This window comes from Streptomyces sp. AM25 (genome assembly GCF_058146165.1).
The window spans coordinates 4,443-190,329 of the sequence record NZ_JBKIWN010000012.1; the positions used below are offsets into that span (position 1 = coordinate 4,443).

Below are 185,887 nucleotides of genomic sequence, written 5' to 3' on the forward strand. Positions count from 1 at the left end.
CCCCCCCCCCCCCCCCCCCCCCCCCCCCGGCCGTCGGTGTCACGCCTGACGTCAGCAGAAGCGCGTGTGATGCGTCGTGCAGTAGTCCGTGCAGTCGAAGCTGGTGTGGCCGGTGTCACAGCACATCACGGGCTCCAGTGTCTGTTCGTCCGTCTCCGGGAGCTCCTGGAGTTCGAGGACCTGGGTCTCCATGGATCACTTTCCTTTCGGTCTGTGTGGTCCGTTGTCTTCTCCGCCGGCGGAGGTCAATGGGGTGTCGGCGAACCAGGAGCGGCCGCCGCCGTTCCTGAGCCGCAGAAGGAAGTCCAGTACGCCGGCCGACCCGACGTTGTAACTCGCGCAGACGTCGCGCATCGTGTCGTCCGGCACCAGGAGCCGGCCGTCCCGCAGCGCGGCCCGGACGAAGACGCAGAGTGCGGACTCGGCCGCCCACTGCCGGTAGCGCTGCTCTCCGGTCGCGTCGGCCAGGTCCAGCAGCAACTCGGCGTTGCCCGCGACCCCGTGGCAGGTGCCGGGCGGCAGCCGCCAGCGGTCCCGGTGCACCGCGACGGCCGCCCCCCGGGCGTGGTCGCGGAACACCTCCTCGCCGGTGGCCCGCCACAGGCGTACCAGGAAGGAGCCGACCCCGGAGGTGCCGTTGCACCAGAAGTTCAGCCCCATGCGTTCGCCACGGCCCGGTCCCTTCGGCCAGTCGGCTGCTCCGTCGTCGCGCCACCGGGCCACCGCGCACAGCGCGTGTCCGCCACCGGCCGCCACGTCGACCAGCTCCGGGCGGCCGAGGGCGCGGCCCGCGGCGAGCAGGAAGGCGGCGTTCCCCGCCACTCCGTGCCCGTAGCCGTACAGCACCGATCCTGCGAGGTCGTCGCGATGCCCGGGCCCGGCGAGCCAGTCCACCCCGCCGCCGGTGTTCCGCGTCAGGCGGAGCACCGACTCCGCGCATTCCACGGTCCGTTCGGCGAACCGCGCGTCGCCGGTGGCCCGCCACAGGTGCAGCTGTGCCGTCCCGGCTCCGGCCAGGCCGTGGCAGACATCCGGATTGTGCCACTTGAGGGGGATCCGCAAGGCGTATTCCAGCGCCCGGCCCGCCATCTCCTCGTCATCGAGGGTCCGTGCCGCCTCGTACCACGCCCACGCCGCACCGGAGCGGCCGAAGTACAGGCCGGGCAGCACCCGGCCGGGCAGGGCGAGCCGCCGGTCGAGCCACTGGGCGGCCTTCCGCAGCGCGGGTCCGGCCGCATGCCGTCCGCTGCGCACGGCGCGGTCGAGGACGGCCAGCGCGCCGGCCGCGCCCATCTGGACGTTGCACGGATCCCCGTACGGCAGCGAGAGAGGGCGCGGCCACAGGTATTCGGCGTCCGGATCCATCGTGTCCGAGAGGTGGGCCAGCCCGTCGTCGATCAGCCGGTCGGCATCCTCGTCCCGCAGCACCGGCCCGCCGGTCACCGGCGGTTCGCCGTGCTCCGCCCGGAGGAATGCGGCCGCTCGCGGCAGCGACCAGCGCTGTTCGGCATCCGCGGTCAGGCCGAGCAGCAGTGGGGCGAGCGCCCGGAGCGCCGGGTGCGCGGGAGCCGCGGCATCGACGATGGCGGCGAGGCGTTCCCCGGCGGGCCTGCCCGGTCCGGGGGAGTCCGGGCACAGGACGGGGCTGATGCCGGTGGTGACGTGCAGGAGCGTGGCGCCCAGGCCGAAGCAGTCGGCCTCCGGTCCGGGCACGGGTGACGGCTTCCCGGTGTGTCTTCGCGCCCCTTCCAGGTACTCCGGCGCAGTGAACCCCTGTGTGCCCGCCACATGGGCCGAACTGCCCGCCTCGGCCGTGCACTCCATGTCGACGAGGACGGGCGTGCCGTCGCCCCGCCTCACGATGTTGCCGGGCTTGAGGTCGCGCAGGACGAGGCCCGCGGCGTGCACCTCGCCGACGATCCGGATCAGGTCACGGGCCAGGGAGCGGGCGACGGGCAGCGGGATCCGGCCGCCCCCCTGCTGCAGGGCGTCAGCGGCCCACTGCTGGAGGTTCGGACCGTCGACCAGGTCCTGGACGAGGAACACGTGCCCTCCGGACGCGAACACCTCCCGCGCGGCCGGGGTGACACCCTGCGGCGCGAGCCGGTGCAGGACGGCCGCCTCGTGACGCAGCCAGTCCCGGGCGTCGCGCCCGTCCAGATCGGCTCCGATGTGCGGCCGGGCCTCCTTGAGCAGCACGTCCTCGCCGGTGTGTTGGTCGTGCGCGCGGTAGACGCCACCGCGGTTGGAGTGCCGGATCGCCTCCCTGACCAGATAGCGGCCGGCGAGGAGCACGGGTTCGCCGCGTCGGCGCCCCGCACGCTCCGCGGGTGCGGTGGGCGGGAACGGCAGCGCCGCCCACGGCGGGGGCGAGAACCAGGGGTTCCGCTCGTCCGGCAGCAGAGTGCCGTCGGGCGCCTCCAACCGCCCTTCGTAGAAGCCCTCGTCGTTCAGCTCACGCGGTCTGCTGAAGCAGCCGTAGCGGTAGTGCACCAGACTGTCCGCCCGGTAGCGCCGGTCCGACAGGATCGCCGGGCCCGGAAGCCCAGCCGTCGCCCGGTGCAACTGCTCCGCCAGGAGGCGCAGGTGGCCGTCGTCGGCAGGATAGGCGGTGAGGAACTTGCCCGACTGCGACCGGTCGGCCCGGACCGAGGTGAGCTCGGCGGCGTTCTTCGGGGTGGCGGCGAACTTGAAGGCGCATCCGTGCTCCACCAGCACTCCGGCCGCCTGCTCCAGCACTCGCGGTGCCGAGAGGGGCGTGGCCGACAGATGCAGCTTCCAGCCTTGCCGGCGGCGGGTGTGCCGGGGAGGGGTCACCATGCACCAGAAGTCCCCGTCCAGCATGTGCCAGGTGGACGTGAGGCCCGAAGTGTGAAGGATCTGGGCAACGATGTGCTGATATCCCGGAACCACGCGCACAGAGTGGCACAACAGCCGATCGGAGGGGAGAGCTCCGTCCTCCCGCGAATCGCCCTCCCTCTCGCCCTCCCTCGAATCGGGGATGGTGCGGCATCGGCAGGTGCCGCGATGCTGGGCCGAGGTCCGTATGTGGCATACAGGGGAGGAGGGCCTTCGTGGTCCGGTGGAGCAGGTCCCGGCGGAGCAGGTGGGCCGGAGTCGTGGCGGTTCTCGCGGCCCTGGCCGGAGCAACGGGCGTGCCCGCGGCGGCCGGTGCCGGGGGCGGCGGTGCAGGGGACTGCCGGTCGGTGACGTCGCAGGGCGCGGTGCAGGGCACGGTCCGCGGCGGCACCTGCGCCTATCTCGGAGTGCCGTACGCCGCCGCGCCCACCGGGTCCCGGCGCTTCCGCCCGCCCGAGCCGCCCACCGCTTGGCGGGGGACGCTGCGCGCCGACGCCGCGAAGCCGCCGTGCCCGCAGGACTTGAGCGACGGGGACGGGCGCGGAGACGAGGACTGCCTCCACGTGAACGTCTGGGCCCCGCGGGCGCGCGGGGCGCACCGGCCCGTCATGGTGTTCCTCCACGGCGGCGAGAACGTCATCAACAGCGCGAGCGACGCCATGACGGACGGCGCCGCCCTCGCCGCGCGCGGCGACGCGGTCGTGGTCTCGGCCGACTACCGGCTCGGCATCCTGGGCTGGACCGAACTCGGCTCGCTGGACCGCTCGTACGCGGGCTCCGGCAACAACGGGCTGCGCGACGAGGCCGCCGCGCTCGGCTGGGTGCGCGAGCAGGCCGCCGCCTTCGGCGGGGACCCGCGCAACGTCACGGTCTTCGGGCAGTCGGCGGGCTCGGTGTCCATCAACGCACTGCTGGCGGGGGAGCATCCGGAGCGGCTGTTCCGCCGTGCCGTGACCGAGAGCGGGCCCGGCTACCTGGTGCACACCCGCCGCTCGGCCGAGTCCGCCGCCCAGCGCGTCTTCACCGCGGGCGGCATCCACCGGGTGGGCGACCTCGCCGCGTTGAACACCCGGCAGATCCTGGAGCTCCAGCGCACGGCGCGGGCAGCGGCGCCGGGGCTGGCCGGTGCGGTCTTCTTCGGGCCGTACGTGGACGGTTCGCTGGTGCCCGGCCAGGTGCTCGACCGCGTCGCGGCGGGCAGCGCCCGGAACGTCGACGTGATGTCCGGCAGCAACACCAACGAGACGGACTTCTGGGCCCTGTTCCAGCCGAACATCCTCAAACTGCCGCTCAGTGCCTACGCGGTCTTCCCCGCCCCGCTCGCGGCGCGCAAGCAGCAGATGTACGACGTCTACGCCGCCGACCGGCCGGGCCTGGCCGAGGGCCGGGTGGTGAACGCCATGCTCACGGACCAGATCTGGCGGATCCCCTCGGTCCGGCTGGCCCAGGCCCAGTCCCGCTGGCGGCCCTCGTACGTCTACCAGTTCGACTGGCACGTGCCGTACGCGAAGGGCGTGCCGGACGCGCAGAACCTGGGCGCCATGCACCAGTTGGAGCTGCCGTTCGTCTTCGGCACGCTCGACCTCGGGTGGGTGCCGCGCGGCAAGGAGACCCTGGCGGCGCAGCGGCCGGAGCTCACGCGGCTGTCGCAGGCGATGATGGACGCGTGGGCGTCCTTCGCCCGCACGGGGAGTCCCGGCTGGCGGCCCTATCGCGGTGCGGACCGCGCGACGCGGATCTGGGACGTGCACCCCACGGTGCAGAGCGCTCCGCGGGACAACGAGCGGGCGTTGTGGGACGGTTACGGATTCCCGGGCTGGGACTCCTGAGCGCGCATCCCGGCTGCGGGCCGTCCGTGGTTGCTCGCGCAGTTCCCCGCGCCCCTTTGGGGCGCGGGGAACGCTGGATCAGTGCGGGGCGTTCCCCGCGGTGACGTTCACCGCAGCCCACGCCTTGTCGACCGTCTGGTACTCCGTGCTGCCCTGACCGTAGATGTCCGCGGCCGCCTGAAGGGTGGCCGTGCGGGCGTCGTGGAAGTCGGAGCTGGAGACCAGGTACCGGGTGAGCGCGCGGTAGAAGATCTGCTCGGCCTTGTCGCGGCCGATACCGGTCACGGTCGAGCCGTCGTAGGTCGGGGAGTCGTAGGCCACGCCCCCGACGGTCTTCTGGCCGCTGCCCTCGGAGAGCAGGTAGAAGGCGTGCGAGGAGACGCCCGAACCCGCGTGCACCTCGCGGTCGTAGGAGCCGCTGTCCCAGTAGTCGACGGTGCCCTCGAGCTTGTCGAGCGAGGGGTGGTCGAGGCGGCGCAGGAAGGTCTGCTCCAGGCCGAGCTTCTCGCCGATGAGGTAGTTCGGCGGGTTCTGCGGGTTGTTCGTCTTGAACTCCACGGCGGTGCCGAAGATGTCCGCGAACGACTCGTTGAGCGAGCCCGCCTCGCCGAACTGGTTGCCCTTGTCGTCGGTGCGCGTGGGCTGGAAGTTGGCGGTGGCCTCGACGACGCCGTGGGTGAGCTCGTGACCGGTGACGTCCAGGGCCACCAGCGGCTGCTTGAACGTTTCTCCGTCCCCGTCGCCGTAGAGCATGCAGGAGCAGTCGGGCGACCAGAAGGCGTTGCCGACGTTGCTGCCGAAGTGGACGAGCGCGTGCGGGCCGGCGCCGTCGTTCTTGATGCCGTTGCGGCCGAAGACGCTCTTGTAGAAGTCGAAGGTGCTGGTGATGCCGTACTGGGCGTCCACCGCGGCGGTGTTGACGTCCGACGTGGTGCCGTTGCCCCACTTGTTGTCGGTGGTCGTCAGCTCCTTGCCGCTCGCGAAGGTCCCCAGCTCCTGCGAGCCCGCGTCACGGGTCTCGGTGTTGCCGCGGGAGGGGTCCTTGAGGACGAAGGAGTTCTGGGCGGTCTGCGTGGTGAGCAGGGGCACGGTGCCGACGAAGAACGAGGTGCCGCTGCCGGTGGCCGGCGCGGGGAAGCTGCCGGCCGTGGGCTTGGCGGGCTTCTTCGCAGGGGTCCGCGCGCCGGTGCGCGGGGCCGCCGGCCGGCCCAGGTCGCGGAGCTTGGCCTGCAGCTGCGGGGAGATGAAGCCGTCGGTGAGCGGGGTGCTGCTGAGCACCTTGCCCGAGGCGGCGTCGACGACCACCGAATGGGCGCTGCCGGCCTCGGCGTTGCGGCTGCCGGTGACGGTGACTTGGTAGGCCAGCACGCTCTTGCCCTCGCGGGCGTCGATGACCAGCCGGGCGGAGCCCGCAGTGCCCTTGGCGGAGGCGGCGGCCTTGGCGGCGGCCTCGTGGGCGGCCAGCTTCGGCTCGACCGTGGGGACGGTCACGTCGTGGTGGACCGCGCGGCTCGCGCCGACGTACTTCTGCTTGGCGTCGAGGTGGACGACGATGTCGCCGCCGATCACCGGCACGCCCTTGTGGCTGCGCTCGAAGCGGACGTGCCGCTTGCCCTCGGGGTCGACGAGGGCGTCCTTGACGGTCAGCGTGTCGGCCTTGCTCACGCCGGTGGCTCCGGCGTGGGCGAAGGCCGCGGCGCGGGCCGCCTTCACGAGCTGGGTCTCCGCGCTGCCGGTGGGCCGGGCCGAGGCCGTGGTCACCTTGGCCGCGGAGGCGGGGGAGGGGGCGGCCGTGGCCGTGCCCGCCATGGTCGCCGCCGCGACGACTGCGACGGCGACGGTGACTATTCGTCTGTGTGTGGGGGTTGTACGCACTGGTTCTGCGCCCTTTGTCCTGGGCGGTCCGGGCAGGACCGGACGCGCGCAATGGACGGGGTGCCGTCACATCGGCACCACGGGGACCTGTGGTCCCGCCCAGGACAATGCCGCGTTGGCATGCGCATGAAAAGAGGGGAAGGGTGACCTGTCCGGACAGTTGATCAACTGTTAACAAAGGACCAACAGCCCGTAACGGGCAGGCAACTTCCTGTTCCGTTGCATCCCAAGACGGGTCAACCTCCGGGAAGGTTGCCGTCGTTCGGGAAGTGATCACTATGTGAGACGCGGCCCCGGCCAACTGCCGCCCGGCACGGGTGTTCCCGAGGTGCGCAGTTCCCTGGCCACCCGGTCCGCCGCCAGGTAGACCCAGGCGCGGGCGGTCTCGCCGGAGCCGGTGAGCCGCACCTCGCGCTCGACCCGGTCGTAGAGACTGGCGGGGTCGCCCGGCACGTGGTCCTCCAACGCGTCGAGCGCGTCGAGTGTGTGGCCGTAGCCGGCGGGCGCAAGCGTGACCAGTTCGCCGGACACCTCGCCCGCGGGGTCGGCCACCGCGTACGGATAGCCCGGCCCCTCGTACAGCGCCGCACCGTGCAGCCGCGCGGGCCGCACGGCGGTCGTGCGGCCCCGCAGGAAGAGGTCGTGGTTGCGCCGGCCGGGGCGCAGCGTGCCGTAGACGAAGACGGGCAACTGCCGGTGGTCCTGCGGGGTCACGTGGGTTCCCTTCGCGTACGCGGCACCGGAATCGCTCCGTCCGGTGTCAGGGACCGGCGCCCTCCCCCTCCACCTCCTCCTCGACTTCCCCCCGTCTGTGCACCCGTACCGCGAACAGGCTCCCGAGCACGCCCGCCACGAGTCCCCACAGCACGCCGAGCCCCACCAGGTGCAGCAGGCGTGCGTGCAGCCGCACTTCACCGCTGCCGAAGCCGCCCAGGTCGCCGAGGCCCAGCAGGGACAGCCCGTAGCGGGCCGAGACGTTCGTCAGCAGACCCACCGCCAGCAGGGTCGCGGCCAGGGCCGCCGCCAGGTGCACCGCGTGCTGCCAGGGACGCGTCCGCGCGGGTGCGCGCACCGCCGCCAGGAAGCCGGCCGCGAGCAGGGCGAGCACGGCGAGGGCGACCAGTACCCAGGCCCGGCCGTCGTGCTCCGCCAGCGTGGTGACGTTCACCGTGGCCTCGCCCCGGTGCGGCTCGCGCAGGACCGCCGCGAGGGCGGAGGGCATCGGCAGCCCGATGCCGGCGGGCACATGGCCCGTCCAGGAACCGCCGAGCCCGACGCCGAACGCCATCCAGGCCAGGTTCGGCAGGCCGAGCAGCAGCACCGCGCAGGTCTGCGCGCGGTGGCCGTGCGTGAAGAGGGTGACCACGCCGACGACGACGCCCAGCGCGACGTAGGCCAGCAGCACGGCGAGCATCGCGAAGGCGGCGGGCCGGACGGCGTCCTGGAAGGGCAGCAGCCGCGGGGGCAGCGGGGCCCGCCGGGACACCGCGAGGGCCACGGCGAGCAGGGCCAGCAGCCACAGCAGCCCGAAGCCGAGGGTGGGCCCGGGGTCGGCCCGGAAGCCCACTTCCGGGGTCACGCCCAGGGCCTCGCCGATGTCGTTGACGATGCCTCCGCCGATGCGCAGGGTGAAGGTGTGCCGGGCGGCCCGCGTGAGCAGCAGCAGGACCAGCAGCCACAGCACGGCCGTCCGGGCGACCCGGCCCAGCAGTTCCGCTCCGCCCGTCACCGCCCGGTGGCGCAGCGGGTGCAGGAAGACCGCGCCCGTCGCGAGGGCCCAGGCCAGCGTCACCGACAGCGGTACGGCCGTGAGCTCCGCGGCGGTGTGCCCGAAGAAGCCCGCGCCGCCGGCCAGTTCCACCGTGCCGCCGACGGCCGAGACCATCGTGGCGGCGACCACCGCAGGGAAGGCGCCGCCGGGCAGCCCGTCGGCGCCCGCGGCCCACAGGCCCGCCGCCGCGACGACCGCCATCGCGACCGTCCCGGCGGCCACGGCCGCGAACGCCTCGCCCCAGGCGCGCAATGGCCGGCTCATGGTGTCTCCGTCCTTCTCCCGGTACGGCTGCGGCCAACCTATGCCGGGGCCGGGGGCGGCACCCGCGGGCGAGGGCGACCGGGGGATTCCCGCGCCCGTAAGGGGCGCGGGGCTGTCACATCATGCGGCTCCGCCGCGTGGGCGCGACCAGCCACCCACGACCCGCAGCCGACGCACCACCCCAGGGGTCCGGGGCGCAGCCCCGAGGACATCGGCTGCGGGCGCGTCGTGGCTGATCGCGCCCACGCGGCGGAGCCGCCGGGGGCACCTCCTGGGGGCACCCCCAGCGGTAGCTGGGGGAGGTAGCTGGGGGAGTCGCAGCCCCGCGCCCCTTACGGGGCGCCTCCGCTTGCGGGGTGCACAAAATGCGGCATCAATCGGGAATGCGGTACAAAGCAGAATGAACCGGCTTCAGTACAGGAGATGAGACACGGCCGTGTCGTCCGAACCGCCGTCAGCAACCCGCCTCGCCGGCCGCGCGCCGTGGTGGCGGTCCAGGACCGCCGTCGTCACGGCCGTGCTGCTGGTGGCCGCCGCCCTCGCCGTCTGCTTCCTCCGCCAGGGCAGCGGCTCGGGTGAGGTCTTCCTGCAGGCCGCCTCGGCCGACGGCAAGGACCCCTTCACCCGTTCGACGGCCCGCAGCACCGGCCGGTACGCCTCCGTCATGGACGACGCCGGCGCCGCCGCCGCGGCCGGCGGATCCCGCAGCCTGCCGGGGGCCACGCCCGGCCTCTACGCGGGCACCCGCAGCGCCGCCGGCTGCGATGTCGAGCAGCAGATCGGCTACTTCACCGCGAACCAGGGCAAGGGCCGCGCCTTCGCCGGCGCGGCCGGCATCGACCCGGACGCCGTCCCCGCCTACCTGCACGGCCTCACCCCCGTCCACCTGCGCGCCGACACCCGGGTGACCGACCACGGCTACAAGGACGGTGCCGTCACCAGCTTCCAGTCCGTCCTGCAGACCGGCACCGCCGTCCTCGTCGACGACCGGGGCACCCCCCGGGTGCGCTGCGCCTGCGGCAACCCGCTGGGACCGCCCGTCGCCGTCCAGGGCACGCCCAGGGCCCGGGGCGACACGTGGGACTCCTACGACCCGGCGAAGGTCGTCGTCGTCACGCCCGCCGAATCGGTCCTGGACGCGATCGTCGTCCACGACCCCGCGAACGGCGAGTGGTTCGAGCGCCCGGTGGGCAGCAGTGGCGACAACGACAGCCGGGCGGCACAGCCCAAGGGCGCCCTGCCCCCGGGCCCGCCGCACCCGGCCGCCCCGTCGCCGGACCGCCCGTCCGCAGGCCGGCCCCACTGAGCCGCGGGCCGATGAGCACACCGCCCCCCGCCTCCCGGCAGGCCTCTGCAGCCGCCGTCCGCCCGGCCCGTACGGCCGCCGGACCGGCGGCCGCCGCCCGGCGGCACGGGACCGCCGCACGCGAGGCGTGGGCCGCGCTGCTGCTGACCGTGGCGGCGGTGGTCTACAACGACTGGCTGCTGGAGTTCCTCCTGCCCACCGGGCTGGACCCCCGGCACTCCTACGTCAGCGAGCTCTACGCGGCCGACCAGCGCTTCCGCGCGCTGTTCGGCAGCATCGAACTGGCCGCCGCGGCCCTGGTGGCGGGCGGGGCGCTGCTGGCTCGCGGCCCCGCCCCCGGCCGGTGGGCGGCCGCCGGGTGGTGGTCGCTGGTGGCCTTCGGGGTCTCGTCCGTCGCGGACGTCGTCGTGCCGATGCGCTGCGCGCCGTCGGTGGAGCGCGGCTGCGAGGCCGTCAACCCCTGGCACACCACCACCAGTGCCCTGGTGCACGCCGCGCTCTTCGCCTCGATGACCCTGCTCGTCGTCGCGGCGCACACCGGCCGACCCCCGATGCCGCTGGTCCGCCGCTGCGGGCCGTGGGTGCTCGCCGCCGCGCTGGGCACCGCGCTGGCCACGGTCGGGCCCCTCTTCGGCAGACCGGGCTGGCACGGGGTCCCGCAACGGGCCCATCTGGTGCTCGTGGGCGTGTGGTTCGTGCTCCTCGCGGCCGCCCTGCGGTCCCGGCGGGGCGGACGGGGCAGACTCCTGCCGTGAAGCAGGAGCCGTCCCCGCACTGCAGTTGCCGCACCTTCCTGTACGCCGCCGCCCTCGGGGCCGCGGCGGGCTGTTCGGACACCCGCCCGCACCCTCGCCCGAGCGGCAGCGCGTCCACTTCCGCCGCCCTGCTCCGGACGACGCCCTGGCGGCCGGGCCCCGGCGAGATCGCACCGGACGTCAAACTCCGTGCCGTGCAACTCGTCGAGGCGCTCGGCACCTGGCCCCGCGGCGGCGCGGGCACCGCCCCGGCCCGCGCCCGGACGGCCGCGCTCGGGCTCCCGGAGGACCTGGCCGGGCAGGCCGGCCCGCTCCTGGCCGGCGCGGACGAGGCCGCCCTCCAGGTGACCGACGCCCAGTACGGCGGCATCCTGGCGGACGCGGCCAGCGTGCTGGTCGTCTGCCGCCAGTGGAGGCGCACCGGCGGCGGGCCGGCCGCGGCGGGCGGTACGACCGTGGACGTACGGCTGACCCGGGCGCAGCCGCGCTGGACGGTCACCGCACTGCACCCCGCCGACCCCGGGCCGCCCGCCCCTCAACTGCCGGATGCGGCACGGTCGGTGCTCGCCCACTCCCGCATCCGCCTGCCCGCGGCGGCCGAGGCGGACATCCGCAGCGGCGCCGTCCACGCCAGTGTGCTCACGGCACTGCTGCACCTCGCGGACCGCTACCGCATGGACGTCAGCGTCGTCCGCTCGGGACACCCGCTGGACGTCTTCGGCACCGACCGGCCCAGCGACCACCCCAAGGGCCGCGCCGTCGACGTGTGGCGCATCGACGACCGGGCCGTGGTCGGCCCGGCGACGCCGCGCAGCCTCGTCGAGGGCTTCATGCGCGACGCCGCGGCCGCGGGTTCGTACAACGTCGGCGGGCCCTACCAGCTCTCCGGCGGTGCCACGGCGAACCAGTTCTTCTCCGACGACACGCACCACGACCACGTGCACATCGGCTTCTCCGACTGATGGTTCACCACGTCATCAGCGTCACCGGCCCGTGCATCCCGTACGGCTGGCGCGCCGTGCCGGCCTGCGACGTGCTGGTCACGCGCAGGCGGTTGCGCAGTGTCGTGGCGACCTCCACCGCAAGGGTGTTGCGGCCCGTCCTGAGCCGGCCGCCGAGGGCGACCACGGGGCGGGTCTGGTCGACGGGCGGCAGCTGTTCCCCGTTGAGGGTGACCCGGAACGTGCCGTGGATCCCGCCGAGGTCGAGCAGGGCGGTGCGCGGGCCGTCCGCGACGGTGAACTCCGTGGTGTAGGTGCCGATTCCGGAGACGTCCTGCAGCTCGGCGATCTCCGGCCACGGCTTGAGCGCGTCGAGGTGCAGCTCGTGCCGGACGTGCTCCGTCTGCGTCGCGGTGGCGCCCGGGCGCCAGTCGTCCACCGTCAGCCGCCAGGAGGCCAGTTCCTGCCGGCGGGCCCCGCCGGGTACGGCCGGGGTGCCCGCGGCGTCCAGGGGTGTGCCGGTGACGGGCCCGGGCGGGGTGTCCCGGCACAGGGCGACCAGGGCCGTCTGCCGCGGTGCCAGCCGGACGGTCACCTCGGTGCGGCCGGACCCGCGGGTGTGGCAGGCCAGCGGATGCACCTGTCCGGTCCAGGCATCGAGGACGTACGGGCGCCCGTGCCCCTCCAGGGACATGCGCGTCTCGGCCTGCGCGGAACCGGGGTTGAAGAACCAGTGCAGCCCCCGTCCGTCGTCCCGGCGGTGCACATGGAGCAGGCCGGCCCCGGTGGACGGCTCGGCCGAGGGTCGCACGCCCAACTGCCGCAATGTGCCCGGGACATCCGCCTCCGTGGCGACGTGCCGCACGCGCGGGTGGGCGAGCAGTCGCTGGACGGTCGCACGCAGCGCCGCGTCCCGGCGGTCCGTGTCGTGCGCGTAGGGGGTGTGCTCCGGCAGGTCGCCGACGACGATGACGGCGAGCCCGGCGCGGGCGTGGGCGAGGATGCGCTCGGCGGCCGGGATGTCCAGTGCCTTCTGGGCGTTCAGGACGAGTGCCCGGTAGCCGGGACCCTGCGGTGCGAGGCGGCCGTCCTCGACCGTGGCCGACGGGAGGGCGAGCGGGCCCGGTCCCACGAACTCGTAGCCGAATCCGGCTTGTTGGAGTCCCTGGTCGGTCCAGTGCTTCTGTCCGCCGACGTCCCAGTAGGAGTGCCGGTACACGGCGATGTCGACCTGTGCCCGCCCGGCGCGCAGGGCCGACTGCTGGCGCGTCAGGTACCCGGTGATGTCGGGCATATGGCGCCAGACCGGCTGCCGCGGTCCCCAGGCCTCGGCGAAGCCGGGGGTGTCCGGCTCGGGCGCGGCGAAGGGGGCCCAGCCGGGCCAGGCGGCCCCGGGGGCGTCGGCGTAGGCGAAGCCGTGGACGACGGCCTGGGCGACGCCGCCCGCGTAGTTCTGGTGGACGATCTCCAGCATGCGCTGCCAGGTGACCCCGTAGGCGTCCTGCAGGATCGTCCCGGTGCGGGCCCCGATCTCGCTGGAGAGCGCGGATTTGCCCGCGAGGTGGGCGCCGCCGGCCATGGCGCGGTAGCCGTCGATCTCGTCGGCGAAGAAGAGCTGTTCGGTCTCGGGCTGGTCCACGTGCGCGGCGGCCGAGGACATGTCGAGGACGGCCCCGTAGGCGACCTGGCAGCGGTGGCGCAGGCCCTGTTCGTGCGCCCAGGCGCGGATGCCGTCGAGGTGGTGGCGCTCGTAGAGCTCGGTCAGGGCCTGGTAGTAGTCGTTGCGCACGCGTGCCCCGAGCCCGTCGGGCAGGTCGAAGTCGGCGGGGCTGTCGGGCGTGACGGAGGTGAGGGCGCCCTGGAAGGTGTGCAGTCGGGGGATGAAGAGCACCGGCAGGAACGGGGTGAGGCCGTAGCCGCGCGAGGCGCGGAAGTGCGCGGCCGTGCCCGGGGTCCAGGGCAGGGCGAAGGAGATCTCCAGGGAGTCCTCGAAGAGGTCGCCGCCCGTCTGCGCGAGCAGCCTGCGCACCGGCGGGGTGAGCAGGTGCTGTTCCCAGTAGCCGGTGACGGCCCGGGTGCCCTCGGCGCTGTAGTGGTCCACGACGTGGACGGCGTCGTCGGTCATGCCGACGGTCTGGCCGGTGCCGCGGTGCCAGAGGGAGAACAGCATCCAGGTGCCGTCCCGGGGCGCGGTCCAGGTGATGCGGCCGTCGTGGACGTGCGCGGTGAGGTCGGTCGGCGAACCGGGCTCCAGCAGGACGGTGCGGTCCGTGGCGGCGGAGCCCGGTGCGATCCGGGCGGCGGTGACGGCGGCGAGGGAGGCCTTGCCGGGGGTGCGGGGGCGGTGCAGCGGGCCGTTCAGGTCGACCTCGATGAGCGGCGGCACCGCGCCGTCGAAGACCGTACCGCCCTCGACGACGGCCTTGCCGTAGAGGAGTTCCTGCGAGGCGGCCGTGCTGTCGGTGGTGATCGAGGGCACGCCGGCCGGCCAGACGGGGCCGATGGTGAGGTCGACGGTGATGCCGTGGCGGCGGGCCGCGTCGAGGACCGTCTGCAGCTTGCGGTTCCACTCCGGCGTCCCCCAGCCGTACACGGACCGGTCGACTCCGTGCGGGGCGAGCACGGCGACCTCCGCACCGCCGAGCCCTGCCTGCGCGATCGCCGCGACTTCGCGGTCGATTTCGGCGTCGTCCATGAGTGCACCCGGCATCCACCACCGTATCCGTGGCCGGAATCCGGACGCGGGGCGGGCGAACGAGCCCTTTTCCACCGGGGTCCGGGCGGCTGCCGTGGCGGCGGATGCGGCGAGTGGCGCCGCTCCGGCGACGGCGGCCGCCGCCCCGGTCATCCGGACGAGTGTGCGGCGTGAAATGTCCATCAGGGAGAATCCTTTCGCCGGGCTTTCCAAGAAGCCGCGATCGTAACCCTGTTGACGGTTTTTCAGCCCGGATCGACCGGTTCCGCACCGTTCCTGCTAGGGAAGTGAGCAGTCGTCAGGTACGGACATTTCCAGAGGGCGTGGCGGCCTCTATTCTCTGCAGTCCAGAGGCTTTTCCGGCCCGGGAGGAACCGTGCAGCCCTTCAGCCTGATCCGCGCCGAGGACCGGGCGCGGGTGCCCCGCACGGTCGAGGACGCCTACCCGGTCGGCGCCCTCCAGACGGATCTGTTCCTCCGCGGCACGCACGCGGCCGGCGACCTGTTCATGCTGCGCGTGAACGCCGCCTACGACCACGGGGCCCTGCGGACGGCGGTCGAACGCGCCGTGGCCCGCCACGACCTCCTGCGCACCTCCTTCCACTTCGCCGGCTATTCCCGGCCGCTGCAACTGGTGCACCGCTCGGCCGGGGTCCGGACGACGGTGACGGATCTGCGCCCGTACTCCCGTGCCGAACAGCAGGATTACCTCGCCGCATGGCGGGAGCAGGAGCGCAGTACGGCCTACGACCGGGCGGAACCGCCGCTCATGCGCATCGCCGCGCACGTCCTCGGCGACCGGGAATTCCTGTTCTGCCCGTCCTTCCACGAGGCCCTGCTGGACAGCTGGAGCGAGTCGTCGCTGATCACCGAAATCCTCGCCGACTACTGGGCGGGGCAGGGCGGTTCCCCGCGCAGCCGGGCACCCCGGCCCGCGCATCGTTTCGCCGAGTGCATCGCCCGTGACGAGGCGGCGCTGGGCGACCCTGCGGTCGCGGAATTCTGGTCGGCCGAACTCGCGGACGTGGAACCGATGTTCCTTCCCGCCACGGACCGCGGCCTGTCGGACGGGTGCCAGACCTGTGACACGGAGACCGCGACGGCGGGGTTCCTCGGCGTCGGCCTCGACCCCGAGGTGTGCGCGGAACTGGCCGCCCTCGCACGGCATCACCACGCCGGGCTCCGGCAAGTGCTGCTCGCCGTCCACGCCCGGGTGCTGGCCTCGCTCATCGGGCGCGAGGAGGTCGTGCTGGCCGTCGAGTCCGACGGCCGCTCCGAGGACGGGGACGACGGCACCGACGTCATCGGGGTCCGCCTGGACGCGCTGCCCTACCGGCTGCGCACCGCCGGCACCGACTGGAGCGGCCTCATCCGCGCCGTGCTCGACAAGGAACACGAGCTGCGGGCGGTGCGGCAGTGCCCGTACCCGGAGGTGCAACGCCTGGCGGGAGGCCGGGAACTGACCGACATCGCCTTCGGCTGGTCGCAGTTCCGCAGCTTCGAGGAACTTCTGGCGGTCACCGATGTCGAGTCGCTGGACGCCAAGGCGCACCTGCGCACAGGCGTCACTCTGCGCGTGTCCTTCACCGAGGACTGTTTCACCGGTCTGCTGGCGCTGGACCTCGAAGCCGACGTGAGCAAGGTGGGCGAGGAACAGCTGTGCGCCATCGGTGAGATGTACCGCAACGCCATCGCCGGCCTCGTCGCGGACGCGCGCGGCGTGAGCGCCCGGGACGATGTGCTGGGGGAGCGGTAGGGCGGCGGCAGGGCGTGCCCCGGAGCGTGTCCTAGGGCGGTGTCCGAAACCCGCAGGTCGTAACGTGTCGTTAACGTAGCGTGGTCCGGTCGTACTTGACCGTAGTCGACCGAGGGCGATTGACTCTGTTCGCCCAGGCCCCAGCAGCGCCGTGACCTCGGAGACCCTGTGACCTCTGACGTGACCCCCGAACTGCTCTCCCCGCTCGACCTCGCTTTCTGGAACATCGAGTCCGCCGGCCACCCCCTGCACATGGGCGGCCTCTTCGTCTTCGATGCCGACGGCCCGGACGCGGCCCGGCGCGCCGCCGGGCTGCTCGCCGCCCGCGCCGCCCGCATACCGGGTCTGAACACCCGCATCCGCCCCGTCTGGCTGCCCGTCGGGGCCGCCGCCCGTCATGTCGCCCCCGACTTCGACCCGTTGGACCACGTCCATCTCGCCGAGCCCGTGCGGGACTTCCACACCGCCGCCGGGATCCTGATGCAGCAGCCCCTGGAGCGGGGGCGGCCGCCATGGGCCGCGCACGTGCTGCCCGGCGCGGACGGCACGTCCTTCGCCGTCCTGTTCACCTTCCACCACGCCCACGCGGACGGCATGCGCGCGGCGTCGTACGTCCTGTCGCTCCTGGACCCCGTCGCCGCCGGGGCTTCTGCTCCGGCCGGTGCGCCGCGGCCCCGGAGTTCCGGCCTGGGCCTGCCCGATCTGCGCACGCTGTCCGGCATGGTGCGCGGTGCCGTCACCGACGCGGCACAGGCCCTGTCCATCAGCTCCGCCATGGCCCGCGCCGCGTGGGGCGTGCGCTCCTCGCCCGCCCTCACCTCCCGCGCCACCGGGGCCCGCCGCGCCGAGGGCGCGGTCGTCGACCTGCGCGACGTGAACCGCGTCCGCGAGGCCGCGGGCGGCACCGTCAACGACGTCCTGCTCGCCGTGGTCGCGGGCGGCATGCGCCGCTGGCTCGACAAGCGCGGCGACGGCAGCGACGGGGTACGCCCCCGCGCCCTGGTCCCCGTGTCGCTGCGCGACCCGCGCGACCCGAGCCCCGCGGGCAACCGGCTCTCCGGCTACCTGGCCCGCCTCCCCGTCGACGAGGCCGAGCCCCTCGCCCGCCTGCGTGCGGTGCGCGAGGACATGGCGCGCAACAAGCAGACGGGGCCCGCCGACGGGCCGGGCGCGGCGGCGCTGCTCGCCGACGTCATCCCGCCCCTCGGCCACCGCTTCGGCGGCGGCCTGATCGCCCGCTCGGGCCGCCTGTTCTACGACCTGCTCGTCTCCAGCGTCCCGCTGCGCGGCGCCCAGGGCCTCACGCTCGCGGACAGCCCCGTCCGCGAGGCCTACCCGCTCGCCCCGCTCGCGCCCGGGCAGTCCCTGGCCGTGGGCATCACCACGTACGAGGACCGCGTCTGCTACGGCCTGCTCGCCGACGCCGTCGCCGTGCCCGACCTGGACCTGCTCGCCCGGTCGATCACGGAGGAGGCCGCCGAACTGGTCGCCGTCTGCGGCACCTGAGCCGGTTCAGCCGACGTGCGCCGCCGACGCCCGCGCGCGGCGGACCTCGGTGCCGAGCCCGTCGAGCGTGTCGACCGGGCACGACTGCCGCAGCCTGGGGAAGAGGACGTGCTCCTCGTGGGAGATGTGCTGGGCGATCTCCCGCTCCAGCGCGCGGACGCGGCCGTCGAAGCCCGGCTCGTACACCCGGCTGGACTCCAGGTCCCGGACCATGTCGGTCAGGTGCGTCTGGTCGGTGATCTCCTGCTCGGCCGTCTCCGGCCCCTGCGGCAGGAACTCGCGCACGGCCGGGTACAGGTACTGCTGCTCGGCCGCCGAGTGCCACATCAGCTGTGCGGTCACGTCGTCCAGCAGGCTCTCGCGCGCGGTGTCCTCGAGGCGGGTGCGGTGGAACTGGTCGAAGAGCTCCTCGAGCGCGCGGTGGTCGGTCTCGAGTTCCTTGATGACGTCGCTGTCGCGTGCCATGACACCATCCCTGGGTAGAGCTTTCCCTTCCACGGTGCCACGGCGGGACGGGCTTCGCCTGTGACGACGGAGGGTGCTCAGTCGGTCAGCAGTCCGTACACGTGCAGGGCACCGGAGAAGGTGCCCAGGTACACCTTGCCGTCGGCGACCGTGGGTGCGGCGAACTTCGCGAACGAGCCGACGCCGTCGCGGGCCGGGTGCATCTTGCTGTTCCACAGTTCCTGGGTGAGGTCGGTGGCCCGGTACACCCGCAGGACGCCTTCGACGACGGCGTTGCCGGCGTCCGCCCGCCACGGGTGCGAGGCCCACAGCAGCCCCGTGGCCGGGTCGGTGCCGTGCGCCGACAGCGAGAGGATGCCCCCGGGCGCGCCGGCCGGGCCGGTGGTCGTGCTCGTCGAGACGGCGGCGGTCTCCAGCCGGCCCCCCGCGAACCGGTACGCCCGCAGGAAGGCGTTCTCCGGCCATACGTAGACCCACGGGCCGCCCGGGAAGTTCCAGTGGACGGCGCCGCCGTGGAGGTGGTGGCTCTGCGCGCCGGGCGGCACGACGGAGAAGCTCTGGACGATCTGGCTGTCGGACCCGGCGTGGAAGTGCCCCATCGCCCGGGTGTCCAGCAGATGGAACGTGCCCTCTTCGTCCCCGCCGAGCAGCAGGCGCGTCCCCGGGATCAGCAGCGGGCCCGCCGAACCCGGGTCGGCGCCCGCGGTGTTGAGCGCGGCGTTGTCGAACGGCGAGAACCAGTCGGCCACGGTGAGGCCGGGGGTGAGTTTGACGATGCTGTCGCCCAGGTTCGAACCGTCCGGCCGGAAGCCGCCGTTGCCCGTCATGACGTACAGGAAGCCCTCGTCGTCGACGGCCGGGCCCTGGCCCGCCTGCCCGATCCCGCCGAGACCGGTGTCCGGCGTCGTGATGTACACCCCGGTCTGCCGCAGTGTGCCGGCATCGAAGCCGAACACCCAGCCGTGGTACGGGCTGCGGTCCCCGTAGGACGCGAACGCCGCGTAGAGCCGCCCGTCGGCCAGGGCCAACGCCGCGCGCTGCAGCTGCCGGTGACTGGTGAAGGCGATCCGTCCCCCGCTGCTCCCGTCGCCGTCGCCCGGCACCGTGGCGGCGATCCGCACCGGGCCGCCGAGCACTTCGCGCCCGCTGCCGAGGTCGAGGGCGTGCAGGGAGTGGTGGTATCCCTGCCCGTCCTTGGTGAAGGCGACGGCGTACAGCACGTTGCGGCCGAGGTCGATGACCGACGTGCTGACGATGCCGACCTCGACGGCGATGTCCCGGTAGTCGCCCGGCCCGATCTCCGGGTCGGGCAGCGGGACCGCCGGGCCGAGCGAGGCGTGCCACAGGGGAGTCGCCGCACCCGGGTCGTCCGCGTCGAAGGCGTACACGCTGTTGTGCATCGTGGCCGCTCCCGGGGTGCCGCACGCCGACTGCCGGGCGACCGGCCGCCCGGCGGCGACCGGGGCGAGCAGCGCGATGCGGGCCGTCCCGTCCGGTGCGGGCGCGCTGCCCAGGACGAGCGGTCCCTGCTGCACGGTCACCGTGGCCCCGGGCACCGCTCCGTCGAGGCGCAGACACTGCCCGCACGCGTAGACGTGACTGCCGAAGCGCAGCGGGCCGACGGCGTCGGCCCGCTTCTGGACGACGGCGGGCTGCACGGATGCGGGGCTGGGTCGCGGTGATCCGGTCCCCGGGCCGCAGCGCGACGCCGGTACCGGTCGGAGTGCGCGTGCAGCGCCGCGGTGAACTCCCCGGCACCGAGCGCGGGGGCGCCCGTCACCGGCGGCCGGCGTACGCGGTGACCTCGCGCGCGAGCTCGATGTCGGTGCAGAGCGGGGGCAACCGGGCGGGCAGCGGGGCGGCGTCGGCCGGTGCCGTGTCCGGCGCGGGCTGGTCCTTTGTCACGGCGTATCCCCCTTCGTCACCCGTCCGTGTCCCAGAGTCGGCGCGCCGGGACACCGCCGCAATCACTGGAACGGGTGACGCGGGAGCAGGCACGACGGGAGGCGGTTATGAACGACACCATGAACCACCCCGCGCACCCCCCGGCCCCCCGCCGGGGACTCTGGCTGCACTGGCTCGCCTCCGGGCTGACCCTGTGGATCCTCGCCGTCGTCGTCACGTACTTCACCCAGAACACCAACCTGCTGCCCACGCTCATCCTCCTGGGCAGCTTCCTCGTCCCCGGCTGCTTCGCCCTGTGGGCCTACGAGCGGCACGGCCGGACGCTCGGCATCGACCTGCTGCTCGGCTGCTTCTTCGTCGGCGGCGTCCTCGGCGTGCTGGGCGCCTCGGTCCTGGAGTACTACCTGCTGCACCCCTCGGTCTGGCTGTTCCTCGGGGTGGGCCTGATCGAGGAGGCCGTCAAGGCCTGGGCCCTGATCCTGCTGCTGCGCCGCCACCGCGAGGTGCGCGGGCTGCGCGCCGGCCTGGTCCTCGGCGCGGCGGTCGGCTTCGGCTTCGCCGCCCTGGAGAGCGCGGGCTACGCCCTCAACGCACTGCTCACCGTCCGGGGGCTCTCGCTGCGCGGCCTGATCGAGACGGAGATCCTGCGGGGGCTGCTGGCGCCCTTCGGACACGGCCTGTGGACCGCGATCCTGGGCGGCGTCCTGCTCGCCCACCGCGGCCCGGACGGCCGTTTCCGCTTCCCGGCGCCGGTGGTCCTCACCTACATCGGGGTGTCGGTGCTGCACGCCCTGTGGGACTCGATGAACGGCATCGCCGTCTGGCTGGTGTACGCGCTGACGGCCAGCGGCGGCCAGCGCGAGCTGTTCGCGCTCGGCTACATCCCCCGTCCCACGAGTGAGCAGAAGCACCTCTACACGCTGTTCTCCGACGGCGGGCTCGTGGTCGTGGCCCTCGTCGGGGTGGCCTGGCTGCTGGCGCTGGCCCGGGGCCGCGGGGAGCGCCGCCCGGCGGCCCCGCCGCCGCACTGGGGCGGCGGCTGAGCCGGGGTGCGCGGGGGCCGTGCCCACCGGTGTCGCAATCGGCGGGCGAGGTGCACGCTGGATATGTCACGCAGGAGGTGGACGCCATGCAGACGATCGTTGGATGGCATGTCGATCTCGAGTTCGAAGAGGTCGACAAGAAGACGCGTGCGGCGTGCATGCTCAGGCTCCCCGACGGGACCGAGATGCGGGCGCGCGGCCACGCCACGCGGCATCCGGACGACCCGGAGCAGCTGCGGGTCGGCGAGGAGGTCGCCGCGGCGCGGGCCCTGAACGCGCTCTCCCGCGAGCTCATGCAGAAGGCCGGCCACGACATCGAGGAGGTCACGCACATCCAGGCCCACCCGACGATGTGAGCCGCACCCGCTCGTGTGCCGCGCTCCGGGTGCGGACGGTGAGGGGGGTGGGTAGCGTGCCTCCTGGCCCGACAGATCCACCAGATCCACACGGACGCCAGGAGCACGTTCATGCTCAAGGGACTCAAGAACTTCGTGATGCGCGGTGACATCGTCACCGTCGCCGTGGGACTGATCATCGCGCTGGCCTTCAGCACCCTGATCAAGGCGTTCACCGACTCCGTGATCAATCCGATCATCGCGAGCCTGCAGGGCGGCCGTTCGCTGGGGCTGGGCTGGCAGCTCGGGCGCCGGGGGAACAAGGCGACCTATCTGGACCTGGGGTCGTTCATCTCGGCGGTGATCTACTTCCTCATCTTCATGGCCGTCGTCTACTTCTTCATCGTCGTGCCCTACAAGCACGTGCAGGCCCGGCGCGGCGTGCCCGTCTTCGGGGAGCCGGGGGCGCTCAAGACCTGCCCGGCCTGTCTGTCGGAGGACCTGCCCGCGGCGGCGACCAAGTGCCGCCACTGCTGCGCCGAGCAGCCCCCGGCTGCCGGTGCCGGCGCGCCGCGCCCGTCCTGAGGACGGTCCGCAGCCCTGGCCTGCCCTGATCTTGTGCGACTTCCGTCGATCCACGACGCGACTTTCGGTGAACGCCACGGATGGCGCCGGCTGCCTATGGTGCGGGGGTGAATGCGACATCGTGGGCCCGTGACCTGTGGGGGCGGGTGACCGATCCGGCGGACTGGCCCCGCAGGCGGCTCGTGTGGGAGTGCCTGCTGGCGGCCGTGCTCGCCCTGCTCGCGGGCTGGGGTGAGCTGGCGGGCGGGCACGGCCTGCTGCGGTCCGCTGGGGCCGCCCTGGGCGTGGCGGTGCTCTCCCTCGTGCGGCGCGGGCTGCCCGTGACCACGCTCGTCGCCGTCTCCGCGCTGTCGGCGGTGACGGATGCGGCGGGGCTGATCCTGCCGCTGGCCGCCTGGTCCGCCGGGCGCAGGATCGACGGCGTGCTGAAGGCGCTGGGCGTCTTCGGCACCTCCCTCGTGCTCTACGTGGGGCTCTCGTTGTGGACTCAGCAGCGGTCGGCGCCTTTCCTGCTCGTGCTGGGCACGCTCTTCTTCCTGGTGTTCGCCGTGGTCCCGGGGCTGGCCAGCCGCTACTGGACGCAGCGGCGCACCCTGCTGCAGACCCTGCGGGAGCGCAACGCCCAGCTGCTGCGCGAGCGTCAGATGATCGCCGGGCAGGCGCGGATGCGCGAGCGGCAGCGCATCGCCCAGGACATGCACGACAGCCTCGGCCATCAACTGGCCCTGATCGCCGTGCAGACGGGCGCGCTGGAGGTGGACCGGGAGCTGACAGGGCGTCAGCGCGAGGCGGTGGCCGTGCTGCGCCAGGCCTCGGTGGCCGCCATGCACGAGCTGCGCGAGGTGGTGGGCATCCTCAAGGATGGCACGGTCGGCGAGGAGTCCGGGACGGAGGCGCCGGCCCGGGTGGTGGCGGGCATCGGCGGGCTGGTCGATTCGGCGGTCGCGGCCGGGATGCAGGTGACGCTGGAGCGCTCGGGGGAGGCGCGGCCGCTGGCCCCGGCCGTGGACCACGCCGGCTACCGCATCGTGCAGGAGGGGCTCACCAATGCGTACAAGCACGCGCCGGGAGCCCCCATCACCGTCGCCGTGCGCTTCGAGCCGGATTCGCTGGTCGTCGAGGTGGCCAACGGCCCCGCCGGTCCGGATGCGCCGGTCCGCAGCGAGGAGGCGGTCAGCGGCGGGCAGGGGCTGACGGGGCTGCGGGAGCGGGCCCGGCTGGTCGGCGGCATGGTCTTCGCGGGACCGGTGGGGGGCGGGTTCCGGCTCGCGGGGCTGCTGCCCTACGGCTCGGGGGAGGCGCGGGCGACCTTCGTCGATGCGGAGGACGACCTTCGGCAGCAGCCCGCGTGGGGGACTCCCGGCGAGGGTGGTCCGGTCATCGACCGGCTGGATCCCCGCGAGGAGTTCAAGGACATCATGAGTACGCGGAAGAGCAACGGCTGCCTGATCGGCTGCGGAATCGCCCTGCTGATCCTGGTGGTGCTGGCCGCGCTGACCTTCCTGGCGGTGGGCACGACGATAGACGAGACCAACAAGGGGTTCGTCGACCGCAGTGTCTACGACTCGGTGAAGGTGGGCGAACCCGAGCAGCAGGTGCGGGACCGGCTGCCGTCGGGGAAGTCCTTCTTCACGGAAGAAATCAAGGACAAGGGTCCTGCGCAGCCGGCCGGTGCGAGCTGCCTGTCCCTGGTGTCCTCGGAGGGCTCGAAGGGGACCAAGGACACCGTTTTCCGCTTTTGCTTCAAGGACGGGAAACTGATCGAGAAGCGCGAGTTCGACGTTCAGAATTAGTTGAAGATTCGAAGATTCTCATAGCGGGAGACCAGGTGATCCGCGTCCTCATTGCCGACGACGAGCCTCTCATCCGGGCGGGCATCCGGATGATTCTCACCTCGGCCGACGACATCGAGGTCGTGGCGGAGGCCGCCGACGGGCGGGCGGCGGTCGAGCTGGCGCGCTCGCACCGGGTCGACGTCGCCCTGCTCGACATCCGGATGCCGGTCATGGACGGGCTGGCCGCGCTCGCCGAGCTGAGTCGCGCGGTCCCCGGGGTGCGCGCCCTGGTGCTGACCACGTTCGGCGAGCGGGAGAACGTGCTGCGAGCGCTGCGGCAGGGCGGTGCGGGCTTCCTCCTGAAGGACTCCGCCCCGGGCGAGTTGATCGGTGCGGTGCGGGCCGCCGCCGCGGGGGATGCGTACCTGTCCCCCGCGGCCACCCGGCATGTGGCGGACTCCCTGGCGTCCGGCCCGGCCGAGCTCCGTGGCGAGGAGGCGCGGCGCCGGGTGGCGGTGCTCGGCGAGCGGGAGCGCGAGGTGCTGGCCCTGCTGGGCGAGGGGCTGTCGAACGCCGACGCCGGCCGCCGGCTCCACATGAGCGAGGCCACGGTGAAGACATATGTGAGCCGGATTCTCGCCAAGCTCGAGTGCGAGAACCGCGTCCAGGCCGCGCTGCTGGCTCGCGACGCCGGACTGGGTATCTGACCGACTGGTCAGCATCGCCGGAAGAACTAAGGGTTCCGGCCGCATTTGCCGTACGTTTACCAGCCGCTTTGTACTTTTCGCCTTCGATCCTTCATCATCATGACCGGACGTCAGTTCTGACGCCCGCTCAACGTGAGGGCGCGGGGGCCACCTCACACACTCCGCAGGCGGCGACCACCCATATCGCCACGCCGCGGTCCCTGCCCCTTTTCCACACCCCTAGGCAAAGGCATGCCCGTCCAGCAACTCCCGGACCTCATACGGTTCGCCCGTCACAACTCCCCGTACTACGCCGCTCTCTATGCGTCACTTCCGCCCGGTGCGGAGCGCCTGACCGACCTCCCCGTCATCGACCAGGGAGAGTTCTGGCGGGCCAACACCCTCGAGAACAACCGCGTGCTCACCGAACCGCTGGGAGAGGCGGTCGTCTTCAAGACCGGCGGCACCAGCGGCGCACCCAAGTTCTCCTGCTACACCCGAGAGGAGTGGCAGGAGTTCGTCACGGCCTTCGGCCACGGCATGACCGAGGCCGGTCTGCGCCCCGGCCACCGGGTCGCCGACCTCTTCTACGCCGGCGAGCTCTACGCCAGCTTCCTGTTCATCCTCGACTCGCTCGCGCACGCCCCGGTCGCCAACGTCCGGCTGCCCATCGGCGGAGCCGCCCCGCTGGAGTCGACGGTCACCACCCTGCAGGACTTCGCCGCCCAGGTGGTGGCGGGCACCCCGACCACCCTGTGCCGGCTCGCCGACCATCTCGTCACCGCGGGTCTGCAGCTGCCCGCCGTGGAGCTGGTCCTCTTCGGCGGCGAGGCCCTCTTCGACGACCAGCGCCGCCTGCTGGCCACCGCCTTCCCCAACGCCGAGGCCCGCTCGCTCGGTTACGCCAGCGTGGACGCCGGACTGCTCGGCTGCCCCGTCCCCGGCCCCGACGCCCGGGTGCACCGCGCCTTCACCCCGCACTCCGTCGTCGAGATCCTCGACGAGACCACCGGGGAACCGATCACCGAGCCCGGACGGCCCGGACGCGTCGTCGTCACCAGCCTGTTCCGCCGCCTCATGCCCATCATCCGCTTCCCCGCGGGCGACCGCGCAGAGTGGACCGACGTCGAGGCCGGTCACTTCCGCATCCTCGGCCGCGCCGACGAGGGCGTGCGCGTCGGCCCCGTCTCCCTGTACTCGCAGGACGCCCAGGACGCCGTGACCCGGGCCGACGGCGACGGCCGCATCACCGGCATGCAGCTGGTCGTGCGCCGCTGGGACGGCCGCGACGGACTCGTCCTGCGCCTGGCCACCGCCCCCGGCGACGACGACCCGGCCGAACTGGACGTCCTCGCCAAGGCCGTGGTGACCGGGCTGGAGAACGCCCGGCCGCTGTACCCCGACAGCATGACCAAGGGCTTCGTGCACCCCCTGGCCGTCGAGTGGGTCCACCACCGCGACCTCGTCGTCAACACCCGCTCCGGCAAGCTCGTGCGCGTCGTGGACGAGAGGCCGACCGCATGACCGCCGAGACCACCGGCACGGGCCGCCGACTGCCGCTCGTGCTGCGCAACCGCGCCTTCGGGGCCGTCTGGCTCGGCCAGGTCCTGACCCAGGCCGCCGTCCGCATGTTCCAGGTCGGCGTCTCCTGGTGGCTCGTCGCCTACGCCGTCTCCGGCGGACGCGGCCTCGCCTCCGGCCTGTTCATGGCCGTCAGCACACTGCCCGCCGTGGCCCTGGCCCCCGTCGTCGCCCGGGCGATCGCCCGCTGCGCGCACCGCACTGTGCTGCGCACCGCGGCTGCCGGAGCCGGAACGGCCGCCGCCGCCCTGGCCGTCTGGGCCGGCACGGCCGGCCTGCCGCTCGCGGCCGCCTACGCGGCGACCCTGGCCCTGTCCACCTGCCAGGCGTTCTTCGACCCCTGTCTGACGACCTCGGTGCCCGAACTCGTCGACGACGAGGACATCGAGGCCGCCACCGGATTCGAGCTGTCCACCCAGTCGCTCGCCAGCCTCGGCGGCGCGCTGCTCGGTGCGCTCATCGTCGACCGGGCCGGCATCGCCGGGCTGGCCGTCGGCTGCGCCGTCGCCTACGCGACGGCCGCCCTGCTCGTCACCACCGCCCGCTTCCGCCCCCTCGGGGCCGACGGCGAGGCCGGCGAAGAGGCCGGGGGACAGCGCACGTTGCGCAGCATCCTCTCCGGCCTGCCGTTCGTGCGGAAGATCCTGGTCTGCTTCACCGCGGCCAACCTCTTCACCACCGCGGTCTTCGTCGTCATCCCGCTCTACACCAAGTCCGTGCTCCACAACGGCGGCAGCACCGTCGCCCTGCTGGAGGCATCGCTCGGCACGGGCACGCTGATCGGCTCCTTCACCGGCGCCCGGGTGCCGGGCAGGCCCACCGTGGTCGGCGCGTCCTGCCTCGGCCTGATGGCCGCCGCGCTCGCCCTGCCCGGGCTCGTCGCCTCGCAACTCGCCTTCGCGGGCGGCCTGGTGGTGGCCGGCTGGTGCGTGGGCGTCATCGGGGTGCGCTTCGTGGCCCTGTTCCAGCGGCTCGTCCCCGCCGTGGACAAGCCGGGATTCTTCGCCGTCATGCAGGCCGTGCTCGGCGCGACCTTCCCCGTCGCCTCCCTGCTCTTCGGACTGCTCGGCGACGCCCTCTCGGCGCGCACGCTGTGCCTGGTCCAGGCGGCCGGCATCCTGCCCGTCGCCTGCATGCTGGCCCTGCTGGGCGACCCCGCCCCCGCCGCGTCCGAAGAGCCCGCGGACGAGCCCGCACCGGAGCTCGCCGGCACCGGGGGAGGGGAGCGATGACCGCCACGATCAGCCGCGCAGGCTGCGCCGACATCGCCGACCTGCGCCAGCTCTACTACGCGGTCTACGGGCCCCACTACCCCACGGCACTGGGCACCGACCCGGCCGAGATGACCCGGCTCATCGGGGACCCGCACACCCTCTGGCTCGTCGCCCGCAGCACGGCGACCGACGCCCTCGTCGGCTCCGCCGCCATCCACAGCGAGCCCGGCAGCCGCATCGGCCGCCTCGAAGGGCTCGCCGTGCACCCCGACCACCGGGCGGGCGGCCTCGCCGGAGCACTCACCGAGGCGCTGTGCGCGCAGATGCTCGACCAGGGCCGGCTGGACTCGGTGTACGCCACCGTCCGCACCGTCATCGCGGGCCCGCAGCGCGTCGTCACGCGCAACGGCTTCCGGCCCATGGGCATCCTGCCCAACGCGGTGGACCTCAACTCCCGCGAAAGCCTGGCACTCTACGCGCGTTACTCGCAGGGCGTGCTGGACCGGCGCCTCCCCGTCCCCGAAGTGCCCGCCCCGCTGGCCCCGCTGCTGCGCAACGTCGAGCGCAGCCTGGGCGTCAGCTACGCGGACACCCGGGCCACCGCACCCGTCCCCGCGCCGCCCCGGCCCGCGGCGGCGCGGCTGGAGATGATCGAGGCACCCGCCTTCGTACGCCGCCGCTTCCGCGAGCGCTTCCCCGACAGCGCCCAGTGGTTCTACCCGCTGCACACGCCCAACGTGCTGCTGATGCCCGACGAGGGCGGCTTCGAGGTCTACGCCTACCTCAACCGCACCGGACGGTACTGCGCCCTGGTGGCCGCCCACCCCGAACCGGCCGCCGCGGCCGCCTGGCTGGAGCCGCTCACGCAGACCCTCACCCGCGCCGGCGCCGGCTACGTCGAGGCACTCGTGCCGCTCGACCACCACCGCGCGATCTCCGCGTTCCTGCACCAGGGCTTCATCCCCAGCGCCCTCTACCCGGCCATGCGCCCGGAGGGCGACGGATTCCACGACTACGTGGTGATGTCCCGCACCGCCGAACAGATCGACTTCCGCGGCGTGGTCGTCGACGCACCGCTCCAGCCCTACCTGGACTCCTACCTGTCGGCCTGGGCGTCGACCTACCTGCCCACACTCGAGGTTGCCCCGTGAACCCCCATCTCGCCCCGATCGGCGTCCCCGACCCTGACCTGCTGCCCCACGTCCAGCAGCTGTGCGACCTGACCGACCCCTACACCTGCGGCCCCGCCGAGGACGAGCTGTTCGCCGCCGCCATGGCCGAGACCAACGCCTGGCACCGCGAACGGTCGGCGTTCTTCGGCGCGTTGTACGAGCGCACGGAAGACGACAGCGCTGCACCGTTCCGCGCACCCCTGGTGCACGCCAACTTCTTCAAGCGCCACGAAGTGCTCTCCATCCCGCGCGACGAGGTCGACCTGCACCTGACCTCCTCCGGCACCACCGGCCAGAAGTCGCAGATGTTCTTCGACCGGTGGACCATCCGCTCCGCCCAGCGCATGGTCGCCCGCATCTTCGAGCACAACGGCTGGATCACCCCCGAGCAGGAGGTCAACTACCTGCTCTACAGCTACGAGCCCGCCCGCGACCTGAAGCTCGGCACCTCCTTCACCGACAACTACCTGTGCGACTTCGCACCGGCCCGGAACGTCGAACACGCTCTGCGCCACACCGGCAACGGCCACGAGTTCGACCCCTTCGGCTGCATCGCCGCCCTGCAGCGCTACGCCCAGGACGACGCGCCCGTCCGCATCCTCGGATTCCCCGCGTTCCTCTTCTTCACCCTGGAACGCATGCGCGCCCTGGGCATGCCGCCCCTGACCCTGCCCGAAGGCTCCCTGGTGATCCTCGGCGGCGGCTGGAAGGGCCACACCGACCGGCAGATCGGCAAGGACGAGCTCTACGTCCGCGTCACCGAACAACTGGGCATCCCCTCCGAGCGGATCCGCGACACCTTCGGCTCCGTCGAGCACTGCATCCCCTACATCGAGTGCGACCACCACCGGCTGCACGCCCCCGTGTGGTCACGGGTGTTCATCCGCTCCACCCGCACCCTCGAACCGCTGCCGTACGGCGAGACCGGCTACCTGCACCTCGTCTCGCCGTACATCACCTCCGTACCGGCGCAGAGCGTCCTGATGGGAGACCTCGCCTCCCTGCACCCCGGCGAGGAGTGCGGCTGCGCGCTGGACACCCCGTGGTTCACCATCCACGGCCGCGCCGGAGTGAGCCGCAACCGCAGCTGCGCGGTGGCCGCCGCCGAACTGATGAAGGGCATGTCGTGACCGTCGAGAACCCGCAACACCACTACTGGCAGGGCGCGTTCGTCGACGACGCCGAGGCCGGCCGGCGCCTCGCCGAACTGCCCGCCGCGGTCGAGGCCACGCTCGCCACCCCGCTGGAGACCGAGACCCTCCTGGCCGCCTGCGAGGCCCTGGGCACCGCCCTGCGCGACCCCGCGCACCCCGTGCACGCCCGCCTCGCCGCGCACCTGCCCGAGGGCGAGGACGCGACCGTCCTCGCCGAACTCGGCGCCTTCTTCAGCCGGGAGGAGCTCACCCGCAAGCTGCGCCGCGAACTCGGCGGCACCGCCCCGCAGCGGCTGGGCCGCCCCGACGCCAAGGAGACCGTCTACGAGGCCTGGGCCCCGGTCGGCCTCGTCGCCCACATCGCCCCCGGCAACGCCGTCACCGTCGCACCCCTCAGCGTCGTCGAAGGACTGCTCGCCGGGAACGTCAACATCCTCAAGACGAGCAGCGCCGACACCCTCCTCGCCCAGCATCTGCTGGCCGAACTCGCCGCGCTGGACCCGACCGGGGCCGTCGCCGAGCGCGTGATCGTGCTGCGTTTCCCCTCCTCCCGCCAGGACTGGCTGGGCCTGATGTGCGCCCCCGCCGACGCCGTCGCGGTGTGGGGCGGCGAGGCCGCCGTCGAGGGCGTGGCCGCCCATGTCCCGCCCGGCTGCCGCCTGGTGGAGTGGGGCCACAAGATCTCCTTCGCCTACCTGACGCGCGACGCCGCCCAGGACGCGACCGTGCTGGACGCCCTCGCCGCGGACGTCTGCCTGCACGAACAGCAGGCCTGCTCCAGCCCGCAGGTGGTCTACCTCGACACCGAGGACCACGACGAGGTCTTCGCCCTCGCCGAACGCTTCGCCGCCGTCCTGGCCGGCATGCCCCCGGCGGTGCTGCAGGACGACCTCGGCCCCGCCGAGGAGGCCGAGCTCACCACCACCGAGCTCATGGCCCGCCTCGAGGAACACCTGGGCCTGACCCGGGTCTTCACCGCCCCCGACGGCTCCAGCCGCGTGCTGGCCGACACCCGGGCCGCGCTCACCGCCTCCCCGCTGCACCGCAGCGTGTGGGTCAAGCCGCTGCCCCGCAAACAGCTGATCGCCACCCTGCGCCCGATGCGCCGCTACCTGCAGACCGCGGGCATCGCGGGCAGCACCGCGGACGTCGCGGAACTCTCGCGCACCGCCCTCGCCGCGGGCGTCACCCGCGTCACCCCGGTCGGCGCCATGCTGGCCAGCTACCCCGGTGAACCGCACGACGGCGTCTACGCCCTCCAGCGCTACAGCCGCCGCGTCGCCGTCCAGGCCGACGCCCGCTTCACCACCACCGCCTGCCTCGACGACCTGGCCCGCACCGCCGAATTCCCGCCGCCGTCCGGCCCGTTGCTCGACAAGGCCGCCGTGCAGGAACTCAACCGCCAGGTCGACACACGCGACGCCGAGCTGTACTTCCGCAGCGGCGGCAGCACCGGCACCCCCGCCCTGTCGCTCTTCAGCTACGACGACTACGACACCCAGATGCACGCCGCCGCCCGCGGCCTGCTCGCCGCCGGGTACGACCCGAAGCACGACCGCACCGCCAACCTCTTCTACTGCGGCGGCATGTACGGCGGCTTCATCAGCTTCTTCTCCATCCTGGAACGCCTGGGCGGCGTCCAGATGCCGATGGCCGCCGGCCCCGACCACCGGGCCACCGCCGAGATGCTGGTGGAGTACGGGGTCGACACCCTCTTCGGCATGCCCTCCTACCTGTGGCAGCTCCTGCACGAGCAGGCGGACCTGCTGCGCTCGTACGGCGGCATCCGCAAGATCTTCTACGGCGGCGAGCACTTCACCGAGGAACAACGGCACACCCTGGCCGAGACGTTCGGCATCGAGTGCATCCGCTCCATCACCTACGGCAGCACCGACCTGGGCCCGCTGGGCTACCAGTGCACCGAGAGCAGCGGCAGCGTCCACCACCTGCACGCCGACCTGCACACGCTGGAGATCCTCCACCCCGAGGAGGACCACCCGGTGGAGCCGGGCGGGACGGGCCGCCTGGTCTTCACCACCCGCGCCCGCCGCGGCCAGAACCTGGACCGCTACGTCATCGGCGACCTCGGCCGCGCCCTGCCCGGCCCCTGCCCCTGCGGCAGCCGCTCCCCGCGCTTCGAACTGCTGGGCAGGCTCGGTGACGTGATGCGCGTGGCGACGTACTTCCTCAACCACCGCCGCTTCGTGGCGATCGCGGAGGAGGACTGCCGCTACCGCGGCGAGCTGCAGATCGTGCTGTCCAACGACGGCACCCGCGAACACCTGACCGTCCGCGTGGAACCCACGGGCGGCACGGAACCGGCCGCCCTGCACGCCGCCCTGCTGGCCGGCTACGCCGAACTGCGCACGGCGGTGGACGAGCGGCTGCTCGACGTGACCGTCGAGACGGTGGACGGCGCGGACTTCGCCCGCACGCCGACGAGCGGCAAGCTGCGGGCGGTGGTGGACGAGCGGGGTTAGGCCGTCCAGCCGTACATGCTGGTGCGGGCCTGGTCATTGCCGACCAGGCCCGCCAGGCCGCAACGGCTGCGCCGTCTCATGGCCTTGGTTCCTCACTGTCAGGCCTGACGGGCGGAGGACGCGAGGCGATCGGCGAGCTCGGTGACGAGGTCGCGCAGTTCGTCGGGGCGCACGATCACGAACGGCCGGTCGAGTGAGGCGAGTACCGGAGGAAGCCCGTCGAGTTGCTCGGCCCGCAGCCGGCGCTCGGCTGCCCGGTCCTCGCCTGCCGCGGGCTCGTACTCCTCCAGGCTCGCGACGCTGGCGGGAAGGCGGGCGCGGATCTGCTCGACCGTCCCGTGGATCCGCAAGGTCACCTCATGCCGGTACGCGGCCGTGGCAAACGCTGACAGCACACGCTGTGCCGGACCGGGACCCGTGGGCGCTTCGAATGAGCCGGGCAAGGTCCGCGCATCTGTGATGCGATCGAGCCGGAAGGTCCGGTCCTCGCCGATCTGGGCAACAGCAACGGGATGTCGTCCGATCCTCGTGCCAAACCGGTGGACCTGTGCGATCACAGCACTAGCGTTTCTGTCCGACACCACCTGCAGGACTGACGGGGAGAAACGAGAGATGCCGGAGCTGATGAACACGCCACAAGTGCGAATCGTGCCTTGGGCGGACGGTGACCTCGACCTGCTGCGGCAGGTCAACACACCGCAGATGAAGAAGCATGTGGGCGGCCCGGAGACCGAGGAGCAGATCCTCGACCGCCACCAGCGGTACCTGAACATCGCCGCCACAGGCAGAGGGTGCATGTTCAGCATCGTCCTGTCCGGGGAGCCCGAAGCCGTCGGCACCATCGGCTACTGGGAACGCATCTGGCAGGACGAGCCCGTCTACGAGACGGGCTGGAGCATCCTTCCGCCGTTCCAAGGCCGAGGCATTGCCGTCGCTGCTGCAGCTGCAGCCGTCGCCAGCGCACGGGAAGCGCAGAAGCACCAGTACTTGCATGCATTCCCGTCCGTCGACAACCCCGCATCGAATGCCGTCTGCCGCAAGGTCGGCTTCTCACTCGTGGCGGAGTGTGAATTCGAGTACCCGCCGGGCAGCTTCATGCGGAGCAACGACTGGCGCCTGGACCTCAGGGGCGCGGATCCGGAGAACGCCGCTGGTCAGCCCGTCTCGTGAGGCTCCGGGGCGGCCCGCTTGCTAGTCGGGCCGCCATCTGCGGCTAACGCATGTGGTCCCCCACCGGATGGTGTCGGCCTCGACGCATTCCTCGACGAACCGCGCCCACTCCCCTTGAGCACGGTTGCTTCGGGAGGGCTCGCAGGCAACCAGCAAGCGCACGGGGCCACTGCTGTTGACGTGTTGCAACCAGGCCCGGCCGGGGTCGGGGATGCAGATGCGCCAGTCCCTTTCGCCGTAGTCGAGTTGGGCGACTCCTCGGTGCACGGACAGCCGCGGCCCCACGTCGACCGGTTCCTCGGTGACCGGGACCAGATTCAGGCAGGCGGAGAGGGCGCGCATGCCCGCGTCGATCCATTCGACCGTCTCGCCGGGGCGGCGGGGCGGGGCGTGGGTCATGAGAAGCTGCGCCACCGCGCCGGCGCCTCCGTAGTGGATGCCGACAGTGTGCGTGAGATCGGCGAGGAACGCGATGCTGGGGCTGACCTTGATGGACAAGCGGTCCGTGAGGCCGGTGGGTGAACTTGTCATCGGCTCGGGACCTCCGCCCATACGAACTTTCCTTTTCCCGCCGGTCGTGTCCCGGTACCCCAGGTGGCGAGGGTGTCGACGATGCGAAGGCGGCCCCGGAGGCTCTCGACGTCTCCCGGCTTCATGTGGGGCTGTTGGCGGACGCTGTCGTGGACCTCGATGCGCGTGCGGGCGTCGTCGGCGTCGAGGACGACGAGCACGGAGTCGCGGTGCTCCGTCCCGTATCGGATGGCGTTGGTCACCAGCTCGGAGACGGCGAGGACGACGTCGTCCAAGTGGTCGGGGTCGGGGTCGTCGAGGGCGTGCGCGACGAACTCACGGGTGTAGGCGCGGGCCGCGGCGGGGGCTTCCGCACCGCTGGTGAGTATGAGCTGTGACGGGGGCCCGGCCTGAGGGGCGGAGCAGACGGGCGTTGCGATGCTCTGTCGTTCGATCACGTGTGCCCCCTAACGGGTCGGTCACAGCGGGTGGTTGGGTTGTCGTGCTCCGCTTCGCGGACGGGTCGCTTCCCTCCGACAAGGCAACACGCGCGACGCATCTCCGGGTACCGTCGAGGGGGGTGTCGAAAGGTGTCGCTTCCGCGGCCCCTCATCACAGAGGGTTGTGATCATGAAGGCGCCGAACGCCAAGTTTGCGCAGTGGTTGGACCGTTCAGGGATGAGCCGCGGGGAGCTGGCGCGACGTGTCAAATCCAAGGCAATCGAATGGAAGCAGCCGCATATCTCACCGGACGCGACGCGTATCCGGTGCTGGCTCCAAGGCGAGACCCCGCGTGCACCCATCCCGGACATCCTTGCCGACGTGTTCTCGGAGCACTTCCGGCTTCGGGTCACAACGTACGATCTCGGGCTCGGTGACAGTGGCGCCGCCGAGGTCGCACTCGTGTACAACTCTTCGTACACGGCTACGGTGGAAGTCGTCGCAGACTTGGGGAGAGCTGACGTGGACCGACGTAAGTTCCTCGCGGCTGCACCTTTTGCGGCTGTCGCCGGGGTGGGGCCCTCACGAGACTGGCTGCTGAACACGCTTGACCAGCAGCCCGAGCCGGGGCCGCGGGTACGTCTTGAGGATGTCACCGCGGTGAAGAACATGTTCACGACCTTCCAGCGCATGGACATCTTCCAGGGCGGAGGGTCGGGCCGGCTCGTCCTGGCCGACTACATGAACCAACACGTCTACCCGCTGCTGCGCCGCGCCCACAGTGACGAGGTGCGGGAGGCGCTGTGCGAGGCGGCGGCGGAACAGACCTACCTGCTCGGATGGATGGCCTACGACAACGGCGAACACAGCATCGCCCAGAGGTACTTGATCCAGTCGCTGCGCCTTGCCGAGGAGTCGAAGAAGCCCGCACTCGGCGCCCACGTGCTGGCGGGCATGGCCGATCAGGCGACACTGCTCGGGAACCCTGCCGAGGGCCGGCGCCTGGCGCAGGCGGGCCGTCAAGGGCTGTCGAGGACCAAGTCGCCCGCTTGTCTGGCCGACTTGTGGTGCCTTGAAGCGCGGGCACTCGCTCTGCTCGGCGAGAATCCGGCCGCAGCGCATGCCGTCGCGCAGTCCGAGAAGGCCTACGATCGCGCCGACCTGGCCGACGAACCGGACTGGGCGGCGTTCATCGACCCGGCGTACCTGCACGGGGAGCACGCGAACACCTTCCGCGACCTTGGTGACGCCGAGGCCGCCGAGGAACACGCACACCGGTCCATCAACCATGCGGCCATGCAGAAGCGGGCGCGGCGAGGTGCCATGTCACAGGCTGCGCTTGCTGTGTCTCATCTGCAGCGGCGCGACCTCGAATCGGCCTGTGCGGCGGGCGTGCGCACGCTGAAGCTGACGGGACAGGTCAAGTCGTCGAGGGCCGTCGAGGCGGTGCAGGACCTGCAGAAGCGGATGCAGCCTTTCGGCCGCCATCGGCTCGTGGCCGACTTCAACGAGCGGGCCCGTGACCTGGTGGCCGCCGCGTAAGACCTTGAATGCGCGTACGCCCCCCGCGGCCACGTAGGCCGCGCGGGGGTATTGATCTTCTGCAGACTGATGAAGGTCTTGAAACGCGCCCGACTTACGCCGCTGCATCGGTCTGCCGGCCGACCCGCCGGGCCAGCACCTGTCCCGGCCAGGCGTCGGACAGGAACCGCTCGGTGGGGGTGAACCCGTTGCGCTCGTAGAACGCGACCAGTTCGCCCCCGCCGCCCGCCCAGCAGTCCACCCGCAGCAGTTCCACACCGGCCCGCCGGGTCTCCTCGGCGGCGTGTGCCAGCAGCGCCGCCCCGATGCCCAGACCTGCGTACCGCCGGTCGGAGACCAGCAGCCGCACGTACCGCTCGGGTTCCCCGGCCGGCGCGATCGGCATCTGCGGGCTGGGCCCGGAATCCAGTACCAGAGCCCCGACGGGCGTTCCGCCCGACTCTGCGATGTACGGGACGTTCTCGGTCATGTACCGCTCGACCCGCGCCACTCCGCCGGGCTTCTGCGAATACGGGGTGGTGCCCCACTGCTCGGTGTTGCCACGTGCATTCATCCAGGCCACTGCGGAGTCGAGCATGTCCAGAACGGCGGGTGCGTCGGCGAGGCCGCCGGGGCGGATGCGTATGTCGTGTGTGGTGTCGTTCACGGCGGAAGCTTAGGCCGGGAACAGCGACAACGGCCCGCCCCACCAGAGGTGGAGGCTGCCGTGGTGCCCCTGACCGTCAGGTCGGCCGGGGCACCCGCGTCTGCCGGCCGCGTCAACGATCCGCCAACCTTTCGGCAAGGCCGGAGCGTGATGGTGGTCCTGCGCACTTCGGCGCACCGATCGTCCGACGGGCCACGTGGCTCGTCGGATCCCCCAGGAGCACCACCATGAACCTCACTGTTTTCAAGAGGCGGACCGCCCGCACGCTCGCCGTCCTCGGCGCCACCGCCGCAGCGGCCGGCCTCGTAGGCACCAGCCAGGCCTACGCCGTCACCCCCCACAAGCTCACGCTGTGCAACAAGTCCGGCCCGGCGCCGTACGGAGCCGTCGGAGTCCAGGTACGTCTCATAGACCGGCAGACCTATACTAACGTGGTCAAGTCCGGCACGTGCGACACGCTTGAGCTGACCGGTAACGGTGGCGAGAACGCGAGTATCTGGGTCATCCCCCAGTGGGGCTGCAGCTCGGACGTTCCGACCTGCATGGGGTGGGTGCCGAAGGACGGAAACACCAGCGGTCTCCACATCGGCATCTGGGACCCCAAGGGCACGGACATCACTCTCACCAGCCCGTACACGTACACCCAGAAATAGCTCCGATCACCGCAGGCTGTGGCCGGGGGCCCGCACGGTTCGGCGCCCCCGGGGCCCTGCCCGCTGATCCGTGAAGATCCGCCGGACAAGCCGTAGTCCGGGCAGAATGGACACATGGCTGCTCCGCTGACGCTGCCCGAGGAATTCGCTCTGCTCTCACTCGCCGACACCGGCATGGCGATCGACCCCGGCCAGGCCAAGGACGGCTGCGCGGTGGCAGAACTCGGCGAGCTCGCCCTGCGGGGCAAGCTGCTGATCCCGCTGCGCAAGGTCAAGCTGTTCGACTTCTTGTCGGTGTACAAGCTGGGTTGGGCTGAGATCGAGTTGGTCGACGCCACCCCTGTGGGCCTGGCCTGGGTCGACGAGCTGCTGGCCGAACTGGCGCACGAGGGCAAGGCGAAGACACTGGGCAAGTGGGTGTCGCAGCGGGGCCGGCGCGATGCGTTCCTCCGGCATCGCAGCGCGCTCGTCGCGCGCGGTACGGTCCGGCACGTGCCGGACGGAGGGTGGCGCCGGCGGGAGCGGTATTACCCGGACCCGACCGTAAGGAACAGGCTGATCAACGAGGTTCGTCTGGCCACCGGCGAGGGACGTCGCCTGGACGAGCACGGGTTGTTCCTGTCCGGCATGGTGCTCCGCAGCGGGCTGTACAGGGACCTGCGGGTTCCGTTGAACGGGGACCCGCGGGTCCCGCAGATCACCATATCCCGGCGCGCGCGGGACCGGGCCCGCGGGATAGGGGCGGTGGAATCCGTGTCCGCGCCGCTGCGGGACACCAGCGAGGTGCTCGCCGCGATGGTGCCCAGGCGGATGCGGGATTAGGGTCTGTTGTGAAAGTGCTGGTCACAGTCCTCAACGAGTGGCTGTGACCAGCACTTTCACAACAGACTCTAGATGATCGAATCCAGGAGACCGGCTGCGCGCACAGGGGAGGGGATTCCAGCATCGGTGGATGAAGACGGAGTTGGACTCTCTCGGCTCCTTGCAGGCGTGATCGCCCGCGTTCAAGGGCTGAACAGCTCGTGCACATGTCCGTCGGGGGCAATGTAGTTGACGTGCTGGCTGTTGTTGCCGTCCCAGTAACCGTCCAGGGGACTGTCGGAGAACGTCGAGTGGCTCGTCGTGCCTGCAGCGGCGGTGAGGTCGTTGTCGACCCACTGGCCGAAGGGGCGGAAGAAGAGCTCGTGGACGTGGCCGTTGTCGGAGATGAAGTTGATGTGCTGGCTGTTGGCGCTGTCCCAGTAGCCGTCGAGGGAGCTTCCGGTGGCTGCCGGTACACCGCCGGAGATTGTTGTGAGGTCGTTGTCGGTCCAGCGGGTGCCGTTGAAGAAGAGCTCGTGGACATGCCCGTCGGTCGAGATGTAGTGGACGTGCTGGCTGTTGTCGAATTCCTGCCAGTAGCCGTCAATGGCGCTTCCGGCAGCTGCCAGTGCACCGCCGGAGATTGTTGTGAGGTCGTTGTCGGTCCAGCGGGTGCCGTTGAAGAAGAGCTCGTGCACGTGCCCGTCCACCGAGAGGAAATTGACGTGCTGGCTGTTGTCGGACACTTGCCAGTAGCCGTCGAGAGCACTTCCGGCCGCTGCGAGCGCACCACCGGAGACAGCAGTGAGGTCGTTGTCCACCCAGCGGGCGTCACGGTGGATGAAGAGTTCGTGGACGTGCCGGTCGGTCGAGATGTAGTGGACGTGCTGACTGTCGTCGGGAGCCTGCCAGTATCCGTGGAGGGCGCTGCCGGGAGCTGCGGGCACTCCGCCGGATACAACGGTGAGGTCGTTGTCGACCCACGGGGCGGACGGGTGGATGAAGAGTTCGTGGATGTGGCCGTCGGCGGCGATGAAATGGATGTGCTGGCTGTCGTCGGGGACTTGCCAGTATCCGTCGAGGGGGCTTCCGGAAGCCGCCGGTACACCGCCGGAAGCCGCGGTGAGGTCGTTGTCGACCCATCCGGCGAAGGGATGGTTGAAGAGCTCGTGGATGTGCCCGTCCGTCGAGACGAAGTTGACGTGCTGGCTGCTGTCCGTGGCCTGGCGGTATCCGTCGAGAGCACTGTGGGTGGCTGATGGCACACCGCGCGACAGCGCAGTGAGATCGTTGTCGATCCAGGACGACGGACCGATGTAGGTGATGGTGACCGCATGGCTGCCGCGGCCGCCGCGTGTGGTCGACGTCAGCTGCCTGCTGCCGAGGCCGAGGATGTCCATGGTCTCGCCGGCGCGGGGGTCTCCGGGATCCCCGATGAGCACTGCGGCTTCGCCGATGGCCGCTCCGCTCGCGCTCGCGCCCCAGCAGATCGCGTCGGTGAACTGCACCGGCGTGAAGACCGGCAGTGATGCATTCGACTCCCCCTCGACCGGGGCCTCCACGATCCACTCGGCGGAGGAGCCGTCGAACGTCGCGCCCGGTGGCGGTGCCAAGGTGATGGAGAACCGCTGGTCCAGGGTGTCGTTGGCGAAGAACAGCTGCCCGGCTGCCTGGTTGACGTAGCGGATCAGGCAGAAGACGGTGTCTCCCGGCCGGATGACGAAGTTCGGGATGTCCGTCTGGAAGACGTAGGGAGGGGAGTCCGGCTGCGGGGCGGCGAACCATTCGTACCAGGCTGCATACGTGGCGTTTCCCGACGCGTCGACTCGTTGCTGCACTCCCGCCTGCAGCACGTCGGTCGATCCGAACTTGCCGTCGATACCGACCCAGGAGGTCGAGTTCCAGCCCCCTGCCGGACCTTGCGGCGCCGCGGACTTGCTGACGGTCGGGACCTGCCAGCTGCCCAGTGCCCCCCTCCAGCCGCCCGGGATCGCGACCCCGGCCCACTGGGAAAGGGGCCCGGCGGCATTGGCGACCGTCCGGGCACCGGCAAGGCCGTGCGTGATCCCGGTGCGCGGTGCGAGCCCGTCCACGAAACGGTCGGCCGACTGCCAAGGACGCGCGAACAATCGACGCCATGCCGCGACGAGCGCGGGGTCGTCGCCCTTGCCCGGGCGGGGCAGAGGAAATCCGTGGGCGGCCAGCGAGGCGGGATCCGCCGTGAGGGGGTCGAAATCAGCGGGTGGCGTCGGCGATACATAGACGCCGGCGTGGCCGGTGGGAACGATCTCGTAGGGAACCTGAAGGCCGAATGGAGCGGGCACCGTCATCCCCCCAAGGAAAGAGCCTCGCACACCCGCCGTTTCCCGCGCGGGAGTTCGGAATATCGACGGTAATCCCGGGACGTACTGGACAGCACTCGCTCGATCGGGTGAATGCAGCCGCATTCACCCCGCAGTCGCACCACAGCCGCATTCCATCCACCGCAGCGGAGCGTTCACCGCATCAGCACACCCCCGTTGATGTCATACGTCGCCCCCGTGATGAACCCCGCGTCCGGCCCCGCCAGATAGACGGCCAGAGCCGCCACCTCCTCCGGGGTGGCGATGCGTCCCACCGGCGTCTGCGCGGTCAGTTCCGCGAGCTTCTCCTCGCCGACCGACCGCACCATGGGCGTGTCGATCATCGCGGGGGAGATGGCGTTCACCGTCACGCCGTACGGGGCGAGTTCGGCGGCGAAGGCACGGGTCAGCGAGATGAGCCCGGCCTTGGTCGCCCCGTAGGCGGCGCCGGTGGGACGGGCGGTCTGGCCGGCGACGGAGGCCATGGTGACGATGCGCCCGGTGCGACGGGTGCGCATGTCCGCCGCCACGGCACGCGTGAGGAAGAAGGCGGCGCGCAGGTTGACGTCGAAGAGCCCGTCCCACTCGGCCGGGGTGATGTCCCACAGGGACTTCGGCAGGGCACGGGCGGCGTTGTTGACGAGGATGTCGACGGGGCCGTGCGCCTCCCGGGCACGGTCATGGGCGTCCTGGAGCGCGTCGAGGTCGGCGAGGTCGACGCGGGCGGTCATGACGTGCCCGCCGCCCGGGTCGGCCTCGGCGGCCATGGCCCGGTTGGCGTCGTCGTCGACGTCCCAGGCGAGGACGCGGTCCCCGGCGCCGAGGAAGGCGTGCACCAGGGCGCGGCCGAGGCCGTGGGCGGAACCGGTGATCAGGACGGTGCGGTTCATGGCGCCTCCGAGTTGTCGATCTTGCTCGGTTCCCACCCTCTCACCGCCTCCGGCACCGGTGCGGCCGGGAGGCTGACGACCATCGTCAGGCCGCCGCCCGGGGTGTCCTCGGGGGTCAGCGTCCCGCCCATCGCCTCTGTCAGTCCCCGGGACAGGGCGAGCCCCAGTCCGAGGCCCGTCGTGTTGTCCGTGTCGCCCAGGCGCTGGAACGGTGCGAACGCCCGCTCCCGGTCCTGCTGCCGGATGCCGGGGCCCCGGTCGATGACCCGCAGTTCGACCCGTGACGCGAGCACGCTGGCCGCGACGGTGACCGGACGGCCGGCGGGCGAGTGCCGGGCCGCGTTGGCCACGAGGTTGGCGACCACCCGCTCCAGCAGCGGCGGATCGGCCAGCACGGCGGGGGCGCCCGCCACGTCCTGCACGGCGACGGGGTCGGCCGGCGCCTCGGGCAGGCTGTCCAGCGCCAGCGGCAGCACCTCCGCGAGCGCGGTGGGCTGCAGGTGCAGGGTCAGGGCGCCGGCCTGGATGCGGCTCATGTCCAGGAGGTTGTCGACCAGCCGGTTGAGCTTGGCCAGCGACTCCTCGGCCGTGGCCAGGAGTTCCTCGCGGTCCTCCTCCGAGAAGCTGACGTCGCGGCTGCGCAGGGAGCTGACGGCGGCCCAGCCGCCGGCCAGCGGGGTGCGCAGGTCGTGACTGACGGCGGCCAGCAGGGCGGTGCGCATGCGGTCGGCGGCCTTGACCGGTTCGATCTCGGCTGCCGCCTCGGCGAGCCGGGCCCGTTCCACGGCAGCCGTCAGGTGGGCGGCGAAGGCGGTGAGGACGCGGTGCTCGGTGGCGGGCAACGGCCGGCCGCGCAGGACGAGTTCGCTGTCGTTCCCTATGGGGACGGTGATCCCGTCCCCGTTCCCCGTGGGCGCCGCTGGCCGCACCGGCTCCGACTCGCGGCGGCGCGGGCGCAGTTCGACGGACGCCATGCCGAACGTCTCCCGGGTGCGTTCCAGCAGGACGGGGACGTCCAGCTCGCCGCGGAGGATGCCGCCGGCGAGCGAGGAGAGGGTCTCGGCCTCGGCCGTGGCGCTCGCCGCCCTGCGGCTGAGCCGCAGCGAACCGTCCACGACGGTCGCCACGATGACGGCGACGAGCGCGAAGACGATGAGCGCGAGGATGTTGTTGGCCTCGTAGACGGTGAAGCGGCCGATGGGCGGGATGAACGTGTAGTTGAGCAGCAGTGACGCGGTGAGCGAGGCCAGCAGCGCGGAGACGACGCCGCCGATGCAGGCCACGCCGACGACGGACAGCAGGAACAGCAGTGTCTCGCTGGTGAGATTGAGGTCGAGCGGGTCGGCGACCGCGCGCAGCAGCAGGGTCAGCAGGACGGGCAGGACGAATCCGGCCACCGGGCCCGCGATCCGGCGGGTGCGGGACAGGCCGCTGCCCGGGACGGGCATGGCACGTCCCCGGCCGGCCCGTTCGTGGGTGACCATGTGGACGTCGATGTCGCCCGAGCCCTCGACCACGGAGTCGCCGACGCCCTGCGGGGTGAGCCAGCGCAGCAGCCGGCCGCGGCGGCTGACGCCGACGACGAGCTGGGTGGCGTTCTCGGCCCGGGCGAAGGCGAGCAGCGCCGCGGGCACGTGGTCGCCGACGACGGTGTGGTAGCTGCCGCCCAGGGTCTCGACGAGCTGGCGCTGCCGGGCCAGGGCCGCAGGCGAGGCGCCGACCAGCCCGTCGCTGCGGGCGACATGGACGGCCAGCAGGTCGCCGCCTGCGGACCGGGCGGCGATCCGCGCCGCACGCCGGATGAGGGTCTCGCCCTCCGGGCCCCCGGTGAGTGCGACCACCACGCGCTCGCGCGTCTCCCACACACCGCCGATGCCGTGCTCGGCGCGGTAGTGCTGCAGCGTCTCGTCGACACGCTCCGCGAGCCACAGCAGCGCCAACTCCCGCAGGGCGGTGAGGTTGCCGACGCGGAAGTAGTGCGAGAGCGCCGCGTCGATCTTCTCCGGCGCGTAGATGTTGCCGTGCGCCATGCGGCGGCGCAGTGCCTCGGGGGGCATGTCGACGAGCTCGATCTGGTGGGCGCGGCGCACGACTTCGTCGGGGACGGTCTCGCGCTGCGGCACGTCGGTGATCTTCTCGACGACGTCGTTGAGCGACTCCAGGTGCTGGATGTTCACGGTGGTGACGACGTCGATGCCGGCGGCGAGGAGCTCCTCCACGTCCTGCCAGCGCTTGGTGTTGGGCACGCCGGGGGCGTTGGTGTGCGGCAGCTCGTCGATCAGTACGACGTCCGGGCGGCGCGCGAGGACCGCGGCGAGGTCGAGTTCGGTGACCTCCATGCCCCGGTAGTTGCGCCGCTGTCGGGGCACGACCTCCAGGCCCTCCAGCATCTTCTCGGTGTGCGGCCGCCGGTGGCACTCGGCGAAGCCCACCACGACGTCGGTACCGCGCTCGGCACGGCGCCGCCCCTCGTCCAGCATCCGGTACGTCTTGCCGACCCCGGGCGCGGCGCCGAGATAGACCTTGAGTCTGCCGGGAGGCCTGCGCCGTTCCCCCGGAGGCGCGCTGACCTGCGCCATGAGGTGCTCCTTCCTGATGTGGTCCACACCTTCATCGTCGGGCCGGGGGAGCACGATCGCGGTACTGAACGGCGACATTGACGCATTCCTGATCCTTGATCATTTGCGTTCTTCGTCACACACCTCAGAGGGGAGAACCTCGCCCTTCAGAGCGCGGGGACGACAAAATTCGCACGTGACAACCCTGACCGCCACCCTGCTCCTCGTCGGATTCGCCACCCTCGTCGCCACCGGCGCCCGCCACTGGCGGATCCCCGCCCCCTCGTTGCTGGTCGTGGGCGGAGTGCTGATGGGACTGCTGCCCTGGATACCCGATGTCCGGGTCTCCCCGGACGTGATCAGTGTCGCGGTGCTCCCACCGCTGCTCTACGCCTCCGCCGAGGAGATCCCCTGGCGCGAACTGCGCCGCGTGTGGCGGCCGGTGACCGTCCTGGCCTTCGGCCTGGTGCTGGTCAGCGCGGCGGCGGTCGGGGCGGTGGCCGCCGCGATCACCCCGCTGCCGGGGACGATGGCGTTCGTCCTGGGGGCGATCCTGGCCAGTACGGACCCGGTGGCGGTGACCGCGCTGGGCCGGCGGCTGTCGCTGCCGCCGCGCATCCAGGTGCTGGTGCAGGCGGAGAGCCTGTTCAACGATGCGACGTCGCTGGTGCTGTTCAAGGTGGCGGTCACCACGGCGGTGGCCGCGAGCGCGGTCTCGTTGCCGGCCGCGGGCGGCCAGTTCCTCGTCCTGGGCGGCGGGGGCGCGTTGGTGGGGGCCGCGGTCGCGGGGGCGGCGGCGCTGATCCGGCGGCGTACGGAGGACCCGGTGCTGGAGACGGTCATCGCACTGGTCACGCCCTACGCCGGATACGTCCTGGCGGAGGACCTGCACACCTCGGGCGTCACCTCGGTCGTGATCGCCGGCGTACTGCTCGGCAGCACGGGCCACACCCTCACCAGCGGGTCCGTCCGGCTGCAGGTCCAGGCCGTCTACGGCACGGTGGTCTTCCTGCTGGAGAGCGTCGTCTTCGCGCTGATCGGGCTGCAGCTGCCCACACTCGTACGGGCACTCGGCCCGAGCCGCCACCAGTGGCTGCCCGCGGTGCTGGCCGTGGCCGCCACGGTGATCGCGGTGCGGCTGCTGGGGGTACTGCCGCTGTCGGTGGTGATGCAGCGCCGGCGCGGCGACGGTCCGGTGTCCTGGCGGATCCCCGCGGTGGTGTCGTGGGCGGGGACGCGCGGGGTGATGCCGCTGGCCGCGGCGCTGTCGGTGCCGCTGGCCACGGACGCGGGGGAGGCGCTGCCGCACCGGTCGCTGATCCTGGTGCTCACCACGGGGGTGGTGGCGTTCACGCTGATCCTGCAGGGCTTCACGCTGGCGCCGGTGGTGCGGTGGTCGGGCATCGCCCTGGAACCGGAGCACACGGCCCGCGAGGAGGCCCGGGCCCGGGCGGCGCTCGCGGAGGCGGGGCTGGGGTGCCTGGACGAGATGGAGCAGCTGGAGGCGGCGCCGGCCATCGTCATCGACCAGCTGCGGCGGGGGCTGCTGGCGCGGCTGGACCAGGCGGACGCGGACCAGGGGGAGGGGGCGTCCGCCGTTTCGGCCGCGGGCTACCGGGAGTTGCGCCGTACGGTCATCGCGGCGGAGTCCGCGGAGCTGGCGCGGCTGTACGCGGGCAACCGCATAGGGGACACGACGCGGCGGCGTCTGCAGCGGGCGCTGGATCTGGAGGAGGCGGGCCTGGGCGAGTGAGCCGGAAGGAACAATTCCGGTGCGCTGAGCGCTCTACAGGGTGAAGGAGCACACAACTGTGGGGGAAACCATGTCCGCCAAGTCCGTGAACCGAACCGTCAAGCGCACCGCCATCGCCCTCGCCCTCCTGCTCACGATGTCCGCCTCCGCCACCGCGTTCGCGGCGGAGGCACCGTCGCCGCCCGTCCGCGCGGGGAGCAGCGACTCGGTCCAGGACCGCGTGGCGGCTTTCTACAGCGCCTACATAGACGCGCGTTCCGGCGAACCCGACACCGCGCTGGCCAACGCCCTGCGCGCCCACTACCTCACCAAGGAGTTCCGCATCCGCCTGGAGGCCTGGGAGCACAGCCACCACGTGGACGGCGTCCTGCAGGCGCAGAACACGCCGCGCGCATGGCAGGTCACCTACGACAACAGCGGTGCGGGGCACACGTGGACGCGGGTGCGGCTCACCTGGGGCGACGACCAGCACCCGACGTACACGTACCTGTCGGTGCAGTCGGACCTGAGCACCAAGCTCATATCCGACATCAAGGTGGAGGACTCGGCGAAGAGTTGAGCGGCCGGGCTCTCCCTATGCTGGGTGCGTGACGGAGACACACACCTACGACGTGACGATCGAATGGACCGGCAACCTCGGTCCGGGCACGGATGGTTACCGGTCCTTCAGCCGTGCCCATGAGGTGCTGGCGGAGGGGAAGGCGCCCATCGCCTCCTCCTCCGACCCTGCCTTCCGCGGCGACCCGGCCCGCTGGAACCCCGAGGAACTGCTGGTGGCGTCGGTCGCGCAGTGCCACATGCTCTGGTACCTCCACCTGTGCGCCACCGGCGGGGTGACCGTCGTGGACTACGAGGACCGGGCCCACGGGGTCATGGCCATGGACGCGAGCGGCGGGGGAGGCCGGATCACGGAGGTCGTGCTCCGGCCCGAAGTGACCGTCGCGCAGGCCGCGATGGTGGACAAGGCCCGCGCACTGCACGGCGACGTGCACGCGGTCTGCTTCATCGCCCGGTCGGTGAACTTCCCCGTCCGGCACGAGCCGGTCGTCCGCGTCCAGTGAGGAAGACCCGGAGCAGTGTCAGACGTTGACGCCGAAGTCCTGGGCGATGCCGGCCAGCCCGGAGGCGTAACCCTGCCCGATCGCCCGGAACTTCCACTCGCTCCCGTGCCGGTACACCTCGCCGAAGACCATCGCGGTCTCGGTGGAGGCGTCCTCCGTCAGGTCGTAACGGGCGATCTCCCGCCCGTCGGCCTGGTTGACCACGCGGATGAACGCGTTGCGCACCTGCCCGAAGCTCTGCCCGCGCTGCTCGGCGTCGTAGATGGACACCGGGAAGACGATCCGCGCCGCCTGCGCGGGGACGGCGGCCAGGTCGACCTGGATCTGCTCGTCGTCGCCCTCGCCGCCGCCCGTCAGGTTGTCGCCGGAGTGCCGGACCGAACCCTCGGGGCTGTTGAGGTTGTTGAAGAAGACGAAGTGCTGGTCGGAGAGGACCCTGCCGGAGGTGTCGCAGAGCAGGGCGGAGGCGTCGAGGTCGTAGTCCGCTCCGGTGGTGGTACGCACGTCCCAGCCCAGACCGACGGTCACCGCGGTCAGGCCCGGGGCCTCCTTGCTCAGCGAGACGTTGCCGCCCTTGGACAGGGTCACGGCCATTGGGGTCCTCCGTGCGTGGTGCGGTGGGTGTGTGCAGCGGTTGTGCTGTCGACAGGCAGGACGCACGGGCGGGCCCCAGGGTTCCCCGTTTGCGCAATACATGAAGTGTTGACCGAGAGGTCAGTTCTCGGCAGCCCGTGCTGCCTTGCCGAACGCGTCGGTGAACGCCGCACAGAATGCCTTCAGATCGGCCGGCCTGCGACTGGTGACCAGCGCATTGGGGCCGTTCGTGCAGAGCGTGACCGGCTGGTCGACCCATGTTCCGCCCGCGTTGCGCACGTCGGTCCGCAGGCTGGGCCACGAGGTAAGGGTGCGGCCGCGCACCGCGTCGGCCTCGATCAGCGTCCACGGGGCGTGGCAGATGGCGGCGACCGGCTTTCCCGCGTCGAAGAATCCCTTCACGAATTCCACGGCCTTCCGGTCCATGCGCAGCACATCGGGATTCGCGACGCCACCCGGCAGCACCAGCCCGTCGAAATCCTCGATACGGGCCTCGTCCAGGGTCAGGTCCACGGGAAAGGTGTCGGCCCGGTCGAGGTGGTCGAAGGCCTGGATCCGGCCGCTGCGGGTGGAGACGAGCCGGGGTTTGTCACCGTGGTCGAGAACGGCCTGCCAGGGCTCGGTGAGTTCGACCTGTTCGACACCGTCCGGTGCCGCGAGAAATGCGATCTGCACGGGTGCCGCCCTTCGCCGTCCGCCATGCCGTCTGCCATTCCGTCACTGTGCGGCAGTTTCCGGACGGCCGCGACCCCAGGGGCCTCACGCTGCCGCCGCAGGGCGATGCGGCGGCGGTGCGGCGAGCATGGGAAGGCAGACCTGACCTGACGGGGTGCCGGAGCCATCCGCGACCATGGACGACCAACGGGAGTTGACGTGCCTTGAACACGAAGGAGCCGGAGATGGAGACACCCCGGGCGCCACGGCGCCGTACCCTGCTGCGCATGATCGGCGCCGGTGGAGCCGTGGCGGCGACCGGGGCCATGACGGCGGCCTGCGGCGGCAAGAAGCACAGTGCGGCGGCGGGGGAGACGGGCCGGCCCCCGGCCTCCGGCGACGACACCCTCATGATCATCCGGCATGCGGAGAAGCCCAAGGAGAGCGGCAAGAAGCCGCCCTTCGGCATCACCGAGGACGGCGAGCAGAGCGACCACGCCCTCACCGTCCGCGGCTGGCAGCGCGCCGGAGCGCTGACCGGCCTCTTCGCCCCGGACGGCGGCACGCCGCTGCGCCAGGGCCTGGTACGGCCGACCGCGGTCTACGCCGCCTCGCCGCACCACGGCGGGGGAGGCCTGCGGCCCAGCGAGACGGTCACCCCGCTGGGGGCGAAGCTCAAGGCGAAGCCCAATTTCGACTACCGCACGGACGACGAGGCTGCGCTGGCCAAGGAGCTCGTCGGACTGCACGGCGCCACCCTGGTGGCCTGGGAGCACCACCGGATCTCCGCCATCGTCAAGGGCCTGGGCACGGTACGGCCCGAGCCGCCGAAGGCCTGGCCCGACGACCGGTTCGACCTGGTCTGGGTCTTCACCCGCAAGGGCGGCGGGGACTGGTCCTTCACCCAGGTGCCCCAACTGCTCCTGGACGGCGACAGCCCGCACCCCGCCTGACCGGAAAACGGTTGTCCGGCCCTGTGCAGGGAATATCCCTGCAGAGCAGAAAGGGGGCGGATATGGCCGTACTTGTCGTCGTCCTGCTGCTGGCCCTGATTCTGGGCGGCGCAGGATTCGTGCTGCACGTGCTGTGGTGGCTCGCCATGGCCGTGCTGGTCGTGTGGTTGCTGGGATTCCTTTTCCGCAGCGTGGGTTCCGGCGGGAAAAGGGGCCGCTGGTATCGCTGGTGAATTCCGGCGGTGACGCCCGGCCGGATGACGCCCGTATTCCGGGTCGCATTCCGGCCGGACGTCCCGGCGGCCGGCGGCCTCAGCCGGCCGCTTCCTCGTGACGGTCGCCGGCCCACACGGTGTGGAACGAGCCCTCGCGGTCGGTGCGCCGGTAGGTGTGCGCCCCGAAGAAGTCCCGCTGCCCCTGCGTCAGGGCGGCCGGCAGCCGCTCCGCCCGCAGCGCGTCGTAGTAGGCGAGGGCGGCCGAGAAGCCCGGCGTGGGCACGCCGTGGCGCACCGCGGTGGCGACGACCGCACGCCAGGCGTCCTGCGCCCGGCCGACCTCGTCCGCGAACTCCTTGTCCGCCAGCAGCGTGGGCAGCGCGGGGTCTGCGGCGAACGCGGTGCGGATGCGGTCGAGGAAGGCGGCCCGGATGATGCAGCCGCCCCGCCAGATGGCGGCCGTCGACCCGAGGTCGATGTCCCAGCCGTACTCGGCGCTCGCGGCGCTGATCATGTTCCAGCCCTGTGCGTAGGACACCACCTTCGAGGCGTAGAGCGCCTCCTCCACCTGCGCCGCGAAGGCCTCCGCCGCGTCGGCGGACAGCGGCTCGGCGCCGGGACCGGGCAGCGTGCGCGCGGCACGCCGCAGGTCGGTGTGCCCGGAGACGGACCGGGCGAAGACGGCCTCGGCGATCCCGGAGACCGGAACCCCGAGGTCCAGCGCGGTCTGCACGGTCCACCGCCCGGTGCCCTTCTGCTCGGCCTCGTCGGCCACCACGTCCACGAACGGCTTCCCGGTGGCCGCGTCGGTGTGGGCGAGCACCTCGGCGGTGATCTCGATCAGGTACGAGTCCAGCCGCCCGGTGTTCCAGTCACGGAAGATCTCGGCGATCCGGGCCGGCTCGTAACCGGCGACCGTACGCAGCAGGTTGTAGGCCTCGGCGATGAGCTGCATGTCGGCGTACTCGATGCCGTTGTGGACCATCTTGACGAAGTGTCCGGCGGCGTCGGGGCCGATGTGGGTGCAGCAGGGGGTGCCGTCGGGTGCCTTGGCGGCGATGGACTCGAGAAGGGGTCCGAGGGATTTGTAGGACTCGACGGATCCGCCGGGCATGATGGAGGGCCCGTTGAGGGCGCCTTCCTCGCCGCCGGAGATGCCGGTGCCGACGAAGTGGATGCCGCGGTTGCGGAGGGCCTTTTCGCGGCGGCGGGTGTCGAGGAAGTGGGCGTTGCCGCCGTCGATGATCATGTCGCCCTCGTCGAGGAGGGGGGCGAACTCGTCGATGACGGCGTCGGTGGGGCCGCCGGCCTTGACCATGATGATGAGGCGGCGGGGCTTCTGCAGTGCGGCGACGAACTCTTCGGGGGTTTCGGCGGGGACGAAGTTTCCTTCGTGGCCGTGTTCGTCAATGAGGGCCGTGGTCTTGGCGGTTGTGCGGTTGTGGACGGCGACGGTGTGGCCGTGGCGAGCGAAGTTGCGGGCGAGGTTGCTGCCCATGACGGCGAGTCCGGTGACGCCGATCTGGGCGGTGGGGGTGGTGGCGGGGGTGCTGGCCATGTGCGGTGTTCCACTCCTGTCACGTGCATCGGTACGTCGAAGAGCTGTGCGAGCGTCAACCCCGGAGTGCGTGAAGATCTTCCCCTCGGGCAGCCGGACGTCGCCCGGTCATCGTCGCACGGGTGGTCGAAGGCGGCCGGGAATGTGCTGCGGGTGGCCTTGGATCTGTCACTTGCCTTGCCCGCGCGGGCCTCGCCGCATACGGCCGGAATTGTGTGACTCCGACAAGTCGCGAGGCGGGGCATGTAGCCGATGTGTCGGGGCTTTGATGCCGGGAGGCCGCCGGAATGTGCGGTCCGGCGGTTGCGTGATCTTGGAGCTTACGGGCGGTTCGTGGCAGGTTCCGGCAGGTCCGATGCTGACTTAATGTTGACTTTCCTGACGGTGAGTCAGCTACTCGGGTTCGGCCCCCGTGCGGGCGCCGAGGTGTCGGCGAGGGGCGTGAGGTGCCGAAGGCGGCGGTAACGAAGCGTGACGGACAGGCTGCTGTGGACTCGGTGGGAAATCCCGCGGCCAGGACATCGGACACCAGCACGGCCGGTACCCCTACCGGGCGTGCGGCGAGTGCGGCGACGGCGCCATGGGCGATGGCGGCAGCGGCGTGGTCGTGGCCGTCGGTGCTGCGTCCGGGAAGGCAGGCGAAGAGCCCGCCGGGGTGGATCTTGCGGGAGTCGAAAGAGAGGGGGCTGTGCACCGTGCGGCCGGTGTCGGGTACGTGGTCAAGGGTCCCGCCGGTTACCCGGGCGGCCTCGGCAAGGGTGAGCGGGATCAAGGGGTTCCCTCCGTCCGGGGGCCGAGGACGATGCCCCGCCCGGCGTAGAAACGGTCCAGGTCGGTCCACGGGACGGCGGCGAAGGTCTGCGAGTGCCCGGGAAAGCCTGACGGGTTGTGGATGAGCACGCGGCCGGAGTCCGCCCCGACGGCGAGGACAAGAGGACAAGGTGACCGCCACGCCCGGCGGGTGTCGCATTGAGCGTGCGGATGCTTTTGTGCACGGACATGATCACCAGGCGGCCCTGCCCGATCTCGGCGGCCACCTCATCGGCCGGGAGATGTGGTGCGGAGGGCGACGTCGATCCGGGCGCGCAGTTCGCTCCATGGAGCGTCGCTGACGTCAATGAGTTCCGGTGACGGCCTGCCGAAAGAGATGCCGACGCGCAGCCCTTCCGGTGCAGAGATATCAGGCATCGAACACTCCCTTGCTCGTGGTGTACGGCAGAGGTAGGGGTCCGCCCCGGCTGGCCCAGGGTCTGCAGGCCGGGGCAGGAGTTCATGAGTCCGCGGGGTCTTCTCCGGCCGCCTCATGCTCCAGGCATGAAATGGGCGGGAGCCAGGGGAGTTTGCGGACGACCGTCACGCCGTGCTCGTCGCATCGGTACACCCCGGGGCGCAGTGGTCTGATGCTGTGCCCGCCGTGGGGGCACAGCATCCTGTCGGGCCCGCACCCGAGCCGGTTGCGGTTCACCACTGGACGGTGGGGTGCATGCTCGACCAGTGCGCGGCGCGATCCATGTCAGTCCGGTGTGGCGGAGGTCGTGGCGGCGCAGGTGTTCGTAGCCGAGGCGGACGACGACTTCATCCCAGTGAGTGGCGTCGCGCAGGATGGCCGTGGTGATCCGTCCGCCGCGCGGGCCGGTGAAGAGCCGGGCCATGGGGTCGTGCCCCACGGCGTCGAGGCGGGCAGGGGTCATGGGACGGATTTCGGGGATGAGGGGGACAGTACGTCGCCGTTTGCCTTGGTGCCCTTGTCGATGAGCCCGCCGGGCCCGGGGGTGGTCTGGCGGCAGCATTCCCAGGTCCAGGTGCGCCGGTCGGTGTCCCGGGCACGGACGCCGGAGACCTCGCCGATGCGGGCGGCGGTGCAGGCGGCGAAGCGCACGGCGTCGCCCCAGCCCAGGTACTGGTCGTAGGAAGCCCGGGAAGGAGCCGGGGCCCGTCATCCGCTGAACCGGCTGACCGCTGCCAAGGGCGGCTGCCGGCGGTTCAGCGCAGCGCGGCGTAGACGATGAGGTTGTCCACGGTGTGGCCCTGTGCGTCGTAGGCGCCGTCGCAGGTGATCAGGCGCAGGGTCGGTGCCGTTGTCGCGCCGTAGACCTTGTCGGTGGGGAAGGCCTTCTTGCTGACCGTCTCGGTGGCAGTGACGGTGAAGCGGAAGGCTGTTCCGCCGGCGGTGCGTACAGTGATCTCCGCTCCTTGGCGGATCTTCTTCAGGTCGTGGAAGACGGCCCGGCCGTGACGGGTGTCGTTGTGGCCGATGACGACGGCGGCGCCACGTGATCCGGGTGCCGGGTTGCCCGTGTACCAGCCGGCGGTCATCCCCTTGTCCGCGGGCGGGACTTGGACGGTGCCGTCCTGGTTGAGGCCGAGCGGCATCACAGGGCTGTCCACGCCGAGGGACGGGATGGACACCGAGGCGGGGGCGGCGGCAGTCCGGTCGGGTGATGCAGGAGCCGACGGTTCCGCCGTCGCCGCGGCGCCCGGGGCCGGTGCGTTCGAGCAGCCGGTGGCAACCGTCAGGGCCATGAGGCAGAGCAGCGAGGACAGGATGCGGCTGCGCCAACTCGTCGGTCGTGTACGGGACATGTGGTGCCTTCGCAGAGGGAGGGTGCCGCCCCGGGCGGGGCGGCACCACGGGCGGGGCGGCGTCAGCCGTTGTGGCGCGCGGCGGCGCGGCGGCGCAGGGCGAAGGCACCCGCGCCCGCCAGGAGCGCGGCCCCAGCGGCCGAACCGGCCACCGTGGCGGTCGCGTCGTCGCCCGTCTCGGCGGCAGGGCGTTCGCCGGCGGCGACACCACCGCTCGGCTTCTTCACCTCGGGTGCCGGGGCGGCTGCGGACTTGGCCGAGTCCGGCGCGGGGGCGGGGCGTTCGCCGGCGGCCGCGCCGCCGCGCGGCTTTACGGGGGCCGGGGCGGCCGTGGACGGGGTCTTCTCCTGCGCGGCCGGAGCCGCCTTCTGCGGGTCCGCGGCCTTCGCGGACGGGGCCTGGTCCGTGGACGGGGCGGCGGCGCGCGGGGCCGGTCCGTCCGCGGCGAACGCGGCGGTCGTCGGCAGGAACACCCCGCCGAGCACGGCGGTGGCGAAGGCGGCATTGCGCAGGGTCTTGCTGCGGCGGGTCGGTCGGCGGTGGGACGGCATGGTGTGGGCTTCCCTTCGTCTGGCGAACGACGCCGGTACGTGTCGTACCGGCGCCACGTGATCGCCAGCTTCGCGGGAAGTTATGAGGAACCTGTCAGGTCGCTGTAGGCATCGCATCAGGGTCGTCCGCGCCCTGTCCCGGGAGCAGGGCCGGCGCCGGCAGCCGCAGCGTGAACACGGAGCCCTTCCCCTCGGTACTCACGGCGCTCACCGAACCGCCGTGGGCCTCGGCGAGCTTGCGGACGATCGCCAGGCCGAGGCCGCTTCCCCCGGTACGCCTGCTGCGGGACTTCTCCGCGCGCCAGAACCGGTCGAAGACATGCGGGAGATCGGCCGCCGGAATGCCGATGCCGGTGTCCCTCACCTCGACGACGACGTGTTCCCCCGAGACACGGCCGTTCAGGGCGACCTCGCCGCCCGAGGGCGTGTGGCGGATCGCGTTGGAGATGAGGTTGTCGATCGCCTGTCGCAGCCTGACCGGGTCGGCGGTCAGCCGGGCGTCCTGCGTCGTGACGCTCAGGGCCACGCCTGCCGTGTCGGCCCGCGCCTGGTGGGCGGCGGCCACCTGGGCCAGCAGTGCGTCGAGACGCACCTCTTCGGGGTGCAGTCGCAGGGCGCCCGCGTCGGCCTCGGCGAGGTCTTGCAGGTCGTCGATGATGTGCTGCAGCTGAACCGCCTCCTCCAGAAGCGAGGAGGTGAACTCCGGGCCGGGGTCGGCGAGTCCGTCCTGTGCGGCCTCCAGCCAGCCGCGGATGTTGCTGAGCGGCGTGCGCAGCTCGTGCGCCACGTCGCTGACCATCGCCTTGCGCAGCTCTTCCAGGCGGGCGCGGTGCTCGGCCATCTCGTTGAACGCGACGGCCAGTTGCCCCAGCTCGTCATCGGCCGTGACGGGAACGGGTTCCGCCCCGGGGCTGTCCTTCATCCGGTGTGCGGCACCTGTGAGCGCGTGCAACGGCCGTACCAGGCGGCGCCCGGTGATCAGTGCCACGCCGATGGTGAGGGCGAGCACGAGAGCGGCGACGCCCACGATCCTGGCGGTGTTGGCGGGCGACAGGTCGAAGCCGGGCACGGTGCCGGAGTCGGGGGTGCCGATGAACAGCAGGGCCGGCGGGGCCACGTAGCCGCCGAGCTGCTCGCGCCGCGCCGTGCTCACGCACGCGGTGACGGCCTGGTCGTCGTCGCCCTGCCCCTCCGCCTTCGGTGCGGGCCCTTGCTGCCAGGTCAGGTCCACGTGCAGCGTGATGCCGGGGCGGCGCTGTCGGCTCAGGCATGCATCGGCCAGGTTGTTGAGGGCCGCGAGCGCCTTCTCCTCGGTCCTGGTGGGGGTGTCCAGGCCGGTGTTCGGGCACTTGGCGGGCTGCACGGCCTCGGAACCGCCGCCCTTGACGACGACGCGGGGGCGCCCGGCCGGGTTCTCCACGACCTCGGCCGGGGTACCGAAGGAACGGAGGCAGTCCGCATTGCGGTCCGCCTTCTGCCTCAGCTCGGTGCGTTCGGCCGCCGTCAGCCGGAACGGGCCGACCGCCCGCGGATCGATCCGGTCCGGCGTCGTGCCCCGGTCGGTGGCCGTGCCCGAGCCGAGCACGGTGTCCACGGCCAGCGGGTCGACGACCGCGGAGGGCTTCGCCGCCAGGGCGGGCGGTGCCTGACCGGTGGCCGAGTCGGCCACGGTCCGGCGCTCCTGCGTGGTGACCGCGACCCGGCGGCCGTAGCGCCGGGCCAGGTCCCGCACCGTCTCTTCGGCCCCGTCCCACTTCGTGTGGGTGGCCCCGTAGCCGAGCAGGGCGTCGTAGATGCGGGCGTCGTCCGCGAGGTTCTGGCCCTGCTCCTGCCGGATCGCCCCCGACGTGGTCTGCACGGCCAGCCAGGCCGTCGCCGCCACCGAGCAGGCGGCGACCAGGGCGAACACCCCGAGGAAGCGGCCGAGCAGGCTCTTGCGCAACGGCAGGCTGCGGTACGGGCGTCGATCGCGCTTACGGCGCACGGCCCGCACCCTTGGCAGGGTCGGTCAGCTTGTAGCCGACACCGAAGACGGTGAGCAGCCGCACGGGGTTGCGCGGTGTGGGTTCGATCTTCTTGCGCAGGTTCATGACGTGGACATCGACGGTACGGGCGCTGACGTACCGGTCGAAGCCGTGCAGTTCCTCCAGCAGCCGTTGCCGTGTGAAAACCCGGTCCGGCTCGGCGGCCATCGCGGCGAGCAGGCGGAACTCGCCGGGCGTGCACTCCATCGGCGCGCCGTCGACGGTGACCTCGTGCCGGTCGGGGTCCACACGCAGCGCCCCGACCGTCAGGGCGGTCGAGGCGGGCGCCGCCGGTGCCGTGCGGCGGGTGCGACGCAGCAGCGTACGCACCCGTGCCATCAGCTCGCGTGGGCTGTACGGCTTGGTCATGTAGTCGTCGGCGCCCAGGTCGAGCCCGAGCAGCAGATCACCTTCGGTGGAGCGGGCCGTAAGCATCAGCACAGGCAGCTCACGTGCCTCACCGCGCAGCACCCGCACCACGTCCAGGCCGTCGACCAGTGGCATCATCACGTCCAGAACCAGCAGGTCCGGCTCACGCTGCCGCACCCGGTCGAGCACGGCACGGCCGTCGTGCACCACGGTGACCGTGTGTCCCTCACGCTCCAGATAGCGGCGGATCAGCTCGGCCTGCTTCTCGTCGTCCTCGGCGACCATGACGTCTGCACACACGCCGCCATCGTATGGGAGTGCGAAACCGACACTTCCGGCGAGGGCGTCCAGTCCGTGATCCCTGTCACATTGCGATGCGGGCCTCGGCCCGAGGCTGATTCTCCGGTGGGGCCACGACGTAGACCAGGGCGAGGCTGTTGGAGGCCATCATCGAGGCGGCCAGGGCCTGGACGGCGCGGAAGCCGAGGAGCGCGCCGAGGCCGGGGGTGAGGCTGCAGGCGGCCGAGGAGATGGCGAACAGGGCGAAGCCCCAGAGATGGACCCGGCACCTCTCGGACATGCTGGGACGCAAGCGCATGCTGCGAGGGTGAATCCATGCCCTGCCCGAAGTTCGGCAGGCTCGACTCGGAGTCCTGCCGCACCAGCCTCGACCCCACCTGCATGGCCATCGCCGAATTCAACCGCCCCAAAAGTGGAACCGACGTCATCGTCTGCAAACGCCGCAAAGCGGCTGACGTGCCCTGCTACCGCCCCAACTGCCCTGACACAAAGGGGATATAGCCTCTATTCGTGGCGTGGTGACGTGCCTTTGGGCGGCCTGGCGCGAACACCTGCCTCCAAGGGCTGTCACACATGGCCCGGCCGTATCCGGGAGTACGAGGTCGGGGACCGGTTCATCACTGCATCGTGTGCCCAACTCCCCGGCAGAGTGGCCAGATGTCTGCTCGTGCGTTCCCGACACCACTTGCCACGGTTGCTCGTAGTGTTTGATGGGGGAGCCGGCGAACGACAGGTTCGTCGTTGCCCTTCCATCCCGTCCCGGACCAGGGAGCGGCTGATGTCTGTCGAGCCGGACGAAGTTCGCGAAGAGGTCGGTGCAATCATCGTGCGGTTTCTCGAAGGTCAGGAGCCGTTGCTCGCCGGACTGGGCCTGAGTGATCATTTCGAGGCGGCCAGGAGGCTGGCCGGCAACCCGACGGGGAAACGCTTCCGTTCCCGGTTCTGCTACTGGGGATGGCGTGCAGCCGGCGGCAACGGCAATCCCGAGGCCGTGTACACCGTGGGTGCGGCATTGGAGATGATGCAAACGTCGTTTCTGCTCCATGACGACGTGATGGACCGTGGCGTGATGCGCCGGGGACAGCCGGCAGCCCGCGCGTTCCTGGCCGGCCTGCACGCGGAAGAGGGCTGGCACGGATCGTCCTCGCATTACGGCGACTCCTGTGCCATCGCTTTGGGAGTGCTGTGTCAGGACTGGGCCATGGCGCTGCTCGACAGCCTCTCTCCCGTCACCGGCCTGGGCAGGGTGCGGGACCTGTGGCACAGGACGAACTGGGACACCTGCTGCGGCCAGATCCTCGAACTCGTCACAAACGCCCGGCGCGACTTCCGGTACGAGCAAGCGGTGCTGATCGCGCACTACAAGAACGGCGTCTACTACATCGCTCCGCCACTGCGCATGGGGGCGGCACTGGCCGGTGCCGACGAAGCAGTGGACCAAGCATTCCTGAAGGCTGGTCAGCTGCTCAGCGAGGGCCATCAATTCCGCAACGACCTGCTGGGCGCGTTCGGGGACGGGCGCACCCTGGGCAGCTTCGACGATCTGGCCGAGGGCAAGGCCACCGCGCTGCTCGCCCACGCCCTGCGCGAGGCGGACGAGGGGCAACGCGACCGGCTGCTGGCCCTGTACGGACGGGAAGACCTGGACGCGGACGGTGCTGAGGAGATCCGGCGCATCCTGCGTCAGACAGGCGCGGACAAGGCAATCGAAGACGAGATCGGCCGCCGGTTCGAGCAGGCGCTCGCCGTCCTGGACCCCGTTCCCCTCACCGACGAGGGGCGCGAGGCCATCGTGGCCCTGGCCCGTCAGGCCCTGTACCACCGCCACTGAATCCGCCTGCGAGGGAGAACCCTGCGATGAGCGGACCGTCCGACGCGGTGCACAGTGACCTCGACCGCGCCGCCTTCGACTACTACGACAACAAGCGCGACGACGCCATCAACCTCGGACTGGGTGAAATCGACGGGCTGTACCACCACCACTTCGCGGTCGGCGACTTCGACAACAGCATCCTCGATCTGGCTGAGCCCGAGCGCAGCCAGGCGGTGAACACGGAGTTACACCGGATGGAGACCGCCCAGGTCACCAACCTGATCACCAACGCGCTGGGCACTGTGGGCCGCACAGGCCGGATCCTGGATGCGGGATCCGGCCGAGGCGGGACGGCTTTCCTGCTGCACCGACGCCACGGCTGCCGCGTCGACGGTGTCAATCTCTCCACCTACCAGACGGTCTTCTGTCGTGAACAGGCTTGTCGGCACAGGGTGGAAGACCAAGTGGTCTTCCACGAAGGGAACATGAGCGACACCGGCTTCGAGGCCGGCACCTTCACCCACGTCATCACCAACGAAACCACCATGTACGTCGACCCGTTTGCCGCGTTCACCGAGTTCGCCCGCCTCCTGATACCCGGTGGCACGTACGTCCTGATCTCCTGGTGCCGCAACGACGCAGTCGCCCCCACCTCCGCGGAGGCCGAGGTGATCGATACCCATTACCACTGCCACACCCACCGACGCAGCACCTACCTCCGCGCCCTCCTGGACGCCGGCCTCATCCCCCAGCAGGCGGACGACCTGACACAGGAAGCCATTCCCTACTGGGAACTGCGCTCGGCCTCCCCGCTCACCACCGGAATCGAGCAGACCTACCTGGACGGCTACCGCAGCGGAAGAATCAACTACCTGCGCGTGATAGCCCGCAAGGCCCTCGGCGCTTCGGCATGGGCTGTGCACTCCCACTCGCCCTGACCTTGCATGGAGAGACCGATGAAGCCACTGGCACCAGGCGCACCCGGCCCATATGGCATGCACTACCCGGACCTCCCCGACGAGCCCGAGACCCTGATCAACCCCCATTACCCGGCCATCGCCCGGGTTGCGGAAGAGGTCATCACCACCTGTGCGGAACTTGCCCCTGCAGAGCGGCGAATGCTGGAACAGGAGGACATCGGCCTATGGTTCTCCAGCATCTGGCCGCTTGCGGGCCAGGACGAGCTGTGTGCCCGAATCCCCCTCTACCTGTTCCTCGTCATGCGCGACGACCGGCTCGACAGAGGCGACGCCGGCGGAGCAGCAGATCTGGGCAAAGCGATCGCCCGCAAGCTCGAACGCCTGCTTGCCCCCCTTCAGGCAGACCCCGCCCAGCGCATCAGACACGCCACCGAGGCGGTACTCGAACGCGCGCCGCGCGATTCCTTCAACTCACTCGACGCCTATCTGGAGTACAAACGCGGCGGCGAAGACAGCATGCAACTGGCAGCAGAACTATCCGCCGCCGGGGCCGGACGCACCTACGCGCCGCTGCTGGACGTGCCCGAGACGCAGGAATTCCTCTGCCTGCACTCAGCCCTGGCACGGCTGGCCAACGACATCCTCGGCGCACCCAGAGAAATGAGCCAGAAGGGCGACCGCATCAACGCTGTTGCCCTCCACCAGCGCCTCACCGGATGCACCGCACAACAAGCCCTCGACGCCTGCCTGGAGCTGTACCACAGCATGCGAGAGCGATACCACCGCGTACGGCGCGGCCTGTCCCGCCAGGAAGAGTTCGAGCAGATGTGCACAGACCTGCACCTGGTATACAGCGGGACCGTGTTCTTCATGAAGCGGTCGCTGCGCTACCACCGCTGCTGGACGCAGACGGCCTGGTGATCTCTGCTTCCCCGGCCCCGAGGAGCGGCCGCTTGTCACAGCCCAGGACTCCCGGCCCGGGCACCGGCCGCGAAGCAGCACTAATAACAGGCCCCATGACGGTGTGGCCGTGGCGTGCGAATCCGCCACCATGCGTCTTCGGCACCGTTGCTTCGCGTGGCCGGAGGGGCCCGTGGGCGAGCAGGCCCCCGTTGTTTCTGTCGTGGGCATGCTTTCGCTACCATCCGGTAGGTTGATCAACCATGCTCTGTGGAAGGACAGATGATGGACGTTCACGATCGTCTGCCGCAGGAGCAGGACGGAGTGACGACTCCGGGCGCCCCGGGCGCCTCGGATGCCCCGCACCCCCATGCCGGGATCGGCCGCCGTAGGTTCCTCGGCTACGTCCTGGCGGCGCCGACCCTCGCTGTCGCCGCCCAGTTGGGCGAAGCGGCAGCCGATACCACTCCGGCACACGCCGCGCCCGCCTCGCTCCCCGAGCTGACCAAGCTGTTCGACTTCAACGACATGCTCACGGACGCGACGCTGCCGACGGCCGGCCTCATCACCATCCAGGTACACGCGGACGGTACGGCCTCGTTCGCCCTGCCCCGCGCCGAGGTGGGCCAGGGCATCACCACCTCCACGGCGATGCTGATCGCCGAAGAACTGGACCTGCCACTGGAGAAGATCCGCGTCACCCTCGCCGACGCGCGCCCCGAGCTGCTCTTCAACCAGCTCACCGGCGGCTCCAACACCACCATCTCCACCTATACTCCGGTCCGCGTCGCCGCCGCGATCGCCAGAAGGCGCCTCCTGGAGGCCGCGGCCGACGTGCTGGGCGCCGGGATATCCACGCTGACCGTCGCGGCAGGTGTGGTCACCACCGGGGACGGCCGGAGCGCGACCTACGGCTCGCTCGCGGAGAAGGCCGCGAGCCAGAAGACCGTACGAGTCGCCGCCGACCTCAAACCACGCTCCTCCTTCTCGGTCATCGGCACCTCGCGCAACCGGGTCGACGCGCTGGCGAGCGTGACGGGCCGCAAGCAGTTCGCCATGGACCTGCAGGTGCCGGGCGCGTACCCGGCCATGGTCTGCCGGCCGCCCACGATCAACGGCACGGTGCGGTCCGTGCAGAACCTCGCGGAGGTACGGGCGATGCCCGGCGTCACCGACGTCGCGGTCATCTCGACAGGTGTGGCGGTACGCGCACGTACCTTCGGTCAGTGCATCGACGCGGTACGTGCGCTCAAGGTGACCTGGGGCCCCGGGACGGCGGAGGGAGCGTCCGAGGAAACGGTTCTGCGGGAGCTGAAGAGGGCGGAAATCCCCCTGGCCGTACCGCGGTTGAACCATCTCGCCAAGACTGTCGAAGCAACGTTCACCTTCCATTTCGCCAGCAACAGCGCGCTGGAGCCCAACTGCGCGGTGGCCGACGTACGGCCGGACCGGGCCGAGATCTGGGCGTCCCTGAAGTCACCGATCGTCGCCAAGGAGAAGATCGCGGCGAAGCTGGGCCTGCCGCTCGGTGCGGTCGCGGTGCATGTCACCGAGGGCGGCGGCTCGTTCGGCCGCAAACTGTTCTCCGATGCCGCGCTCGAAGCCGCCGAGATCTCCCGGGCGATGGGCAAGCCGGTCAAGCTCATGTGGCACCGCACCGACGAGTTCCGCCAGGGGCGTACGCACCCGATGGCCACCTCGCGCATACGGGCCACGTATGCCCTGGGCAAGGTGCTCACGTACGAACAGCGGCACACCTCCGTGTCCACCGACTTCGGGCACGGCCTCGGAGAGATCATCACCGCGTCGGCCGCCAAGCTGCCCGTCGGCGACCTCACCTTCTCCGAGACCATCTTCACGCTCACCCAGCAGACGCCCTACGACCTCGGGCTCCACACCCAGTTCCTCAACGAGGTGGACAAGGGCTTCAACACCGGCAGCATGCGCGGCATCTACTCGCCCAACGTCCGGTGCGCGCAGGAGCTCGTTCTCGACCGGCTCGCGGACGAGATGGGCAAGGACCGCCTTCAGCTCCGTCGGCAGCTCATCAAGGACGACCGGGCCAGGGCTGTTCTGGACAAGGTCGCGGAAGTCGGAAACTGGGGGAGGGAGTTGCCTCCCGGCGTGGCACAGGGCATTGCCGTACACCCCGAATACCACGGAGCCGTCGCCGTACTCGCCGAGATCGACTGCCGCCCGCAGACCACTGGACGGCACATACCCGACGCCTGCACCGGACCGCGCGTCACCAGGGTCGTCTGCGCCGTCGACGTCGGCCTCGCCATCAACCCGAAGGGCCTGGAGGTCCAGATGATGGGTGGCATCATGGACGGCATCGCCATCACACTCACTTCGGGCCTGCACCTCAAGGACGGCGCGTTCCTGGAAGGCAGCTGGGACAACTACTTCTACACCCGTCAGTGGAACACCCCGCCCGAGCTGGAGATCGTGGTCATGCCGCCGACCAGCGGGAAGCCCGGCGGTGCGGGGGAGCTGGCGGTCGGCGCCGCGTCGGCCGCGGTCGCCTGTGCCTACGGCGCGGCCACCGGCACCATGCCGACGACGTTCCCCGTCAACCACTCCGGCCCGCTCGGCTTCGAGCCGCTGCCGACCGTCCCCCCGATCCCGCAATCGCCGACCGACGGCCTGGACCGCGCCTACTAGAGACGAGCGACCGTGCCCGAACACACCTTCATCCTCAACGGCAAGCCCGTCACGGTGGACGTCGAGGACGATGTGCGGCTGCTGTGGGTGCTGCGCGACGTCCTGGGCGTCACCGGGCCGAAGTACGGTTGCGGACTCGGCGTCTGCCAGGCGTGCACCAGCCACATCAACGGCAAGGCGTTCAACCCCTGTTCCGTGCCGGTCAAGAGCATTCGGCCGGATGACGAGATCACCACCATCGAGGGGCTTCCTGCCACCGTCGGCAGGGACCTGCACCCCATGCAGGAGGCCTGGCTGGAGCGCGACGTCGCCCAGTGCGGCTACTGCCAGCCCGGCCAGATCATGGCCGCGGTCGCCAAGGTCAAGCAGGCCCGCGCCGCCGGCCGCGAGATCACCGAGGCCGACCTGGACGAGATCCGCAACGTCTGCCGCTGCGGCACCTACCACCGCATCCGCGAGGCCATCAGGGAGGGGGCGCAGCGCTTTTAGGCCCGAGCCTGAGGCCGGTGCGGGATATCTGCTTCGTCTTTGCTCTCGCCGAGCAGCTCGTCGTACCCGTTGTCCAGGCTGGGATCGTGACCCAAGCCCTGTCAAGACGGTTCGGCGGCTCCGTCGGGGTCGCTGTCGTGCCGGTCGGCCAGGGCGGTGATGCCGGCCGTGGCGGCGGTGGCGAGGTCGGCGACCATCGCATCGTCGACGGGCAGATGGAGGATGTACAGGGCGGCGGAGTAGGAGCCGGCCAGGAGCACGTGGGCGATCGCGGGGTCGACGGGCCCGGCCAACTCGCCGCGGGCCACGGCTCGTTCGATGATTTCGGCGAATTCGGCGTGTTCGGCGGCCAGGAAGGTGTCTTGGAACCGGGTCACCAGTTCGGGGTTGACGGCGAGTTCGCTCATCAGCGCCGGTGTCAGATCTCGTGCTGCCGGGGCGGTCAGGCGGGTCTGGATGGTGCGGGCCAGCGCCAGGGGCGGCGCACGTGGACTCCTACCACCTGCCCTACAACGACCTGCAGATAGCCGTCGACGCGCACGCCACCTACACCGCCCGCAGTGGTGCCTTTCCCGCAAGCGCCTGGGGAACCGTCTGGGCACAGCACCGGTTCTACGTGCCCGGAGGCCTGCACAGCACCTCCTGGAAGCAGCTCAAGGTCGACTGCCTGACCACCGGCGGCCCGACCGCGACCGTCACCGGTATCGTCGTGCGCACTTCACCCGACCTGCACGACCAGCTCGGCAAACGCGAAGGCGTCAGCTTCTACGTCAACGGCCGCCACTCCCGGGTCGGCAGCAGCGTACCCCCCGCGACAGGGCCACTTCTGCCCAAGTGCATGGCCATCTCCGCCACCTGGCCCGTCAAACACGGCGGCTTCACGCTCAAGGACGCCCCGCTGGTGCCCCCACCCATCCCCGGCCACTGACACACCCGCCCAGCCCTTGCCCTTGATCCGCCCGTCCCATCACCTGAACGTTGCCCGCATGGTTCAGCCAGCGCCCACATCCCCGCGCGGAGGGACCTCATGACCTACTACGCCGTCCCCTGCCTCCGGGGCGTTCAGCGCGGGTCCCGGGTGCTGCCCGCCGCGGGGCTGCCGCTCCTCTCGGACCGGTCGTCGGGGGCGCGTGGTGCGGGTACCTGGCCGATCATCGACTCGGCTTCCCGTACGCCGGCGAGGCGGGCGAAGCCGACCGCATAGGCGTGGATGTCACGCTGCACCCGCTGCAGCTCCGCCCGACAGGCGGCATTGCCCTCCCAGTCGGACTCCGGGCTGTCGGGATGAGCATGCTCGAACTCCCGCAGCCGGGAGTGCCATTGGGACAGGAACGGCCGCAGCTCGCGGTTCAGCATGGTGATCGCGAGGTACTCGACCGTCTGCCCGCCGGGAACGGGGGCCGAGGGACGGGCGGTCCTGAGGATCCCGCGCGTCGTGGCGAACAGCCCGTACACAGAGGTGAGTGCTTCCCGGACGACTCCCTCGTCACTGGCCAGGGGCTGCGTGGACACGCGGGTCACCGTTTCGACGAACATCTGCCAGGCGACCTGGCGGGAGTCGTTGTTGACGGTGAACGTGAGCTCGCTCAGCTGCGGGATGGCGACCTTGACCTCGGTGAGGCGAGCCGTGCGCTGATACCACTGCACGACCAGGACGGCCACCGCGCCCGCGACGCCGCCGGTGATGACGAAGAGGCTGCGGCCGGTCACCTGGGTGAGGCTGAAGAGGACAAGTCCTGTGAGCGCGCCGACGGCCGTGGCCGCGACGAGCCGCAGCAGGGCGCTGTCGAGGATCCGTCGCCCATGCGCGGGCCGGGCGCCGGGCTGCAATAGCTGGTTGCTCATCGTCGCGTCCGTTCCCCGCCGAATTCCGATGCAGGAAGAACATAGCGCCAAGGACGTCAACTCACCGGCGTTGCGGCGGCATTCGCGTGATCCTGGGCCGATGTCCCGGAGGAGCGGGTCGCGCGGCCGCCGAGCTGTTCGACGCCGTCGACGGGTGGTCCAGACATCACCCCGGTGCGGGCCGACGGTGGCTGCACCGGCAGCCGGCTGATGCACTCGCGGTGCCTGGCGAGGACGCCGGCTGTCTCGGCGGCCTCCGGCGCCGCAGCCGCCAGTGCTACCTCCTCCCGCAGCTCCTCGGCCCGCCCACGGCCGGCTGCCTCCCGCTCCTGCAGGGCGAAGGAAACCCGGGGATCCAGCCCATCCAGTCAACTTGCTCCGGACTTCGGACAGAGCGGCCGGAAAGCGGGGCCCGAAGGTACGTAGGAGCGCCACCGGTCGGCATTGATTGCGCCCCTTGCCCACTCGCACAGTGAGTGCGCCGGGTCCACTGTCGCGTCGACGTCCCACAGGCGCACCGTATTGTCCTTGCTCCAGCTGACAATCGTCTTGCCGGCGGGACCGAATCCCACGCCGGTGACGTCAGCGCTGTGCCCTTCGAGCGGCCCGCCGATCTGCTGCCCGGTGGCGACGTCCCAGAGCCTGACCGTGTGATCCATGCCGCCGGTGACCAGCGTCTTCCCATCGGGGCTGAACGCAATGGACGTGACACCGCTGCGATGACCGGTCAGCGGCTCCCCGACCTGTTGACGCGTGGCCACGCTCCAGAGCCGGACGGTACTGTCACGGCTCGCGGTGGCGAGCATCGTGCCGTCGGCGTTGAATGTCACCGCGTTGATCTGCGCGGTGTGACTGGGGGGCGTCTCCCCGATACGGCGATGTGTGGCAGCATCCCAGAGCACCACTGTGTCGTCGTCGGTGCTGGTGGCGAGCGTGCGGCCGTCGGGGCTGAATACGACGCTCAGTGCTCTGCCATCGAGTGCCGTGCCGATCTGACGGTGCGTCACCAGATTCCATATGCGCACGGAGTCCTTGCCGGAACTGGCGAGGCTCCTGCCGTCGGGACTGAAAGCCATTGCGCCAGTGGAGCTGGCGTGGTTGGGCAGTAACGTGCCAATTTGGCGGTGGGTTGTGACGTTCCAGAGTTTCACATCGTAATGTGTTGTGAAGGAGCTGGTCGCCAGCACAGTGCTGTCGGGGTTGAAGGACATTGCGGAGCCCACGCCCATGCCACCGGTGACCAGCGGATCACCGATCTGGCGAAGTGTGGCAACGTTCCAGAAGTGCACAGCGTCGCCGGATCCCGCAACGGCCAGGATCTGCCTATGAGGGCTGAGCGCCGTCGCCAGTTGACCCCCGGTGTCGACCGATGTTCCGATCTGCCGTTGTGTGCGGACATCCCACAGCCGAACCGTGGTGTCATCACTCGAACTGGCCAGGGTCGATCCGTCCGGGCTGAAGGCCAATGCCAAGACCCTGCTTGTATGGCCGGTGAACGGTGCTCCCATCCGGATGTGCCGCGCTCTGTCCCAGAGTTGCACACTGTCGTCTTCGTGCGCGGTGGCAAACATCGTGCCGTCGGGGCTGAAAGCCACCGACTCGGCCCTCCCGGCGCCGGCGGTGAACGGCTTCCCGACCGGGGCTCGGGTGGTGGTGTCCCAGAGCCGGACGCTGCCGTCGGCATCGGCGGCGGCGATGGTTTTGCCGTCCCTGCTGAAGGAGACGGACGAGATTCCGTAGCCGGCTGTCGTCAGTGCCTTGCCGATTGGCGCATGGGAACTCACCTCCCAGAGCTGTAGTTTGTTGCCGGCGCCGGTCGCGAAGGTTCTGCCGTCGGGGCTGAGGGCTACTGTGTAGAGGTCGTGAACTCTGAGTGGCTCACCGATCTGGCGATGTGTCGCCACGTCCCATGTCCGTACGGTCCCGGAGTCGCCCTCGTCACCGGTGACGAGAGTCCTGCCGTCAGGGCTGTAGGCGACCGAATGGACCATCCCGGCATGGGCGTTGAACGGGTCACCGATCTGTGTGTGGTCGGCGACGTTCCAGAGTCGGACAGTGCCGTCGGAACTTGAGCTGACCAGAGTCCTACCGCCCGGTCCGAAGGCTAGCGACGTGACGCCTTGGTTGTGCCCGACGAATGGGTCACCGATCTTCCGCTGCGTTGCCGCATCCCAGAGCCGCACGATGCCGTCGCCGCTTCCGGAAGCAATGGTCTTGCCGTCCGGGCTGAAGGCCACCGCTCTCACGGGCCAGGAGTGAGCGAGCAAGCCGGACTCCGGGTCGACGGCGGCGTTGAGAACTGCGAGGCGGGATTCCGGAGTCGGGTCGATCCGCCATGCTGCCAACGCTTTCAACCGGGCACCGAACGGGTCACGGGTCGCAAGGAGGGAACTCTGACTGATCAACTGCTGCGCGACGGCATGGTCGCGCTGGCGGGTGGCCTCGGCACGTGCGACCAGTGCGATCACGGACACCGTGCTCGTGATCAGGAGGAGCAGGTTCAGCACGGCCGCGGTGATCCTGGCCGTCCGCAGGTTGCGTCTGGTGTCGAGGAGGCCTTCCGACTTCAGGTCGTCCTCTGGAAGGCCGCGTACGACGGCTGCGATACCGAGTGCGACGTTGTCGACATCCGGCGCGGGATCGGCACCGTTGTCGGGGCGGCGGAGGACTGCGGACTTCCAGACGGGTTGCTGCTTGAACTTTCCCGACAGGCGGGTGGGCAGTGCCGTCGAGAGTTCCGGATTCCAGTCGCCTCGTTGCTCGTCCCATACCAACTGCCCTGCGGTCACCACGAGCAGGATGGTGTCGACCGCCTTGTGCTTCAGCCACCATTCGATTTCCCGGTCGACCCACACCGATGCCTTCGACTCCGGCGATGCCATGACCACGAGCCAGTCGGAGCGGGCGAGGCCGGCTTCGATCTTTTCCCGGAGCTGCGGCCCGATCGATACACCGCTGTCATCGAGGAAGACTCTGATCCGAGGTGGCTTGTACCAGGGCCGGGACTGCTTTTCGATCGCCCGCTGCAGGTGTGGCAGCCATCGTCGGTCGCGATCCCCGCTGTAGGAGAGAAATGCGCCGTATCCGAGGTCGGTCCTTATTCGACCGTGGCGGGCTATGAGTGACCGCAGCCAAGCGAATTCCGGGCCTGGCAACCGGAGTGGAACGGAAAGGCGTCCCGCCCTCATGCGGCCGGCAGGTATTCGTGGCCGTTCCAATGCAACATGACTCTCGTGATGGCGCCTTCGGCGCAGCTGGGGTTGCACGAGTTTCCGGATTTGGCGATCGTGTACTGACCATCTCCACCGGGGCCGACGAGCCGTGCGTCGTAATAAGCGAGCCTCCCGCCCCTGTAGTGGTCCCCCGGGTCGCTCCAGCCGATGTCCTCGAACCCGTCTTTGTCGGGTACGAGCACCAGTACCCCGTCATAGCGTCCGGGGTTGTAGATCACGAAGGTGTTCTTGGTGGCGTCGGATGCAGGGGCGGCGAAGTGCAGGTCCTTTTCGTAGATGTCCACGTCGATGGATACCAGTGCGTGACCGTTGCTGGTGACGGACGCGATGCACCCGCTCGGGTCGTGGGAACCGGTCCGCCGGACCAGGAATACGCGAACCGCCCCGAGGTCCGGATGCTTGATGTCCCGGTGATCGAGCACCGTACCCGGACACTGTGCGGTGTCCGGCGGACTGGACGGAAACGAGGCGGGCGAGGGCGCTGCCGAGTGGGCCGATCCGCTCGTACCGTGTGTGCATCCGCCGGCGAATGCCATCGCCAGAGCCGAGGCCGGCACCGCGATCCGAGCCACTGCCGAGCCGGGCGTGCACCACGAATGCTGCCGACGTAAATGCCCGGAAGCGCTGGAAGGCATTGAATTCCCCCTGTGTCGGAATGAGGCTGATCGACTGGGAAGCAACTCCGAACTCTACTCGGGCAGATGTGTCATATGGGAGAACTTGCGCGAAATCCGGCTGAGTGCGCCTCGTGCTCCTCGTCCACGACGGGGCTGCGCAGCTGATCGCGGGCCTGGTTGCCGTACTCCTGGACCGAGTCGGGGTCCCTCAGGGCGTACTCGGTGACGGCCCGCCGCTCCTCGGGCCGTCCGCCGGCCCGGACGGCGATCGGGTGGTCGGCCACGGCCCGGGCGGTATCAGCCGGGGATCGGCCGGCCCGACCGGCTTTTGGTGCTCCGCCTCATGTCATGCCGTGATGGTGACGGTCGTGTGCGCGGAGATGCTCCACCGGCCGTCGGTGCGGCCGATCACGTAACTGACCCGGACCCTGCCGGGCGCGGGCCGGGGGACGTGGAAGACCGTGCTCGCGCCCACGGCGGAAGCGTCCACGAGCCGGGTGTCGACCAGTGAGGTGCGCAGGACTCCGGTGTCCCAGCGCAGGCGCACCTCGTCCCCGGCGGACATGCCCGGGTACGGGCCGACCTGTACGACGAGCCGCGGGGCGTCGGCACGTGCGGTGATCGCGCCGTTCCTCGCCCCTTTCACCTCGGGCGGGGCGAGGGGCTGTGCGTCCATCCTCCAGGACCTCCTACGGGCCGCCGTCCACCCGCCGGGCAGCGGCGGACCGGGCCCCGGGGCCATCGTCCCCTGTTCGACCGATCCGTACACGTCCTGTTTTCTCTGCGTTCATGCTTCATTCGGCAGCGGTGCCACGACAGGGCCGACGGTCCGGGAGCGATGCCGAACGGCTCGTCGTCTGTAGTCTGTTGGCATGGATCCGAGAGGCGCTGTGGTGTCAACATCCTGCTCTTGACGAGGAGTTCGCCGAAGGGGTGGGGATGACGGAGATCCGCGGCGAGTTGATCCGTGCATTGCCTGGCGTGCTGAAGGCGCACGCGGCACGCGTGGGAGGGAAGACCGCCTTCCAGGACGCCCGCCGGGGTGTCACGTACCAGGAGTTGGAGGAGCGGACCGGTCGTCTGGCGGGCCACCTGGTGCGGCTGGGGGTACGCAGGGGCGACAGGGTGGCGCTGCTGCTGGGCAACCGGGTGGAGACGGTGGAGAGTTTCCTCGCGGTTCTGCGGGCGGGGGCCGTGGGCGTTCCGGTCGGTCCCGGGGCCACGGACGCCGAACTCGCGTACTTCCTCGACGACAGCGGGGCAGCGGCGGTGGTCACGGAGAAGACGCTGCTGCCGCGGGTCTCGCGATTGGCGGCCGTACGACCGGGGTTGCGGTCGCGGATCCTGGTGGCGGGCACGGGTGCCGTGCCGAGCGGAGAGACCGCGCACGACTTCGAACGGCTCGCCGGGTCGGATCCGGGATGCGCGCCCCGGGACGACCTCGGCCTGGACGAGGCGGCATGGATCCTCTACACCTCGGGCACGACCGGGCGGAGCAAGGGCGTGGTCTCCAGTCAGCGCACCGCGCTGTGGTCCGTGGCGGCGGCCTACGCCCCGTTGTGGGGACTGGAGCCGCCGGACAGGCTGCTGTGGCCGCTGCCGATGTTCCACGCCTACGCCCACTCGTTGTGCTTGCTGGGCGTGGTGGCCGTGGGCGCGAGCGCGTACCTCCTCGACCGGGGTGCGAGCGTCGCGAAGGCGCTCGCCGAACAGCGGTTCACCATCGTGGCCGGCGTGCCTGCCACCTACCGCCTGCTCACGAGCGCGGTCCGGGAAGGCTCCCGGCCGTCGGCCGGCCTGCGTCTGTGCGTTACCGCGGGTGCGCCGTGTCCGCCGGAACTGCGGGCGGATGTCGAGGAGTTGCTCGGCGTACCGCTGCTGGACGGCTACGGCAGCACCGAGACCTGCGGGAAGATCACGGTCGACCGGCTCGACGGCTCCGGAGGCGCCGGCCATCGCGGTGTGCCGGTGCCCGGTGTCGAGGTGCGGCTGACCGATCCGGCCGGCGGTGGCGATGTCGCCGACGGGGGCGAGGGGGAGATCTGGGTCCGCGGCCCGAACCTGATGCTCGGGTATCACGACCGTCCGGACGACACCGCGCAGGCGTTCAGGGACGGTTGGTATCGCACGGGGGATCTCGGCCGCCGCGTCGGGCACAGCGGTCTGCGCGTCACCGGCCGGGTCAAGGAACTCATCATCCGGGGTGGCGAGAACGTCAACCCGGTCGAGGTGGAGCAGGTGCTGCTCACCTGTCCAGGCGTCGTGGACGCGGCCGTCGTCGGCAGGCCGCACGACGTGCTGGGCGAGGTGCCGGTCGCGTTCGTGGTCGCCGGCCCGCAGCGCGGCGTCGACACCGACCGGGTACGCGCCCTGTGCCGGGAGCGGCTGTCGGGCTTCAAGGTGCCCGACGAGGTGTACGAGACCGACTCCGTGCCCCGCACCCCCTCCGGCAAGACCGACCGTCCCGCGCTGGCCCGGCAACTGGCCGAACGGCTCGGGCCGGCACGCGAGGCCGCGGCGGCCGCCCTGCGCCGGCGCCTGTCGGCACTGGCCCCGCCCGCGCGGTACGACGCCGTGCTGCGTCTCGTCCTCGCCGCGACGGCGCACGCGAGCGGTGTGCCGGAACGGGACCTGGAACCGGGCCGGTCCTTCACCGCTTTCGGGGTCACCTCCCTCGGGGGCGTACTGCTGCGCGACCGGCTGGGCACGGCCACCGGCCTGGAGCTGCCCGCGACCTTGGTGTTCGACCACCCGACGCCCGCCGCCGTGGCGGAGTTCCTGCAGACCGCGCTGCTCGGCGGCCCGGCCCCGGCCCCGGACCCGGACGGCCGTCCCGGCAGCGGCAGGGCGCGTACGCCCTCGGCGGAGCCGGTGGCCGTCGTCGCGATGGCCTGCCGGTATCCGGGCGGCGTGGCCTCGCCCGAGGAGCTGTGGCGGCTCGTCGCGGACGGCGTCGACGCGACCTCGGACGTCCCCGTCGACCGGGGCTGGGACCTGCCCGGCCTCTTCGACCCGGACCCCGACCCCGACCGGCTCGGCACGTCCGTCACCCGCCGCGGCGGATTTCTGCGCGGGGCGGCCGATTTCGACGCGGCCTTCTTCGGGATGTCGCCCCGGGAGGCGCTGGCCACCGACCCGCAGCAGCGGGTCCTGCTGGAGACCGCCTGGGAGGTCCTGGAGCGGGCCGGCATCGACCCGACGGCCCTGCGCGGCAGCGACACCGGCGTCTTCGTCGGCGTGATGCACGACGACTACGCGGGCCGTCTCCTGCACCGCGGCCCGCACGAGTTGGAGGCGCATCTCGCGCTGGGCTCGGCGGGCAGCGTGGCCTCGGGCCGTGTCGCCCATGTCCTGGACCTGCGCGGGCCCGCCGTGACCGTGGACACCGCATGCTCGTCGTCGCTGGTGGCGATGCACTCGGCGGCACAGGCGCTGCGGTCCGGCGAGTGCTCGCTGGCCGTGGCCGGAGGCGTCACGGTGATGGCCACCGCAGTGCCGTTCGTCGCGTTCAGCAGGTTGCGCGGCCTGGCGCCGGACGGCCGGTGCAAACCGTTCTCGGCCGCGGCCGACGGCACCGGCTGGGCCGAGGGCGTCGGCGTCGTCCTGCTGGAGCGGCTCTCCGACGCCCGGCGCAACGGCCATCCGGTACTGGCCGTGCTCCGGGGCTCGGCCGTCGGTTCCGACGGCGCGTCCAACGGCCTGACCGCACCGAACGGCCCGGCCCAACAGGAGGTGATCCGCCGGGCCTTGGGCGACGCCGGGCTGTCCCCGGGCGACATCGACACCGTCGAGACGCACGGCACCGGTACCGCGCTGGGCGATCCCGTCGAGGCCCAGGCGCTGCAGGCCGTGTACGGGCGCGAGCGGCCCGGCGACCGGCCGCTGTGGCTCGGGGCGCTCAAGTCCAACATCGGGCACACCCAGGCCGCGGCCGGTGTCGGCGGTGTCATCAAGACGGTCCTGGCGATGCGCCACGGACGGCTGCCGCGCATTCTGCACTGCGAGGAGCCGTCACCGCGAGTGGACTGGTCGTCGGGTGCCGTACTGCTCCTGACGCGCGAGGAGGAATGGCGCCCGGCCCGGCCCGGAGCCCCGCGCAGGGCCGGGGTGTCCGCGTTCGGCATCGGCGGGACCAACGCCCACGTCATCCTGGAAGAGGCGATCGAAAAGGCGGTCGAGGAGCCCGTTGCGGAGGTGCCGGCCGGGCGCGGGAGGATCACGCCGCCCTTGCTGCTGTCGGGCGCGGATCCGCGGGCCCTGCGCGCGCAGGCCGGGCAGGTGGCGGCCCTGCTGCGGGAGCAGCCCCGGCTGTCCGCGCTGGACGTCGCGTTCTCCCTGGCGACGACCCGGGCGGCACTCACCCATCGGGCGGCTGTGACCGGAGGGGATCGCGAGGCGCTGCTGAGGGCGCTTGACGCGTTGGCGTCTGCAGGCACCGAGGTGAGGCCGGTTGCGCCTGCTGGACGGCTGGCACTGCTGTTCTCCGGCCAGGGTGGACAACGGCCCGGAATGGGCCGGGAATTGCACAGCGCGCTCCCCGTATTCGCGGCCTCCTTCGACGCGTTGTGCGAACGGTTCGACGGCACCGGTGGCCTGGAGCGGCCCCTGCGCGCCGTGCTGTGGGCGGACGAGGACACCGGCGACGCCGCTCTGCTGGACAGGACGGACTTCGCACAGGCGGGGCTGTTCGCCTACGAAGTGGCACTGTTCCGGCTGCTGGAGTCCTGGGGTGTGCGGCCCGACGCCGTGGCGGGGCACTCCGTGGGCGAGCTGGCAGCCGCTCACGTCGCAGGCGTCCTCTCGGAGCCGGAAGCGGTGGAATTGGTCGCGGCCCGCGGGCGGCTGATGCGGCAACTGCCCGGTCACGGCGCCATGGTGGCCCTGGAAGCCACCGAGGCCGAGGCGGCGGAAGAGCTGACGGATCCGGCACAGCGCGTGGCGATTGCAGCGGTGAACGGCCCCCGCTCGGTCGTCATTTCCGGGGAGGAGGAAGCCGTACGCGCCGTCGCCGCCCGGTTCACCGGGCGCGGACGCCGCGCCACGCGGCTGCGCGTCGGCGGCGCCTTCCACTCACCGCTGATGGAACCGATGCTCGCGGAGTTCGGCCGCATCGCGTCGGGAATGACCTACGGGGAGCCGTGCATCCCGGTGGTGTCGACCTTGAGCGGGCGGCCGGCCGAGGGGGACGATCTGCGCTCGGCGGCGTACTGGGTGTGCCACGTCCGCGAGACCGTACGGTTCGGGGACGCGGTGCACTGCCTGGTGAACGGCGAACGGGTGACCGCCTGCGTGGAGTTGGGACCGGACGCGCAGCTCACGGCGGCTGCCCTGGCCGGCGCCGCGGGAGGGGACGAGAGGTTGCTGTGCACGGCCACCTCGCGGGCCGGTGTGCCGGAGGCGGAGGCGATCCTGGCCGCGCTCGGCCGACTGCACACGCACGGCCTGCCGGTGGACTGGACCCGGGTGTACGCGGACAGCGGCGCCCGGCGGGTGGACCTGCCGAGCTACCCCTTCCAGCGGCAGCACTACTGGCTGGAGGACACCGGCGCCCCCGCACCGGCCGGCGCGGAACATCCTCTGCTGACCGGGACGACCACCGTGCCCGGCACGGAATCCCTGTTGTGCACCGGCCACCTCTCCACCGCGGCCCAGCCGTGGCTGCGCGACCACGTCATCGCCGGACAAGTGCTCGTACCCGCCGCCGCGTTCGCCGAGATGGTGCTCCACGCAGGCGACGCGAGCGGGCTGGACGTCCTGGAGGACCTCGCGCTGCTGGCCCCGCTGCCGCTGTCCGGCACCGGCGACGCGTTCCAGGTACAGGTGGTCCTCGGCGAACCGGACGCCTGCGGCCGTCGCACCGCGGACGTCCACTCCCGCCCACGGGCGTCGGGCCCGCTGGGCATTTGGACGCACCACGCGACGGGGCGGCTCGGCCCGGCCACCGCAGAGGCAGGCCACGGTTCCGGCGCTTTCGCGTGGCCGCCGCCGGGCGCCGCGCCCGTCGACCTCACGGGCGCCTACGATCGCCTGGCCGACGCCGGTCACGCGTACGGCCCTGCCTTCCGGGGCGTGACAGGCGTCTGGCGAGGGCCGGACGAAGAGGTGTTCGCCGAGGTGCGACTGCCCGGCGCGACGAGTGCCGACGCCGGCAGGTACGGCCTTCACCCCGCCCTGCTGGACGCGGCGTTGCACGCGGCACTGCTCGCCGCGCCGACCACCGGTCCCGCCCGGATGCCCTTCGTCTGGCGCGGCATGCACCTGTACGCCGTGGGCGCCACGGCGCTGCGCGTACGCATCCGCACCGCCGGTCCGGACACGGTCGCCGTGGACCTCGCCGACCCCGCGGGGAGGCCGGTGGCCCGGGTGGATGCGCTGACCACCCGGCCCGTACCGGAATCCGTCGGTGCCCTGGAAGAGAGCGCGGCCGGGGGCCTGTACGGCCTGCGGTGGACCGGCGTTCCGGCCGACGGCGACGGGCCGCTCCTGTCCGCGGCGGAACCCGACGACCTCGGTCTCCGCGCCGTGCTTCCCGGGCGGGGGGACACCCCGGGGGCGGCGGTGGTCTCCCTGTCCTGCTCCTCCCCGGACGCCGACCCGGTCGCGGACACCCATACGCTGACCGCGCGCGCCCTGGCCGTGCTGCAGAGCCACTTGTCCGCTCCTGCCACGCCTGGATCGCGCCTGGTCGTGGTGACCCGCGGTGCCACCTCTGCCGCGCCGGACCTGCCGGCCGCCGCGGTGTGGGGCCTGGTGCGTTCCGCACAGGCGGAACACCATGGGCGCTTCACGCTCGTGGACACCGACGGCCGCCCCGACTCCCTGCGCCTGCTGCGTGCCGCCGTCGCCACCGGCGAGCCGCAGCTCTCCCTCGTCGAGGGCGCCGTGCGCGTACCCCGGCTGGCCAAGGCCCCTGTTCCGCAGGCCAGTTCACCGGCAGAGGGCACGGTCCTGGTGACGGGCGGCACCGGAGCCCTCGGGGGTCTGCTGGCCCGGCACCTGGTCACCCGGCACGAGGTCCGCCGTCTCGTCCTCGTCAGCCGCCACGGCCTCCGGTCGCCGGCCGCGCGGCAACTGCGGACAGAACTCGAGGAGTCCGGCGCCCGCGTGGACGTGATCGCATGCGATGCCGCCGACCGCACCCGGCTTGCCTCCGTCGTGACGACGTACGCGCACGAGCTGAGCGCCGTCGTGCACGCCGCCGGGGTCCTGGACGACGGCGTGCTGGAGGCCCTGACACCCGGGCGGCTGGCCGCGGTGCTGCGGCCGAAGGCGGACGCCGCCTGGAATCTGCACGAGCTGACGAAGCACCTGCCCCTCTCGCACTTCGTCCTGTTCTCCTCGGCGGCCGGGCTGCTGGGCACCGCGGGCCAGGCCAACTACGCCGCCGCGAACACCTTCCTGGACGCGCTCGCGCAGCACCGCGCCGCTCTCGGCCTGCCGGCGCTCTCGCTCGCCTGGGGACCGTGGGCGGGCGGGGAGGGAATGGCGGCCCGTACCGCCGCCCCCGACCGGACTGTGAACGGCGTGCTGCACGCCGTCTCCCCCGCACAGGGTCTGGCGATGTTCGATGCCGCGCTGGGCAGCAGTGAACCGGTGCTGGCTCCGCTGCTGTTGGAGAGGTCCGGACGGGCGGACACAGCCGGGCAGCCGGTGCCACCGCCCCTGCGCGGGCTGCTGCGCCCGGCCCGCCCGGCAGCCGGGACGGGCGGCGATTCCGGGGGAGCGTGGCGCGAACGGCTCGCCGCGCTGTCCGTGTCCGACCGGGCACCGGTCCTGCTCGAGCTCGTCCGCGAGGAAGTCGCCACCGTGCTCGGCCATGCCGGCGCGGACGCCGTGGCGCCCGGCCGCCCCTTCACCGAGCTGGGCTTCGACTCCCTGACCGGGGTACTGCTGCGCAACCGTCTCGGCGCGCTCACCGGCCTGCAACTGCCCGCCACCGTCGTGTTCGACCGGACCAGCGCCGCGGAAATGGCCGAGGAGTTGGGCCAGGCCCTGCTCGAAGGGGACTCCGCTGTACGGGCAACGGCACGGCCGTCGCAGACCCTCGCCTCCCTCTACCGGCGCGTGTGCGAGACCGGCGACATCGTGTCGGCGATGCACTTGCTGATGACCGCCTCCCTCGCCCTGCCCGTCTTCGACCACACAGACAGCGCCCGGTACGAACTCGCGCCCCTCAAGCTGGCCGAAGGCGCAGCCGCTCCCGCGCTCGTGTGCGTTCCCGGATTCTCACCCACCGTCGGAGGGCCCTGGCACGCCACACTGGCCTCCTCCTTCGACGGGGAACGGGACGTCTTCGAGATCCAGCACCCCGGCGTCCAGCACGGCGACGCCGTCCCCCGGGACTGGAAGACCCTCGTGGAGCTGCACGCCGGCACCGTGCGCAAGCACCTCGGCGACCGCCCGTACGCCGTCCTCGGCTCCTCGATGGGAGGCTGCCCCGCGCACGCGGTGGCCGCACGCCTCGCGGCGACCGGCACCCCACCGCTCGGCCTCGTCCTCATCGACACCTACCACCTCACCCCGGACCTGGAGAGCGAGCCGTGGCTGCTCGCCCTGCCCGCCCGCATCCCCTTGCAGCTGGGTGAGCGGTTCGACACCGCCGTGGACGACATGTCCATGGCCGCCCTCGGCGCCTACACCCGTATCGCCCGCGGCTGGCAGCCGGAACCGACCGATGTCCTCACCCTGCTGCTCCGCGCCACCGAACCGCCGCCCGGGACGCGGGCGGGGGAGTGGCGAACGAACTGGCCGGTGCCGCACACCGGCGTGGACGTCCCCGGCAACCACTGGAGCATGACCGAGGAGCATGCGCACACGACGGCGGAGGCCATCAGGGCATGGCTCGGCACACGACGCACGGCCGCCACCGGCGACGCGCAGAGGTGATGCGGTCCCACTCTCAGCAAGCCGACCCGGCGTCGGCAGGCAGGTCTCTCGGAACGTGTGGGAACTTCCTGCGTCCGGAAGGACGTTCGCTCCTCGCACCGCCGCCGCCGAGGAGCACGTACCGGTCGTCCGGTCCACGGCCGGTCCAGGGCGCGGGGCCCCCGGCGACCACTCCGGCAGATCGGTCAAGGCGAGCCGGTCGCCTCTCGGAGCGGCTCGTGCAGGAAGAGGATGGTGGAGCCGGTCCTGCTGAAGGTCTGGTGCTCGACGGGGTACGGGTAGTCGACGAAGTCGCCCTTGGCCCGGCGCGCGGTGTGCCGGGTCCCGTCGGGGAACACCAGCTCGTCGTCGGCCTCGCCGTCGAGGAACAGGAAGCGGTGCGCCGTGCGGTGCGGGTGCCGGGGCGAGAAGGAGCCGGGCTCGAAGAAGGACAGTCCCACGACCCGTTCGTCGAAGTGCTCGTCGAACGTGACGTCGAGGAGCAGCCGGAACCACTGGCCCGGGCCCGACTGTTGCCATCCTTCCGGACTGAACACGTCGTCGGCCGGGGCTCCCAGCCGCTTCCCGGCCAGGACGAGGGCCAGGGCGCCGTCGGGGCTGGAGACGACTGCGGGCCTGTCCGCGGGCAGTGCTGCGTACGCTCCGGTCGGGTGCTCCGTGGCGGGGCCGGTGTCGCCGGCCGTGATCGAGAGGCGTCCGTTCAGTACGAGAACCCGGTCGTCCCCGGAACCCGCACGCCTGAACTCGCCACCCGCCGCGAGCCGCAGGAGTGAGAACGAGTCGCCCTGGGCCGAGTCGAGCAGCACCTTCGTCCACGCCCGCGGTACCCGCTCGCCGTCGCCGCGGGTCGCCGCCACCCACCCGGCAGGACTGAAGGCTGATGCATGACTGGGCATTTGTCTCCTCCGTTGTGCGAATCGGCCGTCACAACAACGACGTTGCCAGCGGCTGACGGCGGGCGACGCCCGCAGGCCGTCGTGCGGCTACAGCGTGGCCTGGGCGCCGGGTTCCAGGGTCAGTTCGCCGCCGTCGCGATCGTAGTCGTACAGCTCGGCGTAGCGGCCCCAGTCGACCGCGGTCTCCAGTTGGTTGCGGGCCTCCTCGGCGGAGAAGCCGCGCCGGAGCAGGTCCAGGAAGAAGCCCTCGCGCAGTGTGTGGCCCTCGGTGGCGGCCAGGGCCTGGACGATCGCGCGGACCAGCGGGGCGCGGGTGGCGGCGTGGTGCGCGAAGAGCTGTTTGCTGGTGAGGATGTCGGCGGCGGCGAACTCCCGGCCGGTGCCGGTGATGGCGAGCCGTGGGCCGTCGACCCGGGCGAGGCCGAGCATGACGGCGGCGTCCACCAGCGGGAGGAGGTCGTCGACCTCGAAGTTGAGCTCGTCGGCGATCTCCGCCAGTCCGTCCTCGCCGCCCCGGGCGACCAGGATCTCCAGCAGACCCGCCAGGCCGCCGACGCTGACGTCCGGCAGCGGGGCGCTGATCGGGGTCTGCGCCGGGGCGGGGCGGGCCGGGCCGCCCGTGGGTTCGGGGGCTTCGACAGCGGCGGCGGCCGCTTCCTCACGGCCGGTGAGGATGGCGTAGACCGTGTCGACCAGGGCTTCGAACCGGGGGTGCTGGCGGTCGCGGGGCCGCGGCAGGCCGACGGTGAGTTCGGCCTGGATCCGGCCGGGGTTGGAGGAGAGCACCAGGATGCGGTCGGCCAGCAGCACGGCCTCCTCGATGTTGTGGGTCACGATCAGGATCGACTTCACCGGCGCCTCGTGGCCCTCCCACAGGCCGACGAGCTCGGTGCGGAGGTTCTCGGCGGTCAGGACGTCCAGGGCGGAGAAGGGCTCGTCCATCAGCAGGGCGTCGGGCTCGACGACGATGCCGCGCGCGAAGCCGACCCGTTGCCGCATGCCGCCGGAGAGTTCCTTGGGGTAGGCCGATTCGAAGCCGTCCAGGCCGATGAGGTCGATGGCCTTCAGGGCGCGCCGGCGGCGCTCCTCCTCGCCGACGCCCAGGGCGGCGAGGCCGAGTTCGACGTTCTGCTGCACGGTGAGCCAGGGCAGCAGCGCGAAGGACTGGAAGACCATCGACACGCCCGGGTTGGCGCCGGACAGCGGTGTGCCCCGGTAGGACACCGAGCCGGCGGACGGAGCGATCAGCCCGGCCACGCAGCGCAGCAGCGTGGACTTGCCGGACCCCGACTTTCCCAGCAGGGCGACGATCTCGCCTTCGGCCAGGTCGAAGCTGATCCCGTCCAGCACGGGCAGGGAACTGCCCTCGGGGGTGGTGAACGCCTTGGTCACCGAATCGGCCCGGACGATCACCTCCCCGGCCGGACGGGGGCTCGCGGTGGGGGCTTCGCTGCTGGTCACGGGTGTCTGCCTCGCTGGGAGCGGAGAGAAAGCGGAGGGATTGCGGAGAGTGCGGTCACAGGGCGTAGCGGGTCTCGGCCAGGCGGTACAGGCGGCGCCAGAACAGCCGGTTCACGACGACGACGTACACGCTCATCGCGAAGATGCCCACCAGGATCCTGGGGAAGTTCCCGGTGGCGGTGGCCTCCGTGATGTAGGCGCCCAGCCCGGTCGCGGTCAGGTGGTGCTGCCCGTAGTCGACGACCTCGGCGACGATCGAGGCGTTCCACGCCCCGCCCGCCGCCGTGATCCCGCCGGTGACGTAGGACGGGAAGACGGCGGGCAGGATGAACCGCCGCCAGCGCAGCCATCCGCCGACCCGGAACATGGTCATCGCCTCCCGCAGGTCGGAGGGGATCGCCGAGGCGCCGGCGATGACGTTGAAGAGGATGTACCACTGCGCGCCCAGCGCCATCAGCAGCACGGATCCGAAATTGAGTGAGATGCCGAGCGCGAGGAAGGCGGCGGTGGCGAAGGGGAAGAGGAAGTTCGCGGGGAAGCTGGCCAGCACCTGCACGACCGGCTGCGCGAACCGGGTCACCCGGGGGTTCATCCCGATCCACACCCCGACCGGCACCCAGACCAGCGTCGCGACGACGCTGAGCACCACCACCCGCCCGAAGGTGGCCGCACCCAGCGCCAGCGCATGGCCGAAGGCGCCCAGGCCGACGGTGGAGTGCACGTAGGCGAACGCCTTCCAGGCCCCGTAGACGACGACCGTGCTCACCGCCCCGGCGAAGAACACGTCCGCGGTCCGCTCCCGCGCCGGCGAGATCCGGATGGTGTGTTCGGCCACCCCGAACGGCCGCATCAGCCGGTCGAACGCGGGCCAGAGCGGCTTCAGCGGACGGCCCAGCAGCTGTGGCACCTCCGACCGCCGCAGGAAGTCCAGCACCAGGCTGCGGGGATGCTCGGCGGCCTCGGACTCCTCCACCCGGAACCGCTCCGACCAGGCGGTGACCGGCCGCCAGAACAGCACGTTCACCCCGATCACCAGGACGACCATCACGCCGCTGGCGATGCCCACCTTGCCGAGATCCCCCTCGGCGATGGCGGCGGCGGCGTACGAGCCCATGCCGGGCAGCGCGTACTGGTGGTTGAGCACGGAGATGGACTCCGAGGCGGCCAGGAAGAACCAGGCGCCGCCGAAGCTCATCATCCCGTTCCAGACCAGCGGGATCACCCCGCTGGGCACGTCCAGCTGCCAGAACCGCTGCCATTTCGTCAGCCGCATCACCCGGGCGGCCTCGTCCAGTTCCCGGGGCTGGGAGACCAGCGAGGCGTAGAAGGCGAAGGTCATGTTCCACGCCATCGCCGTGAAGATCGCGAAGATCGAGGCGCATTCGAGGCCCAGTTCGGAGCCGGGGAAGAGGGCGATGAACGCGGTCACCGTCACCGAGAGGAACCCCAGGACGGGCACCGACTGCAGGATGTCCAGCACCGGCAGCAGCACCTTCTCGGCCCTGCGCAGCCGGGCGGCGGCCGTGGCGTACGCGAAGGTGAACAGCACCGACGCCAGGAGGGCGATGAACATGCGCAGCAAGGACCGCACCGCGTAGTACGGCAGGTTCGACGGGTCCGTCGAGACCGCCTTGGGCGCGGTCTCCGGCAGGAACGGCGCGTTGAGCGACGGAGCCAGCCGCAGCAGGCCGTACAGCAGCGCCATCAGGGCCACCGCGACCACCAGGTCGACCCACCGCAACGCGGGCCGCCGCCACACTCCCCGGGACGGAAATCCTCCCGTATCCACCATCGGACGCCTCCGTGCGCTCACGGCTCGCCTGTCCGGGCCAGGAAATCACGCCCGGGAATCTCCGTGCCGCAGCCCGACGACCGACACGCGCAGGGGCACCCGCACCGGGCGGCGTGGTGATGGCGTCAAGATCAGGCCCAGTACTTGCGTCGACGTGCAAGTACAGGCACACTCGTAGAGGTTTCGAAGAAGGCACCTCGTTCGGTGAGGCGTCTGTACGGACACAGGCCACTGACCCCACGACGTCGAGAGACGCCCAGGGTCAGGACAGGTCTCCCCGGCCCAAGGGGTGACCCCAAGTGGCTTCCCCCGGGCGGGGATTACGCCGTGCAGTGCCAAAGCTCTGACGAGTTGGGGTGAGCCGGCCGATGGGGCCGGTCCGCTCCTTGCCGCGTCCGTCACGGCGCTCATGCGCCCCGGTCCGGGAGGAGGCGAGAGAACATGGATTGCGGTCCCAGTAGTCCGGGCCACAGTAGGCCCTGCCTCCGCCTGTCCCGGCTCCGTCCCGGCGTGCGGTAAGCACCCTCTCCCTGCGCGCACCCGCTTCACTGCCCTGACACCCGTGCGGCCTCACACCGCTCCGGGCCGGTCGGCCTGCACGCCCGCGGGGGTGAATCGCCACCCCATGCCCGAAACCTCCCCCTCGGGGGAAGAGAAGAGAGCGTAACGTGCGCCTTCTCACGCACCTCACCCAGCCCTCCGCACCGGCCCGCCGGTGCCCGCACAGCGCCGGCCACCACCACGCCCGCGGCCCTGAACACGCCTGCCCGCACGTGACCTTGGCCCTGGGCGACGGACCTGAGCGGGCCTACCGGCTGGACGACCCCGACACCTGCGCCCGGCCGTACGCCCCGCACGCCGCGTACGACCCACGAGTGCACCTCGCCTACGTCCTCGCGCAGCAGGGACACGACGCCCACTGGCTCTCCCGCTTCACCGGCCTGCCGCTGCCCGCCGCGCGCCGCATCGCCGGAGCCGCCGCGCTGGCCCGCGCCTGACCACCCTCCACGCCGAAACGTTCCGCCATTCCCTGGCCGCGCCCTGCCCTCCCGCGGGCACGGCGTCCTACGGAGGTGACCTCTGCATGTCCGTCCTCACCCTGATGCACACGCGCATGCACATCCGTCGCGAACACCACTCGGCCGCGCGCATGCCCGGACCCCTCCGGGGCTTCGCCGACGGCCCGCTCGACACCACCGTCCTGCGCGCGGCTTCCGCTCCGGCAGCGGCCACCCGGGGCGTCCCGGACGAGCAGGCCGAACGCCCGCACGCCCACTGGCACATGGTCACCGGCCCCGACGGCCGGCGACACCTCGAAGCGGCCTGGCACCTGGACCGCTGACCCACCAGCAACCCTCCTGGAAACAGGAATTGGAGACACCGACATGTACTTTCCGGCCGGCCTCCTGCAGGAAACCGTCGAGCGACTCATCGACAGCGCCCCGTACGCGGCCACCAACGTCCCCCTGCACGGCGTCGCGCACGTCATGTGCGACACAGCCGAGGAGCCCCGCGTACGGGCCCGGCTCACCCAGGCCCTGACCGGCCCCGACGTGCACTTGACCGAGGTGTCCAGCCGAAGCGAAGCGCCCGGCTCCGCACTTCTGGAAGCGTCCTTCGACACGCGGGGCCCCATCGCGACACCCCTGTCGCAACTGCTCTCCCTCGTCTGGCTGGAGCCCGCGGTGAGCGACCTGCACTGGCACCTGGACAGCCGGCCGGCGGCGGTTCCCGCCGACGTGGAGTCTCCGCACGCGCCGACGCATTGTGTGGACGGCCTGGTCCTCGACCTGGAACGTCGTACGGTCTCGGCGGACGGCAGGCCGGTCAAACTGACCTGCATGGAGTTCGAACTCCTCGCCTACCTGGCCGCCTACCCCCAACGCCCTCATGGTCAGGAGCAGTTGATGGAGATGGTGTGGCAGCGGGACGCCGTCGGTGAGACGCGTACGGTCGACACGCACGTCGCCCGCCTCCGGCGCAAGCTCGGCTCCCGTTACGGGGCGGTCATCGCGGACGCCGGGCGGGGCGGGTACGCGTTCGAGCCGTCGAAGGCGGCGGCGTGAGATCACGTATCAGACGCGCCTGCAGAGTCCGGTGATCGCGGTCGCGAGGGCGGCCGGCTGTGACAGGAACGGCGAGTGGGAGCTGTCGAGTTCGAGGACCGTGGTCGGTGTGCCGGACACGGCGTCGATCTCGCGTACGAAGCGACGCTGCAGGGCTACCGGGAGGGCATTGTCCTTCGTGCACACCACATAGGTGTGCGGCACGGTGCCGTACCGGCCGGCTGTCACGGTGAAGGCATCGGTGGCAATGCCGAGCGGACTGTCGGCGCTGAGCAGGCTGATCGCCGCCGTCGCCGTCGCCTCGTCCACGTCGCCGTAGAAGGTCTCGCGGATCGCGGCGTGGCCGTCGCTGTCGCCGGGATCGATGCGCACCGCCCCGACATCGGCCGGATCGGCCCTCAGAAGACGCAGCACCAGCTCGCCCTGATTCTCGGGGACCGTGCTGTACGCCCCGGAGGGCAGACCGGAGACGGGGGCGAGCGCGGCCACGTACACAAGATGAGCGAACAGGTGCGGGGCCAGCTCGGCAGCGGCGGTGGCGACGGTGCCGCCCTGGCTGTGCGCCACCACGATGCAGGGCTCGCCGTCGCCGATCACCCTGATCTGCTCGACGAGCATCGCTGCGGCCGAGGACGCCGTGACGGCGGCGACTGCGGACGGTTCCTCGGCGAAGGCGGCGGGATCGAACGGGCGATCCCATCGCGCGCTCGGCTGCCTGCCGTTCAGCCCGTGCCCTTCGAGGTCGACGGCCACGGACATGACACCGCGTGCGGCGAGCTGTTCCACCGCGCGGCTCCAGCACCAGCTTCCGTGCCAGAAGCCGTGAACGAGAATGACCTTGCGCATCGCTGCCTCTCCTTGCCATCGGCCGCACGGGCGGCGCGCCGTCGGCAACGTCAGGAAACACGGGTGCACCCGTGCGTCATCCGCGCACGGTCACATCCGTTGGTTCGCACGGGGGATGCGCCGCCGTTTTCGCTTCGTGCCCGTGCCGGCCCTCGAGCAAACTGGTACGTCGCGTGGATGCCGTCGGGCAGGGGCATCCGGATGATGGTCGGAGGAGGTGCGCCCAGGGTGCCCCCGGACGTACCTCCTCCCATCACCGCGAAGTCGGTTCGTCGGAGGAGAGGGCAACGTGGACGAGCGTCGACAGCAGACGGAAGCAGGTTGGGCGGCCGAGGGCGAGTTCGACATCATCGTGTGCGGCGCGGGCCCGGCGGGGTCGACGGTCGCGGGGATGCTCGCGGCCGACGAGGACCTGCGGGTACTGCTCCTGGAGGCGGGCCCGGACGATGACGACGAGCGGGTGTCCGACCGCGACCGGTGGATGGAGAATCTCGGCACCGAACGCGACTGGGGCTATGTCACCGAGCCCGGCGCCGGGATCGATGGCCGGCGTCTGGCGTATTCCATGGGTAAGGGGCTCGGCGGCGGTTCGAGCATCAATGCCGGAACCTGGGCGCGCGGTCATCGGCGCAACTGGGAGGAAATCGCCGCGAGTTGCGCGGACCCGCGGTGGGACTACCGTTCGACGCTCGGCGTCTACCGCGAGCTGGAGACCTGGCACGGCGAGCCCGACCCCGAACGGCGGGGCACCGCGGGCCCGATGCACATCCTGCCGGCACAGCCGCTGTATCCGTTCTTCTCGGCGCTGCTCGACGGAGCCGAGTCGGCCGGGCTCCACCGCTACGACAGCCCGAACGGGGAACTCGCCGAGCGGGGGAGCGGCTGCGCCGTCCGGGACGAGTACGCCGTGCGCGGCGTGCGGCGCTCGCCCTACCGCGTGCTGGTCGCCCCGCGGCGGCGGCAGCGCAATCTGACGGTGCTCACGCGGACCCTGGTCACCCGGGTCGTGTTCGAGCATGGTCGTGCGGTCGGTGTCGAGGCCGTGACCGGGGGCCGCCGCGTCCGCTTCCGTGCCGCGCGCGAGGTCGTGCTCAGCCTCGGGGCGGTGCAGACGCCCAAGATCCTCATGCAGTCGGGCATCGGGCCCGCCCGGCACCTCGAGTCGCTCGGCATCGGCGTCCGCGCCGATCTTCCCGGCGTGGGCGCCAACCTCGGCGACCACCTGCTGATCAGCTGCGTGTGGGAGGCCGGCGCCCGCGAGCTGCCTCCGCCTCCGCGCACCCAGGCGGTGTGCTTCTGGGGCGCCGACGGCCACGCCGAGCTGCCGCGGTTCTTCATGTACTCCGCCGCGATGGCGTTCATGTCCCCCGAGGCGGAGGCCCGGTACGGCAAGCCGGAGTCCGCCTTCACCTTCCTGCTGGGCATGAGCCTGCGCTCACGCGGATCGGTGCGACTCGCCGACGCCGACCCGGCGAGCGCTCCCGTGATCGAGACCGGCTACTTCGACGAGCCGGACGACCTGCGGGATGCCGTCGAGGCCTACCGGTTCGCCGAGACGATCGCCCACGCGGAGGCGATGCGCCCCTACCGGGGATCCCGGACGGTGCTCGGGAACGTGTCCGACGCCGAGGTCGCCGCCTACATCCGCACGACGGCCTTCACGTACTGGCATCAGTGCGGGACGGCCCGGATCGGCGTCGACGACGATGCCGTCGTCGACGCCGAGTTGCGCGTCCGGGGCGTGGAGAACCTGCGTGTCGCCGACGCGTCGGTACTGCCCCGGGTGACCTCCGCGAACACCATGGCGCCGTGCGTGGTCGTCGGGCACCGGGCGGCCACCTTTCTCCGCGGCTGACCGGACAGAATGAGGGACACACCGTGGGTCGGCCGTCAGCGCGTGATCTGCACGACCGGCCGCAGTTTGTCCGTCAGCCGGGACAGCAGTCGTTCGGCGGGCGGCAGCAGCCAGGGGGAGAGGGCGGCGGTGCCGACCGCTGCTCCGACCCCCGTCCAGGCCACCGGTCCCAGCGGTGTGCAGCCGAAGAAGTGGCTGACCAGCGGGGTCTGGACGATGCCGGCGAGGACGAGGGCGGAGCCGACCGCGGTCGCCAGGACCAGGGGGCTGCGCTGCCGGCCCCTGAGGGTCTGGGTGAGCTGGGCGCCGACCACCCCGCAGAGGGCCATGGTGCTGGTGCGCCGCGCCGTGCCCGGGGTGAAGCGGCCGATCAGCCACGCCGTCGTCGCGCCGAGTCCGGTGATGACGCCACGCTGGCGGATCTGGTGGGTCAGCGGGGCGCCGAGGGCGGCGACGCCCACCGGGGCCGTACCGGAGAGAGACGTTTCTTCACCCGGTTCCTCGTCCTGTGGCGTGACGGCCACCGCCATGGCCGGGAACATGTCGGTGAGCAGGTTGACCAGCAGCAACTGGCGTGTGGAGAGCGGGGATGCGCCGTCGAGCAGGGTGCCGAGCACGGTGAAGCCGACCTCGCCGAAGTTGCCGCCGATCAGGATGCTGATGGCGTCGGCCACGCTGCGCCACAGGGCCCGGCCCTCGGCCACGGCGTCGACGAGGACGGACAGCTCGTCGCCGGTGATGACCAGATCGGCGGCGTTGCGGGCCGCGGCGGAGCCGCGGGCGGCGATGCCGATGCCGACGTCGGCGGCGCGGATGGCCGCGGCGTCGTTCGCGCCGTCGCCGACCATGGCCACCACGCGTCCGGCCTCCCTCAGCGCCTCGACGACCTGGAGCTTCTGCTCCGGGGCGACGCGGGCCACCACGCCGCAGTCCCGCAGGAGTTCGGCTCTTCCGGCCCGGTCGAGGGCGGACAGCCGGTCGCCGGTGACCACGCCGACGTCCTGCGGCCAGCCCAGGGACAGTGCGATGGCCCGGGCGGTCTGCGGGTGGTCGCCGGTCAGTATCACCGGCCGCAGGCCGGCCCGGCGCAGCCCGGCCACCAGGGGAGCGGAGTCGGCCCGCGGGGTGTCGGCCAGCGCCACGAACCCCAGGAACTCCAGCCCCGCCAGCGGCTTGTCCAGCATGTCGGCCGCCTCGTCGACGGTGAACCGGCGCCGGGCGACGGCCAGCACGCGCAGCCCCTGGCACGCCAGGGACTGCGCGCTCTCCTGCACATCGGCAGGGACGTCCGTGCAGCACGGCAGCACGATCTCCGGCGCCCCCTTGACCACCAGTACGCGTGCGTCGTCGCCGTCTGCGGTGTGCCCGATGGCTGCTGCGTAGCCGCGGCTGGCCTCGAAGGGCCGGGCGTCGGTCTCGGTCCAGTCCGGGTCGTCCGGGGCTGCGGCCAGTACGGCCTCGTCGGTGGCGTGCGCGTGCACGCCCGTTCCGTCGGGGCGCGGGCACGTGCGGGCCGCGGCCTGCAACACCGCTGCGGCGCTTGGGGAGTCGGCGGCGTAGGCGGTGCCCTCGGCGGTGACGAGGCGGACGACGTGCAGACGGTTCTCGGTCAGGGTGCCGGTCTTGTCGAAGCAGATGGTGTCGATCCGGCCCAGCGCCTCCAGGGTGCGGGGGGTGCGCACCAGGATCCCGCGCCGGCTGAGCCTGCGGGCGGCGGCCATCTGCGCGACCGTCGCCACCAGGGGAAGCCCCTCCGGGACCGCGGCCACCGCCACCGCCACGCCGCCGCCGACGGCCTCGCGCACCGAGCGGCCGCGCAGCAGGGACAGCGCCGTGACGGCCGCCCCGCCGGCGAGGGTGAGCGGCAGCGCCTTCTTCGTGAGCTCCTGCAGCCGTGCCTGCACCCCTGCCGCGGCCGGGGCCCGTGAGGCCAGGGACGCGGCGCGTCCCGCCTGGGTCTGCTCACCGGTGCCCACCACGGCGGCCCGGCCGCGGCCTGCGACCACGGTGGTGCCTTCGTAGACCATGCAGCCGCGGTCCGCCACGGCCGCGCGGGGGGTGGCGGCCACCTGCTTGCGGGTCGGCAACGACTCGCCGGTCAGGGCGGATTCGTCGACCTCCAGGTCGGTGGCGTCCAGCAGCCGGGCATCGGCCGGCACGACGTCGCCCGTGGCCAGCTCGATCAGATCGCCCGGTGCCAGCCGGGCGGCGTCCACGATCGTCGTCGTCCCCTTCCGGGCGCCGGTGACCCGCCGGGCCGTCTGCCGCTGCCCCACCGAGAGCCTTGCCAGGGCGTGCTCGGCACGCAGCCGCTGCACCCCGCCCACCACGGCGTTCATCCCCAACGCCCCGGTGACCAGCAGTGCGTCGACGCCGGAGCCGAGAACCGCGGACGCAGCCGCACCGACCGCGAGCACGGGCGTGAGCGGATCGTCGAGTTCCGCACGTACGGCCGTGCACAAGGACATCGTCATACGCGTCGGCGCGAACACCGGCAGCCGGGCCGCGGCATCCGCGCTCGCACGCAGCCTGGACAGCACGGTGGGAGTGGTACGAGGGGTACTCGCCAGCCGGGACAGCGCCTCGTCGGGATGCAGGGCGTGCCACGGTATGCGCGGTCCCGGGCGGGGCGTCTTGCGGCCGACGGTCCCGTACGCGGCCCGCCAGCCCGAGAACAGGGCCGCGCCGGCAGCGGCGTTGACGGGGCTGAGCCGGACCCCGGCCGGCAGGAGCACGCGCCGGGCCGGCGAGCCTCCCGTGACCACCAGGAGCCCGGACAGCGCCGCACCCGACTGGGCCAGGGTCCTGGAACGGCGGCTGACGGCCCGTGCGGCGGGAGCGGCTGCCAGCAGCCGCCACACCCCCTCCAGCCCGTTCAGCGCCAGGACGTCGGCACCCCAGACCACGGCGCTGCGCTCGTCGGTGACGGACACGGCGAGATCACCGGCCAGCAGGCCCGCGAGCACCTCGTGGCCCCCGGTGTCCTCGCGGCCGATGCGCGTGACGGTCACCACGACCCTGCCGTCCGCCTGCAGTTCGCGCACGACCTCGGCCAACGGCCGCTCGGGGGCGACGACGGTGTCCGCCAGCGACGCGAACTCGCCGAGTGAAGGATCGTCCACCATCACCACGCTCAGGCCGGCCCGGCGGGCCGCGTCCAGCACCGCCTCGGCAAGCGGGTCGAGCTCCCACCCGACCAGCACGGTGCCCACGCCCTCCCCGCCCGCGGACGCGACCATCCGACCGGAGTCGGCAGGCTCGTCGCCGGATGCCGAACGCAGACTCACGACAGGCTCGTCGACGTCACCTGCCACCTCCTCGGTGGCGCGGTGCAGCGCCGCGGTCGCCGCGTGCCAGAGCCGGTCGTGGTCCCACGACGACGCGCCGGGATCGACATCGAGGACCGTCCGCCGTGCGCCGCGCAGGGCGCCGGGGTGGAGGACCACGGTGTCCACGAGCTCCAGTTGACGCAGCCGCTCGACGCTGCGGACCAGCATGCCGCCCTGAGCCAGCGCACTGCCCAGGGCGGCGGTGAAGGCCGCCGGGCCGTAGCGCGCAGCCTTCGGCGATCCGGCCAGGACCGCTTCCGCGGCCCCCGCCGGGCTGCGGGTGAACACCAGCGTCGCGGCCGCGCCCACCAGGCTGCCGGTGACCGCGGTGTCCGCGTACTCCTCGCCCGGGGTCGGCCGCAGCGGCGGTCTGGACGCCCCGGCTCCGGACATGCTCGGCCGGTCCGGGACGCAGATGTCGTCGTGAGCGGCGTCGAAGGCGGCGGCCCGGGCCAGCGCCTCCGCCAACTGGCCCGCCCGCAGGGCTCCGTCCAGCACGAGCGCCGTCGGCGACTGCCCCAGACCGTGCGTGGCCGCATTGACCGCGGCCAGCACCAGGTCGGTCCCGTTCGCGCCGAGCCGGCGGCGCAGCACGCCACGCACCCGGGAGTCCTCCCGCAGCAGCGTCACCGCCGCGGTGACCAGCCGCGGGGACTTCTGCATCCGCAGCACCTGTGCCGCCACCGCCGTGGCGACACCCGCCGCATCACAGGCCAGGAGTACGGCCGCAGCGCGCACATCGGCGGTGCTCGCGGGATGGGGAGAGTAAGGTTTCTCCGTCTCGTCGGAGTGCTCCAGCCCGTACCGGGCGGCCAGTTCCGCCGTCCGGCGCTCGACCGCACCGACCACATCCTGCTCGGCCACCTGCACCACCAGCCGGGACAGACCGCCGTCCCAGTAGGCGAGGAGCACCTCGGGGTGCTCCAGCAACGCGGCCGCCACCTTCTCCGCGGCCTCCTCCAGCCGTGGCACGTGGGCGGCTTCGGGGTGCGGGCGCAAGGGCAATTGGAGCCTGCTCCCCGCACGCCAGCAACCGTCGCCGGGCACCAGCGCGTTACGGGCCACGCGGGCCACACGCACGGCCGTCGCCGATGCCTCGGCCGCCCCGCCTGCCGCGGCGCGCACACCGACCGACGCCAACTCGGCCGCTCCGCATATGAGTACGTCGGCCGACGGGACGAGACGGCCCGCGGCCCGGGCCGGAGCGCTGAGTGCCGAACCAAGACCGGCCACGGGTAAGCCGGCCAGCAAACGCAGAACCACTGTCCTACTCTCATGAGAAGTCCGCACCGGTTTGTGGCCACGGTGCGGAGAAGACATGCTGTGCCCGGAACGGCCGGGCAGCCGACGGCTACTGCCCGGCGGTCAGTCGGCCGCGGCGCCGCCGTCCTGCGGCTTCGGCTGCGTCAGCCACACCACCGCGGCGCCCGCCGCCGCCACCGGCCACTCGACGAGCCCCACCGCGCCCAGGATGCCGACGCCGGTGTACACCGCTGCCCGACGTGCCCGGGGAGACACCGAACCGACCACGTCCAACGCCCCGTTCGCAGCCCCCTTCACCAGGCCGGCACCGGGCACGCGGTCCATCACCGACAGCACCGCCCCCAGCGGCCCGGCCGGGCGCGACGAGGACGAGGGCTGTAAATCGGCGCTCTTGCTCATGAAATCTCCTGTTCCGGATGAGGGCACGGTTCCGGCGTGAACCTGTCCACCGGCGTTAACCTGCGCCATCTCCTGTTTTCCTAAACGTTCCTTGACAGCGACCGTGGATTTTCGTGATTCTCGATGTACGCAGCACCTCGTTGGGTGAGGCTTCTGCGCGGACACAGGCCACTGACCCCGAACGTCGAGAGACGCCCCGGGTCAGGACAGCTCACTCCGGATTAAGGGGTGCGCCCAAGTGGCTGCCCGGCCAATCTCGGCCGGGAATACGCCGTGCAGTGCTGAAGCCGTGACGAGAGAGGTGCCTTCCCGCGTCGCGGAGGCTCCTCGGCCCATGTCCGGCACCCGCGAGTGCCCAGGCCGCGAGGAGGTGAGGGGCTTGAGTCCCTGGCATAGTCCGGAGCCTGTTTCCGGCTCAACTCGCCCGTCATCGTCCACCCGTCGCCGACGCATCAACTGACCTTCGCGCACTGTCTCCTGCCCACAGACTGCCCGGGCATGCTGCGCGGCGGTTCCACGTGTCCGTCCGCGACCGGGTACGTCCTGCCCGGAGACTGCTGTGCGCATTCAACTGACGTGGCCGAACGCTGCCGCCACCGGCCTCACCCTCAGCTTCGTCCTGCCCGACTTCACCTCCGACTCGCTCCGCCCCGCCCTGCGCCGGGCTCTGGCCTACGCCGGTCCCGTCCTCGACGGCATGGCCGACGCCGCCGGTGCGGGCCTCCTCGCCCGCCTGATGCTCCCGCTGGCCGTCGACATCATGCAGCAGTCGCTGGAGAACCCGGTGCAGGGTTCGCGTTGCGGCCCCGCGGGGGTTGTGGCCTGACCGCGCGCACTCATTCGTCATGCTTCAGCGCGTACGCTTCGAGGCCCGTTTGCGTTCTTGATGGGGCAGCTTCTGACGAGTGGTGGGGAATGTGGGCCGGGGCAGGAGGGATGCCTTGGTCGCTCCTCGGGCGAGCTGCTCCTCGGTATCGGCGGGCAGCCGCGGCGGCGTGCGGGCGGTTCGGGTGAAGTCGAAGGCGGAGGTGAGGTCGCCGAACGTCCGCCTTCGCCAGGCGCTGATGTTGGGTTCTTCGACCTCGGTCCCGTGTGCTGCGGTCCAGCGTTCCAGGAAGCGCAGACAGGAGGTGTGGTCGAAGGCTTCGCCGGCAACCCGTCCGCCCACTGTCCAGGGCGAGATGATCAAAGCGGGTACGCGGAAGCCGCCGCCGATCGGCAGGCCTTCGACGAACTCGTCCGGTGTACCGGCCGGGGGTACGGGCGGGGGGACATGGTCGAAGAGGCCGCCGTTCTCGTCATAGCTGATGATGAGTGCGGTCTTGGCCCACACGTGAGGGTTCGAGGCGATCGCTTCGATCTTCTGCGCGATGAAATCCGCCCCTGCTGCCGGCAGGGCGTCGGGTTCCTCCGATGCGGCGGTGGAGGGAATGATCCAGGAGACAGCGGGCAACTGGTCGTTACGGGCGTCGTCTTCGAAGGCCCCGTCCGGCAGCCTGCGCATACCACGCTCGTACAGCGGGCTCCCGGGCTGCGCTTCCCTGAACGCCTTGAACCCGTTGAGGACACTGAACGACCCGTTGTCCTGCCCTTGGTAGACCTGCCAGCTGATTCCTGCTGCCTGCAGGCGTTCGGCGTAGGTGGTCCACTGGTAGAACGTCGGCGGGTAGTTGTTCGTGATCACCGGGCCGCCCCGGGTGCCGCCGGGGTCGATGGTGCCGGACATCCAGTACAGCCGGTTCGGCCACGTCGGCCCCATCACCGAGCAGTGGTAGTTGTCGCACACCGTGAATGCCTCGGCGAGCGCGAAATGGAAGGGAAGGTCCGCGCGGGTGTAGTAGCCCATCACATAAGGCGCGTTGGCCTTGTCGGCCTCACGGTGGGCGGGCATCCACTGGTCCATCTTCCCGCCGTTCCAGGCCTGGTGCTGTACTTCCCAGGCGTGGCTGGGCGACGAGATGGCCTGAGCGTTCGTCCTGTGCGTATCCAGCCGGAACGGCAGCAGATACCCCTGGGGGTTCGCCGTGTCCGGCTGGTGGAAGACACTGCGGCCGTTCGGCAGCTTGAGGACACTCGGGTCGTCAAAACCCTGTACGTCTCCGAGAGTGCCGAAATAGTGGTCGAACGACCGGTTCTCCTGCATCAGGAAAACGACGTGCTCCACATCTTTGAGCGAACCGCCCCGAGTGCGCCCCGCTGCGACGGCACGCCGTACACAGGACGGAAGAAACGACATCCACTCGCCGTCTGCAGCCACACCACGAGGAATCCTGAACCGACCCACTCCGTCTGTACTTCCTTCCCCGGTGGCCAACAGGCATGACGATGGCATAGAGCCGGGCCGCTTCGTGATTCTGTGACAGCTCCGGGAAAAGGAGGCACAGAGTCCCTGCGTGCACACGCTCTGCGTACAGCAGATCATCTGGATGTTGGCTCGTCCATCCCTCACATGGGTGTCGGCGGCTGTGAATTCGCCGTCCGGCAAGGAGGAGCGCGCATCTGACGGGCCTTCTGGGGTCGCACGGCCGACGGCTCACCGAACGGATTGCCGAGGCGCCGGATCGGTCCACCCGGTTCCGGATAAATCGACGTCGAGAAGTCCGAGGTTTTCCCCAGCCGAAAGTTTCGCCAAAAGTAGCCACGGCATGCAACTTTCGGACATGGCCGCAATGGGCGGGCACTTCCTAGCCTGGGAGCCCGATCAGGCATCCAAGGGATTGGAGCGGTCATGCGTAATTGGCGCAGCAGGCGGATTTGTGTGGCGGCCGTAGGAGCGATTGCGCTGGGAATGACGGGTTCTTCATTGGCGAGCGCGGACGGGCGGGTTTCCGGCGGGCAGCCGAAGGAGGGTGTCGTCGTGGAGGACCTCGCCCAAGGACGGCAGGACGACCCGGTGAAGGTCGAGGTGGACGGCCCTGCGCAAGTGAACTTCCGCAAGATCACCATTCCGCCGGGGGAGAGCACGGGGTGGCACTGTCACTACGGCAACCTGGTCGCCGTGGTGAAGCAGGGCGAGCTGACCCATGAGCTGAAGTCGGGCGGCACCCACACGTACAAGGCCGGGGAATCGGTGATCGAGGGCCGCGGCTACGTGCACCAGGGGCTCAACAAGGGCACCGAGGACGTCGTGCTCTGGGTCACCTATGTGACGCCCGAGGGCAAGCCCCTCGCCGAGACCGACCTGACGAAGTGCGATACGAACGCCAAGGGCCGGTGACGGCGCGGGCGTTCATATCAGCCGGGCATCGAGGGTGATGTTCCCGACCCCCGCCAGGGCCTGGCCGACGGGACAGTTCCGCTTGACCTGCTCGGCCAGGACGTCGAATTCGTCCTTCGGCAGCTCCGGGACGGAGGCGGTGACCGTCAGGGAGATCCCGGTTATTCCCGCGCCGGGCTCGAAGGTCACATCGGCCGTGGTCTCCACCCTCATGACGGTGTAGCCGCGTTCGGTCGCCTCGTGTGCGAACGCCATGGAATAGCAGGACGAATGGGCTGCGGCGATCAGTTCCTCCGGGCTGGTCGTGCCCTCCGGCTGTTCTGCACGTGCAGGCCAGGTCACGTCGTACGTGCCGATCCGGGAAGAATCGAGGGAGACGACTCCCCGGCCCTGGGTGAGATTGCCGTGCCAGCGGGTGGCTGCGGTGCGTACGGTCGCCATGGCGTCATCAGCTCCGATCCTGCAAGGGTGGGATCTGTCACCGCCAAACCTAGGGAGTCGGGCGGCGCATGGATATCACCTTTGGGACACTCCTGGTGACCAAGGTGGACAATGCCGCCCCACCGGTGTGGGGCGGCAACGCGTGCTCCTTTACTGGTTGTTGCTGTCCTTGGTCCAGTCGTTCCAGTCCATGTTCCAGGCGTTGAGACCGTTGTCGGGGCTTATGGTCTTGTCCGGGGAGTTCTTCACGATGACGACGTCCCCGATGAGCGAGTTCTCGTAGAACCAGGCACCGGGCGTGCTGCTGTCGTTGGCGCCCTTCACGTCCGACAGGCCTATGCAGCCGTGACTGGTGTTGCTGCTGCCGAAGACGCCGCTGCTCCAGTAGTTTCCGTGGATGAAGGTGCCGGAGGTGGACAGCCGCATGGCGTGCGGGACGTCGGGGATGTCGTACTCGCCTCCGAAGCCCACGGTGGAACCGTCCATGCGGGTTTCCTTGTGCTTCTCGGATATCACCATCTGCCCGTTGTAGGTGGGATTCTTGTTGCTCCCGGCCGAGATGGGGATGGTCTTGACGGTCTGTCCGTCGCGCACCACGGTCATGGTGCATGTGTCGACGTCGACGGTGCTGACCTGCGAACGGCCGATGGTGAACGAGACGGTCTTGTCCTGGATCCCCGTGATGCCGGACGACGCCTCGACGTCGGCCAGGCGGAGTTGCAGCGTCACGGTGGAACCCGCCTCCCAGTACTCCTTGGGCCGGAAGTCGATGCGGGTGTCGCTGAACCAGTGACCGACCACCTGCTGGCCGCTGCTGCACTTCACCGTCAGAGCGGACCCGACCGCTCTCTTGTTCTTGACGGGCTTGTCGAAGGTGATGGACACCGGCATGCCGACGCCGACCTTCGAGCCGTCTTCAGGGGTGAAGGTGCCGATGAAGCTCTTGGCAGCGGAGACGGTGGTGAACGTCGCCTGTTCGGTCACGGCCCGCCCCTGGGCGTCCTTCGCCTTTGCCGTGACCTTGTAGGTGGTCGCACGCTCGAGCGGGGCGTCCGGTTTCCACGTCTTCTTGTCCGCCGACAGAGAGCCCTTGACGGGAGTCTGCTTGTCGGCCACGACGACGGCGACATCGGTCAGTTCGCCCTTGACGGCGGTCACCGACGTACCCGCGACACCCGTGTCGGCAGCGCCGTCCGCCGGCGTGATCTTGATGCTTGCCGTCGAGGCCGTCCCGGCGGCGGCCTTGGCGCCGTCCGCCGTACTGCGCGATCCGCACGCTGCGATCCCCAGCGTGCCGCCGACCACGGTCACGGCGCCGGCCAGGAATCGACGGCGAGAGGAGAGTCCCATGGAATGTCCTAGTCCCCGCCACGCCTGCCTGCAGCAGGTCACGGCGGATGGTGAAGGGGAATCGTCGTGAATACCGGGGAGTCGACATTCCGGTCTAGAGCCGTTGGACCTGCAATCGGTGAAGGTCGACCGAACTGATCTCCGCTCGCGACGGGCCGCGGATTCCCGCAGCACCGGCCGCACCCCGGTCCGACGGCGAATCCGCGCTCGACACCGGCATGGGTGGAACGGGGTCGTACGAGAGGGCGGGCAGCGGCCAGCCCCTGTGGTGCTCGCAGTTCGTGCCCTTGCCGGACGACGTGTGCTCGGGTGAGTGCGCCGGCACCGTTTCGGCACTCGTGCTGCTTGCCGTGCTGATTCTCGTACCGAGGCAGCCCTCCGGCCGCAGCGCACCGGCCGTGAGGAGAAGCATGCAGAGAGCTGCGATCACGGACACAGTGCGTACGGACACGAGGACGCACCGGGTGCGAGCACGCTTCTGGGACCCGGTGCAACTCCTCATGCCGGGCAGTCTACCTATTTACCCGATATGCCAAACTGTGCTTTATTACAGGGCATTTACATAGTCTCTGCACAGGTGTGAGGTGATCCACCGTTGGTAGTCGACCGTTCACTGAGAAGCCTTCTGGAAGGCCCCGGCATGGTGGTGGCGCCGGGAGCTGCTGATGCGATCACCGCGCGCATCGTGGCGGCGGCAGGGTTTCCCGCCGTGTATATGACGGGATTCGGGGCCACAGCCAGCCGGCTGGGCATGCCGGACATCGGTCTGCTCAGCCAGACCGAAATGACCGAGCACGCGAGGAACATGACCCGTGCCGTGTCCATTCCGGTGATCGCGGATGCCGATACCGGATACGGGGGACCGAGCAACATCGACCGCACCGTCCACGAGTACGTCCAGGCGGGTGTGGCGGCGATCCACCTGGAGGACCAGGTCACGCCCAAGCGGTGCGGCCAGCTGAGCGGGGTGCGGCTGATGGACGCGGACACCGGCGTCAGACGCCTGAGGTGCGCCGTCCAGGCGCGCGGCACGGCCGACCTGCTGATCATCGGGCGTACGGATGCGCTCCCCGCGGCGGGGGTGGACGAGGCGGTCCGGAGGGCCCGGCTGTATCAGGAGGCCGGTGTCGACCTGGTCTTCGTCGACGGCATCAAGAAGATCGCGGAGCTGGAGGCGGTCGCCGCCGCGGTCGAGGGGCCCAAGGCCGTGTCCGTCGTGGACGGGAACGAGACGACCGCGCTGACCGCTGCCGACCTCGAGGACCTGGGATTCCGCCTGGCCCTCTACCCGCTGACGGCCCTGTTCACGGCGACCCGCGCGATCGCCGGCGCGCTGGACCACCTGAAGTCGGCCGGGACTCCGGCCGGGGGACCGCCGCAGCACGGCTACGACGAGTTCTCCCGGCTCGTCGGGGCCGGGTTCCACCAGGACCTGGACGACCGGTTCGGCAGCTGACACGCGGGGCGGAGCCACCGGCCGCCCCGCCCGGGCGCCGGGCGGGGCGGCCGAGGTCACGTCGTCACCTCACCAGTCCTCCTGCGAGACGTACGTGTTGCAGTAGGTCCCGGCCTTCTCGATCTGCTGCTTCACCACGGCCCGCTTCGCGGACTCCAGCACCTTTCCCTGGTCCGTCTTCACCCGGTAGAACACGTCGAAGGTCCGGCTGCCGCCGATTCCGTGGGCGATCAGCCAGCCCGGCGACTTCCCGGCCGATGCCGCGTACGTGTTCTCGTCGCCGCCGCGCTCCTTCACCACGACCTGGGTCCTGCCGGGGACCTTGACGGAGGTGTCCCAGGTGATGTCCATGGTCGTCCACCACACACTGCATTCGAGCGCGGGCTTGGGCACGGCCAGGATGGGCAGGGCCCCGGGCTCGAGCGAGGGCGGGGGCGGCGGAGCCGCCGTCGCGCGCTTGAAGACGTCGATGAAGGTCTCCACGATCTGCTCGGTGAGCAGTACCGTGTCGACCAGCTCCCCGACGACGGGCACGGCCTGGGCCGCCACCAGGGCGGCGAGGGCGATCGCGTTCACCGCGATGGCCTCGGGGTCGTGGTGCGCGATCCCGTCGGCGATGCCGAGCGCGTTGCCGACACCCGGGACGACGGCGGTGGTGACGGCGACCTTGTCGAGGGTGGTGGCGTTCTTGTCGGAGAAGGTCGTGGCCATGCCATAGGCCCAGGCTCCGACGCCGAAGGCGGTGGCCGCCGCCCTGGTGCCGCTCACCTCGGAGACCTTGGCGTGGGTCTGCTCGGCGACGACGTGCACCTCGTCCTTGCCGAGCCCCTGCGGCTTGCGCTGCGGAAGCCTGCCGGTGTGCTCGCTGTCCTCGGCCACCTTCCGGGCCGTCTCCTTGGCCTTGGCGCGGACCTTCTCCCAGTCGAGGTCGGCGCACTTGCTCGCCGAGCGTTTGGCGCGGGTGCCGGAGGACGAACAGGGGAGCGCGGCATTGATGAGCGCGTACGCCTCGTCGACGCCCTTGGGGCCTGTCTTGAATTTGTACGCGGTGCGTGCCTTGCCGCGCTCGGCCATCTTCCACGGGACGATGAGTTCGTTGCGCCCGGTGCCGTCGTCCAGTTTGAGAACGACGTTCTTCTCTCCGAGGGAGTCCATCAGCGGCCGGCCTTCGGCCACGCCGAATTCGTCCTTGATGCGCTTCAGTCGCCGTTCCTCGAACTTCGCGGCGGTTTCGCCATCCCCCTTGGACATGTTCACCGTGGCGACGGTGATGTCCTCGGGCAACGTCACCTCGACCACCGCACCGGCGGACATGCCGTCCTCGCCGATGGTGTACTCGGCGGCGTGATGGGGAGTCTCTCCCAGGTAAAAGGCCTTCCAGTTCGCGTCGTTGTTGCCTGCGCTGCCTTCCGGCCGTTTGATGCCGGCGAGGACCTTGTCGAGGTCCCCGGGCTTGACGCCGTGGAAGGCGGTGAGTCCTGTCTGTTCGGCCCTGGTGATGTCACTGCCGCCCGCGGGTTGGGGGGCGGCGACGGCCAGTTGGGCCGAGGCGGTCGCTATGAGGCCGGCCGTGGCGACCACGGCGCCGGTGCGGCGGGGCACGGGTGTGCGTCTCTTCGCAGGCCTGCTTCGGTCATGTCGTGCGGGGGAGGAGGAGTTCGGCATGGCACGAGCCTCACAGGGTGAGGAAAGGCGAAGCATCCGTACAAATCCGCAAGGAGTCTGCGGGTTTTCCGCAATGCTTCACCAAAGCCTCGCGAATGCCTTGTCAATGCCTCGCCCGTACTTCGCTGCGAATAGTGGCGGCCTGTTCACCGTCCGTATCCGGCTGTTGACAGATGCGGACATACACCCGGAAGCTGGTCGCACGCATTTGTCGCCGGCATGGGATGGAACGACCGATGGCCGAGTTCGTGCGCGTGGCCATCGTCGACGACCATCCCACGGTGCGGGCCGGTACCAGGGCGCTTCTGGAACCGGAGGGTTTCGCCGTGGTGGGCGAGGCGGCCGGCACGGACGAGGCGATGGCCGTCGTCGCGGAACGGCGGCCCGATCTGCTGTTCCTGGACATGCTGTTGGAATCGGGCCTGGCGCTGCCGGCCATCCCGCGTCTGCTGGCCGCCGCACCCGGTATGGACATTCTGGTGCACAGCATGCATGAGGACCCCGGACTCGTCCGGGGCGCGATGGCCGCCGGCGCGTCCGGCTATCTGCTGAAGAACGCATCCGTGCCCGAACTCGTCCTGGCGGCGCGGACAGTGATGGCCGGCGGTACGTACGTACAGCCGCGGCTCGGCGCCGGGCTGGCCCGCGTGCCCGGGCCCGGGAAGGAACTGACGCCGAGGGAGCGGCAAGTACTGGACCTCCTCGCCGACGGGCACACCAACCGCGAGGTGGCGGACCGGCTGATCGTGAGCATCCGCACGGTGGAGAGCATCCGGGCCGCCCTGCGCAACCGTCTGGGCCTGGTGACCCGGGCCGATCTCGTCGCATACGCCCGGCACCTCGGCGCCACCCGTGCATAGCGGGACCGGTGGACGGCTGTTGGGCCGACGGGTGTACGTGCACGGCCTCGTGCGCACCCTGTGCCCGGCTCTGAGCCTGATCGGCGTGCTGGCATACGTGGCCGACGTCTTCGTCGAGGAGCCGCTGCCGGTCGCTCCGGCGGCGGCGCTGACCGTCGGCTTCGCGACGGGGGCACTGTCGGCGACGGTCCGGCAGGCGCCGCGGATCCGTCGCCTGCTGGCCCTGGTGGCCTGCGGGTTCACGGCCCTCGCCGCGGACCGGCTGCTGACGGGGGCGGCCGGATACGTGGCGCTCGTCCTGCTGACGGCGGCGGCTGCGTATGCGATACCGGCCTGGCCCGAGACCAAGGCCCTGCTCGGACAGGGCCGGATGCGGGCGCTGATCGGCCGGCAGGAGCACTACGCGGCCCTCTTCGCCGGGGAGTTGCACGACGAGGTGCTCCAACTCCTCGCACTGACACGGTGCCAGCTCGAAGCGGCCCGGGCCGAAAAGGATCCCGCCGTGCTCAGGGCGGCTGCGAAGGACGCCGTCGGGCGCCTCGACGAGCAGACGTCGGTGCTGCGCAGCATCATCGCCACCCTGCATCCGGTGGCCTTGCGCGGCCTGGGCCTGACCGAGACGGTGCGCTCCCTCGCCTGGCGTGTGTCCGCCGAGAACGGCCTGACCGTGGACGTGGACGTCCAGGGCGACGCCCGGCACGAGCCGGAGGCCGACGACGGCGTGAGCCTGGCCGCGTACCGGATCGTCCAGGAAGCGCTCACCAACGCGGTCAAGCACGCCGACGCCGGCCGGGTCCGCATCCGCCTGGCCTATCGCCATGACCGCGTCGGCCTCTGCATCACCGACGACGGACGCGGCATGCCGCAGGACTCGCACATCCCTGAACAGGGGTACGGAATCCAGGGCATGCGGTGGCGCTGCGAGGCGTACGGCGGCACGTTCTCCATCACCCCGGCGGGCACGGGGAGCGGCACCGTCGTGCGGGGCACCCTCCCGGTGCACCGGAACCCGGCCGAGAGGCGGTGGCCTTCGGTCAGCCGGTTCGTCAGCCGGCCGTGACCATGGCGGGTGGCTGTTGGCCCGGTGGCGCCGTGTCGGGCAGCAGCTCGGCGACGAGTTGCAGAGCGCGATGGTCGCCGAGGAGAACCTGGGCAAGGACGGCAAGCGCGGCCAGGTCCTTGCCCAGGACGTGAAGAAGATGACGGGGTATGCGTCACCCCTGGGAGGGAGGCAGCGGCGGGGTGGTGTCGCCGTAGAGCCAGTCCTGGAGGAATCCGGTCAGGTCCTGGCCTGTGATGTCGTTGACGACGGCGATGTAGTCGTGGGTGGATGCGCTGCTGTTGCGGTATCGGTCGAGGAATGCTTGTTCAACCTGTTTGAATTTTTCGGGTCCGATTTTTCGCTGCAGAGCATAGAGGGCCAGTGCGCCTCCGTCGTAGACGGACGTGGAGAATTTGCTGTCCTTCGGCCGGGCCGGCGGGCCGCTTTCATCGCGCTGGGTCTGGTCTGTCCGGTGTATATGTGCCATATACTCATCGAGGTCGATCTCGCCGCGGTCGGCAGAGTAGAGGAACTGGTAGTAGGAGGCGTGGCCCTCGCTGAGCCACATGTCGCTCCATGTTCGTACCGAGACCGCGTCGCCGAAATGTTGGTGCACCAGTTCATGGAGCAGCATGGGGTCGGTATCGGGGTTGTCCAGCGCGTTGTCGGACACGATGGTCAGTGTCTGGGTCTCCAGTGCGGCGCCACCCGGAATTCCGAGCAGCCCGTAGGTTTCGAACGGGAATGGGCGGCCGATTTTTCCCTCCCACCATTCGAGTTGCCGGTTGACACGTTCGTGGGCTGACCGGAGTGCCTCTTCCTTTCCTTCGGAGGCGGCGCTGCGCAGCGGCAGACCATTGGGTCCGGTCGCTGTCGCGGTGGCCAGTTTGCCGACTGCCAGCTGTGCGACGTGGGTGGCGACCGGGTCGCGTGTTGTGAACTGGTAGGTGGTGCGTCCACCGTGGGTGCTGCGCTTGGTCTCGACTCCGTTGGCGACGGCGGTGTAATCCTTGGGCACGGTGACGCGGAAGGACAGCTTCGCCTTGTCCGACGGGTGGTCGTTGGAAGGGAAGAAGAGATGTGCCCGGTCGGGCTGGCCGAGGAATGCGAAGCCGCCGCCCTGTGTGCCGGCCCAGTAAGTTCCCTTTCCTGTGACCGGGCTGGGTGCCTGGTTCGAGCGGTCCGCGGTGTATTTCACCACGACAGTGAATTGAGACCCGGAGCGTGGCGCGCGGTCGGGGGTGATGAAGAGTTTTTCTTTCTCCGTATCGGTTCGGAACTTGGCAGGCCGTCCGTTGACGGTGACCTTCTTGATCGTCTGTCCGACGGAGTCCAGGCTGAATCGGGACAAAGTCTGGGTGGCGATCGCGCGCATGGTGGTCTCCGCAGCCATCTTCATGTCTTCCGGTCGGAAGTCGTAGGAGACGTCGTAGGACTGCGCGTCGTACCCGCCGTTGCCCAGTCCCGGAAAAAGCCGGTCATGGAGACTCGGAGCGCCCGGTGACGGCGTTTCGGCTGCATGTGCGGGGGGCGCGGGAAGGAGGAGGCCTGACAGCAGGCCCGCCACTGTTACGGTCAGGGGAATGAATTTCACGGGTCTTCGCTCTCAGTGTGTTCTGCGAGGATTCTTCTGAAGCGTTACGAGGCGCGTAGCAGGCTTGAGTACTCGCTGTTACCGGTCGTCAACAATGGTCTGCCGTCCGGCAGTTACGGTGACGGGCGGCTGTTTACCCGGGGCCGTCGTTTCGGGCAGCGGCTCGTCGGCGCGCAGGGCCTCCCACAGTGCCCGGGCGTCCTTGCCGACCGGTACGACACGGTTGCGGTCGACGGCGTCCTCGGTGACCGGGAGTGTCACCATCTGCAGGTCCGCGGGACCGAGCCCCGACAGGCTCTGGGCGAGTCCGGCCAGGGCCTTCACGGAGGCGAGGGAGCTGTCCGTGGTGAGCGCGCCGGTGGCCGTGTCGGCCAGGTCGTACAGCTTCTTGGGGCTGGTGAGCAGGCCGATGTCCTTGACCCGGGCGATCAGCGCCTTGACGAAGGCCTGCTGGAGCCCGATGCGCCCGAGGTCGCTGCCGTCGCCGATGCCCTTGCGGGTGCGGACCAGCGCCAGGGCCTGTTCGCCGTCGAGGGTGTGCGCACCGGCCCGGATGTCCAGGTGGCTGTCCTTGTCCTTGATCGGCTGTGCGAGGGTGAGCGGCACACCGCCGAGCGCGTCGACGAGCCTCTTGAAACCGGTGAAGTCGACGTCGACGAAGTGATCCATCCGGATCCCGGACATCGCCTCGACCGTCTTGACCGCGCAGGCCGGACCGCCCACCGCATACGCCGTGTTGAACATCTGCCGCTCGCGCGCCGGAGCGGTCCCGCCGTCCGGCGTGGGGCACTCCGGACGCTCCACGAGCGTGTCACGGGGAATGCTCACCACACTCGCCCTGCCGCGCCCCGGGTAGAGGTGCACGATCATGGCCGTGTCGGAGCGGGCGCTGCCCTCGTCGCGCCCGTACGTCCCGTTGTCGCCCGAGCGCGAGTCGGAGCCGAGCACGAGGATGTTCATCCCGCCCTGGGCGCCGGCCTCGGGCCGGTCCGCGCCGAGCTGAGCGTCGAGGTCGACGGAGTCGATGTTGCCGTTGAGCTTCGTGTACAGCAGCGCGCCGGCGGCCCCGGAAACGATCACGAGGGACGCCGCGCCCCACGCCCCGTACCGCAGGACCTTCCGTGGACGGGCCGCGGGTTTCTTCCTCTTCCCCATGGCCCCTCACGCCGCCTTCGGGAAACTGAAGCGGTACCCCTGGTCCTTGAGCCACGGAAGCAGCTCTTCGAGGGCCTCCAGCGTCTGGGAGCGGTTGCCGCCACCGTCGTGGAGGAGAATCGTCGGGCCCCTGGACAGCTGGCGTTTGATCCGTTCGAGGATCGTCGCGCTGCCGGGCCGCATGTAGTCGCTCGGATCGACGTTCCAGCCGAGATTCCGCATCCCGTTGTCCGCGGCTATGCGACGGCTGTCCGGGGTGAATGCGCCGCCGGGCGCCCGGTAGTACCAGACCTTCGCACCGCCGGAGGCCTCCTCGATCAGCTTCTTGGCGTCGAGGATCTCCTTCTGCTGGTACTCCACGGACTTCTTGTCCATGGCGGTGTCGTGGCTCATCGAGTGGTCGCAGAGCCGGTGGCCCGCCGCGACGACCTTCTTCACCAGATCCGGATGAGCCTGCGCGTTCGGCCCGGTCATGCAGAACGTCGCCTTGGCACCGTGCTGCTCCAGCAGTTCCAGCGCCCGCGGCGTCCACTCGGGATCCGGCCCGTCGTCCAGGGTGAGGTTGACCGCCTTTCCGCCGCCCTCCGCCTCGCGCACGATTTCCGGATCCACCTGCTGTGAGTCCGAATTCGGTGAGGGCCTGTCCGAGGCCCGGTTCTTCTCCGGCTCTCTGCCGCCGTCCTCCGAGAAGGCCACCATCGCGATGAGCGCGACCACCAGGGCCACCACCCCGCCGGCCATCTGTATTCGCTTGTCCCGGTACATCTCAGTCGCCCGCATGCAACCGCCTGCTTCTTGTATTTCCTGCGTGCTGCGCCCTGTCGAGAACTACACGAGAAGAGGGACGGATGCGGAGGGTTGTCATCGATCCGTCACAAAACGGGGGTCTGGCCATCATCAACAGGGCCGCCCGGTCGGCCAGGTGCCCGAATGCGATCACCCTTCGGCTTGCCGGTCTGACTCAATGGCGCGCCGGGCCGCGGACGGTGCGGGCTTAGCCTCTGAGCGGAAAGTGACGCCACGTCAGAAATTTGTTCTTCGGTTCGTTTGCTGCTTGTGAGGAAAACCATGTTCTGTGCCCAAAGAAAGTGGCGCATCCGCACGTCCGCCACCGCCGCGGCTGTTGCGGCAGCGCTCGCCTTCTCCGCGGCAGCCCCGGCGTCGGCCGACGGGCCCGGTGATGACGGTGGTGACGGTGCCACTGCGACGCTGAACGGTCTCAAGACCTACGGAGATATCGAGCTGAAGAAGGGCAGCCGCTGGCAGACCGTTCAGGGCGGACTGTTCAACCTCTCCGTGGACGGTGGGGGCGACCTGCAGACGTACTGCATCGATGCCTTCAACCCCACGCAGTCCAGGGCCCGTTACCAGGAGACGCCCTGGAAGGAGAGCTCGCTGCACAACAACCCCGACGCGGGCAAGATCCGGTGGATTCTGCAGAACTCCTATCCGCAGAACCGGGATCTCAACGCCCTCGCACAGGCCGCAGAGGTTCCCGGACTGACCGCACAGCAGGCAGCCGCGGGCACCCAGGCCGCGATCTGGCGCTACTCCGACCACGTGGACACCCGGGCCAAGGACCCCGTGGCACAGAAGCTGGCCGCCTACCTGCACGACAAGGCACAGCCCCTGGCGGAGCCCGCCGCGTCGCTCGCCCTCACCCCCAAGGCGCTGTCCGGCAAGAGCGGCGAACGGCTCGGACCGGTGACGGTGACGACCGGCGCCGAGAAGGCGGAGGTGTCACTGGACGGCGGCGGCGAGGCGGCGCTCGTGGACGCCGACGGCAAGCCGGTCGACTCCGCCGCCACCGGATCCCGGTTGTACGTCGACATCCCCCGGGGCACCCCCGAGGGGTCGGCGACCCTCAAGGCCACGGCCACGACGAAGGTGCCCGTCGGCCGGGTCTTCACGGGCATCGGACAGCACCGGGGCAGCCAGACGATGATCCTTGCGGGCTCCAGCACCAGCACCGTCACGGCGTCGTCCACCGTGACCTGGGCCGGCGGCGACAAGCCGGGACCCGCACTGGCAGTGAGCGCGAAGAAGGACTGCGCCAAGGGCGGCGTCACCGTCACGGCGACCAACAAGGGCGACGAGAAGAACACCTTCTCCGTCGACGGCAAGAGCCACGAGGTCGCCCCCGGCGGTTCGGCCACGGTGACCGTCCCGGTTCGCGAGGACCAGCCGTACCGCATCGTGGTCACCCTGCCCGGCGGCAAGACCCAGGAGTTCAGCGGCGTGCTGGACTGCCTGACGTCCGGCACACCCGGCGCGGGCACTCCCGGCGCGGGCACGCCGAAGCCCTCGGCCACCCCGAGCACCGGCCCGGCCCCGCAGGCGAGCCCCTCGGGCGAGGCGGACCTGGACGGCAGCCTGGCCGCCACCGGCGGCAACGGCCTCACCGTGCCCATCGCCGTTGCGGCCGGCCTGCTCGTGCTGTGCGGGGGAGCCGTGGCGTACCTCGGCCGCAAGCGCCGCAACACGCACGGCGGTTGAACCTGGCGAAGGTCCTCGTGGCTGACCCGCTGCCGGGTCAGCCGCCGGGCCGGAAGTGCGGGCGCCAGGTCTCGCGGGCGGATCCGTCCGGGGCGATGACGGTGATCTCCGGCCACTTGTCGAAGGCGGAGCAGGGGTGGGAGATGCCCAGGTCCACGACGTCGCCGACGGACAGGCCGCCGGGGCCGGTGAGGACCAGGTGGTGGTCGAAGATCTGCGCCGCGGTGCCGGCCGCACCGGGCGGGCCCACCAGCACCGGCAGCCCTGCGTCGTGCGGCAGTTCCCGCTTGCCGGCGCCGACGACGGCCAGTCCCGGTTCGGGCGCCGACACCACGACCGCGCGGACGGTCAGTGCGGGACGGAGGCCGGGGATCGGGGTCACCTGCCGGTAGGTGCCGTGGTCGTGGGTGACGTAGCAGCCCGACCGCAGGACGCACACCGGCCTGCGGTGGGGCTGCTGCTCGCCCAGTTCGCGGCAGGCGTCGGCGGCCAGGTCGGGGAAGGCGGAGCCGCCGACGGTGAAGACCGGCGGCCCCGCGGTCACCAGCGGTGCCAGCGCGCGGAAGGCGTCGGTGGCGGTGCGGCAGTGATCGGCGACGGCGGCGAGCGTGGCGGGGTCGCGGCGGTTGGGGCGTACCCCCTCGTAGGCCGCGACGCCTGCCAGGGTCACGCAGCCCGGCGCCGCGGCCACGGCGCGCCCGAGCGCGGAGGCGGCTTCCGCCCCGCGGACGCCGGTGCGGCACCCCTCGGCACCCACGTCCACGAGGAGGCGCAGTGGGGTGCGCACGCCCTCCAGTGCGGTGACGGTGCGGGCGAGACCGGCCTCGGAGTCGGTGAAGGCGTACAGCTCCAGGTCCGGCACCGTCTCCAGCCAGGTCCGGATGCGGGCCAGGCCCGGTTCGTCCACCACCTCGTTGGCGATCATGATGCGGCGGATGCCCCACTCCAGGGCGACGTCCGCTTGATCGACGGTGGCCACGGTGACGCCCCAGGCCCCGGCCGAGAGCTGCCGTTCGACGATCTGCCGGGTCATCGTGGTCTTGATGTGCGGGCACAGTTCCAGGCCGCGCTCGCGGCACCAGCGGGCCATGAGGTCGGTGTTGTGCTCCAGGGCGGCCAGATCGAGACGCAGCTCAGCGGTCATCACGTTCTCCACTATCTCGTATGCTCTGTCCACTATCCTAGACATAGATACGAGGGGGCCGGCCCGATGGAGCCGCAGGAAGATCAATCCGGGATCGGGCAGCACCTGCGCCGCGAACGCCTGGACAAAGGATTCACGCTGGAGCGCCTCGCCGAGGCGACCGGGCTGTCCCGCAGCTATCTCAGCAACGTCGAGCGCAACGTCAACAGCCCCACGATCAACACGCTGCGGACCATCGTCGACGCCCTCGGCATCACGCTCAGCCGTCTCTTCCACGAGATCGACCGCCGCGAGCGCCGCGTCGTGACCCGCCCGGACCAGCGCGTGGAGCTCACCCGCGCCGGAGTGGACGGAGTCACGTACACGCTTCTGAACCCGGCCGCGGGCGGCCGCCTGGAGCTGATGATGCTGGAGGTCGCCCCCGGAGCCTCCTCGGGAGACCGGGCCCACACCCACGTCGGCGAGGAGGCGGGGGTACTGCTCAGCGGTGAACTCGACTACTGGGTCGACGGTGTTCACCACCGCCTCCGCCCGGGCGACACCGTCAGCTTCCCCTCCACCACCCCGCACCGCTACCACAACCCGGGCACCGAGCCGACGGTGTGCGTCTGGGCGGAGACACCGCCCGGATTCTGACGCGCGTTAATCAGTGGTCGGTGATGCGCTCGTTGAAGACCACGCCCGCTTCCGCACCCTCTGCCCACGCCTCGACCGTGAACCTGCCGGCTGCCGAACCCGCGACGAGGGACCGTGAGGTGGTGGCCACGCCGTCCGAACCGCTCGTGGCCACCGTGAAGTCGGAGCCGCCCTCGAAGCAGGCCGAATCGTCCATGACCCTGAAGACGACGTGCGCCTTCCCCACGGATGCGCCGTGCTCGTCCTGCACCACGACGCTGAGGGGGGCGGGGAACTTCTCGCCCACTGCGGCGCGTTGCCCCGCGCCCGAGCGATACCCCAGGTGATCCGGCGACCCGACGCCCTCCTTGACCACGATGCCCTCGAACGGCGTGAAGATGTCCTCTTCCAGCCACTCGGCCGAGGCATCCACCGGCCCGGGCTTCTTCGCCTCCAGCAGCGCGCTCTCGGCGATGCCCATCTCTTCACCGGATTCCTGCACCGGTTTGATGTCGGTCGTCCCGCCTCCGACGAAACGTGCCTGGTCGCCCTTGAGGACGAACTTGACGGTCGCCTTTCCGACCGGGGTTCCGTCGAGCCTGCCGGCCTTGACCCGGAGGGGATGCTTGAAGCGGGTGCCGACTTCCGCCTCCTGCCCCTGTCCCCCCTTCGGGGTGAGCCGGAACTTCGCGATGTGGAACATCTCCCCGGTTCCTTCGAGCCCGACCCACAACTGGGAGTTCGTGTCCGCCGCGATCCCCGACGGCTTCGAGCCTTTGCCGGTGTTGATGCTGCCGGACGTGTGCGTGGTACCGGGGAGCACGCAGTCCACTGCGTCGGCGGAGGGCATGGTGAACCAGAGCGAGCCGTCCGGCATCGCGAACAAGCGGTCGGGAACGGCGCCGGTGGGGACCTTCTGCTGGGACTTGTGGTCGAGGTCGTACTTGATGAGGTATGCGTCGTCGGTCGCCACCCAGAGGATCCGCTCCTCGCCGGTCTCGGTGATCGCGAGATGTCCGGGTGCCGCGGTGCCGTCGAGGCGGACGGGGTTCTTGGAGAATGCGCCGGTCTTGGCGTCGAAAGCGACCACGCAGCCCGAGCCGGGAGAGCTCAGCCAGTATTCCTGGGAAGTGCTCTTCGCGATGGCGAGTCCGTGCAGCGGACTGGGGAGCCCGCCGGACTCGGAAAAGGCGTCGGACGTACGGATGTTGCCGTCCGCATCGATGAACATCAGCGAGGCCATGCCCGAGAGAGTCGCGACGATCCTCTCGGCGCCCGTCGCGTCGGAGCCGATCGCCATGGCGGGGCACGATGCCGCCGTGCCCCGATCGTAGTTGTCGTAGCGGCCGTCACCGCTGCTGGTCAGCGTGCACTTGACCACACAGCCTTGACCGGATGCCAGCGCGTACATCCACACGGCCTGGTTCCAGGCGACGAGGGTTTCCGCGCTCCTGCCCGGGTCCGGTGAGGCGAACACCTTGCTCTCGTGCGGTTCCACGACAGCGAACCTGCCGAACCGGGCATCCCCGGTGACGAACCAGATCTGCCGGTCGTGCGGATTGTGGACGACGGACGCGGGCTTGGCCGAGCCGGCCAGCGGATAGCGAGGACCGGTGGACTCGTTCCCGGCTACGGACGGCATCGACGGGCTCGCCTTCTTCGGAGAGGTCATGATTCGTCCACCCGCACGCAGAGGGAGAGCGTGGTGGGCGGCTCCGAGTCCCCGAGGCCGACCTTCAGCACCACGCGCTCCTCCTCCCGGCCTGCCCGAAGGGCGGGCAGAGCGGCCCGTCCCAGGGCGTCCGTGGTCAGCAGGGTCTCCGTCGTCCCGTCAATGAACGTCGTGCCGCCGGCGGAGACCACACGGCAAGTGAGCGGCACTCCGGGGATGGGGATGCCGTTGCTGACGTACTGCACCACCCCCGACATTCCGGTGAGTTGTCCCGGCGTCGCCCTCCCCACCAGTTGGGCCACGAACTGAGTCTTCCCGACGGCGCTCCCGGGGTCATCGGGAATCGGGTACTTGCCGATCGACATGTTGGTCGGGTTGGTGTACCAGACCCATTTGTTTCCGTTCTTGTCCAGGCACAGTCCCATGGCGTCGCCGCCGCTCGGCAGCGCCGGGCCCGGCAGCTCAGTGATGCTCGTGTCCGTCTGGAAGCGCGAGATCCTGTTGCTGCACGCCACCCAGAGATTTCCGTCCGTGCCCAGCATCATCTGGCGGGGCTCCCCGCCTCCGGAGATGTCCCGCTGCTTCCAGCTGCGGAGTTCCGTGTCGTACCGGCAGATCTGGTTCGGATTCTCGGTGCCCACCCATATCGCGTCCCCTTTGGGGCTGGCGATAATGTGAACCGGTTTCTGGCTGCTTCCTCCGGGGAGCGAAATGGGCTTCGGTTCGTCCCCGGGGGCGAACCGGTACAGGCTGTTCGTCTTCCGTTCGTAGTTTCCCGTGGTGCTGACCTGGCCCGTCGCCCAATAGACGCAGTCCTTGAGTGCTTTCGGTTCCCCCGGAGCGGTGACGGCCACGGACCAGAGCCAGGTGTCGTAGACGGGGTTCTGCCCGGGGTTCGGGAAAGGATAGGTGCTTGGAGTGCTGGAATCGTCCTCCGGATCGCAGTAGCCCACCAGAGTGTGCACGGGCTCGGCGAACATGATCCAGTAGTTCCACACGGGCGTCTCGTCGGTGCCCGAGTTGATCAGGAGCGACGCGATGGTCTGAGCCCTGGCGTCATCGGCCAGCTTGAACTCGTTGAGCCGCTTTTTATTCTTGATGTCGTATTCGATGACCGGGTCGTAGTCCTGCTCGTGTGCGGGAGAGGCGAACCACACGACCTTCTTTCCGTCCGGCCGGTTCGGATGCGGGTCCGGAATGATCCCGGCGGAGAGCTTGCGGACGTCGTTGGTGACCGGGAGCTGATTGGCGATGCTTGTCGGATGGACCTGGACGAGCGTGCTGTTGTGGGTCGTCACCCAGAGGTAGCCGTCCGGCCCGACCGTGACGGAATGCGGCTTGACGGTACCCTTTCCGCTGCTGTCAGCGAGGAGAGGGTATTCTTCGGGGTTTCCGCTGTCCTGCATCTCAAAACCACTCCCTTTGAGTCGCGTTGACGTCGCTGCTCAGGACTTCTTTTCCCACCGCGTCACCGGCAGTCCGCCGGGCACCTTCAGCTCGAAGGCTCCGCCGACCATGTTGTCCAGTGCTTCTGCGTGGTCGTTGCCGGCGTTGAAGACGGCGGCCGCGAGGAACTTCTTGACATCCGTGCCCGATCCGCGGAAGGCCTTGACATCTGCCAGCGCGGAGTGTGCCTCTCCCGCGTCCCTGGCCTTGCTCATCGCGCCCAACAGGTCGCGGGAGAACCAGCAGTCGGGAATGTCGTCGAGGTCCCACTCGGCATACCAGTGGACGTCGTTGAGGAACGGCCGTTTCGGTACCCGGCCGTCGATCGCGACCAGATAGAAGGTGAACTTGATGTTCCCCAGCGAGCGCCAGTCGGCCATGTTGGTGTGACTGGAGATCCGGCCCGCGAGCGCGTTGTCGTACGTCGACGCGATGTCGTTGAACGACGGTGGCCGATTGCGGTCGGCGCCGCTGTAGTGGCGGATCGTCCACTTCTTGCCGAGCAATGAGGCCGACTGCCTCGCCGCGATCGGTTTGACAGGGGCCTGCCCCGCCGACTTGATGTAGTCGTTCATGTCGAAGGGGCGCTGACCCGGGCCCGGCGGAAACGCCTCGCCGGTCAAGTGCCCCATGAGGCCGTAGGCGTCATCGTTGCTGTGCCCGCTCGCCTCCAGGGCCTCGATCATCTGCTGCGCGTTGGACGCGTCCCGAACGGTCGGCGCTCGCTGCACCGTCAGCATGTGGGCCACCGCGGCGTTGCCCGCAGTGTGTTGCAGGTCGTGGAGCAGCGCATGAGGTCGGGTCGGAGCAGGGGCGGCTCCCGGGGACGTGCGCCGCTGTGCGGTGCCGCCGGCCGATCGGACGTCCAGGCGGGGTTTGTGTAAGTGCATGGGCCTCCGCTCTCGTGCTGCGGGCCAACGGCACTTGCAGTGTGCCCTCTTGGCCGTGCGGAACAAAGGGCGCGAACTTGCCGAGCATCGCGAACCGGACTGCCGTGGGGAGTTGGCTTGTTCGCACAGGGTGAGGGGTCACAGCGCTACATCATCTGACGTAGCTTCCCTTCTTTGCATGCGCGATCTTCCCGTGTCCTGGTTCGCTGAAGGTACGCATTCCTGAAGAGAGGGGCAAACTGGGCATGGCTGATCGTCCCTTGGCACCCGGAGTGTTTGTCACGGAGCGTCCGAGCGGGGTACGGACGATCACTGGAGCGGGTACGTCCATACCCGCGTTTCTCGGCTACACCATGGGTGGGCCGGAGGCGTCGACACCCCCGACTCCGGTGGGCAGTTGGGCCGAGTTCGTCGACACGTTCCACTTCCGGCCCCCGATGGGGCCGGACGAACTGGCGCGCGAGCAGGCGAGACTGGCCGAGGCCATCCACGATGCGGAAGTGGAACTGGAGGCACGGGAAGGGGAACTCCGGCAGAAGTCCACCACCGGCGGGCAACCGCTGGTCACCGAAGCGGAATTCGACAAGCTCGTCGAAGTGCAGACGGCCGACTGGGCCGGCGAGAGCGTCAGCACGCCGGACCGGGAGGCGGCGAAGGCGGTGGAGGCCAAAGTCAAGCCGGCCTTCCCCGATGAGTACGGACTGTGGATCGCGGCGGGGGACAAGAAGGTGTCCCTGCAGCACCGCCAGAGCGAACTGGCCCTCCTGGAAGCGTGCTTCGAGCAGGCGAGCAGCGTGAGCCTGCACGAGGCCGTCTACGGCTTCTTCGCCAACGGGGGAAGCTCCTGCTACGTCCTCCGGCTCGACCCCACCAAACCCCTCGCGAGCGAGGTCGAGGGCGACCTCGACAAGCGCACCGGTCTCGCCGGGCTGAAGAGCGTTCCGGACGTGACCATGGTCGCGGTGCCGGATCTGTGGAGCCGGGGCACGACACCCGAGGACGGCGCGACGATCCTCGGCACGGTGGTCGGCCACTGCGCCGCCATGCGCAACCGGCTCACCCTGTGCGAGCCTCCGCCCGACACCGCACCGGCCGATGTGCCGCAGTTCCTGACGCGGCTGGCCTCGCCGGATTCGGACGATGCGGCGTTCACGGCCCTGTACTACCCGTGGGTCGAGGTCCCCGGAGTGGACGGGATGCGGCGCACGGTGCCGCCGTCGGGGCATCTGGCGGGGGTGTGGGCCCGTACGGACGCCGAGCGCGGCGTGTTCAAGGCTCCGGCCAACCAGAACCTGCGCGGCGTCCTGGCGCTGCCTGTCCGTCTCACCGACCAGCGTCACGGTGAGCTGAACGACAAGGGCGTCAACTGCCTCCGTGTCTTCCCCGAACGGGGGTTGTTGGTGTGGGGTGCGCGGACGCGGTCCAGCAGCAGGGACTGGCGGTATCTCAATGTGCGTCGGCTGGTGTCGTTCCTGTCCGATTCGATTCGTCAGTCGAGTACGTGGGCGGTGTTCGAGCCGAACGACGACCGTCTGTGGGCGGCGTTGCGGCACTCGGTGGTGAGCTTCCTGACTGATCAGTGGCGTCAGGGTGCACTGCTGGGTCGTACGCCGGACGAGGCGTTCTATGTCATCTGTGACCGGACGAACAACCTGCCGGAGACGATCGATGCCGGTCAGGTGATCTGTGACATCGGGGTCGCGCCGGTGCGTCCGGCGGAGTTCGTCCAGTTCACCATCACCCAGATCGCCGGACAGCCCGGCCAGAACAGCTGAGCATCAGGGAGGCCACGCACGTGTTGACCGGTGACACCTTCAGCAGCAGCACCTTCGCCATCGAACTGGGCAAGTTCCAGGTCGAGACCGTCCAGGACGTCTCCGGACTGACCCTGGAACAGGACGTGGTCGAGACCCGCCAGGTGTCCGCGACGGGCGAGCTGATCGTCCGCAAACAGCCGGGCGCGCGCAAGACCGGCGAGATCACGATCACCCGCGGCATGGACAAGAGCACCGCGTTCACCGACTGGATCAAGGCCACTCTGGTCGACGCCGACCTCGGCAGCGCCCGGCAGAACATCACCATCGCCCTGAAGGACGCGCAGAAGCAGACCGTGCGCCGCATCCACCTCTCCAATGCCTGGGCCTCCCGCTGGGAGGGACCCCAGCTCGGGGCGGCCAACTCCGGTACCGCGACGGAACAGGTGACGGTCACCTACGAGGACATCACCGTCGAGTAGCGAGCAGCCGAAGCAGCCGGAAGGAGCAGCAGCGATGGCAACGCAGCCGAAGCCCCCGGGCGTCTACGTCACCGAGAGGTCCAGCGGCGTCCGCATGATCGTCGGGGTGGGCACCTCGACGCCCGCCTTCCTCGGATACACCAAGCTGTCCGACGTCACGCCCCCGGAACGGCCGATCATGCCGTTCCCGGCCGGCGCGCGCACGAACCCCCAATCGATCCGCGGATGGCAGGAGTTCGTCGACCGCTACAGCATCAAGGAACTGGGCGGCGAACTGGCCGCCCTGCTGAAGAAGCAGACGGACGGCACCATTGCCACCGGCGACCACAAAAAGATCCAGGTCCTCCAGCGGTGCTTCACGCTCGCCGAGGCGGTGTACGGGTTCTTCGCCAACGGCGGCACGTCCTGCTACGTCGTCGGCTTCCTGAACCCGGACACGCCGGTGACCGACACGGTCCTCTGGGGAGACGCCGAGGCCCGGACGGGACTGGGCGGTCTGGAGACGGTCCCGGAAGTCACCATGGTGGCGGTGCCCAGTCTCTGGGACATGACCGTGGCCGCAAACGACGAAGCGAGCCCTCCGTCCCCGGCATTGGATACCGGCAAGGTACTCATCGACAAGGTGCTCACGCACTGCACTCAACTGCGCAACAGGCTCGCGGTGGTCGACGCACCTCCGGGCCAACTCGTCGAGCCGCTGAAGACGTTCGTCGGTACGCTCGCCTCGCCGGATTCGGACGATGCGGCGTTCACGGCCCTGTACTACCCGTGGGTCGAGGTCCCCGGAGTGGACGGGGTACGGCGCACGGTGCCGCCGTCGGGGCATCTGGCGGGGGTGTGGGCCCGTACGGACAGCGAACGCGGCGTGTTCAAGGCTCCGGCCAACCAGAACCTGCGCGGAGTGCTCAGCATCCCCACCATCCTGACCGACGACCAGAACGGGACACTCAACGACAAGGGCGTCAACTGCCTCCGTGTGTTCCCGGGACGGGGGTTGTTGGTGTGGGGTGCGCGGACGAGGTCGAGCAGCAGGGACTGGCGGTATCTCAATGTGCGTCGGCTGGTGTCGTTCCTGTCCGATTCGATTCGTCAGTCGAGTACGTGGGCGGTGTTCGAGCCGAACGACGACCGTCTGTGGGCGGCGTTGCGGCACTCGGTGGTGAGTTTCCTGACCGATCAGTGGCGTCAGGGTGCACTGCTGGGTCGTACGCCGGACGAGGCGTTCTATGTCATCTGTGACCGGACGAACAACCTGCCGGAGACGATTGATGCCGGTCAGGTGATCTGTGACATCGGGGTCGCGCCGGTGCGTCCGGCGGAGTTCGTCCAGTTCACCATCACCCAGATCGCCGGTCAGCCCGGCCAGAACAGCTGAGGCGGCGCCCATGCAGAAGGTCGTCGTGCGGCAGAGCGACACCATCACCCTCCTGCCGGCCCTGACACCTCCGGCAACGCTCGTCCCGCCGCCCCCGATCCCCATCCCGCGCGGCACGGCGGGATTCCGGATCGAAGGGCTGCCCGCCTGCGTACCGGAGGACATCGAGTCCATGGTCGTCCCGCCCGTCCCCTACGCGACGCCGGCCTTTCCGACGCCCGGAACCGTCCGGCTCCAGTTCAAGGTTCCCGCCGAGGACCGCGCCAAGTACGCGAGGACGGGCAACGGCACGACGGAGGTCGTCGTCAACGGGGGTCCCCTCGAAGTCGTCTTCACCGTGCTGGCCCCGGCGAGCAATCCGGCCGGCACGGACCCCGTGACCGAGTACCGGGGATCGGCGACCCTTACCTGCCCCCGCACGCGCCCGGTGACGGCCGGGTAGACCCGTCGGCCGAACGGGAGCCGCAGTCAGCCTGCGGCTCCCGCAACCTCCGTCGCCCAGACGAAGTCGTACCGCAGGTGCCGGCCGCCGACCTCCATGCCCTCGCCCCGGTTGCGCATGTTCACCGTGAAGGCCGCGTGCGGCAGCAGCAGGACCTCCTGCTCGTCCGGCTGCCGGGAGAAGAAGGCCACGTCCCGCCCGCTGTGGCCGGTCAGTTCCAGGCAGTACAGCACCCGGCGGCCCCCGGCGGGCGGATGCTGGAGCGGCAGGAACTTCTCGGCCTCCTCCCGGTCGCGGCTGGTGCTGGTGAACTCGTCGAACGTGAACCGCTTCCGCGCCAGCATCTCCCACCCCGCCCGGTACACCAGGCCCCTGACCGGCGGCAGTTTGTCCAGCGCCTCCGTGAGCATGTCGGCATGGGTCTTGGCCTCCGCCCGCAGGGTCTCCGCAAGAGCGTGCATGCGCCTGCGGACGGGCTCCAGGCGTTCCCTGCGCTCCGCGTCGTCGAGCCCCGGCGCCCGGTAGGCGTCGATGAGCCGCTGGAGTTCCGCGTCGCGCCAGGTGGCATACGGCACTTCGACCGTCTGTCCTTCGGTGAACAGCGAGATCATCTCGTCCACGAGCCGGTGGACGCCCGTCGTGGCCAGCGCCGACGGCGTGGCGAGGACGCGGTTGACGAGCTGGTGGCTGCCACCGGTGTACTCCGCCAGCGCGAGCAGGTACGGAAGCCGCAACTCGGCCCCCAGCCGGGCGCGCTCCGTGTCCGCCTCCGCGCCCGAAAGTCCCTGTCCCGCCAGCCAGTCGGTCAGCTCGGCGCGCGGCTGCCGGGCGAGCAGGGCCCGGCGGGTGCGGCGCGCCATGGCCACGGAACGGTCGTCCACGGTCACCAGCCCCCCGTGCTCGGGCGTGGCGAGTGTCTTCTCCTCGTACAGCGCGGCGTAAGGCAGCTCGGGCAGGGCCGCCGACGGCAGGACGGCCCGGACGAACGCGTCGAAGTCCCGGTACATCCGCGGCACGTCCTTCGAGGAGGCCGTGAGGCCCGCCAGACCGGGCAGACCGGCGGCCTTGGCGCCGCGCAGGATCTCGTACAGCGAGTGGTCGCGGCCGGTGAGCATCCACGCGGCGACGGCGAGGAGGAACTCCCGCTCCGACAGCTCCGAGCCGCCGCTGCCCGGTACGACGCGCAGCCAGCGGAAGGCGGCGAGCATGCGCGTGGTCGTGCCCGAGATGCCCCCCACCAGGGGCGCGCCGCGCCCGTGGTGCTTGCGGTACCAGTCGTCCTTGGGGCTCATGGCGTAGAAGGCCTCGCCCGGGACCCACGGCAGGGGGAACTCCGGCCCCTGCTCGCCCGGTTCGGTCTTCGCCGCCCACACCTCTTCGGGGGTGACCTCGTGTCGGGTCGGGACGAGGTCGTCCGTGACGCCCTCGACGGACAGGGGAGTGGTGCTGCGCCGGGCGTGGGCGGTCTCGGCCTCGCTCAACGGCACGCCCAGGTCGCGGTAGTCGCGCAGGGTCCGCTTGCCGGGTGCGGTGTCCCGGTCCGGACGCTCGGAACGGCCGCGCTGGCTGCGCCCCATCGACAGGGCCGTGCCCGCGCCCTGCTGGAGCGTCAGGTTGCCCAGGGCGAAGACGTCCTCGTCGAACAGCCGCCGCACGTCGTGCGGGAGGCGGCTCAGGACGGCCCTGGTGTGTCCGGTCAGATACGTGCGCTGGGCGGTCAAGGTCTCCGTGTCCAGGCCGAGTTCGCGTGCCAGGTGCAGGTCCCCGTCGAGGACGATGCGGTGCAGGAGGGTCTTGAGCGACACCGCGCGCTCGTCGGGGTGCGGCCGGGGCTGGGGGCCGTACTTGTAGTAGGCGGCGTTGTAGAAGGCGGTGACCAGCTCACGGACACCGGCGGACGCGTCCGGCGCGGTCCACTGCAGGAGCCGGGCCCCGGGATCGCCTTCCGTGCCCACCTGGCCGGCACTCTGCGGGTCGTCCTGGACGAACGCGCCCGCGGCCGCTTCCGGAGTGAACCCGCGGCTGAGGACCTCGTACAGCCGCAGCACGGCGGTCCGGGCGGCACGCCGGACCTCGGGCGCGGCGGCCAGGGCCGCACCGAGCCGCTGCTCGTACAGCTCGGCCGCCTGGTGCCAGTCCGGCGAGGCCAGGAGGCGGCGGTGGCCGAACGGCGGCCCGGCGGCGCCCTGTCGGGCCGGCCCGGCGAGGGCCCGTGCGGTCGCGGCGTTGCCGGCCTCCTGCTGCAGGCTGCGCAGCCGCCCGGTCAGCGTGGTGGCCGTGTCCGCCGCCGGCTCCGGGACAGCGGCTTCCGGACGGGGTGCGGCGGTGGCCGGCACGGGAAGCAGCGGGCCGGGGCTCATGGCCGTACCTCCGGCGGGAAGGCGGACTCGTCCACGTAGCGGCCGAGTTTGGCGTACTCCTCGCGGACTGCCGTCAGCAGATCCGCCATGGTCACCGGGCGGCCGTCGTCGGCGGCGCGGTAGGCGGCGGTGACGGCGCAGCAGCGGATGGCGCCGCCGGTCAGGTCGAACGACGAGGCGAGGAAGGCCAGTCCGGCATGGTCGACGTCCGCGGCCCGGGGTACGGCGGGTGCCAGGCAGCGGTCCCACAGGGCCTGGCGGCGGGCCTCGTCCGGGGCGGGGAAGTGGACGACGAGGTCGAGGCGGCGCAGGAACGCCGGGTCGATGTTGGCGTGCATGTTGGTGGTCAGCAGGGCCAGGCCGGCGAAGGACTCCAGGCGTTGCAGGAGGTAGGAGGTCCCGGTGTTGGCGTAGCGGTCGTGGGCGTCCTGGGTGGCGGTGCGCCGGCCGAAGACGGCGTCGGCCTCGTCGAAGAGCAGGACCGCCTCGTCCGCGTCGGCCGCGGCGAAGATCTGCTCCAGGTGCTTCTCGGTCTCCCCGATGTACTTGTCGACGACGGCGGCCAGGTCGACGACGTACAGGTCGAGACCGAGGCCCGCGGCCACCACCTCGGCGGCCAGGGTCTTGCCGGTTCCGGAGCCGCCGCTGAACAGTGCGCTCACGCCGTGCCCGCGCCCCCCGCCCGGCCGCATCCGCCACTCGCCGAGGACCAGGTCGCGGTGGCGCACGCGCCGGGTGAGGTCGCGCAGTTGCTCGTGCGTCCGCTCGGGCAGCACCAGGTCGTCCCAGGTGACGGAGGGGCGCACGGGCCGGGCGAGGCGCTCGAGCGTGCTGCCGTGCCAGCAGCGGGCCACTGCGCGGACGGTGTCCGCGTCCACGTCGACGCCCTGCGCGGCCGCCTGCCGGCAGGCGGCCGCGGCCATGGCGCGGATGCGGGCCGGGCCGGCCCGGTACCGGGCACCGGCGGCCGCGGCCTCGTCGGCCACCGGCAACGGGGCGGCACCGGTGCGCAGTTCGTGCCGCCACAGCGCGATGCGCTCGGCCTGCGTGAGGGGAGGGCACTCGGCCAAGACGGGGGGCGTGTCGGTCCAGCGGGCGTCCCACGGCCTGTTTCCGGTGAGGACGAGGGGAACCGGTGCACCGGCGAGCGGGGCGAGCAGCGTACGGACGCGCCGGCTGTCGGAGGAGCCGACGGGCCCGGCGGTCAACCCGCAGCCGCGCAGCCGGGCTTCGAGCAGCGCCGCCCGCACGGACTCGGCCGGGTCCGGTGCGTGGTCGAGCGCGGCGAGGTCCAGATGGAGGGCGGGCCGCCCCACTTCCGCCAGTGCCGCGCGGGCCACGGTCTCGGCGGTACCGTCGCCGCTGTCGCGCAGGTGGACGGGCCAGGGGTGCGCGAGCAGCCGGACGAGCCGGTCCACGGTCCGGGACAACGGGCCGTCGCCCAGCGGCGGCACGGCCGTCGGGGCCGGGGGAGCGTCGGCGCCCAGCAGGTGTGCGGTGACCCGGTCGGGGACGCGCAGTCCCCGCGTCGGATACGGGCGTGAGGCGTCGGGGAGTTCCAGGAGGCCGCCGGACCGCAGGGGCGCATCGGCCGAGAACAGGCGGCGGGCGGTCGCGGAGGCGGCCGGGAGGCCGCAGAGGGTGAGGGCGAGCCCGACGGTGGCGTGCCGGCAGGTGACGTCGTCGTTGAGGTAGCCGTAGCAGCGCTCGAACCGGGCGTCGACGTCGGGCGCGAGCGCGATCAGCAGTACCTCCACGGCGAGTTCGTCCAGGCCGAACTCCTCGGCGAGGCGCCGCAGGGGCGGTACGGCTCCCGCGGCCGTCGCCGTGTCCTCCCGGGCGCGGACGACGGCGGCCAGGGCGTCCTCGGAGGCGGCGGGCGGCAGCGGGCCGTTCGGCGCGTCCAGGAGGTGCGGGGCCATCTCGTCGGAGATGTACAGCCCCTGGAACGGGTCGCAGGCGAACTCCCGCAGACCCGGCGGGTCCTCGGGGTCCTCGCCGGTGCGCAGGGCGATGGCCCGGCGCACCCGCACCTCGACGACGGCCAGCCGGGCCAGGAGCCAGTCCGCGGCCGTGGGCGTTGAGGCGGAGACGAGGGAAGTCACTGCTGGTCCTCCTCCGGCTCGTCGATGATGTTCTCGTTGACGACCGGGTCCTGGGTCACCCAGTGGGTGTACGGCTCCGGGACGAACGACACCAGGGGGATCGTCACCGTCACGTTGAGGGTGGGCACGAGGGTGTGCCCGACCGCGCTCCACAGCTCGGTCAGGGCACGGTCCTCGCTCGGCGGGTGTCCCACGTCCAGCAGTGCCGAGAGGCCCATCTCCTGCAGTTCCGGGGGCAGTCGCACGGGGAGCTGCCGGCTGCGGGCGAAGCCGACGAGGAGGTCGCCGAGCATGGTGTGGGCGATGAGGGCGTCCGGAGCCCAGGCGGCGACGAGGTAGGAGAGCCGGGCGTAGCGGGGCGGATCGGACTGGGCGTGTTTCCACCAGGGCGGCTGGGTGCCGGGGGTTGCCCCGTACTGGTAGACGGTGCCGGTCTGGCGTCGGTCGAGGTCCTCGCGGATGTCGTAGAGGTAGAGGCCGACCGCCTCGGAGCCGGTGGTCTCGCCGAGCGTGATGTCGCGGCCCGGGGGCTGGAAGGTGATGGTGAATTCGGGCGGCAGGCAGGTCATGTCCTGCCGTACGCGGGACTCCAGTGCGCTGTCGACGAGTTGGATCACCGGTCCGCCCCCGTCCCGGCGGCCGGGACGACGACGGCCTGCCGCAGGTCGAGCGCTGCGGCGGTGTCGCCGATACGGCCGAGTGCCGTGGTGTTCACGACGGACACGACGGAGCCTGCCGCGTCGGCGAGGTAGACCAGGGACTTCGTGGTGTGCGGATCCGGTGCGCTCGCGGCGAGCGCCCGGCCGGCCGGCACGCTGAAGCGGGGGGTTCCGGTCGCGGTGTCGAGCATCAGGACGGCTCCGCTGTTCTCGGTGGTCACGAAGAGCCAGGTGCCGTCGGCCGACACCGACACGGACTCCGGCTTGACGATGAGCCTGTGCTGCCATGTGGCGATCACCTCGGGCCTGCCGCCCGCTCCGTTCAGGCTGATCACCGAGATGCTGTCGCCCCCGTGGTCGGCCACGTAGGCGTGGGCGCCGCCCGGGGTGCAGGCGACGCCCATGGGGTCCGTGCCCACGGTGAGGGGGACCACCGTGTGGTCGGCCAGCCGTACGCAGTGGACGATTGAGGCTTTGCGGTCGGAAACACAGGCGTAGACGCCGTCGTCGGTGACGTCGACGTCCCATGGTTGAGAAGTGGCTGGTTCACCCACCTTGACAGGGGTCACCTTGGAGGTGAGCACAGTGACCGTCCTGCCGACGGCGTTGGCGATGCAGCAGGTGCCGTCCTCGGCGACGGCGATCGAGTACGGCACGTCGTTCTTGTCGAGGGCCTGTTGCTCGGCCTTCTGCACTGCGAGCCGTGATGCGTCGAGGGTGATCACGGCGAGGCAGGCGTCGCGTGCGTCCTTGCGGCCCTGGTTGACCACGTACAGGGTCTGGTTGTCCCGGCAAGCGAGCCCGTTGGGCCGGTCGGTGTACGCGGTACCGGCGGTCGCGACGGCCGTCATGGCGGCATTGCCGCCCGCGGACAGCTGGATCCCGTACACCGTGCCCAGGGGCGCGTCGTCGCTCATCCATGCCTTCGACACCGCCGCGTACAGGTACTGGCCGTCCGGGGAGAGCGCGAGCCCTGGAGGGATCTGGTTGCCGCTCTCGACGTTGATCGTCCGTTGGTGCTTCGCCGGGTTCTCCGAGATGTCGAAGACCTCGACCGTGGCGTTGTTCCCGGCGGCGTTGGAGACGTAGAGGGTGTTTCCGTCGGGTGTCAGGACGAGCCCATAGGGAAGCCGCATGGCCGTCGGCGTCTTGTTCACGGTCATGTGGAAGCCCCAGGCGTCGTTCGTCGTGGCACGTTGGAGGACGGAGACCGTTCCGTTCTGGTAGTTGGCGACGCAGAGGCGTAACCCGTCGGCCGACACGCCCAGTTCGTGGGGGCCCGAGAGGTGGCCGGTTGCCGCGTCGACGGCTGCATGCCGCTCCCAGGTGCCCGGCCCGGTGCGGGTCAGGATGGCGATCTGGCCTCCTTGCTGCCCCGGATCGGTGTGGGCGAAGTCGGCGACGTACAGCGTCGCGCCGTCCTTGGACAGCGCGGCCCCAGTGGGCTGTTGGCAGCCCACGACGTCCGCCTCGATCGTGTACCTGCCGCCCTTCGGATCGACGAGGGAGACCGTCGCCGTGCCGGAGTCGGCGGTCACCGCGTAGTGGCCGTCCGGGGTGATGGCGACGCCGTGCGGGTCTGCGCCCGGTGCCAGCACGATCGGGGTCACTGTGACCCCGCCGTCGACGGTGAGGGTGTCTCCCCGGGCCGGGGTGAGGACGAGGAGAGTGGCCTTGCTCGGGCTGGTCGCGCACGCGAAGCTGCGGTCGCGCGCGATGGCCACGTCCCACGGCTTGTGTCCGTCGCCGAGAGGGACGAGTGTGCCCGGTTGGAGTCCGGCGAGGTCGAGCACCGCCACGTTGTCCGAGGCGGCATCGGCGGCGTAGGCCCACGAACCGTCCGACGACACTGCGGCGTTGACCGGCTGCGATCCCGCGCCGGTGCTGACCTCGCCCGTCCGGCGAGGGGCGGTGCGCACCGTGACGAGCTTGCCGGTGGCCTGGTCGCTGACGTACGCGAAACCACCGTCCGGGCCGGGCAGCACTCCGGCAGGGACAGCCCCCACCGGCTCGTCGAGCGTCGTGGGGGCGAGGGTGTCGGTGCGAATGGCCGTGAGGCGGCTCGTCGTCTGGCTGACGGCAAGGATCAGGTTGCCGTCCGGGGTGAAGGCCACGGCGACCGGATGCGGACCCACCGTTACGGATTCCGGGGCCTCGACTCGCCCCGTGCTCGGATTCACGGAGGCCACGGACACCGACGCCGAGCCGTAGTCGGCCACGCAGAGACGATCCCCGTCGGCGCTGAGTACCAGGGCGCGCGGCTCGGCCCCCACGGGCACCGACTCGCCCACCCGCGCACCGCCCGCATTGAGGTCGAGCACCGTCACCTGCCCGTCACCCGTGCCCGCCCCCCGGCTCGCGACGTAGGCGAACCGCCCTCCCCCCGCCACCGCGATCGCCCGGGTGGCCCCGGGCACCGGGACCGTAGCCGCCACCGACGGCGAGCCCGCCGCACTCACATCGACCACCGACACCGTGGCGTCCGTCTCGTTGACGACACAGACGTACCGCGCCTGCCCGCCGGGAGCCGCCGCCAGCGCACAGGGACCGGCACCGACGTCGAGGGGAGCTGGCGAGAGTCCTTCCTTGTCGAACACCGTGACCTGATGGCCCGCCCAGTCGGCCACGCAGACCCGGTCGCCGGCCAGACCGGCGACCACGGCGCACGGGCTCTTCCCGGCCGGGACGGACCGCAGCACTGCAGCGGTAGGCTGGCTGAGGTCCATGACGGACAGCGTCCCGGCGTCGTGGTTCGCGGTGTAGGCCCGGGTGCCGTCCGAACCGACGGCGACGGCACGGGGGTTGCTCTCCACCGGCGTGACGTGGACCTCCGGCTGTTCCGGCGTGGCGAGGCCGGCCACGACCAGGCCGTCCGCTCCCCAGGCCGGGGCCGCCAGCCGGGCCGCCGTGCTGCCGGGGCCGTTGTCGGGCTCGCTCATGAGGGCACCTCCGCGACGGTGATGCGGTGTTCGACGGAGTAGACGGTCTCGCCCGCACCGCAGACGATCCGGGCGACGGGATCCGAGGACTTGCCGGTCTCCGGGTCGACCGGGATCATCTCGGCCGTGGCGACCCGGCCCACCCCGGGCACGCCCTCCAGGACGCGGAACGCCTCGCCCGCGTACACCGGGCGCCCCAGCGGCCATCCGGTGCCGTCGGGCCCGCCGTCGACGGGGCTGAAGTACCGGTAGAGGGCGCGTTCCGCGGCGGCGCGCAGCTCGGCGCGTTCGTCGGCGGTGCGGTAGTCCGCGGGCACGATGCGGGCGTCGAAGCGGATGCCGTGGTACATGGGCTTCACCAGCCACACCGGGACGCCCTCGGGCTGACAGGCCCGCAGGGCGCGGCGCAGCGTGTCGCAGGCGTCCGCGGTGGGCGTGAGCATGTGGAACGGGAACCAGCCCCGTTCGTCCGTGGTGACGAACGGCACGACCATCAGCGTCACGCCGGCCCGGGTGCTGCCGCCGCTGGTGTCGGTGTAGCCGTTCTTGCCGTCGTGCGACGGGGAGATGTTGCGCACGCCGACGATGTGCGGGTCCGGTGTCTTCAAGCGGCAGATCCCGCCCGGGGCGATGCTGTTCGCCGCGGCGCCGAGGGTGGTTCGGTAGGTGCCCTGCGCCGTGATGTGCGCATCCTTGGTCGGGATCCTGCCGTACTGCCGGGTGCCGGAGGGGCCGCCCGTCACCTTGGGGCCGAAGTGGACCTGGCCGGTGCTGGCGTTGATGACCACGTGCGGGTCGTTCTCGCCGGACTGCTCGAAGGAGGTGACGGTGACCCACGCGTCCGAGCCGACGTGGACCGTGGGCAGCTGCCCGCACACCGGGGCGTGGAGCAGGGCGAAGACCTGGCCCGGCTCACCCGTGGAAATGAACTGCTGTGTGCCCTGGTCGTGTTGCTCGTACTGGAGGGCGGGGACGGCTTCGGTGCTGCCGGAGTCGGCGTAGACGGTGTACTTCGTCGCCTCCGTGCCCCGGGGGTCGAGGATCTGGACGGCGATCCAGCACGCGGCGGGCTCCGTCGGGAAATCGGTCCCCAGCTCGCTGACGGCGTCCTGGGCCCTCGTGGCGAACGCGCCGCCCTCAACCGAGGCCTGCCATCGTGCCGCCGAGGCGAGCGGGACGGGGTGGGCTGCGACCTGCGTGCCGCCCGTCACCGTGATCGTCTGTGCGGGTGCCGAGGCGTAGGCGAGTGGGGCGGAGGTGTCCCACCACGGCGTGTCCTTGCGCGGTGCGAACACCGAGACCGCGAGGCGGTCCTCCGCTGTCCGTTGGCCATCGGCTGTCACCCAGAGCATCAGGTGGCGCGGGTCGTGGGTGTTCTTGATCTCCACCAGGGCGAGGACCAGCACGCCGCCGCCCTTGAACGGTCCCGAAATCGCTCCGCCCGCCGCGTAGTTGTCCGCGGTGAACATGCCGACGGCGGCCGTGACGCTGCTGGCGAGCCGCAGCGGTGCCGCGCCGGCGGCGTCGGGCGGCAGGCGTTCGGCGTCCCGCTCGGTGGTGAAGACGGTCGTCCCGTCCACCGTCGTGACCTCGGTCCCCGCAGCGGCCTCCGGCACGCCCGCGGCCAGGGTGAAGGCGACGTCGGTCCGCGCCGGCTCCCAGGGCTGGTAGTTGCGGGCCGGGTCGAGCGCTTGGTGCGGCACGTCGCGGACGTGGTGGATACGGGCCATGCCTGCCGACGCGGCCAGCGCGAGCTGCTCGTAGTCGGCCGGGACGACGGCCCGTTCGGGCACCGGGGCACCCAGCGGCCGGCGCTCGGAGTAGGCGAGCGCGCTCTCGCCCTCCGTGCCGCCCACGGCGGGAGCGGGGTTGGTGACCGCGGAGACGTACGGCAGCGGGGTACGCAGCACGGTGAGGGTGCGGGCGGGCACGTTGCCGCGGGCGCCGCCGCCGGTCAGGTAGCGCCGGATGCGGACGACCGCGCCCGGCGGCAGCGGCGCCCCGTGCCGGCGCAGCCCGAGGGCGCCGGCGACGGCGGGGGCGAAGACGGCCTCCCCGGTGCGGGGGTCCAGGGTGAAGTGCCGGTCGTCGGGCCCCGACCCGGCGAGGGAGGCGACGTACGTCCACTGGGCCGTCCGACCGTCGAGGACGGCGTCCACGACGAGCGGGTCCGTGCTGCGGGGCATCGGCGGATGGGCGAAGCGCAGCCGTTCGCCGGGGGCTCCGGTCGCCGTCCCCAGCGTCTCGTCGCGCACCAGCCGCGCCTGGACGACCGGGACGGGGACGGCGAGGACCGGTTCGAGCGTGACCTGCCGCAAGGGGGCCTGGCCGGTTTCCGCCCGGTAGCGGATCAGCCCGACGTCCCGCAGCCGCTGGAGGGTGAAGGCGCCCTGGCCGTCCGGGCGTTGGAGCAGCAGCTGGGCCGGTGCGTGCGCCGGGGGAAGGTCGAGAACGACCTTGCCCGGACTGTCCGGGGCGGTCACGGTGTCGGTGACGGCCCGGCAACTGCTCCAGTGCGTGCCCTGCCAGGCCTCCCATCGGCCCTTCTCGAATCCGGAGCCGATCCCGAGCACCCGCCCCAACCGGACGTCCAGCGTCACGCGGACGCCGGGCACCGGCACCGAGAGGACGAGCAGGGCGTACGGAGCTGCGGCGGCCGCCGGCCGGCCGCCCGCCGGGATCTCCTCGGGCAGCGGGAAGTCGCCGAGATAGGGCAGGTTGAGACGGAAGGCCGGCCCGCCCGCGGTGGACGTGCCCGGTTCCACGACCGCCCCGGAACCGAAGTCGGTCAGTTTCCCCTCCAGGGTGCCGTCCGCCACCCGCGCCTCGGCGAAGTCGCCGGCTGCGAACTGGACGCACGGATTGAGCACCGCGTCCGTCAACGTGCTGAAGACGACCGGCTCTTCGTCCCCCGGGGGCCGCGTGGCCACCTCCTGGCCGACGGGCACGGTCACCGGTTCGGGCGAGGGCGCGGCGAGTCGGAAGACGGCCTCGGTCTGTGCGGGCGCGGGCCGGTAGGGCCGGACGCCCAGGAGGCGGAGCATCTGCAGCCGGCGCTGGTCGGGTGCCTGGTTGAGCCGGTCGCGCAGGGCCGTGACCATGTCGGCGCACGTCTCGATCAGGCCCCGCCCGGGGTCCGCCAGGTCCCGGCCGGTCCAGGTCCGCACCTGCCGGTGCACGGCGGCGACGGCGGTGGCGACCACCTCGTCGCGGGTGCGCCCGTCGTACTCGGGTGTCTGCGGACTCATCCCTGCGGTGCCCTTCCGTCAGGAGCCTGGGTGAGGTTGACGACGACCGTGAACGGCAGGTGGGCCGGGCAGTGCGCCGCCACGAGCCGCGTCAGGCGGCTCTCCAGCGCCCGTTTGTCCTCCCCGGCGGGGGCGGTCAGGGTGACGGTGAGCATGCGCCCGGCGCCGGGTGCCGGGTCGTGGCCGGTGAAGACCAGGCCCGGGTCGGTGATGACGAGCGCCTGGTCCGTCCAGCCGAGGATCTCCCGGGCCTCCAGCCGCAGTCCGTACGGTGTCCCGCGGTATGCGGCCAGCCGGGGCGCGAGGTCGATCGCCTTGCGCCGCCGGTTCTCGTCCCAGCCCGGCTCGACCCGGGCGCCGGTGATCGCGATCAGCCAGTCCAGGAAGGCGGGGGGCGCGCGCCAGGGGTCGAGCACCGCATCGAGGCCGTCGACGTGCTCCTCCACGGGCGCCAGAGTCTCGCCGATCGCGGCCGCGAACGCCTGCGCCACGGTGTCGCGGCCGTAGACGGCGGGCAGGGGGAGCGGGCGTGCGGGGGCAGGTGGCATGCGCGGTCCTCTCGTGCGGTGCGGATACGGCCGGTCCCGGTCGGTCTTGGTCCGGTCTCAGCTGTCGGTGGTGTCCACGGCGATGTCCACGCGGCCCAGGAGGACCAGGCCGCCGTCCGAGACCTCGACGGACGGCACGGCCTCGCCGCGCCCGTTCTCGTCTTCGCCTTCGTACAGGGCCACGGCGGTCGTGCCCCGGTGTTCGTGGACCGTCTCCAGCACGGTGAAGACGTCACCGGCGTGCACCCGTCGGCCCCAGGGCCACCCCCGCCCGTCCGGCCCGCCGGCCGTGGGGTGGAAGAAGCGCCGCAAGGCCCGTTCGGCCGCCCCCTTGGCCCGGTCGACGTCCGCCTGCGTGCTGCTCCAGGGGCGCACGGTCGCGGCGATGTGGAACGGGTGGTAGCGGGGCTCTCCGACGAGCAGGCGTTCACCGAGCAGGCGGGAGGCGTCGACGACGTTCTTCACCGCGGTCAGGGTGTCCGGAGGGACGTCGAAGGCGCGGTCGGGCGGGCGCACTTCGGGGTCCCCGGCGCAGCAGGGGACCAGGAGGACGTGGAGCGGGTCGTCCTCGCGGCGCCACAGCGCGGGTTCGGTCCGTGCACCCTTCAGGAAGAAGAAGACGCCGTCGAACACGGCGACGGCGTCCGGGGATTGCTGGCACTGGGGGGAGAGCCCGGGGAACGCCTCCGAGACGAGGGAGGTCACGCCGCGGCTGCCTTCCTGCGGGACGAAGGCCTGGTCGGCGTAGGTGAAGGTGCGGTGGTAGAAGGTCTCGCCCTTGAAGAAGAACAGTTCGTACGCGTCGCCGTCGGCGAGGACGGACACTGCATCGAGGTCCGACGTGAAGTCCTGGGGCAGGCCCGGGAATTCGTCCGCGATGGGGCGGGGATCCCCGTCGTCCCAGAGACTCTGCTGCCCGTAGAACCAGAGCCTGGGCCCGCCTTCACCGGTGCGGATCACGGCGTCGAGGCGATGTGCTTGTTGTACGGGCGGCGGTACCGCATCACCGTCGCCGGCCCCGTCCGGGTGGTGCAGGGGCAGGGGGAGCGGGGTGATGGTCCCGCCGTTGTCGTAGTAGTGCACGGCGCGTTGCGGAGCCCGGGCGGCGACGAGGCAGGCGAGGACGTCGGCCGGGCGCGGCGGTGCCTGCAGGGCGGACGGCACGCGCGAGTCGGTGGGACGGGTGAGCGCGGTGACGCGGACGCGGGCCAGCCCCGGCACGTGTTCCCCGATCAGCTGCTCGTGGTCGGCGGCGGTGACCGCGCGGCGCAGCGGTGCCAGGTCCAATCCCGCGCGGTCAAGGGCCTGTTGCCAGTCCTCCGCGTCCTCGGGCGGTGTGACGACGCGGTCCACGGTGGCGCCCAGCCCGGTCTGCGCGACCACCGTCAAGGACGTGCCGGCCTGGACGGCACCCTGGCGGCCGCGGTGGACGGCGTACTGCGCACTGATCCGCGCGCCCTCCGGCGGCACTTTGCCGTGTTGCTCGTCCCCGCTCTCGGCGGGGACGAGCGGCCCGAAGACCACCTCGCACGAGGCGTCGTCCCACCAGTACACCCGGCTGCCGGGTCCGGCCTCGGCGAAGGTGTGCACCGCCGTCCATACGTCTTCCCCGACCCGGACGACGAGCGGCGGGCCGAACGGCGGTTCCGCGACGGGAGTATGAGGCCCCCAGGGGCGGCGCGCGGTGGGGAAGCGGCCGGCGGAGTGGCCGTCGGCGACGCCCAGCACCTCGCTGACCGCGACGGGCTGTTCCACGGCCTCCACCGTCCCGCTCGGCTGCCCGTCCGCGAGCACGAGGGCCCCGGTGGTCGCCAGCACGACCGGTTCCTCGCCCTCGGTCCGCACCTCGGTGCCCGCCGGGATCTCGCGCTGCGCGGTGGAACCGTCGGTCCGGGTGAAGGCGACCACGATCCGCGCGGGCGAGGCGGGAAGGGGTGTGATGCCCATGAGGCGCAGCAGAGCAGATCGCTGGCGAGGGGTCATGCGGTCGATGCGGTAGAGCAGTTGGTCGGTTCGCTCGGCGAAGGCCTCGATGAGGGTGATGCCGGGGTCGGAGACGTTGTGGTCGGTCCACTCGGGGACGCGCTGCGGCAGGGCGCGTTTGGCGGCGTCCACCAGGGGCTGGAACCGCAGGTCGTCCAGGTCGGGTACGGGGAGGTCACTCACTGGGGGAGTCTCCGGGCAGGGTGTAGAAGGGGAAGACGAGGTTGCGGGGTTCGTTGGTGGCGCGCAGGCGGTAGCGGATGTCGATGTAGAGCACTCCCGTGTCCGCTGCATCCGGCGCATCCGCCGCTTCCGTGCTGAACAGCAGGTCGTCCACCTCGATCCGTGGTTCCCACCGGTCGAGCGCCCGGCGCACCTCGGTGTCGGCGCGGGCGACGGTCGTCGCGTCGAGCGGGTCGAAGATCAGGCGGTGGATGCCGCAGCCGAACTCCGGGCGCATCGGCCGCTCGCCGGGTGCGGTGGAGAGGATGATGCGCAGGGCCTGTTCCACGTCCTGGCTGCCGCTCGCCAGGCCGACGCGCCCGGTGCCGGTGATGACGGCGGGGAAGGCCCACCCCGCGCCGATGATGTCCACGCTCGTCCTCCCGTCCGTTCGGGGTCAGTTGATGTCGACGGTGTTGCCGGTGATGCTGGTGTGCGCTCCGTCGAGCTTGAGTTCTCCGCTGCTCTCCACGGTGACGGTGGCGCCCTTGAGCGTGAGGGTGCCGCTGCCACCGCTGCTGTCGTCGGCCGTGACGGAGACCGTGCCCGCCTTCAGGACGAGGCTGCCGCCCGGGCCCGCGTCGACGGTGAGGGTGCCGTTGTCACGGGCGTCCAGCGTGAACCGCAGCGTCGTCCTGCCCTCGCCCGCGGTGAGGACGATGCTGCTGTCCTTGCGGTCGAGATGGGCGGTCAGCTTCCCGTCGCCGGTCCGGAGCCGGACGCCCTGGGGGCCGTCCGCGGCGCTGAGCAGTTCCAGCCGGTCCCCCGAACGGGAGGCCAGCGACCGCCGGTTGAGGCGTCCCGTGTCCGGGTCGACCAGCGGCAGGCCGGGGTCCGTGGGGGCGTCGATGCCGTTGTAGAGGCCGCCCAGCACGTACGGTCGGTCCAGGCGCCCGTGCTCGAAGCCGACGAGCACCTCGTCCCCGGCCTCCGGGGCGAACACCCCGCCACCGCCGACGCCTCCCCACTGCACGGTCCGGACCCAGTCGGTCACGTAGTCCTGCGACAGCCACGGCAGCCGCAGCCGGACGGCACCGCGCTCGCCCTGGCCGGGTTCCTTGATGTCGGTGACGGTGCCCACCGCGACGCCCAGCGCGCACAGCGGCGGCGGGTACGGCACGACGGGCGGGGGCAGCGGACCCACCTCCACCCGGGTCCGGTAGCCGTGGGCGTCGTCGAAGACGTGACGGCAGGCGGTGACCGTGTACTTGCCGGCGAAGGGTTCGCCCACGCCGACCAGGGTCACCGGCAGCCCCGCGGCGAGCTCGGGGGTGCCCACGGCCTCGGCCGACAGCGCCGCCATCGCGGCAGCCGACTCCTCCGCCAACGCACGGGCCACCGCGTCGACCTGCGGGGCGGTGGTGCAGCCCCGGCCGCCGACGAGCAGGTCCGGCGCCGGGCCGGGAAACGCCTTGCCGAGCTGCGCGGGCGTGACGCCCAGACGCAGCCGCGCGCTCTCGCCCGCACCGGCCCGCACCGACAACGCGGCCTTGCCCGCCGGATCCCAGCCGCGCACCTCCACCCCGGCGACCTGACCCTCGGACGACACCGAGGCGCGCAGTGTCAGCAGGTTCTCCCGGTACTCCAGGACGAACGGGCTGCGGTCCGCCCCCGTGCCGGGCGCGGGCGCCTTGTCCGCCGCCGCCGGGCGGCTCATGTGGACGGTGCCGCCCTCGACCGACAGGCGCAGCCCGCGCTGGTCGGCGAGGTGGTTCAGCAACTCCCAGTCCGTCAGGTTGGGCTGGGCCAGGTGCGGGATGCGGGTGCGCTCGGCGTCGATCCGGCCGGCCTTCAAGCTGTGGCGGGCCACGACCTCCCCGGCGACCTCGGCCACGGTGGCGTCGACGTAGGCGGTCACCCGCCGCCCGCGCATCAGCCGGTGGCCCCGGTCCATGGCCCGGACGGTCGTGAAGCTCCCGTCGTCGTCCACCTCGGTCTCCAGCGCGGTGACCTCGCCGTCGAAGATGTCCACCCGGGTCCGGCGGAGCTCTGCGGCCACCGACACGGTCAGCGGGACCCCCACGGCGATCCCGGCGGCGGCCGGCAGCCGGTGGGCGGGATCCTGGAACCGCAGGGTGGCGCGGGCCGGCAGGCCCAACGCCGTGTCCACGGAGGCCTCGACGAGCTGTTCGGCCCACTCCTCCCGCAGAGGGGACCCGAAGGCGATGACCGGCTCCGCCGCGTACAGCCGCTCCGTCATCCGGCACCCCCCGCGGCCTGTTCCTGGAGCACCGGCAGGACGAGCACGCCGCCCAGCGGGAGCCGGGCCGGGTCGTCGATGCCGTTCGCCCGGGCGATCTCCCGCCACCGCCCCGGATCGCCGTACGCCTGCCAGGCCACCCCGGCCAGGCTGTCGCCCGCCACCACGAGATGGGTGTCCACCGGACCGTCGCCGCCCGACGTCGGGTTCTGCCGGGGGACCGACCCGCCGGCCTCCTCCAGCGAGACCGAGCACACGGCGCGCAGCGGCGTGCCGTCATGGCCGAACCGGGTGTAGGACGCGTCGACTTGGGTCACCAGGGCCATGAAGGCGGTCGTGCGGGCATGCCCCCACTCCAGCCGCACCCAGGGCGCCGAGGCGGGCTTCGCCGTGGTGCTGCGCGCGGTCGGCGTGCAGCAGCCGAGCAGCTTCTCGACCCGCTCCTGGACGCCTTCCCGGGTGCCGTGGGCGTCGAGGAAGACCTCCAGCGTCATCGTGCGCGGCTGTGCGCCCACGAACTGGGCCCGCGCCGCCGCCCCGTTGGACGGCGACCGGCTGCGGTCCCAGCGGGCCTGCTTGCCGACCTGGATCCGTTCCGGGTTGAACTGCAGCCGGACCCGGTCCCGTTCCGGTCCCGGGGTGCTGCTCGTCCCGGTCGGCGGGTCGTGGATCACGAGGGCGGCACGCACCGGTGCACCACCGGGGAACTCGAACGCCATGCGGTCCTCTCTGACGTCAGACGGTGATCCCGAGGAACCCGTTGTGGGCGATCTCCAAGGTCTCGCGGGCCGGTTGCGACTGCTCGACGTCGAACGTGGGCCCGCTCCAGCGCACCGGCAGCACCCCGTCCAGCAGCCACCGCACCAGCGGCCGCCGGTCCGGCCCCAGCGCCACGAGCTGCCCGGGCAGCCGCACCGGCTCGATCACCTGCTGCTGCAGCCAGGCCCAGACGAGCACGGTGTCCTGCGACAGCGGCCTGCCGAGCACGACGTTGGTGTAGCGCAGCCGTGTCGGCAGCTGCCACACGTGCCCGTTCGTGCCGCCCTCGACCCGCTCCTCCACCTCCATCGCACAGCCGAGCCCGTCGCACGAGGTGAAGGAGCCGAGGGCGTGGATGCCGATGGAGAGCTGGAAGTGGGAACTGACGGCGAACGGCTGGTCGGCCATGGGCGGGCACTCCGTGGGTGGTCGGGAGCCTCATCGCGGTACGGACGATCCCCAGGCACCGCCGTCCGGTGGCGGCTGGGGGTGCGGTTGCAGTGGCCACGGCAGGGGTGCCGGCCGCCGTGCCGGTTCGAGGGCGGGCAGCAGGGCCTCGGCCAGGAGACCGGCGTGCCGGCGGGCGACTTCCCGGGCGAGGGCGGGCAGGTCCGGGGAGGCGGCCGGCCGGGGCGCCGGCCCAAGGGCGGCGGCCGGGGATACCGGGGCCGTGTGCGCGGCGGACTTGGCCGGGGCGGTGGTGGCCTTGCCTGGGTCGGGCGGTGACGGGGTGCGTTCCGTGATGGGCGGTGGGCCGGTACGTTCCGCGACGGGTGGTGGCATCACGAACGGGCGGGCGGTTGCGGGAACTTGGGCCACTGGCTCGCCGATGCGGAGGCGGCGCGGAGGCGCTTGCCGCGGGCGTGGTGCGGGCGGCGGTGGTGGTGGTGCGGAAGCGGCAGTCGGGGGGACGGCCGGGTACGGCTGGGGTGCGGGTGCGGGTGCGGGTGCGGTGAGCGTGCTCGGCCCGGGGACGGGGATTCCGTGCCGTGCCGGGGATCCGGTGGGCCGCTCGCCGTGGTCGGGGTGTCGGCGTGCGCTCGCGTCCGGGGCAGGCCGGGCCGTCCCGCGAGGCGGTCCCTCTGCGGGGTGTCCCGCACTGTGTCCTGGGTGGTGCACGTCGTGTGCAGTTCGCCCTGCGGGACGGCATTCTGTCGTCCGCGGCGGTGTGGTGCCGGGTAGGGGGAACTCGGGGGTGCCGAAGGGCTGGTCCGCGTCGCCGGGTTCATGTGCGGGACGGCTCTCCGCCGTCCGTGGCGGTGCGGTGCCGGGGGAGGGAGTTCCGGGACTGTCGAGGAGCCGGTCCGCGTCGTGCGGCCGGGCGGGAGGGGCACCGACCCGGGTCCGGCTGCGGCCGGTTGAGGAGCCTGCCGGGCCGGGGGGATCCGGCAGTCGCTGCGGACGCGTGAGGCCGTCGGTCCCGGGGGTGGTGCCGGCCCGGCCGTGGCCGTCGGCCGGGCGTTGCGGCGTGGCCGGTGTGCGACCGTCGGTCGGCACCTGACGGGGGCCGACTGGGCTGTCGCTGCGTACGGAGGGCCCCCGATCCTGCCGGACCGGGTGATGTCCTGTGTCGGTGACGGGTGGTGAGGTGAAGACCTCGCCTGCACGGCGAAGGTCGGTCTCGTGCCGGGGAGTTCGGGGTCGTTCGTCGCCGCCCGTTGCGTGGGGCGGCCGGGGGACGTGGATCCCGTGCTCCTCCTGCGCGTGCGCAGCGAGCTCTCGGCTCTGGGGGAGCCCGGCCGCTTGGTGACCCGGCCGGAGGCCGACCGGCACCGCCTGGTACACCCCTTCGCGTACCGCACTCACCGGCAACTCCGGTACGAGGACGCCCCGGAGGACCCCCGCCCCCAGCGCGAGCGGCACCCCCCGCGGCAACAGCCGTGAACCGGCCGTGACGAGCGGCGCCGGCCGCCAGGCCGCGAGGCCGTCGCGGAAGGCCGTGTGCCTGCTCGTGGAGAGCAGCGGCAGGTGCAACAGCCCGACGGGCGCCACGTCACGCCAACCCGCCCGTGCCGGCGGGGCAGAAGGGACAGGAGGGGATACGGCACGGTGCCGTCGGAGCCCCGCCCTCCGTAGCACGCCTGCAAGGCTCACGCTCACCGGCCCGCCCCCGCCGCGCCGTTGAGCCTGGCGATCTCGCGCACCCATGCGCGCCGTTCCTCGTGCGGCAGGCCGAGGATGTCCCCGTACGCCCAGTGGAAGTGGTAGGCGATGCAGGCGGCCTCCTCGCGGAGCCGGCGCGGCGGGTGCGTCATGCTTCCCCCAGGCGGCCGCCGGGTGCCGTCGAGGGCAGCGCGAAGGCGGTCCCGCAGGAGGGACAGGCGACGGCGCCGTGCCCGGAGTCCAGGCCGTTGATGCGCCGGTAGAAGTCCTGGAGGTAGGCGAGGTCCTGGGCGAAGAGCTGTTCCACGACGCCGGCGTGGATGTCGGTCAGCGTGCCCAGCCGGGTGATGACCAGGCTGAGGAGGACGACCCCGAGGTAGGCGGGGTTCTCCCGGACGCGCTGGTCGATCAGGGGCGACAGCTCGTCGCGGGCGGTGGCGAGCCGCATGGAGCCGTGGCGGTGGACGGTTCCCGAGCCGTCCACGTAGCCGTTGGGGAGTTCGAAGTCGTATGCGGTGCGCAGCGCCGGTCCGTTCTCGGGCATGACGGGGCGGATCCTCCCTGGGGCGTCCGGGCGGCCTCACCCCGGCCCCCGCCGTGTGTCCGCGGGGGCCGGGTGCGAGGAGCGGGCGGTCAGTGGATGTTCTGGTGGAAGAGCAGGCTCACGTTCGTGTCCTCCGCCCAGGCCTCGACCGAGAACCCGCCCGGCCTGTCACCGGCCGTCAGCACGGGGGACTCGGCGGTGCCGTCGCTTCCGCTGGTCACCTTGGCGGTGTCCACGCCGCCGGGGAAGGTGGCCATGTTCTCGCCGCGGATCTTGAAGGTGACCTCGGCGTCCTCGACGGGGTTGCCGCCGGCATCCTCCACGATCACCTTCATCGGGTGCTCGAAGGACTTCCCCGAGGGCACGGACTGGCCCGCGCCCGACACGTAGCGCACCCGGTCCGCCGTGCCGGGCTGCGGGGTGACGGTCAGCCGGGTGAAGGAGGCGACGGCGTCCGTCTCCGTCCAGCGGGCGGTCACGGGGCAGGGGCCTTCCTTGAGCGGTTTGAGCAGGGAGGAGGTCGCCACGCCGAGCAGGTCGCCCCCGGTCCCGGTCTCCTTGATCTCGGTGGGCTTGCCGTTCTCGAAGACCCCCGCGCCTTCCGCGACGGAGAACTCGATCTTCTGTCCGCCCACCGGTGTGCCGTCCAGCTGCGTCGCCTTGACCTCCAACGGCTTGCGGAAGGGCCGGCCGACGCGGGTCTTCTGCCCGTCTCCGGACACCACCGCGAGCCGGTGCCGGGAGACGCGGCGCAGGCTCTGCTGCCCGGACAGCGCGACCCACAGCCGGCTGTCACCGGACACGGTGAGACCCGACGGGCGGGAGCCTTGGCCCGTGGGGACGGTGGATGCCCTGTTATTGCCGGGCAGCACATAGCCGACCGCGTTGCCGGCGGTGCTCACGAACCACAGCGTGCCATCGGCCGTTGCCAGCATGCGGTTGGCGGGGGACGGAGTCTCGATGCGTGTGAGAGTGCCGCCCTGGACGGTGTACTTGAGAATGACGTTGTCGGTGGTGGCGATCCAGACGGTGTCGCCCGCCGGGGTGATCGTGACGTCCCGGGGTTCGAGACCGAGGCCGATGGGAGCGCCGAAGGCCCCGGTGCTGACGTCGTAGCCGACCAGGGCCTTGCCACCGGGGGACGTCAGCCAGTAGCGGCCCTGTTGCTGCGCCGCGACGGCGATGCCGTAGAGGCCGTCGCGGTACATCGTCGAGTACGAGATGCCGCCGCCGGCCTCGATGAACGCCAGCGAGCTCCAGTCGATCAGCGGAGCGACGATGTGGGAACGTCCTTCACGGTTCTTGCCGAGAGCCAGGGCCCGGCAGTCCGTCGTGCCGTTGAGGGGGTAGACCTGGTACTGGCCGCCGTCGGCACACTTGACGAAGGCCGAGCCGTTCTCCGCAGCGAGGAACGTCCATGTTCCGTGACCGGGCCAGGCGACAAGGGAGTTGGCGTTGCCGGCGACGCCCGGGCCGGGGGTGAAGACAGTGCTTCCCCAGGGGCTGCGGGGTTCGAAGAAGCCGATGACGCCCTGGTCGGTCACGAACCACACGTTTTCGTCGTCGTTCCGCCAAGCCACGTCGACGGCGGTTGCGGCGATGGGGAACTCGTCGGAGCCGGATTCGGGGACGGGCGGCGGCACTGCGGTCGGCATGCTGCTTCTCCTTCCAGGGGGGCGGGAAACGGACCGGGTGGTGCGGGGTGTGCCGCTAGGCCGGCGTGATGTTCAGCGTCGTAGCGGCGTGCGGCTCGGTGTCGCCGAGGCCGACGCTGATGATCGCCTCCTCCTGGATGTCACCTGCGACCACGGGGGGCAGGGCGACCCGGCCCCGCTGGTCGGTGATGATCACGCGTTCGTGGGTCCCGTCCTCGAAGGCCGCTCCCTCGGCCTCGATCCGGCAGGTGAGGGGGATTCCCGGCACGGGTCGTCCGTTGGCCACGTAGTCGACGACGAGAGGCTGGGCGACCTGGTCCTTCATGCGGACTTCCGACTCTCCCTGGTACACGAACTGGGTCCGGCCCAGGAGCGAGGCGGATCCGTAGGGGGGCGGGGGCACGTCGTAGCTGCCGACGGTCTTGCGGTCCGGGTTGGTGTACCAGAGCTTTCCGTCGGCCGCGATGCAGATGCCCTTGGCTCCGCCGCCGTTGGGCAGGCTCACCACGGTGCCGCCGCTGGTCAGATTCTTGTCGAACTCGTGCAGCCCCTGGCTGGAGGCCACCCACAGGTCGCCCAGCGTGCCGAAGGCCAACTGCTGCGGAACGGCGGTGCCCAGATCCTGCGTGCGCTGGGTGCCGGTGTTGAGGTCGAAGCGGATGACCTGGTTCGGGTTGGTGGCGGTCAGCCACACCGCAGTCGTGTCCGCGATGACGTAGTAGGGCTTCTGACCGGGCCGGAGCACCTCGATGCGCTCCCATTGCGTGTCTCCGGGGCGACGGCGGTAGAGGCCGTTCTCGCTCCTGACGGGGTTGCTGGCCCTGTTCTGGCCCGTGGCCCAGTAGGTGTGCGTCTTCCCGTCGGGGAGTGTGCTGACGGCCACGTCCCACAGCCAGGTGCTCTGGCTGACCGGCATGCGGTCGATGTGGCCCCCGATGCTGGGGGTCAGGATGCCGATGTAGCTGTGCTCGGGTTCGGCGAACAGCAGGCTGTACTCGTAGACCGGCGTGGTGGGAGTGCCCGTGTTGGTCGTGCGGAGCTTGATGCTCTCGGCCTTGGCGTCGTCCTCCAGCGGGTAGAAGGTCACGGGGTTGCCACCCGTGGTCTCCATGATGACGATCGGGTCCTGCTGCCGTGGCGGGGCCGGCGCTGCGAACCACACCCGTTGAAGTCCATTGGGGTCTTTGATGATTCCGGCGCTGAGCTGGGGAATCATTGAATGGTTCACCACCATCTGACTGTGGCCGGCGCCCGGGTGAACACGGATGATGGCCTTGTCGCTGGTGGTGACCCAGAGGTAGTTCGCGTTCCCCTGGGCCAGTGAGTGGGGCCTGTAAGCCCCGTTCCCGATGGGATATTCCTGAATGCTGCTGATCTCCGGCACAGCGGTATTCCCTTCGGTCCTGTGGCCGATACCTCAACGCGCCCGGCGCGCACGGCAGTAAGGCAGCAGGAGTGCGCGACGGCAAAGGTGGTGGAGCCCGGCAGTTCGCGCGGGGGCGCGCTCGGGTGGTTGAGACTATGCCGTCAGCACTACCCGCGCACCCGGGCGAACCGGCCACGCGGGGGGTGCTCCTGCGGCTTCCGGACAGGAGATCCGCGGCTTCGGTCCTCCGTGGCGTTCCGGCTGCGAACACCGGCATACGGCCTCGGGAATTCCGCTTGCGTTCTTCCGTGGCGCCGACCGGCTCGCGCGTGTCAAGAGCGCGCGAGCCCTGCCGTTCCGGCGCGGTGCGGTGGCCGGAATTCTGTCAGGAACCGTTTTTCCGGCGCGGATGGCGCGGCTCGTTGGCGGGAAATTGCCACCAGAATGTGCCCGGAGAATCGAACGACCGTGTCAGGGGCGGGGAAGGAGATTCTTGGCCCTGGCATCGCGCTCCGCAGTCGTGCGGTGCTTCATCTCGAGCCCCCGGACCCAGGCGAGATCGGAACGGTTCTTGACCTGAACTCCGTGCAGGACCTTGGTGATCCTGACGCCCTCGCCGAGATTGAGCATGCCGATCCCGGAACCCAGGAAGCGTGCCTGCCGGGGCGCGCCGGGGGAGTAGTCGGCAGCGGACATCCCCGTGACGACGGGGTGGTTCGTCCACTCGATGTTGTCGGCGGGCAGCCCGCCCAGGCCGAACTTCTCGCCGTGTCCCTTCGGGTCCCTGTTGATGTCGTAGAACTGCTTGACGTTCATGGGAGCGGACGTGACCGGGGTGCCGTCCTTCTTCTTCGCCCACGCCCCGCCCTCCACCGGATGCCGGACGAGGGGATGCGGGTGACGCCCCTGCGCGAGGTCCTTTTCAGTGAACTCCTCGTACGGCCGGGGAACTTCGGTCTGCATCGCCACGTAGGCGTCCTTGGAAGGCTTGGTCTCCGCATCGTGCGGGAAGCTCAGCCAGTCCTTACCCGCCGCACGGTCGTCAGCGGCCGTCTTGCGGACGAGCTCGTCGGGGACGTCGTACTCGACGACCGCCCAGGCCCGTTCCGGCGCCTGGTACTGGAGGGCCGTCACGAGGGCGGCGTCGCGGTCCTCCTCCCAGAAGTAGACCCCCTTGCCGAACTCGCCGCTCCCCGTGGGCTGCAGGCCCCCGTCGCGCACCGTGCTTCCGGGCTCCCCGGTGCCCCTTCGCGCCACCAGGAGGTCGGCGTCGGCATCGGACACCCCGCGGTAGAACTTCATCCGCTGGACCGTCGGGGGCTGCTGCGCACTCCCCGTCGCAGCCGGTGCGGCTGCCGCCCCCGGCCCGGCCTGCCCGGACAGCGCGCGACGTGCGCCGTCCTCCGCTGCGCGCTCGAAGCGGTCCCCGGGGTCGCTGACCTTCGTGCCGTCGCCCCGGTCCGTGCCCGCCACCGGCCCGGACCGCTGTTGCAGCACATGGACCAACTCGTGGGCGAGAGTGCGACGGTCGGAGCCGCCCTCGCCGATGACGACATGGCTGCCGGCGGTGTACGCCCGTGCCCCGAACCCGGCGGCGGACCGCCGGGCCGCCGCGCCCGTGTGCAGCCGTACGTCGGAGAAGTCGGCGCCGAACCGGGCCTCCATCTCCTCCTTGAGCGGCAGGGGAAGCGGCCGGCCGGGGGCGCGCAGGACGTCGAGGGGGCCGGACCGCGGTGTGCCCCGCTGCAGCATCCGGGCCGTGGCGGCATTCCCCGCCCTGCGCTGCAGATCCAGGACGACGGCCGCTGCCGGGCCGCCGGGCCGGGCCGACGGCGGTGCGGGGGCGGACGTCCTCGCGGCCGACGGCCTCCGGCCGGGAGCGTGTGTGCGCATGTGGTCCCCTTCCCTTTCCCTGACGGCGAACGGACAGCCCATGCGTACAACGCCGAACTCGACTGTGGGAAGGGGGACTTGCCCTGATACCGGGTGGCCCGGCCACGTCACCGCGTCACCGCCCGGATCGGATCACCGAGGGGCGACCTTGTGGACGGTGGTGTCGTCGGGGTGCAGCCGCCGCCCGTCCGCGGACCGCACTTCCAGTGCGCGGAGGCGCTGTTCGTGCCGGCGGTCGACCAACTGTGAGTGCGGTTCGCCGGGTTCGAAGAAGTGCGCTTCGCCCCACTGCCGCAGCGCCACGATGACGGGGAAGAGCGCCTTGCCCTTCGGGGTCAGGACGTACTCGCGGTAGGCGCTGCCGTCCGAGGCGGGGACGGATTCGAGGACACCGCCGACGACGAGGGTGCGCAGTCGCGTGGTGAGGATGTTCTTCGCGACGCCGAGGCTGCGCTGGAACTCCCCGAAGCGCCGGCTTCCGTCGAAGGCGTCCCGCACGATCAGCAGGGACCACCAGTCGCCGATCGCGTCCACCGACCGGGCGACGGGGCATTCGCTGTCGTCGAAGCGCGTCCTGGTGACCATGGCGTTCCTCCCTCTCGCGACGGTTGCAACATGCTACCGGCAAGGTTACCGTCGCTGCAGTGGTAGCAAGTTGAAACCAGATGCGCGAAGGAGAGTGCTGTGACACTTCGGACCGAGACCCGCAGCGGGGAGGATTCCGCGTTCGTCCTGTCCCGCGGCCTCGTCGCCCTGTTAGCCGTCGCCTGCGGGGCCGCGGTGGCCAACGTCTACTTCTCCCAGCCGCTGCTGGTGACCATCGGTCACGACCTCGGCATGAGCCCGGCGCTCGTCGGCAGCGTGGTCACCCTCACGCACGTCGGATACGGGCTGGGGCTCTTCTTCCTCGTGCCGCTGGGCGACGTGGCCGACCGCAGACGGCTCGTCGTAGCCCAACTGGCGCTCCTGGTAGCTGCGTTGGTAATGGTGGCCGCAGCCCGCACGGCGGCGGTCCTGCTCGCGGGCATGGCCGCGACGGGCCTTCTCGCGGTCGTCACGCAGACGTTGGTGGCCTTCGCGGCATCACTGGCCCCTCCCGCCGCGCGCGGACGGGTCGTCGGACTGGTCACCAGCGGAGTCGTCATCGGCATCCTGCTCGCCCGCACCGCATCCGGCCTCATGGCCGACCTCGCAGGCTGGCGCTCCGTCTACCTCGCCTCGGCGTCGGTCACCGCTCTGCTCGCCCTGGTCCTGTACCGCGTGCTGCCGCGCCACAGCGCCGCTCCGCCGACAACCTTGCGCTACGGACAGCTCCTTCGCTCCACGGTCGCCCTGTTCGCACGGGAACGCCTGCTGCGACTCCGAGCCTTGTTCTGCCTGCTGATCTTCGCCGCCTTCAGCACCCTGTGGAGCAGCGTCGCACTGCCGCTCAGCGAGGCCCCGTACTTCCTGTCCCACAGCGCGATCGGTGCGCTGGGGCTGGTCGGTGTCGCCGGCGCCCTGGCTGCGAACGCGGCGGGCCGCCTGAACGACCGCGGACTCTCCCGGCGGACCACCGGCATCGCCCTGGCGCTGCTCACCGCCTCATGGCTGCCGTTGGCCTTCGCGCGCCACTCGCTGTGGGCCTTGGTCGTCGGGGTGGTTCTCCTCGACCTCGCTGTGCAGGCGGTCCACGTCACCAACCAGACCCTGATCTACGCACTGCACCCGGACGCGGGCAGCCGCCTGATCGGCGGCTACATGGTCTTCTACTCGATCGGCAGCGCCACCGGTGCCATTGCTGCAACTTCCCTTTACGCGGTGGCCGGTTGGGGCGCGGTCTGCGCACTGGGTGCCGCGTTCAGCTGCCTGGGGCTCGTGGTGTGGGTGTTCACTCGGCGCAGCACCCCGGACCCTGCCGCCGAGTGACGCCGCGCGATGAAGCCGGGCGCCCCGCTGGCCTTGCAATGCAAGGCATAAGTTGAATCATGTATTGCTTTGCGTGGTTTTGATCTGGCATTACCTTCGTGATCATATGTGGGGCGTACATCGAGGGCGGCCGGTGGAGGCTGCCCCGACGCGCGCCGCCTTTCCCCGCTGACCACGGAGAAGGGTCGGCCCCTGCGGGGGAGCACGAGGCTCTCGGCCCCACCCCTCCGCCTGCCGCGTCCTGTGCCTGCAGAGAGAATTGGGGAGAGTTGAAGACAAAAGCAGTCAGATGGGTGACCGCCGTCGTCGCCACCGGCTTGATAGCCGCCATGGGGCCCGCGGACGCCTTCGCCGACGGACCGGGCCCGCAGGAGCGGGAGTGGGCCGGCGGCCGGACCGTCGAAGACCCCAAGGACACTCCGGCGAGCGGACTGGCCTATCAGTACGTGCTCCCCTTCTACCAGAAGCACGGGTTCTACCTGCAGGATGCCGCGCCTCCGCAGCGCATCGCCCCCGGCACCGAGCAGACCCTCAGCCTGGGCCGGGAGGACCAGGTGGCCGAGACCACCCAGACCGGCGTCGACGACGGCGGGACGGGCGAGTGGAAGGCCCGGGTGTTCGGGGGCCTGAAGATGGTGGCGAAGGCCGTGGGCAAGGACTTCGGCAAGGAAACCGGCGAGGCCCTCGTCGACGCGATCCTCCCGGACTTCAACACGTCCAGTATCGTCACGGACAAGACGGTCAAGTTCAACGTCACCAACACCATCAACGTGAACGCCAAGCGCGACATCGAAGCGCGCGCCGTCTACTACAAGCTCAAGACGGTCTCCGACACGTGGAAGCGGGAACGGGACCAGGACAAGCCGTCCCTCGTGCGCAGCGGACAGGTCACCGACGCCGTGGTCGGCATGGGCTGGATGCTGACCTGCAAGGACAGTGACGGCCGGGACTACATCTGCCAGCCGGGCAAGGACTTCGTGTCCAAGACCCGGATCCCTGCCCAGGAGAAGAAGTACCTGCCTCCCACCGGGGCCCCGGACCGCCTCAAGCACGAGGACACCGAGGTCGGGTTCTTCCTGTCCGGTGCCCGGGTGAGCATGGAGTACCCCGAGGAGTGCTCCGTGAGTGCGGACAGCGGCGGCAGCGTCACCAGGACCCAGGTCCAGGTCCGGTGCGCCGGGCCGAAGTACCAGGACGGCCCGAAGTTCAGCCACTACCGTGTCCAGTACTCCATCGGCAAGTCCGGTCCCGGGTTCTCCTGGGACAACAACTGGGGGTCAGGCGCACTGACTTCGGACACGGAAGTACAGCAGGACTACCCCAACGAGGCGGCGCTGCGCAACGTCCGGGCCTTCGCGGCGGACGGCCGGAAGCACGGTCTGGGCTTCACCGCCCTGAAGAACGACTCGATCCCGAGCCCGAAGCTCACCCTCAGGATCGTCCCGGTCACCACGGACTGCGCCGATCCGGACCAGGCGGGAGCCCTCGGCTGCCGCAACTCCCTCCAGGGCACGGCCTTCGAGAACGGCATCGACGGCGCGACCGCCGTTCCCGGGTCGGCGACCGACCTGTACTTCTTCAAGGGTGACGGCTACGTCCGGTACAACACCCGGACGGACACGGTCGACTCGTGGGGCAAGGACGGCAAGCTGCTGTCCCTGGCCGAGCTGTGGCCGGGCCTGAAGGGCACCGGCTTCGAGAACGGCATCGACGCCGTGGTGGAAGTCCCGGGCGCGGCGGACAACGCCGTCTACTTCTTCAAGGGCAGCAACTACCTGCGATACAACCTGAAGGAGAACAAGGCCGAGACATGGGGCGGCGACACCCCCGTCCTGCCGCTGGCCGAGCTGTGGCCGGGCCTGAAGGGCACAGGCTTCGAGAACGGCATCACCGCCGCGACCCCGGTCCCGGGCAGGACGGACGCCGTCTACCTCTTCAAGGGCGACCGCTACCTGCGGTACAACCTGACGGAGAACAAGGCCGAGACGTGGGACGGCAACACCCCCGTCCTCTCCCTCGCCGACCAGTGGCCGGGTCTGAAGGGCACCGGCTTCGAGAACGGGTTCACGGCCGCGTCCCCGGTCCCGGGTACGACGGATGCCGTCTACTTCTTCAAGGGTGACCGTTACCTGCGGTACAACGTGACGGAGAACAAGGCCGAGACGTGGGGCGGCGACAGCGCCGTCCTCTCCCTCGCCGACAAGTGGCCGGGACTGGCCGACGCACCCTGGCGCGACCGGAAGTCCTGACTCACCCCGGCTCACGGGAACCCGGCGAAGCATGCCGGCAGACGTTCCCCGAGCCCTCGTGAACCCCGGTCCTCCCAGCGGACAACAGCAGGGCCCTGCCGACGACTTGATCGGCAGGGCCCTGCTGCCGTTGGCGGCGGCCGACGCGTGGGAGGTATCCGGTCGGAGCGCCCGCAGGCCGTGAGTCAGCCGGTGGTGAGGTGGGCTGTGAAGAAGTCGGTGAGCTTGTCGACGGCGGGGTCGACGTACTGCTTCTTGTCGTAGAGGTCGACGTGGCTGGCGCCTTTGATCCAGTGGATCTCCTTGGGGCCGGTGGCGCGCTGGTGGGCCTCGACCGCCATCCAGGCGGTGACGGCGCGTTCGCCGATGATCTGGAGGATCGGGCGGGGGCCGATCGACGGGACGGCGAAGAAGGCGTCGTGGAGGGCCATTCTGTCGATGCTCTCCCAGGCCAGGGTCTTCGCGGAGCGCTCGTGCCGGCCCCGCGGGGTGCAGCAGTACTCGAAACCTTCGACGCCGTGCCGGCCACCGAGCGCGCGGGCCTGTTCGGCGGTCTCCGGGAACAGGGTCATCGTGCCCGGGTCCTCGCCGCGTGCGGCGGCACTGCGGGCCACTGCGGCGGCGTCCAACAGGGCCTGGAAGAGGGCAGGATCCTGGGTCCCGTCGGCGCCGAGACGGAACTGGCGGGCGGGCTCGGCGGTGGACACGGCGGCCACGGCCTTGATGCGGTGGTCGGTTCCGGTGGCGGCCAGCGAGTAGCTGCCGGAGGCGCAGATGCCCAGCAGCCCGATCCGGTCTGCGTCGACCGCGTCGAGGGCGGTGAGGTAGGAGACGGCGGCCTTGAAGTCCTCCACCCGCTGGGCGGGGTCCTCCAGGCCCCGCGGCAGACCACCGGATTCGCCCTGGTGAGCGGCGTCAAAGGCGAGGGCGACGAAACCGCGCTCGGCCATCAGCCGCGCGTACGTGCCGGAGGTCTGTTCCTTCACGCCGGTGCCGGGATGACCGACCACGAGCGCCGGCCGCGGACCCGACGCCGGTGTGTCGGGGATGTAGAGGTGGCCGGCGAGCGGGATGCCGGCGCTGTCGAAGCTGACGGTGGTCCTGGCCATGAGGCACTCTCCCTGAGACGGTGATGACGTGTCGTAACGCGCCCGCGCGGCGGACCCGGGGCGGGCGCACGCCCACGATTCACCGGCCTCCGCACGAGCGGGAGAGCCAGGTTTCTGCCTGGGAAGGAACTTGCCCCCTCACCCATGCGCCATGGCCACAGCGGCGCAATGACACTTGAGCGCATGACTTCACACTCCGACTCCCGGGCGCTGGGAGCCTTCCTCAAGGCCCGCCGGGCCCGGCTGACACCGCAGGAGTGCGGCCTCGCCGCGACGGACTCCGCCCGCAAAGTCGCCGGACTGCGCCGCGAGGAGGTCGCTCGACTCGCCGCCATCAGCGTGGACTACTACACACGGCTGGAACAGGGCCGTGTCCGGGCATCCGTACCCGTGCTCACCACCCTGGCCCGCGCCCTGCGCCTTGACGACGACCAGCAGAGATACCTCTACGAACTCGCCGGCCGAACCGACGCCCACCCAAGCCGCCGTCGCCCCGCCCAGCGCCTGCGTCCCGCCATGCGACGTCTGCTCGACCAGCTGACGCAGACCCCCGCGCTCGTCCTCGGCAGACACCTGGACATCCTGGCCTGGAACCCCGCCGCCATATCCCTCTACATCGACTTCGCCGCCGTCCAGGCCCGACAACGCAACTACATCCGGCTGCTGTTCACGGACCCGGTGATCCGGCAACTGCATCGGAACTGGGCCCACGACGCCCGCGAAGCCGTCGCCGCGCTGCGCATGGAGGCCGCAGCCGACCCCGACGATCCCGACCTCGCCCGGCTCGTCGGCGAACTGTCCCTCCAAGACGCCGACTTCCGCACCTGGTGGGCCGAGCACCGCGTCAACAGCACCAGTTACGGCACCAAGCACTACCGCCACCACCTGGTGGGCGACCTCACCCTCGATTGCGACACCTGGGCCAGTCCCGACGGCTCCGGACAGCGCCTGATGGTCCTGACCGCCGAACCCGGCAGCCCCTCCCACGACACCCTGTGCATCCTCACCTCGTGGGCGACCCGGCAACCGAGCACCGCCCCTGCCGACGACCGACGCTCATAACTCCCCCTTGGGGATACCCCCACCTCCACGTGGTGGCCCGCCGGATGGGCAACGGCAGTTGCATGCGGCGATCGTGTCGTGACCAGGTTTTCCGCTCACCTCGCGGCAACGGCCCGACACGCAGGTGCCGGGAGCCGACTGACCGTCAGGCATAGCGGAAGACCACCCGGAGAAGCACGAGGGGGAACAGTGGATCGTCCCATGGAGCGCGCTCTCGCGCGCCGCACGCTGCTGGCCGGTGCGGTGGCAGCCGGTGCGGGAGTCGCGTGGGGAACCGCGGGAACGGCTGCCGCCCACGGGCGGGAACAGCCCGTGGCACAAGGGGCGGTGGACGCCGGGGCGGCGCGCCTGAATCGGAGGCTGATCGAGCTGCGGCGGGACATCCACCGGCACCCCGAGGCGCCGGGCCATGAGCAGCGCACCGCCGGTGTGGTGGCCCGGGAGCTGCGGGCTGCCGGGCTGGCCGTCACCACCGGGGTGGGCGGCCACGGCGTCGTCGGCGTCCTGCGGGGCACACGTCCGGGCCGGACCGTCGCCTACCGGGCGGACATGGACGCGGTGCCGCCCAAGGACATCGTCGGCGGTGGCCCGGCACCGGCCCACCTGTGCGGGCACGACATCCACACCACGGTGGCCATCGGCGTCGCACAGGTCCTGGCGCGGCTGCGCCGGCAACTGGACGGAACGGTGGTCTTCCTCTTTCAACCTGCCGAGGAGACGTTGTCGGGAGCCCGTGCACTGATCGACGCGGGCGTGCTGGAGCGCACCCGCGTGGAGGAGGTCCACGCTCTGCACTGCGGGCCGTTCCCCGTCGGCCGGTTCGCCGTGACCCCGGGCTTCGGGATGCCGGGCCAGGACAAGGCGGAGGTGACGCTCTCCGGGCCCGACGCGCCCGATGCCGCGCGGCGACTGGCCGCCGAGATCGGCGCGCTCGCCACGGTGGCACTGCCGCAGACCCCCGCGGACCTGGAGAGGATCGTCGCCGACGCCCGGACGCCCAACGGGCCGCTGGCCCGGTTCGTGGCCGTCCGGGCCCAGGCACAGGAGGCCAAGGTGACGGTGGCTTACCGCTGTTGGCCGCAGGAGCGATACACCGAGGTACGCCAGAACATCCGCCGCCTGGTCACCTCGTACGCGGGGGCCGAGGTGAGCTTCCCTGCCGCCCCCTTCCCGGCCATGGTCTGTCCGGAGCGCGACGGCCGCGTGCTCGCCCACCACCTGCGTCGCACACTCGGGGGCGATGCCGTCACCGAACTCCGTGCCGCCTTCCCACCCTTCAGCGGCGAGGACTTCGCCCTCTACCTGGACCGTCTCCCCGGCACGTTCACCTTCCTCGGCGTCCGCGCCCCCGACGCCCCCATCACCACCAGCTACCCGCACTACCCCGACTTCGCCCCGGACGAGCGCGCCATCGGCCTCGGCGTACGGACAATGGCGGGCTGGATCGCGGAGCGGACCCATAGGTAACGGAGCCTGCCCGGCGGGCCCGACGACGCGGTTCTTCCTGGCCAGGACCGTGGGGGACACTGCAGATCATGATTGACGATCAGCCGCGCACCATCACGGTCATGGCCGACTACAGTTGCTATCCGCTCTGGATCCCCGACGTCTTCGACAACGTCTCACCGCACGATCCGTCCTTCGCTCTGACACCGGACCTGGCCGGGCGACTGGATGCCTGGGCCGCGGAATTCGACGGCATTCTGTGCTGGGACGACCCGGCATCGTCCGCGTTCCCGTCGGAGCAGGCCGAGGAGGCCTTCTACGAGACCGGTGAGGCACTCGCCCGGCAGCTCGCGGGAGAGCTCGGGCCTCGCTGGAAGGTCAGGTACCACGACGGCCGCATCGGGGCCAGACGCGACATCCCGTAATACGCACGGGTGGCATCCGGCGCCGTCACCGTAGTTCCTCCGCGTTCAGCAGAAGGCGCTCAGGTGCCGGTAGAGCTCCTTGTGTCCTTCCGAGTCGGGGTGCAGGCCGTCGACGAGCAGGTGGGGTTGGTCGCGGAGCGGTTCCCACATGTCGAGATAGTCGATGTGACGGTCCGCGCACCAGCTCTCCAGGGCCGCCCGCAGTGCGAGTGCCCGCGCCGTGGTGAAGCGGAGGCCCTCGTAGTCGCCGGTGCGTGTCTCGTCGAGCCAGGTCGGTCCGAGGACGACCATGCGCGCGTTGTGCCGCTGGGCTGTCGCCGCCAGGGAATCGAGGTGGCCCGCGATGTGCGCCAGTCCGTCCTGGTCGGTGTCCGACGCCGCGAGCGGCACGGCGGAGTCGTTGATCCCGGCGGCCACGACGAGCGTGTCGGGGTGACGGGGAGGCAGGAGCGAGGGGGTCTGCTCGCCGGCATCCGCCAGGGTGCTGCCGGGGATGGCGAGGTTGAAGACGCGGTGCTCGCTCTCGTTCGCCCCGATGTGGGCTGCCGCCAACTGCGCGGCCCAGCCGCCCTGGGGGTCGCAGCGCCCATAGGCGATGCTGTCGCCGACGATCACGATGCGCGCCGCCGAGCGAAGCGGCCTGGCGTCCAGATAGGCCCAGGCGGTCTCCCCTGAGGACAGGAGTACTCGCCGCCGGGCGTAGTCGGCGACCTCGTAGTCGTCGGCGGCGGCCAGTTCCTGGTCGCTCAGGCGCAGGACGGCGCCCTCGACCGTGCCGCCGAGCCTGCGCTCCAGCGTCAGGTGCACGTCCTGGCCGCTGGTGGCGATCACGGACTCGTCGGTGATGGCCAGGGGCCGGGTCGTGTATCCGGCCAGGGATGCCGCGGTCGTCGGTACGGTGCGCCCGAAGAGCGCGGTCTGGACGTGCTGGTCCAGCAGCGTGCCGAAGGAGAACAGGGTGTGGGGGCGGGACTCGGTCACCGTGAGCGCCGTGGCCTTTCGCTCGGAATGATCAACTCACTCTACTTTCCACGACGGCAGGCAGCGCCACAGCCCCGACTCCCGCAAGGGCCTGCGCAAGAGGCCACTTGGACAGGGAAAACGCAACTTCGACACAGCCCGCAGAGGTGGCTACCTTCACCTGGCGTTCGGCGGTCGCCCACGGCCGGACAGGGGTTTCTTCATGCTCAGCCACCCGCCACGGGACGAGTTCGTCACGCCCCACGAACCCTCGCCCTCATGAATGAGCCACCGCACCGGGTCCACACCAGGCACCCCGACCAGGGAGAGACGCATGCCCCATCTTGCTCTGTACACGTTCAGCGTCCTGAAGTCACCTCTCGCCGATCCCGCACCTCTCACGCGCGAGTTCTACGACATCGGTGAGGCCGTCTACCGGAAGATCAGCCAGCACCCCGGATACGTCGCTCATGCTGTAGCGGCAGATGGTGACCGGGCCTCACACTTCGCGTTGGACTGGGGTGCATGGGGAGAGTTCGCCGTACCGGCCTGGTACGGCAAGGGCCGTACGGTGGAAAGCATCGCACTGGCCGCGACCCTCTCTCTCTGGACCGACCTGCGCCCCGCCTTCGACGCCATCTACACCGGTCTGCACCGTGCGGCGCTGAACAGGCGTTACGACTGGTTCGAGAGGACGGAACACCCGAATTACGTGTTCTGGTGGGTCCCCGACGGCGTGATACCCACCTGGCAGGACGGGGTTTCCAGGCTGGAGCACCTCCAGGACCGCGGCTCCACGCCGCACGCCTTCACCTTCCACCACTCGTTCGCCCCGGACGGAACTCCGACCAGGATCAAAGGCATCGGGCCGAAGAGCGACCAGGTTCGCTGACAAGGAAGCCTGAACGACTGGGTTCGCAGAGGCGTCCACCAACCCCGGCACGCACGGCTGCGTGACCGTCTCGCCAACCGGCGGGCGCAGCAGGGGCGGTGGACGCCGTCGCGCGGAATCAGGGTGTGCCGGGCACCGTCCACTGCTGGGTGCGCGCGCCGGTGCAGTCGCGGATCTGCAGCGCGGTGCCGTCGGCGGTGGACGGCGCGGTCAGGCAGCGGCCGGACGCCGGGTTGCGCAGGCCGCTGCCGGAGCGGACCCACTGCTGGTTGGCGCCGCCGGTGCAGTCGTAGACCAGGACCGGGGTGCCGTTGCCGGTGCCGCTCTCCGCGACGTCCAGGCACATGCTGCTCTTCATCAGGTGCAGGGCCTTGTCCTTGCCGAGGACCCACTGCTGGTTGTCGTTGCCGGTCGGCCGGGCCAGGACGGCGGGTCTGCCGGTGGTCCCACTGGTGCCGGTGACGGCCTTGCCACCGGGCTCGGTGACGGGGCCGCGCACCGAGTTGCCCAGGGCGTTGCTCTGTACGCTGCCGGTGCTGTTGACGTCGATGCGGCTCGCGTTCGGGCAGCTCGTACTCGCGCTGGTACCGGAGATCTTGGCCTTGACCTTGCCGTCGTCGCCCTCGGGCAGGCCGAAGCGCGCCTGGGAGTAGGGCTGGTCGCTGCAGGAGGCCCGGGAGTCGCTCCACTCGAAGTACTCGGTCCAGTCGACCATTCCGTCGGGTGCTATCCGGTCCGAGGCGGCGCGGATGCTGCCGAGTTTGAAGGAGTTGCCGGTGGTCTCGTCGGTCACCGTGACGCCGAACCAGCGGTTGCCCTGGTGGGCGACCCGGGTGCGGTAGGTGTGTCCCTGCTGCCAGTCGTAGGCGATGCGGCAGCTCTTGCCCTCGCCCTCGCCGCCGAAGTCCACGCAATAGCTGCCGGCGGATCCCGGCTTCGCCTCCGTCGCGTCCCAGACGGAGAACAGGAACATGCGCTTCTCACCCGGGCCGTTCGCCTGCATCCCGGTGTAGGCGCCGTTGCCCTTGGTGAAGCCGAACTGATGGCTCCAGAAGACGTTGGCGGCCCGGCCGGGGTCCTTGGTGACCGTGGTGCGGAAGGTGACGTTCGACAGGCCGTTGGCGCTGCCGGGGAAGCTGTAGTTGGTGTACGAGCCGGGGGTGTCGGACGCGGCTGCGGGGCCGGCCGTGGCGACGGCGGTGCCCGTCACGGAGGCGAGGACCGTGGCCGCGGCGATCCAGCGGCGCAGGACCGCCGGTCGGGTCGGTGAAATCATGGGGGGTCTTTCATGGGTGGGGGACGGGGGAGCCTGTTCGGCCTGGTGATCATAAAGACGAAAGTCCCTTGTGCGAAAAGGCTGTTGCGGGTTATCCGCAAAGTGGCAGGTCCGGCAACATCGGCCGACCAGGACGCGGCTGCGGCCGCTCGATGACCCGGGCCGCCGCGCGCTGATCCGGCCTGGTCCGTGAGAGAGGGCCGCCGAGTGGGATCGGCGGGTGGGCTCGCCGAGTGGCGTTCAGCGGCACAGGGTGCGCAGGGCGGTGAGGCAGTCCGCGGCCCGGCGCTGTGCGTCGGTGTCGGTGCTGGCCCAGGCGATCCGGGCGTCCGGCCGGATGAGGACGGCGGTGACGTCCCGCCAGATCGGATGCGCCGCCTTGGAGTCGACGGTTCCTGCCCGCTGCTCCAGGCCGTCCGCGGGGCACGGTGTCCGCGTCCCGTCGAGGTCCAGCAGGAGTGGTCGGCCGTGGTGCATCAACGGGTGGGCGGTGGGTACGCCGGCTGTGTCCAGGGCGAGGCCGGCCAGTCGGGTGCCGTTCAGCGGGTGCGCGCCGGGTGGGGTGTCGGCGGGGAGCGGGTCGTCGAATCCGGCGATCCGGCGGGCCCACTGGCGGTTGGTCTGCGGTTCGTCGAGCGCGGCGGACCAGACCTCGCGCAGCGCGATCTGCTCCGGGCTCGCCGCCGCGAACAGGGCGAGCTGTGCACGGGTGTTGTCGATGACGGCGCGGGCGGCCGGCCGGCGCTCCGTGTCGTAGCTGTCGAGCAGTCCGTCGGGTGCCCGGCCCTGGAGGGTGGCGGCCAGCTTCCAGCCCAGGTTGGTGGCGTCCTGGATGCCGAGGTTCATGCCCTGCCCGCCGGCCGGGAAGAACATGTGCGCCGCGTCCCCGGCCACCAGCACCCGTCCGGCCCGGTACCGCGCGGCCTGGCGGGTGGCATTGCCGTAGCGCGAGAGCCACCGGGGGTTGCGCATGCCCAGGTCCCGCCCCAGCAGCGTGCGGGTCTGCTCGCGCACCTCCTCCAGGGTCAGCGGTTCGGCGGTGCCGTGGTGCATGGTGGCCGTGGACAGGCCCGCCAGCCGGTGGACGCCGTCGCCGATCGGGGCCGCCAGGAACGAACCGGCCGGTCCGGTGGCGGCGAGCGGTGCGGCGGGCGGTGCGGCGGGCGGATCGTCGAGTTCGACGTCGGCGAGCCACCCGGTCAGGGTGGTGTCCTGACCGGGGAAGCCGATGCCGGCCGCTTGGCGCACCGTGCTGCGGGTGCCGTCGCAGCCCACCACCCAGCGGGCCTGCACGGTCCGATGGGTGCCGCCGGCCCGGATCACCACCTCGACGGCGTCCGGCCCCTGGGTGAGCGAGACGACCTCCTCCCCGCGCAGCACTCGGGCGCCCACGGCGACCGCGTGCTCCTCCAGGAGCTGTTCGGTGACGGACTGGCCGAGCGCCAGCATGAAGGGGTGCACCGCCCCGACCGTGGAGAAGTCCAGCCGGGTGGTCGCCGCGCCGAAGTGGCCGGTCGGCACCGGGGTGCCGCGTTCGATGAAACGCTCCGCGAGACCGCGGGTGGCGAAGGTTTCCAGCGTGCCGGCCTGCATGCCGACCGCGCGCGAGCGTCCGTCCGGTACCGCCCGGCGTTCCACGACGGTCACCTCCACCCCGTGCAGGCGCAACTCCGCGGCGAGCCAGAGCCCCACCGGGCCGGCCCCGGCGATGAGCACATCGAGCACGACAATCACTTCCTCTCACTTTTCGGATGATGCGCCGTGACGGCGGCGCGCCGATGCACTGGGACCGGCGCGGCCGCGTGGCGTCAGGTGGGCAATGCGGGCGATGCGGCTCAGCGGGCGCTGCCGAGGTTCCGGTCGGCGTCGGCGCCTTCGAGCATGAGGGTGGTCTCCTCGATGCGGCGGAAGCGGCCGTCGGGGGCGAACTCGCCGAAGAGGTAGACCTCCATGCGGACGACGGAGCCGTCGGTCTTGACGACCTCCATCGTGTGGCGGTCGGCGTAGCGGTCGCCGGACGAGAGCTCGTCGTGCACCTCGACCGAGCCGCCGGCGACGACCGTGCGCAGGTGGGCGATGTGAGCGAGGAATTCGGTGCGGTCCGCCCAGCTTCCGTCGGTGCGCTGGCGGTAGTCGGGGGCGAAGTGCCGGTCGGCGGCCTCGTCGAGGCCGAGGCCCGGGGTGAGGAGCAGGTCGGTGAGGGCGGCGCGGACGTCGGTGCGGTTCATGGGGATTCCTTCGGTCGGGTGCGGGAGTGGCCCGCTGTACATCGATCGGAGATGCGTGCCTGAAGCACGCTTATGACTGTACAGGAAAAGCGTGCGGCGCGCACGCTAATCTGGAGGGGTGAAGAACTCGACCGGACACGACATCGCCGATGCGCTGGGCCTGCTCCTGCGGCGGAGCACGCGCGCCCACCTCTACACCCGGCTGACCGAGGGGCTGGGGGAAGCAGTCGACGACCTCACGTACCCGGTCCTCAGCGGCCTGGCCCGGACCGGAGCGTGCAGCGCCGCCGACCTGGGCCGCGAGATCGGACTCGACCGCACCACCGTGACCCGCCGCGCCGACCGGCTGGAACGGGCCGGCCTGCTCCAGCGCCAGCCCGACCCGGCCGACGGCCGCGCGACCCTCCTCGCGCTCACCGAGCAGGGCCACCACATCGTGTCGGTCACCAGACACCGCCTGGCGGCCGGCATCGAATCCTCGCTCGCCACTTGGCCCCAAGAGGACGCCCAGGCCTTCGCACGCCAGCTGCGCCGCTTCGTCGACGAGGGACCGTTCGGCGCCGAACGCCACTGACGGCCACACTCTGGCCCCGCCTGTCAGCCCCCGTCCGTCGGTCCGGCCGTGATGGCCGCAGGCGCGGAGACGCTCAGTGCGGAAGCACCCAGCCCGGTGCCCAGGTCCCGGCGGCGTCGTGATCGGCCGCTGTGGCGGTGAGGTGGGCGCGGAGGGTGGCCAGCGCCGGGTGGGGGTTGTCGCGGTGCCACAGGAGCGAATGCGGGTAGACGGGCGTCGGGTCGGTCACCGGGATACGGCGCAGGTCGTGGCCGGCGGGCCAGACGAGGCGGGTGTACTCGCTCATGAAGGTGGCCAGGGCCGGGGTGTCGGCGACGGTGTCGAGGAGCGCGTCGGAGCCGAAGTTGGGGCCGGTCGCCTCGATGGTGAGGCCGAACTCCGCGACGAGGTCGTCGTAGTAGGCGGCCCACTCGCTGCCGGGGACGATGCCGGGCATCCAGATCCGGTGCTCGGCGAGTTGAGCAAGGCGCACCGACCGGGCGCCCACCAGCGCGTGGGCGGGGCCGGTGAGGAGCTGGAGCGGTTCGTCGAGCACCCGGACGGACTCGATGTCCTCGGGAAGGGGCCGGCCGGGCGCGGCGACGGCGCGGAAGGACGCGTCGATCGCACCGGATCGGATGGAGGCGACGGCCGTCTCGATGTCGAGCAGCATCAGCACGTCGAGGCCGGTCTCGGGGTACGCGTGGTGGAAGCCGCGCATCAGGCCCGATGCCGCGCCGCGCGAGTTGATCACGTCGACGCGCAGCGGGCGGCGGCCGGTGCGCACGGAGGCGACCGCGCGCTCGGCGGCGCGCAGCAGATCGCGCGCGTGGGGCAGGAACGCCTGCCCGTCGATGGTGAGCTCGGCGCCGCGCGGTGTGCGGGTGAACAGCCGCACGCCGAGGTCGCGCTCCAGCGCGGCGATGCGCTTGGAGACGGCCTGCTGGGTGATCGACAGGTCGGCGGCGGCCTTCTGGAACTGGCCCGCTTCCGCGACGGCGGCGAAGGTGCGTACGGCTTCGAGATCCACGCCGATCCACCTTAGTGAACAACTGACGGTTGTGGAGAGACGGCGAGGCGGTTGTTTGACCTGTGGTTGTGCTGCTCGCTTAGCTCTCATCGGTCAACGTCGGTTTGTTCGAGTGGGACGTCGAGGGGGCGCGCTGAGCATGAGGGGCAGGAGAGCGTTGGGCCGGCAGTTCGGCTGGCTGTGGGCGGCGTACGCGGTCAGCGCCTACGGGTCCGGGCTGGGGTTCGGGGCCCTACCGCTGATCGCCGTGCTGGTGTTGCACGCCGGTCCCGTCGAGGTGTCCGCACTGTCCGCGGTGGGGCCGGCGGTGGGCGCGCTGATCGCGGTACCGCTCGCGCCATGGGTGGAGTTCCGGCGCAAGCGCCCGGTCATGATCGCGATGGACCTGACCCGGTTCGCGGCCATGGCGACGATCCCGGTCGCCTACGCCTTCGGCCGACTCGCTTTCGTCCAACTGCTCGTGGTCTCGGCCGTGGTCGCCACGGCCAAGATCGCGTTCAATGCGGCCAGTGGCGCCTGCCTCAAGGCCCTCGTCCGGCCAGAGGACCTGCTCGTGGCCAACGCGCGGTTCGAGTCCACGAACTGGAGCTCCATCGCGGTCGGGCCACCACTGGGCGGGGCGGCGATCGGCCTGTTCGGACCGGTCACCACCGTGGTGGCCGACGCGCTCAGCTACCTGCTCTCCGCGCTGGGCGTCACCGCGATCCGCGGCCGGGAGGAAGCCCCGAAGGCGAGCGACGAGAACCCGGTCCGCACGGGCGCACTCCTCGACGGCTGGCGGCACATCATGGGCGATCCCGGCCTGCGGGCGCTCTACCTCAACAACATGCTCGTCTCCGGCCTGATCATGGCCACCGAGCCGCTGCTCGCGGTGCTCCTCCTGCGCCAACTCGGCTTCCCGCCCTGGCAGTACGCCCTCGCCTTCGCCGCCCCCTGCCTCGGCGGACTCATCGGCTCCCGGCTGGCCCACCGTGTCGTGGCCCGCTACGGACGGCACCGGGTCTTCCGGACCGTCGGCACCCTGCGCGCCGTCTGGCTGATCGGCCTGGTCTTCATCCGTCCCGGCGTCGTCGGCCTCGTCACCGTGATGGCCGTCGAGCTGGCGATCATCATCAACATGAGCCTGTACACCCCGGTGCTCGCCACCTACCGGCTCGAACGCACGCCCGAACACCTCGTCGCCCGCACTTTGACGGCCTGGGCGATCGGCCAGCAGACGTCCATCGCCCTGTGCACCGCGCTCGGTGGGCTGCTCGCGGACATCACCAGCCCACGCACCACTCTCACGGCCGCGGGACTGCTCATCCTGGCCACCCCGCTTCTGCTGCCCCGACGCGACCAAGTGCCGCGGCACGAGCCGGAACCGTCCTTCAGTCACTCATGACACGCCACAACGTTCCGCCACCGCAGCGCGCAGACCACAGTCGGTCCGCCAGTGCGCATCCGCGCCGACCGGGCACACCACCAGCACCAGCGGCGCAGTCCTGTCCACCGCCATCGACGCGGCCGACCGCGACTGCCGGCTCCATGTCCTGTCCGACGGCGTCGCCGACCCGTCCTCCGAAGCCCACACGCCCTGCTCCATCACGTCCTCCCTTCACGCGCCCACGTGATCGACACCGCCGAACTGCCCGCTCTGCTCCGGGCCGACTGACCGGAACCACGCACCGACCCCACCCTCGGCTGCCGTGCTCGGCCCCAGCGCTGCGCGAACGTGGCTTGTGACATAGCGGCCTGCTTGCTCTCGCAACTCCCCGGGAGGACTGTCGGAAGTCTGTCGGCGACGGCCGTGATCTGTCGGCAGCATGTCGGCGGAGGTTGCGACCTTGGGCGAGTTGGTGCTTGCTCCCCATGAGCATGCTGCCCCTGAACGCAAGGAGCCTGTCGCGTGTCTTCCGCACCCCAGAGCCGACCGTGGGACGTTCACCGGCTGCCGTCTGCCGAGGGCAGGGTCTTCCTGGTCACCGGGGGCAATGCCGGGATCGGCTACTTCGTCGCGGAGCAGCTGGCCGCCACCGGCGCCGTCGTCGTGCTCGGCAGCCGGGACGCCTCGAAGGCCGACGCCGCCATTGCCTCGATCCGCTCGCGCGTCTCCGACGCGCACGTGCGGCACCTTCAACTGGACCTCGCCGACCTGTCGTCCCTGAAGGCCGCTGCGGACAGGCTGGACCTCGATCATCTCGACGCGGTGGTCCACAACGCAGGGGTCGCGCTCGACGACCCGCCGCGTCGGGAGACCGGGGACGGCCATGAGTTGATGTTCGGCACCAACCACCTCGGCCACTTCGCGCTCACCCAGTGGCTGGCCCCCCTGCTGTCCACGGCGCCGGCGGGCCGCATTGTGACAGTGGGAAGCTTCGCGGCACGGTCCGAGCGACTGGACCTGGACGATCTGCAGTCCACCCGGGACTACCGGCCCAAGCGCACCTACGGCCGATCGAAGCTGGCGCAGATGTGCTTCGGCTTCGAACTCGACCGTCGCCTGCGCGCGGTCGGCAGTACGGTGCTCAGTGTGGTGGCCCACCCCGGTGGGGCCCTGGACTCCCTCACCCCGTCCCGCCCGCCGGTACGCGTGACAACCGCCGGTGAGCGGCTGCGTGCCTTGCCCGCCGGGCTCTTGGTGCAGGGCAAGCACGCCGGAGCATGGCCCGTCGTGAGAGCCGTCCTCGACCCGGGGGTACAGGGAGGGCAGTTGTGGGGGCCGAGGGTCTTCGGCTTGCGTGGCACACCACGGCGGGAGCCCGTCCCCTCTCATATGACCGACCCGGCCGTCGCCGCTCGACTATGGGCCGCCAGTGGTGAGTTGGCCGGCACCGATCCGCACCTCGGCTTCCGGTAGGTACGGAAGACGCCCTCAGGGTCCGTCAGCCCGCTTACCGCGCCCCCCATCGCCCGCGATGCGCCCGGTATCAATGTTCTGACGATGGTTGCCGTACAGGATGCGCCAGAGGTTTCACGACTGCACGGAAGGCAGCGGCGTTTGCGCAGATCAGACGCCTTGGGAAGCGCGAGGAAGAGCACTGACAACTACCGTGCGGAGACTCTCCCAGCGTTGATGCCATGGAGTTGGAGTTGGGGGTGGAGCGGACGATGGAGCCGAGGTTCAGCACGGCGGTGTCCGCTGCGCCGGCGTCAGGTGGAGGCCGTCGGCCGGTGGCCGACGCGTCCGCGCCTGGCCGCTCTCAGCCCTGCCGGTCGCCCTTGCGACGCCGTACCCGTCGGGCGATCAGCACCGCAGCGACCGCGCCCACGGCGACGAGCAGATACAGCTCGGCGCGTTCGACGGCCGGGTAGAGGGTGTTCAGGTGCTGCCCGGCGAAGTAGCCCAGGGTGACCCAGACGCCGACCCACAGAGCGGCCCCCAGGGCGTTGAAGGCGAGGAAGCGGCGCCAGGGCATCTCGCTCATCCCGGCCACGATGCCGTTGATCTGGCGCAGGCCCTCGACGAACCGCGCCACCGTGACGACCTTGCCGCCGTGCCGCTCGAAGAACGCCTGGGCCTTGTGCAGGCGCTCCTCGGTGAGGAAGACGTAGCGGCCGTAGCGGACCACCAGCGGGTGGCCGCCGAAGCGGCCGATGGCGTAGCCGATGTTGTCCCCCAGGACGGCGGCGGAGAAGGCGATGCAGGCGACCGCCACGACGTTCAGCCGCCCTGCTCCCGCGTAGACCGCGGCCGCGACCATCACGGTCTCGCCGGGGAGGGGAACCCCGAAGTCCTCGATGAACACCAGGACCGCGACGGCCAGATAGCCCCAGTGGTCCAGGACCGGGGCGAGGTCGCTGAGGAAGCCGGGCAGGGGCGGAGGGGCTGACGCCATGAAGGGACTTCCTCGGGCCGGAGGGTCGGCGGATGCGTCGTGGAGGAGTATCCCGTACCTCGCGGGCACCGGGCGGGCGGTAACGGCGGGCTTGAGGCTGTTCCGCTTGCAAGAAGCCCCGTCCCCTGCCGGCACGGGCCGCAGCGGGCGCGGGCATGGGCGGGCCCGGCCGAGCCCCTCCCGGGCCGGTCTCACACGATGGCGGCCCAGATGATGACGGTGACGGCGAAGAACAGCACCAGGACGCCGATGACGATGACCGGCCCCTTGCCCCAGCCGCGCGAGAGGTCGTCACGCGGGCCTGTGCCGCCGGTGCTGTCCTCGCCGGGCGGGGTCTCGCCGGGCGGCACACCGCCGCCGGGCTCCAGACCGGGAGTGCGCTCGGGATCGGGATCATGGAACGAAGGCATGGTGACGCCCCGCTTTCTCGGCCCGGGCCGGTACGGACCCGGATCGGCCGGCGGACGAGGGCCCGGACTCCGACGGTCGGCGCCCCTCCGGTTCCAGGGTGCCTCTCGGCCGGGCGCCGTGCAGTTCGTGAGGAAGGCCAGTACTCCGTTTACCGACGATGACGAGGTCGTGGTCGAGGCGGACGGCGTCGCGGGGAGCAGCCGGGCCGGGGCGTTGCGGGCCCGTACCCGGCGCAGCGGGGAGGCGCTTCGGCGCAGGGCGGCCGGCACCGCCCCGGCCCCGGCTGCTCCCGGACCCGGCCGGCGCGGGGGTCGCCGGCCGGGGGTCTCTTCGCCGTGGTGTGGAGTGCCACAGGGTTACGCGTGACCGGTAGTGGGCCGGGGAAACGCGGTTTCCCGGATTTCTGCTCCACGGACGGATGGGCTACGCCTCCCGCAGCCGGTGCCGTGGTTTGACCGGCGGCCCCGCCGGGATACCCATGGCGCATGATCCCCTCTCAGGTCGACGACACGCTGCCGGAACTGGTCCCCTTCCTGCACGCCGTGCAGGCGCGCAGGCCCGACGACGGCACGTGGTGCGAGGCGTGGACGGTCCGTGACATCGTGGCCCACCAGGCGGGCACCGCCGAGGAACTGGCCCGGGTGCTCCAGGCATTCCTCGCCGGGACACCGGTGGAGACCAGGGGCTTCGAACGCGAGGCCCCCTACCGGCGGTTGTCCGACTCCGAGCTCTGGACGGCGTTGCTGAGCCGCTGCGAACAGCTCACGGAGATCGCCGCGGCCGCTGCGCAGGACCTGTCGCCGGACACGGAGGTGAGCTGGACCGGTCGGACCGTGAAGGTCCCGTTCTTCGCGGAACACCTGCGGGAGGAACTGATCCTGCACCGCTGGGACTTGACCGGTGACGACCGCACGGCCGTGCAGGCGCTCGACGAGCCGTGGATGACGGAGCACAGCGTGGTGTCCGTCGGCCGGCCGCTGCTGGCCCGCGGCAGTGCCGGTCTGGACCTCGGGCCCGACGGACGGGTCGAGGGCCGCCTGCGCACGCCGGGCACGGACGACGTCGTGGTGACCGCGGACGCCGACGGCACCAGCATCCGGCTCGCCGCCCCGGAGGGCCCGGCCACGGTCGAGAGCGATGCGGCCGTGCGCGTCCTGCTGCTGTGGGGACGGCGTCCCGCGGACCCGTCGCGCTGGCACAGCACCGCCGGACCCGAGACCCTGCGCAGGGTACGCACCCTGCTGAGCGGCTACTGAGGGAGACGCGGCCCGTTCAGCGGGTGCCCGGCTTCGGTGCGTCCTTGGCCAGACGAAGGCGACTGCCGCGGCAATGGCGGCCGACGTGACGTTCATGGCTCGCCTTCCTCAACAAATATGCATGCTAGGTTCGCATTTCAGAGGAGTGATGACACCCGATGGCACACACGCACAGCGCCCCGGTTCCGCAGCAGCTCTGCGACATCGAGGCGCTCACCGCCCGGCCCCCCGCGCCGGCCGGAGCCCTGTGGCGGCTGGCGGAGCCGGGCAGGCAGCTCGACGCCAACCTTGTCCGCCTCCCGCCCGGCAAGCACGTCGACACCCACGTCGAGCCGGACCTGGACGTCCTGCTCGTCGTCACCGCCGGTGACGGAACCCTCGGCACAGCTCTCGGCCCGCAGCCACTCGCCGAGGGGAGCCTCATCTGGCTTCCCCACGGCTCCTCCCGCAGCATCACGGCAGGAGACGACGGCATCGCGTACCTCACCGTCCACTGCCGCCGGCCCGGAATGCAGATCCGGACTCCGTCCGCGCAGTGAACGGCGGCTCCGGTGGGTGGTTCCGCCCGGGCCCCGCGCCGGTGCGCCTGTGCCGCGTCAGCCGACGCGGACGGTGCGTCCGCTGATCCGCGCCGGAACGATGCGGATCCACAGGCTCCGTACCCCACCGGCCCACGGCTCCGCCCCCGGCCGTTCCGACAGGGCCCGGACCGCGTCGGGATCGGTCACGTGATCGGCGCTCCCGCTCACGAGGACGCTCCAGCCGTTCCTCAGCCGTTCGTCGATGTGGTCGGTCTCGAAGGCCAGTTGGTCCCCGGCGGGCGCAGCCGCCGCACCGTCGGGATCCGTGCGGTAGACGATGGTGTGCGCGTCGACCAGGAAGTTGACGGGCAGCACCACGGGGCCGGAGCCGGCCGACAGGCCCAGGCGGCCGATGCCGTGCGTGCCGAGCCTGTTCCAGCACTCGCGTTCCGAGAGCTGCATGAGGACCGGACGGAGCGCTGCCGGTGACTGGCCCGGCGCGGCGTCGTGGCGGCCCTCCACCAGGTCCTCGTAGGGCATCTTCAGCGTGGCGGCCAGCCGCATGAGGGCGGCGGGGTCGAAGTCGCTGCCCAGCGCCTCCAGATGGCGCAGGTACGCGACGGACATACCGGCGCGCTCGGCCGCCTCTTCCCGCGTCATCCCGAGCTGCTCGCGTCGCAGCGCGGCACGGGCGGCCATGCTGTCGCCGCGGGACGACGCACCGGCCGGACCGCCGGGTTGCCCCTCTTCGCCGTGCACGGCCGCTCCTCCGCCGCTCGCCCGTCAGTGACGCCCTCGGGCCGCGTCGTCGCCACGGCCCGGTCGCTCACCTTCCAGACGATCAGACGGAGCGGCGTCGTGCCAGCGCTGGTCGGCCGTTCAGCGGGACGTCAGGCGTGCGGCGGCTCCGGGATCCCGGGCCCGGCCGCGGGCCGCGGGCGTGGTGAGCCGGAGCTCGACGTTCACGACGCCGTCCATGCTGGAGCGCGGTCCCGCTCCTTCTCCCGAAGTCCTCGGTACCCGATTCCGGTCCGGCGGGCCGGGTCCGTCCTGGAACGAGCCGGTCGGCCCGGGCCGGAGGACCCCCAGATTCCGGCTCTACGCCGACTTCGAGCGCAAGGAGTGTCCTTCAGGCCGCCGGTGGTGTGCGGGGGCCCGAAGAGCGCAGTACGGCAAGGCGGTGTTGGTACTCCTCCTCGTCGATCTCACTGCGGGCGAAGCGCTCGGCCAGGATCTGTTCGGGCGTGGGCGCCGGGGGAGCGGGAGGAGCGGGTGCACGAGGGTGTTCGTGGTGTCGGCCGAGCGTGCGGAAGAGCAGCACAAGGACGGTGATGATCAGCGCCCAGAAGAGGATCATGCCGATCGACATGGCGATCCAGCCCCAGCCACCGCCCGGGTGGCCGTACCAGTACATCATCGCCTGTCACCTCCAGGCCGGGTCGGTACGGGTTCTCCTGTTACCACTGTCCCTCGGGGACGGCTGCGCCGCGGGGGGCCGGCCGGTACCACGTTCCCGATCCGCACGGCTCCGCCGCCTTCGGGCAAGGGGTGCACGGCCGTCACCCTGGGCCTGGTACAGCGCTGCCTCACCGGACCGGAGGCCCGCGAGGACGCCCTCCGGATCGGCTCGGTGGACCTCCCCGGACTCTCCGGGTTCGGCTTCACGATCCGCCACCGCGGCCACTGGGGGGTCGGGGTCCGCCCGTGCGGCGACCAACTGACCGTCGGCGTGCCGGACTCGGAGGAGTCCGTACTGAGGATCGTGTCGCAAGGCCGTACGGTCACCGTCCCGCCGGGGGAGACCGGCACGTGGGCGCTGCAGTGGGACGGTCGCTGATCCGGCCTTCCGTGCGGCGCCCGGCCCTCGAGGCGCGCCGTCGGAGCGCATATCCGATTCCGGTATCGTGCCCCGATTGCGACGCGGCGAAGGCCGCGCGCGGAGGGAAGGGCACGGAGTGACCTCGTACAGGAACAAGCTCGTCAGCGGTCTGGTGCTGCTGGTCGTGCTGATAGGGCTGGGCTTCGCCGCGAAGACCTCGGCGATGACCCGCGCGGACATCTCGACGAACGAAGAGGTGGCGGCCTGGCGTGACGGAGCCCTGACCGCGCTGGCCAAGGTGGCCACGCACGCGGCTTCGTCCACGGTGGGTGTGGCCCTCGCCCTGCTGATCCCCGTGGTGCTCTGGCTGCTGCGCCGGCGTCGGGACGCGGTGCGGACGCTGCTGGCGATGGGCGGCGCGCTGGCCGTCGCCTTCGTGGTGAAGGTCGCGGTGTCCGAGCACCGGCCCCCGAACCGGCTGTGGGTGATCCCTCCGGACAACGCGCAGAGCTTTCCCAGCGGCCACACCACGGTCGCCGCGGCCTTCGTCCTGGCCGTGGTGATGCTGGTGCACGGCCGGCTGCGGGTCCTGGTGGCGCTCGCCGGTGTCGCCCTCACGGCGGCGGTGGCCTTCGCCCGCGTCTACCTGGGCGTCCACTATGTGCCCGACGTGATCGGCGGCGCGATCAGTGCCGTGGTCGCGGCCGTGCTGGCGTGCGCCATCGTGAACATGCCGCCCGTACGGAACCGCCTGGACGCGCTGGAGGGTGCGTCCAGGGGCCGGGGCCGCCACGCCGGGCGCCGCGGCTGACAGCGGGCGGGGCGAACCCCCTGCTGTGAACCGGTGTTGTCCCTGCCGGTGGCGCCCGCCGCCGGGCAGGGGCAGCACAGCGGTGGGGCCAGGTGATCCGACAGTCGGGAGTCCCCCTGGCCTCGCTCTCAGACGCCTGCTGCCACCGCGACGCCCAGCCCCAGCAGGACGAGGCCGGTGGTCACGCGGAGTCCCCGCAGGACTGCCGGGCGCGACACCAGGGAGCGTCCGCGGCCGACGGCCCAGGTGAGCAACGTGTACCAGGAGGCGCTGACGAGCGCCCACAAAGCTCCCAGGGCCACGGTCGACAGGAACACCGGGCCTTTTGCTGTCACGAACTGGGGGAGCACCGAGACGGCGAACACGCCGGCCTTCGGGTTGCCGAGGTTGGTGCTCAGGCCGGTGAGGTACCCGCCTGCGAACCCGGTGCGGCGCCCGCCCTCATCGTGCGGACGGGTGGAGACGGTGGTGAGCGCGGTCCGCAGCGTGTTCACCCCGAGGAACATCAGCACGATGCCGCCGGCGATCCGGAGTATCGCGTAGGCGTGCGGGTTGGCCAGCAGAACGGCGGACAGCCCGGCCGCGGCGGCCGTGGACCACAGCAGGAAGCCGGTTGCGTTGCCCGCGAGTGTGCCCCTGAGCGTATGCCGGCCGCCTTCCAGAACCTGCCGGATCATCAGGGCTTGACTGGCGCCGGGCAGCATGGCCAGCAGCAGGGTGGTGGCGATGAAAACGGGCACGTGCGTGGGCATGGGAAAGGGACCCTTCCGGGGATTGCGGTCGATGGATGCACCACCAGGCTTCCTCTCCCGCACCCCTAAGAGAAGTTAAAAGAGAAGGGTGCAGCGTTAGGATTGTTGAATGGTGATGGATCCGGGACAGCTGCGGCTTCTCGCGCTGATCGAGCGGCACGGCTCCATGACGGCGGCGGCCCACGCCCTCCACCTCACACCCGCGGCGGTCACCCAGCAGGTGGCCAAAGCCGAACGCGACTGGCAAGTGCCCCTGGTCGTCCGTGGTCCTCGCGGAGCAACGCTCACCGTGGCCGGCGCGTTGCTCGCCTCCCACGGTCGAACCGTGGAGGAGGCATCGGGCAAGGCCGAGGCGGAACTGGCCGCACTGCTCGGCCACCTCTCACTGCGCCTGCGGATCGGAACGTTCCAGGCGGCTGCCCTGCACCTGCTGCCACCGGCCCTGACGGCTCTGCGGCACCGCCATCCGGACGCCGACGTCTCCGTCGTGGACGTGGTGTCCGGACGCGGAGCGGACGAGATCAACGCGGGGCGTCTGGACGTGGCCTTCGTCGCGTCCTGGGGCAGGCCGCTCGCACCGTCCCCGCAGCTGCGAGCCCACCCGCTCCTGCTGGACCCGATGGTCGTGGTTCTTCCCGACGACCACCCACTGGCCACCGGACAGCCCGCGCACACCGAACTCCGCCTGGAACAGCTGCGCGACGAATCCTGGGTCTCCATCCTGGCCGGCCACGCCGCCCGCGAACAGTTCCACGACGCCGCCCGCGAGGCCGGCTTCACTCCCACCGTGCGCTTCGAGACCGAGTCCTACGACGTAGCCCAGGCCCTCGTCGGCACAGGCATCGCAGTGGCCCTGGTCTCCCGCCTGGCCCTGACCCACGCGCCCGGCACCACCCATCGCGAACTGGCACACCCCAGGCCCTACCGCCAGATCTACGCCGTGACCAAAGCCGATGCCGGCTTCACACCCCTCGCAGACAAGCTCATCGACCTCCTGCGCGACGTCGCCCGCGACACCACCGCCACCTGGGAAGCACCCCTACAAGGCAACGACGCTCACCGAATTCACCTCACGGAACCCGACGAGCCCCCGGCTCCGACGCCCCGGTAGGGGGAGGGGCCGGGCAGGTAGTCGGCGTCGCCTTGTTCTTCCTCGTCGAGGACGGCGGCGGCCGCGGAGACGGTCCAGTCGACGGCGAGTTCCGGGCGCAGCTGCTCGCGGACGGCGTGGAGCTGGTCGACGTCTGCCTGCCCACCCACCCGCACGCCGACATCGCCGTACGGGCCATGCAGGCCGGCAACGACGTGCTCGTCGAGCTTCCCCTGGCCGCCACGATGGACGACGCCCGGCGCATCGTCGAAACGCAACGGGCCACAGGGCGGCGGGCGTTCGTCGATATGATCTCCCGCTTCACCCCCGCCGGCATGCGGCCGCGGCTCCGCCGCGAGCGTCCTGCTCGACTGCCCGGGGGCGTCGGTGCGGTGCACCGCCTCGGCCCTGATATCGAAGTCGTACGGCATGCGGGGCGGGTGGCGCGCCCCGCCCGGCGACAGTCTGAGCTCCGGGGTGCGACCTCTCCTGAGCGGGTTGGGTGAAGTGCGGTGCGTGATCGCGCCCCGAAAGGGCGCGGGGAACTGCGTGACCAGCCGCGACGAGCCCGCAGTCGACGCACTGCGCCTCCCGCGGAGCGCTCAGCGAGCCGCCCGGAAGTCGGCGAGTGCCTCGTCGGCGGAGGCCGGGGTGAAGGGGGCCAGGGCGGTGACCTGGAAGCGGGAGAGGCGGAGGTAGCGCTCGTCGGTCTCGGTCAGGGTCCAGGCGTGGCGGGTGCGGGCGGTCATCGGCCGGTCCGGCTTCGCCAGGCCCTGCCAGGCGAAGTCCATGGTGAGGTCGTAAGTGCGGCCCGCGCCGGGCGTGATGACCAGGTTCCGGAGGTGGTGCGTGCTCGTCTCCACGAATTCGCGGGCGCCTGCGTACCAGGCCGAGACCTCTTCGAAGGTGTGCAGGACGCGTCCGTCGGAGAGGGTCATCTCCAGGTCGTCGGCGATGAGTTCGCGCAGCGGCTCGGCGTCGGTGGCCGGCTGCTCCAGCAGGGAGAGCCAGTAGTGGAGGAAGGCGCGCACGCGGTTCTCGCCGTAGGCCTCGGTGAAGGGTGCCTCGTGCCGGGAGAGGACCTGTTCGGCGAAGGCGGTGATGCGCGGGAGCCGCTCGGCCTCGTCCTGTGCCAGCTCGATGTCGTAGCGGACCACGGCGGCGCCGTCGAGGCCCGGGCCGTGGGTCTCGAAGTCGTGGGTGACGACGGCCCGCGCGGTGGAGTCGCCGGTCCGGGTGATCTCGATGCCGCGCAGGTGGTGGGCGTTGGCCTGGCCCGGGTAGGCGTGCGGCAGTCCGTCCAGGTAGGCCTGGCGTCCGGCCACGTCCGGCAGGCCGCTCTCGGGGGCGCGGTGCAGGACGAAGCCGGGGGTGAGCAGCTCGCCGTGGTGGGCGAGGTTCTTCCGCTCGGTCTCGTAGCAGGTGTACCAGCGGTGGACGACGGTCCGGACGCGGTGCTCGAAGGAGGCCCCGGCGAGGGCTGTGCGGAGCTGGTCGAGGGCGGTGTTCTCGGACATGGGTGGCGCCTTCTGTACGGGACGGGACCGGTTGTGTGTGCACGCACACAATAAAGGTGTGTGTATCTGCACGCAAGTGCAGGGGGGAGTGGGCAGGATGCCGCTACAGCGTTGCGGCGGCGATGTCCAGAAAGTCCCGCACAGGGGCCGTGCAGTCGTTCTCCGCCACCGCCAGGCACGTCTCGACGGGCGGGGCGTCGGTGACCGTCAGGTAGACGAGGTCGGGACGGGAGTGCGAGCCCGCGATGCTGACGGGGACGAGCGCGACGCCCTGGCCGGAGGCGATGAGCTCGAACTTCTCCTCCAGCGTGTGCGGCCGCCGCGTCCTGCCGTCGAGCATCGGTTCACCGTCGAGATCCGCCGACGTCAGGGCGCGGCGGCCGGCCAGCGGATGCGTCACGGGAAGGCACGCGACCTCGGTCTCGTGACCGACGGGGACGATGTGCAGCCCCGAGTCGTCGAAGGGCCGCCTCAGGAACCCCACGTGCACGCGGCCGTCGCGGAGCGGCGCGTCCCGTTCCCATCAGCGCAGCGGAAAGACGTCGATCTCGACCTTCGGACGGCTCGCCGTGAACGCCCGGATCGCGTCCGACACATGCAGGCCGGGCGAGAAGCCGACGACGAGCCGCTGCGCGCCCCGGTGGGCCTCGTGCACGCGCTGCAGTGCCACGTCCACCACTGCGGTGATTCGTGACGCTTCGTCATAGAGCTGTCTTCCCGCGGGGGTCAGGTCGACGCTGCGCGTGGACCGCGTGAACAGCGGGCACCCCAGCTCCTGTTCGAACACGCGGATCTGCCGGCTGAGGACCGGCTGCGCAATGAACAATGCCTGCGCCGCCCGGCCGAAGTGCCGGTGCTCGGCGACCGCGACGAGGTAGCGGAGCTTGCGCAGATCCAGGTCCATACCGCGACGGAATCAATGCGGTCCGAAGGGTATTGGACCGCCGGCCGGGCCGTTCGGAGACTTGCAGCGTGATCAGCGCAACCGCTCCGACCGCAAGAGGAACCACATGACCCGGAGCAGATCGCGGCACTGCGCGACCGACTGGCACAGCGCACTCTCGATCTGCTCTTCGTCAACGCCGCCATCACACGCGGCGACATCCCGATCGGCGACGTTCCGACGGACATGTTCACCGACGTCATGACGACCAACGCACTCAGCCCGATGCGCGTCGTGGAGCGGCTCGGCCCGCTGGTCGCGCCGACCGGCACCATCGGCGTCATGTCCTCCGACCAGGGAAGCGTCGCCCTGAACACGGAAGGCGGGCAGGACCTGTACCGGGCCGGCAAGTCCGCGCTGAACCAGCTGATGCGCTGCTACGCCGCCCGCCACGCCGGGGACACGCGGACGCTGCTGCTCATGGACCCGGGCTGGGTGCGCACCGAACTCGGCGGCCCCGAGGCCGATCTCAGCGTGGAGGAGAGCGTCCCGGGGGTGGCGGAGACGATCGAGCGCCACCAGGGGGAGCGCGGCCTCCACTTCCTCGATTACGAGGGGAAGGCGGTGCCCTGGTAGACCTGGGGCCGCTGCGGGGAGCCCTGCGGTCCCGGACACACGGTGTCCGGGACCGCGCTGTCACACGTACCGTCTCAGGGCGCCAGGCGCAGTTCGTCGATGCAGCGCAGCACGGTCGCGCGGAGGGCCTCGACGATGACGGGGATGAAGTTGCCGTCCGCGGTGTCCGTCATCCACGGGTCCATGGTCGTGGAGATCAGGTACGTGACCGGCAGTTGGTGGTCCTCGTCGACGACGCCGAGCCGGGTACAGAATGCGTCGGTGAACTTCCTGCCGTGCAGGGCGGGGTCGAAGTCGGATGCGGTGACGATGAGCGGGGGCATCTCCTGGGGGCGCGGGGCCCTGGGCTCGACCAGGTCCGGGTCGACCCTGAGCCGTTGGGCGATGCGGTGGTTGAGGTCGTTGGCCGTCTTCAAGCTGGTGTTGTTCACGGGGTTGAAGGCGTAGCCGATGATGATCTGGTCCGAGCCCAGCTCGCTGAGCAGGTCCAGGGCCCGGTGGTCGCGGAGCAGTTCCTCGTTGCTCTTCGGGACGATGTGCTCGTGGATGTAGGCGAGTTGCTCGTCGATCTTCTTCGGGTCGGGGTGCGCGGCGTGTTCGGCGGGGATGCGCTGGCAGGTGGCGACCGTGAACGGGTCGTGGGGGCCGGCCATGGTGCGGATGGCGGCGTAGAGACGTTTGCTGTTGAACAGCGCCTGGCCGAGGATGCGTCCGTAGCCGGCGGCGTCGGTGCGGATGACGCGATGGCTCAGGTAGACGCCGGCGGCCGCGGCGCCCGGCTTGGAGCCCTCGATGCCGAAGAGGCCGACGTTGGCGTCGATGTCCGACGATCCCTCGTCGATGTAGGCGGCGCCCATCGCGATCAGGTTGCGCTGCCGCTTGTCGCGGTAGCACAGGCCTCCGGCCGGATAGGGGATGTAGCCGGCCTTGTGCGGGTCGATGCTGATGGAGTCCGCCCGGTGCAGCGCGTCGTACTGCTCGTTGACGTAGCGGCTCATGGCCACCTCCGGCGTGATCCGCGGCCTCTCGTAGCCGAGCGGCGCCTGGCGGGGCGGCCGTTTGACGGCGGCGAAGTAGCCGCCCCAGGCGGAGTCGACGTGGACGGGGTAGCACAGGCCCCGCCTGGTGTACTCGTCGCGCAGGTCCAGGATGCCGGTCAGCGGGTCGACGGCGCTGAGTTCGGTGCTGCCCACGATGGCGACGTCCAGCAGCACGGGCCGGTGGTGGAGCAGGCATTCGTCGAGCAGTTCACGGCGCGCCTGCAGCGTGGCCCGTGCGTCGAGGTCGACGCCGACGGGCCGGAGGTTGTCGCGGCCGATGCCGAGCACGGCGGCCGCCTTGGGCCAGCTGTAGTGCATGGTCGCGGACGCCAGGATCACGCCCGGTTCGACGTCGCCGTTGAGGCAGCGGCGGAAGCTCTCGTACCCCAGGTGCTGGATCGTGTACGCGTCGATGAGGCCCATCTGCGCGTCGGTCAGCTGGTAGGCCTCCTGCATCCGGGTGGGCAGTTCGAGCGCGGTGTCCGGCCGCAGGTTCACCAACTGCCATGCGGTGAGCTCCAGGAGCGGGTAGTGGGTGCCGTCGGGGAGGGGCACGGTGATGTCGCGGGCCACCGCGAGTTCGCGTTCGCGGCGGATGGCCTCGGCCATGGCGACGGGGTGGTAGGTGAGGTTGCGGGCCGACCAGGCGGCCTCCAGGTTGGCGACGGTGCCGTCGCAGGTGATGTGCCCCCAGGAGGTCCGGTCCGGGTAGCCCAGCAGCCGGCACAGGTCCTCGCCGACGGTCTTCTCCAGGAGCGTGGTGACGGGTGAAGCCTCGACGGCGACGTTGTTGGGGTTGTAGAGCATGCCCGCGATGTAGCCGGCGATGCCCGGTATCGTCAGGTCCCAGTTCATGTGGCCCTGGAACCGGTAGCTCCAGGCGGGGACCGAGCCGCGCAGGTGCTTGAGCAGCGTGTCGAACTCGGAGCGCAGGTGCTTGACGTCCTGCTGGTAGGCCTCCGACTTCTTGATCTCGTCGGTGACGTAGGCGGGGTCGTCCGGGTAGAGCTCGCGCCGGTCGGCGGCGTGCGCGTCCACCGCCTGCCGGAGGAGCTCTTCCAACAGGGCCTGGTTCTCGGCCTTCGGGCCGAGGAACCATGCCGCGAGGTGCGAGGTGCCGGGGGCTTCGGCGAGATCGAAGTGGGGCCGGTGCCGTTCGAGGGCTTTGGCGTACGCGTGCCGGGCGGCGGCCGCGGGCTTCGCGGGCTGGGCAGGCTTCGTGGGCTTGTCGGCCATGACGGCTCCTTCGCAGCGATTCGCACGTGCGATCACCGGCCCAGCATGAGTGCGGGCCCGGGTGGCAGCCAGAGGGTGAATCGGCCATGAGGGATGACCGTGTTGCGAGAGGGGTGGATGTCGGACGGTGGCCGAAAACGGAGCTGTGGGCCGTCGTGACGGGTACGACAGTGGACTCTCGTGCCCGGCGGTGGTGTTTCCGCATTTCGGAGAGGACGGCGAATGACGTCGAGCGAGTCGCACCCTTCCCGGCCCGTCCTGATCAACGACGTGCGGGTCTTCGACGGCGTGCACGACGAAGTGAGCGATACGCGCTCGGTGTACATCGCGGACGGGCGGATCGCCGCCGAGGGGGAGCCCCCGGCGCCGGAGGCCAGGGTCGTCGACGGCGGCGGGCGCGTGCTGATGCCCGGTCTCAGTGATGCGCATGTGCACGTGTTCATGGCGGGGAGCACGGAGGAGGAGATCCTCCACGCCCCCACGGGGACGGCCTACTACAACGCGCTGGCCGAGGCCGAGCGCATGCTCCTGCGCGGTTTCACCACCGTCCGCGACATGGGCGGGCCCGTGACCGCCCTCCGCCGGGCCGTCGACTCGGGTCGCTTCCCGGGGCCGAGGATCTACGCGAGCGAGGGGATGGTCTCCCAGACCTCCGGGCACGGCGACTTCTCCCACATCCACGACGCGGCGCGGGAGTTCGGCGGCCCGCAAGCGCGGATCGAGGCGGCGGGGTGCGTGCGGGTGGCCGACGGGCGCGACCGTGTCCTGGCCGCCGTGCGCGAGCAGCTCAAGAGGGGCGCGAGCCAGATCAAGGTGTATGCGGGCGGCGGGGTGTGCTCCAGGCACGACCCCCTGGACACCCAGCAGTTCACGCTCGACGAGCTCCGGGCGGCCGTCGAGGCGGCATCCGACTGGGGCACGTACGCGGCCGCGCACGTCTACAATTCCGCGGGCATCCGGCGTTCGGTCGAGGCCGGGATCGTGTCGGTCGAGCACGGGCACCTCGCGAGCGAGGAGACCGTGGCGATGCTCGCGAGGAAGGGGGTGTGGCTGAGCACCCAGCCGTGGCTGGAGAGCGACCACCACTACCCCGACCCCGACAGGGCGGAGAAGAACCACCAGGTCTGCGAGGGCGTGAAGCGGATCTACGCGTGGGCGCGCACGTACGGGGTGAAACTCGCCTTCGGCACCGACCTCTTCCTCAGCCCGGGCGAGACCCACCGGCAGATCGAGATGTTCGTCCGCCTGTCCACCCACTTCGGGTTCAGGCCGGTGGAGGCGTTGCGCATGGCGACATCCGGCAATGCGGAGCTGTTCCGGCTGAGCGGTGAACGGGACCCGTACAAGGAGGCGCGGCTGGGGGTGATCGAGCCGGGTGCGTGGGCGGATCTGCTGCTGGTCGACGGGGATCCGACGCAGGACCTGAGCCTGCTGGCCGATCCCGGCAAGAACCTCGCCCTCATCATGAAGGGCGGCCGCATTCACAAGGACCGACTCGGCTGAGGCGGCGGGCGCCCAGCCACACGCCCGGATCCTCCGTCGTGCGGCTGCGGCCCGGCGCAGTGATGCCGCCCCGGGGCTACTGCTGGGTGTAGGTGAGGGGGCCGGTGAGGGTGATGTCCGTGCCCTTGCTGTCCAGGATGCCGATCAGCTTGCCGTTGGTCTTCCCGTTGTAGGGGGTGTACGAGTAGCACGTCTGCGCAGGCGGCCAGTTGTCGCACTTCCACTCGGGCTGGACCCAGATCGCCGCGCGCTCGCCGCCGTTGCCGGTAAGCTGGAACGTGGTGCAGTAACCGGACTGGACGTTGGGGACCCAGACCTGCCGGTCGATGAGGTGCACCGAGACCGCGAGGGGCCCGAACTCCCCCGGGCCGGACTTGTTGCACAGCTTGAGCTGGTGAGGGGTGACGGCGTACGCCTGGCTGCTGCCGACAAGGCAGGCCGCCGCGGCGGTGGCGCCGAGGACCGCGAGCGTGCGTGCGGTCTGCCGCTTGAAGGCGGTGAAGTTCATGATGCTCCTCGTGCGTGCCCGGTGGGCTGTGCGGCCCACCGGGCGATGGATGCGCTCAAGTGCGCAGAACCACCCTCACGTTCCGGTGTTGCCGGAACGTTGACGCACGGTTGGCGGTGCTGTGACGGGCGTCAGGAGCGGGCGCTGCGCGCCGTCGCGCGGCGGTCGAGGAGCTGCTGGTCGTAGAGACTGTCGGGCAGCATGTGCTTGCCGTCGGACTCGATCTGTCCGTCACTGCCGTTCATGAGGGTGCCGGTGCAGCCGATGGCCCAGTTGTGGGCGGTCGGGGGCTCCTGGGCCATGTACTGCTGGGTGGTGCAGTTGTAGGCGGTGCTGTTGGCGTCGGACCAGCCGTGGCCGCTGCCGCGGCTGCCGTTGTTGACGAGCAGCAGCGAGCCGTCGAGCGTCACGTCGTCGTAGAGGGTGCCGCTGCCCCAGCGCTCGTGGCCGCCCGCGTCGTAGGTCTGGTCCACCAGGGTCGCCTTGCAGCGGGAGAAGACGTTGGGGCCGGACTGGCGGCCGTAGGTGGAGAAGGCGTGGATCTTGGACGCGGTGACGGCGCAGTCCTGGACCAGGTTCTGCTGCCCCTGCAGGAGGTAGGCCTCCGAACGGGCCGAGGAGTCGGTGGTGTTGAAGTCCAGGGCCTGGGTGTGCAGGACGGAGATGCGCCGGCTCTGCGGGCCGAGTGCGGTCTGGCCGCTGCCGCCGAAGTGGCGCCAGGTGACGCCGGTGATCCAGGAGTCCTGGACGGCGTTGAACTCCCACGGGGCGGCGTTGTAGAAGGACTTGGCGTAGTCGGGGTCGCCGCTCATGGCCTGGCCGTCCAGGCCCAGGTTCTCCACGCCGACGTGGTCGATGCGCGGGAAGGTGTACTTGTAGACCGTCGCCTGCGTGTACTGCTTCTCCAGCGCCGTGGTCAGGGGGATGTCGAGGGTGACCTTGTCGCCGTGGACGGCGGTGACCTTCCGCTCGGAGCGCAGGCTCCAGTTGGGCTTCCACGCGTCGGTCATGCCGAGGGCGTCGATCCACGCCTGGGTGGTCGGCCGCTCCACGACGACCTCGTCGCCGACGTTGAGTCCGGCGGTGCTGCCCAGCGTCAGGGTCGTGCCGCCGACGGGCACGTAGTCGTCCGTCACCTGCTGCGGGGTGCCGACGGGGGTGTAGCGCGCCGTGTTCCCGATGGTCAGCAGGGTGCGCACCGAGGGCTGGTCGGCGACGAGCACGGTGGAGCCGGTGCCCGACCCGCGCAGGACGACGCCGCTCGCGGTGATGTGCAGCTGCCCGGCGATGTGGTACTGCCCCGGCGAGAGCTGGACGGCGCCCCGCATCCCGTCGGAGCCCTGCGGCAGCGCGGCCACCTTGTCGATCGCCGCCTGGACGGTGGCGGTCGCATCCCCCGTGCCCGGGGCCGGGACGGTCGCCTTGACGGTCGCCTTCGGCAGCGACGCGCCGCCGCCCTCGTACCCGGCGTAGGAGTAGTCGGGGATCCGGTTGCCCTGCGCGTCCTGCCCGTAGGCCAGGTGACCGTTCTTCAGGCTCAGCCACGAACCGCCCGTGGGGCCGGATGCCGTTGCGCGGCCCTGGCCCGCGGGGGCCTTGCCGTTCGTGCCGGCCGTGGCCGCCGTCGCGTGGGGCTGGGCCAGGCCGAGGCCCAGGCCACCGGCCAGTGCTGCCGTCGCCACGAGGGTCGAGATGGCGTGGCGCCGCGATATGCGAACTCTGTCCCGAGTCACGGGACACCTCCTTGCTGTCCGTACCGGCCGGTGAGTGGGCTCGCCGACCGCGAGGAGGCTTGCAGACGAGGGGTGGAGAAAGGTTGCCAAAAGATTGACGGCAGGGGGCGGGAGCCGTGCGCCGCTCCCGCGTGCCGACGGTCCACGGTTTGGCGGGACGGCTTACGTCGGGTAACTTGCGTCAGCATTTTGTCTTGTGGGTGGATTCCGAGGGGTACGTGATGGCGGAGGCAGAAGGCGCCGCCTTGAGGTTCGCGGTGCTCGGCCCGGTGCGCGCCTGGCGCGGGGAGAGCACGCTGGACCTCGGCAGCCCCCAGCAGCAGGCCGTGCTCGCCGCGTTGCTGCTCCACCACGGCCGCCCGGTCGGGCGTGACGAGCTGCTGTACGCGGTGTGGGGCGAGGACCTGCCCGCCTCGGCGGTGGGCACGCTGCGCTCGTACGTCTCCCGGCTGCGCCGCAGCCTGCGGCCGGCGAGCGAGACGAGCGGGCCCGGCCCGCTGGTCCCGCTCGCCGGGGGCTACGCCCTGGAAGCAGATCCCGGTGTCCTCGACGCCGACGTCCTGGAGGACATGCTCGCCGCAGCCGGACGGGCCCGGTCGGCCGGGGAACACCGGCGGGCCGGCGAGCTCCTCGTCCGGGCGCTGGACCTCCCGCAGGGCACCCCGCTGGCCGGGGTGCCGGGCCCGTTCGCCGAGCGCGAGCGCGACCGGCTCGCCGAGACGCTGCTGGCCGCCGAGCAGCAGCTGGCGGAGACCAGGCTGGAACTCGGGCGTCACACCGAGGCGGTTCCCATCCTGGCCGGACTGGTCAGGCAGCACCCGCTGCGGGAGCGGCTGACGGAGCTGCTGATGCTCGCGCTGTACCGGTCCGGCCGCCAGGGCGAGGCGCTCGGCGCGTTCCTGGACACCCAGCGGCACCTGGACGGCGAACTCGGCGTCGCACCCGGCCCGGAACTCCAGTCGCTCTACGAGCGGATCCTGCACGCCGACCCCGACCTGACGGCCCCTGCCCAGGACCCGGCCCCGGATGCCCAGCCGGCCGTCACCGCAGCCGCCGCACCCCCGTCCGCCTACCTCGCCCCCCACCTGCTGCCGCAGCCACCGGCCGGCTTCGTCGCCCGGCCCGAGGAACGGCAGCGGCTCGACGAGGCGTGCGCCGGCGACGGGACGCGGGCACCGCGCGTGCTCGTCGTCGCCGGGGCGGCCGGGAGCGGCAAGACCTCGCTGGTCGTCCACTGGGCGCACGGGGCGGCCGAGCGGTTCCCCGACGGCCGGCTCTACGCCGACCTGCAGGGCTTCGACCCCCGGGGCCCTGCCGACCCCGCCGGGATCCTGCACGCCTTCCTGCGCGCCATGGGCGTACCGGACGACGAGATCCCGGCGTCGGCCGAGGCGCGCTCCAGGCTCTTCCGCGACCTCGTGCGCGACCGCCGCCTGCTCGTCGTCCTCGACAATGCCCGGTGCGCCGACGACATCACCCCCTTCCTCTCCGACGGCGATACCACGCACACCGTCGTCTGCAGCCGGCACGCCCTGGACGGACTGGTCCTGGGCGGGAACGCGGCGTACCTGCCGGTCGGCGTCTTCACCGCCACCGCCGCCCACGAACTCCTGCGCCTGCGGCTGGGCGACGAACGCACGCTGCAGGACCCCAAGGCGGCACGCCGCCTGGTCGAACTGTGCGACTTCCTGCCCCTCGCGCTGAGCATCGCCCTCGCCCGGCTGGTCATGCACCCGCAGTGGTCGGTCGCCGACCTCGTCGCCGAACTGGAGGACGAGCAGGCACGCCTGGGCGCCCTGGGCCTGTCCGGCGACCGCAGCGTTCAGCGTGAACTGGGCCTGAGCAGACGCCACTTGCCGCCGTCGGCCGCCCGGCTGCTGCCGCTGCTCGCCCTCCACCCCGGCCCCGGGATCGACGGCCTGACCGCCGCCGCCCTCCTCGACGAGTCACCGGCCGCCGGCCGGCAGGCCCTGGCGGACCTGGCCGCACTGCACCTGCTCACCGAATCCCGGCCCGGCCGCTACCAGGCACACGACCTCGTGCGCCTCTACTGCGGCCGACTCGCCGAGGAGGAACTGCCGCCGGGGGACCGCGAGCGGGCCACGCAGCGCCTCGCCGACTACTACCTCGCCGCGACCGCCACCGCCGCCGCCGTGATCTTCGGGGACGACCGCACCCCCTTCCCTCCCGTGGCCGGAGTGCCCCGGGCCCTGCCCCGGCTCGCGGACACCCGTGACGCACTGCGCTGGTGGGGCCCCGAGGCCCCGGTGATCCGCAAGCTCATCGACACCTGCGCCGCGTCCCACGACCACGAGCGCGCCTGGCGGCTGGCCCACAACGCCGCGAGCTACTACGCCTGCACCGACATCGGTGCCTGGCTGGACTGCGCCACCCTCGGCCTGCGCGCCGCCGCACACCTGCAGGACCCGGTCGCATCGGCCCGGGCCCACACCACGATGGGCATCGTCCTCGGCCAGCTCCACCGCCCCCAGGAGGCCTTGCCGCACCTGGAACGCGCGCTCCAGCTGTTCCCGCCGGGCGACCGCCATTGCACCATCGCCATGGGCATGCTCGCCGGCATCCACTACGACCTGGGCCGTGCCGACCTGGGACGGCAGCGCTTCGCCGAGGCCCTCGAAGCGGCCCGCGCCGCCGACGCCTTCCTGGAGGCGTTCGTCCTGCACCGCATGTGCATGGCGGACATGGCCGTCAGCCCGCCCGAGGAACTGCTGCACCGCGCCCGCCACGCGCGACGGCTCCTGGCGGACCGGCCGTCGGGCCAGATAGCCCTGGGCACGCTGGGCTTCGAGGCCCACGCCCTGGACCGGCTCGACCGCACCGCGGAGGCCGAGACCACCTGGCGCCACCTCATCGAACTCAGCGCCGACGCCGGCGACGACCACCTCCACGGCCTCGCCCAGGCCCAGTTCGCCGCATTCCTCGACAGCCACGGCCGCCCCGCGGAAGCCGCCGCCCACCTCGACACCGCAATCGCCTTGTACCGCAGGCGGGATGACGGCCGTGCCGTGGCCGCGCTCACCCGCCGGCTCATCACCCTCGGGCCGACGGGGCAGATCCTCGCTGCCGGGTGAGGCGGGTGTGGCCCGAACGTCTGCGCGGCCTCACATCCGGGACCTGAGCACGTCGACCTCGCAGCCCGGCGCGGACGGGTCGAAGCCGTGCTCGGCCAGCCAGCGAACCGCCCGCAGACTGCGCAACGACCACCACCCACGGATCACGTCGAGGTCGACATCGGTGCCGTATCCGGCGACGACGTTGCCGAGGTGCTCCTCGTGTCCGAGCGTCAAGGTGGCGAGGTCGTACAGGGCATCACCCCGGCCCGCTTCGGACCAGTCGATGATGCCGGTGATCTCGTCGCCGTCGGCGAAGACGTGGGCGATCTGCAGGTCGCCGTGTGTGAACGCCGGAGTCCACGGCCGGAGCGCGGCCTCGGCGACCTCGCGGTTGCGGGTGACCAGGCCGACGGGCAGGACGCCGTTCGTCACGAGCCACTCGCACTTGGCGTCGAGATCCGCCGCCAACTCGTCGATACCCCGGCCGGGCCAGGGCGGCAACGGCGCGTCGTGCAGCTTCCGGAGGGCGGCACCCGCTGCGCCCCACGCCGCCGGCGACGCGGCCGACGGCTCGCCGAGGCGGCCGAGTGCGGTCCCGGGGACCGCGGCGAGTGCGAGCACGGGCGGTTTGCGCCACAGGACTTCCGGGGTCGGGACCGGTGCCAGGGCCATCGCCTCGACCTCGACGTCCATGCGCGCCTGATCGGCGTCCACCTTCAGGAACACGTCGCCGACGCGCAGGGTCGCGCGCTCGGAGTGGGCGACGACGACCTCGACTTCGTCCATGGCGGTCAGTATTGCGGGACGACTGTCGACGTCGCCGGGTTTATCGCGTGCGCTCGCCCCGGCCGGGTAGGGGGACGAGGAGACGATGCGCAGTGAGGAAACAACGGGGAAAGGGAGCAGCCGTCATGACGTTGCCGTGGCGTGAGGACGAGCAGTGGCGCCGTCGGTACCCGCAGGCCGGGCCCGACTGGACGCAGGGGATGCCGCAGGGGCAGACGGAGCCGTTGACCCCCATGGGGCGGGTCGAGCAGTACGGACGGATGGGGAGCGCGCTGCGCGGTGGTTACGTGGCCCCGTGGCAGCGGAAGGTGATCTGGGGGTTCGTCATCGGCGCGGTCGTCATAGCCGCGGTGGCCGTCCTCCTGGTGCTGTTCGGCTGAGCGGCGTCAGCGCCGCCCCACGTGCGTCACCGGGCGCACCCGCATGCCGGACCAGGTGGCGTCCAGGGAGATGAGCATGACCCCGGTGACCCCGTGACCCGCGAGGTGTTCCTGGAGGATGTCCCGGTTGAGGTCGGTGCCCGCCTTGGTGCCGCCCTTGCGGTACGCGACCCAGAACAGTCCGTCGAGGGGGACGGTGGCCAGCGCGTCCTTCAGTGACGCTTCGAGCGCGGCGGCGTCGGGTACGAAGAGCACGGTGAGGTCCGGCTGCCGGTCGGCCGCGCCCGTGGCATCCGCGGCCGATGCCGCCGTGGCGCCCGCGGGAAGCGGGCCCGGGCTCCAGTCCCGGGGCGCCCCGATCAGCAGGAGGGCCGAGCCCTCTTTCACGCCCAGCTTCTCTGCGGTCGTTTTGGCCATGCCTGCATCGTAGGGACGGCACTGCGTGCCTCACTGTTCCGCCACCGGGTACGGCACGAACGTGCTGCTGTTCTCGTCGATGGCAAGGGGGCGTCCCAGGGGCGGTACGGCCCGCTGCGGGCAGTCGAGGCGTTCGCAGATGCGGCAGCCCATGCCGATGGGCGTGGCGGCCGCGGCGTTGGCGAGGTCGAGACCGTCGGAGTAGACGAGCCGGCCGGCGTGGCGGACCTCGCAGCCCAGGCCGATGGCGAAGGTCTTGCCGGGCTCGCCCCAGCCGCCGCGCTGCCGGGTCACGGTGCGCGCGGTCCACAAGTAGCGCTGCCCGTCGGGCATGGCGGCGATCTGCACCTGGATGCGGCCGGGTGCGGCGAAGGCCTCGTAGACGTTCCACAGCGGGCAGGTGCCGCCGGCGCGGGAGAAGTGGAAGCCGGTCGCGGACTGCCGTTTGGACATGTTGCCGGCGCGGTCGACGCGGACGAAGGAGAACGGCACCCCGCGCAGCCGGGGGCGTTGCAGGGTGCTCAGGCGGTGGCAGACGGTCTCGTAGCCCACGCCGAAGTGGTCGGTGAGCCGCTCGATGTCGTACCGCATCTCCTCGGCCGCCGTGTGGAAGGCGCGATAGGGCAGGATCAGTGCGGCGGCCACGTAGTTGGCGATGCCGATCCTCGCGAGCGACCAGGTCGTGGACTGCTCGGCGTAGTCCTCCGCGGCGAGCGCCGACAGTTCGTCCGCGAATTCCAGCAGGGCCAGCTGCGTGGCCATCCGGAAGGCCCGCTGGCCGGGGCGCAGCCGGTCGGCGAGGTGCAGGGTGCGGTGCGCCGGGTCGTAGTGGTGCAACCGGCCGGAGCCCGCGGCAAGTTGCACAGCGTGACGGCCGGTGAGCCGTGCCGACAGGGCCGTCAGGACCCCGCCGGGGCGGATGCCGAGGTCCGCGGCCAGGCGTTCGGCGGCGAGGTCGAGGTCGTGGAGGTAGTTCTGGCGGCGGTAGAAGAACTCGCGGATCTCCTCGTGGGGCGTGCGCGGTGCGCTCGGCGCGCCGGCCCCGTCCCGGCCGTCCGCGGCCTCGGCCAGCCGCTCGTTCAGGGCCTGGTTGCGGCGTCCGAGGTCGAGCAGGACGGCGGCGACCGCCGGCAGCCGGGAGGCGAGTTCGGACAGGTCCGCGGGGGAGACACGGGCGGCGGTGATCTCGTCGGCGAGGGCTTCGCGCAGGTCGGCGAGGACGCGGGTGGTGTCGAGTTCGGAGAAGAAGGCGGGGTCCACGCCGAACGCCTCCGTCAGCCGCAGCAGGACGGGGACGGTCAGCGGGCGGGAGTCGTGCTCCATCTGGTTGAGGTAACTGGGCGATATCGCCAGGATCCTGGCGAACTCGGCCTGGCTGAAGCGGCGTTCCTCGCGCAGCCTCCGCAGCCGCGCTCCCGCGTACGTCTTGCTCACGATCGTGAGTGTAGACGTGTGACCCCTGGTACCGGACCTTCGCAAGCTTGGCAAAAGACGGGCCGAAGATTCGCAACAGTTGGCAGGGAGCCACGGTTGAAGGCACTGCGTGCCACTGCCAGGGTCGTACTGAAGCAAGCGCACGTGTTCTTCGCAGAGTTGACAGCGACGGGAGTCGAGCATGACGCAGGCACAGACACAGGCAGCAGAAGCGCTCACCCGGCGGTGGGCGACCGACCCCCGCTGGACGGGCGTCGAGCGCACCCACAGCGCGCAGGACGTGATCCGGCTGTCCGGCACCGTCCGCGAGGAGCACACCCTGGCACGCCGCGGCGCCGAGCGCCTGTGGCGGCAACTGCACGACAGCGACTACCTCCACGCGCTCGGCGCGCTCACCGGCGGCCAGGCCGTGCAGATGGTCAGGGCCGGACTCCAGGCGATCTACCTCTCCGGCTGGCAGGTCGCCGCCGACGCCAACCAGGCCGGGCACACCTACCCCGACCAGAGCCTGTACCCCGCCAACTCGGTGCCGCAGGTGGTCCGCCGCATCAACAACGCACTCCTGCGCGCCGACCAGATAGCCACCGCCGAGGGCGGCACCGACACCACCGACTGGCTCGCCCCCATCGTCGCGGACGCCGAGGCCGGCTTCGGCGGCCCGCTGAACGCCTTCGAGCTCACCAAGGCGATGATCGCGGCCGGCGCCGCCGGCATCCACTACGAGGACCAGCTGGCCTCGGAGAAGAAGTGCGGCCACCTGGGCGGCAAGGTCCTCGTCCCCACCGCCCAGCACATCCGCACCCTCAACGCCGCCCGCCTGGCCGCCGACATCGCCGACGTGCCCACCCTGATCGTGGCCCGCACCGACGCACTCGCCGCCACACTGCTCACCAGCGACGTCGACGAGCGCGACGCCCGCTTCTGCACCGGCGGGCGCACCGCCGAAGGCTTCCACCGCGTCGAGAACGGCATGGCCCCGGCCATCGCCCGCGGCCTCGCCTACGCCCCCTACGCGGACCTGCTGTGGATGGAGACCGGCACCCCCGACCTGGCCCAGGCCCGCGAGTTCGCCGAGGCCGTCCACGCCGAGTACCCCGAGCAGATGCTCGCCTACAACTGCTCGCCGTCCTTCAACTGGAAGGCATCCCTCGACGACGACCAGATCGCCAAGTTCCAGCGCGAGCTGGCCGCGATGGGCTACCGCTTCCAGTTCATCACCCTGGCCGGCTTCCACTCCCTCAACCACGCCATGTTCGACCTCGCCCGCGGCTACGCCGAGCACGGCATGACCGCCTATGTCGACCTGCAGGAGCGCGAGTTCGCCGCGCAGCAGGACGGCTTCACCGCCGTCAGGCACCAACGCGAGGTCGGCGCGGGCTACTTCGACCTCGTCACCACGGCCGTCAACCCCGCCTCCTCCACCACGGCGATGACGGGTTCCACCGAGGAAGAGCAGTTCCACTAGGAAGGCCGACCAGGAAGCCGACGGAGACCCCGCATGCCCACCACCACCGCACCGACCCGCCCCGTCCGTGTCCTCGGCACGCCCGGCAACCGTCACGACGAGATCCTCACCCCCGAGGCACTGGACTTCATCGCCCGCCTGGACGAAGCCTTCGCCGGCCGGCGCCGCGACCTCTTCAAGGAGCGCCGCCGCCGCGCCCTGCTCCTCGCCTCGGGGGCCGCACTCGACTTCTCTCCCGCCACCTCCTCCGTCCGCAAGGACCCCGGCTGGCGCGTGGCGCCCCCCGCGCCCGGCCTCACCGACCGCCGGGTGGAGATCACCGGCCCGCCCGAGCGGCGCATGACCGTCAACGCCCTCAACTCCGGGGCCCGGGTGTGGATGGCCGACTTCGAGGACGCCACCTCGCCCACCTGGGAGAACATCATCGGCGGGCAGCTGAACCTGCTCGACGCCGTCGAGCGGCGCATCGACTTCACCACACCCGAGGGCAAGGACTACCGGCTGGGGGAGCGGCTCGCGACCATCGTGGTCCGCCCCCGCGGCTGGCACCTCGCCGAGGAACACCTGCGTATCGACGGACGCCCCGTGGCCGCCGCCCTCGTGGACTTCGGCCTGTACTTCTTCCACTGCGCCCGGCGCCAGATCGACGCCGGACACGGCCCGTACTTCTACCTCCCCAAGCTGGAGAACCGCTACGAGGCCCGCCTGTGGAACGACGTCTTCGTCCTCGCCCAGGACCTGCTCGGCATCCCCCGCGGAACCGTCCGCGCCACCGTCCTGATCGAGACGGTCACCGCCGCCTTCGAGATGGAGGAGATCCTCTTCGAACTCCGCGACCACAGCGCCGGGCTCAACGCCGGCCGCTGGGACTACCTGTTCAGCATCGTCAAGAACTTCGCCCACCGCCCCGACTTCGTCCTCCCGGACCGGGCGAAGGTCACCATGACGGCCCCCTTCCTGCGGTCCTACACCGAACTGCTCGTACGCACCTGCCACAAGCGCGGCGCCCATGCGATCGGCGGGATGGCGGCGCACGTCCCCGGCCGGGACGCCGCGGCCGACGAAGCCGCGCACGCACGGGTGCGGCTCGACAAGGAGCGCGAGGCGGAAGACGGCTTCGACGGCTCCTGGGTCGCTCACCCCGGCCTCGTCCCCGTCTGCCGCGAGGTCTTCGACGGGGTACTCGGCGACCGCCCGCACCAGATGGACCGCACGCGCGACGACGTCGACGTCGACGTCAGCGCCGCCGACCTTCTCGCCGTCCGCCGCACCAGCGGCCCGCCGACCCCCGACGGGATCCGCGCGAACGTCGCCGTCGCCCTGCGCTACGTCGAGGCCTGGCTGCGCGGCAGCGGAGCCGTCGCCCTGTACGGGCTGATGGAGGACGCGGCCACCGCCGAGATCGCCCGCTGCCAGATCTGGCAGTGGATACGCCACGGCGCCGTCGACCGCGACACCGTGCGCGCCCACCTCGACGCGGAGGCCGCGGCCCTGGTCGCGGAACGCCCCTACGCCCTGGTCGAGCAGGCCTGCGACATCGTCGAACGGACGGCCCTGGCCAAGGAACTCCCGGCGTTCTTCACCGTCGACGCCTACGACCGGTACCTCGTCCGCAACCGGGAGGCGCAGCCATGACCACGCACATCAGGCGTATCACGCGCGTCGGCGTCGTCGGCGGCGGGCAGATGGGAGCCGGCATCGCCGAGGTCTGCGCCCGGGCCGGACTCGACACCGTGGTCTGCGAGACGGACGCCACCGCCGCGCGCGCCGCCCGCGACCGGGTGGCGGGTTCCCTGGAACGGGCAGTCGAGCGCGGCAAGTCGGACCGCGCCGATGCCGAGGACGCTCTGGGCCGGCTCGTCTTCACCGGCAGTCTGGACGACCTCGCCGACCGGCAGTTCGTCATCGAGGCCGTGATCGAGCATGCGGAGGTCAAGACCGAGGTCTTCGAGGCCCTCGACAAGATCGTCGAAGATCCGGAGGCGATCCTCGCCACCAACACCTCCTCCCTGCCCGTCATGCGGCTCGGCAGGGCCACCCAGCGCTCAGACCGCGTCGTGGGGCTGCACTTCTTCAACCCGGTGCCCGTCCTGCCCCTGGTGGAGGTCGTCACCTCCCTGCACACCTCGTCCGCCACCGCGACCGCCGTCGAGGAGTTCGCCACCCGCACACTGGGCAGAACGGTCATCCGCTCCCGGGACCGGGCCGGGTTCGTCGTCAACGCCCTCCTCATCCCGTACCTCCTGTCCGCCATCCGCATGGCCGAGTCCGGCTTCGCCACCGCCACGGACATCGACACGGGGATGGAGCTGGGCTGCGCCCACCCGATGGGACCGCTCAGGCTCGCTGATCTCATCGGCCTCGACACGGTCGCCTCCATCGCGGAGTCGCTGTACGCGGAGTTCAAGGAGCCGCTGTATGCGCCGCCGCCGTTGCTGATGCGGATGGTGGAGGCCGGGTTGCTCGGGCGCAAGGCGGGGCGGGGGTTCCACCGGTACGGGGTGGGCTGAGCGGTTCTGGTGGCTGCGGGTCGGCTGTGGCTGGTCGCGCAGTTCCCCGCGCCCCTTTCGGGGCGCCCCGAAAGG

At 71.2% G+C, this 185,887-nt stretch carries 153 protein-coding genes, 3 pseudogenes and 2 riboswitches; of the genes and pseudogenes, 70 read left to right on the forward strand and 86 right to left on the reverse strand.

What is annotated here, in order from left to right; translation table 11 throughout:
* Positions 1-51: 51 nt before the first annotated feature.
* Positions 52-192: a hypothetical protein gene (locus ACLHRZ_RS17465; RefSeq protein WP_490419366.1), complete on the reverse strand. Its 141-nt coding sequence runs from the start codon at positions 190-192 to the stop codon at positions 52-54.
* A 3-nt stretch (positions 193-195) separates the two neighbouring features.
* Positions 196-2,820 carry a class IV lanthionine synthetase LanL gene (lanL, locus tag ACLHRZ_RS17470; RefSeq protein ID WP_490419367.1) on the reverse strand — a complete coding sequence of 875 codons (2,625 nt, stop codon included), beginning with the start codon at positions 2,818-2,820 and terminating at the stop codon, positions 196-198.
* Between the two features lie 299 nt (positions 2,821-3,119).
* Between lanL and ACLHRZ_RS17475 the strand changes: the two genes are divergently transcribed.
* Positions 3,120-4,688 (forward strand): carboxylesterase/lipase family protein, encoded by a 1,569-nt coding sequence (locus ACLHRZ_RS17475; protein ID WP_490419368.1) that lies wholly within the window; start codon positions 3,120-3,122, stop codon positions 4,686-4,688.
* A gap of 78 nt (positions 4,689-4,766) precedes the next feature.
* On the opposite strand, the gene ACLHRZ_RS17480 is transcribed toward ACLHRZ_RS17475, so the two are convergent.
* The 3 genes from ACLHRZ_RS17480 to ACLHRZ_RS17490 form a co-directional block, all read right to left on the reverse strand.
* Positions 4,767-6,497, reverse strand: coding sequence for a M4 family metallopeptidase (locus ACLHRZ_RS17480; protein WP_490419511.1), 1,731 nt, complete (start codon positions 6,495-6,497; stop codon positions 4,767-4,769).
* A gap of 342 nt (positions 6,498-6,839) precedes the next feature.
* Positions 6,840-7,277 carry a gamma-glutamylcyclotransferase family protein gene (locus ACLHRZ_RS17485; protein WP_490419369.1) on the reverse strand — a complete coding sequence of 146 codons (438 nt, stop codon included), beginning with the start codon at positions 7,275-7,277 and terminating at the stop codon, positions 6,840-6,842.
* A gap of 46 nt (positions 7,278-7,323) precedes the next feature.
* Positions 7,324-8,598, reverse strand: coding sequence for a streptophobe family protein (locus tag ACLHRZ_RS17490; protein WP_490419370.1), 1,275 nt, complete (start codon positions 8,596-8,598; stop codon positions 7,324-7,326).
* A gap of 436 nt (positions 8,599-9,034) precedes the next feature.
* On the opposite strand from ACLHRZ_RS17490, the gene ACLHRZ_RS17495 reads away from it, so the two are divergent.
* Genes ACLHRZ_RS17495 through ACLHRZ_RS17505 form a run of 3 tightly spaced genes read left to right on the forward strand, consistent with a single transcriptional unit; the run spans position 9,035 to position 11,621 of the window.
* Complete coding sequence (locus tag ACLHRZ_RS17495; RefSeq protein ID WP_490419371.1) at positions 9,035-9,904, forward strand: DUF6777 domain-containing protein; 870 nt, start codon at positions 9,035-9,037, stop codon at positions 9,902-9,904.
* A gap of 11 nt (positions 9,905-9,915) precedes the next feature.
* The gene (locus ACLHRZ_RS17500; protein WP_490419372.1) at positions 9,916-10,659 is read left to right on the forward strand and encodes a DUF998 domain-containing protein; all 744 of its coding nucleotides are present in this window, start codon (positions 9,916-9,918) and stop codon (positions 10,657-10,659) included.
* Positions 10,656-11,621, forward strand: coding sequence for a hypothetical protein (locus ACLHRZ_RS17505; RefSeq protein WP_490419373.1), 966 nt, complete (start codon positions 10,656-10,658; stop codon positions 11,619-11,621). The genes ACLHRZ_RS17500 and ACLHRZ_RS17505 overlap by 4 nt, the downstream gene beginning before the upstream one ends.
* A 4-nt stretch (positions 11,622-11,625) precedes the next feature.
* On the opposite strand, the gene ACLHRZ_RS17510 is transcribed toward ACLHRZ_RS17505, so the two are convergent.
* The gene (locus ACLHRZ_RS17510; RefSeq protein WP_490419374.1) at positions 11,626-14,478 is read right to left on the reverse strand and encodes a glycosyl hydrolase; all 2,853 of its coding nucleotides are present in this window, start codon (positions 14,476-14,478) and stop codon (positions 11,626-11,628) included.
* A gap of 193 nt (positions 14,479-14,671) precedes the next feature.
* Between ACLHRZ_RS17510 and ACLHRZ_RS17515 the strand changes: the two genes are divergently transcribed.
* Positions 14,672-16,051, forward strand: a complete 1,380-nt coding sequence (locus tag ACLHRZ_RS17515; protein WP_490419375.1) for a condensation domain-containing protein — start codon at positions 14,672-14,674, stop codon at positions 16,049-16,051.
* 180 nt (positions 16,052-16,231) lie between these two features.
* Positions 16,232-17,557 carry a wax ester/triacylglycerol synthase family O-acyltransferase gene (locus tag ACLHRZ_RS17520; RefSeq protein ID WP_490419512.1) on the forward strand — a complete coding sequence of 442 codons (1,326 nt, stop codon included), beginning with the start codon at positions 16,232-16,234 and terminating at the stop codon, positions 17,555-17,557.
* 6 nt (positions 17,558-17,563) lie between these two features.
* Here the strand turns inward: ACLHRZ_RS17520 and ACLHRZ_RS17525 are convergent, their stop codons facing one another.
* The 3 genes from ACLHRZ_RS17525 to ACLHRZ_RS17535 all read right to left on the reverse strand — a co-directional run bounded on the left by ACLHRZ_RS17525 (position 17,564) and on the right by ACLHRZ_RS17535 (position 19,927).
* Positions 17,564-18,022 carry a hemerythrin domain-containing protein gene (locus tag ACLHRZ_RS17525; protein ID WP_490419376.1) on the reverse strand — a complete coding sequence of 153 codons (459 nt, stop codon included), beginning with the start codon at positions 18,020-18,022 and terminating at the stop codon, positions 17,564-17,566.
* A 77-nt stretch (positions 18,023-18,099) separates the two neighbouring features.
* Entirely contained in the window at positions 18,100-19,680 is a 1,581-nt protein-coding gene (locus ACLHRZ_RS17530; RefSeq protein ID WP_490419377.1) for a hypothetical protein, read from the reverse strand.
* 118 nt (positions 19,681-19,798) lie between these two features.
* Positions 19,799-19,927 (reverse strand): hypothetical protein, encoded by a 129-nt coding sequence (locus ACLHRZ_RS17535; protein ID WP_490419378.1) that lies wholly within the window; start codon positions 19,925-19,927, stop codon positions 19,799-19,801.
* A gap of 107 nt (positions 19,928-20,034) precedes the next feature.
* Between ACLHRZ_RS17535 and ACLHRZ_RS17540 the strand changes: the two genes are divergently transcribed.
* The 10 genes from ACLHRZ_RS17540 (at position 20,035) to ACLHRZ_RS17585 (ending at position 31,952) form a co-directional block, all read left to right on the forward strand.
* Positions 20,035-20,970 (forward strand): PrsW family intramembrane metalloprotease, encoded by a 936-nt coding sequence (locus ACLHRZ_RS17540; protein ID WP_490419379.1) that lies wholly within the window; start codon positions 20,035-20,037, stop codon positions 20,968-20,970.
* A gap of 86 nt (positions 20,971-21,056) precedes the next feature.
* On the forward strand, positions 21,057-21,326 hold the full coding sequence (locus tag ACLHRZ_RS17545; RefSeq protein ID WP_490419380.1) for a DUF1876 domain-containing protein: 270 nt from the start codon (positions 21,057-21,059) through the stop codon (positions 21,324-21,326).
* 111 nt (positions 21,327-21,437) lie between these two features.
* The gene (locus ACLHRZ_RS17550) at positions 21,438-21,890 is read left to right on the forward strand and encodes a large conductance mechanosensitive channel protein MscL (protein ID WP_490419381.1); all 453 of its coding nucleotides are present in this window, start codon (positions 21,438-21,440) and stop codon (positions 21,888-21,890) included.
* A 107-nt stretch (positions 21,891-21,997) separates the two neighbouring features.
* Complete coding sequence (locus tag ACLHRZ_RS17555) at positions 21,998-23,683, forward strand: sensor histidine kinase (protein ID WP_490419382.1); 1,686 nt, start codon at positions 21,998-22,000, stop codon at positions 23,681-23,683.
* 35 nt (positions 23,684-23,718) lie between these two features.
* Positions 23,719-24,372, forward strand: coding sequence for a response regulator (locus ACLHRZ_RS17560; RefSeq protein WP_490419383.1), 654 nt, complete (start codon positions 23,719-23,721; stop codon positions 24,370-24,372).
* Between the two features lie 231 nt (positions 24,373-24,603).
* Positions 24,604-25,875 carry a phenylacetate--CoA ligase family protein gene (locus ACLHRZ_RS17565; RefSeq protein WP_490419384.1) on the forward strand — a complete coding sequence of 424 codons (1,272 nt, stop codon included), beginning with the start codon at positions 24,604-24,606 and terminating at the stop codon, positions 25,873-25,875.
* Positions 25,872-27,164, forward strand: a complete 1,293-nt coding sequence (locus ACLHRZ_RS17570; protein ID WP_490419385.1) for an MFS transporter — start codon at positions 25,872-25,874, stop codon at positions 27,162-27,164. The genes ACLHRZ_RS17565 and ACLHRZ_RS17570 overlap by 4 nt, the downstream gene beginning before the upstream one ends.
* Entirely contained in the window at positions 27,161-28,297 is a 1,137-nt protein-coding gene (locus ACLHRZ_RS17575) for a GNAT family N-acetyltransferase (protein ID WP_490419386.1), read from the forward strand. The genes ACLHRZ_RS17570 and ACLHRZ_RS17575 overlap by 4 nt, the downstream gene beginning before the upstream one ends.
* A complete protein-coding gene (locus ACLHRZ_RS17580; protein ID WP_490419387.1) occupies positions 28,294-29,448 on the forward strand; it encodes a LuxE/PaaK family acyltransferase in 1,155 nt (384 codons plus the stop codon). Before ACLHRZ_RS17575 ends, ACLHRZ_RS17580 begins: the two co-directional genes overlap by 4 nt.
* Complete coding sequence (locus ACLHRZ_RS17585) at positions 29,445-31,952, forward strand: aldehyde dehydrogenase family protein (protein WP_490419388.1); 2,508 nt, start codon at positions 29,445-29,447, stop codon at positions 31,950-31,952. Before ACLHRZ_RS17580 ends, ACLHRZ_RS17585 begins: the two co-directional genes overlap by 4 nt.
* A gap of 98 nt (positions 31,953-32,050) precedes the next feature.
* On the opposite strand, the pseudogene ACLHRZ_RS17590 reads toward ACLHRZ_RS17585, so the two are convergent.
* Positions 32,051-32,452: pseudogene (locus tag ACLHRZ_RS17590) on the reverse strand (WYL domain-containing protein); the annotation flags it as partial.
* 124 nt (positions 32,453-32,576) lie between these two features.
* Here ACLHRZ_RS17590 and ACLHRZ_RS17595 point away from each other — a divergent pair.
* Positions 32,577-33,122 carry a GNAT family N-acetyltransferase gene (locus tag ACLHRZ_RS17595; RefSeq protein WP_490419389.1) on the forward strand — a complete coding sequence of 182 codons (546 nt, stop codon included), beginning with the start codon at positions 32,577-32,579 and terminating at the stop codon, positions 33,120-33,122.
* Positions 33,123-33,143: 21 nt separating this feature from the next.
* Here the strand turns inward: ACLHRZ_RS17595 and ACLHRZ_RS17600 are convergent, their stop codons facing one another.
* Positions 33,144-33,653, reverse strand: a complete 510-nt coding sequence (locus tag ACLHRZ_RS17600) for a hypothetical protein (protein ID WP_490419390.1) — start codon at positions 33,651-33,653, stop codon at positions 33,144-33,146.
* Positions 33,650-34,090 carry an ATP-binding protein gene (locus ACLHRZ_RS17605; RefSeq protein ID WP_490419391.1) on the reverse strand — a complete coding sequence of 147 codons (441 nt, stop codon included), beginning with the start codon at positions 34,088-34,090 and terminating at the stop codon, positions 33,650-33,652. The genes ACLHRZ_RS17600 and ACLHRZ_RS17605 overlap by 4 nt, the downstream gene beginning before the upstream one ends.
* A gap of 172 nt (positions 34,091-34,262) precedes the next feature.
* On the opposite strand from ACLHRZ_RS17605, the gene ACLHRZ_RS17610 reads away from it, so the two are divergent.
* Entirely contained in the window at positions 34,263-35,615 is a 1,353-nt protein-coding gene (locus tag ACLHRZ_RS17610) for an NsdA family TPR-like regulatory protein (protein ID WP_490419392.1), read from the forward strand.
* Between the two features lie 94 nt (positions 35,616-35,709).
* Here the strand turns inward: ACLHRZ_RS17610 and ACLHRZ_RS17615 are convergent, their stop codons facing one another.
* Positions 35,710-36,261 carry a GNAT family N-acetyltransferase gene (locus ACLHRZ_RS17615; protein ID WP_490419393.1) on the reverse strand — a complete coding sequence of 184 codons (552 nt, stop codon included), beginning with the start codon at positions 36,259-36,261 and terminating at the stop codon, positions 35,710-35,712.
* Positions 36,262-36,488: 227 nt separating this feature from the next.
* Here ACLHRZ_RS17615 and ACLHRZ_RS17620 point away from each other — a divergent pair, with 227 nt between their 5' ends.
* Positions 36,489-36,914 carry a hypothetical protein gene (locus ACLHRZ_RS17620; protein ID WP_490419394.1) on the forward strand — a complete coding sequence of 142 codons (426 nt, stop codon included), beginning with the start codon at positions 36,489-36,491 and terminating at the stop codon, positions 36,912-36,914.
* 114 nt (positions 36,915-37,028) lie between these two features.
* Positions 37,029-37,736 carry a GPP34 family phosphoprotein gene (locus ACLHRZ_RS17625; RefSeq protein ID WP_490419395.1) on the forward strand — a complete coding sequence of 236 codons (708 nt, stop codon included), beginning with the start codon at positions 37,029-37,031 and terminating at the stop codon, positions 37,734-37,736.
* A gap of 182 nt (positions 37,737-37,918) precedes the next feature.
* On the opposite strand, the gene ACLHRZ_RS17630 is transcribed toward ACLHRZ_RS17625, so the two are convergent.
* From ACLHRZ_RS17630 to ACLHRZ_RS17640, 3 genes are all read right to left on the reverse strand, one after another.
* On the reverse strand, positions 37,919-40,045 hold the full coding sequence (locus tag ACLHRZ_RS17630) for a G1 family glutamic endopeptidase (RefSeq protein ID WP_490419396.1): 2,127 nt from the start codon (positions 40,043-40,045) through the stop codon (positions 37,919-37,921).
* A gap of 167 nt (positions 40,046-40,212) precedes the next feature.
* Positions 40,213-40,947 carry an SDR family NAD(P)-dependent oxidoreductase gene (locus ACLHRZ_RS17635; protein ID WP_490419397.1) on the reverse strand — a complete coding sequence of 245 codons (735 nt, stop codon included), beginning with the start codon at positions 40,945-40,947 and terminating at the stop codon, positions 40,213-40,215.
* The gene (locus tag ACLHRZ_RS17640) at positions 40,944-43,526 is read right to left on the reverse strand and encodes a sensor histidine kinase (protein ID WP_490419513.1); all 2,583 of its coding nucleotides are present in this window, start codon (positions 43,524-43,526) and stop codon (positions 40,944-40,946) included. Before ACLHRZ_RS17640 ends, ACLHRZ_RS17635 begins: the two co-directional genes overlap by 4 nt.
* Positions 43,527-43,701: 175 nt before the next feature.
* Here ACLHRZ_RS17640 and ACLHRZ_RS17645 point away from each other — a divergent pair, with 175 nt between their 5' ends.
* From ACLHRZ_RS17645 to ACLHRZ_RS17655, 3 genes are all read left to right on the forward strand, one after another.
* Positions 43,702-45,258: a Na+/H+ antiporter gene (locus tag ACLHRZ_RS17645; protein ID WP_490419398.1), complete on the forward strand. Its 1,557-nt coding sequence runs from the start codon at positions 43,702-43,704 to the stop codon at positions 45,256-45,258.
* Positions 45,259-45,328: 70 nt separating this feature from the next.
* Positions 45,329-45,817, forward strand: a complete 489-nt coding sequence (locus ACLHRZ_RS17650; RefSeq protein ID WP_490419399.1) for a hypothetical protein — start codon at positions 45,329-45,331, stop codon at positions 45,815-45,817.
* A 28-nt stretch (positions 45,818-45,845) separates the two neighbouring features.
* Positions 45,846-46,319, forward strand: coding sequence for an OsmC family protein (locus ACLHRZ_RS17655; protein WP_490419400.1), 474 nt, complete (start codon positions 45,846-45,848; stop codon positions 46,317-46,319).
* An 18-nt stretch (positions 46,320-46,337) separates the two neighbouring features.
* On the opposite strand, the gene ACLHRZ_RS17660 is transcribed toward ACLHRZ_RS17655, so the two are convergent.
* Both ACLHRZ_RS17660 and ACLHRZ_RS17665 read right to left on the reverse strand, forming a co-directional pair.
* Positions 46,338-46,913: a TerD family protein gene (locus ACLHRZ_RS17660; RefSeq protein WP_490419401.1), complete on the reverse strand. Its 576-nt coding sequence runs from the start codon at positions 46,911-46,913 to the stop codon at positions 46,338-46,340.
* A gap of 120 nt (positions 46,914-47,033) precedes the next feature.
* The gene (locus ACLHRZ_RS17665; RefSeq protein WP_490419402.1) at positions 47,034-47,588 is read right to left on the reverse strand and encodes a type 1 glutamine amidotransferase domain-containing protein; all 555 of its coding nucleotides are present in this window, start codon (positions 47,586-47,588) and stop codon (positions 47,034-47,036) included.
* A 224-nt stretch (positions 47,589-47,812) separates the two neighbouring features.
* On the opposite strand from ACLHRZ_RS17665, the gene ACLHRZ_RS17670 reads away from it, so the two are divergent.
* On the forward strand, positions 47,813-48,520 hold the full coding sequence (locus tag ACLHRZ_RS17670; RefSeq protein WP_490419403.1) for a hypothetical protein: 708 nt from the start codon (positions 47,813-47,815) through the stop codon (positions 48,518-48,520).
* A gap of 62 nt (positions 48,521-48,582) precedes the next feature.
* Entirely contained in the window at positions 48,583-48,753 is a 171-nt protein-coding gene (locus ACLHRZ_RS17675) for a hydrophobic protein (RefSeq protein WP_490419404.1), read from the forward strand.
* A 79-nt stretch (positions 48,754-48,832) separates the two neighbouring features.
* Here the strand turns inward: ACLHRZ_RS17675 and gnd are convergent, their stop codons facing one another.
* The 9 genes from gnd to ACLHRZ_RS17720 all read right to left on the reverse strand — a co-directional run bounded on the left by gnd (position 48,833) and on the right by ACLHRZ_RS17720 (position 56,400).
* Complete coding sequence (gene gnd, locus ACLHRZ_RS17680) at positions 48,833-50,293, reverse strand: NADP-dependent phosphogluconate dehydrogenase (protein WP_490419405.1); 1,461 nt, start codon at positions 50,291-50,293, stop codon at positions 48,833-48,835.
* Between the two features lie 55 nt (positions 50,294-50,348).
* Positions 50,349-51,263 (reverse strand): Mur ligase domain-containing protein, encoded by a 915-nt coding sequence (locus ACLHRZ_RS17685; protein WP_490419406.1) that lies wholly within the window; start codon positions 51,261-51,263, stop codon positions 50,349-50,351.
* 68 nt (positions 51,264-51,331) lie between these two features.
* Positions 51,332-51,481, reverse strand: a complete 150-nt coding sequence (locus ACLHRZ_RS17690) for a hypothetical protein (RefSeq protein WP_490419407.1) — start codon at positions 51,479-51,481, stop codon at positions 51,332-51,334.
* 499 nt (positions 51,482-51,980) lie between these two features.
* Complete coding sequence (locus tag ACLHRZ_RS17695; protein ID WP_490419408.1) at positions 51,981-52,172, reverse strand: hypothetical protein; 192 nt, start codon at positions 52,170-52,172, stop codon at positions 51,981-51,983.
* A 104-nt stretch (positions 52,173-52,276) separates the two neighbouring features.
* Complete coding sequence (locus tag ACLHRZ_RS17700; RefSeq protein WP_490419409.1) at positions 52,277-52,876, reverse strand: class F sortase; 600 nt, start codon at positions 52,874-52,876, stop codon at positions 52,277-52,279.
* A gap of 62 nt (positions 52,877-52,938) precedes the next feature.
* Positions 52,939-53,427, reverse strand: a complete 489-nt coding sequence (locus ACLHRZ_RS17705) for a hypothetical protein (RefSeq protein ID WP_490419410.1) — start codon at positions 53,425-53,427, stop codon at positions 52,939-52,941.
* Positions 53,428-53,521: 94 nt separating this feature from the next.
* On the reverse strand, positions 53,522-55,411 hold the full coding sequence (locus tag ACLHRZ_RS17710) for a sensor histidine kinase (RefSeq protein ID WP_490419411.1): 1,890 nt from the start codon (positions 55,409-55,411) through the stop codon (positions 53,522-53,524).
* Entirely contained in the window at positions 55,401-56,105 is a 705-nt protein-coding gene (locus ACLHRZ_RS17715; protein ID WP_490419514.1) for a response regulator transcription factor, read from the reverse strand. Before ACLHRZ_RS17715 ends, ACLHRZ_RS17710 begins: the two co-directional genes overlap by 11 nt.
* A 79-nt stretch (positions 56,106-56,184) precedes the next feature.
* The gene (locus tag ACLHRZ_RS17720; protein ID WP_490419412.1) at positions 56,185-56,400 is read right to left on the reverse strand and encodes a hypothetical protein; all 216 of its coding nucleotides are present in this window, start codon (positions 56,398-56,400) and stop codon (positions 56,185-56,187) included.
* Between the two features lie 498 nt (positions 56,401-56,898).
* Between ACLHRZ_RS17720 and ACLHRZ_RS17725 the strand changes: the two genes are divergently transcribed.
* The 5 genes from ACLHRZ_RS17725 to ACLHRZ_RS17745 all read left to right on the forward strand — a co-directional run bounded on the left by ACLHRZ_RS17725 (position 56,899) and on the right by ACLHRZ_RS17745 (position 62,906).
* The gene (locus ACLHRZ_RS17725; protein ID WP_490419413.1) at positions 56,899-57,951 is read left to right on the forward strand and encodes a polyprenyl synthetase family protein; all 1,053 of its coding nucleotides are present in this window, start codon (positions 56,899-56,901) and stop codon (positions 57,949-57,951) included.
* A gap of 26 nt (positions 57,952-57,977) precedes the next feature.
* Positions 57,978-58,871, forward strand: a complete 894-nt coding sequence (locus ACLHRZ_RS17730; RefSeq protein WP_490419414.1) for an SAM-dependent methyltransferase — start codon at positions 57,978-57,980, stop codon at positions 58,869-58,871.
* A gap of 18 nt (positions 58,872-58,889) precedes the next feature.
* Positions 58,890-59,774 carry a terpene synthase family protein gene (locus tag ACLHRZ_RS17735; protein WP_490419415.1) on the forward strand — a complete coding sequence of 295 codons (885 nt, stop codon included), beginning with the start codon at positions 58,890-58,892 and terminating at the stop codon, positions 59,772-59,774.
* A 261-nt stretch (positions 59,775-60,035) separates the two neighbouring features.
* A complete protein-coding gene (locus tag ACLHRZ_RS17740; RefSeq protein ID WP_490419416.1) occupies positions 60,036-62,417 on the forward strand; it encodes a molybdopterin cofactor-binding domain-containing protein in 2,382 nt (793 codons plus the stop codon).
* Positions 62,418-62,429: 12 nt separating this feature from the next.
* A complete protein-coding gene (locus tag ACLHRZ_RS17745; RefSeq protein ID WP_490419417.1) occupies positions 62,430-62,906 on the forward strand; it encodes a (2Fe-2S)-binding protein in 477 nt (158 codons plus the stop codon).
* Positions 62,907-63,007: 101 nt separating this feature from the next.
* Here ACLHRZ_RS17745 and ACLHRZ_RS17750 read toward each other — a convergent pair whose 3' ends face one another.
* Positions 63,008-63,508 carry a TetR-like C-terminal domain-containing protein gene (locus ACLHRZ_RS17750; RefSeq protein ID WP_490419418.1) on the reverse strand — a complete coding sequence of 167 codons (501 nt, stop codon included), beginning with the start codon at positions 63,506-63,508 and terminating at the stop codon, positions 63,008-63,010.
* On the opposite strand from ACLHRZ_RS17750, the gene ACLHRZ_RS17755 reads away from it, so the two are divergent.
* Entirely contained in the window at positions 63,394-63,834 is a 441-nt protein-coding gene (locus ACLHRZ_RS17755; RefSeq protein ID WP_490419517.1) for a hypothetical protein, read from the forward strand. The two genes, ACLHRZ_RS17750 and ACLHRZ_RS17755, sit on opposite strands and share 115 nt — an antisense overlap.
* A 134-nt stretch (positions 63,835-63,968) precedes the next feature.
* Here the strand turns inward: ACLHRZ_RS17755 and ACLHRZ_RS17760 are convergent, their stop codons facing one another.
* The 5 genes from ACLHRZ_RS17760 to ACLHRZ_RS17780 form a co-directional block, all read right to left on the reverse strand.
* Positions 63,969-64,751 carry a hypothetical protein gene (locus tag ACLHRZ_RS17760; protein WP_490419419.1) on the reverse strand — a complete coding sequence of 261 codons (783 nt, stop codon included), beginning with the start codon at positions 64,749-64,751 and terminating at the stop codon, positions 63,969-63,971.
* Between the two features lie 368 nt (positions 64,752-65,119).
* Positions 65,120-67,939 (reverse strand): toll/interleukin-1 receptor domain-containing protein, encoded by a 2,820-nt coding sequence (locus ACLHRZ_RS17765; protein WP_490419420.1) that lies wholly within the window; start codon positions 67,937-67,939, stop codon positions 65,120-65,122.
* Positions 67,936-68,406, reverse strand: a complete 471-nt coding sequence (locus tag ACLHRZ_RS17770; protein WP_490419421.1) for a hypothetical protein — start codon at positions 68,404-68,406, stop codon at positions 67,936-67,938. The genes ACLHRZ_RS17765 and ACLHRZ_RS17770 overlap by 4 nt, the downstream gene beginning before the upstream one ends.
* Positions 68,407-68,690: 284 nt before the next feature.
* The gene (locus ACLHRZ_RS17775; RefSeq protein WP_490419422.1) at positions 68,691-68,885 is read right to left on the reverse strand and encodes a hypothetical protein; all 195 of its coding nucleotides are present in this window, start codon (positions 68,883-68,885) and stop codon (positions 68,691-68,693) included.
* A gap of 62 nt (positions 68,886-68,947) precedes the next feature.
* Complete coding sequence (locus ACLHRZ_RS17780) at positions 68,948-69,277, reverse strand: hypothetical protein (protein ID WP_490419423.1); 330 nt, start codon at positions 69,275-69,277, stop codon at positions 68,948-68,950.
* Positions 69,278-69,540: 263 nt separating this feature from the next.
* Between ACLHRZ_RS17780 and ACLHRZ_RS17785 the strand changes: the two genes are divergently transcribed.
* Positions 69,541-77,487 (forward strand): alpha/beta fold hydrolase, encoded by a 7,947-nt coding sequence (locus ACLHRZ_RS17785; protein WP_490419424.1) that lies wholly within the window; start codon positions 69,541-69,543, stop codon positions 77,485-77,487.
* A gap of 185 nt (positions 77,488-77,672) precedes the next feature.
* Here the strand turns inward: ACLHRZ_RS17785 and ACLHRZ_RS17790 are convergent, their stop codons facing one another.
* The 3 genes from ACLHRZ_RS17790 to ACLHRZ_RS17800 all read right to left on the reverse strand — a co-directional run bounded on the left by ACLHRZ_RS17790 (position 77,673) and on the right by ACLHRZ_RS17800 (position 81,636).
* Positions 77,673-78,383: a hypothetical protein gene (locus ACLHRZ_RS17790; RefSeq protein WP_490419425.1), complete on the reverse strand. Its 711-nt coding sequence runs from the start codon at positions 78,381-78,383 to the stop codon at positions 77,673-77,675.
* Positions 78,384-78,470: 87 nt separating this feature from the next.
* A complete protein-coding gene (locus tag ACLHRZ_RS17795) occupies positions 78,471-79,844 on the reverse strand; it encodes an ABC transporter ATP-binding protein (RefSeq protein ID WP_490419426.1) in 1,374 nt (457 codons plus the stop codon).
* Between the two features lie 55 nt (positions 79,845-79,899).
* Complete coding sequence (locus ACLHRZ_RS17800) at positions 79,900-81,636, reverse strand: ABC transporter permease (RefSeq protein ID WP_490419427.1); 1,737 nt, start codon at positions 81,634-81,636, stop codon at positions 79,900-79,902.
* A gap of 189 nt (positions 81,637-81,825) precedes the next feature.
* Positions 81,826-81,999: riboswitch (M-box (ykoK) riboswitch) on the forward strand.
* Between the two features lie 305 nt (positions 82,000-82,304).
* Here ACLHRZ_RS17800 and ACLHRZ_RS17805 point away from each other — a divergent pair.
* The 3 genes from ACLHRZ_RS17805 to ACLHRZ_RS17815 all read left to right on the forward strand — a co-directional run bounded on the left by ACLHRZ_RS17805 (position 82,305) and on the right by ACLHRZ_RS17815 (position 83,702).
* The gene (locus tag ACLHRZ_RS17805; protein ID WP_490419428.1) at positions 82,305-82,634 is read left to right on the forward strand and encodes a hypothetical protein; all 330 of its coding nucleotides are present in this window, start codon (positions 82,305-82,307) and stop codon (positions 82,632-82,634) included.
* Positions 82,635-82,720: 86 nt separating this feature from the next.
* A complete protein-coding gene (locus ACLHRZ_RS17810; RefSeq protein WP_490419429.1) occupies positions 82,721-82,978 on the forward strand; it encodes a hypothetical protein in 258 nt (85 codons plus the stop codon).
* A gap of 43 nt (positions 82,979-83,021) precedes the next feature.
* Entirely contained in the window at positions 83,022-83,702 is a 681-nt protein-coding gene (locus ACLHRZ_RS17815; protein WP_490419430.1) for a winged helix-turn-helix domain-containing protein, read from the forward strand.
* A gap of 9 nt (positions 83,703-83,711) precedes the next feature.
* Here ACLHRZ_RS17815 and ACLHRZ_RS17820 read toward each other — a convergent pair whose 3' ends face one another.
* Positions 83,712-84,548, reverse strand: a complete 837-nt coding sequence (locus ACLHRZ_RS17820) for an alpha/beta fold hydrolase (RefSeq protein ID WP_490419431.1) — start codon at positions 84,546-84,548, stop codon at positions 83,712-83,714.
* 289 nt (positions 84,549-84,837) lie between these two features.
* Between ACLHRZ_RS17820 and ACLHRZ_RS17825 the strand changes: the two genes are divergently transcribed.
* Complete coding sequence (locus ACLHRZ_RS17825) at positions 84,838-86,403, forward strand: GMC family oxidoreductase (RefSeq protein ID WP_490419432.1); 1,566 nt, start codon at positions 84,838-84,840, stop codon at positions 86,401-86,403.
* 35 nt (positions 86,404-86,438) lie between these two features.
* Here the strand turns inward: ACLHRZ_RS17825 and ACLHRZ_RS17830 are convergent, their stop codons facing one another.
* On the reverse strand, positions 86,439-91,052 hold the full coding sequence (locus ACLHRZ_RS17830; RefSeq protein ID WP_490419433.1) for a cation-translocating P-type ATPase: 4,614 nt from the start codon (positions 91,050-91,052) through the stop codon (positions 86,439-86,441).
* Between the two features lie 45 nt (positions 91,053-91,097).
* Positions 91,098-91,394 (reverse strand): hypothetical protein, encoded by a 297-nt coding sequence (locus ACLHRZ_RS17835; protein ID WP_490419434.1) that lies wholly within the window; start codon positions 91,392-91,394, stop codon positions 91,098-91,100.
* A gap of 129 nt (positions 91,395-91,523) precedes the next feature.
* Positions 91,524-91,702: riboswitch (M-box (ykoK) riboswitch) on the forward strand.
* A 251-nt stretch (positions 91,703-91,953) separates the two neighbouring features.
* On the opposite strand from ACLHRZ_RS17835, the gene ACLHRZ_RS17840 reads away from it, so the two are divergent.
* Complete coding sequence (locus tag ACLHRZ_RS17840) at positions 91,954-92,220, forward strand: hypothetical protein (protein ID WP_490419435.1); 267 nt, start codon at positions 91,954-91,956, stop codon at positions 92,218-92,220.
* 24 nt (positions 92,221-92,244) lie between these two features.
* Here ACLHRZ_RS17840 and ACLHRZ_RS17845 read toward each other — a convergent pair whose 3' ends face one another.
* Positions 92,245-93,630 (reverse strand): alkaline phosphatase family protein, encoded by a 1,386-nt coding sequence (locus tag ACLHRZ_RS17845; RefSeq protein WP_490419515.1) that lies wholly within the window; start codon positions 93,628-93,630, stop codon positions 92,245-92,247.
* Between the two features lie 552 nt (positions 93,631-94,182).
* Between ACLHRZ_RS17845 and ACLHRZ_RS17850 the strand changes: the two genes are divergently transcribed.
* Positions 94,183-94,611, forward strand: a complete 429-nt coding sequence (locus ACLHRZ_RS17850; protein ID WP_490419436.1) for a cupin domain-containing protein — start codon at positions 94,183-94,185, stop codon at positions 94,609-94,611.
* A gap of 12 nt (positions 94,612-94,623) precedes the next feature.
* Here the strand turns inward: ACLHRZ_RS17850 and ACLHRZ_RS17855 are convergent, their stop codons facing one another.
* Both ACLHRZ_RS17855 and ACLHRZ_RS17860 read right to left on the reverse strand, forming a co-directional pair.
* On the reverse strand, positions 94,624-95,052 hold the full coding sequence (locus tag ACLHRZ_RS17855; protein ID WP_490419437.1) for an OsmC family peroxiredoxin: 429 nt from the start codon (positions 95,050-95,052) through the stop codon (positions 94,624-94,626).
* A 150-nt stretch (positions 95,053-95,202) separates the two neighbouring features.
* Positions 95,203-96,402: a L,D-transpeptidase gene (locus ACLHRZ_RS17860; protein ID WP_490419438.1), complete on the reverse strand. Its 1,200-nt coding sequence runs from the start codon at positions 96,400-96,402 to the stop codon at positions 95,203-95,205.
* 595 nt (positions 96,403-96,997) lie between these two features.
* Here ACLHRZ_RS17860 and ACLHRZ_RS17865 point away from each other — a divergent pair.
* The gene (locus ACLHRZ_RS17865; RefSeq protein WP_490419439.1) at positions 96,998-97,858 is read left to right on the forward strand and encodes an isocitrate lyase/PEP mutase family protein; all 861 of its coding nucleotides are present in this window, start codon (positions 96,998-97,000) and stop codon (positions 97,856-97,858) included.
* Between the two features lie 69 nt (positions 97,859-97,927).
* Here the strand turns inward: ACLHRZ_RS17865 and ACLHRZ_RS17870 are convergent, their stop codons facing one another.
* Positions 97,928-99,460: a hypothetical protein gene (locus tag ACLHRZ_RS17870; RefSeq protein WP_490419440.1), complete on the reverse strand. Its 1,533-nt coding sequence runs from the start codon at positions 99,458-99,460 to the stop codon at positions 97,928-97,930.
* Between the two features lie 299 nt (positions 99,461-99,759).
* On the opposite strand from ACLHRZ_RS17870, the gene ACLHRZ_RS17875 reads away from it, so the two are divergent.
* Positions 99,760-100,383, forward strand: a complete 624-nt coding sequence (locus ACLHRZ_RS17875; RefSeq protein ID WP_490419441.1) for a response regulator — start codon at positions 99,760-99,762, stop codon at positions 100,381-100,383.
* Positions 100,384-100,402: 19 nt separating this feature from the next.
* Complete coding sequence (locus ACLHRZ_RS17880) at positions 100,403-101,443, forward strand: sensor histidine kinase (protein WP_490419442.1); 1,041 nt, start codon at positions 100,403-100,405, stop codon at positions 101,441-101,443.
* A gap of 154 nt (positions 101,444-101,597) precedes the next feature.
* Here ACLHRZ_RS17880 and ACLHRZ_RS17885 read toward each other — a convergent pair whose 3' ends face one another.
* The 3 genes from ACLHRZ_RS17885 to ACLHRZ_RS17895 all read right to left on the reverse strand — a co-directional run bounded on the left by ACLHRZ_RS17885 (position 101,598) and on the right by ACLHRZ_RS17895 (position 104,954).
* A complete protein-coding gene (locus tag ACLHRZ_RS17885; protein ID WP_490419443.1) occupies positions 101,598-103,019 on the reverse strand; it encodes a M1 family metallopeptidase in 1,422 nt (473 codons plus the stop codon).
* A 78-nt stretch (positions 103,020-103,097) separates the two neighbouring features.
* Positions 103,098-104,174, reverse strand: coding sequence for an LCP family protein (locus ACLHRZ_RS17890; protein WP_490419444.1), 1,077 nt, complete (start codon positions 104,172-104,174; stop codon positions 103,098-103,100).
* 6 nt (positions 104,175-104,180) lie between these two features.
* A complete protein-coding gene (locus ACLHRZ_RS17895; protein ID WP_490419445.1) occupies positions 104,181-104,954 on the reverse strand; it encodes a polysaccharide deacetylase family protein in 774 nt (257 codons plus the stop codon).
* A 288-nt stretch (positions 104,955-105,242) separates the two neighbouring features.
* On the opposite strand from ACLHRZ_RS17895, the gene ACLHRZ_RS17900 reads away from it, so the two are divergent.
* The gene (locus ACLHRZ_RS17900; protein WP_490419446.1) at positions 105,243-106,670 is read left to right on the forward strand and encodes a thioester domain-containing protein; all 1,428 of its coding nucleotides are present in this window, start codon (positions 105,243-105,245) and stop codon (positions 106,668-106,670) included.
* 37 nt (positions 106,671-106,707) lie between these two features.
* On the opposite strand, the gene ACLHRZ_RS17905 is transcribed toward ACLHRZ_RS17900, so the two are convergent.
* Positions 106,708-107,814, reverse strand: a complete 1,107-nt coding sequence (locus ACLHRZ_RS17905) for an alanine racemase (protein ID WP_490419447.1) — start codon at positions 107,812-107,814, stop codon at positions 106,708-106,710.
* A 66-nt stretch (positions 107,815-107,880) separates the two neighbouring features.
* Here ACLHRZ_RS17905 and ACLHRZ_RS17910 point away from each other — a divergent pair, with 66 nt between their 5' ends.
* Positions 107,881-108,450, forward strand: coding sequence for a helix-turn-helix domain-containing protein (locus tag ACLHRZ_RS17910; protein ID WP_490419448.1), 570 nt, complete (start codon positions 107,881-107,883; stop codon positions 108,448-108,450).
* A gap of 10 nt (positions 108,451-108,460) precedes the next feature.
* Here ACLHRZ_RS17910 and ACLHRZ_RS17915 read toward each other — a convergent pair whose 3' ends face one another.
* The 3 genes from ACLHRZ_RS17915 to ACLHRZ_RS17925 are packed head-to-tail and all read right to left on the reverse strand — an operon-like array spanning position 108,461 to position 112,437.
* Positions 108,461-110,101, reverse strand: a complete 1,641-nt coding sequence (locus ACLHRZ_RS17915; protein ID WP_490419449.1) for an NHL repeat-containing protein — start codon at positions 110,099-110,101, stop codon at positions 108,461-108,463.
* Positions 110,098-111,507: an NHL repeat-containing protein gene (locus tag ACLHRZ_RS17920; RefSeq protein ID WP_490419450.1), complete on the reverse strand. Its 1,410-nt coding sequence runs from the start codon at positions 111,505-111,507 to the stop codon at positions 110,098-110,100. Before ACLHRZ_RS17920 ends, ACLHRZ_RS17915 begins: the two co-directional genes overlap by 4 nt.
* Before the next feature lie 39 nt (positions 111,508-111,546).
* Positions 111,547-112,437, reverse strand: a complete 891-nt coding sequence (locus ACLHRZ_RS17925) for a hypothetical protein (RefSeq protein WP_490419451.1) — start codon at positions 112,435-112,437, stop codon at positions 111,547-111,549.
* Positions 112,438-112,682: 245 nt separating this feature from the next.
* Here ACLHRZ_RS17925 and ACLHRZ_RS17930 point away from each other — a divergent pair, with 245 nt between their 5' ends.
* Genes ACLHRZ_RS17930 through ACLHRZ_RS17945 form a run of 4 tightly spaced genes read left to right on the forward strand, consistent with a single transcriptional unit; the run spans position 112,683 to position 116,490 of the window.
* Positions 112,683-114,212: a phage tail sheath family protein gene (locus ACLHRZ_RS17930; protein ID WP_490419452.1), complete on the forward strand. Its 1,530-nt coding sequence runs from the start codon at positions 112,683-112,685 to the stop codon at positions 114,210-114,212.
* Positions 114,213-114,232: 20 nt separating this feature from the next.
* Positions 114,233-114,673 (forward strand): phage tail protein, encoded by a 441-nt coding sequence (locus ACLHRZ_RS17935; RefSeq protein ID WP_490419453.1) that lies wholly within the window; start codon positions 114,233-114,235, stop codon positions 114,671-114,673.
* Between the two features lie 34 nt (positions 114,674-114,707).
* Entirely contained in the window at positions 114,708-116,048 is a 1,341-nt protein-coding gene (locus tag ACLHRZ_RS17940) for a phage tail sheath family protein (protein WP_490419454.1), read from the forward strand.
* A 10-nt stretch (positions 116,049-116,058) separates the two neighbouring features.
* A complete protein-coding gene (locus ACLHRZ_RS17945; protein ID WP_490419455.1) occupies positions 116,059-116,490 on the forward strand; it encodes a contractile injection system spike tip protein in 432 nt (143 codons plus the stop codon).
* Positions 116,491-116,516: 26 nt separating this feature from the next.
* On the opposite strand, the gene ACLHRZ_RS17950 is transcribed toward ACLHRZ_RS17945, so the two are convergent.
* From ACLHRZ_RS17950 to ACLHRZ_RS18000, 11 genes are read right to left on the reverse strand one after another with little or no spacing between them, the layout of a single operon-like run.
* Complete coding sequence (locus ACLHRZ_RS17950) at positions 116,517-118,850, reverse strand: hypothetical protein (protein WP_490419456.1); 2,334 nt, start codon at positions 118,848-118,850, stop codon at positions 116,517-116,519.
* Positions 118,847-120,955 carry an AAA family ATPase gene (locus ACLHRZ_RS17955; protein WP_490419457.1) on the reverse strand — a complete coding sequence of 703 codons (2,109 nt, stop codon included), beginning with the start codon at positions 120,953-120,955 and terminating at the stop codon, positions 118,847-118,849. The genes ACLHRZ_RS17950 and ACLHRZ_RS17955 overlap by 4 nt, the downstream gene beginning before the upstream one ends.
* Complete coding sequence (locus ACLHRZ_RS17960) at positions 120,952-121,572, reverse strand: Pvc16 family protein (protein ID WP_490419458.1); 621 nt, start codon at positions 121,570-121,572, stop codon at positions 120,952-120,954. Before ACLHRZ_RS17960 ends, ACLHRZ_RS17955 begins: the two co-directional genes overlap by 4 nt.
* On the reverse strand, positions 121,569-124,553 hold the full coding sequence (locus tag ACLHRZ_RS17965; RefSeq protein ID WP_490419459.1) for a beta-propeller fold lactonase family protein: 2,985 nt from the start codon (positions 124,551-124,553) through the stop codon (positions 121,569-121,571). The genes ACLHRZ_RS17960 and ACLHRZ_RS17965 overlap by 4 nt, the downstream gene beginning before the upstream one ends.
* The gene (locus ACLHRZ_RS17970) at positions 124,550-127,801 is read right to left on the reverse strand and encodes a putative baseplate assembly protein (RefSeq protein WP_490419460.1); all 3,252 of its coding nucleotides are present in this window, start codon (positions 127,799-127,801) and stop codon (positions 124,550-124,552) included. The genes ACLHRZ_RS17965 and ACLHRZ_RS17970 overlap by 4 nt, the downstream gene beginning before the upstream one ends.
* Positions 127,798-128,349, reverse strand: a complete 552-nt coding sequence (locus ACLHRZ_RS17975; RefSeq protein ID WP_490419461.1) for a phage tail protein — start codon at positions 128,347-128,349, stop codon at positions 127,798-127,800. Before ACLHRZ_RS17975 ends, ACLHRZ_RS17970 begins: the two co-directional genes overlap by 4 nt.
* Positions 128,350-128,406: 57 nt before the next feature.
* Complete coding sequence (locus ACLHRZ_RS17980) at positions 128,407-130,515, reverse strand: baseplate J/gp47 family protein (protein WP_490419462.1); 2,109 nt, start codon at positions 130,513-130,515, stop codon at positions 128,407-128,409.
* Positions 130,508-130,927, reverse strand: coding sequence for a GPW/gp25 family protein (locus ACLHRZ_RS17985; protein WP_490419463.1), 420 nt, complete (start codon positions 130,925-130,927; stop codon positions 130,508-130,510). The genes ACLHRZ_RS17980 and ACLHRZ_RS17985 overlap by 8 nt, the downstream gene beginning before the upstream one ends.
* A 24-nt stretch (positions 130,928-130,951) precedes the next feature.
* Positions 130,952-132,754, reverse strand: coding sequence for a VgrG-related protein (locus ACLHRZ_RS17990; protein WP_490419464.1), 1,803 nt, complete (start codon positions 132,752-132,754; stop codon positions 130,952-130,954).
* Positions 132,751-133,473, reverse strand: coding sequence for a CIS tube protein (locus tag ACLHRZ_RS17995; RefSeq protein ID WP_490419465.1), 723 nt, complete (start codon positions 133,471-133,473; stop codon positions 132,751-132,753). Before ACLHRZ_RS17995 ends, ACLHRZ_RS17990 begins: the two co-directional genes overlap by 4 nt.
* A 16-nt stretch (positions 133,474-133,489) precedes the next feature.
* Positions 133,490-133,921 carry a phage tail protein gene (locus tag ACLHRZ_RS18000; protein WP_490419466.1) on the reverse strand — a complete coding sequence of 144 codons (432 nt, stop codon included), beginning with the start codon at positions 133,919-133,921 and terminating at the stop codon, positions 133,490-133,492.
* A 1,272-nt stretch (positions 133,922-135,193) separates the two neighbouring features.
* On the opposite strand from ACLHRZ_RS18000, the gene ACLHRZ_RS18005 reads away from it, so the two are divergent.
* Positions 135,194-135,397 carry a hypothetical protein gene (locus ACLHRZ_RS18005; RefSeq protein WP_490419467.1) on the forward strand — a complete coding sequence of 68 codons (204 nt, stop codon included), beginning with the start codon at positions 135,194-135,196 and terminating at the stop codon, positions 135,395-135,397.
* Between the two features lie 212 nt (positions 135,398-135,609).
* On the opposite strand, the gene ACLHRZ_RS18010 is transcribed toward ACLHRZ_RS18005, so the two are convergent.
* From ACLHRZ_RS18010 to ACLHRZ_RS18035, 6 genes are all read right to left on the reverse strand, one after another.
* Positions 135,610-135,768: a DUF6760 family protein gene (locus ACLHRZ_RS18010; RefSeq protein WP_490419468.1), complete on the reverse strand. Its 159-nt coding sequence runs from the start codon at positions 135,766-135,768 to the stop codon at positions 135,610-135,612.
* Positions 135,765-136,160, reverse strand: coding sequence for a hypothetical protein (locus ACLHRZ_RS18015; protein WP_490419469.1), 396 nt, complete (start codon positions 136,158-136,160; stop codon positions 135,765-135,767). The genes ACLHRZ_RS18010 and ACLHRZ_RS18015 overlap by 4 nt, the downstream gene beginning before the upstream one ends.
* Positions 136,161-136,249: 89 nt before the next feature.
* A complete protein-coding gene (locus ACLHRZ_RS18020; protein ID WP_490419470.1) occupies positions 136,250-137,815 on the reverse strand; it encodes a hypothetical protein in 1,566 nt (521 codons plus the stop codon).
* 55 nt (positions 137,816-137,870) lie between these two features.
* Positions 137,871-138,926: an NHL repeat-containing protein gene (locus tag ACLHRZ_RS18025; RefSeq protein WP_490419471.1), complete on the reverse strand. Its 1,056-nt coding sequence runs from the start codon at positions 138,924-138,926 to the stop codon at positions 137,871-137,873.
* 726 nt (positions 138,927-139,652) lie between these two features.
* Entirely contained in the window at positions 139,653-141,074 is a 1,422-nt protein-coding gene (locus ACLHRZ_RS18030) for an eCIS core domain-containing protein (protein WP_490419472.1), read from the reverse strand.
* Between the two features lie 132 nt (positions 141,075-141,206).
* Complete coding sequence (locus ACLHRZ_RS18035; protein ID WP_490419473.1) at positions 141,207-141,659, reverse strand: winged helix-turn-helix transcriptional regulator; 453 nt, start codon at positions 141,657-141,659, stop codon at positions 141,207-141,209.
* A 99-nt stretch (positions 141,660-141,758) separates the two neighbouring features.
* Between ACLHRZ_RS18035 and ACLHRZ_RS18040 the strand changes: the two genes are divergently transcribed.
* Together ACLHRZ_RS18040 and ACLHRZ_RS18045 are read left to right on the forward strand one after the other, a co-directional pair.
* Positions 141,759-142,982, forward strand: a complete 1,224-nt coding sequence (locus ACLHRZ_RS18040) for an MFS transporter (RefSeq protein ID WP_490419474.1) — start codon at positions 141,759-141,761, stop codon at positions 142,980-142,982.
* A 293-nt stretch (positions 142,983-143,275) separates the two neighbouring features.
* The gene (locus tag ACLHRZ_RS18045) at positions 143,276-145,231 is read left to right on the forward strand and encodes a hypothetical protein (RefSeq protein WP_490419475.1); all 1,956 of its coding nucleotides are present in this window, start codon (positions 143,276-143,278) and stop codon (positions 145,229-145,231) included.
* A gap of 185 nt (positions 145,232-145,416) precedes the next feature.
* On the opposite strand, the gene ACLHRZ_RS18050 is transcribed toward ACLHRZ_RS18045, so the two are convergent.
* Positions 145,417-146,340, reverse strand: coding sequence for an alpha/beta hydrolase (locus ACLHRZ_RS18050; protein ID WP_490419476.1), 924 nt, complete (start codon positions 146,338-146,340; stop codon positions 145,417-145,419).
* Between the two features lie 183 nt (positions 146,341-146,523).
* Here ACLHRZ_RS18050 and ACLHRZ_RS18055 point away from each other — a divergent pair, with 183 nt between their 5' ends.
* From ACLHRZ_RS18055 to ACLHRZ_RS18065, 3 genes are all read left to right on the forward strand, one after another.
* A complete protein-coding gene (locus tag ACLHRZ_RS18055; protein WP_490419477.1) occupies positions 146,524-147,402 on the forward strand; it encodes a helix-turn-helix domain-containing protein in 879 nt (292 codons plus the stop codon).
* A gap of 201 nt (positions 147,403-147,603) precedes the next feature.
* On the forward strand, positions 147,604-148,869 hold the full coding sequence (locus ACLHRZ_RS18060; protein WP_490419478.1) for a M20 metallopeptidase family protein: 1,266 nt from the start codon (positions 147,604-147,606) through the stop codon (positions 148,867-148,869).
* A gap of 68 nt (positions 148,870-148,937) precedes the next feature.
* On the forward strand, positions 148,938-149,273 hold the full coding sequence (locus tag ACLHRZ_RS18065) for an immunity protein CdiI family protein (RefSeq protein ID WP_490419479.1): 336 nt from the start codon (positions 148,938-148,940) through the stop codon (positions 149,271-149,273).
* Positions 149,274-149,318: 45 nt separating this feature from the next.
* Here ACLHRZ_RS18065 and ACLHRZ_RS18070 read toward each other — a convergent pair whose 3' ends face one another.
* Positions 149,319-150,254: a GDSL-type esterase/lipase family protein gene (locus ACLHRZ_RS18070; RefSeq protein ID WP_490419480.1), complete on the reverse strand. Its 936-nt coding sequence runs from the start codon at positions 150,252-150,254 to the stop codon at positions 149,319-149,321.
* Between the two features lie 313 nt (positions 150,255-150,567).
* Between ACLHRZ_RS18070 and ACLHRZ_RS18075 the strand changes: the two genes are divergently transcribed.
* The gene (locus ACLHRZ_RS18075) at positions 150,568-151,125 is read left to right on the forward strand and encodes a DUF3291 domain-containing protein (protein ID WP_490419481.1); all 558 of its coding nucleotides are present in this window, start codon (positions 150,568-150,570) and stop codon (positions 151,123-151,125) included.
* Positions 151,126-151,243: 118 nt separating this feature from the next.
* Here the strand turns inward: ACLHRZ_RS18075 and ACLHRZ_RS18080 are convergent, their stop codons facing one another.
* The 3 genes from ACLHRZ_RS18080 to ACLHRZ_RS18090 form a co-directional block, all read right to left on the reverse strand.
* The gene (locus ACLHRZ_RS18080; RefSeq protein WP_490419482.1) at positions 151,244-152,401 is read right to left on the reverse strand and encodes an RICIN domain-containing protein; all 1,158 of its coding nucleotides are present in this window, start codon (positions 152,399-152,401) and stop codon (positions 151,244-151,246) included.
* 240 nt (positions 152,402-152,641) lie between these two features.
* Positions 152,642-154,126 (reverse strand): FAD-dependent monooxygenase, encoded by a 1,485-nt coding sequence (locus ACLHRZ_RS18085; RefSeq protein ID WP_490419483.1) that lies wholly within the window; start codon positions 154,124-154,126, stop codon positions 152,642-152,644.
* A gap of 110 nt (positions 154,127-154,236) precedes the next feature.
* Positions 154,237-154,629, reverse strand: coding sequence for a nuclear transport factor 2 family protein (locus tag ACLHRZ_RS18090; protein WP_490419484.1), 393 nt, complete (start codon positions 154,627-154,629; stop codon positions 154,237-154,239).
* 118 nt (positions 154,630-154,747) lie between these two features.
* On the opposite strand from ACLHRZ_RS18090, the gene ACLHRZ_RS18095 reads away from it, so the two are divergent.
* The gene (locus ACLHRZ_RS18095; RefSeq protein ID WP_490419485.1) at positions 154,748-155,203 is read left to right on the forward strand and encodes a MarR family winged helix-turn-helix transcriptional regulator; all 456 of its coding nucleotides are present in this window, start codon (positions 154,748-154,750) and stop codon (positions 155,201-155,203) included.
* Between the two features lie 73 nt (positions 155,204-155,276).
* Here the strand turns inward: ACLHRZ_RS18095 and ACLHRZ_RS18100 are convergent, their stop codons facing one another.
* Positions 155,277-156,212: a LysR family transcriptional regulator gene (locus ACLHRZ_RS18100; protein WP_490419486.1), complete on the reverse strand. Its 936-nt coding sequence runs from the start codon at positions 156,210-156,212 to the stop codon at positions 155,277-155,279.
* 139 nt (positions 156,213-156,351) lie between these two features.
* Here ACLHRZ_RS18100 and ACLHRZ_RS18105 point away from each other — a divergent pair, with 139 nt between their 5' ends.
* The gene (locus tag ACLHRZ_RS18105) at positions 156,352-157,596 is read left to right on the forward strand and encodes an MFS transporter (protein ID WP_490419487.1); all 1,245 of its coding nucleotides are present in this window, start codon (positions 156,352-156,354) and stop codon (positions 157,594-157,596) included.
* Between the two features lie 504 nt (positions 157,597-158,100).
* Positions 158,101-159,051, forward strand: a complete 951-nt coding sequence (locus tag ACLHRZ_RS18110; protein ID WP_490419488.1) for an SDR family NAD(P)-dependent oxidoreductase — start codon at positions 158,101-158,103, stop codon at positions 159,049-159,051.
* Positions 159,052-159,394: 343 nt separating this feature from the next.
* On the opposite strand, the gene ACLHRZ_RS18115 is transcribed toward ACLHRZ_RS18110, so the two are convergent.
* Together ACLHRZ_RS18115 and ACLHRZ_RS18120 are read right to left on the reverse strand one after the other, a co-directional pair.
* Positions 159,395-160,030, reverse strand: a complete 636-nt coding sequence (locus tag ACLHRZ_RS18115) for a DedA family protein (RefSeq protein WP_490419489.1) — start codon at positions 160,028-160,030, stop codon at positions 159,395-159,397.
* A 191-nt stretch (positions 160,031-160,221) separates the two neighbouring features.
* Complete coding sequence (locus tag ACLHRZ_RS18120; protein ID WP_336410840.1) at positions 160,222-160,440, reverse strand: DUF6480 family protein; 219 nt, start codon at positions 160,438-160,440, stop codon at positions 160,222-160,224.
* 486 nt (positions 160,441-160,926) lie between these two features.
* On the opposite strand from ACLHRZ_RS18120, the gene ACLHRZ_RS18125 reads away from it, so the two are divergent.
* Both ACLHRZ_RS18125 and ACLHRZ_RS18130 read left to right on the forward strand, forming a co-directional pair.
* Positions 160,927-161,697 (forward strand): maleylpyruvate isomerase N-terminal domain-containing protein, encoded by a 771-nt coding sequence (locus ACLHRZ_RS18125; RefSeq protein WP_490419490.1) that lies wholly within the window; start codon positions 160,927-160,929, stop codon positions 161,695-161,697.
* 158 nt (positions 161,698-161,855) lie between these two features.
* Positions 161,856-162,236, forward strand: a complete 381-nt coding sequence (locus ACLHRZ_RS18130) for a cupin domain-containing protein (protein WP_490419491.1) — start codon at positions 161,856-161,858, stop codon at positions 162,234-162,236.
* Between the two features lie 57 nt (positions 162,237-162,293).
* On the opposite strand, the gene ACLHRZ_RS18135 is transcribed toward ACLHRZ_RS18130, so the two are convergent.
* On the reverse strand, positions 162,294-162,977 hold the full coding sequence (locus ACLHRZ_RS18135; protein ID WP_490419492.1) for a helix-turn-helix domain-containing protein: 684 nt from the start codon (positions 162,975-162,977) through the stop codon (positions 162,294-162,296).
* 370 nt (positions 162,978-163,347) lie between these two features.
* Complete coding sequence (locus ACLHRZ_RS18140; RefSeq protein ID WP_490419493.1) at positions 163,348-163,635, reverse strand: SHOCT domain-containing protein; 288 nt, start codon at positions 163,633-163,635, stop codon at positions 163,348-163,350.
* A 213-nt stretch (positions 163,636-163,848) separates the two neighbouring features.
* On the opposite strand from ACLHRZ_RS18140, the gene ACLHRZ_RS18145 reads away from it, so the two are divergent.
* Together ACLHRZ_RS18145 and ACLHRZ_RS18150 are read left to right on the forward strand one after the other, a co-directional pair.
* Entirely contained in the window at positions 163,849-164,055 is a 207-nt protein-coding gene (locus ACLHRZ_RS18145) for a glycosyl hydrolase family 65 domain-containing protein (RefSeq protein ID WP_490419494.1), read from the forward strand.
* 118 nt (positions 164,056-164,173) lie between these two features.
* Positions 164,174-164,848: a phosphatase PAP2 family protein gene (locus tag ACLHRZ_RS18150; protein WP_490419495.1), complete on the forward strand. Its 675-nt coding sequence runs from the start codon at positions 164,174-164,176 to the stop codon at positions 164,846-164,848.
* Between the two features lie 128 nt (positions 164,849-164,976).
* On the opposite strand, the gene ACLHRZ_RS18155 is transcribed toward ACLHRZ_RS18150, so the two are convergent.
* Entirely contained in the window at positions 164,977-165,600 is a 624-nt protein-coding gene (locus ACLHRZ_RS18155; protein WP_490419496.1) for a LysE family translocator, read from the reverse strand.
* Between the two features lie 109 nt (positions 165,601-165,709).
* Between ACLHRZ_RS18155 and ACLHRZ_RS18160 the strand changes: the two genes are divergently transcribed.
* Both ACLHRZ_RS18160 and ACLHRZ_RS18165 read left to right on the forward strand, forming a co-directional pair.
* The gene (locus ACLHRZ_RS18160; RefSeq protein ID WP_490419497.1) at positions 165,710-166,711 is read left to right on the forward strand and encodes a LysR family transcriptional regulator; all 1,002 of its coding nucleotides are present in this window, start codon (positions 165,710-165,712) and stop codon (positions 166,709-166,711) included.
* Between the two features lie 116 nt (positions 166,712-166,827).
* The gene (locus ACLHRZ_RS18165; RefSeq protein WP_490419516.1) at positions 166,828-167,196 is read left to right on the forward strand and encodes a Gfo/Idh/MocA family oxidoreductase; all 369 of its coding nucleotides are present in this window, start codon (positions 166,828-166,830) and stop codon (positions 167,194-167,196) included.
* Positions 167,197-167,292: 96 nt separating this feature from the next.
* Here ACLHRZ_RS18165 and ACLHRZ_RS18170 read toward each other — a convergent pair whose 3' ends face one another.
* Positions 167,293-168,207 (reverse strand): hypothetical protein, encoded by a 915-nt coding sequence (locus ACLHRZ_RS18170; RefSeq protein WP_490419498.1) that lies wholly within the window; start codon positions 168,205-168,207, stop codon positions 167,293-167,295.
* Positions 168,208-168,310: 103 nt separating this feature from the next.
* A pseudogene (locus tag ACLHRZ_RS18175) lies at positions 168,311-169,111 on the reverse strand (LysR family transcriptional regulator).
* Positions 169,112-169,222: 111 nt separating this feature from the next.
* On the opposite strand from ACLHRZ_RS18175, the pseudogene ACLHRZ_RS18180 reads away from it, so the two are divergent.
* Positions 169,223-169,726, forward strand: a pseudogene (locus ACLHRZ_RS18180) (SDR family oxidoreductase); the annotation flags it as partial.
* 74 nt (positions 169,727-169,800) lie between these two features.
* Here the strand turns inward: ACLHRZ_RS18180 and ACLHRZ_RS18185 are convergent.
* Positions 169,801-172,002 carry a pyridoxal phosphate-dependent decarboxylase family protein gene (locus ACLHRZ_RS18185; RefSeq protein ID WP_490419499.1) on the reverse strand — a complete coding sequence of 734 codons (2,202 nt, stop codon included), beginning with the start codon at positions 172,000-172,002 and terminating at the stop codon, positions 169,801-169,803.
* Positions 172,003-172,224: 222 nt separating this feature from the next.
* Between ACLHRZ_RS18185 and ACLHRZ_RS18190 the strand changes: the two genes are divergently transcribed.
* A complete protein-coding gene (locus ACLHRZ_RS18190) occupies positions 172,225-173,505 on the forward strand; it encodes a metal-dependent hydrolase family protein (RefSeq protein WP_490419500.1) in 1,281 nt (426 codons plus the stop codon).
* Between the two features lie 76 nt (positions 173,506-173,581).
* Here ACLHRZ_RS18190 and ACLHRZ_RS18195 read toward each other — a convergent pair whose 3' ends face one another.
* Positions 173,582-174,013 carry a hypothetical protein gene (locus ACLHRZ_RS18195; protein WP_490419501.1) on the reverse strand — a complete coding sequence of 144 codons (432 nt, stop codon included), beginning with the start codon at positions 174,011-174,013 and terminating at the stop codon, positions 173,582-173,584.
* 131 nt (positions 174,014-174,144) lie between these two features.
* Positions 174,145-175,746 carry a peptidoglycan-binding protein gene (locus ACLHRZ_RS18200; protein ID WP_490419502.1) on the reverse strand — a complete coding sequence of 534 codons (1,602 nt, stop codon included), beginning with the start codon at positions 175,744-175,746 and terminating at the stop codon, positions 174,145-174,147.
* A 221-nt stretch (positions 175,747-175,967) separates the two neighbouring features.
* Here ACLHRZ_RS18200 and ACLHRZ_RS18205 point away from each other — a divergent pair, with 221 nt between their 5' ends.
* The gene (locus ACLHRZ_RS18205; protein WP_490419503.1) at positions 175,968-178,838 is read left to right on the forward strand and encodes an AfsR/SARP family transcriptional regulator; all 2,871 of its coding nucleotides are present in this window, start codon (positions 175,968-175,970) and stop codon (positions 178,836-178,838) included.
* 30 nt (positions 178,839-178,868) lie between these two features.
* Here the strand turns inward: ACLHRZ_RS18205 and ACLHRZ_RS18210 are convergent, their stop codons facing one another.
* Positions 178,869-179,606, reverse strand: coding sequence for a phosphotransferase family protein (locus tag ACLHRZ_RS18210; RefSeq protein ID WP_490419504.1), 738 nt, complete (start codon positions 179,604-179,606; stop codon positions 178,869-178,871).
* Positions 179,607-179,731: 125 nt separating this feature from the next.
* Between ACLHRZ_RS18210 and ACLHRZ_RS18215 the strand changes: the two genes are divergently transcribed.
* The gene (locus ACLHRZ_RS18215; protein WP_490419505.1) at positions 179,732-179,986 is read left to right on the forward strand and encodes a hypothetical protein; all 255 of its coding nucleotides are present in this window, start codon (positions 179,732-179,734) and stop codon (positions 179,984-179,986) included.
* A gap of 6 nt (positions 179,987-179,992) precedes the next feature.
* On the opposite strand, the gene ACLHRZ_RS18220 is transcribed toward ACLHRZ_RS18215, so the two are convergent.
* Together ACLHRZ_RS18220 and ACLHRZ_RS18225 are read right to left on the reverse strand one after the other, a co-directional pair.
* Entirely contained in the window at positions 179,993-180,403 is a 411-nt protein-coding gene (locus tag ACLHRZ_RS18220; RefSeq protein WP_490419506.1) for a hypothetical protein, read from the reverse strand.
* Between the two features lie 30 nt (positions 180,404-180,433).
* Positions 180,434-181,837, reverse strand: a complete 1,404-nt coding sequence (locus ACLHRZ_RS18225) for a short-chain fatty acyl-CoA regulator family protein (protein ID WP_490419507.1) — start codon at positions 181,835-181,837, stop codon at positions 180,434-180,436.
* Positions 181,838-182,018: 181 nt separating this feature from the next.
* Here ACLHRZ_RS18225 and aceA point away from each other — a divergent pair, with 181 nt between their 5' ends.
* Genes aceA through ACLHRZ_RS18240 form a run of 3 tightly spaced genes read left to right on the forward strand, consistent with a single transcriptional unit; the run spans position 182,019 to position 185,812 of the window.
* Positions 182,019-183,302 carry an isocitrate lyase gene (gene aceA, locus ACLHRZ_RS18230; protein ID WP_490419508.1) on the forward strand — a complete coding sequence of 428 codons (1,284 nt, stop codon included), beginning with the start codon at positions 182,019-182,021 and terminating at the stop codon, positions 183,300-183,302.
* 33 nt (positions 183,303-183,335) lie between these two features.
* Entirely contained in the window at positions 183,336-184,937 is a 1,602-nt protein-coding gene (aceB, locus tag ACLHRZ_RS18235) for a malate synthase A (RefSeq protein ID WP_490419509.1), read from the forward strand.
* A complete protein-coding gene (locus ACLHRZ_RS18240) occupies positions 184,934-185,812 on the forward strand; it encodes a 3-hydroxybutyryl-CoA dehydrogenase (protein WP_490419510.1) in 879 nt (292 codons plus the stop codon). Before aceB ends, ACLHRZ_RS18240 begins: the two co-directional genes overlap by 4 nt.
* The last annotated feature ends 75 nt before the right edge of the window (positions 185,813-185,887 follow it).

Bases quoted from the DNA above. Each gene is read 5' to 3' on its own strand.
- ACLHRZ_RS17625 (WP_490419395.1), top strand. From the start codon at position 37,029: ATGGCTGCTCCGCTGACGCTGCCCGAGGAATTCGCTCTGCTCTCACTC.
- ACLHRZ_RS17565 (WP_490419384.1), top strand. From the start codon at position 24,604: ATGCCCGTCCAGCAACTCCCGGACCTCATACGGTTCGCCCGTCACAAC.
- ACLHRZ_RS17635 (WP_490419397.1), bottom strand. From the start codon at position 40,947: ATGAACCGCACCGTCCTGATCACCGGTTCCGCCCACGGCCTCGGCCGC.
- ACLHRZ_RS17815 (WP_490419430.1), top strand. From the start codon at position 83,022: ATGTACTTTCCGGCCGGCCTCCTGCAGGAAACCGTCGAGCGACTCATC.
- ACLHRZ_RS17780 (WP_490419423.1), bottom strand. From the start codon at position 69,277: ATGGACGCACAGCCCCTCGCCCCGCCCGAGGTGAAAGGGGCGAGGAAC.
- ACLHRZ_RS17835 (WP_490419434.1), bottom strand. From the start codon at position 91,394: ATGAGCAAGAGCGCCGATTTACAGCCCTCGTCCTCGTCGCGCCCGGCC.
- ACLHRZ_RS18190 (WP_490419500.1), top strand. From the start codon at position 172,225: ATGACGTCGAGCGAGTCGCACCCTTCCCGGCCCGTCCTGATCAACGAC.
- gnd (WP_490419405.1), bottom strand. From the start codon at position 50,293: ATGGCCAGCACCCCCGCCACCACCCCCACCGCCCAGATCGGCGTCACC.
- ACLHRZ_RS17610 (WP_490419392.1), top strand. From the start codon at position 34,263: ATGAAGGCGCCGAACGCCAAGTTTGCGCAGTGGTTGGACCGTTCAGGG.
- ACLHRZ_RS17810 (WP_490419429.1), top strand. From the start codon at position 82,721: ATGTCCGTCCTCACCCTGATGCACACGCGCATGCACATCCGTCGCGAA.
- ACLHRZ_RS17725 (WP_490419413.1), top strand. From the start codon at position 56,899: ATGTCTGTCGAGCCGGACGAAGTTCGCGAAGAGGTCGGTGCAATCATC.
- ACLHRZ_RS17480 (WP_490419511.1), bottom strand. From the start codon at position 6,497: ATGGCGGGCACGGCCACGGCCGCCCCCTCCCCCGCCTCCGCGGCCAAG.
- ACLHRZ_RS17765 (WP_490419420.1), bottom strand. From the start codon at position 67,939: ATGAGGGCGGGACGCCTTTCCGTTCCACTCCGGTTGCCAGGCCCGGAA.
- ACLHRZ_RS18025 (WP_490419471.1), bottom strand. From the start codon at position 138,926: ATGGAGACCACGGGTGGCAACCCCGTGACCTTCTACCCGCTGGAGGAC.
- ACLHRZ_RS17920 (WP_490419450.1), bottom strand. From the start codon at position 111,507: ATGCAGGACAGCGGAAACCCCGAAGAATACCCTCTCCTCGCTGACAGC.
- ACLHRZ_RS18185 (WP_490419499.1), bottom strand. From the start codon at position 172,002: ATGGCCGACAAGCCCACGAAGCCTGCCCAGCCCGCGAAGCCCGCGGCC.
- ACLHRZ_RS18220 (WP_490419506.1), bottom strand. From the start codon at position 180,403: ATGGCCAAAACGACCGCAGAGAAGCTGGGCGTGAAAGAGGGCTCGGCC.
- ACLHRZ_RS18060 (WP_490419478.1), top strand. From the start codon at position 147,604: ATGGAGCGCGCTCTCGCGCGCCGCACGCTGCTGGCCGGTGCGGTGGCA.
- ACLHRZ_RS17855 (WP_490419437.1), bottom strand. From the start codon at position 95,052: ATGGCGACCGTACGCACCGCAGCCACCCGCTGGCACGGCAATCTCACC.
- ACLHRZ_RS17905 (WP_490419447.1), bottom strand. From the start codon at position 107,814: ATGACCGCTGAGCTGCGTCTCGATCTGGCCGCCCTGGAGCACAACACC.
- ACLHRZ_RS17570 (WP_490419385.1), top strand. From the start codon at position 25,872: ATGACCGCCGAGACCACCGGCACGGGCCGCCGACTGCCGCTCGTGCTG.
- ACLHRZ_RS18140 (WP_490419493.1), bottom strand. From the start codon at position 163,635: ATGATGTACTGGTACGGCCACCCGGGCGGTGGCTGGGGCTGGATCGCC.
- ACLHRZ_RS17950 (WP_490419456.1), bottom strand. From the start codon at position 118,850: ATGAGCCCCGGCCCGCTGCTTCCCGTGCCGGCCACCGCCGCACCCCGT.
- ACLHRZ_RS17830 (WP_490419433.1), bottom strand. From the start codon at position 91,052: ATGTCTTCTCCGCACCGTGGCCACAAACCGGTGCGGACTTCTCATGAG.
- ACLHRZ_RS17550 (WP_490419381.1), top strand. From the start codon at position 21,438: ATGCTCAAGGGACTCAAGAACTTCGTGATGCGCGGTGACATCGTCACC.
- ACLHRZ_RS18050 (WP_490419476.1), bottom strand. From the start codon at position 146,340: ATGGCCAGGACCACCGTCAGCTTCGACAGCGCCGGCATCCCGCTCGCC.
- ACLHRZ_RS18020 (WP_490419470.1), bottom strand. From the start codon at position 137,815: ATGCCGACCGCAGTGCCGCCGCCCGTCCCCGAATCCGGCTCCGACGAG.
- ACLHRZ_RS18105 (WP_490419487.1), top strand. From the start codon at position 156,352: ATGAGGGGCAGGAGAGCGTTGGGCCGGCAGTTCGGCTGGCTGTGGGCG.
- ACLHRZ_RS17500 (WP_490419372.1), top strand. From the start codon at position 9,916: ATGAGCACACCGCCCCCCGCCTCCCGGCAGGCCTCTGCAGCCGCCGTC.
- ACLHRZ_RS17620 (WP_490419394.1), top strand. From the start codon at position 36,489: ATGAACCTCACTGTTTTCAAGAGGCGGACCGCCCGCACGCTCGCCGTC.
- ACLHRZ_RS17860 (WP_490419438.1), bottom strand. From the start codon at position 96,402: ATGGGACTCTCCTCTCGCCGTCGATTCCTGGCCGGCGCCGTGACCGTG.
- ACLHRZ_RS17760 (WP_490419419.1), bottom strand. From the start codon at position 64,751: ATGAGCAACCAGCTATTGCAGCCCGGCGCCCGGCCCGCGCATGGGCGA.
- ACLHRZ_RS18210 (WP_490419504.1), bottom strand. From the start codon at position 179,606: ATGGACGAAGTCGAGGTCGTCGTCGCCCACTCCGAGCGCGCGACCCTG.
- ACLHRZ_RS18160 (WP_490419497.1), top strand. From the start codon at position 165,710: ATGGTGATGGATCCGGGACAGCTGCGGCTTCTCGCGCTGATCGAGCGG.
- ACLHRZ_RS17525 (WP_490419376.1), bottom strand. From the start codon at position 18,022: ATGGCACGCGACAGCGACGTCATCAAGGAACTCGAGACCGACCACCGC.
- ACLHRZ_RS17465 (WP_490419366.1), bottom strand. From the start codon at position 192: ATGGAGACCCAGGTCCTCGAACTCCAGGAGCTCCCGGAGACGGACGAA.
- ACLHRZ_RS17925 (WP_490419451.1), bottom strand. From the start codon at position 112,437: ATGCACTTACACAAACCCCGCCTGGACGTCCGATCGGCCGGCGGCACC.
- ACLHRZ_RS17545 (WP_490419380.1), top strand. From the start codon at position 21,057: ATGCAGACGATCGTTGGATGGCATGTCGATCTCGAGTTCGAAGAGGTC.
- ACLHRZ_RS18155 (WP_490419496.1), bottom strand. From the start codon at position 165,600: ATGCCCACGCACGTGCCCGTTTTCATCGCCACCACCCTGCTGCTGGCC.
- ACLHRZ_RS17850 (WP_490419436.1), top strand. From the start codon at position 94,183: ATGACGGGTTCTTCATTGGCGAGCGCGGACGGGCGGGTTTCCGGCGGG.
- ACLHRZ_RS18030 (WP_490419472.1), bottom strand. From the start codon at position 141,074: ATGCGCACACACGCTCCCGGCCGGAGGCCGTCGGCCGCGAGGACGTCC.
- ACLHRZ_RS18125 (WP_490419490.1), top strand. From the start codon at position 160,927: ATGATCCCCTCTCAGGTCGACGACACGCTGCCGGAACTGGTCCCCTTC.
- ACLHRZ_RS17895 (WP_490419445.1), bottom strand. From the start codon at position 104,954: ATGCGGGCGACTGAGATGTACCGGGACAAGCGAATACAGATGGCCGGC.
- ACLHRZ_RS17650 (WP_490419399.1), top strand. From the start codon at position 45,329: ATGTCCGCCAAGTCCGTGAACCGAACCGTCAAGCGCACCGCCATCGCC.
- ACLHRZ_RS17575 (WP_490419386.1), top strand. From the start codon at position 27,161: ATGACCGCCACGATCAGCCGCGCAGGCTGCGCCGACATCGCCGACCTG.
- ACLHRZ_RS17720 (WP_490419412.1), bottom strand. From the start codon at position 56,400: ATGTCCGAGAGGTGCCGGGTCCATCTCTGGGGCTTCGCCCTGTTCGCC.
- ACLHRZ_RS17640 (WP_490419513.1), bottom strand. From the start codon at position 43,526: ATGGCGCAGGTCAGCGCGCCTCCGGGGGAACGGCGCAGGCCTCCCGGC.
- ACLHRZ_RS18240 (WP_490419510.1), top strand. From the start codon at position 184,934: ATGACCACGCACATCAGGCGTATCACGCGCGTCGGCGTCGTCGGCGGC.
- ACLHRZ_RS17715 (WP_490419514.1), bottom strand. From the start codon at position 56,105: ATGGTCGCCGAGGACGACGAGAAGCAGGCCGAGCTGATCCGCCGCTAT.
- ACLHRZ_RS17965 (WP_490419459.1), bottom strand. From the start codon at position 124,553: ATGAGCGAGCCCGACAACGGCCCCGGCAGCACGGCGGCCCGGCTGGCG.
- ACLHRZ_RS18120 (WP_336410840.1), bottom strand. From the start codon at position 160,440: ATGCCTTCGTTCCATGATCCCGATCCCGAGCGCACTCCCGGTCTGGAG.
- ACLHRZ_RS17705 (WP_490419410.1), bottom strand. From the start codon at position 53,427: ATGCCGTCCCACCGCCGACCGACCCGCCGCAGCAAGACCCTGCGCAAT.
- ACLHRZ_RS18195 (WP_490419501.1), bottom strand. From the start codon at position 174,013: ATGAACTTCACCGCCTTCAAGCGGCAGACCGCACGCACGCTCGCGGTC.
- ACLHRZ_RS17690 (WP_490419407.1), bottom strand. From the start codon at position 51,481: ATGCCTGATATCTCTGCACCGGAAGGGCTGCGCGTCGGCATCTCTTTC.
- ACLHRZ_RS17670 (WP_490419403.1), top strand. From the start codon at position 47,813: ATGGAGACACCCCGGGCGCCACGGCGCCGTACCCTGCTGCGCATGATC.
- ACLHRZ_RS17930 (WP_490419452.1), top strand. From the start codon at position 112,683: ATGGCTGATCGTCCCTTGGCACCCGGAGTGTTTGTCACGGAGCGTCCG.
- aceA (WP_490419508.1), top strand. From the start codon at position 182,019: ATGACGCAGGCACAGACACAGGCAGCAGAAGCGCTCACCCGGCGGTGG.
- ACLHRZ_RS18065 (WP_490419479.1), top strand. From the start codon at position 148,938: ATGATTGACGATCAGCCGCGCACCATCACGGTCATGGCCGACTACAGT.
- ACLHRZ_RS17735 (WP_490419415.1), top strand. From the start codon at position 58,890: ATGAAGCCACTGGCACCAGGCGCACCCGGCCCATATGGCATGCACTAC.
- ACLHRZ_RS17820 (WP_490419431.1), bottom strand. From the start codon at position 84,548: ATGCGCAAGGTCATTCTCGTTCACGGCTTCTGGCACGGAAGCTGGTGC.
- ACLHRZ_RS18090 (WP_490419484.1), bottom strand. From the start codon at position 154,629: ATGAACCGCACCGACGTCCGCGCCGCCCTCACCGACCTGCTCCTCACC.
- ACLHRZ_RS17490 (WP_490419370.1), bottom strand. From the start codon at position 8,598: ATGAGCCGGCCATTGCGCGCCTGGGGCGAGGCGTTCGCGGCCGTGGCC.
- ACLHRZ_RS18015 (WP_490419469.1), bottom strand. From the start codon at position 136,160: ATGCCCGAGAACGGACCGGCGCTGCGCACCGCATACGACTTCGAACTC.
- ACLHRZ_RS17990 (WP_490419464.1), bottom strand. From the start codon at position 132,754: ATGACGGAGCGGCTGTACGCGGCGGAGCCGGTCATCGCCTTCGGGTCC.
- ACLHRZ_RS17740 (WP_490419416.1), top strand. From the start codon at position 60,036: ATGATGGACGTTCACGATCGTCTGCCGCAGGAGCAGGACGGAGTGACG.
- ACLHRZ_RS18075 (WP_490419481.1), top strand. From the start codon at position 150,568: ATGCCCCATCTTGCTCTGTACACGTTCAGCGTCCTGAAGTCACCTCTC.
- ACLHRZ_RS18115 (WP_490419489.1), bottom strand. From the start codon at position 160,030: ATGGCGTCAGCCCCTCCGCCCCTGCCCGGCTTCCTCAGCGACCTCGCC.
- ACLHRZ_RS17995 (WP_490419465.1), bottom strand. From the start codon at position 133,473: ATGGCGTTCGAGTTCCCCGGTGGTGCACCGGTGCGTGCCGCCCTCGTG.
- ACLHRZ_RS17875 (WP_490419441.1), top strand. From the start codon at position 99,760: ATGGCCGAGTTCGTGCGCGTGGCCATCGTCGACGACCATCCCACGGTG.
- ACLHRZ_RS17730 (WP_490419414.1), top strand. From the start codon at position 57,978: ATGAGCGGACCGTCCGACGCGGTGCACAGTGACCTCGACCGCGCCGCC.
- lanL (WP_490419367.1), bottom strand. From the start codon at position 2,820: ATGGTGACCCCTCCCCGGCACACCCGCCGCCGGCAAGGCTGGAAGCTG.
- ACLHRZ_RS17975 (WP_490419461.1), bottom strand. From the start codon at position 128,349: ATGCCACCTGCCCCCGCACGCCCGCTCCCCCTGCCCGCCGTCTACGGC.
- ACLHRZ_RS18035 (WP_490419473.1), bottom strand. From the start codon at position 141,659: ATGGTCACCAGGACGCGCTTCGACGACAGCGAATGCCCCGTCGCCCGG.
- ACLHRZ_RS17675 (WP_490419404.1), top strand. From the start codon at position 48,583: ATGGCCGTACTTGTCGTCGTCCTGCTGCTGGCCCTGATTCTGGGCGGC.
- ACLHRZ_RS18215 (WP_490419505.1), top strand. From the start codon at position 179,732: ATGACGTTGCCGTGGCGTGAGGACGAGCAGTGGCGCCGTCGGTACCCG.
- ACLHRZ_RS17685 (WP_490419406.1), bottom strand. From the start codon at position 51,263: ATGCGACACCCGCCGGGCGTGGCGGTCACCTTGTCCTCTTGTCCTCGC.
- ACLHRZ_RS17510 (WP_490419374.1), bottom strand. From the start codon at position 14,478: ATGGACATTTCACGCCGCACACTCGTCCGGATGACCGGGGCGGCGGCC.
- ACLHRZ_RS18170 (WP_490419498.1), bottom strand. From the start codon at position 168,207: ATGTCCGAGAACACCGCCCTCGACCAGCTCCGCACAGCCCTCGCCGGG.
- ACLHRZ_RS17630 (WP_490419396.1), bottom strand. From the start codon at position 40,045: ATGACGGTGCCCGCTCCATTCGGCCTTCAGGTTCCCTACGAGATCGTT.
- ACLHRZ_RS17970 (WP_490419460.1), bottom strand. From the start codon at position 127,801: ATGAGTCCGCAGACACCCGAGTACGACGGGCGCACCCGCGACGAGGTG.
- ACLHRZ_RS18055 (WP_490419477.1), top strand. From the start codon at position 146,524: ATGACTTCACACTCCGACTCCCGGGCGCTGGGAGCCTTCCTCAAGGCC.
- ACLHRZ_RS17540 (WP_490419379.1), top strand. From the start codon at position 20,035: ATGAACGACACCATGAACCACCCCGCGCACCCCCCGGCCCCCCGCCGG.
- aceB (WP_490419509.1), top strand. From the start codon at position 183,336: ATGCCCACCACCACCGCACCGACCCGCCCCGTCCGTGTCCTCGGCACG.
- ACLHRZ_RS17595 (WP_490419389.1), top strand. From the start codon at position 32,577: ATGAACACGCCACAAGTGCGAATCGTGCCTTGGGCGGACGGTGACCTC.
- ACLHRZ_RS17910 (WP_490419448.1), top strand. From the start codon at position 107,881: ATGGAGCCGCAGGAAGATCAATCCGGGATCGGGCAGCACCTGCGCCGC.
- ACLHRZ_RS17600 (WP_490419390.1), bottom strand. From the start codon at position 33,653: ATGACAAGTTCACCCACCGGCCTCACGGACCGCTTGTCCATCAAGGTC.
- ACLHRZ_RS17785 (WP_490419424.1), top strand. From the start codon at position 69,541: ATGACGGAGATCCGCGGCGAGTTGATCCGTGCATTGCCTGGCGTGCTG.
- ACLHRZ_RS18000 (WP_490419466.1), bottom strand. From the start codon at position 133,921: ATGGCCGACCAGCCGTTCGCCGTCAGTTCCCACTTCCAGCTCTCCATC.
- ACLHRZ_RS17800 (WP_490419427.1), bottom strand. From the start codon at position 81,636: ATGGTGGATACGGGAGGATTTCCGTCCCGGGGAGTGTGGCGGCGGCCC.
- ACLHRZ_RS17890 (WP_490419444.1), bottom strand. From the start codon at position 104,174: ATGGGGAAGAGGAAGAAACCCGCGGCCCGTCCACGGAAGGTCCTGCGG.
- ACLHRZ_RS17915 (WP_490419449.1), bottom strand. From the start codon at position 110,101: ATGACCTCTCCGAAGAAGGCGAGCCCGTCGATGCCGTCCGTAGCCGGG.
- ACLHRZ_RS17845 (WP_490419515.1), bottom strand. From the start codon at position 93,630: ATGTCGTTTCTTCCGTCCTGTGTACGGCGTGCCGTCGCAGCGGGGCGC.
- ACLHRZ_RS17900 (WP_490419446.1), top strand. From the start codon at position 105,243: ATGTTCTGTGCCCAAAGAAAGTGGCGCATCCGCACGTCCGCCACCGCC.
- ACLHRZ_RS18010 (WP_490419468.1), bottom strand. From the start codon at position 135,768: ATGACGCACCCGCCGCGCCGGCTCCGCGAGGAGGCCGCCTGCATCGCC.
- ACLHRZ_RS17940 (WP_490419454.1), top strand. From the start codon at position 114,708: ATGGCAACGCAGCCGAAGCCCCCGGGCGTCTACGTCACCGAGAGGTCC.
- ACLHRZ_RS18205 (WP_490419503.1), top strand. From the start codon at position 175,968: ATGGCGGAGGCAGAAGGCGCCGCCTTGAGGTTCGCGGTGCTCGGCCCG.
- ACLHRZ_RS17660 (WP_490419401.1), bottom strand. From the start codon at position 46,913: ATGGCCGTGACCCTGTCCAAGGGCGGCAACGTCTCGCTGAGCAAGGAG.
- ACLHRZ_RS18130 (WP_490419491.1), top strand. From the start codon at position 161,856: ATGGCACACACGCACAGCGCCCCGGTTCCGCAGCAGCTCTGCGACATC.
- ACLHRZ_RS17790 (WP_490419425.1), bottom strand. From the start codon at position 78,383: ATGCCCAGTCATGCATCAGCCTTCAGTCCTGCCGGGTGGGTGGCGGCG.
- ACLHRZ_RS17700 (WP_490419409.1), bottom strand. From the start codon at position 52,876: ATGTCCCGTACACGACCGACGAGTTGGCGCAGCCGCATCCTGTCCTCG.
- ACLHRZ_RS18080 (WP_490419482.1), bottom strand. From the start codon at position 152,401: ATGATTTCACCGACCCGACCGGCGGTCCTGCGCCGCTGGATCGCCGCG.
- ACLHRZ_RS17945 (WP_490419455.1), top strand. From the start codon at position 116,059: ATGCAGAAGGTCGTCGTGCGGCAGAGCGACACCATCACCCTCCTGCCG.